Annotated in this window: 172 protein-coding genes, 27 tRNA genes, 22 rRNA genes, 1 other RNA gene, 3 pseudogenes and 1 other annotated feature (2 of these 226 cut by a window edge); of the genes and pseudogenes, 132 read left to right on the top strand and 93 right to left on the bottom strand. The window is 33.9% G+C overall.

Features of this window, described 5'->3' with window-relative positions:
* A protein-coding gene (locus tag KTC92_RS13200; protein ID WP_216302114.1) for a S8 family serine peptidase crosses the window boundary here: on the top strand, window positions 1-550 show its final stretch. Its footprint begins 644 nt before the window's first position; the window shows 550 of its 1194 coding nt (coding positions 645-1194); its start codon lies beyond the left edge, outside the window; the stop codon is at window positions 548-550.
* 371 nt (window positions 551-921) lie between these two features.
* Complete coding sequence (locus KTC92_RS13195) at window positions 922-1431, top strand: ferritin (RefSeq protein ID WP_165411766.1); 510 nt, start codon at window positions 922-924, stop codon at window positions 1429-1431.
* Window positions 1432-1574: 143 nt separating this feature from the next.
* Here KTC92_RS13195 and KTC92_RS13190 read toward each other — a convergent pair whose 3' ends face one another.
* From KTC92_RS13190 to proC, 7 genes are all read right to left on the bottom strand, one after another.
* Window positions 1575-2804, bottom strand: coding sequence for a competence/damage-inducible protein A (locus tag KTC92_RS13190; RefSeq protein WP_220286238.1), 1230 nt, complete (start codon window positions 2802-2804; stop codon window positions 1575-1577).
* A 73-nt stretch (window positions 2805-2877) separates the two neighbouring features.
* Entirely contained in the window at window positions 2878-4620 is a 1743-nt protein-coding gene (locus KTC92_RS13185; RefSeq protein ID WP_220286237.1) for a MutS family DNA mismatch repair protein, read from the bottom strand.
* A 46-nt stretch (window positions 4621-4666) separates the two neighbouring features.
* A complete protein-coding gene (locus tag KTC92_RS13180) occupies window positions 4667-5614 on the bottom strand; it encodes a phosphoglycerate dehydrogenase (protein ID WP_220286236.1) in 948 nt (315 codons plus the stop codon).
* Window positions 5615-5652: 38 nt separating this feature from the next.
* Window positions 5653-8583, bottom strand: coding sequence for an insulinase family protein (locus KTC92_RS13175; RefSeq protein ID WP_220286235.1), 2931 nt, complete (start codon window positions 8581-8583; stop codon window positions 5653-5655).
* A 397-nt stretch (window positions 8584-8980) separates the two neighbouring features.
* A complete protein-coding gene (locus KTC92_RS13170) occupies window positions 8981-9844 on the bottom strand; it encodes a methionyl aminopeptidase (protein ID WP_220286234.1) in 864 nt (287 codons plus the stop codon).
* A 196-nt stretch (window positions 9845-10040) separates the two neighbouring features.
* Window positions 10041-10316 carry a hypothetical protein gene (locus KTC92_RS13165; protein WP_216302119.1) on the bottom strand — a complete coding sequence of 92 codons (276 nt, stop codon included), beginning with the start codon at window positions 10314-10316 and terminating at the stop codon, window positions 10041-10043.
* A 277-nt stretch (window positions 10317-10593) separates the two neighbouring features.
* Window positions 10594-11403 (bottom strand): pyrroline-5-carboxylate reductase, encoded by an 810-nt coding sequence (gene proC / locus KTC92_RS13160; RefSeq protein ID WP_220286233.1) that lies wholly within the window; start codon window positions 11401-11403, stop codon window positions 10594-10596.
* Window positions 11404-11558: 155 nt separating this feature from the next.
* Here proC and KTC92_RS13155 point away from each other — a divergent pair, with 155 nt between their 5' ends.
* A complete protein-coding gene (locus tag KTC92_RS13155; protein WP_165411774.1) occupies window positions 11559-11705 on the top strand; it encodes a small, acid-soluble spore protein, alpha/beta type in 147 nt (48 codons plus the stop codon).
* 122 nt (window positions 11706-11827) lie between these two features.
* Here the strand turns inward: KTC92_RS13155 and KTC92_RS13150 are convergent, their stop codons facing one another.
* From KTC92_RS13150 to KTC92_RS13085, 14 genes are all read right to left on the bottom strand, one after another.
* Window positions 11828-12709, bottom strand: a complete 882-nt coding sequence (locus KTC92_RS13150) for a DegV family protein (protein ID WP_220286232.1) — start codon at window positions 12707-12709, stop codon at window positions 11828-11830.
* A gap of 129 nt (window positions 12710-12838) precedes the next feature.
* A complete protein-coding gene (locus KTC92_RS13145; protein ID WP_216302122.1) occupies window positions 12839-13789 on the bottom strand; it encodes an acetyl-CoA carboxylase carboxyltransferase subunit alpha in 951 nt (316 codons plus the stop codon).
* A gap of 42 nt (window positions 13790-13831) precedes the next feature.
* On the bottom strand, window positions 13832-14692 hold the full coding sequence (gene accD, locus KTC92_RS13140; RefSeq protein ID WP_165411777.1) for an acetyl-CoA carboxylase, carboxyltransferase subunit beta: 861 nt from the start codon (window positions 14690-14692) through the stop codon (window positions 13832-13834).
* A gap of 110 nt (window positions 14693-14802) precedes the next feature.
* Window positions 14803-16146, bottom strand: a complete 1344-nt coding sequence (locus tag KTC92_RS13135) for an acetyl-CoA carboxylase biotin carboxylase subunit (RefSeq protein WP_216302123.1) — start codon at window positions 16144-16146, stop codon at window positions 14803-14805.
* A gap of 50 nt (window positions 16147-16196) precedes the next feature.
* Window positions 16197-16643, bottom strand: a complete 447-nt coding sequence (gene fabZ / locus KTC92_RS13130; RefSeq protein WP_165411779.1) for a 3-hydroxyacyl-ACP dehydratase FabZ — start codon at window positions 16641-16643, stop codon at window positions 16197-16199.
* A gap of 69 nt (window positions 16644-16712) precedes the next feature.
* The gene (accB, locus tag KTC92_RS13125) at window positions 16713-17231 is read right to left on the bottom strand and encodes an acetyl-CoA carboxylase biotin carboxyl carrier protein (protein WP_216302124.1); all 519 of its coding nucleotides are present in this window, start codon (window positions 17229-17231) and stop codon (window positions 16713-16715) included.
* 2 nt (window positions 17232-17233) lie between these two features.
* Window positions 17234-18475: a beta-ketoacyl-ACP synthase II gene (fabF, locus tag KTC92_RS13120; protein ID WP_220286231.1), complete on the bottom strand. Its 1242-nt coding sequence runs from the start codon at window positions 18473-18475 to the stop codon at window positions 17234-17236.
* A 31-nt stretch (window positions 18476-18506) separates the two neighbouring features.
* Window positions 18507-19247, bottom strand: a complete 741-nt coding sequence (fabG, locus tag KTC92_RS13115) for a 3-oxoacyl-[acyl-carrier-protein] reductase (RefSeq protein WP_165411858.1) — start codon at window positions 19245-19247, stop codon at window positions 18507-18509.
* A gap of 67 nt (window positions 19248-19314) precedes the next feature.
* Entirely contained in the window at window positions 19315-20253 is a 939-nt protein-coding gene (gene fabD, locus KTC92_RS13110) for an ACP S-malonyltransferase (RefSeq protein WP_216302126.1), read from the bottom strand.
* A 30-nt stretch (window positions 20254-20283) separates the two neighbouring features.
* Entirely contained in the window at window positions 20284-21216 is a 933-nt protein-coding gene (gene fabK, locus KTC92_RS13105) for an enoyl-[acyl-carrier-protein] reductase FabK (protein ID WP_216302127.1), read from the bottom strand.
* A gap of 309 nt (window positions 21217-21525) precedes the next feature.
* Window positions 21526-21756 (bottom strand): acyl carrier protein, encoded by a 231-nt coding sequence (gene acpP, locus KTC92_RS13100; protein WP_216302128.1) that lies wholly within the window; start codon window positions 21754-21756, stop codon window positions 21526-21528.
* Window positions 21757-21776: 20 nt separating this feature from the next.
* Window positions 21777-22760: a beta-ketoacyl-ACP synthase III gene (locus tag KTC92_RS13095; RefSeq protein ID WP_216302129.1), complete on the bottom strand. Its 984-nt coding sequence runs from the start codon at window positions 22758-22760 to the stop codon at window positions 21777-21779.
* A gap of 19 nt (window positions 22761-22779) precedes the next feature.
* Window positions 22780-23232 (bottom strand): MarR family winged helix-turn-helix transcriptional regulator, encoded by a 453-nt coding sequence (locus tag KTC92_RS13090; protein WP_165411859.1) that lies wholly within the window; start codon window positions 23230-23232, stop codon window positions 22780-22782.
* Between the two features lie 148 nt (window positions 23233-23380).
* Window positions 23381-24454 (bottom strand): nitronate monooxygenase family protein, encoded by a 1074-nt coding sequence (locus KTC92_RS13085; protein ID WP_216302130.1) that lies wholly within the window; start codon window positions 24452-24454, stop codon window positions 23381-23383.
* Window positions 24455-24740: 286 nt separating this feature from the next.
* Between KTC92_RS13085 and KTC92_RS13080 the strand changes: the two genes are divergently transcribed.
* Together KTC92_RS13080 and KTC92_RS13075 are read left to right on the top strand one after the other, a co-directional pair.
* Window positions 24741-26294 (top strand): ABC transporter ATP-binding protein, encoded by a 1554-nt coding sequence (locus KTC92_RS13080; protein WP_258280602.1) that lies wholly within the window; start codon window positions 24741-24743, stop codon window positions 26292-26294.
* A 260-nt stretch (window positions 26295-26554) separates the two neighbouring features.
* Window positions 26555-27202: a tRNA-uridine aminocarboxypropyltransferase gene (locus KTC92_RS13075; RefSeq protein ID WP_216302132.1), complete on the top strand. Its 648-nt coding sequence runs from the start codon at window positions 26555-26557 to the stop codon at window positions 27200-27202.
* 28 nt (window positions 27203-27230) lie between these two features.
* Here the strand turns inward: KTC92_RS13075 and KTC92_RS13070 are convergent, their stop codons facing one another.
* From KTC92_RS13070 to KTC92_RS13055, 4 genes are all read right to left on the bottom strand, one after another.
* Window positions 27231-27542 carry a demethoxyubiquinone hydroxylase family protein gene (locus KTC92_RS13070; RefSeq protein ID WP_220286229.1) on the bottom strand — a complete coding sequence of 104 codons (312 nt, stop codon included), beginning with the start codon at window positions 27540-27542 and terminating at the stop codon, window positions 27231-27233.
* Window positions 27543-27957: 415 nt separating this feature from the next.
* Window positions 27958-29487, bottom strand: a complete 1530-nt coding sequence (gene hutH, locus KTC92_RS13065; RefSeq protein WP_220286228.1) for a histidine ammonia-lyase — start codon at window positions 29485-29487, stop codon at window positions 27958-27960.
* Window positions 29488-29525: 38 nt separating this feature from the next.
* Window positions 29526-30833, bottom strand: coding sequence for a Na+/H+ antiporter family protein (locus KTC92_RS13060; protein WP_220286227.1), 1308 nt, complete (start codon window positions 30831-30833; stop codon window positions 29526-29528).
* Between the two features lie 469 nt (window positions 30834-31302).
* Window positions 31303-31545 (bottom strand): hypothetical protein, encoded by a 243-nt coding sequence (locus KTC92_RS13055; RefSeq protein ID WP_258280601.1) that lies wholly within the window; start codon window positions 31543-31545, stop codon window positions 31303-31305.
* Between the two features lie 306 nt (window positions 31546-31851).
* On the opposite strand from KTC92_RS13055, the gene KTC92_RS13050 reads away from it, so the two are divergent.
* The 8 genes from KTC92_RS13050 (at window position 31852) to KTC92_RS13015 (ending at window position 43553) form a co-directional block, all read left to right on the top strand.
* Entirely contained in the window at window positions 31852-34920 is a 3069-nt protein-coding gene (locus KTC92_RS13050) for a tetratricopeptide repeat protein (RefSeq protein ID WP_220286226.1), read from the top strand.
* Window positions 34921-34977: 57 nt separating this feature from the next.
* The gene (locus KTC92_RS13045) at window positions 34978-37005 is read left to right on the top strand and encodes a urocanate hydratase (RefSeq protein ID WP_220286225.1); all 2028 of its coding nucleotides are present in this window, start codon (window positions 34978-34980) and stop codon (window positions 37003-37005) included.
* Window positions 37006-37026: 21 nt separating this feature from the next.
* Window positions 37027-38280, top strand: coding sequence for an imidazolonepropionase (gene hutI / locus KTC92_RS13040; protein ID WP_220286224.1), 1254 nt, complete (start codon window positions 37027-37029; stop codon window positions 38278-38280).
* A 30-nt stretch (window positions 38281-38310) separates the two neighbouring features.
* A complete protein-coding gene (gene ftcD / locus KTC92_RS13035) occupies window positions 38311-39207 on the top strand; it encodes a glutamate formimidoyltransferase (RefSeq protein ID WP_216302139.1) in 897 nt (298 codons plus the stop codon).
* A 68-nt stretch (window positions 39208-39275) separates the two neighbouring features.
* The gene (locus KTC92_RS13030; protein WP_216302140.1) at window positions 39276-40955 is read left to right on the top strand and encodes a formate--tetrahydrofolate ligase; all 1680 of its coding nucleotides are present in this window, start codon (window positions 39276-39278) and stop codon (window positions 40953-40955) included.
* A 48-nt stretch (window positions 40956-41003) separates the two neighbouring features.
* Window positions 41004-41624: a cyclodeaminase/cyclohydrolase family protein gene (locus KTC92_RS13025; RefSeq protein ID WP_165411798.1), complete on the top strand. Its 621-nt coding sequence runs from the start codon at window positions 41004-41006 to the stop codon at window positions 41622-41624.
* A gap of 169 nt (window positions 41625-41793) precedes the next feature.
* A complete protein-coding gene (hutG, locus tag KTC92_RS13020) occupies window positions 41794-42807 on the top strand; it encodes a formimidoylglutamase (RefSeq protein ID WP_216302141.1) in 1014 nt (337 codons plus the stop codon).
* Between the two features lie 95 nt (window positions 42808-42902).
* Entirely contained in the window at window positions 42903-43553 is a 651-nt protein-coding gene (locus KTC92_RS13015) for an ECF transporter S component (protein ID WP_220286284.1), read from the top strand.
* Between the two features lie 103 nt (window positions 43554-43656).
* On the opposite strand, the gene KTC92_RS13010 is transcribed toward KTC92_RS13015, so the two are convergent.
* Both KTC92_RS13010 and KTC92_RS13005 read right to left on the bottom strand, forming a co-directional pair.
* Window positions 43657-46329: a YhgE/Pip domain-containing protein gene (locus KTC92_RS13010; protein ID WP_220286223.1), complete on the bottom strand. Its 2673-nt coding sequence runs from the start codon at window positions 46327-46329 to the stop codon at window positions 43657-43659.
* A gap of 229 nt (window positions 46330-46558) precedes the next feature.
* Window positions 46559-47122 (bottom strand): TetR/AcrR family transcriptional regulator, encoded by a 564-nt coding sequence (locus tag KTC92_RS13005; RefSeq protein ID WP_220286222.1) that lies wholly within the window; start codon window positions 47120-47122, stop codon window positions 46559-46561.
* Between the two features lie 511 nt (window positions 47123-47633).
* Here KTC92_RS13005 and KTC92_RS13000 point away from each other — a divergent pair.
* Complete coding sequence (locus KTC92_RS13000) at window positions 47634-48278, top strand: undecaprenyl diphosphate synthase family protein (protein ID WP_216302144.1); 645 nt, start codon at window positions 47634-47636, stop codon at window positions 48276-48278.
* A gap of 192 nt (window positions 48279-48470) precedes the next feature.
* Here KTC92_RS13000 and KTC92_RS12995 read toward each other — a convergent pair whose 3' ends face one another.
* The 5 genes from KTC92_RS12995 to KTC92_RS12975 form a co-directional block, all read right to left on the bottom strand.
* On the bottom strand, window positions 48471-48680 hold the full coding sequence (locus KTC92_RS12995) for a hypothetical protein (RefSeq protein WP_216302145.1): 210 nt from the start codon (window positions 48678-48680) through the stop codon (window positions 48471-48473).
* A 172-nt stretch (window positions 48681-48852) separates the two neighbouring features.
* Entirely contained in the window at window positions 48853-49530 is a 678-nt protein-coding gene (locus KTC92_RS12990) for an NAD(P)/FAD-dependent oxidoreductase (protein ID WP_220286221.1), read from the bottom strand.
* Window positions 49531-49591: 61 nt separating this feature from the next.
* Entirely contained in the window at window positions 49592-50254 is a 663-nt protein-coding gene (locus KTC92_RS12985) for a hypothetical protein (RefSeq protein WP_216302147.1), read from the bottom strand.
* Between the two features lie 281 nt (window positions 50255-50535).
* A complete protein-coding gene (locus tag KTC92_RS12980) occupies window positions 50536-50661 on the bottom strand; it encodes a hypothetical protein (protein WP_258280600.1) in 126 nt (41 codons plus the stop codon).
* Between the two features lie 61 nt (window positions 50662-50722).
* On the bottom strand, window positions 50723-51922 hold the full coding sequence (locus KTC92_RS12975; protein ID WP_216302148.1) for a M23 family metallopeptidase: 1200 nt from the start codon (window positions 51920-51922) through the stop codon (window positions 50723-50725).
* Window positions 51923-52133: 211 nt separating this feature from the next.
* Here KTC92_RS12975 and KTC92_RS12970 point away from each other — a divergent pair, with 211 nt between their 5' ends.
* Both KTC92_RS12970 and KTC92_RS12965 read left to right on the top strand, forming a co-directional pair.
* Window positions 52134-53120 (top strand): DnaD domain protein, encoded by a 987-nt coding sequence (locus KTC92_RS12970; protein WP_216302149.1) that lies wholly within the window; start codon window positions 52134-52136, stop codon window positions 53118-53120.
* Window positions 53113-54093 (top strand): ATP-binding protein, encoded by a 981-nt coding sequence (locus KTC92_RS12965; RefSeq protein ID WP_216302150.1) that lies wholly within the window; start codon window positions 53113-53115, stop codon window positions 54091-54093. The genes KTC92_RS12970 and KTC92_RS12965 overlap by 8 nt, the downstream gene beginning before the upstream one ends.
* Window positions 54094-54262: 169 nt before the next feature.
* Here the strand turns inward: KTC92_RS12965 and KTC92_RS12960 are convergent, their stop codons facing one another.
* From KTC92_RS12960 to KTC92_RS12900, 13 genes are all read right to left on the bottom strand, one after another.
* Window positions 54263-55594, bottom strand: coding sequence for an amidohydrolase (locus tag KTC92_RS12960; protein ID WP_220286220.1), 1332 nt, complete (start codon window positions 55592-55594; stop codon window positions 54263-54265).
* A gap of 26 nt (window positions 55595-55620) precedes the next feature.
* Window positions 55621-57399 carry an adenine deaminase C-terminal domain-containing protein gene (locus KTC92_RS12955; RefSeq protein ID WP_220286219.1) on the bottom strand — a complete coding sequence of 593 codons (1779 nt, stop codon included), beginning with the start codon at window positions 57397-57399 and terminating at the stop codon, window positions 55621-55623.
* Between the two features lie 131 nt (window positions 57400-57530).
* Complete coding sequence (locus tag KTC92_RS12950; protein WP_216302153.1) at window positions 57531-58583, bottom strand: ABC transporter substrate-binding protein; 1053 nt, start codon at window positions 58581-58583, stop codon at window positions 57531-57533.
* A 45-nt stretch (window positions 58584-58628) separates the two neighbouring features.
* Entirely contained in the window at window positions 58629-59663 is a 1035-nt protein-coding gene (locus tag KTC92_RS12945; protein WP_216302154.1) for an ABC transporter ATP-binding protein, read from the bottom strand.
* A 55-nt stretch (window positions 59664-59718) separates the two neighbouring features.
* The gene (locus tag KTC92_RS12940; RefSeq protein WP_165411814.1) at window positions 59719-60504 is read right to left on the bottom strand and encodes an ABC transporter permease; all 786 of its coding nucleotides are present in this window, start codon (window positions 60502-60504) and stop codon (window positions 59719-59721) included.
* A 1-nt stretch (window position 60505) separates the two neighbouring features.
* Window positions 60506-61333, bottom strand: a complete 828-nt coding sequence (locus KTC92_RS12935) for an ABC transporter permease (protein ID WP_216302155.1) — start codon at window positions 61331-61333, stop codon at window positions 60506-60508.
* Between the two features lie 299 nt (window positions 61334-61632).
* Window positions 61633-61707 (bottom strand) — tRNA-Thr (locus KTC92_RS12930).
* Window positions 61708-61712: 5 nt separating this feature from the next.
* A tRNA-Asp gene (locus KTC92_RS12925) sits at window positions 61713-61789 on the bottom strand.
* Between the two features lie 5 nt (window positions 61790-61794).
* Window positions 61795-61870, bottom strand: a tRNA-Val gene (locus KTC92_RS12920).
* Between the two features lie 13 nt (window positions 61871-61883).
* A tRNA-Glu gene (locus KTC92_RS12915) sits at window positions 61884-61958 on the bottom strand.
* Window positions 61959-62043: 85 nt separating this feature from the next.
* Window positions 62044-62120 (bottom strand) — tRNA-Asp (locus KTC92_RS12910).
* Between the two features lie 5 nt (window positions 62121-62125).
* A tRNA-Val gene (locus tag KTC92_RS12905) sits at window positions 62126-62201 on the bottom strand.
* A gap of 13 nt (window positions 62202-62214) precedes the next feature.
* Window positions 62215-62289 (bottom strand) — tRNA-Glu (locus KTC92_RS12900).
* A gap of 337 nt (window positions 62290-62626) precedes the next feature.
* Between KTC92_RS12900 and KTC92_RS12895 the strand changes: the two genes are divergently transcribed.
* The gene (locus KTC92_RS12895) at window positions 62627-63856 is read left to right on the top strand and encodes an NAD(P)/FAD-dependent oxidoreductase (protein WP_216302156.1); all 1230 of its coding nucleotides are present in this window, start codon (window positions 62627-62629) and stop codon (window positions 63854-63856) included.
* A 290-nt stretch (window positions 63857-64146) separates the two neighbouring features.
* Here KTC92_RS12895 and KTC92_RS12890 read toward each other — a convergent pair whose 3' ends face one another.
* Complete coding sequence (locus KTC92_RS12890) at window positions 64147-64896, bottom strand: acyl-[acyl-carrier-protein] thioesterase (protein WP_253198110.1); 750 nt, start codon at window positions 64894-64896, stop codon at window positions 64147-64149.
* Between the two features lie 282 nt (window positions 64897-65178).
* On the opposite strand from KTC92_RS12890, the gene KTC92_RS12885 reads away from it, so the two are divergent.
* Window positions 65179-65772, top strand: a complete 594-nt coding sequence (locus KTC92_RS12885; protein WP_165411817.1) for an ECF transporter S component — start codon at window positions 65179-65181, stop codon at window positions 65770-65772.
* Between the two features lie 49 nt (window positions 65773-65821).
* Here KTC92_RS12885 and KTC92_RS12880 read toward each other — a convergent pair whose 3' ends face one another.
* The 5 genes from KTC92_RS12880 to KTC92_RS12860 all read right to left on the bottom strand — a co-directional run bounded on the left by KTC92_RS12880 (window position 65822) and on the right by KTC92_RS12860 (window position 71690).
* Complete coding sequence (locus KTC92_RS12880) at window positions 65822-66007, bottom strand: DUF1858 domain-containing protein (protein WP_216302157.1); 186 nt, start codon at window positions 66005-66007, stop codon at window positions 65822-65824.
* 203 nt (window positions 66008-66210) lie between these two features.
* Complete coding sequence (locus tag KTC92_RS12875; RefSeq protein ID WP_216302158.1) at window positions 66211-67497, bottom strand: adenylosuccinate synthase; 1287 nt, start codon at window positions 67495-67497, stop codon at window positions 66211-66213.
* Window positions 67498-67636: 139 nt separating this feature from the next.
* Window positions 67637-69049 (bottom strand): NAD(P)/FAD-dependent oxidoreductase, encoded by a 1413-nt coding sequence (locus tag KTC92_RS12870; protein WP_220286218.1) that lies wholly within the window; start codon window positions 69047-69049, stop codon window positions 67637-67639.
* A 220-nt stretch (window positions 69050-69269) separates the two neighbouring features.
* Entirely contained in the window at window positions 69270-70232 is a 963-nt protein-coding gene (locus KTC92_RS12865; RefSeq protein WP_216302160.1) for a 3'-5' exoribonuclease YhaM family protein, read from the bottom strand.
* Window positions 70233-70511: 279 nt separating this feature from the next.
* A complete protein-coding gene (locus KTC92_RS12860; RefSeq protein WP_216302161.1) occupies window positions 70512-71690 on the bottom strand; it encodes a C40 family peptidase in 1179 nt (392 codons plus the stop codon).
* Window positions 71691-72200: 510 nt separating this feature from the next.
* Between KTC92_RS12860 and KTC92_RS12855 the strand changes: the two genes are divergently transcribed.
* Window positions 72201-72359 carry a CopG family transcriptional regulator gene (locus KTC92_RS12855; protein ID WP_165411823.1) on the top strand — a complete coding sequence of 53 codons (159 nt, stop codon included), beginning with the start codon at window positions 72201-72203 and terminating at the stop codon, window positions 72357-72359.
* Window positions 72360-72954: 595 nt separating this feature from the next.
* Here the strand turns inward: KTC92_RS12855 and KTC92_RS12850 are convergent.
* The 15 genes from KTC92_RS12850 to KTC92_RS12780 all read right to left on the bottom strand — a co-directional run bounded on the left by KTC92_RS12850 (window position 72955) and on the right by KTC92_RS12780 (window position 84405).
* Window positions 72955-73030: transfer RNA gene (locus tag KTC92_RS12850), tRNA-Thr, on the bottom strand.
* A 19-nt stretch (window positions 73031-73049) separates the two neighbouring features.
* Window positions 73050-73376, bottom strand: a complete 327-nt coding sequence (locus tag KTC92_RS12845) for a TM2 domain-containing protein (RefSeq protein ID WP_216302162.1) — start codon at window positions 73374-73376, stop codon at window positions 73050-73052.
* 144 nt (window positions 73377-73520) lie between these two features.
* Window positions 73521-73898: a hypothetical protein gene (locus KTC92_RS12840; RefSeq protein WP_216302163.1), complete on the bottom strand. Its 378-nt coding sequence runs from the start codon at window positions 73896-73898 to the stop codon at window positions 73521-73523.
* 2 nt (window positions 73899-73900) lie between these two features.
* Window positions 73901-74956 (bottom strand): ParM/StbA family protein, encoded by a 1056-nt coding sequence (locus KTC92_RS12835; protein WP_216302164.1) that lies wholly within the window; start codon window positions 74954-74956, stop codon window positions 73901-73903.
* A 345-nt stretch (window positions 74957-75301) separates the two neighbouring features.
* On the bottom strand, window positions 75302-76633 hold the full coding sequence (locus tag KTC92_RS12830) for a replicative DNA helicase (protein WP_216302165.1): 1332 nt from the start codon (window positions 76631-76633) through the stop codon (window positions 75302-75304).
* A gap of 91 nt (window positions 76634-76724) precedes the next feature.
* Entirely contained in the window at window positions 76725-78629 is a 1905-nt protein-coding gene (gene lonC, locus KTC92_RS12825; protein WP_216302166.1) for a Lon family ATP-dependent protease, read from the bottom strand.
* Between the two features lie 70 nt (window positions 78630-78699).
* A complete protein-coding gene (gene rplI, locus KTC92_RS12820; RefSeq protein WP_216302167.1) occupies window positions 78700-79143 on the bottom strand; it encodes a 50S ribosomal protein L9 in 444 nt (147 codons plus the stop codon).
* Window positions 79143-81134 carry a DHH family phosphoesterase gene (locus KTC92_RS12815; protein ID WP_220286217.1) on the bottom strand — a complete coding sequence of 664 codons (1992 nt, stop codon included), beginning with the start codon at window positions 81132-81134 and terminating at the stop codon, window positions 79143-79145. The genes rplI and KTC92_RS12815 overlap by 1 nt, the downstream gene beginning before the upstream one ends.
* 13 nt (window positions 81135-81147) lie before the next feature.
* Window positions 81148-82155: a DUF2232 domain-containing protein gene (locus KTC92_RS12810; protein ID WP_220286216.1), complete on the bottom strand. Its 1008-nt coding sequence runs from the start codon at window positions 82153-82155 to the stop codon at window positions 81148-81150.
* A 15-nt stretch (window positions 82156-82170) separates the two neighbouring features.
* Window positions 82171-82485: a MazG-like family protein gene (locus KTC92_RS12805; protein ID WP_216302170.1), complete on the bottom strand. Its 315-nt coding sequence runs from the start codon at window positions 82483-82485 to the stop codon at window positions 82171-82173.
* A 278-nt stretch (window positions 82486-82763) separates the two neighbouring features.
* Window positions 82764-83027, bottom strand: a complete 264-nt coding sequence (gene rpsR, locus KTC92_RS12800) for a 30S ribosomal protein S18 (RefSeq protein WP_165411833.1) — start codon at window positions 83025-83027, stop codon at window positions 82764-82766.
* A gap of 25 nt (window positions 83028-83052) precedes the next feature.
* On the bottom strand, window positions 83053-83493 hold the full coding sequence (locus KTC92_RS12795; protein WP_165411834.1) for a single-stranded DNA-binding protein: 441 nt from the start codon (window positions 83491-83493) through the stop codon (window positions 83053-83055).
* A gap of 11 nt (window positions 83494-83504) precedes the next feature.
* Window positions 83505-83792 (bottom strand): 30S ribosomal protein S6, encoded by a 288-nt coding sequence (gene rpsF / locus KTC92_RS12790; protein ID WP_165411835.1) that lies wholly within the window; start codon window positions 83790-83792, stop codon window positions 83505-83507.
* A 96-nt stretch (window positions 83793-83888) separates the two neighbouring features.
* Window positions 83889-84125 (bottom strand): DUF951 domain-containing protein, encoded by a 237-nt coding sequence (locus KTC92_RS12785; protein WP_216302171.1) that lies wholly within the window; start codon window positions 84123-84125, stop codon window positions 83889-83891.
* Window positions 84126-84153: 28 nt separating this feature from the next.
* Window positions 84154-84405 (bottom strand): DUF3343 domain-containing protein, encoded by a 252-nt coding sequence (locus tag KTC92_RS12780; protein ID WP_216302172.1) that lies wholly within the window; start codon window positions 84403-84405, stop codon window positions 84154-84156.
* 327 nt (window positions 84406-84732) lie between these two features.
* On the opposite strand from KTC92_RS12780, the gene KTC92_RS12775 reads away from it, so the two are divergent.
* Genes KTC92_RS12775 through yyaC form a run of 3 tightly spaced genes read left to right on the top strand, consistent with a single transcriptional unit; the run spans window position 84733 to window position 87600 of the window.
* On the top strand, window positions 84733-85887 hold the full coding sequence (locus KTC92_RS12775) for an aminotransferase class V-fold PLP-dependent enzyme (protein WP_220286215.1): 1155 nt from the start codon (window positions 84733-84735) through the stop codon (window positions 85885-85887).
* 10 nt (window positions 85888-85897) lie between these two features.
* Window positions 85898-86950 (top strand): sporulation integral membrane protein YtvI, encoded by a 1053-nt coding sequence (ytvI, locus tag KTC92_RS12770; RefSeq protein ID WP_216302174.1) that lies wholly within the window; start codon window positions 85898-85900, stop codon window positions 86948-86950.
* Window positions 86951-86997: 47 nt separating this feature from the next.
* Window positions 86998-87600, top strand: coding sequence for a spore protease YyaC (gene yyaC, locus KTC92_RS12765; RefSeq protein ID WP_216302175.1), 603 nt, complete (start codon window positions 86998-87000; stop codon window positions 87598-87600).
* Window positions 87601-87796: 196 nt separating this feature from the next.
* Here yyaC and KTC92_RS12760 read toward each other — a convergent pair whose 3' ends face one another.
* From KTC92_RS12760 to rpmH, 12 genes are all read right to left on the bottom strand, one after another.
* Window positions 87797-88300 (bottom strand): DUF4446 family protein, encoded by a 504-nt coding sequence (locus KTC92_RS12760; RefSeq protein WP_216302176.1) that lies wholly within the window; start codon window positions 88298-88300, stop codon window positions 87797-87799.
* Between the two features lie 38 nt (window positions 88301-88338).
* Entirely contained in the window at window positions 88339-89187 is an 849-nt protein-coding gene (locus KTC92_RS12755) for a ParB/RepB/Spo0J family partition protein (protein ID WP_216302177.1), read from the bottom strand.
* Between the two features lie 3 nt (window positions 89188-89190).
* Window positions 89191-89961 carry a ParA family protein gene (locus tag KTC92_RS12750; RefSeq protein WP_216302178.1) on the bottom strand — a complete coding sequence of 257 codons (771 nt, stop codon included), beginning with the start codon at window positions 89959-89961 and terminating at the stop codon, window positions 89191-89193.
* Window positions 89962-90211: 250 nt separating this feature from the next.
* Complete coding sequence (gene noc, locus KTC92_RS12745; protein ID WP_220286214.1) at window positions 90212-90991, bottom strand: nucleoid occlusion protein; 780 nt, start codon at window positions 90989-90991, stop codon at window positions 90212-90214.
* Window positions 90992-91294: 303 nt separating this feature from the next.
* Window positions 91295-92014 (bottom strand): 16S rRNA (guanine(527)-N(7))-methyltransferase RsmG, encoded by a 720-nt coding sequence (gene rsmG / locus KTC92_RS12740; RefSeq protein ID WP_165411844.1) that lies wholly within the window; start codon window positions 92012-92014, stop codon window positions 91295-91297.
* Between the two features lie 19 nt (window positions 92015-92033).
* Window positions 92034-93923, bottom strand: a complete 1890-nt coding sequence (gene mnmG, locus KTC92_RS12735) for a tRNA uridine-5-carboxymethylaminomethyl(34) synthesis enzyme MnmG (protein WP_220286213.1) — start codon at window positions 93921-93923, stop codon at window positions 92034-92036.
* Window positions 93924-93931: 8 nt separating this feature from the next.
* A complete protein-coding gene (mnmE, locus tag KTC92_RS12730) occupies window positions 93932-95308 on the bottom strand; it encodes a tRNA uridine-5-carboxymethylaminomethyl(34) synthesis GTPase MnmE (RefSeq protein WP_220286212.1) in 1377 nt (458 codons plus the stop codon).
* 66 nt (window positions 95309-95374) lie between these two features.
* Window positions 95375-96001, bottom strand: a complete 627-nt coding sequence (jag, locus tag KTC92_RS12725; RefSeq protein WP_165411847.1) for an RNA-binding cell elongation regulator Jag/EloR — start codon at window positions 95999-96001, stop codon at window positions 95375-95377.
* A 141-nt stretch (window positions 96002-96142) separates the two neighbouring features.
* Window positions 96143-96805 carry a membrane protein insertase YidC gene (yidC, locus tag KTC92_RS12720; RefSeq protein WP_216302183.1) on the bottom strand — a complete coding sequence of 221 codons (663 nt, stop codon included), beginning with the start codon at window positions 96803-96805 and terminating at the stop codon, window positions 96143-96145.
* A 20-nt stretch (window positions 96806-96825) separates the two neighbouring features.
* Complete coding sequence (gene yidD / locus KTC92_RS12715; protein ID WP_216302184.1) at window positions 96826-97035, bottom strand: membrane protein insertion efficiency factor YidD; 210 nt, start codon at window positions 97033-97035, stop codon at window positions 96826-96828.
* Window positions 97007-97372, bottom strand: a complete 366-nt coding sequence (gene rnpA, locus KTC92_RS12710; protein WP_165411863.1) for a ribonuclease P protein component — start codon at window positions 97370-97372, stop codon at window positions 97007-97009. The genes yidD and rnpA overlap by 29 nt, the downstream gene beginning before the upstream one ends.
* A 58-nt stretch (window positions 97373-97430) precedes the next feature.
* A complete protein-coding gene (rpmH, locus tag KTC92_RS12705) occupies window positions 97431-97565 on the bottom strand; it encodes a 50S ribosomal protein L34 (protein ID WP_165411850.1) in 135 nt (44 codons plus the stop codon).
* A gap of 550 nt (window positions 97566-98115) precedes the next feature.
* On the opposite strand from rpmH, the gene dnaA reads away from it, so the two are divergent.
* The 26 genes and pseudogenes from dnaA to KTC92_RS12575 all read left to right on the top strand — a co-directional run bounded on the left by dnaA (window position 98116) and on the right by KTC92_RS12575 (window position 125501).
* Window positions 98116-99468, top strand: a complete 1353-nt coding sequence (dnaA, locus tag KTC92_RS12700; protein ID WP_165411851.1) for a chromosomal replication initiator protein DnaA — start codon at window positions 98116-98118, stop codon at window positions 99466-99468.
* 271 nt (window positions 99469-99739) lie between these two features.
* A complete protein-coding gene (dnaN, locus tag KTC92_RS12695; RefSeq protein WP_216302185.1) occupies window positions 99740-100846 on the top strand; it encodes a DNA polymerase III subunit beta in 1107 nt (368 codons plus the stop codon).
* 44 nt (window positions 100847-100890) lie between these two features.
* Window positions 100891-101097, top strand: coding sequence for a S4 domain-containing protein YaaA (gene yaaA, locus KTC92_RS12690; RefSeq protein ID WP_165411853.1), 207 nt, complete (start codon window positions 100891-100893; stop codon window positions 101095-101097).
* Between the two features lie 141 nt (window positions 101098-101238).
* The gene (recF, locus tag KTC92_RS12685; RefSeq protein ID WP_216302186.1) at window positions 101239-102330 is read left to right on the top strand and encodes a DNA replication/repair protein RecF; all 1092 of its coding nucleotides are present in this window, start codon (window positions 101239-101241) and stop codon (window positions 102328-102330) included.
* A 40-nt stretch (window positions 102331-102370) separates the two neighbouring features.
* Window positions 102371-102634 (top strand): extracellular matrix regulator RemB, encoded by a 264-nt coding sequence (gene remB, locus KTC92_RS12680; RefSeq protein WP_165411855.1) that lies wholly within the window; start codon window positions 102371-102373, stop codon window positions 102632-102634.
* 20 nt (window positions 102635-102654) lie between these two features.
* On the top strand, window positions 102655-104559 hold the full coding sequence (gene gyrB / locus KTC92_RS12675; RefSeq protein ID WP_216302188.1) for a DNA topoisomerase (ATP-hydrolyzing) subunit B: 1905 nt from the start codon (window positions 102655-102657) through the stop codon (window positions 104557-104559).
* A gap of 137 nt (window positions 104560-104696) precedes the next feature.
* Window positions 104697-107267 (top strand): DNA gyrase subunit A, encoded by a 2571-nt coding sequence (gene gyrA / locus KTC92_RS12670; RefSeq protein ID WP_304518724.1) that lies wholly within the window; start codon window positions 104697-104699, stop codon window positions 107265-107267.
* A gap of 531 nt (window positions 107268-107798) precedes the next feature.
* Window positions 107799-109316: ribosomal RNA gene (locus KTC92_RS12665) — 16S ribosomal RNA — on the top strand.
* A gap of 292 nt (window positions 109317-109608) precedes the next feature.
* Window positions 109609-112534: ribosomal RNA gene (locus KTC92_RS12660) — 23S ribosomal RNA — on the top strand.
* A 190-nt stretch (window positions 112535-112724) separates the two neighbouring features.
* A 5S ribosomal RNA gene (gene rrf, locus KTC92_RS12655) occupies window positions 112725-112841 on the top strand.
* The 16S, 23S and 5S rRNA genes sit together here with 2 tRNA genes alongside, the layout of an rRNA operon.
* Before the next feature lie 8 nt (window positions 112842-112849).
* Window positions 112850-112926 (top strand) — tRNA-Ile (locus tag KTC92_RS12650).
* Between the two features lie 5 nt (window positions 112927-112931).
* Window positions 112932-113007: transfer RNA gene (locus KTC92_RS12645), tRNA-Ala, on the top strand.
* Between the two features lie 125 nt (window positions 113008-113132).
* On the top strand, window positions 113133-113651 hold the full coding sequence (locus KTC92_RS12640) for an HDIG domain-containing metalloprotein (protein WP_258280599.1): 519 nt from the start codon (window positions 113133-113135) through the stop codon (window positions 113649-113651).
* 174 nt (window positions 113652-113825) lie between these two features.
* Window positions 113826-114341, top strand: a complete 516-nt coding sequence (locus KTC92_RS12635) for a transcription repressor NadR (protein ID WP_216304407.1) — start codon at window positions 113826-113828, stop codon at window positions 114339-114341.
* 25 nt (window positions 114342-114366) lie between these two features.
* Window positions 114367-115530 (top strand): DUF362 domain-containing protein, encoded by a 1164-nt coding sequence (locus KTC92_RS12630; RefSeq protein ID WP_220287568.1) that lies wholly within the window; start codon window positions 114367-114369, stop codon window positions 115528-115530.
* Between the two features lie 9 nt (window positions 115531-115539).
* A pseudogene (locus tag KTC92_RS12625) lies at window positions 115540-118248 on the top strand (UPF0182 family protein); the annotation flags it as partial.
* 260 nt (window positions 118249-118508) lie between these two features.
* Window positions 118509-120725, top strand: coding sequence for a hybrid sensor histidine kinase/response regulator (locus KTC92_RS12620; RefSeq protein WP_216304408.1), 2217 nt, complete (start codon window positions 118509-118511; stop codon window positions 120723-120725).
* A 172-nt stretch (window positions 120726-120897) separates the two neighbouring features.
* Window positions 120898-122295 carry an NAD(P)/FAD-dependent oxidoreductase gene (locus KTC92_RS12615; protein WP_220287566.1) on the top strand — a complete coding sequence of 466 codons (1398 nt, stop codon included), beginning with the start codon at window positions 120898-120900 and terminating at the stop codon, window positions 122293-122295.
* Between the two features lie 40 nt (window positions 122296-122335).
* Window positions 122336-122572: pseudogene (locus KTC92_RS12610) on the top strand (DUF1667 domain-containing protein); the annotation flags it as partial.
* 50 nt (window positions 122573-122622) lie between these two features.
* Window positions 122623-123906 carry a serine--tRNA ligase gene (serS, locus tag KTC92_RS12605; RefSeq protein WP_216304411.1) on the top strand — a complete coding sequence of 428 codons (1284 nt, stop codon included), beginning with the start codon at window positions 122623-122625 and terminating at the stop codon, window positions 123904-123906.
* A gap of 167 nt (window positions 123907-124073) precedes the next feature.
* Window positions 124074-124164 (top strand) — tRNA-Ser (locus KTC92_RS12600).
* A 27-nt stretch (window positions 124165-124191) separates the two neighbouring features.
* A tRNA-Ser gene (locus tag KTC92_RS12595) sits at window positions 124192-124282 on the top strand.
* Between the two features lie 124 nt (window positions 124283-124406).
* Window positions 124407-124497: transfer RNA gene (locus KTC92_RS12590), tRNA-Ser, on the top strand.
* A 27-nt stretch (window positions 124498-124524) separates the two neighbouring features.
* A tRNA-Ser gene (locus KTC92_RS12585) sits at window positions 124525-124615 on the top strand.
* A gap of 230 nt (window positions 124616-124845) precedes the next feature.
* Window positions 124846-125373 carry a GNAT family N-acetyltransferase gene (locus KTC92_RS12580; RefSeq protein WP_216304412.1) on the top strand — a complete coding sequence of 176 codons (528 nt, stop codon included), beginning with the start codon at window positions 124846-124848 and terminating at the stop codon, window positions 125371-125373.
* A 51-nt stretch (window positions 125374-125424) separates the two neighbouring features.
* Window positions 125425-125501: transfer RNA gene (locus tag KTC92_RS12575), tRNA-Arg, on the top strand.
* A gap of 250 nt (window positions 125502-125751) precedes the next feature.
* Here KTC92_RS12575 and KTC92_RS12570 read toward each other — a convergent pair.
* From KTC92_RS12570 to KTC92_RS12560, 3 genes are all read right to left on the bottom strand, one after another.
* On the bottom strand, window positions 125752-126636 hold the full coding sequence (locus KTC92_RS12570; protein WP_216304413.1) for a phosphatidylserine decarboxylase: 885 nt from the start codon (window positions 126634-126636) through the stop codon (window positions 125752-125754).
* Between the two features lie 27 nt (window positions 126637-126663).
* Entirely contained in the window at window positions 126664-128265 is a 1602-nt protein-coding gene (locus KTC92_RS12565; RefSeq protein ID WP_165414905.1) for an AarF/ABC1/UbiB kinase family protein, read from the bottom strand.
* Between the two features lie 70 nt (window positions 128266-128335).
* The gene (locus tag KTC92_RS12560; protein ID WP_216304414.1) at window positions 128336-128650 is read right to left on the bottom strand and encodes a phasin family protein; all 315 of its coding nucleotides are present in this window, start codon (window positions 128648-128650) and stop codon (window positions 128336-128338) included.
* Between the two features lie 182 nt (window positions 128651-128832).
* Between KTC92_RS12560 and KTC92_RS12555 the strand changes: the two genes are divergently transcribed.
* The 30 genes from KTC92_RS12555 to KTC92_RS12410 all read left to right on the top strand — a co-directional run bounded on the left by KTC92_RS12555 (window position 128833) and on the right by KTC92_RS12410 (window position 151024).
* Window positions 128833-128909: transfer RNA gene (locus KTC92_RS12555), tRNA-Arg, on the top strand.
* 91 nt (window positions 128910-129000) lie between these two features.
* The gene (locus KTC92_RS12550) at window positions 129001-129441 is read left to right on the top strand and encodes a nucleoside deaminase (protein ID WP_220287564.1); all 441 of its coding nucleotides are present in this window, start codon (window positions 129001-129003) and stop codon (window positions 129439-129441) included.
* Between the two features lie 20 nt (window positions 129442-129461).
* On the top strand, window positions 129462-129692 hold the full coding sequence (locus tag KTC92_RS12545; RefSeq protein ID WP_220287561.1) for a (2Fe-2S)-binding protein: 231 nt from the start codon (window positions 129462-129464) through the stop codon (window positions 129690-129692).
* Window positions 129693-129930: 238 nt separating this feature from the next.
* Window positions 129931-130692 carry a DeoR/GlpR family DNA-binding transcription regulator gene (locus tag KTC92_RS12540; RefSeq protein WP_216304568.1) on the top strand — a complete coding sequence of 254 codons (762 nt, stop codon included), beginning with the start codon at window positions 129931-129933 and terminating at the stop codon, window positions 130690-130692.
* A gap of 14 nt (window positions 130693-130706) precedes the next feature.
* Window positions 130707-131636 carry a 1-phosphofructokinase gene (gene pfkB, locus KTC92_RS12535; RefSeq protein WP_216304569.1) on the top strand — a complete coding sequence of 310 codons (930 nt, stop codon included), beginning with the start codon at window positions 130707-130709 and terminating at the stop codon, window positions 131634-131636.
* A 15-nt stretch (window positions 131637-131651) separates the two neighbouring features.
* Window positions 131652-132098, top strand: a complete 447-nt coding sequence (locus tag KTC92_RS12530; RefSeq protein ID WP_165414897.1) for a PTS sugar transporter subunit IIA — start codon at window positions 131652-131654, stop codon at window positions 132096-132098.
* A 33-nt stretch (window positions 132099-132131) separates the two neighbouring features.
* Complete coding sequence (locus KTC92_RS12525; protein WP_216304570.1) at window positions 132132-133502, top strand: PTS fructose transporter subunit IIC; 1371 nt, start codon at window positions 132132-132134, stop codon at window positions 133500-133502.
* Between the two features lie 102 nt (window positions 133503-133604).
* Entirely contained in the window at window positions 133605-133871 is a 267-nt protein-coding gene (locus KTC92_RS12520) for an HPr family phosphocarrier protein (protein ID WP_165414899.1), read from the top strand.
* A gap of 93 nt (window positions 133872-133964) precedes the next feature.
* Window positions 133965-135674 carry a phosphoenolpyruvate--protein phosphotransferase gene (gene ptsP, locus KTC92_RS12515; protein WP_220287559.1) on the top strand — a complete coding sequence of 570 codons (1710 nt, stop codon included), beginning with the start codon at window positions 133965-133967 and terminating at the stop codon, window positions 135672-135674.
* 279 nt (window positions 135675-135953) lie between these two features.
* Window positions 135954-136721, top strand: a complete 768-nt coding sequence (gene lgt / locus KTC92_RS12510; protein ID WP_220287557.1) for a prolipoprotein diacylglyceryl transferase — start codon at window positions 135954-135956, stop codon at window positions 136719-136721.
* 208 nt (window positions 136722-136929) lie between these two features.
* Window positions 136930-137019: transfer RNA gene (locus tag KTC92_RS12505), tRNA-Ser, on the top strand.
* Window positions 137020-137029: 10 nt separating this feature from the next.
* Window positions 137030-137295: signal recognition particle sRNA large type (gene ffs, locus KTC92_RS12500), an RNA gene on the top strand.
* 462 nt (window positions 137296-137757) lie between these two features.
* Window positions 137758-139167: a group II intron reverse transcriptase/maturase gene (gene ltrA / locus KTC92_RS12495; RefSeq protein WP_258280593.1), complete on the top strand. Its 1410-nt coding sequence runs from the start codon at window positions 137758-137760 to the stop codon at window positions 139165-139167.
* A 300-nt stretch (window positions 139168-139467) separates the two neighbouring features.
* Complete coding sequence (dnaX, locus tag KTC92_RS12490) at window positions 139468-141081, top strand: DNA polymerase III subunit gamma/tau (protein ID WP_220287849.1); 1614 nt, start codon at window positions 139468-139470, stop codon at window positions 141079-141081.
* Window positions 141082-141308: 227 nt separating this feature from the next.
* Entirely contained in the window at window positions 141309-141647 is a 339-nt protein-coding gene (locus tag KTC92_RS12485) for a YbaB/EbfC family nucleoid-associated protein (RefSeq protein WP_165414974.1), read from the top strand.
* 42 nt (window positions 141648-141689) lie between these two features.
* Complete coding sequence (gene recR, locus KTC92_RS12480) at window positions 141690-142286, top strand: recombination mediator RecR (protein WP_165414975.1); 597 nt, start codon at window positions 141690-141692, stop codon at window positions 142284-142286.
* 60 nt (window positions 142287-142346) lie between these two features.
* Complete coding sequence (locus KTC92_RS12475; RefSeq protein WP_216304594.1) at window positions 142347-142628, top strand: DUF2508 family protein; 282 nt, start codon at window positions 142347-142349, stop codon at window positions 142626-142628.
* Between the two features lie 71 nt (window positions 142629-142699).
* A complete protein-coding gene (locus KTC92_RS12470; RefSeq protein ID WP_216304595.1) occupies window positions 142700-142954 on the top strand; it encodes a pro-sigmaK processing inhibitor BofA family protein in 255 nt (84 codons plus the stop codon).
* 736 nt (window positions 142955-143690) lie between these two features.
* Window positions 143691-145208 (top strand): 16S ribosomal RNA (locus tag KTC92_RS12465).
* Between the two features lie 292 nt (window positions 145209-145500).
* Window positions 145501-148426 (top strand): 23S ribosomal RNA (locus KTC92_RS12460).
* A gap of 236 nt (window positions 148427-148662) precedes the next feature.
* Window positions 148663-148779 (top strand): 5S ribosomal RNA (gene rrf, locus KTC92_RS12455).
* 35 nt (window positions 148780-148814) lie between these two features.
* A tRNA-Glu gene (locus tag KTC92_RS12450) sits at window positions 148815-148889 on the top strand.
* A gap of 7 nt (window positions 148890-148896) precedes the next feature.
* Window positions 148897-148980 (top strand) — tRNA-Leu (locus KTC92_RS12445).
* Window positions 148981-148991: 11 nt separating this feature from the next.
* A tRNA-Gly gene (locus KTC92_RS12440) sits at window positions 148992-149065 on the top strand.
* 17 nt (window positions 149066-149082) lie between these two features.
* Window positions 149083-149159 (top strand) — tRNA-Arg (locus tag KTC92_RS12435).
* 8 nt (window positions 149160-149167) lie between these two features.
* A tRNA-Gln gene (locus tag KTC92_RS12430) sits at window positions 149168-149242 on the top strand.
* A gap of 4 nt (window positions 149243-149246) precedes the next feature.
* Window positions 149247-149322 (top strand) — tRNA-Lys (locus tag KTC92_RS12425).
* 10 nt (window positions 149323-149332) lie between these two features.
* Window positions 149333-149407: transfer RNA gene (locus tag KTC92_RS12420), tRNA-Glu, on the top strand.
* A gap of 141 nt (window positions 149408-149548) precedes the next feature.
* Window positions 149549-150241 (top strand): DNA/RNA nuclease SfsA, encoded by a 693-nt coding sequence (gene sfsA / locus KTC92_RS12415; protein WP_216304480.1) that lies wholly within the window; start codon window positions 149549-149551, stop codon window positions 150239-150241.
* Between the two features lie 258 nt (window positions 150242-150499).
* Window positions 150500-151024 (top strand): NAD(+) diphosphatase, encoded by a 525-nt coding sequence (locus tag KTC92_RS12410; RefSeq protein WP_220287799.1) that lies wholly within the window; start codon window positions 150500-150502, stop codon window positions 151022-151024.
* A gap of 161 nt (window positions 151025-151185) precedes the next feature.
* Here KTC92_RS12410 and KTC92_RS12405 read toward each other — a convergent pair whose 3' ends face one another.
* Complete coding sequence (locus KTC92_RS12405; RefSeq protein WP_216304482.1) at window positions 151186-151530, bottom strand: hypothetical protein; 345 nt, start codon at window positions 151528-151530, stop codon at window positions 151186-151188.
* Between the two features lie 2 nt (window positions 151531-151532).
* The gene (locus tag KTC92_RS12400) at window positions 151533-152774 is read right to left on the bottom strand and encodes a DUF1576 domain-containing protein (RefSeq protein ID WP_220287798.1); all 1242 of its coding nucleotides are present in this window, start codon (window positions 152772-152774) and stop codon (window positions 151533-151535) included.
* Between the two features lie 232 nt (window positions 152775-153006).
* Between KTC92_RS12400 and KTC92_RS12395 the strand changes: the two genes are divergently transcribed.
* The 7 genes from KTC92_RS12395 (at window position 153007) to KTC92_RS12365 (ending at window position 159228) form a co-directional block, all read left to right on the top strand.
* Window positions 153007-153720 (top strand): hydrolase, encoded by a 714-nt coding sequence (locus KTC92_RS12395; protein WP_165414546.1) that lies wholly within the window; start codon window positions 153007-153009, stop codon window positions 153718-153720.
* A gap of 56 nt (window positions 153721-153776) precedes the next feature.
* Window positions 153777-153965: a hypothetical protein gene (locus KTC92_RS12390; protein WP_165414545.1), complete on the top strand. Its 189-nt coding sequence runs from the start codon at window positions 153777-153779 to the stop codon at window positions 153963-153965.
* Window positions 153966-154297: 332 nt separating this feature from the next.
* Entirely contained in the window at window positions 154298-154486 is a 189-nt protein-coding gene (locus KTC92_RS12385; RefSeq protein WP_216304485.1) for a hypothetical protein, read from the top strand.
* A 306-nt stretch (window positions 154487-154792) separates the two neighbouring features.
* Entirely contained in the window at window positions 154793-155866 is a 1074-nt protein-coding gene (locus KTC92_RS12380) for an alanine--glyoxylate aminotransferase family protein (protein ID WP_220287797.1), read from the top strand.
* Window positions 155867-156038: 172 nt separating this feature from the next.
* Window positions 156039-156950, top strand: a complete 912-nt coding sequence (locus tag KTC92_RS12375; RefSeq protein ID WP_216304487.1) for a D-2-hydroxyacid dehydrogenase — start codon at window positions 156039-156041, stop codon at window positions 156948-156950.
* A 26-nt stretch (window positions 156951-156976) separates the two neighbouring features.
* On the top strand, window positions 156977-158221 hold the full coding sequence (locus KTC92_RS12370) for a DUF1015 domain-containing protein (RefSeq protein WP_216304489.1): 1245 nt from the start codon (window positions 156977-156979) through the stop codon (window positions 158219-158221).
* Between the two features lie 179 nt (window positions 158222-158400).
* Entirely contained in the window at window positions 158401-159228 is an 828-nt protein-coding gene (locus tag KTC92_RS12365; protein WP_216304491.1) for a ThiF family adenylyltransferase, read from the top strand.
* A 137-nt stretch (window positions 159229-159365) separates the two neighbouring features.
* Here KTC92_RS12365 and KTC92_RS12360 read toward each other — a convergent pair whose 3' ends face one another.
* Window positions 159366-160559, bottom strand: a complete 1194-nt coding sequence (locus KTC92_RS12360; protein WP_220287796.1) for an SAM-dependent methyltransferase — start codon at window positions 160557-160559, stop codon at window positions 159366-159368.
* 177 nt (window positions 160560-160736) lie between these two features.
* On the opposite strand from KTC92_RS12360, the gene KTC92_RS12355 reads away from it, so the two are divergent.
* From KTC92_RS12355 to KTC92_RS12335, 5 genes are all read left to right on the top strand, one after another.
* Complete coding sequence (locus KTC92_RS12355; RefSeq protein ID WP_216304493.1) at window positions 160737-161678, top strand: GNAT family N-acetyltransferase; 942 nt, start codon at window positions 160737-160739, stop codon at window positions 161676-161678.
* Between the two features lie 568 nt (window positions 161679-162246).
* A 16S ribosomal RNA gene (locus tag KTC92_RS12350) occupies window positions 162247-163764 on the top strand.
* 292 nt (window positions 163765-164056) lie between these two features.
* A 23S ribosomal RNA gene (locus tag KTC92_RS12345) occupies window positions 164057-166982 on the top strand.
* Between the two features lie 116 nt (window positions 166983-167098).
* Window positions 167099-167215 (top strand): 5S ribosomal RNA (gene rrf, locus KTC92_RS12340).
* Between the two features lie 5 nt (window positions 167216-167220).
* Window positions 167221-167296, top strand: a tRNA-Phe gene (locus KTC92_RS12335).
* Window positions 167297-167346: 50 nt separating this feature from the next.
* Here the strand turns inward: KTC92_RS12335 and KTC92_RS12330 are convergent.
* Window positions 167347-168021, bottom strand: a complete 675-nt coding sequence (locus KTC92_RS12330; RefSeq protein ID WP_216304615.1) for a uracil-DNA glycosylase — start codon at window positions 168019-168021, stop codon at window positions 167347-167349.
* A gap of 210 nt (window positions 168022-168231) precedes the next feature.
* Between KTC92_RS12330 and KTC92_RS12325 the strand changes: the two genes are divergently transcribed.
* The 8 genes from KTC92_RS12325 (at window position 168232) to KTC92_RS12290 (ending at window position 176938) form a co-directional block, all read left to right on the top strand.
* Window positions 168232-169107, top strand: a complete 876-nt coding sequence (locus KTC92_RS12325; protein WP_165415008.1) for a YitT family protein — start codon at window positions 168232-168234, stop codon at window positions 169105-169107.
* A 197-nt stretch (window positions 169108-169304) separates the two neighbouring features.
* On the top strand, window positions 169305-170723 hold the full coding sequence (locus tag KTC92_RS12320; protein WP_258280577.1) for an IS1182 family transposase: 1419 nt from the start codon (window positions 169305-169307) through the stop codon (window positions 170721-170723).
* A gap of 268 nt (window positions 170724-170991) precedes the next feature.
* The gene (locus KTC92_RS12315) at window positions 170992-171210 is read left to right on the top strand and encodes a DUF3892 domain-containing protein (RefSeq protein ID WP_220287900.1); all 219 of its coding nucleotides are present in this window, start codon (window positions 170992-170994) and stop codon (window positions 171208-171210) included.
* Between the two features lie 414 nt (window positions 171211-171624).
* Window positions 171625-171747: a hypothetical protein gene (locus tag KTC92_RS12310; protein WP_258280598.1), complete on the top strand. Its 123-nt coding sequence runs from the start codon at window positions 171625-171627 to the stop codon at window positions 171745-171747.
* A 171-nt stretch (window positions 171748-171918) separates the two neighbouring features.
* Window positions 171919-173436 (top strand): 16S ribosomal RNA (locus KTC92_RS12305).
* Between the two features lie 292 nt (window positions 173437-173728).
* Window positions 173729-176654: ribosomal RNA gene (locus KTC92_RS12300) — 23S ribosomal RNA — on the top strand.
* Between the two features lie 85 nt (window positions 176655-176739).
* Window positions 176740-176856 (top strand): 5S ribosomal RNA (gene rrf, locus KTC92_RS12295).
* 6 nt (window positions 176857-176862) lie between these two features.
* Window positions 176863-176938 (top strand) — tRNA-Lys (locus KTC92_RS12290).
* A gap of 31 nt (window positions 176939-176969) precedes the next feature.
* Here KTC92_RS12290 and KTC92_RS12285 read toward each other — a convergent pair.
* Entirely contained in the window at window positions 176970-177545 is a 576-nt protein-coding gene (locus KTC92_RS12285) for a response regulator (protein ID WP_220287447.1), read from the bottom strand.
* Between the two features lie 671 nt (window positions 177546-178216).
* On the opposite strand from KTC92_RS12285, the gene KTC92_RS12280 reads away from it, so the two are divergent.
* From KTC92_RS12280 to KTC92_RS12225, 12 genes are all read left to right on the top strand, one after another.
* Window positions 178217-178870, top strand: coding sequence for a TrkA family potassium uptake protein (locus tag KTC92_RS12280; protein ID WP_220287445.1), 654 nt, complete (start codon window positions 178217-178219; stop codon window positions 178868-178870).
* Entirely contained in the window at window positions 178867-179526 is a 660-nt protein-coding gene (locus KTC92_RS12275; protein ID WP_165413760.1) for a TrkA family potassium uptake protein, read from the top strand. Before KTC92_RS12280 ends, KTC92_RS12275 begins: the two co-directional genes overlap by 4 nt.
* Window positions 179527-179639: 113 nt before the next feature.
* Window positions 179640-181175: a TrkH family potassium uptake protein gene (locus KTC92_RS12270; protein WP_220287443.1), complete on the top strand. Its 1536-nt coding sequence runs from the start codon at window positions 179640-179642 to the stop codon at window positions 181173-181175.
* On the top strand, window positions 181151-181651 hold the full coding sequence (locus tag KTC92_RS12265) for a hypothetical protein (protein ID WP_216304194.1): 501 nt from the start codon (window positions 181151-181153) through the stop codon (window positions 181649-181651). Before KTC92_RS12270 ends, KTC92_RS12265 begins: the two co-directional genes overlap by 25 nt.
* 175 nt (window positions 181652-181826) lie before the next feature.
* Window positions 181827-183458, top strand: coding sequence for a DUF4118 domain-containing protein (locus KTC92_RS12260; protein ID WP_258280597.1), 1632 nt, complete (start codon window positions 181827-181829; stop codon window positions 183456-183458).
* Window positions 183427-184128, top strand: coding sequence for a response regulator (locus KTC92_RS12255; RefSeq protein ID WP_216304196.1), 702 nt, complete (start codon window positions 183427-183429; stop codon window positions 184126-184128). Before KTC92_RS12260 ends, KTC92_RS12255 begins: the two co-directional genes overlap by 32 nt.
* A 195-nt stretch (window positions 184129-184323) precedes the next feature.
* Window positions 184324-184737 (top strand): tetratricopeptide repeat protein, encoded by a 414-nt coding sequence (locus tag KTC92_RS12250; protein ID WP_220287439.1) that lies wholly within the window; start codon window positions 184324-184326, stop codon window positions 184735-184737.
* A gap of 292 nt (window positions 184738-185029) precedes the next feature.
* Window positions 185030-186187, top strand: a complete 1158-nt coding sequence (locus tag KTC92_RS12245) for a mechanosensitive ion channel family protein (RefSeq protein WP_224579117.1) — start codon at window positions 185030-185032, stop codon at window positions 186185-186187.
* Window positions 186188-186575: 388 nt separating this feature from the next.
* Window positions 186576-187160 carry a TerD family protein gene (locus tag KTC92_RS12240; RefSeq protein WP_366510037.1) on the top strand — a complete coding sequence of 195 codons (585 nt, stop codon included), beginning with the start codon at window positions 186576-186578 and terminating at the stop codon, window positions 187158-187160.
* A gap of 82 nt (window positions 187161-187242) precedes the next feature.
* Entirely contained in the window at window positions 187243-187821 is a 579-nt protein-coding gene (locus KTC92_RS12235; RefSeq protein WP_216304199.1) for a TerD family protein, read from the top strand.
* Between the two features lie 67 nt (window positions 187822-187888).
* A complete protein-coding gene (locus KTC92_RS12230; protein ID WP_216304200.1) occupies window positions 187889-188494 on the top strand; it encodes a TerD family protein in 606 nt (201 codons plus the stop codon).
* 163 nt (window positions 188495-188657) lie between these two features.
* Window positions 188658-191438, top strand: a complete 2781-nt coding sequence (locus tag KTC92_RS12225; RefSeq protein ID WP_220287436.1) for a calcium-translocating P-type ATPase, PMCA-type — start codon at window positions 188658-188660, stop codon at window positions 191436-191438.
* Between the two features lie 140 nt (window positions 191439-191578).
* On the opposite strand, the gene KTC92_RS12220 is transcribed toward KTC92_RS12225, so the two are convergent.
* From KTC92_RS12220 to KTC92_RS12205, 4 genes are all read right to left on the bottom strand, one after another.
* On the bottom strand, window positions 191579-192448 hold the full coding sequence (locus KTC92_RS12220) for an HAD family hydrolase (RefSeq protein ID WP_220287434.1): 870 nt from the start codon (window positions 192446-192448) through the stop codon (window positions 191579-191581).
* Between the two features lie 12 nt (window positions 192449-192460).
* The gene (locus tag KTC92_RS12215; RefSeq protein WP_220287432.1) at window positions 192461-193600 is read right to left on the bottom strand and encodes a cysteine protease StiP family protein; all 1140 of its coding nucleotides are present in this window, start codon (window positions 193598-193600) and stop codon (window positions 192461-192463) included.
* Between the two features lie 77 nt (window positions 193601-193677).
* Window positions 193678-195009, bottom strand: coding sequence for a phosphoribosyltransferase family protein (locus KTC92_RS12210; RefSeq protein ID WP_220287429.1), 1332 nt, complete (start codon window positions 195007-195009; stop codon window positions 193678-193680).
* Window positions 194954-196045, bottom strand: coding sequence for an HpcH/HpaI aldolase/citrate lyase family protein (locus KTC92_RS12205; RefSeq protein ID WP_220287427.1), 1092 nt, complete (start codon window positions 196043-196045; stop codon window positions 194954-194956). The genes KTC92_RS12210 and KTC92_RS12205 overlap by 56 nt, the downstream gene beginning before the upstream one ends.
* A 282-nt stretch (window positions 196046-196327) precedes the next feature.
* Here KTC92_RS12205 and KTC92_RS12200 point away from each other — a divergent pair, with 282 nt between their 5' ends.
* Both KTC92_RS12200 and KTC92_RS12195 read left to right on the top strand, forming a co-directional pair.
* Window positions 196328-196987 carry an AIM24 family protein gene (locus KTC92_RS12200; RefSeq protein WP_220287425.1) on the top strand — a complete coding sequence of 220 codons (660 nt, stop codon included), beginning with the start codon at window positions 196328-196330 and terminating at the stop codon, window positions 196985-196987.
* A gap of 13 nt (window positions 196988-197000) precedes the next feature.
* Window positions 197001-197825, top strand: a complete 825-nt coding sequence (locus KTC92_RS12195) for a TerD family protein (RefSeq protein WP_258280596.1) — start codon at window positions 197001-197003, stop codon at window positions 197823-197825.
* 109 nt (window positions 197826-197934) lie between these two features.
* Here the strand turns inward: KTC92_RS12195 and KTC92_RS12190 are convergent, their stop codons facing one another.
* Window positions 197935-200463 (bottom strand): YceG family protein, encoded by a 2529-nt coding sequence (locus KTC92_RS12190; protein ID WP_253198282.1) that lies wholly within the window; start codon window positions 200461-200463, stop codon window positions 197935-197937.
* A 249-nt stretch (window positions 200464-200712) separates the two neighbouring features.
* Between KTC92_RS12190 and KTC92_RS12185 the strand changes: the two genes are divergently transcribed.
* The 3 genes and pseudogenes from KTC92_RS12185 to KTC92_RS12175 form a co-directional block, all read left to right on the top strand.
* Window positions 200713-201024 carry a hypothetical protein gene (locus KTC92_RS12185; RefSeq protein ID WP_216304206.1) on the top strand — a complete coding sequence of 104 codons (312 nt, stop codon included), beginning with the start codon at window positions 200713-200715 and terminating at the stop codon, window positions 201022-201024.
* Window positions 201025-201176: 152 nt separating this feature from the next.
* Window positions 201177-201881 carry a glutaminyl-peptide cyclotransferase gene (locus tag KTC92_RS12180; RefSeq protein ID WP_216304207.1) on the top strand — a complete coding sequence of 235 codons (705 nt, stop codon included), beginning with the start codon at window positions 201177-201179 and terminating at the stop codon, window positions 201879-201881.
* 32 nt (window positions 201882-201913) lie between these two features.
* Window positions 201914-202078: pseudogene (locus KTC92_RS12175) on the top strand (heavy metal-binding domain-containing protein); the annotation flags it as partial.
* A 109-nt stretch (window positions 202079-202187) separates the two neighbouring features.
* Here the strand turns inward: KTC92_RS12175 and asnA are convergent.
* The gene (gene asnA / locus KTC92_RS12170) at window positions 202188-203210 is read right to left on the bottom strand and encodes an aspartate--ammonia ligase (RefSeq protein ID WP_220287424.1); all 1023 of its coding nucleotides are present in this window, start codon (window positions 203208-203210) and stop codon (window positions 202188-202190) included.
* Between the two features lie 106 nt (window positions 203211-203316).
* Window positions 203317-203568, bottom strand: a binding site (T-box leader).
* A 220-nt stretch (window positions 203569-203788) separates the two neighbouring features.
* Here asnA and KTC92_RS12165 point away from each other — a divergent pair.
* The 10 genes from KTC92_RS12165 (at window position 203789) to rrf (KTC92_RS12115) (ending at window position 218914) form a co-directional block, all read left to right on the top strand.
* Entirely contained in the window at window positions 203789-204259 is a 471-nt protein-coding gene (locus KTC92_RS12165) for a VanZ family protein (RefSeq protein ID WP_220287423.1), read from the top strand.
* Between the two features lie 443 nt (window positions 204260-204702).
* Window positions 204703-205227: an NUDIX domain-containing protein gene (locus KTC92_RS12160; protein ID WP_220287422.1), complete on the top strand. Its 525-nt coding sequence runs from the start codon at window positions 204703-204705 to the stop codon at window positions 205225-205227.
* A 51-nt stretch (window positions 205228-205278) separates the two neighbouring features.
* Window positions 205279-205884: a histidine phosphatase family protein gene (locus tag KTC92_RS12155; RefSeq protein WP_216304211.1), complete on the top strand. Its 606-nt coding sequence runs from the start codon at window positions 205279-205281 to the stop codon at window positions 205882-205884.
* A gap of 82 nt (window positions 205885-205966) precedes the next feature.
* Window positions 205967-207100, top strand: a complete 1134-nt coding sequence (locus tag KTC92_RS12150; RefSeq protein WP_220287421.1) for an alanine--glyoxylate aminotransferase family protein — start codon at window positions 205967-205969, stop codon at window positions 207098-207100.
* Window positions 207101-207853: 753 nt separating this feature from the next.
* Window positions 207854-209371 (top strand): 16S ribosomal RNA (locus tag KTC92_RS12145).
* A 292-nt stretch (window positions 209372-209663) separates the two neighbouring features.
* Window positions 209664-212589: ribosomal RNA gene (locus KTC92_RS12140) — 23S ribosomal RNA — on the top strand.
* A gap of 116 nt (window positions 212590-212705) precedes the next feature.
* A 5S ribosomal RNA gene (gene rrf / locus KTC92_RS12135) occupies window positions 212706-212822 on the top strand.
* 1123 nt (window positions 212823-213945) lie between these two features.
* Window positions 213946-215463 (top strand): 16S ribosomal RNA (locus KTC92_RS12125).
* 292 nt (window positions 215464-215755) lie between these two features.
* A 23S ribosomal RNA gene (locus KTC92_RS12120) occupies window positions 215756-218681 on the top strand.
* Window positions 218682-218797: 116 nt separating this feature from the next.
* Window positions 218798-218914, top strand: a 5S ribosomal RNA gene (gene rrf / locus KTC92_RS12115).
* 144 nt (window positions 218915-219058) lie between these two features.
* Here the strand turns inward: rrf (KTC92_RS12115) and KTC92_RS12110 are convergent.
* Window positions 219059-220519 carry an IS1182 family transposase gene (locus tag KTC92_RS12110; protein ID WP_220287894.1) on the bottom strand — a complete coding sequence of 487 codons (1461 nt, stop codon included), beginning with the start codon at window positions 220517-220519 and terminating at the stop codon, window positions 219059-219061.
* Between the two features lie 583 nt (window positions 220520-221102).
* Between KTC92_RS12110 and ltrA (KTC92_RS12105) the strand changes: the two genes are divergently transcribed.
* From ltrA (KTC92_RS12105) to KTC92_RS12070, 7 genes are all read left to right on the top strand, one after another.
* Window positions 221103-222512, top strand: a complete 1410-nt coding sequence (gene ltrA, locus KTC92_RS12105; protein WP_258280593.1) for a group II intron reverse transcriptase/maturase — start codon at window positions 221103-221105, stop codon at window positions 222510-222512.
* Between the two features lie 1172 nt (window positions 222513-223684).
* Window positions 223685-225202: ribosomal RNA gene (locus tag KTC92_RS12095) — 16S ribosomal RNA — on the top strand.
* Between the two features lie 292 nt (window positions 225203-225494).
* Window positions 225495-228420 (top strand): 23S ribosomal RNA (locus KTC92_RS12090).
* A gap of 85 nt (window positions 228421-228505) precedes the next feature.
* Window positions 228506-228622 (top strand): 5S ribosomal RNA (gene rrf / locus KTC92_RS12085).
* A 6-nt stretch (window positions 228623-228628) separates the two neighbouring features.
* Window positions 228629-228704, top strand: a tRNA-Lys gene (locus KTC92_RS12080).
* A 130-nt stretch (window positions 228705-228834) separates the two neighbouring features.
* Window positions 228835-229578, top strand: coding sequence for a peptidylprolyl isomerase (locus tag KTC92_RS12075; protein WP_165415055.1), 744 nt, complete (start codon window positions 228835-228837; stop codon window positions 229576-229578).
* A gap of 523 nt (window positions 229579-230101) precedes the next feature.
* Window positions 230102-230686: ribosomal RNA gene (locus tag KTC92_RS12070) — 16S ribosomal RNA — on the top strand; it runs 933 nt beyond the window's last position.

Below are 230686 nucleotides of genomic sequence, written 5' to 3'. Positions count from 1 at the left end.
CATTTGCCTTCCTTTTGAAACTTTTGAAACTAATGAATTTGTCCTTTCTTTATTCTCAAAGCTTTTCGACCTTGCAATCTCAAAGGGCATAGTAGTAATCGTTCCTAGTGGTAGCAATAAAAATGTTAAAAGTTCTGTGCGGGGCATAGCTACTCTTAAAAATTGTATAACGGTAGGTGGGTATGATAGCATAGGAAGCCCAAAAATATATGAATATTCTTCCTGTGGTCCTTTCCAAAAGCTTGATAAGCCAAATTTGATAGCTGCCTGTGTTAATATTTGCTCTTTGATTTCTGATGCACAATTTATCTCTGAAAAAAATGGTGTGAAGCTTTATCCTACTCGCATCACTAATCTGTATACGACCTACACTGGAACTTCATGCTCTGCGGCTTTTATAAGTGGATTATGTGCACTGCTGTATGAGAACAATATAAATTTATGTTATAAGGATACATTGGCTTTATTAAAGACATCTTCAAGCCTAATAAATTCCCCAAAATATATGCAAGGTTCTGGAATTGTAAACTTAGAAAAATTATTACCTTAAAACATCACCTGCGGAGCTGAAACATTAACGACTTCAGAAGGAGATTTATACTCCCACTGAAGTTTTCTATTTGTTAGGGTATGTAACTCCCGCTTATAAAAGTGGGAGATCTTCCTTCTGAAATGTTTAATGTAATTATATTTTAAAGCCTAATTCCTAATATATATGGCATGTTAGCACAATAACTATGCATCGCTATATAATTATTGTTTAATAAAAACACATTTGGTGTATAATATAGATATTGTTTAATATTTATAATTAAGTAAAAACAATTATCAACGTCAAACAATAATATTATACTATTGTAAATTTACATTTCCAAGGTCATAATCATTGTTTTAGACCAGAGGAATATGAGGAGGATTATTATGATAAGCGAAAGATTGTTCAATGAACTAAATAAGCAAATGAACTTTGAATTTTATTCTGCACACCTTTATTTAGCTATGTCAGCTTATTGCGCAGCAGAAGATTTTGATGGTTTTTCTAATTTCTTTAAAGTACAAGCTGAAGAAGAAAAATTCCATGCTATGAAATTTTATAATTATATAAATGAAATGAACGGACGCTTAACTTTAGAAGGAATGAGTGAACCTCAAAATGATTATGAAACACTTCTTGATGTTTTTAACATAGCATATGCTCATGAAAAAGTTGTAACTAGTAATATTTATAATCTTACTGACATTGCTACTGAAGAAAAAGAACATGCTACTATAAGCTTACTTAAGTGGTTTATTGATGAGCAAGTTGAGGAAGAATCTAATTTTAATGGCCTTATAAAAAGGCTTGCGAGAATCAACGCTGATCCTACAAGTATTTATATGCTGGATAACGAACTCGCAACTAGGGTTTTTGTACCACCTGTTACTAAATAAAATAGATAAATTCATAAAAGTAACATATATATTTTAAATAGATTTTTAAAGGCACATATCAATATTGATATGTGCCTTTATTAGTTCCATTATACAATACTATAAATTTTTTTATTTAATGACTTTTTATAAGTGCAAGTTAACTACAATAGCTCTCTCCTAACTAAATCAAGTAACTCCATAGTTGCACTCTCACGTATTTTCTGCCTGTTACCAGATAATTTAAGCATCTTAGTTTTAACTTCACCATTAATATATAACCCAACATATACAAGTCCCACTGGTTTTTCTGCACTTCCACCATCTGGGCCCGCAATTCCCGTAGTTGAAAGGCCAATACTAGTGCCTGCAGTTTTTGCTATACCTTGCGCCATTTCTGCTGCTACTTCACTACTTACTGCACCATACTTATCTAATGTTTCTCTCGCAACTCCTAATCTATTAATTTTAGCCTCATTGCTATATGTAATTGCCCCCTCTATAAACGCAGAAGATATCCCTGGGTAATTTATAAGCTTTGCAGCTACCATTCCTCCTGTGCAAGATTCTGCTGTGGATATAGTTAACTTCTTATTTATAAGCATTTCTCCAAGTACATTTTCTAAGGTTGTATTCCCTTCGCCATAAATGTTATTTCCTAGTCTTCTACGTATTTCATCTTCCATAGGCGCAATCAGTCTTGTGCCTTCTTCCTGTGTATTAGCCTTCGCTGTAATTCTAAATGTCATTTCCCCTGCTTTAGCATAAGGTGCCACAGTTGGATTAGTTTGATTATTCAATATATCTTCTATCATTTCTTCCGCACTGCTCTCTCCCACTCCAATAACTCTGAGCACCTTTGAAACTAATACACCTTGGGCAAACTTTTTAAGATAAGGAATAACAGCCTCCTCAAACATAGGTTTCATTTCCCAAGGTGGACCAGGTAAAAGCGCAATTATCTTTCCATTTTTTTCTATTATACATCCTGGCGCTGTGCCATTATTATTAGGAATCACTACCGCATCTACTGGAAAATACGCTTGTTTCTTATTGCTTTTCGTCATTGGTCTGTTCATATCTTTAAAATAATCCTCAATAATTTTTAAAGAAGCTTCATGAACAACGCTACGCTTGCCAAAATATTCAAAAGCTACTTCCTTGGTTAAATCATCCTTTGTAGGTCCAAGTCCCCCACTAGTTATAACTAAATCAGCTCTACTAAATGCTAATCTATATGATTCTAAAAGTCTTTCTGGATTATCTCCAACTACGCACTGATGATAAACTGATATACCTAAATCTGCAAGTCTCTTAGCAATATATTGTGCATTTGTATTAACAATATCGCCGAGTAATATTTCCGTACCTACTGATAATATTTCTGCTTTCATAATAACTTCCTCCCTTAGATGCCACTTACGTAGCAAGTGGTATTTACATATTTACATTAAAGAGTAATTTCGCTTAAATTTTACTCTTTATAATTCTTTCATTGGTTCTATGAATAATTTCTTCTGGATATCCCATAAATTCAAGTACTTTTATTGCATTTCTGGTAGAAGATACCCCTTTTCTTATTTTATAATCAAACTCTAATCCATGCTCCCCTACACTCTCAGTAAAATAATAGCATTCATATAAGTCTCCTACCATTTTAGTTATTTCAAGATCATGTGTAGCTACTGCAACCAAAGAATTGTGAATAGACAAATAAGCTAAAATTTCAGCAGAAGCATTAACCCTCTCAATAGGGTTAGTTCCCCTAAAAATTTCATCAATAAGACATAGGTTTGTTACTTCCTCATTGCAAACATTAATTATTCTAAATATTGCCTCTGCCTCACTTAAATAATAACTTTTCCCACCAGTTATATTATCACTTACAGTCATCGAAGATACTATATTGAAATATCCACCTTCATAGCTTGTAGCAAGGCAGGTAAAAATAGTTTGTGCAAATATTGCATTTAAGCCCACAGCCCTTAAAAAAGTAGATTTACCTGACATGTTTGAACCCGTTATAATAACACCCTTTTCTATAGTTAAAGAATTACCTACAGCAGCTTCTATTAATGGATGTTTTATATTCTCACCTTTTATCTCTTTAAGTCCTTTTGTTAATTTAGGCTCCGTATATTCTAAAAGCCCATCCCTATAGGACGCTACAGATATTAATGCATCAATTTCTCCTAAAATTAAATAAATTTCTCTTATTTCTCCAATATGTGCTTTAACCTCATCTATTATTCTATAAAAGCCTCTAGCTTCTTTTAAAAAAAACATATTAAAGTATTCAAAAATAACATCTGCACCTTCTATTCTTCCTATTCCAATGGAGGTAGCTTTTTTCATTATCACCTTGCAACCCTTTGCTTTTTCTTTAAGCTTTAAGGTATATTCCTTTATCTCTTCATCCTCTACTCTTCCCATAACTTCAGCTAACGTAATTATCTTTCCTAAATATCCCATAGCTTCAATTTCTGCCCCAACCTGTTTTTTAATCTTAACATTAATAAACCCATTAGCTAAAAACATTATAAATAAAAAATAAAAGGCTTTAGATATTCCAATAAAAGCTATTGAAACTAAAGAACCATAAGCTAGTAATGTTAAAAGATATAGCAATGGCTTCATTGAAGTTTTATATAAGATCTCATTCCATAAAAACGATGTTACAGTATTATTACGCTGTCTTCCCAGCTTTAATAAACTAACTTGTATTTTTTCTCTTGTTTCCTTATTTTTTTGAAAAAAACTAATAGTCTTATTTCTATTAATTAGTTTTTCTTCTTTTAAAATTGGATTTCTTAAAATATGGTATAAGTACTGTTCCCCTGGAGATGACAATGTTCTGTCTACCTTTTCAAAAACCTGGTTCATATTTAAATCTAAGTAAGTTTGATCATCAACATATATTTCCTGCGGGTTTTTATACTTTAATACATCAAATAATAATTTAATATCTTCAAATTTCCTCTCTCGCTTATTTTCCACACCATAGTTTTCTCTAACCTGTTTTAATTTCTTATAAAATATTGCTTTGCTTCTTGCTACTAGACCTAGCATCACTAAAACTAAAGAGATAATAATTCCCCACAAATATATCTCTTTTGCATTTTTCCCTAAAATAATTGTTATGTAAGTTATGATTGCAGCCATAACCATGCTTGTTATAAATAAGTTGCTAAATTTTTTATCCTTGTCCACTTACCTTATCCCCCTTAAAAATCACTAACTCCTTTTTATAAATAATCTAATACCCTCTTTTTAAATCTACTACATTTACTAGTTCTTCCCCTTGTACATATTTTTTCATATTCTTATATATAAGGTTAAATCTTCGCTGGTTTCTCATCTCTGAAATCCAGGAATTATGAGAAGTTAATATAACATTATTTAGATTCCATAATGGATTATCCACTTTTAAAGGTTCTTCTTCATATACGTCTATTGCGGCTCCTGCTAGTTTACCATTTTTCAAATTTTTAATTAAAGAAGCTTCATCCACAATACTCCCTCTAGCTACATTTATGAAAAAAACTCCATTTTTCATTGCAATAAATCTATCTTCATTAATTAAATGATGGGTAGCTTTGGTATATGGCACTGTACACACAATCACATCACATAACTTAATCATTTGGTCTAATTCACTCATAGCATAGCATGTATTAAAATATTCAACATCTCTACCATCTGTATTTACACCTATTAAGTTTACGCCGAACCCTTGAAGTCGTTTAGCTGCCTCCGCAGCTATTGTGCCTGTCCCTATAAATCCTATAGTTTTACCATATATCTCCCGAATACTTGTATCCGTTTTCCATTTTTTATTAGCTTGATTTTCATATAGCCCCTTACTATTCTTAAAGAGCTCTAGAATTTTTAATACAATCCATTCCCCCATTGGTATACTATAGCCACCTTTATTATTCGTAATTATAATAGAAGTGTTTTTAACATACTCTGTTGGCAATTGGTCAATACCTATGCTAGATAATTGAATCCATTTTAGCTTTTTCATTTTCTCTATGGCGAGTGTTTTAAATGGATCATAACAAATTAAAACCTCTATGTCCTCAAGCTTTTCACTATAAATTAAATCTTGCTCTTTAGCTACCTTTATATCATACCCAAAATCTTCTATACCTTTCATTTTTTCTTCGCCATAATTATATGTAAAGAGTGCTTTAATAGCCATGCAAATCCTCCTTCGAAAAAAAGGTGCCATAAGGCACCTTATTTAAATACATTTACCAAATTAGTAAATATTTCTTTATTATCTTTAAGTTTAGTTTCATTTCCCAGTACACAAAAGTAGTTTTCCTTTATAACATCATTTAATAGTGCTTTAAAAGACTTAATGTCCGCAGGATTTGTACTTAATACTTCTTCTCTCTCCTTTTGTCTTTGCTCCTCAGTAATACCTCTTATATAATATGCTGTCGCCCGCTCACCTTTCATAGAAGGTGTTAATGGTGAGTCAAGCTCACTGATTGTTCCAATAATGTATTTTGTCATTTCTCTTTCTGAGGCTTCAAAGCTTCCTATATAATCGCATATTCCATCGTAAGCTTTTAAAGTCTCTTGGACATTAGGATCACGATAAGATACAAAGACTATATTCCCACTTCTAGCTATATTTGCAAAACCACCATAGGCGCCACCTTGCACACGCACTCTATTCCATAGGTAATCGAGACTTGCTATAGTTTTAAGTACTAGCATTTTACCTGAATATGAATATCCCTTCTTAATGAAGTTATATCCTTTAGCTACATACTGAACATCTGATGAGGTTAATAATCCTTCATTATTTTTATTTAGATCAAAATTATACAATGCATCTGGCAATTTTTCTTCTCCTAAGACGCTTATAATCTTAGGTAGCTCTGTAGTAAATGCAGTATATATGTCTTCTTCTCCTGTAACACTTATTATAAGATTATTTTTGTTAAATATAAGCTTTGATACCTTGTTTAAGTTTTCAATGATCTCTTCTGCTTTGTTATCAAAATCTCTTTCAATCTCATCAATAAATTTATAAAAAGCTATTCCTGTAGTTTTTTCTATATAAGCTGAAGCTGGCGAGAAGTAAGATGTAAGTCTTCCAGCTGATACCATATGTCCTCTATCAAGAATCTTCATTTCATGCCTTGATTTTAATTGTTGAATTAGCTCCTTCAAACGTTTCTTTTCATCAAATTTAGTATTGCTAATTATATCTGCCATAATATCAAATAATTTAGGAAGCTTTTCAGTTAAAGCTTTAGTCTTTACTACTAACTTGGGGCTATATTTTTCAAAATTTCCACTTTCGCCAAATACCTCTGTGGTAAAATGAATTCCGCCTGTATGAATATTAACCTCATTAGATAAATCAGAATAACTAGTATTCTGCGTACTTACCCTTCCTAAAATAGTTGATAATAATGTTACATAAGGTAGTAACTTTATATCTACTTTTTTAGAATCAAATAATACATTTATATAGGCAATTTTATTAGTGAATATATTATGAGATAATACTTTTACTCCTTGCTCATCCTTTTCCTTTAAAGGTAAATGTTCTACTTGTTTCTCAATATCCGTTAGTTCAAGTAAAGGAATAGTTTCTAGCACTTCCACAGCATCTGGCGTCATTTGTCTTTCTTTAAGAGCTTTCCCCTGCTTAACTATTTCCTCTATTTGTTTTTCTGAAAGACTTTCCTTATACTTAGCTAGTTTTTCTTCTACTGCCTTGGACTTTTGTTCTGCTAGGCCCTTTTTACCATTCAATATAACCATAGAACTATGGGTATTATTTATTAGGTACTTTTCTATAAGTTTTTCAAAATAATTAGTAGTTAATGCAGCTTTTATTTTGATCAAATAACTTTCATACTCTAAATGCATAGTTGGATCTTTATCATAAAGCCAGCTGTCCATACTAGTTATATAGTAATATAATCCCTTTGGAAAACCACCTAAGTCAGCTTCCCTTAATTTAAATTCAGTACTATTTATACAAGCTTCTATTAATTTTTTATCTATTCCTTCTTTAACTAAATCCTTTAAAGTTGTAAATACAACTTCCTTAAATCTTTCTTTTTCACTTTCATTAGAGTTTTTTACTACTATACTAAACACCGGTTGTAATATGCTATTATCAAAACCTCCAAATACATCTTTACCTATCTCGGCGTCTATAAGTGCTTTCTTCAAAGGTGCTGCAGCGCTCTCTAGTAATAAATACTCTAAAATTTCAAAGGCTAAATGCATTTCTGGATGGCTAATATTATCACCTGATACAAAGTTCATACTTAAGAATGTTTTGCCATTCTCATCGTCATCACATGAAATAGGATAATCCATCTTAACTTCTTCCATTTTGCTAAATGGTTTCTGTAAGCTAATAGATGACTCTACTGTAATTTTATCAAAATTATTTAAATACTCTTCACTAATAAATTGTAACTGTTTATCAATATCTCCATCTCCATATAGGAATATATAACTATTTGATGGATGATAATATTTTTTATGAAACTCTATGAATTCTTTCTGCGATAATTCTGGTATACATTCTGGATCTCCACCAGATTCTACGCCATATGATGTGTCCGGAAATAAGGACTCTTGAACCTTGCGCATGAGGCACCCTTCTGGAGATGAAAATGCACCTTTCATTTCATTATAAACTACACCTTTATAAGTTAGTTTATCTTCCTTGTTTTCTAATTCATAATGCCAGCCCTCTTGCATTAATATTTCAGGTTGTGAGTATATATTCGGATAGAAAACTGCATCTAAATACACATCCATAAGATTAAAAAAATCTTTATCATTTTTACTAGCTAGAGGATATATCGTTTTGTCAGAAAAAGTCATAGCATTTAAAAATGTATTTAAAGATCCCTTTATTAATTCAACAAAAGGCTCCTTTGTTGGAAACTTTCTAGAGCCACAAAGCACTGAATGTTCCAGTATATGTGGAAGCCCATTACTACTTTTCGGTGGTGTTCTAAATCCTATAGAAAACACCTTGTTATCATCATCATTTTCTAAATGCAACAGTCTAGCCCCACTTTTAATGTGTTCAAACAACCTTGTAACAGAATTTAGCTCTCCTATATTTTTCTCTTCAATTAACTTAAATCCGTGATATATACCGCCAATCGTAAACTTCATTTCTGTCCTCCTCGTACTTTTTTTAAAAGTTTAAATACTTATTAAGTGTTTCATATCCTAAAACCTTGCCCCATGTAAATTACACCTGTCAATATCAATATTTACCTATTATATTCATTATACAACATTTTATTCCGCGCTACCATCAACATAAATTATAGATTTATCTTTCCTCATTTTTATTTTGTCTATACTACACCTAAACAACAAAATCATATAATGCTATTTTATCTTCGCTTTCTCCATTTATGTTCATAAGCTTAATTAATCCTATTTATAAAATTTAACGACATTTACAATACCATTGGTACATAAATAAAAATAGAATAGTCACTTATAAAACATTATATATAAAAATACCTCCATTTCTGGGGGTATTTTTACATATAATGTAGTCTTATGTTAGTATCTCATATCCTGTTTTAGTAACAAGTATTGTATGTTCCCACTGAGATGACAATGAACCATCTACTGTAACCGCTGTCCAATCATCTTCAAGTACATCTGTTTCAGGACTACCCATATTAATCATAGGCTCAATAGTAAAAATCATATTAGGTAGTAATATTGACCCCTCTCCTTTTTTGCCTATATGAGGTACAAATGGTTCTTCATGAAACTCCAATCCAACGCCATGACCACCATAATCGTATACTACCGAATATCCAAAACCTTCTGCATGCTCTTGAATAGCACACCCTATATCTCCAAGGGTATTGAAGGGTTTTACCTGCTCTATACCCCTTTCTAAACACTCTTTCGATACACGCACCAAATCTAACGCTTCCTTAGACATTTCTCCAATTGTATACATTCTACTAGCATCACCATAATATCCATCTAATATGCAAGACACATCTACATTAATTATATCACCATCTTTTAGAACTGTATCATCGGGTATACCATGACATATTACATCATTTATAGATGTACATACACTCTTAGGAAAGTCCCCATAGCCGAGTGGTGCTGGATATGCATTATGCTGCACAGTATATTCATGTACCCAAGTATTAATTTCATTTGTGGTTACTCCAACTTTTATTCTCTCCCCAACAATATCGAGTATATCATGAGTTAACTTGCAACTTTTCCTTATACCCTCTATTTGTTCCTCTGTTTTCATTATATCTCTAGGTATTTTATAACCTACTTTTTCCTCTATATTCCCTATAAATATATCCTGATCCATGTGACATTTTTTATATTTCTTACCACTGCCACACCAACAAATATCATTTCGCGATAGTTTATTCATTATATTTCCTCCCAATTGAAATTATTCAAACCGTCAATTACAACCACAGTTTAGTTGTAAGTATATTCTATATTGATGATTTCATCTTTAATTATAGTTCATAATCCCAAGTATTCAACCGTTTCGCAAAAACTTTTTGTGATTGTGTCAATGTATTCATTGAAAATTCAAAATACATAGTGGTATTAATGCGCATTTATGTTAACCCTATTTCAGATGTTGATAGTTTAAAATACTCATATTTATTAACTCCTGCTTTGGCCACTAGATTATTATTAGCTATTTCTGAAGCTTCTTCTATATTTTTAGCCTTAAACATTATAGTTCCACCATTTCTATTATACCTTCCTCCACAAATTAAATACTTAGAAGAATGATTATCCTTATTTATATTAGTAGTATACGTTATTGCTAAACTCTCATTACCCTCTTGCGAATAATTAATCTTAACCAATAAACCCTCTGTTTCCATTTGCTTTCCCTCCAGTTAAATCATCTCCTGCCGAGCTGAAATGTCGTTAAACTATCTGCTAAAGTGGTGCTTTAGGGATGCAAATTGCTCAAACCCTTAATAAATGTATATGTTTTTCATGTAATTTTATTACAAATATTTTCCGGGGTAATTCTTTGTTGCACAATAAAAAAGGTACAGGATTAGAGCATATTTTATACCCTAATCCTGTACCTAGTCACCAAACAGTTTCATTCTATTGAGATTCATATGTAATTGCCTCTATTTTTTGAAAATCTTATTTTTCACCCATTTTAATTGCCTTTTCTGTACAACTCTCCATAGCTGAAATTACTGATCCTCTAAAATTATTCTTTTCTAAGGTGTATACGGCCGCTATAGTAGTTCCACCTGGTGAGCATACATCGTCTTTAAGTTTTCCTGGGTGTTCTCCTGTTTCAAGTACCATTTTAGCTGCCCCTAGCACTGCTTGCGCTGCCATTTTATAAGCCTTTTCTCTTGGCATTCCTTGAAGTACCGCCCCATCACCTAAAGCTTCAATAAACATATAAACATAAGCAGGAGATGAGCCACTTACCGCCGGAACTACATCAATAAGCTTTTCCTCTAATATCTCTATCTTACCAAAACTTTCAAAAATATTTACTACGTCTTGCAATTCTTCTTTAGTTATATTTTTATTAGAACAAAGTGCACTCATACCCGCGCCAACAAACGCTGGAGTATTTGGCATAGTTCTTATAACCTTTGCAGCGCCTCCGAGTGTATTACTCATATATTCTAAAGTTACCCCTGCAGCTATAGTTACTATAACTACCGTCGGCTTTAAATATGGTTTTATTTCATCGATAACCTCAGAGTATTTATAGGGTTTTACAGCTAAAATTAATATATCAGAAAATTCAGCAACTTCCTTGTTGTCATTAGTTACTAGAATATTATATTGTTCTTTTACCTTATTTAAACTCTTATCTGATGGATTACTTGCTATCACTTGTTGGCTAGAAACTAAATTTGATTTTACTATTCCACTTATCATAGCCTTTGCCATATTACCACAGCCTATAAATCCTATCTTTTTATTCATATAATTATTTCCTCCTATATAATTTTTTTTAATAATACTAATTATATCACATACATTTCATGAACTTGGTTATACTAATATTGAAATATTTATTATAAAGGAGCAAAGCAATTAATAGTTATTTGTGCTCTAAGTAATATAAGGAGGATCTTGAAATGTCACATAAAAACAATAAAAATAGTAAAGATAATAAAAAGGCTAATCCAAAAACGAAAAAAGAATTAGATAAAATGAGAATGGAAACTGCCAACGAAATAGGTGTTTCTAAAGAATCTAAGAAATTAGGAAATGAAACAGAATAGTTCTTCTCTATATTAGTAAAAGAAAGATATCTTACCCTGTCTTTCTTTTACTTCATAAATTAATTTTTAATTTATGATATTATATAAATTGCAATTCCATTTATCATAATACGCCTTAACCATTATCTTTCATCACCCATAAAATATAATCCTAATATTTCTGGTCCTGTATGGGACCCTATTGCTGTACCCACATAATTTAAAATAACATCTTTAACATTTCCATTTTCTCTAACCAAAGCCTCTAAAGCTAATGCATCTTCAATACAATCTCCATGACTTATAGCAATAACTTGCTCTTTATTTGGGTCTGTTCTTTCCTTAAATTTTTCAACTAAGGTATTTATTGCCTTTTTTCTACCTCTACACTTAGAAAAAGGAGTAAGTCTTCCTTCATTATCCACAAACAAAACTGGTTTTATATTTAACAAGGTGCCAACAGCTGCAGCGGAACTTGAAATTCTTCCACCTCTTTTTAAATGGTTTAAATCATTAACTGTAAACCAGTGGTTAATCTTAAGTTTATTTTCCTCAAGCCAGGTAACTATCTCTCCTTTTGAATTTCCTTTCTTTAACATTTCATAAGCATAATGCACTAACAGTCCTTGTCCAAGGCTTGCGCATTTACTATCAACTATACTTATATCCGCCTCTGGGAACTCTTCAAGTATAGTCTCTATTGCTATATTTGCACTGTTTATAGTTCCTGTTAATGCAGAAGACAAAGCAATATATATTATAGATTTTTCTTCCTTCACATACTTTCTAAAAACCTCTACATATCTTTGACTATTTATTTGTGATGTAGTAGGCATCTCTCCCTGCCTTAAAGCATCATAAAAGTCCTTACGAATAATATTTTTCCCAAAATCATCCTCTATTGCTTGACCTTTAAAATTACATATTATTCCTATCGGTACTATGTTTTCTTGTTTAATATAATCTAAAGATAGATCGCATCCTGAATCTATCACTAAAATCGTCCCACTGTGTGTTCTACTCATAACTTAATTCCCCTTTGCCATTATCTTAAATATTATTCTCACCTTCTATTATGTATGATTTATATAAACACTTCAATACAAAAAAAAAGAAAAGTATATATACTTTTCTTAACATCACTAAAATTAAAATTATTCCACTACCTTACCAATCTTTCTAAATTTATAATATCTCTTAGTAAGTAAAGATTCTATAGGTTCCCGCATTAATCTAACAATTGACTCCTCTAAATTACGTTTAATACTTGCCGCCATCTCATCTAAATTAGTGTGCGCCCCACCTAAAGGCTCTTTTATAATTCTATCTATTATTCCAAAATCAATTAAATCCTGAGCTGTTATTTTCATTGCAGTAGCCGCTTCTTTAGCAAGACTTGCATCTTTATATAATATGCTAGCAAAACCTTCCGGTGACAAAATAGAATAAATTGCATGTTCTAGCATCCAAACCTCATCTGCTACCGCCATAGCTAAAGCTCCACCACTTCCGCCTTCTCCTATAACTATTGAAATTACTGGTGTTTTTAATGTTGCCATTTCCATAAGATTTCTAGCAATTGCCTCACCTTGACCTCTTTCTTCTGCACCTAGTCCACAATATGCTCCCGGAGTATCTACAAGACAAATAATAGGCCTTTTAAATTTTTCTGCCTGTTTCATAAGTCTTAAAACTTTTCTATACCCCTCTGGATTTGGCATACCAAAGTTTCTCTTTATGTTTTCCTTGGTGTTATTTCCCTTTTGCTGGGCTATAACAGTTATAGGAATACCATTAAACTCTGCTATTCCACCTACAATAGCAGAATCATCTCCATAATACCTATCACCATGTAGCTCCATAAAGGAATCAAAAATCAGATTTATATAATCAAGAGCAGTAGGACGTTCCACAAGCCTCGCAATACTTACTTTATCCCAGGCAGTTAAGTTTTTATAGGCTTCCTTTTTCATATTGTAGAGCTTAATTTCCATCTGTCTTATTTCTTTTTCTAAATCCATATTTTGATCTATTGCTAAATTCTTTAGTTCATCTATTTTACTTTTAAGTTCATACATGTGCTTTTCAAAAGGTAAAGTTACCATAAAATTCCACTCCCTACCGTTACTTTTGTCTTTCTCTTAATGCTATGAATGAATTTTCAATATTTGCGTTAAAGTATCCTTCATAGCTTTTCTATCCACTACTTTATCTATAAAACCCTTTTGGAGCAGAAATTCAGCCCTTTGAAAACCATCAGGTAATTGTTGCTTTAATGTTTGTTCAATAACTCTTTTACCTGCAAACCCTATTAATGCATTAGGTTCAGAGATTATTATATCTCCCAGCATAGCAAAACTTGCTGTAACTCCACCTGTAGTTGGGTCTGTAAGAACAGTTATATAAAGACAACCTTTTTCATTATGCCTTGCAATAGCAGCACTAGTTTTGGCCATTTGCATTAGCGAAAATATGCCTTCCTGCATCCTAGCTCCCCCTGAGGCAGTGAATATAATAATTGGTTTTTTAGCTTCTGTTGCTCTTTCAATGACCCTTGTAATTTTCTCTCCGACAACGCAGCCCATGCTTCCCATCATAAAATTGCTATCCATTACTGCAATTAACGTATCCTGTCCATTTATCTTTCCTTCTCCAGTTATTACAGCTTCTTTTAATAAGGTTTTATCATGCAAACTTTGGAGTTTATCTTTATATCCCTCAAAATCTATAGGGTCATCTGAGATCATATCTTTATCGTATTCTATAAAAGTCCCTTCATCTATAGTATAATTTATTCTTTCTCTAGACCCAATTCTGAAATGGGTTCTACAATTATCACATGTCATTATGCTACTCTCTAAATCCTTATTATAAAGGATTTTGCCACATGTTTCGCATTTAACCCACATTCCTGTAGGGATATTAGGTTTTTTCTCACCATATTCATCTTCTAAACTTTTAACCTCAATATATTTACTTTTTTTAAATATACGTTTAAACTCAAACATATAGCTACCCCTTTCTAAAAACATACCTACACTATAATTTATAGCATACCAAATAGATACCACTCTCATAGTATAAAACTTTTATGCAATAAATTCCAGTATGTGTTTAGCTACTTGTTAAATTCTTTACTAATAAAACTAGTATCAAATTTTCCTTTTATAAAATTACTATTATTTATTATTTTAAATTGAAAATCTATATTAGTATCCACACCCTCTATTATAAACTCCCCTAATACTCTTCTCATTTTACGTATTGCTTCATCTCTATCTTTTCCGTGGACAATGAGTTTTCCTATCATGGAGTCATATGTGGGTGGAATCTTGTATCCTTGATATGCCGCACTATCAATCCTTACTCCATATCCTCCTGGAATATGTAGTGATTTTATAACGCCAGGACAAGGCATAAAATTTTTAGAAGGATTTTCTGCATTTATTCTACATTCAATAGCATGGCCCTCAATTTTTATATCCTCCTGTTTATAAGGAAGTATTTGGCCTGCAGCAATTCTTATCTGCGCTTTAACTAAATCTACTCTAGTGATCATTTCTGTTATTGGATGCTCTACCTGTATACGTGTATTCATCTCCATAAAGTAATATTTTTCATGTTTATCTAATAAAAACTCTATAGTTCCAGCATTTTTATAATTAATAGACTTAGCCGCTTTAACTGCAACCTCACCCATCTGTTTTCTAAGTTCTCCTGTCATTCGGACTCCTGGTGCCTCTTCTATTACCTTCTGATTACGCCTTTGAATAGAACAGTCTCTCTCGCCAAGATGAACAACATTTCCATGCTCATCTGCAAGTATTTGAAACTCTATATGTCTTGGCTCTTCTATGAATTTTTCCATATACATTGTATCGTCACCGAAAGCAGTTTTCGCCTCAGCTTTTGCAGTGTTGTACGCAGGTATAAGATCTTCTATTTTACTAACGACTCTAATTCCTCGTCCCCCGCCTCCTGCTGAGGCCTTTATCATTACAGGATATCCTATTTTTTCAGCTTCCGTTAAAGCATCTGCTTCAGAGTCAATCGCTCCGCCCGAACCAGGGACTACTGGTATCCCAGCATTTATCATAATTTCTCTTGCCTTTAATTTATTTCCCATATTATCAATGTTTTGTGAATTTGGGCCTATATATTTTATATTACACTCCTCACACATCTGTGCAAACTTACTATTTTCTGATAAGAACCCATACCCCGGATGAATTGCCTCTGCGCCCGTAAGCACCGTGGCACTCAAAATATTTTGCATATTTAAATAACTATCCTTAGATTTACTAGGTCCAATACATACAGCCTCATCTGCCATTTGAGTATGAAGAGCATCTTTATCTACCTCAGAATATACTGCAACAGTTTGAATACCCATTTCATTACACGCCCTGATTATTCTTACCGCAATCTCGCCTCTATTTGCAATCAATATCTTCTTAAACATATTATTACCTTCCCCACACTAAAAATTATTAACAAAAGTGTTTTTAATGTTTATTTCCCTACCGCAAATGTAATTTCAGCTTGTGCCACTTTAACTCCATTTACTGTAGCTATGCCTAGACCTATCCCAACAGGTCCCTTCATTTTGATTATTTCTACCTCTAGCTTTAACACATCTCCCGGAACAACTTTCTTTCTAAATTTTGCTTTATTAATACCACCAAAGTAAGCTATTTTACCTTTATAGCTCTCCATACTTAAAAGTGCCACTGCCCCAACCTGCGCTAAAGCCTCAATAATTATTACTCCCGGAAGTATAGGTTCTTCTGGAAAATGCCCCTGAAAGAAATACTCATTCATAGTAACATTCTTATACCCAACAGCTCTTTTGCCTGGTTCTAGTTCCTCTACTTTATCCACAAATAAAAATGGATATCTATGAGGAATAATTTCTTGTATTTGTTTTATATCTAAAGTAGTACCTTTTATATCTTCCATATTAATGATTCCACCTTTCATGCAATTACACCAGTCACCATATGACAGTTTTAAGCTGTCTTTTCGCCACTAGTTTTCAATTATTTTGAACAATGGCTGTCCGTACTCTACCATATCTTCATTTGAAACCAATACTTCTACAACTTCTCCATCTACTTCGCTTTCAATTTCATTCATAAGCTTCATAGCTTCTAAAATACAAAGTGTGTCTCCAACTTTAACCTTAGTCCCAACCTTTACAAAATTCTTTGATTCAGCACTTGGAGAAGAATACATAGTTCCAACAATAGGTGATTTAACTACAAATAGGTTTTCCTTGGGTATTGCCTTTTCTGCATTTTCTGTAGTTATAGCTATATCCTTTTCTAGTTTTTCTAAATACACTTCTTTAGAAGCTACATCTTCCCTAGTAAGGATTTCCTTAGCAACTCGCTCTAAAGGTGCAGCATTTAAAGGTGTTTTTTCTATTACCACCTGTTGTTCTTTTTTCTCCATCATTATTCTGATACCTTCTGTCTCAATTTCAAAAGAAGTAAGAATCGATTCACTAACGGTTTTTATTAACTCTTGAATATTTTTATAATCCATAATTATCTACCGTCCCATTTTTTTAATATAATAGTAGCATTATGACCACCAAAGCCTAATGAATTTGACAATGCATATTTAAGTTGCTGTTTTCTTCCTACGTTTGGAACGTAATCTAAATCACAATCTTCATCTGGCACTTTATATCCTATAGTCGCTGGCACAAAACCTTCTTCTAATGCTTTTGCACATACTATAGCTTCTATAGCCCCTGATGCTCCTAAGAGATGACCTGTCATGGACTTTGTTGAACTTACAGGTATTTTATATGCATATTCGCCAAAAGCAGATTTTATAGCTATAGTTTCAAACTTATCATTATATGGAGTACTTGTTCCATGTGCATTAATGTAAGATATTTCTTCTGCCTTAACATCTGCGTCTTTAAGCGCTATTATCATTGATCTTGCTGCTCCATCTCCATCTGGAGATGGTGAAGTTATATGGTAGGCATCACAAGTTGATCCATAACCCTTAACCTCTGAATATATTTTTGCATTTCTTTTTTCTGCATGCTCTAAAGATTCAAGTATAACTATACCTGCACCATCGCCCATAATAAAACCATCCCTCTCTTTATCAAAAGGAATCGATGCTCTTAAAGGATCTTCACTTTTGCTTAAAGCTGTTAGTTGTGCAAACCCTGCTAAAGCTAGCGGGCTTATTGAAGCCTCTGCACCTCCAGCTATTATTATGTCCGCTCTTCCATCTTGAATCATGTGAAAAGCATCTCCTATTGCATTAGTTCCTGTAGCACAAGCCGTAACAACGCTCGAGCACATACCTTTAGCACCATATTTTATTGCAATATTCCCGGCCGCCATATTACCTATTATCATAGGTATTAAGTAAGGGGTAATTCTGCTTGCTCCCTTTTCCATAAGCTTTGCATGCTCGTTCTCAATAGTACCAATTCCGCCTATTCCTGAACCAACTATTACTGCTAATCTTTCACTATCTATAGTTTTTAAATCTAATCCTGAAATTTTAATTGCTTCATCTGCTGCAACCATTGCATACTGACAATATTTATCCATTTTTCTAGCTTCTCTTTTGTCGAGTGCAACCGTTACGTCAAAATCCTTAACCTCTGCAGCAAGCTTACATTTAAATTTAGAAATATCGAAAGCCTTAATTACATCTATGCCACAAGTACCTTTTTTTATATTATCCCAAAAACTATTTACATCATTTCCTATAGGAGTAACTGCTCCCATGCCTGTTATAACAACTCTATTTTTCATAAAGTAAACCCTCCTTTAATCATCAACTAAGTTACATTACCATTCCACCATCTACATTTATAACTTGACCTGTTATGTATGAAGCTTCCTCTGAGGCTAGAAATGCTACTACATTTGCCACATCTTCTGGCGTTCCAAGTCTCCTTAGCGGAATAGTGCTCATTATAGTATCCTTTACCTTCTCGGTCAAACCACGTGTCATATCTGTTTGAACATATCCTGGGGCTACTGCATTACAAGTAACTCCGCGGCCCCCAAATTCTCTAGCCACAGCCTTAGTCATACCTATTATACCTGCCTTTGCGGAGGAATAATTCACTTGGCCTGCATTTCCTGTAAGCCCAGACACTGAAGATATATTTATTACTCTTCCACTTCTCTGTTTAAGCATTATGGCTGATACATGTTTTGTGCAATTAAAAGCACCCTTCAGGTTAATATCTATAACACTGTCAAAATCAGCTTCCTTCATTCTCATTAAAAGACCATCTTTTGTTATGCCAGCATTATTAACTAGAATATCTAAGCTTCCGAACTCTTCAACACTTTTTTTCATCATATTTTCCACATCACTATAACTGCTAATATCACATTGAATTGCTAACACCTTAACTCCTAAATCTTCTATTTCTTTAACTACTTCGCGCACTGCGTCTTCACTATTTCTATAGTTAACAACTACATTTGCTCCAAGCTTTGCTAGCTTTACGGCTATTGCTCTTCCAATACCCCGACTAGCTCCTGTAACTACTGCTGTTTTCCCTTTTAACATAAATTCATGCTCCTTTACATCTTTCATAGGATTCCACTTTTTAATCAATTCTATTGTTTAAGCAATTCTATCGCTTACTTAAAGATGCAACAGCTTTGTCCAAAGATGCCATATCTTCTACATTAACTACTGTAAGTTTTCTATCTATTTTCTTGATAAATCCACACAGGACCTTACCTGGACCTATTTCTACGAAAGTATCGACACCGTCTTTTATCATATTTCTTATAATTGTTTCCCATAAAACGGAACTCATAACTTGAAGTTTTAAATTACCTTTAATATCATCCTTGCCTTTTACATAATCACCATTTACATTTGTCATTACTGGAATAGTAATGTCTTTAAGGTTTATATTTTCAAGTTCAATTTCTAACTTCTCCGCTGCTGGTTTTAACATAGAAGTATGAAATGGTGCGCTTACAGGTAAATTAATAGCCCGTTTTGCGCCTTTTTTCACAGCTCTTTCGCAGGCAAGTTCTACCGCCGCTATTTCCCCGGCAATTACTATTTGTCCTGGGCAGTTTAAATTAGCGATTTCTACTATCCCAGAGGTTCTAGCCTCACTACAAGCTTCTTCAACTAAGTTAACTGCAAGGCCTAAAATAGCTGCCATAGTTCCTATCCCTACAGGCACTGCTTCCTGCATAAATCGTCCACGCTTTTTAACAATCTTTACCGCATCTTTGAAATCCATAGCTCCACTACAAACCAGTGCTGAGTACTCTCCAAGACTAAGTCCTGCAGTTACATCACATTTTATGCCATGTTCTTTTAATGCCATAAGGGCTGCTATACTAGTAGTTAAAATAGCTGGTTGAGTATTCTCTGTGATATCTAGCTCATCTTCTGTGCCCTCAAAACAAAGTTTGCTTAGCTCAAATTTAAGCTCCTTATCTGCTATATTAAATATATTTTTGCAAACCTCTATATTTTCAAATAATTCCTTACCCATACCAATATATTGGGCTCCCTGTCCAGGAAAAATAAAAGCAATTTTACTCATATTTCCCTCCTTAAATAATAATATTCTTTTTTATCTAAATTTTATAATACCTTCTTCTGCCTCTGCAAACATTTCTTCTATAATTTCTCTGCAGCTTTGTTCTTTCTTTACAAGACCTGCGATTTGACCTGCCACAACAGATCCCATCTCAATATCGCCTTCTTTTACTGCCCTTTGTAGACATCCTCGTCCGAGGGCCTCTAGCTCCTCTACTGGAGCATTTTCCTTTTCAAGCTTTTGAAATTGTCTTGATAACCTATTTTTTAAAGCCCTAACAGGGTGCCCTGTAGGTCTTCCTGTAACTACAGAGTCTATATCCTTTGCAGCCAATACCTTCTTTTTGTACTTTTCATGTATTGTGCATTCATCCGCCACTAAAAATCTTGTTCCTACTTGAACTCCCTGGGCTCCAAGCATAAATGCTGCCGCAATACCACGCCCATCACCTACACCCCCTGCTGCAATCACCGGAATACTAACTCCATCGACAACTTGTGGAACCAGAGCCATAGTTGTAAGTTCACCGATATGTCCTCCAGATTCACAACCTTCTGCGATAACTGCATCTGCGCCTGCCCTCTCCATGCGTTTAGCCAGTGCCACTGATGGTACCACTGGTATCACCTTAATTCCATGTGACTTCCAAAGTTCCATATACTTACCTGGATTGCCTGCACCCGTAGTAACAACTTTAATACCTTCTTCACATACAAGCTGTGCAATTTCTTCTGCATTATCACTTAAAAGCATTATATTAACGCCAAATGGTTTATCTGTTAACTTCTTTGCTTTTCTAATTTCATTTCTTATATAATCAACTGGTGCATTAGCCGCTGCTATAATACCTAAGCCCCCTGCATTAGATACTGCAGATGCTAAGCTACTGTCTGCAACCCAAGCCATACCACCTTGTATTATCGGATATTTCACACCTAAATCTTCAAAAAATACGGAATTAAACATTTTATCCCTCCTTTGTTCCTTAAAAGTATATAGTTAAATCATCTCCCGCGGAGTTGCAATATAACAACCCAAGAAGGAGATTTATACTCCCACTGAAGTTTCTTCTTCGTTATAGTATGGAACTCCCACTTATAAAAGTGGGAGATTTCCCTTTTGAAATGCCGTTAAAGTCAGATAATTATAGAAAAAAAGCATATATTACGTGGACTACATTTCATGTAATATATACTCTTTTATCATACTGAAATAAACTAAATTTTAATATGATTAGTATCTCAGTTCTCTAATCACCTAACCCATTAATTCCAATTATTTTAACTTTTCTTCTATATAGTTAACAATTCCCTTTACATCTTTAATGTTTTCTATATCTTCATTCGGTATTTCAATTTCAAAGGCCTCTTCGAGTGACATTACAATTTCAAATATTTCAAGAGAATCTATTCCTAAATCATCTGTGAAATTCGCCTCCATTTTAACCTCTGCTTCGTCTATCCCTAATTGTTCAACTATTACATTTTTAACTTTTTCAAATACCATTACTAATTCCTCCTAATATTTTATTTATTGATTGTCCATTCTATTAATGAAGCTCCGTAGGTTAATCCACCGCCAAAGCCTACAAGTATAATCTTATCTCCAGCTTTTAATAAATTCTTCTTATTCATCTCATCTATTGCTATAGCTATGCTTGCCGCTGAAGTGTTCCCATAACGATCTAAGTTCACAAAGAATTTATCTTTATCAGCCTTCAATTTTCTAACTACAAAATCTATTATTCTGTAGTTTGCTTGATGGCAAACTACATATTTAACATCCTCTAAGGTATAATTATTTTGATTTAAGATTTCGTTTATACTGCTTGCAATAGTTTTTACTGCAAATTTAAAAATCTCTTTGCCATCCATACTTATTTTCGCATTAAAATTTTCATTTCCTTCTATAAAAGTGTTTTTTACATCTACAGTAGGACAAGTTAAAACTCCACCTTTTTCACCCTCTGAAGCTGAATTTATAGAAATAATTCCTTTTTTACTGCCTGCCTCAAGAACTGCTGCTCCTGCTCCATCACCAAAGAGTATACAAGTTTTTCTATCTGTCCAATCAACAATCTTTGATAGAACCTCTGCACCTATTATTAAGGCTCGTTTACGCTCTCCTGTTTTAAGAAATTGCATTGCTATATCAAGGGCAAATATAAACCCCGTACATGCTGCTGATATGTCAAAGGCCATAGCATTAACTGCTCCAATATTCCCTTGAACTATGCATGCAGTGGCCGGTACAAATTGATCAGGCGATGTACTTGCAAGAATTATCAAATCTATATCTTCCGCTTTAACTTGTGCATCCTTTAATGCCTCAAAGGCTGCTTTTGTTGCTAAGTCTGAAGTGTTTTCACCTTGTGATATATGTCTCTCTTTGATACCCGTCATAGAAACTATCCATTCATCAGAAGTGTCTACAATCTCTGCCAATTGATGATTAGTCATTATGTTTAGAGGAGCATAACTTCCTGTACCAATTATTTGTACTTCATTCATTCCTTAATCGATCCTTTCATTAACTTTCTAATCTATATTTTTTTTTGAAGAAATCATTTAATTTTTCTAGAGATTTTATTAGTACATCTTCTTCTTCTGCATTTAGACCATCTATAGTTGCGTGCACCATATCAGAATGAAATTTTTCATGTATTCTATAGGCGAGTTTCCCTTTTCTAGTAAGCGCAATCATTACTGATCTTCTATCTTCTTCGCCTCTTTTCCTATTTACATATCCTTTTTTAAGAAGCTTATCGATAGCCGTTGTAAGCGTACCTACAGTAATTTTAATATCTTGAGCTGCTTCTGACATAGTTCTGTACTCATACATCCCTATTGCATCAATAGTATGTATTTCCGTTATAGATAGGTCTTTAAGTATACCCTCTTTAAGTGCCCTCTGTTCTATCTGTAATATATCGTTAAAGGTCTCTACTAAAAGTTCATTTATAACACCAACAGATTTGCTCATATTTATCACCATTTCCCATACTTTGATTTTCATGTACTTTACTTTTCATATACTTTGACAATCAAAGTATATCGATGTAATGATTATTTGTCAATATACTTACCATAAATATGCAAATTTTCTTTTTTAATTTATATTTGTAATAAAATTAAAAATCGTGTTCTGCCTCTACTACTAGTTCACTCATAAGTTCTTTAACCGATATAATTTTATCTACTTTGTAAGCATTACTTCCAACGAAAATAAGTCCCTTATCTAAATTACCTTTTACTGATTGTATTAACGCTTCCGTAATACAATAAGGAGTTTTTTGAGGATTACAGTCCTTTATGCATAAATAACATTTATCCACTTTGCAACCACTTTCCTGAGTGAGCTTCATAAACTTATTGTTAATAGCCCTCCCCGGCATACCTACAGGACTTTTTACTATCTTTATATCTTCTTCTTTTAAATTAACATAAGCCATTTTAAAAGCTAAACTAGCATCACACTCCTGCGTAGCCACAAATCTAGTAGCCATTTGTACCCCTGCTGCTCCAAGTTTCATGATTTCTGCAATGTCTGCGCCAGTATAAATTCCACCAGCAGCTACTACAGGAATTTTTTTATTATACTTTTCTTCAAAAGGCTTGATTGCCTCAATAACTTCTTTAACTATATCCTTTAAGTCTTGGGTTTTCTTTTCTAGTAATGATTCCATAGAGAAACCAAGATGTCCACCAGCTTCAGAACCTTCAACAATAATTAAATCTGCAGCACAATTGTTTTTTTTATCCCACATTTTTGATATAACTGTAGCTGCCTTTGCTGATGATACTATTGGTGCAAGCTTTGTATTAAACCCCTTAGCCATTTTAGGCAAATTAAGTGCAAGTCCTGCACCAGATATTATTAAATCTATTCCTTCTTCTAAAGCAGTTGCTGTAAGTTCTTCATAATTATTCATAGCTACCATAATATTTATCCCAATAATACCCTTAGGACTTAATTCTCTAGCTCTTCTGATTTCACTTCTTAATGCTCTTATGTTTGCTTCCTTTGCATTGGTTCCAAAGTCTTTTTCATTATATCCAATTTGAGCAGTAGATATTATCCCAATCCCGCCTTCATTTGCAACCGCTGATGCTAGACTCGAAAGAGACACTCCCACTCCCATACCGCCTTGAATTATAGGAATACCTGCTATTAATTCTCCAATTTTTAAAGGAGGTAACTTCATAATTATCCGCTCCCTTTACTTTGATTTTGAATTAGTTTGATAGTCAAAGTATATATATCTTTATATTCTATGTCAAGACAAAAGTATCTTATAACTTTTTTGAGTATTTTTTTGATAATACCGTTTTACATTACATACTTCTTAGTATTTACTATGTTTTGAAAATTATTTATTAATTTAATATTTTAATTGCCTTTAGCATATATTGTATTATAATGAATTAGCACTATCCGTTATTATTATGGGGGGCAAATATGAAAAAGTTTATTAGGCAAAATAAAAAATAGTGGTAATTGCAAGTATTTTGAATATATTGTCATCGTTGTTATTGGTATTAACAGCGTTAATGTTAGCAAATCTCTTGAATGTTATTATTGCAGGTGATGTACATGCCTTAATAAAACAAATTATTTTTATGATTTTGATGTGGACTATATCTATCATTATGGATTATGAAAGTAAAATAAATACAGCAAAAGCCGTTGCAAAAATGAATTTCACTTTAAGATATCAAATTACAGATAAATTAACACAAATGGACTATGAGCAATTTTATAAAAACGAGACCGGAAGCTATGTTTCTTGGTTAACTAACGATGTAACTCAGATTGAAAGTACAACATTCAACCAATTTTTCGTATTAATTTCACAATTATCTATGATTATATTTTCATTATGTGGATTAGTATATATTCACTTGTGGGTCGCAATGCTTGCAATTGTTTTATGTGTTTTAATGATAATTCCCCCAAAGCTTATGAACAAAACTGTTGAAAAAGATTCAAAAGCTATGTCTGATCAACAAGAAGAATTTGTAAAAGTTACAAAGGAAACTATGATGGGACATGAGGTATTATATAGTTATAATTTATTGTCACGATTCAAATCCAGCATTTTAGAAAATTCTAAGATTTTAGAATTAATGAAGTATACATTTAAGAAGACACAGATAGTAGTTAACACCTTAATTAGTTTATCAAATATAATTTCTCAAATTGCAATGACTTTTATTACTGGATATTTGTCAATTAAGGGATTAACATCTGTAGGTTCAATTTTACCAGCTGCAAATTTAGCTGGTTCATTTTTCGGTTCATTTGCTACTTTATTAAATTGTGTTACAACAATAAGGTCTTCTAAACCTGTTTTGCAGAAATTTGATACCGATTCTAATCAATTTACAACTTTAGAAATGTGCCCACCTTTTTCTAGCTCCATCGAACTTAAAAATGTAAGTTTCGGTTATAAAAATGAAGATGTTTTTAAAAATCTTTCACTTATCTTTGAAAACGGAAAAAAATATGCAATCATTGGGAAAAGCGGAAGTGGTAAAACCACATTGATTAAATTGATTTTAGGTCATTTAAATAATTATGAAGGAAACATATATATTGATAATGTTGATATAAAACAATATAGTCAAGAAAGTATTAGGGATAATTTTGCATATATTAGTCAAAATGTATATATATTTAGTGGGACTATAAAATATAATATAACATTGTGCGAAAACTTTACTGAAGAGGAATTAGATAATTCATTAAAAGAAAGCTGTCTAAGTGATTTTGTTTTATCTTTAGATCAAAATTTAAATACTTTTTTAGGCGAAGAAGGGAATAACATTTCAGGTGGCCAAAAACAACGCCTTTCTATAGCCAGAGCTTTGATCCGTCATAAACCAATCATCATTATTGATGAAGGAACTTCAGCATTAGATAAAAAAAATGCATTTGAAGTCGAGTCAATGTTATTAAAAAATCCTAATTTCACTATTATTCTCATCACACATCGTTTAAGCGAGGAATTGATAGATAATTTCGACAAAATAATTGAGTTATAATCACTTAAAAGATTAAACCGGCATTAGAGAGGGTATAGCCGACATACGTACAAAGACCGTCCACATGGTGGAATGAATATCCATTATGTGGCTTTTTAAGCGTTATACTTTATTAGATCATGAATTTAAGTGCTGTTATGCTCCCTATTATCCACTGGTAGTTGAATAGATTTTTAGGGTTAGCCACGTTGATAATAGTATTTTATGGTAGTATAATGAACTAAATATAAATGAAATATTAAAAGGATTTAGGAGGCATTATGAATTGGATTTATAAAGTAAAACAAATAACAAGTCTATATGATAGTTGTAATACATGTGGGTTACCAATTATAAATTGCCTTTGTGATAAAGCACCTAAAATAAAAACTAATGCAAATATTTGGATTCTATCTACAGAAAAAGAATTTTACAGACCCTCTAATACTGCAAGAATATTAAAGATAGTTAATCCACATTCAACAGAAATTTTTCTTTGGGAAAGAACGAAGATACCTGAAAAATTAGTAGCAAATATAAATAATGAAATATATGAGCCATTCTTACTTTTCCCTATAGAAAATTGTGAGGCTGCGCTCCGAAAAGTTGAATATAAAAGGACTGGTAAAATCCCTGTATTTATTATCATAGACGGTACATGGAAGGAAGCACGAAAAATAGTTAGGAGAAGTGCCTATCTAGAGAAACTTCCAATTATTTCATTGAATCCAAGTTTTAAGTCTAAATATGATTTAAGACGAGGTGCGGTCGATGGTAATTTATGCACAATAGAAGCCGCGATCGAAGTATTAAAACTAAATAGAGAGATCGAAAGTGCACAAGTAGTAAATACATTTTACAATCTATTTTTAAAAAGCTATAAGGCAGGTTCAAGTGGACATGAACTTTCACCTTCTAATAAAAATTGAAAATGCCACCCAAAAGGCGGCAAAAATTCTACATCGGTTGCTGGAAATTTTGAGACTGCTGATCTTTAATTTTCTGTTTACCATCCTCCATAAATTGAGAATCCTTTGGTGATAACATATACAAAACCTCTTGAAGCTCCCCAACGTGCCTTCTTTCTTCATCTGAAATGTGATTTAAAACCTTTTTAACTATTTCATGAGATGTTGACATTGCATGAGCTTCATAAGCTATGATAGCCTCAAGTTCACCAGCAATGTCCACACGAATTGCTTGCGCCAGCTCTTCATTTGACATTTGTCTTGGTACATTTGCAACGAATGGATTTCCTAATAACGCCATAGTTTCTTCCTCCCTTTCAATCTTAAATTTATTTTTAGCATCATACTGAATTATTATTCATTTATAAATGCTACTTCTAAAGTCTTCTCTTTGTTATAGTGTATACCCCCCTCTTATAGAATAGAGAACCTTTCCTTCTGAAATGTCGTTAAAACGAAAAGGTGTGTTATCATAGTTTAAAACTTTTCTATGCTGCAACATGTATACCTATCTATAAATATATATATATATATATATTTATAACTACAAATGTATGTAATCTTTTCTGCTGAATTTATGAGCAGACCTTTAGCAAAATATTACACCAAATAAAACCTCATACGGATTATATATATTAAAAAATAAAAAGAGAGGGTGAAACAAAATAGAAATTAATTTCTATTTTGTTTCACCCCCTTTTCTAATCCAGGTTATATTAATATTCTATTTCAACTACTTTTTCTACTGCTGCTAATAACTTTCCGCTCTTAACGAGTTCAGTAACTTTATCTAGATCTTTATACATAACTATATCATATTCAATAAAGTCTACAGATTTTCTAACTAAATCGTAAGCTTCTTGAGTTGCTATGCCAAGTTTGAATCCAGATTCTTTTCTGAAATCTATAGCTTGACATGCAGCTAATATTTCTGTTGAAACTACTCTAGATGCATTATCAACTATATCCCTAGCTTTTCTTGCTGCTATTGTTCCCATACTAACTAAGTCTTCTTGATTAGCTGAAGAAGGTATTGAGTCTACTGATGCAGGATGAGCTAATATTTTATTCTCAGATACTAAGGCTGCTGCTGCATATTGTGTAATCATAAATCCTGAGTTTAATCCACCATGTTTAGCTAAGAACGCTGGTAAATCGTTTAATTGAGGGTTGATCAATCTTTCTAATCTTCGCTCAGATACACTAGCAATTTCAGCTGATCCAATTCCTAAGAAGTCAAAGCTTAATGCCATAGGTTCTCCGTGGAAATTACCTCCTGAAATTACGTCTCCCTCTTCAGTTACTATAGGGTTATCTGTTACTGAATTTATTTCTCTTTCAACTTGAGCTTTTACATAGTTTATAGCATCTTTACTTGCACCATGAATTTGAGGCACACATCTTAATGAATAAGCATCTTGTACTCTTACTTCACCTTGTCTTGTTACATAAGTACTACCTTCAACTAGTTTTAATATGTTTCTGGCTGTTGCTAATTGTCCTGGCTGTGGTCTTAGCACATGAATTCTTGGATCAAAAGCATCTGTAATTCCTCTTAAAGCCTCCATTGTCAAAGCTGCTGCTATATCACTAGTTTTTAATAACTTTATAGCATCATAAGTAGCTAACGCTCCTGTTGCAGTTAAAACTTGCGTACCATTTATAAGCGCTAAACCTTCTTTAGCATCAAGTTCTATTATAGGAATTCCTGCTTTTTCCATAGCAACTTTACCTGGTAATATTTCACCTTTATACTCTGCTTCACCTTCACCAATCATAGGTAAAACCATATGTGCAAGTGGAGCTAAATCTCCTGACGCTCCTAAAGATCCTTTTTCAGGAATTGTTGGGTAAACACCTTTATTAATCATTTCAATTAATGTTTGCAAAGTTCCAGGTCTTATACCTGAAAATCCTTTTGATAGTGCATTAGCTCTTAAAAGCATTATAGCTCGTACGACATCAGTTGGAAATTTAGGACCATATCCACAAGCATGTGAGCAAATTAAGTTTCTTTGAAGTGTTTTGCAATCTTCTTTAGAAATACTAACATTACAAAATTCACCAAACCCTGTAGTTACACCATAAACAGCTCTTTCATTTTCAACTATATCATCAATTATTGCTCTTGATTTTATAACTCTTTCTATAGCACTCTCTTTTATAGAAACCCTGCAACCATCTCTAGCTATAGATACCATTTCCTCTAAAGTTAAATCATTTCCTGTCAAAAGTATTTCTTTCATTTTTATTCCTCCTAAAATTTATTAGTAATTTATTTAGACTAGAATATCATAGATCCTATAATACCAAATATCATAAGTGGTATAGTATAATGTAAGAATGTCGGTACACATGTATCCCAAATATGATCATGTTGACCATCTACACTAAGTCCTGATGTTGGTCCAAGTGTACTATCTGATGCTGGTGAACCTGCATCTCCAAGCGCTGATGCAACACCTATTAGAAGTATAGTAGCTAGTGGAGAATATCCAAGTTTCATTGCAAGTGGGCAGTAAATTGCAGCCACTATAGGAATAGTACCAAATGAACTCCCTATACCCATCGTTACTAATAAACCGACAAGTAACATTAAAACTGCACCTGCCAGTTTACTTCCATTAACCATTCCTGCAAGAGATGTAACTAAAGCTTCCACTGCTCCAGTTTTCCTTAAAACATCCCCATAACCTGATGCAACGAGCATTATAAATGCTATTAACCCCATTATTTTAATTCCACCATCAAGTAATCCATTAACATCCTCAAACTTAACTGCTCCTGAAACAAATATTATAATTAATGCTCCCAACGCTCCAAGAGGAAGCGATCCTGTAAGAACTTGAATTACAAATGCAGACACAGCTCCAATTAGAACACGCCAATGTTTTGAATTCATTTTAAGGTCTCCATCTTTAATTTCATCCAGCCCTTCTATTTGAATATCCTTGTATTCTCTTGGCTTTCTATAAGTATAAAATACAGCTATAAGAAGACCTATAACCATTCCAATCCCTGGAAGCCATAGCACTTTAGCTACATCAGCTGTCATAACAGGTATACCATTTTTAGTCATTTCAGAACTTATAATCCCATGAAATATTAGACCAAATCCTACTGGTAAAACAATATACGGAGCCTTTAATCCAAATGTAAGAGCACAAGCTACTGCTCTCCTGTCTATTTTAAGTTTATTCATTAATAAAAGTAGCGGTGGTATTAATATTGGAATATATGCTATATGAACTGGTATAAGATTTTGAGAAAAACAACCTAAAAAGGCTAATAACATTATAAATACATATTTCTTTTGTCCAACGATTTTAGATATTTTCTTAGCCAAAATCCCTGCTAGTCCAGTTTTATTTACTGCAACTGCTAATGCGCCAAGTAATATATAGCTTAATGCAGTTTCAGCATTTCCTCCCATTCCTCTAATGAGTGTCCTCATAGTATCTCCCAAAGACATACCAGAAACTAAGCCTGCTGTCATGGCTGCAATTAATATAGACAGTAGCACATTAAGTTTAAAAAGACATAAAATTATCATTACAATAACTGATACAACAACTGGATTAAATAATAACATATATTCCCTCCTCGTGGCTAATTGTTATAGATAAACTTCACCTTCATCAACAATTTTCACCTTACCTTTTAAGTAAAATAACTACGCTTCTCTCTTGTTTTTGAGTTAATTCTCCCGCTAAAGTGGATGTGCCTGAAGCACACCTTCTTTCCCAAAATAAACTATCTATTCCCTTTACTGCCTACTATTAAATGAATTATTCCTGGAAACTCTACCATTGCACTTGTAAACGGTTCCATTGTGATTAACATAAAAATCTTTAGTCTCTTTAACCAAAGGCATAACAATTTTAGATTTATATTCGTTGCTATTTTTTAAATGCTCTACCTCACAATTTATTACTCCGTTAAATCCTGATACTTCTAAAGAACAATAAGTTTTTCATTTTCCTTTTTCACACAAGGATACTCCTTGTCCACCAAAACTGCCACTAACGACTTTGTCGCATTTCCACAAAACTCGCCTCCCATCATCTGAAGCCTAGGACAGTACTACCTTTTCCTTCTTCTGTACAAGGTTTTTCTATGAATTCAACCTGTTCAGCATGGGGGCTTCCATACTCCATAATTTTATTAGCAACATTGATATGAAATTGTCTCGATGCAGACTCTAAAATAAAAACGGTCATATTTTCTACTGGATTTACTTTAATGAAATGTAACTTTATTGTTATAACTTCCTTTTTGTTTTTATTATAAATCAATTTTAACATCCAAACGTCAAATAAGTGTCTATTATGAATTATCAATTAAATTTGATAAAAATTTTAAGTATATACTGCACATTATTAGTTCACTGTTTTTTTTTACCATAAAAATACATTTTTCCCCTTGTCATAGTACTATTTTGCCTTTTTACAGTTGCATTTATATTACATTTTACTATTTACGTCTATATTACATCTATTAATCCAGAATTTCCACATAAAAGGTTCAGCTATAATCTTATTTTGGCATTTTATTTATATTGTAGTATAATTTACATAAGAAATTTTATGGCATTATACGGGAGTGATTCGATGGATTATATATATTGTAAAATGTTTGGTAATTTTTGCGTAACTGTCAATGAAAAAGAAATATTCTTACCATTCAGTAAAGCTCAAGGCCTATTTTGTTATTTACTACTAAATAAACAAGATAACAGAGAACATCTCTCAGAACTTTTTTGGGCTAACCAAGAAGAAGGCAATGCTAAAAAGAATCTAAGAAATGCTATCTATAAAATAAATAAATGCTCTAATGTTCCGGTATTGGTATCCCCTCAAAAATCAATAATTATGCTCAATCCAGATATAAAAATAGACGTAGATATATATACTTTTATGAGTGATGAAAGTGAAATAGATGTCTTTAAAGGAGAATTTCTACAAGGATTTTGCCCTAAAAATGCAGAAAATTTTGAAATTTGGCTATTAGAAATGCGTGAAAGTTTTGAATGTATGTATATTGATAAATTGAATAAAAAAATAGAAAAGGAATTACAAAATAATAATTATGATATTGTTGAAAAATATTCAAAGCTATTGATAAAAATAGATGAATTCAATGAAAATGCTTATATATATCTACTGGAAAGTTACAAAAATCAAGGTAAATATAACCAAGCAATTGAAACATATAATGATGTTAAGAAATTATTTAAAGATGAATTATCCATTTCTCTTAATGATAAAATATTAAATGTAGTTAATGAAGTAATAGATATTATGAATACAGTTAAAAGCAGTAAAAACGCTGATGATTTTTTCTATGGAAGATATAATGAATTGAGGATATTACAAAACAATTACAATAACTTCATGAAAAACGAATCTTCGAAATCCGTATTTTTGGTAGGCGAAGCTGGTATAGGAAAAACAAGATTGAAAGATAAATTTCTAGAAGTAGTAGATGAGGATACAACTTATATTTTAGAAACTTATTGTTTTCAATTTGAAAAGGATTGTATTTTAAAACCATGGACCATAATATTATCCAAGCTCTCCGAAATTATGAAAAATAAAAATATAAAAATCCCAACTTTATGGGAAGATATTTTAGAAAATTGTTTTTCTGAGATTGATGAATTAGATAATAAAGAACGAAGCCTTAAGGTTATAGAGAGTAACTATACATTAAAATATGAAGTCATTGGGAATGTAATTACTAATATACTTACTAAAATAGCATACGAAAAGAAAATAATGCTTATTTTTGAAGATATACAGTGGATTGATTATGGTAGTTTAACCTTTTTAAGCAGTATAATTTTACATGGTCATGCTAACATTTTGTGTTTCATGACATATAGAAATGAATACAACATCGAAATAGATAAATTCTTAGCTTCAGCAAATAAACACAATAAGATTTTAAGGATGGATTTATTAAGATTTAATAATGATGAAGTCGAAAATTTCATTAAAATTGGTCTTCCAAAAAATCATTTCAATAAAGATATAGTAAATAAAATATACAACGAAACTGAAGGAAATGCATTTTTTTTAACAGAATATATTAATACTATAAAATCTAATAGTAGTATAAATATTATGTCTTCTAAAATGCAAGATGTAATGAAAAGCAGGCTTTTAGATATTTCTGAAGGGTGCAAAAACATTTTAAGAATTTCATCTTTATTTTTTGATGAAATACCTTTGTATATTTTACATGAACTTACAGGAGAAGATGAACTTAAGATAATTGACTCAATAGAAGAACTTCAAAATAAATTTATATTAAAAGAAACAAATAACAATAATATAATAAGCTTTATGTTTACTCATCAAAAGTTAAGAGAATTTATTTACATCAATCAATCCTTGGCAAGAAGAAGAATTCTTCATAATAATATAGGCTACATTATTGAAAAGGGTTTAACAAATAATAGAAGTGATATAACCATTTACAATAAACTTGTTTATCATTTTTCAAACGCAAATAATAATTTAGCAACATTAAAGTATAGTATAAAAAGTTTAAACGTATATTTAAATTTTAGTCATGAACTTTATCCAGTACTATATTATAAGGATGTTAATTTTTATAACAATCTATATTTTAGTAACAATAAAACCATTAAAAGCATAAAGAAGATAGAAATTCTACTATTAAAAATAAAAAATGACTGTAGAAACTCTAAAGAAGTTTTAAGATTAGAGATCGAATTTTTACATATTAAAGGAAGATATCTTATAAGAGAAGGAAGCTATGAAAAAGGCGTTGAATTCATAAATGAAATGATAGAAAAAGCTAATGAGATTGAAGATTCAGATTACTCTATAGAAGGGTACAAGCAGATGATATATTATTGTATACAAACTAATAATATTGATGATATGATAAAATATGTAAACATCGGTTTAGATAAAGCAGCAGATTGTAATTATCATATGGAAATAGGCGTATTTCTACGATTTAAAGCCTTATATAAAAAAATGCAGGGAAAATACAGTGAAGCAGAAAGACTCTTTAATGAATCTATAAATATCTTTAATGTAACTAAAAGTGTAGCTGATAAATACGCCTTGAGTATAGCGGCCGCTTATAACTATATAGGCGATATAAGAAGACAAAGCATGAAATTTCAAGAAGCTTTAGACTTTTTTAATAGAGCAATAAAAATATGCGAAGAAAAAAATGTATTCCCCAGTCTTTCTATTTTCAACATAAATGCGGGTGAAACATGTTTCAATATGGGATCATATCCTGAGGCAAAAAAATATTTCGAAAGGGCCATGGATATCTATAAACAATTCGATTTAATGTGGGAAAAGTCTATTGTAGAAGCCTTTATGTCAAGAATACTAATTAGTGAAGGAAATTATGAAAGTGCCTTAAAATATTTAAAAAATTCAGATGTGCATTCAAGGTTGCTAAAAAACCCTCATGAAATTGGAATTGTATATATGGTAAAAGCTCAAATTAAAAGTGAAATGAAAAATAATGAAAAGTTAAATAAAATTTTTAATATGTACTTAAATGAAAATTTACAATTCTATTGTGAAAATAGTATTAATTTTTTAACTACCTCAAAGGATAATTATGAAATAGATTTGCTAAATACCTTAATAAAGGAAAATAGTTATGAGTGCCCCAAAAAATAGACATTTTAATGACGACATGGTATTAGAATGTGATTATAAAGAGGGGAGTGATCAGTAATGATTAATAATATTGATATAAAAAATGCAATGACAGTTTCTTTAGATGATTGTTTACCTACTATGCCTGAATTTATTGAGGGAATAAGGAGAGCTCCAGATAGAGGCTTCCACCTTTCAAAATCACAGACAGAAATATCACTTAAAAACGCACTTCGTTACATTCCAGAAAAGTATCATGAGGAGCTTATCCCAGAATTTATGGAGGAGCTTACTACAAGAGGCAGAATATATGGATACAGGTTTCGTCCCGAAGGCAGAATATATGGAAAATCAATAGATGAATATAAAGGAAACTGTATTGAAGGTAAAGCTTTTCAGCTTATGATTGATAATAATCTTGATTCTGAAGTGGCTTTATATCCTTATGAGCTTGTTACTTACGGTGAAACAGGAAGTGTATGTCCAAATTGGATGCAATATAGACTTATAAAGAAATATCTAGAAATAATGACTCAAGATCAAACATTGGTTTTAGAATCAGGACACCCTCTTGGGCTTTTCAAATCAAAACCCGATTCACCAAGAGTAATAATTACAAATGCACTAATGATAGGCATGTTCGATAATCAAAAAGATTGGGAAATAGCAGAGGAAATGGGTGTTGCAAACTATGGACAGATGACTGCCGGAGGATGGATGTATATAGGACCTCAGGGCATAGTTCACGGTACTTACAATACTTTATTAAATGCAGGTAGAATGAAGCTTGGAATCCCAAATGATGGTGATTTAAGAGGACATATATTTGTAACATCAGGTTTGGGCGGTATGAGCGGTGCTCAGCCAAAGGCAATCGAAATCGCAAATAGTGTAGGCATCGTAGCTGAGGTTGATGAATCAAGAATTAGTACAAGACTTGAGCAAGGGTGGGTTATGAAGCAATCATCAGATCTTGATGAGGTATTCAAAATTGCTGACGAATACTTGGGAAAGAAAGAGCCAATGTCAATTGCATATCACGGAAATATAGTTGATTTGCTTGAGTATGCAGTAAAAAACAACAAAAAAATTGATTTATTATCTGACCAAACATCTTGCCATGCGGCATACGAAGGTGGATATTGCCCTAAGGGAGTAACTTTTGAGGAAAGAACAAGTCTTCTTGCAAAAGACAGAACTAATTTTTGCCAATTGGTTGACAAAAGTTTAAAACGTCATTTTGAACTTATAAAAATATTAGTTGAAAGAGGGACATACTTCTTTGATTATGGCAATTCATTTATGAAAGCAATTTATGATGCCGGTGTTAAGGAAATATCTAAAAATGGAATAGACGAAAAAGATGGCTTTATATTTCCATCTTACGTAGAAGATATAATGGGACCACAGCTATTTGACTATGGATATGGACCATTCAGATGGGTATGTTTAAGTGGAAAGAATGAAGATTTAATAAAAACAGATCATGCTGCAATGGGATGCATAGACCCAAATAGAAGATACCAGGATAGAGATAACTATAACTGGATAAGGGATGCAGAAAAAAACAATCTTGTTGTTGGTACAAAAGCAAGAATACTTTATCAGGATGCTACAGGAAGAATAAACATAGCTCTTAAGTTCAATGAAATGGTAAGAAATGGAGAGATAGGACCTGTTATGATGGGTAGAGATCATCATGATGTAAGTGGTACTGATTCACCATTTAGAGAAACTTCCAACATAAAAGATGGAAGTAATGTTATGGCAGATATGGCTGTACAGTGCTATGCCGGGAATGCAGCAAGAGGTATGAGTCTTGTAGCGCTTCATAACGGTGGCGGTGTAGGAATCGGGAAATCAATAAATGGAGGATTCGGTCTTGTACTTGATGGAAGTTATAGAGTAGACGAGATAATCAAATCCGCTCTTTCATGGGATGTTATGAATGGAGTTGCAAGACGTTCATGGGCAAGAAATGAACATTCTATAGAAACAGTCATAGAATTTAACAATACACATAAAGGTACAGACCATGTTACTATTCCTTATTTAACAAACGAAAAACTTGTAAGGGATACTGTTAGCAAGTATTTTGATAAATAATATATTTAAGGGGATGTATTTATGAAAAAAGGAAATTTGCTTATAAAAAACTCCTCGGAACTTGTTACCTGCAGTGGTAGCAATGCAAAATACGGTGAGGAAATGAAAAACATTCATATCATAAAAAATGGAGCCGTTGTCATTGAAGATGGCATAATTAAAGCTGTTAATACTACAGAAGAAATATTGAAAATTTACAATGAAGCAGATTATGAAGTTATAGACGCATCTAATAAATGCGTCCTTCCAGGATTTGTAGACTCTCACACTCATTTTGTATTTGGTGGCTACAGGGCAGATGAATTTGCTTGGAGACTCCGCGGAGACAGCTATATGGATATAATGGAGAGAGGCGGCGGAATACAAAATACAGTAAACGCAACAAGGAATGCTTCAGATGAAGAACTTTATAATATTGGATTTGAAATGCTTAATGAGATGCTTAAACTTGGAGTAACAACTGTAGAAGGTAAAAGCGGTTATGGCCTTGATTTTGATACAGAAATAAAGCAACTTAGTGTTATGAAGAAACTTAATGAAGATCATGCTATGGACCTCGCAATTACCTTTTTAGGTGCACATTCTGTTCCACCCGAATACAAAGGTAAAAATGATGAATATATTGACTTCATTATAGATAAAGTTCTCCCTGTGGTTAAATCAGAGAATCTTGCAGAGTTTTGCGATGTTTTTTGCGAAGACAAAGTTTTTTCTGTAGATGAATCACGAAAACTTCTTTTGAAAGCAAAGGAAATGGGTTTTAAACTTAAACTTCATGCGGATGAAATAGTAACCCTTGGAGGATCAGAGCTCGCAGCAGAAGTTGGCGCAATATCAGCCGACCATCTATTACATGCTTCAGATGATGGAATAAAAGCCATGGCAGATAAAAAGGTAATTTCTACCCTCCTTCCCTGTACTGCATTTTGCCTAAAAGAACCATATGCGAGGGCAAGGGAAATGATTGATAAGGGCTGCGCTGTAGCACTGGCATCGGATTTTAATCCAGGAAGCTGCTTTACATATTCAATACCTCTGGTATTCGCAGTGGCAGCTATATATATGAATATGAGTACGGAAGAAGCTATAACAGCGCTTACAATAAATGGTGCTGCTGCTGTCGGTAGAGCAGATTCCATTGGAAGTATCGACCCTGGTAAAAAAGGTGATATTGTTATTTTGAAATATCCTTCTTATAATTTTATACCATATCATACGGGTATAAACATTGTAGAAAAAGTAATTAAAGCTGGGAATGTAGTTGTTAATATATAATTAATCTTAAATAGTAAAGGAGAGAATATTATGTTAAAATTAGTAGAATGCGTTCCAAATTTTAGTGAAGGCAGAAACAAACAAATAATTGAAAGCATAGTTGACGAGATAAGAAATACAGAAAACGTAAAATTACTTGACTATTCTTCCGATAAAGACCATAACAGGACAGTTGTTACATTTGTTGCTTCACCTGAAGATGCTAAAAAAGCAGCTTTTAAGCTAATTAAAAGAGCATCAGAGCTTATAGATATGAGGACTCAAGAAGGTGCTCATCCAAGAATGGGAGCTACAGATGTGGTTCCATTTATTCCAATTCAGGATATTACTACAGAAGAATGTGTTGAAATGGCTAAAGAACTTGGCAAGAAAGTTGGAGAAGAATTAAATATTCCTGTTTATCTTTATGAAGATGCAGCTACTTGTGAAGCACGAAGAAATCTTGCTAAAATTAGAAAAGGTCAGTACGAGGGATTCTTTGAAAAAATAAAACTTCCAGAATGGAAACCTGATTTTGGTCCATGTGAAATGAATGAAAAAAGTGGCTGTATAGTTATAGGTGCCAGATTTCCACTTGTAGCATACAATGTAAACTTAGGCACAGACAATATGGAAATAGCAACTGCTATTGCTAAAAAAGTAAGATTTATAGGTGGAGGGCTTAGATTTGTAAAGGCTATGGGCGTTAAACTTTGTGAGAGAAACATAGTTCAGATTTCTATGAATCTTGTAAATTATGAAAAAACCGCCGTATACAGAGCCCACGAAATGGTTAAAATGGAAGCTTTACGATATGGAGTACCCGTTGTTGGCAGTGAAGTTATTGGATTGGTTCCTTTGAAAGCATTAATAGACTGTGCTGAATATTATCTTCAAATAGAAAACTTTGATATAAGTCAAATACTTGAAAAGAAACTTTCAGAATAAAAACTTAAAAAGCTTTCAGGGTAAGGAACCAAGAAAATATAATTAATTATGATGAGGAGTCGAATTATATGAGTATTGTTCCGAGTGATATTGAAATAGCTCAAAAGGCTAAAATGCTACCCATTGCAAACATTGCTGAAAATTTAGGAATTGAAGATGATGAATTAGAAGTTTATGGTAAATACAAGGCAAAAGTTTCTTTAAGTATTTTTGATAGATTAAAGGATAAAAAGGATGGAAAGCTAATCCTTGTAACAGCAATTACTCCAACTCCTGCAGGTGAAGGAAAATCAACTACTGCTATTGGTCTTGGAGATGCCTTGAATAGAATAGGTAAGAAGACATGTATAGCATTAAGAGAGCCCTCTTTAGGACCCGTATTTGGTATGAAGGGAGGAGCAGCCGGCGGCGGATATGCCCAAGTAGTTCCTATGGAAGATATTAACCTTCACTTTACAGGAGACATGCATGCTATAACTGCATCAAATAATTTACTTACTGCAGCAATCGATAACCATGTTCATCAAGGGAATAGCCTTAAGATAGATATTAGGCAGATTGTATTTAAAAGAGTTATGGATATGAATGACAGATCTCTTAGAAATATAGTTGTTGGTCTCGGTGGAAAGGTGTGTGGTTTCCCACGAGAAGATGGTTTCATGATTACCGTCGCATCAGAGGTTATGGCTATTCTTTGTCTTTCTAAAGATTTAATGGATCTTAAAGAGAGGCTCGGTAAAATAATAGTAGCTTATAACATGGATGGTAATCCAGTAACTGCAAAAGATCTTAAAATTAATGGAGCGATGACCCTTTTGATGAAGGATGCTATAAAGCCGAATATAGTTCAGACATTAGAAAATTCGCCAGCAATAATTCATGGCGGACCATTTGCTAATATAGCTCATGGTTGCAATAGCCTCATAGCTACAAAGCTTGGTCTTAAACTTTGTGATTACTTAGTAACTGAAGCAGGTTTCGGTGCTGACCTTGGTGGAGAGAAGTTCTTTGATATAAAATGTAGATATGGAGAATTGAAACCATCCGCTACAGTTATAGTTGCTACTATAAGGGCACTGAAAATGCATGGTGGAGTATCTAAATCAGATTTAGGCATAGAAAATCTTGAAGCCCTTGGTAGTGGGTTTGAGAACTTAAAAAAACAAGTTGAAAATATAAGAAAATTTAATGTACCTGTAATGGTTGCTGTAAATAGATTCAGTAACGATACAGAAAAAGAAATAGAACTTCTTATATCAAAATGTAAAGAGTTCGGAGTTGACATAGCCCTTAATGAAGTATGGTCTAAAGGCTCCGAAGGCGGAGTTGATATGGCCCGAAAGCTTATAAAACTTGTTGAAACAGAGGAGTCAAACTTTAAACCTATTTATGATGTAAGCAGTTCTATAAACGAAAAAATCAACACAATTGTTAGGGAAATATACGGTGGAGATACAGTAGTGTTTGAAGCAGCTGCTAAAAATCAGATGAAAAAACTTGAAGAATTAGGCCTTGATAAGATGCCCCTATGCATTGCTAAAACTCAATACTCCCTATCTGATGACAATAAACTTCTTGGAGCTCCAAAAGGTTTTAAAATTACAATAAAAACTGTAAGAGTCTCTGCAGGTGCAGGATTTATTGTATGCGAAGCTGGCACCATAATGACCATGCCAGGACTTCCTAAGGTTAGCGCCGCAGAAAAGATGGATATAGATGGAAGTGGAGTTATAACAGGATTATTTTAGACATATGCTCATATTATGTTGAAAAGATAGAGAAAGGAGTACATTATTATGTTATTAGTTGATAAAAGCGTTAGAGAATTCATTGACCAAACCTCCCAAAATTGCCCCGTACCAGGAGGGGGAAGCATTGCCGCACTATCAGCTGCATCTGCTGCAGCACTTGTTTCAATGGTTGCAAGTTTGACTATTGGTAAAAAAGGTTATGAAGATAGTGAAGTCATGATGAAAGAAGTTTATGAACAAGCCAACAAATATAAAGAAAGATTTATAGAGTATATAGATGCAGACTCTGAATCTTTTCATGGAGTAATGGATGCCTTCAAATTGCCAAAAAACAGTGATGAAGAGAAATCTGCAAGAAAAGAAACTATTCAAAATGCATTAAAGCATGCATCAGAGACTCCATATAAGATAGCAGAAGATGCGTATGCACTTATGGATTACTCAGAAAAAGCAATAAAACACGGAAATAAAAATGCAGTAACTGATGGTGCTGTATCAGCTATGATGGCAAGAAGTGCAGTTCTATCAGCTCTTTACAATGTAAAAATAAATCTATCCTCAATCAATGATAGTGAGTTCGTAGCTCGATTTGAAAAAAAAGTATCTACTCTTGAAAAAAATGTAGTTGAAAGAGAAAAACAACTACTAAGCAAAGTAGTTTTATAATAGGGATAGATCCCCATAGCCATCAACCTAAGGTAAATCATAATTTGCCTTAGGTTGTTTTTTAATATGTTTAAACATACTTAATATGCTTATCATACTGAAAACTATATTTAAAATAATGATAGTGATGTAATTATAAATACATAAATAATTTGGGAGGCTAAATACAATGTTTGATAAAAATTATAAAATAACGGATAAAACAGTTTGGCAGGGACGCACTGATAGTGAAACCAACTATGATGCTTTTAGATGGCATCAATGTGTAAAGATAATAGATTTAAAAAGAGATGATTTAATTTCCTACACCGGTAAACTGGGATTTGCTTTTATTGGTTTTTGTTGTGATGAAGGTGTAAGGCTTAATAGTGGCAGAGTAGGGGCATCAAAGGGTCCTAAAAGTATAAGAAAAGAATTATCTAACCTTCCATGCAATTTTTCACAAGAAGTTAAACTTTTTGATGTAGGAGATATATTATGTGAAAACTGTACCCTTGATGAAAGCCAAGCTCTTCTATCAAAAGCAATCGAAAAGATTTTAAATTTAAATCTTTTTCCTATTATTTTGGGCGGTGGTCACGAAGTTGCTTTTGGAAGTTATATGGGTACATTAAATTACTTATCACAAAAAAGCCAAGAACCTAATATCGGGATAATAAATTTTGATGCTCATTTTGATTTAAGACCTTATACAAAAGTGACCAGTTCCGGAACAATGTTTAGACAAATAGCAGATATTTGTAGTGATAGGGATCTTCAATATTCTTATTTGTGCATCGGAGTTCAAAAGCACAGTAACACCATAGATCTTTTTAAAACAGCTGATAGACTTGGAGTTAAATACATGCTTGCGAAAGATATAATAGATAGTGACAGTTGGCCGCTTATGGAGGAAATAGATAATTTCATAAAATTTAAAGATTATCTATATGTAACTATATGCTCCGATGTATTTTCTACAGCTTTTGCACCAGGAGTAAGTTCGTCACAACCACTTGGTCTCGATCCTGAACGTGTATTAAAGTTTCTTAAATACATTTTAAGGTCAAATAAAGTAGTAAGTTTTGATATAGCTGAGGTTTCGCCAAGATTTGACCAAGACGACGTTACAGCAAACTTAGCAGCTGTATTGATTTTTTCTGTTATCAATACACTTTGTGAAACAAATAGTTTGTCTATCTAAAACTTGTTACATATTAATAATAAATTTGAGTTTACCAAGTCCGTGAATCAGTTTTTTATTGGTGGTGCAGGAGCTATGAGAATTAGCATTGATGTATTTTCTATATTCTTCCTGAAATTATTTTCGGACCAATTTATGGGGCACTTGCTGGTGGTCTTGTGGATACTATTTCATATATTATAAGACCTCTGGGACCTTATATTCCACTATTTACTTTAACAACAATGCTTGCAGGCTTTATTCCAGGACTAATATGGAAACACACAAAATTTACTAAAGTTGCAAAACAAGTTAAATACTATATTACTTGTTTTGCAACTTTAGGATTAATAGGAATTGTTAATACTATTGTAATATTGCTATTTCCAAAATCAAATTTAGGCAAACTTATATTTTCGCTTGGAAAGAAAACTCAATTTATTGGTATTGGACTCGAGATTATAGCACTGCTTGGTTTTGTAATTTTGGTTATTAATAATGTGATTAAAAGAAACAATAGTGAAAATAAACTATATGATAATTATATTAAAATGATTTTAGCAATAGGATTGCCTGCAATTGTAATTTCATCTATTAACACTTATTTTCTAATATTATTTATACCAGGGCTTTCTAGTGTAGGTTTTATGGTTTTATGGCTTCCTAGAATTGCAGAAACATGTCTAATGATAATAATTCAGTCGTATATAATATCTATCCTTTTAAATGTTTATGAATTGGTCTTTAGAATAGATCTTAAATGTTAATTTAGTAATAATCATTGATGATTATATTAAAAAACCACACTCCTAATAATATAGGAATGTGGTTTACAAATATCTAAATTTTTTAATACGTTGTTACTTTATACTATGCAGTTATATTTGTTGCTTCATCTCTTTTATCTTGTATCAATTTTTGCACTTTATCTGCATGCCCCTTCATTGATATAGATATGAATAAGAATACAACTAACATTGCAGCAAGGACTATTATATCTTTTGTAAATACGCCATAATCAATACCTGATATTACTTCTCTTAACCCAGATACTGCATAAGTAAATGGCATAAATGGATTTAAAACCTTAAACAAATTAGGTACAACTTCTATTGGGAATGTACCTGCACATGAAGTAAGTTGAAGAATTAATAATACAATTGATATTAATCTTCCTGCTTGCCCAAGTAAGAATACCATGCATTGAATAATCGCTATAAACACATTTGATAAGAAAATATTAAACAAGAAATACAGTAGTATATTACTTGGTCTAAGACCTAATAACATTACAGCTCCACTTGCAAGTACCGCTTGCATAGCTCCTATAGCTCCATATGATAAGAACTTACCTGCTACTACAGAAGCTGGGCTTGCTGCAATATCTGCATCTACCTTATCTGTAATTACAAAGAACATCATTAAAGCTCCTACCCATAATGATAGTGGAATGAAATATGGAGTAAATCCTTCACCATAAGTTTTAACAGGATTTATTGGCTTTTGATCCATAACTACTGGCTCCGAGAATGTCTCTCCCATAGTTTTACTATCATTTTTCAAGCTACTACTAAGGTCCTTATGGCCATCTGCAAGCTTTTTGTTAAGTTCTTTAGAACCATCTGCTAACTCTGTCATGCCACCATCTAATTTATTAGTACCATCATCTAACTTGCTTACCCCATCTTTTAGCTCAGGTAATTTGCCATTTAAAGTACTAATTCCTTTTGTAAGCTCTGCTGAACCTGCATTTAGTTTCGCCGTTCCATCTGCTAAAGCTGGCATCTTTTGACTAAATTGTGCTAGCCCTCCTGATAAAGCTCCTGAACCTACAGCTAACTTCTGCACGCCTCCAGTTAAAGTTGGAATTTTATCATTAAGCTCTGAAATTCCTCCTGATAAAGCTCCTGAACCTGCAACTAACTTTTGCACGCCTCCAGTTAAATCTGGCATTTTACCATTAAGTTCTGAAAGTCCATTCCCAAAATCACTATTCATACCATCATACAGCTGATTTAAACCTCCACTGATTTTAGCTGCACCGCCCGCTGCTGCACCTGTTTTTTCTGCGAACTCTCCAGCTCCTTTTGAAAACTCATCTGCACCTTGTGCAAATTTTTGTGTACCATTTACAAAATCTGAAGATTTCTCTTGTAATAGCTTAGATCCTTCTGCTACTCCATGAGCACCCTTTTGAAGTCCATTCATCATAGCTACGTTGTTTTCATCTGTAGCATTTTTATTTAATGCATTTAATGTAGCTGAAACGCCTTGCATATTTGCATTATCCTTTGCTTCTGGATGATCTTTAAAATATGCTTCCAGTTTCTCATTTGCTTGTTGCAATGCCACTTGAGATTTTTTACTATTATCTACTAAACCATCTACTCCGCCAGCAACTTTTGCACTGCCCACGCTAAGATCACTCATGCTATCTTTCATTTTATCATATCCACCACTAAGCTCTTTTGATCCACCATTTAACCTAGTTGATGCATCATTTAACTTAGTTGATCCATCTTTAGTTCCTGCAAGCCCTGAAGCAAGAGTTGATGCTCCTTCTTTAAGTTCTTTAGTTGGAGGTATTATTTTTTTTGTATATCCCTCATTAAGCTGTTGTACCCCTGTTACCATAATTGATACTTTCTTGTTAAGCTCCAATAATCCATTATTCAATTGGACTGCACCACCATGAAGTTTTTGTACCCCTGTTCCCATAGTTGGTACTTGGTTGTTAAGCTCTGATAATCCATTATTCAATTGGTCTGCACCACCATGAAGCTGATTTACCCCACTTACCATTGTAGGCACTTGAGCTTTAAGCTCCCCTAGCTTACTAGTTAATGTATTAGAACCCACTAGTAATTTCCCTACTCCATCCATCATTTGTGGAACATTGCTTTTAAGTTTCCCAGTTCCATCTTTTAACTGGTGCGTACCATCTTTTGCGGTAACTACACCGTCAGCGAGTTTTTTGCTTCCATCAGAAGCTTTTTTCATACCATCTTTAAGTTCATATAAACTATCAAACACTGCTGTTGCGTATTCTTTTGACATACTTTTGGTTAGTTCTGATTTAAGCTGATCTAAAACTTTACCATTGATTTGTGCTGCTAAAAAATTTCTCTTTTCATTTGCACTATATAATATAGTAGCCTGTTCTGGTTTACCTTTAGTCGAACTTAAAGCATTTTGCGAAAAATCTTCAGGAATTACGAACATGGCATAATAATCCTTTCCCTTGACTCCATCTTCAGCTTGCTCTTTTGTAACAAACCTCCAGCCTACTGCTTCCTTATCTTTAAGATTATTTACTAAATCTTGACCGTAGTTAACTTTTTTTCCGTCCTTTAAGCTTCCTCTATCTTGGTTTACCACAGCCACTGGCATATCCTTAATTCTAGCATATGGATCCCAAAAAGCATCAAGATAAAGTAAACTATACAAAAGTGGAACTATAATAATTGCTACTACCGATACTCGTATGAATCTATTTTTAAATATACTTGAGATATCTCTCCAAGCTACCTTTAAAAAGTTCATGTTATCACCTCATCCTTTATATATATAATTATTTTCTACAACAGTTTTAACAACATTAATTTATGAACTGACTAGTCAGTCATATATGTATATTTTACATTTTTTTTTCATAAAGTCAATGTATTTTTTGTTAACAAAAGAAGTAAACGTGCTCATTAATTTTATAATTTCATTTGAAATAAAAAACAGTAAGATATCCTATTATCTAGAATTATCTTACTGTGTATTTTTACTTTATTCCATTTAGTAGGTGCTCCATAAAATTATCTGTAATTTCATCTAATTTCATACTATCATTTTTAATAACATTATAAACGGCTACTGATACTAAGTTTCCAAAATACATATATGTTAAAAAAGAGGATTCACATTTTTTTATAGCTCCCTCAGCCATAGCACTTGCTAAGAATTTTTCAATATCTTCCATATACGCCTTTAGCATTCCTCTAAGTTCAGAATGTCTTATTTTCCCGCCCCATGCTTGACTCATTATAACCTTAAATAAATCCCTATTTTCATATGCCAATTTTAACTGATCCTTGGTTAGTTCTCTTAATTTACAGGTATAGTCTCCCTTCCCTGTAGTAATTTTTTCTATTTGTTGTCTAAGTAAGCTTACTCCCTCTGTAATTATGTATTTAAAAACCTCATCCTTACTTTTAAAATAATAGTACACCGTACCTTTAGCTACTCCAGCATTTGCTGAAATCTCATCCATAGTGGCTCCGTCATATCCATTAGTAGAAAAAGTTTTAATTGCAGACTGAAATATAGCTCTTTTTGTTTTATTCATTAACTCACCTCAACTTATCAATAAATTTATCTTATATAGTTATTTTAGTATTAAGGAACATTAAATCTTATTTCAAATATCTTAATCGATATTTCAATAATACTATACTATATCCCTATAAATTGAAAGTATTTTTATACATTATCTAAAATTAACTTTTCAACTTTTAGTTTTCCTAAAGTATTAAAATATACAGTATGTCATTAAATCATCTTCTGCAAAGCTGCAATTTCAACGACTTCAGAAGGAGATTTACAATTTCGCTGAAGCTTTTTTTACTGTACTAACTACCCACACTTATAGAAGTTGGGGGACTTTCCTTCTGAAATTTCGTTAACCATTCATTTCTATTTTTACCATTTATGTAATATATATTTCTGTTAAAATCAAATATTAATTTAAAAATTCAATAAATTAGATTATTTAATTGTAAATATAATGGATTAATATATTAATAATGGATATACTATGATTTATAAGTTATAAAAATTCATAATTAAAGGGTGATAATATGAGAATACCAAATCACATCGGAGTAATTCCCGATGGAAATAGAAGATGGTCGGTAGATAATGGTTTATCAAAAGACAAAGGGTATTCCTTTGGACTAGATCCTGGTCTGTCTTTGTATAAACTTTGCAAAGCTGTGGGCGTAAAAGAAATAACTTATTATGGGTTTACTACTGATAATACAAAAAGACCACCCTTGCAGAGAGAAGCTTTTGCTAAAGCTTGTGTAGATGCAGTAAAACTTTTAAGTACACAGGATGCTGATTTATTAGTAGTAGGAAATAGTGCCTCACCTATGTTTCCTAAAGAACTACTTCCTTTCACCTCACGTAGAACCTTTGGTAAAGGTGGTATGAAGCTAAACTTTCTCGTAAACTATGGCTGGGAATGGGATCTAAGTAACCTAGATCAAAACAAAAGTAGCAAGAGAAGTAATATATTTAATTGCATAAAAACTAATGATATCTCTAGAGTAGATTTAATTATTCGTTGGGGTGGAAGAAGGCGTCTTAGTGGATTTTTGCCTTTACAATCCATATATTCTGACTTTTACGTTATAGATGACTTTTGGCCTGACTTTAAACCGGAGCATTTATCAAATGCTTTACATTGGTATGATGATCAAGATGTAACACTTGGTGGTTGATATATATAAAAAAATAACTAAGTCACCTATTTTGAAATAGATATAAGTTTTTAATAGACTATATCTATTTTTTTATATGGTAAAAATGATTATTAGATTAAATCACCGATATATTTATTATCTAAAATAAAGCATACAACTAAACATTATAAGTGGCAGCTCTAGTTATATGCTCTGTGAGTCCCTGAAATACTAATCTGTAAATCTTTTATTTTGCTCAACTACCTCATATGCGTAGGCTTCATTTTTTTCTTGTCTTATGCTTCCATTATTATTAATTCCTGTAACTATTGTAGGTATGTTTACTAACTTGATGTCTGTGCCTTCAATCTCAACATACCTTTCTAATCCATCTTTAGATGATTTTTTATTACTTAGTTCTCTTGACTTCATACTCCCCACATTTCATCTCTCCTTTCAAATATTATGCTATCCATTAACAAATGCTTATATACTTAATAATTTCTAAAATATTTTATTTGCTATGCGATATTTTAATAAAAAGAGATGCTATTATTTTTGACAAAAATAAAAACGCTTATTATGCGTTTTTATTCAATGGACTTATTAATCATCACCTGCTGTGCTGCAATAACGACTTTAGAAGGATATCCGCTTTAAATTTTTCTAGTCCTATTCGTTGAATGAAATCTCCTAGTTTTTCTCCCATATTTCCATTAACCTTGTAATATTCCATTAAAATATCAACCACAATCAATACCTTTTCTTCTGTTAATTTATCTGCAATAATATCAGCTACCCTAGGGTTAAATCCACCACTACCACCTGCGACTATCATGTATCCTTCCTTGTCACCTATTATGCCTAAATCCCTAGCGTACACACTAGTGCAAGCATTCCTACAACCAGCTACTCCAATCTTTGTTCTACAAGGCATCTCCATTCCATGGTAACGCTTATCTAAAAGCATTCCAATTTTCAAGGAATTTTGTTTCGCTCTTTTGCAAAATGCTGCAGGGCACATATGAACATTTTTTACAGAGTTTAGGGATTTAACTCCTGGCTGCATACCTAATTCTTCCCACACTTTTGCAACATCTTCAGATTCTAGTCCTAATATTGCAATTCTCTGCCCTGAGGTCATTTTTAAGATTCCTTTATATTTTTCAGCTACTTCAGCTATTTTTGATAGCTGTTTTGAGGTTATAAATCCCCCCGGGATATGAGGCGTTACACCATAAGTTCTTTTTCCATCTCTTACTTTTTGAAGTACAGCATATTTAGGTTCCATTTAATTTCCTCCTATTCCATGGGGATCGTAACAACCATTAATTATTATATTGCTCTTTATGTTACTTTCTTGTGATTTGATTTGTTCCTATTATACCATTATATTCTAAACCTTTAATGAAATTATAAGTATATTCCTCATTAGAATTTTCAATAAACGCTTTAATCCATACATGTCTAAGCATGTAAAATATATTTACATCTCCATTTACCATTTCCCAATAATTTTTATGAATACAGCTTGTAGTTTCCCATTCAAATATGTCATTTTCAGATTTTATAACCCTCATTACTCTATCACAAGGCATACCTTCTAACAAATTATTATTGAGGGCGTTAAATACTTCTTCTGGCCTTCCTTGCATTTCTTTTACTTTTAAAGTTTCTCCAACAGTTTTACCTTGCTTTGCAAAACATGCTTTAGCGATAACTTCTGCTTCTTCTCCATAATTTTTAATCATTTCTGTTATTATAAATGCTGTTCTAGTTTCCACTTTTCCGATTTTATCCTGTAACCAGCCATGAATATTAGATACATCAATTATATCTTCTATATTTTTCGTGGTATCTATTGGACTTCCGTAAGCCGCTGATTTTTGGGCAACATCTTTTGCATTGTCACCGTATTCATCTATATAAACTTTTCTTAAATTTGTCTCTAAATCCTCTGCCAATAAAATTTTACTAAATAACCATGTGTGAATAGGTGCTAAAAAAGCGCTCATTATTATTCCTCCAATATCTATTTATTCTTTTATATCATCTCCTGCGGAGCTGCATTAACGACTTCAGAAGTAGATTTATACTCCCCCTTATAGCATTGGGAGACTTTCCTTGTGAAATGTCGTTAACTTATAGTCTAATAATACTATATTCAGCCAATACTTACGGTAACTTATGTTACCATAAACATATCCCTATAAATTAATTACTATTTCAGAAATGGTTAATTATATTTTAAAAAAATAAAAAGAGCATTAAAGCTCTCTTTACTAAATTAGTTTTATTATTCTTCAGCTCTTATTGCTGATTTGCGTTTTGCCTTCTTCATATCAGATGCTTCTATAGTCTGTGGTTTTTTAGGCTTATTATCTTTTTCTTTTGCTGGTGTCTTCATTTCTTTATATGGCATAAAATCACTCCTTCATAAAGTATTTTTTACTTTTAGTACAATTTTATTCATATATTTATTTTTATTTAATGTATTTTTGAGGATTTTTAGGCTCACCGTTCTCTCTTACCTCAAAATGCAGATGAGGTCCTGTGCTATTCCCGGTACTTCCTACTTCTCCTATTTTCATACCACCCTTAACTACTTCACCTTTTTTTACAGTAATGACACTACAATGTGCATATGTAGTTTCTATTCCTCCGCCATGGTTGATTTTTATCACATTACCATACCCATCCTGCCAAGCTGCATAAGTGACACTACCATCTAATGCCGCACTTATTGTTGCACCAAAACTCGCTGCTATATCAACTCCTTTATGCATTTTTCCCCAGCGCGCACCAAATCTTGAACTTATACTACCTCTTGATGGACTATTTATAGCTTCCAATCGAGGTGTTATTGGGTTATTAGTTCCTACCAATATTTCTTTGCTTTGCGCTGGCGTTATAGTATCTTCTTTTAAGACCTTTTCAGATATGATATTATTGTTAATGGCTATTACTTCGGTAGTAACCTTTTTCATTCCATCACTACCTTCACGACCTACCTTTTTAACACCATTCATTAGTTTACTTGAAGATTTTATAATTGTAGTAGGGTATATCGCTTGTTCTTTAATTATATTTCCTACTATCTTTACTGTAATTAATGGAACTTGTGCTTTATTGTTATATTTAATTAATTCCTTAATAATTTCATTATTTTCATATAAGTTTCCTGTTTTAACCTTAACCGGTTCATAACTAATTTTATTCTCTATATCTGTTTTTATTATGCTATTTAGCTTCGAACCCTCAGAATAATAATCTTTTACAGAGTTCAAAATTTCTTTCCCTTGATTTTCATTTGTTACATATGCCATTTTTCTATTATCTGATTTCATTAAAAATACGTCCACTACTACATTGGATTTTTTTAACATTACTTTTTTAAGGCTATCTCCACTTATAAACATAGCATCATCATTTACCTTTACTTTACCTAAAGTTAAACCTTTTATTGTAATTACATTCCCATATTTGGATTTAATTTCGGATTGCAATTCCTTATATGTTTTATTAAATTCATTCTTATTTTTTACAAATGTTATGGTACTGCTCCCTATACAAACTTTATAACCATAAAACCTATATACATTTAAATACACCATAGTAGCGGTAATCATAAGTGTTATAATTACCACACCTATATTCATTTTATTTCGTTTTAGAGCATTCAATATTCTACCTCCCGTAATACTTACTTAATATTACCTTTTATTGCAAATAATATACATTCTTGAAACATCTTTTTTATTTGTATCTTTCACTGTATGGTATACTATATGTTGAATAATAAAATCCCTATAGATTAATACATTATATAAATAACCAGCAATTTTGTATTTTAAAATTATATTTCTATAATTTTAAAAGAAAGGTAGTGACTTTATGAGTACTTTCATGTTTAAGAATGAAAACTATAAATATACTCCTGTGAGTAATATCTTTATAGATAAGTTTATGCCTAGAGCTAGAGGAGAATTTGTTAAAGTTTATCTTCTTGGGCTAAAATATTGTACAACTGGAGAAATAGGTGCTACCTCTTCAGTTATAGCAAATACGCTTGGACTTCTAGAAACAGATGTTGTAAATGCTTGGAACTATTGGAATGATGAGAACCTAATTAAAATGACCCCCATTGATAATATGGGTAACTTTAATGTTGAATTCTTGGATTTATTAGATGTTCCAAGTGACAATATCCAAAACATAAATTTGCTTGAGGAATTAACCAATTCTTCAATAAAAGGTATGCTCCAAGATATTGAAAAACTATTAGCCAAACCTCTTTCACCGAAAGAAATGACCATGTACCTAAGTTGGCAAAAAGATTATAATTTCCCCCCAGAACTAATCCTTTTATTAATTCAATATTGTGTATCAAAAGGTAAAGTTGACTATAGATACATTGAAACCATTGCAATTGCATGGCATGATGCTAATATTCAAAATATTGAAGGTGCTCAATCCTATATAAAAAAACATGAGGATAAATGGATAAACATCAGAAAAATCTTAAATTACCTAGGAATAAAAGCTCCAGAAATAATGAAACCTCAAGAACAAATATTAGATAAATGGATAAATGTTTATAAATTTTCTCTAGAAATTATATATAAAGCTTGCGATATTTGTTTTGATAGGCTTAGCCGCGCTGATTTTAAATATATCGATGGGATTCTAAATAGTTGGTTTAAAGACGGCATAAACTCTTTAGAGGATATAGAGAAAAAAGATAAAAAACGTTTAGTTACTAATAAAAAAACTACTGCCGGTGGAAAGCCTGCTAAGGGAAGTTTCAATGATTATGAACAAAGAGCTTATAACTTTGATGAACTAGAAAAAAAATTACTAGGATGGGATAATAATGATTAAAGGATATCAAACCAAAATATTAGCTATATATGATCGAATAAGGCAAGAAGAAGAGGCTGACTTTAGAAAAAGAAAAGTTCACATAGAAAAGACTCACCCTGAGATTATTGAACTAGATCACAAAATAGGTAAGCTATGTATAGAATTATCCATTAGTGCTTTGAAAAGTATCAACAATAGAGATGAATATTTACATTCTTTGAAAGAAAAAATAATAGATCTAAGAATGAAAAAATCTGAGCTATTAGTCTCTAATGGTTTTGATATGGAATACTTGAATTTGCATTATAGATGCACAAAATGTCGCGATACAGGTTTTATTGGAAATACTAAATGCCCTTGCTTTAAGCAAAAGGTTATAGATGTTTATTATACTAGTTCTGAACTTCAAGGTATGTTAAATACCAATAACTTTGATAATTTTAAATTAGACTACTATCCTTCTAGAAAAAGTGAACTTGAATCAGAATCTCCTAAAAAGAACATTGAAAAGATTTTATCTAGGTCTATGAGCTTTTTAAAGAATTTCAATACCACTGATGAAAATTTATTATTCTATGGAAGTTCTGGTACAGGAAAAACCTTTCTGTCTCATTGCATTACAAAGGAATTACTCGACAAAGGTTCTTTTGTAGTATATAGAACAGCCGAACAATTGATAAAGGCTTTAAAAGAAATTCGATTTAATGGCGACACCTCTTTAGAGGAACTACTAATAAATTGTGATTTACTTATTATAGACGATTTGGGCACTGAGCAAATTTCAGATTTTACTAAAACAGAAATGTTCAATCTACTTAATACCAAATTATTAAAACAAAAAAAAATGCTAGTATCTACTAATTTAACTCTTGAAAATTTATTAAATACCTATACTGAGAGAATAACCTCTAGATTAATTGGAAATTTTACACTTTGCAAATTCTTTGGAGACGACATAAGAATTAAGAAAAATTTGAGTAAATCAAAATAATATAAAAATATGCACATTAATAAAAAGCACATATTACTATAAATGCGTTTGTCCTCATGAATTACTTCTAAGACCCTCAAATGCATTTTAAGTACTATGTGCTTTTGCTATCATATTTCTTTATCTTCTATTTTGATATATAAATGAATCATATAAGAATATTATTCATTTATAATTTTCCAGCTACCTTCTCAATCTTGTCCTTCAATTTTAAAAGCTCCCTTCTTATCTCCTTAAAGTTCCCAGAAACCAATTCCTTATTTCTAACTACAATCTTCCCATTAACTATTACCGTATCCACATTCCCTGCATTAGCTGAATATACCACCGCTGAATAGTAATCATATATTGGTTGCATATTTACTGATTTAGTTTCTATTAATGTTATATCAGCTTTTTTACCGACTTCAATGGATCCCACTTTATTTTCTAAACCTAATACCTTTGATCCTCCCATTGTTGCCATTTCTACTAATTCCACTGCGGGGAATAAGCTTCTATCGTTATTATATAATTTTTGTATTTTTCCAACTAGACTCATTTGGGTGATTATGTCCATGGTGTTTCCGCTCATTGGACCATCACTTCCTAGTCCTACATCTATACCTTTTTCTCTCATTTTTAATATGGGAGCCACTCCCTTTGCTCCTTTAGCATTTGCCCCTATATTATGACTTACCTTAACATTATGCTTTTTAAGTATATCTATGTCTTGTTCCTCTAAAGTTACAGCATGTGCTGCTATAAAGTTAGAATCCAGTATTCCTAAGCTTTCTACATACTCCACTGGGGTTAGCCCTAATTCTTCCTTATATTTTTCAAATTCGAAGTCCATTTCTGCTAAATGCATAGTAAAAGGCACCTCATATTTTTTAGATATTTCATAGGCCATTTTTAAACTTTCATCACTATTGGTATAGGGTGCATGGGGTGCTATTCCTGGTGTTATTAATTCATGCCCCTTCCATTTTTCAATAAATTCTATAGAGTAATCTAATCCACCAAAGGGTTCCTCAGCATCTGGTGCTTGGAAATTTATAATACTATTACATAGTATTCCCCTCATATTTAACTCTGATGTTGCCTTTGCCACTTCATCTTCAAAGTAATACATATCACAATAGGTAGTTACTCCACCAAGCAACATTTCCGCCACTGCATATTTCGCTCCAATATAAACCAATTCCTTATTCACCAACATATTCTCTAATGGGAATAAATATCTTTTTAATCTATCCTTGCAGTCATCCGCTAAGCTTCTAAACGGAACCATAGAACCGTGGCAATGACAATTAATCATTCCTGGCATTAATATTCCATCTTCACCATCTATTATGTTATATCCTTGAAACTTATTTTCTAAATCAGCTCCACCAACTGCCTTTATTTCATCTCCCTCTATTACGAGCGTACCATTTTCTATAACTTCTTTATCCTTATTCATAGTAATTATATTTACATTCTTTATTAAAATTCTATTATCTTCTATTCCTTTTTTCATATGCTAATACCGCCAATTTTTTTATTTTATCTTTCACTACTTTCTTTAAACAATGAAACAATCTCCTGTTTTTTAACATCTATTAATCCTTTATCAGTTATCTTTAAAGCTGGACTAACTGGTAGTGATAATGTACTAAATGACATTATTTCATTCTTATGGTCATATCCCAATTCCTTCATAGCGTTTCTTATTTCTTTTAACTGCGATGCTAAAACCTCTATAGGAACATCACTTACTATTCCACCAATTGGTAATGGTGCTGAACCTAGAATGTGACCTTTATTTGCCACCGCATATCCACCTTTGCAGTTTATAACTTCATTAGCTGCCGCTATCATATCCTTAACATTTCTTCCCATGACCATAAGATTATGATGGTCATGGGCCCAAGTAGTAGCCACAGCTCCTTCTTTTATTATATTACCATCTACTATCCCAAATGCTTTACCCTTAGTTTTTCCGTATCTTTCAAAGACTACTATCAATGCACAACCCTTTATTTCCCATTGAAGTTCCCCATTTAATGATTTAATTATAACTTCTCCCTCTTCAGTGAATGTTGTATCTTGCTCCACCTTCATTGTTCTACAAATAAGTTCTCCATTTAATATAGGAGTTTCCACCTTAAAATCCTCTTCATTTAAAGAATTTAACTTTATGCTATTATAAAATTTCCTAGGAAATCCTTCTTTTTTATTTTCTTTCACCTTTACAGTTTCTTTTATGTTTATACCTTCTTTTGAATTTATTTGCGAATAACTATTCCCTTCACACTCTTCCTTATTATATATCACTTTTCCATTTTTATATACCGAGTGTATCTTAAACTCTTTAACATCTTCTAATAATATAAAGTCTGCCATCTTTCCTGGGGCAATAACTCCTCTATCTAAAAGTCCCATTCTTCTAGCAGGAGTATATGTAGATACATATATAGCGTTTTCTTCACTAATTCCCATATCCATAGCTTTCTTCACTAATTTATTTAAATGTCCACTTGTTAGCTCGTCAGCCATTACATCATCTGTAACCAAACAAAAGTGCTCATATAAATTATTATCCCTTAAATAATTCATATTTTCTTGACTCATAGATTTCTCTTGTATTTCTAAAAACATTCCACCACTTATTTTTTCTTCTATAGATTTTAAACTCTGCTGAGTATGATCTCCATCCACCCCCCTATATATGTACATAGCTAAATCTAACCCTTCAATCTTAGGACAATGACCTTCTATTGGAAAATTATTCTTTTCTCTCTTGATTAGATTTATAATCCTATTTATATTAGAATCATCCTCTTCTATTAAATCCTTAAAATTCATTACCTCTCCTAAACAAATAACCTTCGGGTATGCTAAAAGCTCACCAACTTCTTTATCACTTATAAATCCCCCTGTGGTTTCAAACTCCTTTGATGTTGATGGTACTGAGCTTGGTATTCCATAAAATATATCTATTTTTTCCTCTTTACTTATAAAAGCTATTATCCCCTCCACACCAAAAACATTAGCAATCTCATGTGGATCAGCCACCACCGTAGTTACTCCATGTGGTATAACAGCCTTAGAAAACTCACTGGGAATAGTCATCGAACTCTCTATATGCATATGAATGTCAATAAGGCCAGGGATCATATAATTCCCATGTCCATCTACAACTTCTTTACCACTTAATTTACCTTCATATTCTTTGCCTATATATATAAATTTTTCATCCATTATTGCTACATCTGCATTAATGAATTTCTTAAAATAACTATTATACACTCTGATATTTTTAACTATTAATTCAACTTCCATAATACACCTCTTTAATATATATTTATCTATTCAAATTATGCAGGCTTATTTTTTACTTTTATACCTGAATTTAAAAAATAACTAGTCTCAATCATAAAGATTTTGACTAGTTATTTATTTAATCTATATAATTAGTTCATAATTCTATTCCAAGTATCTATCCATTCACTCATTAATGGATTAACCACTTTATAATCTATAGTTTTAGCATTTTTTACTGTTGGTCCATAGGTTAAATTTTTACTTTCCTCTTCAGTCAAAGAAACCTTTTTATTTACTGGTGATTCACTTAAATTCTTAGCACCTTTATATTGAATCTCTTCACTTAAAACATAATTTATAAACTCATAAGCTAAATCTTTATTATCTGAATTCTTATTTATGTTTATTGAATTAAGGTTTAAATATCTTCCTGACTCTGGAGTTATAAGCTTTATTTCTGGTGATGCATTAGTAATCATTTCATAAGCAAAGTCAGCTGTTACCGCTACTGTTATTTCTCCACTAGCAAACATATTAGATAGGTCTGAAGATTTACTATAAGTTTTAACTACATTAGGCTTTAATCTTTGTAATTCTTTAAATGCAGCTACACCCTTGTCTTTAGATACATCTACTCCTGCTTTTTCTGCTGCTATATAAAGCATAGCTGGACCAAAGGTTGTTGTTATATCTGGTATAGCTATTTTACCCTTTAGTTCAGGCTTCCATAAATCTTCCCAAGAAGTTATTTCAAACTCTACTTCCTTTGGATTAACAGCTATTCCTATGCTGTTTAATGCATATGCTGGTCCAAATCCATCTTTTATTGTTCCTTTGCCCTTATCTACTACATTTTCACTATTAGGAATTTTACTGTAGTCAAGCTTTTCAAATACCCCTGCCTTTATTCCTTGCTCAGCATAGCTCTCAGCTAAGTATATTAAGTCTACTGTTGACTTTGGGTTGTTTTTAAGTTTTGTTAATCTATCAGAGTTATTACCTGTTTCTAATACTATTTTAACTCCATGCTTTTCTTCGAAAGGTTTAAGTACATTTTCTGTTAGCTTGTCTTCATTTAACCCAAAAGTTGAAATTACAAGTTTCTTTTTTTTACCCGAGGCTGAAGATCCACCACTACATCCAACAAATACAGTTGCTAGCAATCCTAACGCTACCGTTACTACCAAATATTTTTTTAACATATCCATTCCTCCTAATTTGCTCAAATTAATAATATCCATTTCAGCTTATACTAATACTATTTTATTTTCAGGTAAGTAAAGATTTATTTTATCTCCTTGAGAATAAACTACATCATTTTGGCTATTTACAACTAAATTTCCCACAGTGGTATTTACATTATACTGATATGATTTCCCTAAGAATGTTCTTATTTCTACAGTTCCCTCTATAGTATTTGACGCTTCTATTGATGCTATAACTATATCATCTGGTCTTATTGTACCTTTAACTTCTGCCTTGTCTATTTTAGGATTTTCCACACTAAACTTTAATCCTTTATTACTTTCATATAATCCATCTTCTACCTTTGTTAAATCTATAAAGTTTTCAAATCCGACAAATCTAGCAACAAACTCTGTGGAAGGATTTGAGTAAATATTTTCTGGAGTATCAAATTGCTCTATTACACCTTTGTTCATTACCGCCACTTTATCTGATATAGAGAAACACTCCTCTTGGTCATGGGTAACAAATAAAGTAGTAATGCCTAAGCTTTGTTGAAGCTTTCTTATTTCAACTCTCATCTTCAATCTAAGCTTCGCATCTAAGTTGCTTAAAGGTTCATCTAAAAGTAATAGACTTGGCTCTATTACTAACGCTCTAGCTGTTGCAACTCTCTGTCTTTGTCCTCCCGAAAGCTCCTTTGGATATCTTTTAGCATATTGATTCATATCTACTACTTCTAATATATCTTTTACCTTTTTCTTTATTTCATCCCTTGATATCTTCTTCATTTTTAAACCAAATGCTACATTTTCTTCTACTGTTAAGTGCGGAAATAATGCGTAGCTTTGAAATACTAATCCGAAATTTCTATTATGAACAGGTATTTTTGTATAATCCTTGCCTCCTAGCATAAACGTTCCATTGTTTGGCTCTATAAATCCAGCAATTACTCTTAATGTTGTAGTTTTACCACATCCACTAGGTCCTAAAAGAGATACAAGCTCCCCTTTTTTAATGCTTAAATTAAAATTTTGTAATATATTGTCTTTTCCATCATATGATACTGCTATATTTTTCAAGTTTATTAAATTCATGTGTTACCCCCACGTTTATTAGCATTATTTAAGGCCTATTACGAACATATTTCGCCTAAGAAAGACTATCTAATCCTAAAGTTTTTTCTACTATAAACATTATTCCAATTGTTATTAACATTAATATAACTGATAATGCTGATACGGTTGGATCATAGTTATACTCTACATAACTCATCATACTAATTGGCAAAGTACTTACTCCTGGCCCTGTTAAAAATATTGATACAGGCACATTGTTAAAGGAGTTTATAAATGCTAACATAACCGCTGCTATAATTCCTGAAGTTATATTTGGCATAACTACCTTAAAAAAAGTATTTATTTTTGTATAGCCAAGACTCATTGCAGCCTCTTCTATTGAATAATCAAATACCTCTAAACTTGAACCAACAACTCTAATTATGTAAGGTACTATTACCAATGTATGACCTATAAATAAACTCATGTATACTGAAAATTCTAATTTTATTACTAAAAACTGAAATAATGCAAAACCAACAACCACTCCTGGTATTATTAATGGTGAAAAGAAAAAACTCTTTAAAACACCCTTTCCTTTGAAATCAAATCTGCTTAATCCGTAAGCTGCCGGTATTCCAATTAACAGTGCTAATACTGTAGACCCACAGGATACTAAAAAACTTACAAACATTGTATTCATAAACATATCTGATTGAAATACATTTGCATACCACTTAATGCTAAACCCCTTTGGTGGGAATGCAATATAACTTTCTGTTCCTATACTTGTTAACGCTATAATTACTAATGGTGCTAGTAAAAATATATATACTAATGCTACGAATATAGTAAGTAATTTGCTTTTTTTGCCTTTCATGTTATAATCCCCTCTTATCTAATCTAGACGCTAATAAGTTTATTCCTTTTATAACCAATAATGTTGTAACTATCATTATTGTTGCAACAACAGACGCCGCTTGCCAGTCACTTAAGGTCATCGCTTCTTGATAAATTAATGTGGCTAACACTGTATTTTTATTACCACCTAATAACTGTGGTGTAGTATAAGCAGTAAGTGCTCCTGTAAATACAAGGACTGTTCCAACTATTAATCCCGGTAAACTCAGTGGGAATATAACCTTAAAGAAGGCCTTCACTTTATTAGCTCCTAAACTTTCCGCTGCTTCTAATAAGTCATTATCTATATTTTCTAAAACTCCTACTAAAGAAATAATCATTAGCGGTGAAAATAAATAAACTGTACCAACTATGATTGCGCCTTCAGTATACATCATAGTTAAAGATTCATTAATAACGCCTAAGCTAAGTAACACTTTATTTATAACTCCATTTTTACCTAAAATACTCATCCAAGCAAAAGAACGAACAATTGAATTTGTAAGAATAGGGAATATGGTTAATGCCATGAATAACCCTCTAATCTTCTTTGAGGTTCTAGACACAAAATATGCTGTTGGAACTCCAATAACCACGCATATTGCAGATGATATTAAAGCAATTCTTAATGTTCTATAAAATATCTGCAGCGTATACTTATCTCCAAAGAAATTTAAATAATGATCTAAACTAAAGCTTCCATTAATACTAAAAGTAGGAATTATAGTACTAACTAAAGGTACTATAAGAAAATAAGCTAGTAATATTAAACACGGTACAAATAATACGTAAGTCCATTTTTTCTTCATAGGTTTAACTCTCCTAAAATTTTATCTTAATGATATTTTTGTTCGGTATATATAATTTATATTTATTTCACAAAACCAATAATGTGGCAAAATATTGATATTCGTCCAAAAAATACGAACATTAATTTATTTTAATTGCTTATTATATGTGTTTATGCTACTATAACGATCGAATGTTGTCAATATTTTTATTTTTTCAAGACAAAAAATCAAATCACTCTAAATACATTTTGAATCTTAATTTTCCATCAAATATGCCGGACGTAAAAAAAGTCCTAAACAAATGTTTAGGACTTTTTTGGAGCTGGCAATAGGAATTGAACCTACAACCTGCTGATTACAAGTCAGCTGCTCTACCGTTGAGCCATGCCAGCAAAAATGGCGACTCAAAAGGGATTCGAACCCTCGACCTCCGCCGTGACAGGGCGGCACTCTAACCAACTGAGCTATTGAGCCATATATGGTGGGAACAACAGGGTTCGAACCTGTGACCCTCTGCTTGTAAGGCAGATGCTCTCCCAGCTGAGCTATGCTCCCATATATGTTTTAATGGTGACTCCTAGGGGAATTGAACCCCTGTTACCACCGTGAAAGGGTGGTGTCTTAACCGCTTGACCAAGGAGCCTTATTATTTTTCAATGATTCTTTTGATAAGAATCAAACTTATAAATTAGATGTTCTTTTATTAAACTATAACAGTTTAGTAAAAATGGCGACTCAAAAGGGACTCGGACCCTCGACCTCCGCCGTGACAGGGCGGCACTCTAACCAACTGAGCTATTGAGCCATATATGGTGGGAACAACAGGGTTCGAACCTGTGACCCTCTGCTTGTAAGGCAGATGCTCTCCCAGCTGAGCTATGCTCCCATATATGTTTTAATGGTGACTCCTAGGGGAATTGAACCCCTGTTACCACCGTGAAAGGGTGGTGTCTTAACCGCTTGACCAAGGAGCCATACTAATTTGTCACTTTATTTATTATGGGCTTACGTCTTGCAACCCGACATAAACTATAATACCTAATTTTTCTTAAAGTGTCAACATATTTTCTTATTTTTTTTATTATTTTTTTTCGCAAAACACTCAAATCCAGTTAAATCAACGGTTCCCCTTATAGAATTTTTTTTATGTTTTTTTGAAAATAACTACTTTTACTAAACAATCACAAACAAATTCTATGGTTACTTATAAAACAAAATAAAAATTCATTTTCATCCTACTGATTTTAGGGTAAGATTATATGTAACCACTTTATAATCTAAAAATATTTTTTCTCGAAAGGAGAGATTTTCTTGAAACATTCTCTTATAATAATTGGCGGAGGTGCCTCTGGTTTAACCTCTGCTTTAATAGCAAAAGATTTTGGTATAGATGTAGCAATAATTGAAGGAACCGACAGAGTAGGTAAAAAAATACTAACTACCGGTAACGGTAGGTGTAATATCAGTAATGTACATATAAATAATGATAGATATCACAGTGAAAATCCAAATTTCGCAGGTTATACGCTAGATTCTTTTACCATAAAGGATACTATAAATTTTTTCGAGTGTTTAGGAATACCTTTAGTTACAAAAGATGGTGGTAAAATGTTTCCTATGTCATTGCAAGCCTCATCAGTACTTGATATACTACGCTTTGCTATAGACGAAAAAAAAATTCCACTATATACAAATACCAAAGCTAAGGAGATTATTAAAACAAATAAGGGTTTTAAAGTTTATAGCACAGATAATTCTACATATGAATGTGAAAGGTTGATTATTGCGACCGGTGGTAAATCAGCTCCTAAAACGGGTTCTGACGGTTCCGGCTATTCATTGGCTAGGCAATTAGGTCATAGTATAATCTCTCCTGTACCAGCCCTTGTACAGCTTAAATTAAACTATAATAAACTAAAGGCTCTATCTGGAGTAAAGTTTGATGGCTTTGCGGAAATATTTATAAACGATAAATATGTTCAAAAGGAATTCGGAGAAATACTTTTCACAGATTACGGCATTTCTGGTCCTCCTATTCTTCAGCTTAGTAGAACTGCATCTTATGGTTTATCTAAAAATAGCAAGGTTTCTTTAAGTATTGATATGCTACCAAATATTAGCTACGAAGATCTAAAAGCATTTTTAAATAATCATTGGTCAGTATTCCCAAGTCGCTGCGTTCATGATTCATTCATCGGAATAATCAACAAGAAGATCATTCCAATAATTTTAAAAGAAGCAAATATAGATGACATTCATAAGCCTTGTTGCGATTTGGCCTCAAACGAAAAAAATGCTCTATATACTTTGCTAAAGCGATATCAATTTGATGTTTCAGGTACTAATTCTTTTGCAAATGCTCAGATAACTGCAGGAGGCATTAATACAAAAGAAATTAATCCCGAAACCCTAGAATCTAATATTACTAAGAATTTATTCTTTGCGGGAGAAATATTAGATGTAGATGGCGATTGCGGTGGTTTTAACCTTCAATGGGCATGGAGTTCTGGTGCTATTGCCGGCATCAACGCCTCCAAATAAAAAATAAGAGTTTGAAACGTGAAAGTTGATTAAGAAATTCTAATATTTTGTAAATGTAAAATGCTCTAATGCTCACATTCGGCATACTGCCGGTTTGCTGGCCTTCCTTCCAGGAAGTCTCACGAGAATTTTATATTTACAAAACAAGAATTTCTAAATCAACTTTCAATGTTTCTGCACTTCTTATTTCAATTCACGTCCAGAGAAATTTCATACTATATCGTACATACTAAGATGTATCTAAGAGGTATGTCGAATAATACAAAAACTACTTGTGATTAACGATTTTCTTATATCCAAGTACTTTCTAAGAGAGTCAGCTCAGTTCCCTCTTCATTTATAATTTTATGTCTACATATTATCTTATCTTCTTCTCTTATAACCTGCGTGCTTACCTTTATGGTCTCTCCGTATGTTGTTTCCTTGATGTAAGTTACCTTAATATTCCTTAGTTCGTAGTTTAATACTATATCCTTAGGAACTGTTTCTAAAGCCCAAGCAACATATTTAACATTATTTACGTGCATATTCGTGTCAATATCACTATACCTAACTTGAAAGTTTTTCTCGCTATGCACTGTAGTTATTGGTACTATATCCTCAATGTCTATGGGTGTATTATTGCTATCATCTATACCATAAGCCTCATACATATCTTTCGTAATCCTTATTGGTCTTCTTCTGTCTGTATTTATTAAAATCCACACAGAACTCGCATGTCCTATTTTATTCCCTTTCATATCAATAATTTCATATTTCCTGTATGCATAAAATTTATTGAAAGAATGTGCAAAAGTTCTAATCTTTATAGTTTCATTTAATAAAGGATACGACTCCATTGTTATGTCCCATTTATATAACACCCAAGCTGATTTATTCTCTTTAAGATGTTCTATGCCAACTCCAAGCACTTCACTTTGATACATTGCCATATCACCAAGATAATCTATAATGCTTGTCATCAAAGCTCTTTTATGAATATCTACTTCATAATAATGAATATTATAATCTCTATCTGTAACCTCTGGCATTTTGCCCATAATACCCCTCCTATATTTCTCATGAGTACATAATATAATAACTATTAATTTCTACGCTTCTTAGTTTTCTTCATACTTAAAATAATACCAAACTAAACCAACACAGTAAACATTAACTGTATAGTATTAACATAAAGTTTGTTAAATTTTTATTTATCTATGTAATTATTATCAAAATAGTGTTAAAATATTGTTGTCAGTATTCATTATGAAACTGAACTATAAATAAGGATTATGAATAGGACGACTTATATCCTTATGGAATAAGAGCGGGGGGAACACATGATTAATAATAATTCTATTAAACTTAGAAGAATAAAAACAAGTGAACTTACAACTATTGGTATGCTATCAGCTATTTGCATCGTACTTGGTTTAACTGGATATGGCTTTATTCCACTTCCTGGTGCCAAAGCTACTATCATGCACATTCCCGTTATTATAGGATCAATAATAGGTGGCCCTATGGTAGGAATGACTATTGGTTTAATATTTGGGATGTTTAGTATTATGCAAAACATAACAACTCCCAATTTACTCTCTTTTGCTTTTATAAATCCTTTAGTATCTGTATTACCAAGGGTTCTTATTGGTCTTACTTCTTACTATGTTTATAAACTAATCCACGTTAAAAATGATAGCCTAAGGATTGGACTCGCGACCGTTGTTGGTTCGCTAACTAACACTTTTGGGGTTCTTACTATGATATATGTTTTTTATGCGGCTAAATTCGCTGCTTCTAAGGGCATAGATCCATCTATTGCTGCAAAGACTATTTATGGTATAGGTATAATAAATGGTGTTCCAGAGGCCATCATAGCTACTGTAATTACAATACCTGTTATCCTCGCCATTAAGAAAATAAAGAAAAGATAAAAAAATAAAAAAACAAGACACTTAGCAAATGCTAAGTGTCTTAATTTTTTTATGCATTTAATGCAGTCATTAATTCTTCCAAATTAAGACCATGAACCATTGCTGCTTCTTCTAATGTTTCAGCTTGCGCTGAAGGACATCCTACGCAACCCATTCCAAAGCTCATTAATACTTCAACTGATTCTGGATTTTGTCTTACAACTTCACCTATTGTCATATCTTTAGTAATTTTCATATTATATACCTCACTTTATGTTAATTTAACCCTAATTCTCATTATATTTTATATGCTTAAATTTTACTAGTACGCACTTTTTTAATCTATAGTATGCACTTGTATACCTTAATATATATTTCCTACAATAATTATAATTCCCTATAATATAAAAACCATACATATTAAAAAAATATCTTTTGTATAATATGCATGTCTATATGCTATATTTCAGTTAACACCATTGTTTGATCTCTTTTAGGTCCTACTGAAACTATGGAAACTTTAACTCCTGTAAATTCTTCAATTTTCTTTAAGTATATTTTTGCATTTTCAGGAAGTTCTTCATAGCTTCTTGCATCAGCTATCTTTTCATCCCAACCATCAAACTCTTCATATACTGGCACGCATTTAGCTAAATCCTCTAAACTTGCTGGGAAATAATCTATAACACTACCTTCAAATTTATATCCTACACAAATTTTAATTTTTTCAAGTCCTGCTAAGGTATCTATTTTAGTTACAGCAAAGCTAGTAAGTCCCGAAACTCTTGCTGCAGTTTTTAATATAACAAGGTCAAGCCATCCACATCTTCTTGCTCTACCTGTTGTTACTCCAAATTCAAAACCTTTTTCGCGAATCCAGTCTCCTACTTCATCATCAAGCTCTGTTGGGAATGGTCCTTTTCCTACTCTTGTAGTATAAGCTTTCGCTACTCCTACAGCATTTGTTATCATAGTAGGTCCTATTCCTGCCCCAACACAAACTCCACCTGCAATAGTGTTTGATGAGGTTACAAAAGGATATGAACCATAATCTATATCAAGCAACGTTCCTTGTGCTCCTTCAAATAAAACATTTTTTCCAGACTTTATTGAATCGTAAACTTTAACTGATATATCTTTTACAAAAGGTCTCATTCTTTCTGCATACTCTAGGTACTCCGTATATATTTTATCAAAATCTAAAGCTTTTCCACCCAAAACTTTTGTTATTATATCATTTTTCATTGATAAACTAATTTTAAGCTTCTCTTTAAAAACATCTTTTTTCATTAAGTCACAAACTCTGATTCCACTTCTTTCAAACTTGTCAGTGTAACAAGGTCCTATACCTTTTTTTGTAGTTCCGATGTCATTTTTACCTCTAGCTATTTCATATAAATTATCTAACTCTTTATGATATGGCATTATAACCTGTGATCTATCACTAATTATTAATCTTTCTGGAGTTATTTTTTCGCCTAGTGCTTCTAAGTAGTCAATTTCTGTAAATAACGCTTCTGGGTCTACAACCACGCCATTACCTATTACATTCAATTTATCTTTATATAATATTCCTGATGGTATTAAGTGAAGTTTATATTCCTTTTCTCCTACAACTACTGTATGACCTGCATTGTTTCCACCTTGGAACCTGACTACTACGTTAGCTCCCTCAGCAAGATAATCTGTCATCTTACCTTTACCTTCATCTCCCCATTGGGCTCCTAAAACTATAAATGCTGACATATAAATTCCTCGCTTTCTTTCAGTTCACAATAAAATTTCTTAACTACTACCGTTAAGAACTTTTATTGTCTTCTATGTTTACTTCATGTTGAATTATACACTTTTAATATTCATATAACCAATTATTTAGATTAAATTCTTAGTCTTCTTTCTGAGCTATGTCTCTTGCTACTACAACTCCTGTTGTAGATGCTTGCATTAGACCTCTAGTTATTCCCGCTCCATCCCCTATTGTATATAAATTTCTAACAGATGTTTCAAACTTATCATCTGTACTAATCTTACTAGAATAAAACTTCACCTCAACTCCATATAGCAATGTGTTTTTGCTATATAAACCTGGTGCTATCTTGTCAAAAGCCTTTAATGCTTCCACAATAGACGTTAAGTGCCTTTGTGGTAATACAAAGCTTAAGTCACCTGGTACTGCTGATTTTAAAGTAGGCGTCGTAGTTGATTTACCTAATCTGTCATAATCTGTTCTTCTTCCTTTTAGTAAATCCCCGAGTCTTTGAACCATTATCCCTCCACCAGTTAACATATTACCTAGCTGAGCTATATATTTTCCATAACCTATAGGTTGATTAAATGGCTCAGTGAAAGTAGTAGATACAAGCATCGCAAAATTTGTATTAGTTGTTCTAAGCTTTTGGTCGGAGTAACTATGACCATTTACAACTGCAATCGTGTTGTCATCATAATATTCCGCTGACACTACTCCCCCCGGGTTCATGCAAAAGGTCCTAACCTTGTTATCAAATGTATCAGAATAATATACTAATTTTGCTTCATATAAGTCCTTTGTTAGATGATCCATAACAGAATTAGGTACCTCAACTCTTACTCCAATATCTACTGCATTATTAGTAACCTTAATATTATGTTTTTTAGCTTCATTTGAAGCCCATTCCGCTCCACCTCTACCCGGCGCCGCTACAACATACTTTGCATTAACCTTAAACACACCATCTTTATTCTTTAATAATACTCCAGTAGCCTTATTATCTTCTATTAATATTTCTTCCACTTCACTAAGTTCTATAAATTCTGTATTTGTATTATCAACTAAATGATGGTACATAGATTTTAAAACTTCATAGGCAAGTTCTGTTCCTAAATGCCTTACTGGACATTCAACAAGACGAATATTGTGCTTACTTGCTTCATATTTAACTTCGTCAACTTTGTCACTATTAATCCCATATACCTTCTCATTTGCTCCAAATTTTATATATATATCATCGCAATACTTTATTAATTTTTTTGAATCGTCTTCAGAAAAATATTCAAGAAGTCTTCCCCCCACCTCAGGGCTTAGAGAAAGCTTACCATCTGAAAAAGCTCCAGCACCTGCCCAACCAAACGTTATCCCACAAGGATTACATTTAACACACTTTCCTGTGTCTCTAGCTGGACATTTTCTTTTTTCTATATTTCTTCCCTTATCAACTATAAGTACACTAAGTTCGGGTTTTTTATTAGAAATTTCTAGTGCCGTAAATATGCCCGCTGGTCCAGCTCCTACAATAACTACATCATAAAAATTTTTCATTTCATATTCCTCCTTGTATTACTCTGTAGGAAATAAAAACTATTAATGGTTACCATACTACTTAATGATATCAGAGCAGTATAAACCAGTCAATATAAAGTGCGAATATTAATAAATTATTTTAAGTAATAGTTCGTATATACATTGTTTATCTAAAATAAAAAATACACTTACCCATATTGAATAACTGTATTTTTCTGTTAAATAATTTTCCTTAAGACTATTTATTAACAAAACTTTTATAAACATTTATATTATCTAGAGACCTTATTCTTTCTGAAAATTTGCCTTCCTTTGTATCCCCTAAAGCCTTATTCATATCATACATTCTTGCATCCATTATATCTAAATGATGTAGCATTTCCGCTTCTGGTATCATAGGTTTTTTAGGGCTCCCATATTCTGCTTCATAATGATGAGCTAGCACCATATGCTGTAACAACATAGATACTTCAGTATCTGCTTTAACCTCAAGACTCGCCGTTTCTATCATTTTAATTCCTTGAACTATATGACCTAAAAGTTGACCCTCTACTGAATACTCGCTTACAATTCCAAGTTCACTAGCATTCATTTCATATATTTTGCCAATATCATGAAGTATTATACCTGCATATAGCAAATCCGTATTTAGAAAGGTGTAAATTTCGCTTAATTTTTCTCCTGCCTTAAGCATGGTGGTTGTGTGATATAACAGACCTGATCTTATAGAGTGATGGTTAGACTTAGCAGCTGGATAATGCATTAGCTTTTCCTCATTATGCCCTAAAATATTGGTAACTATATTTTGAATATCTATATTTTTGATTTTAGATAAATAATTTAAAATATCATCATACATTTTTTCTGGTGAATACGGTGCCACTGCAACATAATCACAAATGCTTACTCCATCTTTTTCCTCAGTTAGTCTTATCGCTTCAACTTTTAATTGAAGCTTTCCTCTCCACTCATTTACCGTGCCCTTAATTTTCACTAAGATGCTTTGTTTAAATGTATTTTCTAATTTTTCATTCCATTCCCAAAGTTTTGCATTTATATCACCGGTGGCATCCCCTAAATTAAAATCCAAATATTTATTTGTGTTACTGTTGTTGGAAACCTTGCTATCTACAGATTTTATAACATAAAAACCTTCAATCCTATCACCTTTCTTCATTCCACTTATCTTCTTCATTTCCATATTTATCTCCTTATATTGTAATAAACTTATTATATCTAATACATTATGCCGATACAAGTGCTTAATATCTCTATGTCAATCAATTAAATTACATAACTTTAATATACCTTTTAATTATACATCAATATTGTTTGTAAAATTTAGAAATCCTTAAGTTAAGAAATATTTTTAATTCTTTTTTAATTATTATAAATTGGATATAAAAAATGAATGTATGATTTAATAAAAATCATACATTCATTTTTTATATTAATTATTCCTGGTTTATATTAAATATACTTATTTTACTACTCTTTTTCCTATTATAAAATTACTTTTATAATATCCAGTTAATTCAGATATTTTTACAACATCACCAGTTTTGGGAGATTGTATAAATTTATTATTACCAATATATATTCCCCCGTGAGATGCTTGGGAAGGCGATGCTGGATTTGTCCTAAAGAATACTAAATCACCTTTTTGGAGACTATTTATATTAACTGAGGTACCTATATTTATTTGGTCCATAGTCGTTCTAGGTAAATTTATACCTATGTTTTTATAAGCATATTGTATAAGACCTGAACAATCAAAACCCCCACTTACATATTTGCCATTAGAATTAAACTTCGCTGGTGTTGTACCACCCCATAAGTATGGCATTCCTAAAAACGTGTTTAACTGCGAGATTAAACTCTCTATGTTTTTTGTTGCAGTACCTTGTTGTCCATTTGAGTCATTTTCTATGACATCACCTCTACTTGGAGTGTCATTACCTAGGCTTACGTATGTTTTAGCTATATATCCCCATTGTCCATTATACTTGATTTTATAAAAATCATTTTGTGTTCCATACAAATCCACTTTTGCATTTATTTTTATTGTGCCCATGATATTATTACCCATAGACGCCGTTTTTCTTACATTTAAACTTGATGCTGTAATATTACCAATTCCAGTAATCACACTGCTTGTACTATCTGTGTTTGAATCCTGTGCTGTTGTAGCTTTCACATATTGCTCACTTACATAACCTGTTTTGCCACCATAATTTATCTTACAAAAACCATTTGATTTTTCATACATTGTCACTTTAGTTCCGCGTGTAATAACATTAGCAACAGAATAATTTATCCCGAATCCTGTTCTTACATTTAAATAATCTGTTGTTACTGTTCCTGACGTCCCCGCTCCATTTGTTGTACTCGTAGAACCAGACGTATTTGCCGATATTTTTATATATGAGCTATGTACATATCCAGTTTGTCCTTTATAATTTATTTTATAGAATTCCCCTTCTTTACCAAGTGTCTCTACCTTCGCATTTCTCGCAAGAGAAGATATAATTGATGATGAAATTGATGATTTTTGCCTGACATATAATGAACTTGCAGTCACCGTTCCATTATCAGCGAACACAACATGTGAACCCGCCATAGTTAATAACATTGCTATAAAAGCTACTCTTTTTTTCATATGCTTACCTCCTATATTTTAAATGAATATGAATTATCGAAATATGTAAATTATTTCTAATGTAAATGTTTTATTTTTTTCTCCTAGAGTTTTACTTGCATTTTTAGTCTCTGCAATATTTTCCAGGAAATATTTTGAGAATTTAGCTTGTCTACTTATTATAACTAGTACTATTCATATTTTTACATCAATCTTCCCCTTTAATTTAAGACTAATACCAATGTCACAAATTTTTCCTTTTTTTTGTACAATACCATTGTAACAGAAAGTAATAATTTTTTATATACATATAATTTATAAAAAACCACTGATTTTCATGACTTTTACCTGTATTCCACTTATTAAATCAAATAAAACGAGGATATAATTATACAAATAATCTTTATATTTCTCAATTCAATTACGTGGTAATATTTGTTAAAATGTATTATAATTATTATTGTGTTACAACATTCTATTTAGCATCTATGAGCTTATTTTATGTAACACGAATCTTGCGAGGTGATAATTATGCCCAGAGGAAGAAAGAAAATTGAAAATTCTAAAAGTGAATTGATTCATGTGAGAATAAGTGAAGAACTATCAAATGCCCTAAAAAGTTTTTGCAAGGCAAGTAATATAAATAAAAGTGAAGGAATAAGACTCCTCCTTGAAAGTATTCTGAAATAAATGCTACACTAAAAAAGTAGTTAAGATATAACTCTCAACTACTTTTTTACTATCCTTTTAAATTATAATCCTCGGTGCTTCAACAGCTCCGAAGGAGCTGCATTAACGACTTCAGAAGTAAATTTATACTCCCGCTGAAGTTTTCTCTTTGTCATGGTAATCAACTCCCATTTATGGGAATATGAGAATTTTCTTCTGAAATATCGTTAAAAGTTCTTGCCACAAGCAACAATTCGTTTGTTACCTTTTATTAATTTACTTTTATCTACTCCAACTTTCACTTTTATCTTTTTCATTTATATTCAACCTCACCTTATATATAATTACACTTCTAGTGCTAATAAAACACGATTGTTTCCTCTTATTTGTTCTGTCTATCAGTATTATTACCCAATATATGTAATATTAATCAATCCGTTAAATATAAAAGCCTGGAGATAGATTTCTCTACCCCCAAGCTACGTTTTACTATATTTCTATTCATACTATGCCACTTTATAACTCACCGTCTGTCTACTTTTGCTCTGCTGAACGTACAAAAAAGCACCAGCAGTTATGCCAGTGCTAAAAAATATTTGTTTCCATATTACAAACTTGGAGCTGAAAAAGGGGATCGAACCCTCGACCTACGCGTTACGAGTGCGTTACTCTACCAACTGAGCTATTTCAGCATATACAAAACAATTTAAACTAATACCTATACATGTTTTTATTTAGTTGCAACCCATTTATATCTTTAAATGAATTAGTAGCAATCAAAATAATATCAACTAACACCCATATTCCAAAACCACCAAAGGTTAAAATCATTAAAATTCCCGTACCTATTTTACCTACATAAAATCTATGAATACCAAATGCCCCAACAAAAATACACAGCAATAAAGCAACTAACCAGTTTTTTTCACTAATAATCCGTTCACCAGTCGTATTAGGTTGAATTAATAAATTAATCCCACATATTTTACAAAAATTAGAGCTATCTTCGTTTTGAGATCCACAACTAGGACAGAACATTAGATCACCCTTTTTAGCTTATTTTGAATGCCTTTCTTACATTTTATCATATATGGTATCATTTTACTATATGTATGGGCTAAGTGTTTTTAAAATAATTATGATTCTTAAAGTAAAAAGGAGTGACGAAAACGCCACTCCAAGCTATAACGACATATCTTTCACACAATTAAGTTTTTTCATATACTCACTTTCAACAGAATCTATATCCCTCTCATTTGATTTTTTGACAATAACTTCATCGTTAATTTGTGGAATTGAATTTGGCATAGCACCTTTAAAAAGCTCTCCAACTATATTACCTATATAATTTTTAACTTCAGGGTTATCTAAAATATTTGCAATATCTACTGTATCTAGCTTCTTAACTTTGTTGCCGTAGTCCCTGTAAAATCTCAGAGCCTGCTTTATAAGTTTAGAATTATTAATACCTTTCTTCTCCATATTGCTCACATAATTAATTAAGTCTTTATCTGTTTCCTCTCCTAGATTTGATGATACAGTTTTACGGAGTGCTCCCATAATTATTGACCTGCTACTGTAGTTGCAGCAACTTCTTTATTTCCATCTAAGTATTCAAGTACTAGCAATTCTTTATATCTTTCAGCGAACAGTATAGAATTTGCACATTGAGGGTTTTTATTATCTATGAGCTTTGGCTCAGTTTTTATGAACTCTGTTTGTAAATATTCTAGTAGTAACTTTGCAGGTCCACCTATTATTCTTATATCTTTACAAGTATTTGGTTTAAAAGAGCTATTAATTGAACTTATTGCTTTCTCCACATATGGTTTTAATACTAAATCTTTAATGTCTTTTAATACATTTGCTTCCCCAAAAGGTAGTTCGTCATCTTCTAAATATTCGATAGCATCTGATATATCATAATTACCATCAGATCCGTCAGCAGAGTTGAACTTAGTGAGTAATGCTTCTATTGTTGGCTCAAACCCATGTTGTGCAAAACTACTAGCCTTAGTCATCCCAAGCACCTTGTTACCAAATTCATCTTTCTCATATTTCCAATGAGATACATCTAAAGTACCACCACCAAAGTCAAGTAATAACATTGGATAAGTAAATGTTTCCATGGTTTCAGCACTTAATGTACCTCCTTGTTTAAATACTTGTACATCTATTATTTCTATATCATATGTTATATTATTTATTGTTATAGATTGTTTTTCCATCTTCTTTATTTCATTTTTAAGTGGAATACTATGGTCTATATAATATTCTGCGGGAAGTCCCACAGCGAGTCTTACCTTTATTTTAGTTTCCCCCTTAAAACTTAGTGCAATAGCGTTAAGCAGGTTTAACTTATAATGATCGGACATGTATTTGTTAGATTCCATGTTAAGCTTGCCTTCTTTATTACCTACGGTGTATAACTTTCCATTCCAAGTGATGTTACTTATTCCAGTAGCCCTAGAACCATGCTTGCTTACGGCAGACACCCTACTAGCAAAAGTTACATTGGTACTTGTTTTTGTAAATGTATTTCCTATGTCAACAGTTAGTACAGATTCTAACGCTTTCTTTAATATAGGATATTTTTTTGATATCTCTGTTAAGTTCATTTATTTTCCCTCCTAAATTTTTCTAATTGTTCCTTATCGGTATATATTCTATATTATGTATTAATATCCTTCTTTTGTAATGAAATATTTATAAATATATTTATTAACCTATTTATAGATGTTTATCTACATACTTGTAAATATATAGATATATATATTTATATATCTACAAATGTAAACATATATATATCTACATTAAAGAAATGTCCTTAATAGCTCACTATTCATATCAACGTCTCCCACACTATATATACATAAATAAAAATAGGATAACAAAATTTTATAAATTTTGTTATCCTATCATAATTTATCTAGATTAATAGATAAATCTACTTTAGTGTATTCTTACTCTCTATGAATTACATCAAGTCTTGCAAATTTACTGAATTGGCCTATCCATGCAAGTTTTACTGTGCCTATAGGACCATTTCTTTGTTTTGCTATTATAAGCTCTGCTACATTTTTATCTTCCGTTTCCTCATTATAATACTCATCTCTGTATAAGAACATAACAAGGTCAGCATCCTGCTCAATAGACCCTGACTCTCTAAGATCAGATAACATAGGCCTATGGTCAGTTCTTTGCTCTGGAGCACGTGATAGCTGTGATAATGCTATAACAGGGCACTGCATCTCCTTTGCAAGAGCTTTAATAGATCTTGATATTTCTGATACTTCTTGCTGTCTGCTTTCTGTATTGCTACCAGTCATAAGTTGAAGATAATCTATAACTATCAGATCTATGCCATGCTCCATTTTTAATTTTCTACATTTTGAACGCATATCCATAACAGAAGTTCCTGCTGTATCATCAATGAATATTTTAGCAGCAGCAAGCGGTCCGGATGCTTTCGCTATGTTTTCCCAGTCCCTATCTTCCAAATCACCATGTCTGAGCTTTGACATGTCAACATTTGCTTCTGAACAAAGCAGTTTATAAGAAAGTTGTTCCTTAGACATTTCCAGGGAGAATACAGCTACACTTTTCCCTTGCCTAAGAGCTGCATACTCTGCTAAATTTAGTGCAAAGGTAGTTTTGCCCATAGACGGCCTTGCAGCGATAAGAATCATATCACCCTTTTGAAATCCAGCGGTTTTATCATCAAGTTCTGGGAACCCACTAGATATTCCTGTTGTTTCCCCTTTATTATTAAATATTCTTTCTATTTCTAAGAACCCTCGCTCTAGAACCGTGTTCATTGGTTCAAAGTCACCCGCATTTTTTTTCTGTGATATGTTAAATACTTTTTGCTCTGCAAGATCCATTACAGCTTCTACATCATCTTGCTTATTATAACAATTTTCCATAATCTCAGTAGAAGCTCTAATAAGTTTTCTTAAAGTAGATTTATCTTCTACAATCTTTATGTACGAACTTAAATTAGCTGTGGAGGGTATTGAGTTACTTATCTCTGAAATATAAGTAATTCCCCCTGATGCTTCTAACTTTTCAGAAGAACGTAAATGCTCGAGTAAAGTAATCATGTCAATAGGCGTGTCTTTTTGATATAAATCAAAAATAGCGCTAAATATACCTTTATGGGAATCTCTGTAAAAATCATCACTTTTTAAAACTTCTACTACTCGTGATATCGCGGTTTTATCTATAAGCATTGATCCAATAACTGATTGTTCTGCTTCTAAATTATAGGGTAAACTTCTAAGAGGTGTATCCATTTTTTTATCTCCCCTAAAGTAATGTTTTATGCCCTGCTAAAAATACATCACCGCAGGTGATGATTTAACAGGGCCATTAATTATAGTTAATTTATTTTATTTCAAACACTAATTTCATTAGCTCTTCAATGTTTGATGATGTTTTTATTTCAATATCTTTAAGGTCAATAGGAACTTCCTTTTCATTATCACTCGGAACTATAACTAGCTTAATTCCCTTTCTTCTTGCCCCGTAAATTTTTTCAAATATGCCACCTACTGGTTTTATGATACCCCGAAGGGATATCTCTCCAGTTACTGCAACATCCTGTCTTACAGGTTTGTCTAAAAGAGAACTGATTATACATACAGTTATAGCGGCTCCAGCCGATGGTCCATCAATTTTACCTCCACCTACTATATTTACATGTATGTCATAATCCTTAATATCTTTATTTGTTGTTTTTCTTATTACGGATGCAGCATTAAACACTGAGTCCTTAGCCATGCTTCCAGCAGTATCATTAAATCTTACTTGACCTTTACCTTTTTCCTTGGCTTCAAATACTGATGTTTCTATTTCTATAGTTGATCCTATATATCCTGATACCCCAAGTCCATATATGTGGCCAACTTCAGATTTAACTTCTTTATCTAATTCCTCATAGGGAGATAGTCTACTTATAGATATAATATCTAACAAGTCCTTAACCTCAATTTCAACTTGAGACGCATCCACTGATTTTCTATTATGCAGTACAAATCCATAAGCATCTGCTAAAATGTTTATAGCTTTTCTTCCTTCAATAGTATATCTACCAATAGTTTTCGCAACGCCATCTCCTATTTTAACTCCTAATTTATTCGCAGCATTTACCACTATATTTTCTATATCCATAGCAGTTAATGGTTCAAAATAAACTTCAGTACATCTTGATCTTAATGCCGGATTTATTTCTGATGGTTCCTTGGTAGTAGCTCCTATTAAAACAAAATCTGCTGGAGCACCTTTATCAAATAAATATTTTATATATTTAGGTGTGTTTTCGTCTTCAGGATCATAATAAGATGATGAAAACTCAACTCTTTTATCCTCTAACACTTTAAGTAATTTATTTTGAAGTATACTATCGAGTTCACCTATTTCATCAATAAATAGTACTCCGCCATGAGCCTCTGTTACAAGACCTGTTTTTGGCTCTGGAATCCCACCCTCAGCTAGATCTCTTTTACTTCCCTGATATATCGGGTCATGTACAGATCCTAAAAGTGGATTTGTTATTTCTCTTGGATCCCACCGTAGTGTTGTACCATCCACTTCTACAAATTTAGCATCTTTATGGTAAATTGTATAACTTAGCTTTTTAGCTTCCTCAAGAGCAAGCCTCGCCGCAGTAGTCTTTCCAACTCCTGGTGGCCCATAAAGAATAATGTGTTGAGGATATGGCGATGCCATTTTAGATAACAGAGATTTTATAGCTCTTTCCTGACCAACTATTTCACTAAAACTCTCTGGCCTTAACATAGCTTGTATATTTTTAGTAAGTTTTCTACTATCAAGTTCTTCTAAATCCGCATATTTTTTAAGTGTTTTAGCATTTTCAGGCCCTTTTTGTTTCTTAATTATTCCAAGTCTTACTTCATCAATATACTTATCTTGCTTTTCCATTAGATTTTTTTCTACTTCAGCTTCAATCTTATTTTGCACATATCTTTTAGCTATTTCATCAGTCAACCATTCATTAGTATCATCTAGTGCTTCTTGTATATTTTTTTCATTAGGCACTATCTCTATACCCTTACCATTGCTGATAATTTTATTTAAAGCGAATAACCTTCTATAGATACTTTCACTTTTAATGTGCTTCTGAAGTTTAAATTTTATAGTTTTAGACTTTATAGTGCCTTCATCTAGTACATTCCTCATTATTTCATATAAAACGTCTATTTGTGTGTCCAGAGGTAATGCATCTCTTTCAACCTGTTCTCCAATTTGATTAACTAATAATGTCTTCAAACGTAATCCGCTTTAATAAATATGATTATCATTTATTTACTAAAGCGTTTCCTCCCTTCGGTTTATATAATTATTCCTCACAAACAAGAACTTTTATCTTAGTAGATATTTCTGGATATATTTTAATTTCTACTTCATAAGTTCCTAATAATTTTATTGTATCTGTTACTATTTTCTTTTTATCAATATCTAAATTGCATTGTTTATTTAACGCTATTGCTATATCTTTAGTTGTAATCGCACCAAAAAGTTTTCCATTCTCTCCAGCTTTACCAATTATTTTTATAACTTTATCTTTAAGTTCATTAGCTGATTTCTGTGCATCCTCAATTTCAGATGTTTTCTTTTTTCTTTCAATATCATTTTTTTTATTTAATATGTGCATATTTGAGTCTGTAGCCTCTTTAGCTAATTGCCTAGGAAATAAAAAATTCCTCGCATATCCATCTGCAGCGTTTATCACGTCGCCCTTTTTACCTGTGCCTTTAATATCCTTTAATAATATAACCTTCATTATTTTTCGCCCTCCTTTAAATATTCATCTATAGCTTCATTTAATTTCACCACTACTTCTTCAAGTTTCAGTGAAGTAAATTTCGTACCAGCCATAGTCATATGTCCGCCTCCCCCTAATGTCTCGAGTATTAACTGTACATTTATTTTCCCAAGAGACCTTCCACTAATAAATACTTCATCTCCTGTCTTTACAATAACAAACGACGCTTCGATACCAGTAATATTTAGAAGTTCATCCGCAACTTGGGCAGCTAATACAGTATCCTCTATTAGTTCTGGACAAACGGCTACAGCAATTTCATTTTTAACTTTCGCTGATCTTATAATATCAGCTCTTTTCAAATAAATACTCAAATCATCAGAAAACATTTTTTTAACATCCATAGTATCTGCACCATGACGCCTTAGAAAAGCTGCTGCTTCAAATGTCCTAACTCCCGTTTTAAAAGAGAAATTTTTTGTATCCACACATATTCCTGCCAAAAGACTTACCGCTTCTATATGTTTAAGTTTAGGCTTGTCAACCATATATTGAATCATCTCAGTAACTAATTCAGCAGTAGATGATGCGTAAGTTTCCATATAACTCAGGACTGCCCCTTGTATAAAATCTTGTGACTTTCTATGATGGTCAATTATAACTACTTTTTCTACCTCTTTAACTATTTCTAAATTTTGAACATGACTTTCATTGTGCACATCCACTAATATGATTAGGCTATTTGAATTTTTAACACTTTTAAATTTTTCACTTGTTATAAAAGTATTTTTGTATTCTTCATCTGCAAGTATTATATCCATCATGCTTTTTATACCGCTATTTATTCCTTCGAGAATAATATAGCATTCTTTGTTTGTTTTTTTAATAATACTATATAGACCTATAGCCGAGCCTAGACAATCAGGATCAGCATTTTTGTGTCCCATAAGGAAAATTGTGTTACTCTCATTTACTAAATCCATTAATGCATGAGCTATAACTCTTGCGCGAACCTTAGTCCTTTTCTCAACTTCCTTTGTTTTCCCCCCAAAGAAAGATAATTTTTCACCTTTTTTCACAACTGCTTGATCACCACCCCTGCCTAAGGCAAGTTCCTTAGCTGATGTAGCAAATTCATAGTTTTTAAGTGGTGTATCTTCTCCCCTACCAACGCCCACACTTAAAGTAACTGCGAGTTTATTACCATTACTTATTTCGCGAACACTATCTAGTATATCAAATTTCTTTTCTATTTCTTTTTCAATATACTTATCTTGGACTATAATAACATATTTATTCGATGTATACTTTTTTACCACCGCATTTACACTCTGTCCATAGCTGTTTATTGTTCTCTCAATCTCTGCTACAAGTAAAGGCGCCTTATCTTCTTCTGTAGTTTTAACAACATCATCAAGGTTATCAACTTCCACTAGCATAACGCTTTCCCTATTACCGTTAATGCCTTTTATTACACTGGTTTTTTCCGTTATATCATAAAAATATAAAAGCATAATCTTATCTTTAACATTTTTATTCTCGTTTGTATCAACAATATTTGTGTAGATTTCATACCATTTATCTTTTATTTTAATATTTGGAAATATATTCTTTTTACCCTCTAAAACTTGCTTTAGATTTAGTTCCTTAATTATATCTCTAATATTTTTATTTAAAAGATCTTCCCCTTCAAGCATTGTAGTTACACTTTGATTATACCATAATATATTTCCCACATACCCTATTATTATTAGTGGAAAAGGAAGTTTTACTAAGGTGCTTGTGGTTGCTATATCCAGTTTAGATGAAAAATTTTCAATGAATTTTTTCCACTCATTTTTTTTAACCTTAGAGTTGTAGATATTATACACTACTAGTATCGCGTATAGTCCCAGTGTTAAAATTCCCACTTCAAGGTGTCCGTAATAAAATATTATACATATGAGTAGGGCCATGGTCACCATATATATTTTATTATTAACACTAAAATAATTGTATTTATTCTCCATAATCAGCCCCCAATTATTTTCTTTTAATTCTATATGGATCGAGCTTTCTAAAATCAAAAGCCATCTCCATGAGTCCTATTGAAAAGTAAATACTACCTAGACGCGAAAATGATGTTAACACTAAAATTAGTGCTACTACTGGTTTAGATAATTTTTTTTTAACTCTTAGAAAATATGTAGCTGCCGCAAGTCCATTTATCATAAATACAATTTGCACAAGTAATTGGGAGGAATTTAGTATAAAATCCCCACCTGCTATTTTTTTTGATGAAAGTATTATGCCTATACATACTATACCTATTAATACAGCTCCTAGTATGTTAGTAACGTAAACTTTGCTGAAAGGTAATACTTTATCCATTTTGTAGTTTAGCTTCTCTAATATGGATCTAGACACTATGTAATTCAAATAAGCTGATATAAATGAAGTTATTAAAATAATTGCAGGTATTACTACCAAAACTATCGTAACATCCATTTTGTTTATCATTTCAAAGTTTTCATTTAAAAGTTTCAACTGCTTTGGAGTTATTCCTTGTTGTAAATAAACCATTTTTAATTGATCCAAGGATACCTTCATATTTTGCTTAAAAAATTCTAAGTTTTTGGAAATAAAATTCATAAAACTTACTTTTTCTATAAATGCCATAGAAAAAGCTATGGTTAGTATATTAGATATTACAGAACTAATACCTAAAAATAATAACGTTATAGATGACTTTTTATTTTTCTTAACACAATAACCAAGCGCAATTCCAACAATGCTATAAGTTATAGCTGAATATATCGCCATTATTGGATTATACACTAAGGATGTTAGAACTATACTCAAAAATATAGCAGTGATTGTTATTTTTCTATTATGCCTTATATAGAGTATTGCAACCGGAATTGGCAATATTAAAGCACCTATAAATGACATAATCGGCAAATATCCTGTTATAATCATTGTTACTGAAATTATAACCGCTATAAGTGAAGCCTCTACAATTGCCTTTGTACTATACTTTTTATTCTCCATTTTTTCCTCCATTACTTATCGTTCCTTTATATGCGAATATAGTTTGCTTAGATCTTTTCCATCTTTTTCTATATTATCTCCTTCAACTATTCCCACCTTTAGTTTCTTTTTCATACTCTCATCCACGGCTACATTTGAATATCCGAGCCTTTCGCCTAATATATATAAAAGTATTATTGCCCCCGAAATGCAATCTAGTATGGCGTCTTGAGCAACATTGCTTCCTTTACTTAGCAACTTGAAGAAATCACCTATTATACATAATAGCTCAGCCTTCAAACTTTCAACTATCTTAACATTAGACATTATATTAAAATCTTGTTTCTTCATAGTATATCATCTCCCCTTGTAGGCTTATGCTTATAACTCCATTTTAGTTAGTTTTCTAAATTTATGCAACTAAAGTTTATTTCTATATAGACAATTTGCAGTTTAATATCTAATATTTTCTATGTTTACATTTTATGGGTTACAACTACAAGTATACTACAAATCGTACTGCATAATATATACTTTTATATTTATATTTTGATTATTGAGTATAATATTTATTTTTATTTGTAAAAAAATAAAAGCAGCTACCTTAAGGCGCTGCTTTCAGTCATTTACTATTCAGTAGTAAATGGTAATAATGCTATGTTTCTTGCTCTTTTTATAGATACAGTAAGCATCCTTTGATGTTTTGCACAGTTTCCAGAAATTCTTCTTGGAAGAATCTTTCCTCTTTCTGTAACATATTTTCTCAATTTATTTATATCTTTATAGTCGATTGCAGTTGCTTTATCCATACAGAAAGCACAAACTTTTCTTTTCATTCTCTTTCTGTTTCCGCCAGCACCGCCGCCGCTTCTTTTATGTTCGTTCATAGCCATTGTTGTTTTTCCTCCTTACCTAATATTAGAATGGAATATCTCCATCATCAATTGGTGTTATATCACTATCACTGCTAAAACCATGAGATCCAGCATTTGATTCGCTATTATTTCCACCTTGATTAGTATTCGTACCTGATGTTTTATTTCCTCCCCATTCAAGGAAGTCAACTTCATCAGCAATTACTTCAGTAACATATCTCCTAGTACCATCTTTAGCCTCATAATTTCTAGTTTGAATGTTTCCAGATACGCTTAAAAGCTTGCCTTTACTCATGTAATTAGCAGTAGCTTCCGCTTGCTTTCCAAATACCACTACTGGTATAAAGTCTGCTTCTGGTTGACCTTCTCTTTTAAATCTTCTATTGACGGCTACAGTGAAAGTGGCTACAGCTGTTCCTGTCCCTTGAGCAAACTTTAACTCAGGGTCTTTTGTTAATCTACCAACTAAAACAACTTTATTCATAAATGCACCACCTATTTTTCTGGATTTATTATGATATGTCTTATAACACTGTCAGTAATTCTGAATACTCTATCTAATTCTTTCGGTAATTCAGGTTTTGCATTGAAATTGATTAATGTATAGTGACCTTCACCAACTTTTTGTATTTCATAAGCTAGTTTTCTTTTGCCCCACGCATCAACATTTTCAATTTCTCCACCATTATTTTCTATTACACCTTTAAATTTTTCAACGTTAGCTTTAACAGCTTCTTCGTCTAATGAAGGATGTAATATGAATATAGTTTCATATTTTCTCATTAATTTCACCTCCTCCCCTCGGACTAACGGCCATGCATTGCACGGCAGGGATTACAATAATAGATTATATCATTTAATTATGCATTAATCAAGTAATTATTTTTTTATAGGTGCTTTTTCTTTAGTAATCCCTTTTTCTTTATTTAGTACATTTTCTTTTATAATTTTCTTTACACCCAAATCAAATTTTATTCTTGGAAGCATTACTATCCGAGCGCAACCTAAACATTTTATTTTTATATCCGCACCTAACCTAATGATTTCCCAATTCTTGCTGCCACAAGGGTGAGTTTTTTTCATTTCAACAATATCTCCTAAATTGAACACCTTCATTAAACATCCCACCTTTAATTTATTTTTACTATATTGTCATAACTTTTACACTTTCCTTATCTCGTACAAAAATTTCTTTTACCTTTATCTTTTCTAACTTAATTAGCTCAATTATACTTCGAATATTCTCATCCTCTATTTTTAAACTAATCCCACAACTTTTAGTTATATATGTAGGCGTAGGAACAACTACTACCTTAACCTGTTGTCGCAGTGCTTCTCTTTCCGCTTTCATGGCTTCATGTGTATTTTGAAATGTTACTATATAATATTTATTCAATGTTTTTCACCCTACTTCCATGCCATAATATTAATCACTTCATATACATTTACATAACTTTAGATTATAATATTGTATAATATATTAATTTAAAATTTTGTATTTATAATGCAACATTGTATATTATTTCATAATGAGAACTTAAAATTCTAATTCCTAAAATATTCTTATAAAAAGTGTATTTTATTATTTATCTAATTTTATTATAAACTATTTATAGTCTTAATTGTATGAAAACAAAATTTAACTTGTTATACATAATATTAATAGCCTCTATATTTTTTATAGAATATACTAATAAATCATTGTGTAATATTGGAGGAAATCATGAAAATATATTTAGATAATGCAGCCACTACCTTTCCTAAACCACCCGCAGTGTATAATTCAATGATGAATTATATGATGAATATAGGTTCAAACCCGGGAAGGGGTGTATCTACAACTTCACTTGCCGGAAATAGAGTTATTTTAAATTGTAGGTATGCTTTAATGGATTTTTTTCACTTTGATAAAGTTGAGAATGTGATTTTTACATCAAATATTACCACTTCTTTAAATATACTTATAAAATCTACATGCCAAAAAGGCTGGCATGTAATAACTTCTTCAATGGATCATAACGCTACTTTAAGACCATTAAACTCCCTTTGCGAAAAAGGCGTTATAGAATTAGGCATTGTCCCTTGCTCAAAAGAAGGCTTAATTAATGTAGACGATTTTGTAAATACACTTAAACCTAATACAAAATTGGTGGTTCTCTCACATGCTTCTAACATTATTGGAAGTATTCAGCCTTTAGAATCTATTGGTAGAATATGTAAAGAAAAGGGCATTTATTTTGTTATAGATACTGCGCCAACTGCAGGAATATTACCAATAGATTTCTATAAATTAAATTGTAATGCCCTAGCTTTTACAGGTCATAAAAGTTTACTAGGACCTCAAGGTACCGGTGGATTTTTAATTGATGATAATTTAAATGAAAGATGCTCTGCATTTATAGAGGGTGGGACTGGTAGTCTTTCATCTAGTATTGTTCAACCAGATTTTTTGCCTGATAAATTTGAAAGCGGGACCCTAAATGCTCCAGGTATAGCTGGCCTTTTAGAAGGTATTAATTTTATTAATGACCAGGGTTTAGACTCTATTCGCGAACGCGAAGAATATTTGTGCAAAAATTTTATAGAGGGGCTTCTAAATATATCCTCTGTTAATGTCTATGGTCTCACCGATAGTTCTAAAAGAACCGCTACTATCTCTGTTAATTCAACAAAAATTGACAATTCCGAGTTAGGGTTTATTCTAGATAGTGAATATGGAATTACAACAAGAACTGGACTTCACTGTGCGCCACTAGCTCATAAAAACATTGGAACATATCCATCTGGTACTTTAAGATTTGGCATTGGCCCTTTTAATGATATTAAAGACATCGATTATACCCTTAACGCCCTCAATACTATTATTAGAAAGGTGTGATTTTATTTACATGGAAAATATTCTAAAAAAAATTGATAAACTAGCTATATTTTTTGTTTTGTATACCTTTGTTTTTGTAATCTTTTTTGGAACTATTGGGTTCACCCTTCCCTTTGTATTTGCTTTTATTTTAGCTTCACTACTTAAGATACCAACAAAATTTTTGATGAAAAAATTCAAACTTCAAAACACTATAGCTTCATTATTTACTACCACCATATTTTTCACTGTGATTGTTGTATTATTATCTTTAATCATCACTACTTTAACTTCAGAATCGATACTACTCGGAAAAAACATCCAATCATATATAACTTTAAACAAAGACATTGTAATTAATATTTTTAGTAACTTACAAAATTATTATAAAACTTTAGATCCAAACGTGGTTAGTAATATTGAGTCAAATATTACTAATTATATAAGCAAGACTATAAATATTAGCATGAATGCATCCACAAAAATTTTTTCTCAAACTCTAGATTTTGTATCTACTATACCTTATATTTTAATGGTTTTATTATTTACTTTACTTACTACTTACTTCTTCACAAAAGATTTGTCATCTTCAAGCAAAAAAAAGTTTGATTTAATTCCCCGCAAAAATGAAGATAGATTACATTCCATATTTGATGAATCAAAAAAGATGCTTAAGAATTATTTACTTTCTTACTTACTGATAATCACTATAACATTTTTAGAAACATTAATTGTTTTTATAGTTTTCAAAGTTAAGTATGCTGTAACTCTGAGTGTATTATGTGGATTATTTGATTTACTCCCTATTTTCGGTATAGGAGCTATATACCTTCCCGTAATAATAATATTTTTTATATCTAATAATTATGTAGCTGCTTTAGGCCTCTTGATATCTTATATAATTATCACTATAGTAAGACAAATTATAGAACCCAAGATTGTGTCTTCATCACTAGGCATTCACCCCGTAGCAGTTCTCGCTTCTATATTTATAGGATTAAGAGCAAATGGTATTGTTGGGATGCTATTCTGTATGTTTTTTTTAGTTTTTTATAATATATTGAAAAAAGTTGAAGTTTTATAGAATAGAAAACCTCCTAAATGGCTAATATCCCAATAGGAGGTTTTTTTATGGTAGATAAAGTTATTTTAGATTCTATGTCCAGAGATTGCACTTTTAAATTAAGAGATATTATAAGTCAATATATTTTTCCCATAGCAAAATGCTCACGCCCTATTGTTATTTTATGTATTGGCACCGACAGATCTACTGGTGATAGCTTAGGACCCCTGGTTGGAAACAAGCTTAAATTTTTAGTTAGAAATAGACTTCATGTTTACGGTAGTCTTGAATGTCCAGTCCATGCAAAAAATTTATGTGAAACAATTGATGAAATTAACTATTCCTATACTAATCCTTACATTATTGCAATAGATGCTTGCCTCGGAAGTTTGCAAAATGTAGGAAAAATCATTATTGAGGAAAAACCATTAAGTCCTGGTGCTGCTATGAATAAAGATTTACCTAAGGTGGGTGATTTAAGCATAACGGGCATTGTAAATATATCTGGAGCCTTTGAATTTATGGTTCTTCAAAATACAAGATTATATACAGTAATGATGCTTGCCGATACTATATCCACTGGTTTATACCATTCAATACTCAAAATCGCAGGCGAAAAAAAATTAAATTCCATTTATGATGATTTCAACATTAAAGACGTTGAAGGTTGATTTTTATGCAAAAAAAGTATATATTGCGCATAATACATTGAAGCGAGCTTTAGAACTTCTTAGTTATTTTTAATTAAGATGGGTTAGGAAAAACATACGTTTGAGCTACAGCGAGTTTATGATTTTCACCAGATTAATGAAAAATAAAATTAGTAGTTCTTAACGAAGTAAATGCATAATCGCAATATATACATTTTTATTTTTTTAAATTTATAGCTTGCTCTAAAACTTTACTTTCTTCCTGAGATAGCTCATACCTAGATATTCCTTTATCTATTGGTTTAGCATAAGTAGTACTCTCATTTCTACCATAGATACTTGTTAATATAGCACCATTACCATTCCCATCAATCAATGTTATAGAGAAACTTAAATCACTTCCCATATCATCAAATGCTTTATATCTTATCATTGAAGTTTTTTGCACACAAGTTTTCAGTTCCCCATTTATCTGTTCATACCTTTGTTTTATAACTTCATTTTCATCTTTAACTTCGTCGATTTTGTCTAAATAAGATATAACCACTTCTTCTAAATTTTTATTATTTACACCTCTCATTAATTTTCTGTATCTTCTCTCTAGTTTATTTAAAAATGCATAGGTTATTATAATTATTACTATTAGCATAAATACAATAATCATAAGAGCTATTATTATATAAATCTGTTCATTCTTTATAAAATTAATGATACTTTTCATTCTGAATTACATCCTCTCTATTAGTTTCACGTGAAACATTATATATTAAAAACCTCTAAAATTCTTTCAAAATCTTCTTCTGAATAATACTCAATTTCTATTTTACCCTTGTTCTTATTCTTAGAATTTATAAGAACTTTAGTACCAAAACGATTTTCTAATCTATTCATTATATCTTTATAATATATATCATTTTCATTTTTTACTACTTTTTGTGGCTTTTCATTTCCAAAGTTTTTTACTAATCTTTCTGTTTCTCTCACGTTGAGATTATCATCTATAACCATTTGAGCAATTTGATACTGAAGCTGTCTATCACTTATACCGAGTATTGCCCTTCCATGTCCCTCGGAAATTACTCCATCTATTATGTAATCTTGAACTCTTTCATCTAAGTTTAATAATCTCATGCAATTTGTTATAGCTGTTCTTGATTTCGAAACCTTTTTACTTATTTCTTCCTGCGTAAGATTAAACTCCGTTAATAGTTTTTTGTAAGCTATAGCTTCCTCAATTGGGTTTAAATCTTCTCTTTGAATGTTTTCTATTAATGATATTTCTAGTACTTCTTTGTTGTTTATATTCATAATGATTGCAGGTATTTCTGCTAGGCCAATACTTTTCGCTGCTCTGAATCTTCTTTCACCTGCTACTACTATATATACATCATCTTCTTTATTCAAAATAATAGGTTGAATAACTCCATGTTCTTTTATTGATTGTGCTAATTCAGATATTTTTTCAGGATCAAAGTTTTTCCTTGGCTGATCTTTATTAGCTTTAATCAAATTCATAGATATTTTAAAAACATTGGAACTATCTTCTGTACTTTCTTCTTCAGGTATTAAAGCTCCTAACCCTTTACCTAATCCAAATTTTTTATTCAATATTTAACATCCCCTTTGTCTATTTAAAAATTCATTTGCTAATTTTTCGTACGCTTCTGCTCCCTTGCACTTATCATCATACAACATAATTGGTAATCCAAAACTTGGAGATTCAGCCAGACGGACATTTCTAGGTATTGTTGTTTTATACACTTTATCATTGAAATATTTTTTCACTTCTGATACAACCTCATTACAAAGTTTTGTTCTATTATCATACATACTAAGAATTATACCCTCAATTTCTAATTCTTTATTTAAAGATTTTTTAACTAATTGGATTGTATTTACTAATTGCCCCACACCCTCTAAAGCATAAAATTCACATTGAATAGGTGTAAGCACGCTACTTGCGGCTGTAAGCGCATTTATGGTTAAAATACCCAAAGAAGGTGGACAATCTATAAAAACATAGTCAAATTCACCCTCAATTTCTTTAAGCTTTTCTTTTAGCTTATTTTCACGATTATCTATACTAATCAATTCTACTTCTGCCCCTGCAAGTTCCATTGTAGAAGGTACTAAATACAAATTATTAACTAACTCGCATTCTTTTATAGTATCCCTAATTGAAATATCCGATGTTAATAAATCATATATTGATAAATTTATTTGCTTTTTATCAAATCCTAATCCACTTGTAGTGTTTCCTTGAGGATCAATATCTATTGTTAATATTTTTTTCCCTTGCATAGCTAAATAAGAACATAGGTTTATATTTGTAGTAGTTTTGCCTACTCCTCCCTTTTGATTAAAGATACATATGGTTTTCATGGCTACACTTACCCTTCATAATATTATTTGTGTTTCTATAGTTTATAAATTGTATAAACCCCAATAACTTACAATTTATATAGGTTACAGGTAATATAAACTATACTTTATAATTCATAACTTATACTTTAATTTTTCTATATAGTTCATTATATATTTATGTTAAATATTTTAATAGTACTTTTTTGAATTTTCCAAAAAAACATTAAAAAAACAGAATGTTTCACGTGAAACATTCTGTTTTTAATGTCTATTTTTTAGGTATTCTTATTGTCACTTCTATACTATCTTCTAATTCTTTAGACTTGTATTCTGCATTTATTCCATACTTATCAAAAACTTGTTTTATAGTATTTATATATACTCTAGGCGCGAAAATTCCTTTGATTCTTTTCTTACCACTAACAATCACTCCATCTCTGCATAACTTCAATAGTTCTTTTTCAATAAGTTCTTCTGTATTTTTAACATTAAGCGATTTATCAACAATTATTTTAAGTACTTTCTTTTGAATATTTATATCAGTTAATCTTAACAAAGCTCTAGCATGTCTTTCAGTAAGCTTATTTTCTACTAAGATACTTGTTATTTGATTATCCAATTTTAGTAATCTTAATTTGTTTGCAATAGTTGATTGTTTTTTCCCTATCATTTGTGCTAACTGTTCTTGTGTGTAAGAATGATCTTGAATAAGATTATGATAAGCTATAGCTTCTTCTAAAAAATTTAGATCTTCTCTTTGCAAATTTTCTAATAACGCAATTGCTGCGGAATCTTTATCTGTAATATCTATAATAATTACTGGGACTTGTTCAAGCCCTATTTTTTTTGCTGCTCTTAGTCTTCTTTCTCCCGCTACTAGTTCATATCCGTTTTCCCCAATTTTTCTAACTGTTAGCGGTTGGATTATTCCATAAGCCTTTATTGACTGTGATAGTTCTTCAATAGTTTCTTCATTAAAATGCTTTCTAGGCTGATAAACATTTGGAGAAATTAATTCTATAGATACGTGATTTACATTATTTTTCATAATATACCATCCCTCAATTTTTCCTTTTTTTTACCTTTTATTAACAATTCTCCATTTTTATCTTATTTCCTTCTTCTTTTTTATTCTTTCGTACGACAAATTATAACATTACTTATCCCCTGTTTGGTGCAATCATCACTTGTGGTGCTGTCGTTAAATCATCTCCTGCGGAGCTGCATATTAACGACTTCAGAAGTAGATTTATACTCCCACTGAAGTTTTCTATTTGTTAGGGCAAGTAACTCCTACTTATAGTAGGTACTCCCACTTATAGAAATAGGAGACCTTCCTTCTGAAATGTCGTTAAAATAAAGGCTCTTTAGTAACCATCCCTGCTTTTCTAGGATATTTCCTATGTGTTTGCGATATTTTACTTATTATTACCAGGTTATGATTTAAATCACTATCTTCAATTTGTACCTTTTCTATATGTTCGATTCGTCCACCCAGCATCCTAATTGCATTTTTAGATTGCTTAATTTCCTCTTCAACTGCAGGCCCCTTCATTGCAACAAAATATCCTCCAACCTTTACATAAGGTATACAATATTCACTCAAGACTGTTAAATTAGCAACTGCCCTTGATACTGCAACATCAAACTTTTCTCTATATTGTATTTCTTGTGCAAAATCTTCTGCTCTACCGTGAATAGCTTTAATATTTTCTAGTTGAAGAGAATTAATTACTTCATTTAAAAATTTAACTCTCTTATTCAGTGAATCTAATAAAACTATATTTACTTCAGGCTTTATTATTTTCATAGGAATACCTGGAAACCCTCCTCCAGTACCTATATCTATAACATTCTTTGCATTCTTTAACTGATCAAACTTAAAAACCTTCATAGAATCAATAAAGTGCTTCTTTACTATTTCTTCATCTTCTTTTATAGCAGTCAAATTTACTTTTTCATTCCATTCCTTTATAAGGTCTTTATATTTCATAAATTGCTCGTATTTTTTTTCGCTAAATTCAAGTCCTTCGTTACTGCTAGCCTTATTTAATATATCAAAGTATTTCATATTTCAACTCCATGTTTTTTTATTGTTGGTTAATGTTAAGTCTTTTCTGTTGCTCAAGATATATCATTAGAACAGACATATCCGCAGGCGAGACACCTGATATTCTAGAAGCTTGACCTATACTTTCTGGTTTTATTTTACCTAGTTTTTGCATAGCTTCTATCCTTAGTCCCTTTATATTGTCATAATTTATATCTTTTGATATGATTTTGTTTTCAAACTTTTTAAATTGCTTAATTTGATCTAATTGTTTCTGGATATACCCTTCATATTTTGAAACAATATTAACTTGCTGCTGTATATATTTATTTAATTTAGGTCTATCTGCATCCAGTCTTTCAACTATATAGTAATCAAGTTCAGGTCTTTTTATAAGTTCGTATAAACTAATAGGCTTTTTCAGTGGAGTAGAATTACAAGAAATTAAAAATTCCTCAATTTCTTTTTTATTTGTGATCTGCAAATGTTTTATTCTCTCAATTTCCTCTTCAATTTGCATCTTCTTTTTCTTAAATATTTCATATCTATCTTCTTTAACAAGGCCTACTCCATACCCTATTTCAGTTAACCTTAAATCAGCGTTGTCTTGCCTTAGCAACAATCTATACTCTGCTCTTGAGGTCATCATCCTATATGGTTCATTAGTGCCTTTAGTAACTAAATCGTCAATTAAAACCCCTATATATCCATCAGATCTTTTTAATATTAATGGATCCTTATTTTGAATAGTAAGTGCAGCATTAATCCCTGCAATAATCCCCTGCGAAGCAGCTTCTTCATATCCTGAGCTACCATTTATTTGACCCGCTGAGAATAAACCTTGAATATTTTTAAATTCTAGTGAAAGTTTTAACTCGGTTGAATCTATACAGTCATATTCTATGGCATAAGCCGTTCTCATAATTTCTACATTTTCAAGTCCAGGTACTGTTTTTAGCATTTCCACCTGAATTTCCTCAGGAAGTGAGCTAGACATACCTTGAACATACATTTCCTGCGTATTCTCACCTTCAGGTTCTATGAATATTTGGTGCCTTTCTTTATCTGTAAATCTCATTACTTTATCTTCGATAGACGGACAATATCTAGGCCCAGTACTCTTAATTGATCCATTATATAGCGGTGATCTATGAATGTTTTTTCTAATTACATTATGAGTATTTTCATTTGTATAAGTTAAATAGCAACATAGCTGATTTCTACTAATATCTTCGCTAATAAATGAAAATGGAACTACCTCTTCATCCCCAACTTGCTCATCCATTTTAGAAAAGTCTACTGACCGTTTGTTTATTCTAGCTGGAGTTCCTGTTTTAAATCTTCTTAAAGTTATACACATATCATCTAAAGATTTAGAAAGTTCATTAGCTGGAAGTAATCCACTAGGTCCTTCATTATAAGAACAATCTCCGATAATAACCTTTGATTTTAAATAAGTTCCAGAAGCTATAATAACAGCCTTAGTAGTAAAATATGCGCCATTTTTCGTGCATACACCCTTTATTTTCCCTTTTGGTGCATCTATAGATACTACTTCTAATTGTTTTAATTGCAAATTTTCTTGATTTTCTATTACATGTTTCATCCTTTGTCCATATGCTTTTTTATCCGCTTGAGCTCTTAACGAGAATACAGCTGGTCCTTTTGATTTGTTTAGCATTCTTGATTGTATATATGTATTATCAATATTTATTCCCATTTCACCACCAAGAGCATCTATTTCCCTTACTAAATGCCCTTTAGCCGTTCCACCGATATTGGGGTTACATGGCATCAAAGCCACACTATCTAAATTTATAGCACAAATTAAAGTCTTGCACCCTATTCTTGCAGCTGCAAGTGCTGCTTCGCAACCTGCATGACCAGCTCCAATAACTATAACATCATAATTTCCTGCATCATATTTCATATTTATCCCTACTTTCCTAAACAAAATTCTGAGAATATCTTATGTATAATATCTTCTTCTAAAATCTCTCCTGTAATCTCACCTAAACTTATCCATGCATTTCGTATATCAATTGATGCTAAATCTATAGCTAATGTATATTCTAGTGCATTTAATGAAGATTCTAAGTTTTCCTTTGCTCTTATTAAAGATTCCTTATGTCTATTATTTGTAACAAATATTCCTTCAGTTTTAATCTCACCCTTAAAGAATAAATCTTTTATATATTCTTTAACATGATTTAATCCTTCACCTGTTTTTACTGAAACATTAGTTATGTACTTTGATTTTAGACTTTGTAATTCTTCTATCTCTATTTTACCACCTAAATCGCTTTTGTTTAATAGTACAATGTATTTTTTGTTTTTAATATATTTAATAATTTCTCTATCTTCATGACTTAATTTCTTACTTGAATCTAATATTAAGATAACTAAATCCGCCTCATCAATTTTTTCCTTTGATTTTTCTACTCCAATTTTCTCAACTATATCTTCAGTTTCGCGAATTCCTGCAGTATCTACTATTTTAACTGGTATACCTTCAATGTTTATATACTCTTCTATTGCATCCCTTGTAGTACCGGGTACATCTGTAACAATAGCTCTTTTTTCTTTAACAAGGGCATTAAGAAGTGATGATTTCCCTACATTTGGCTTCCCAACTATAACAGTGCTTAGGCCTTCTCTTAGAATTTTCCCTTCATCAGCCGTACTTAAAAGTGTATCTATCTCACTAATTATATCAATAACATCTTCATTAACTTTTTCTGCAGTTACTTCTTCAATATCCTCTTCAGGGTAATCAACTGTAACCTCTATACTTGCAATTACACTAAGTAATTTATTTCTTATATTTTTTATTTCCCTGGAAATTGAACCTTCTGATTGCATAAGAGCTGACTTCATACTTAGATCTGTCTTTGCTCTTATTATATCTATAACTGCCTCTGCCTGGCTTAAGTCAATTCTACCATTCAGAAATGCTCTTTTAGTAAATTCACCAGGTTCTGCCATTCTTGCTCCAGCAAGAATAACCTCTTGTAAAATTCTATTAGTTCCAACTACTCCACCATGACAATTTATCTCAATAGTGTCTTCTGCAGTAAAGCTTTTAGGGCCTTTCATATAGGAAATAATAACTTCATCAAGTCTACTACCATTTTTATCAATAATATGTCCATATCTCATAGTATAAGATTTTAAATCATGAAGTTTTCTATTATTTTTGCCTATAAATATACTATTGACTATATCTATCGACATATCACCAGATACTCTAATTATAGATATACCACCTTCTCCTATACTAGTTGCTATTGCAGCTATAGTATCAAATTCTTTCATTAAATATGACCTCCTAATTTTATAATTAATATTAAACTTAGTTTCATAAATTTAAAAAAAAAGCCCTTAGGCTTTCTTCAAATCAACTACAACTCTTCTATAGGGCTCTTCACCTTCACTATAAGTATAAATATATGAATCATTTTGAAGTGTAGAGTGTATTATTCTTCTCTCATAAGGATTCATAGGCTCAAGTTTTAATATTCTACCACTAATCCTTACCTTATAGGCAATTTTTGATGCAAGTCTTTTTAAAGTTTCTTCTCTTTTTGCTCTATAATTTTCAGTATCTAATGTTACTCTTTTATACTCTTCATCATGATTTTTGTTTACAACTAAACTTATAAGATATTGAAGTGAATCTAAAGTCTCGCCTCTATATCCTATTAATAGTCCCATATTAGGTCCGATTAATTCAATCTTTATTTCATTGTTTTCATATTTAAGGTTTACTTCAGCTTTCATACTCATAGACTGCAATACTTCCATTAAAAAAGTTTTAGCTTCATTTAAACTATCTCTTTTAACTGTAACTCTTATTTTAGCAGGTTTTACCCCTATGATATTTAAAAACCCTTTGCTACCTTCATCAAGTGTTTCCACTTTTACTTTATCTCTTGTAACTTTTAACTGCATCAATGCATTATTAATTGCATCTTCTACATTTTTACCCATAATTTCTATATTATTCATACCACACTTCACCCGCCTTTCTAAATATCAAAATTAGGCACTTGTGTTAAATCATCATCTTCGATGCTGTAACATTAACGACTTCAGAAGGAAATTTAGACTCCCACCTATAAAATTGGGAGGCTATCATTTTAAAAGTCGTTAACTTTCTTTTTTTGGAAGTTCCATTTTATTTATAACTAAAGTTTGAACAACTTGTAATAAGTTATTTATTACCCAATATAATACTAATGCACCTTTAAATTTAAGACTCATAAATCCCATAAAAATAGCCATTGCTGTATTCATTGTTGAAGTCTGTTTAGATTTAGCAGCGTCTCCTGGTGGTTGCATAAGTTTTGATGAAAAGTATGTTGTAACGGTAGACAATATTGGTAATATATATAGAGGGTCAGGTTTTGTTAAATCATTCATCCATAAGAACCCAGCACCCTGCATATCTAAGTTGTTAAACACATAAAACAAAGCAAATAAAATAGGCATTTGAACAAGCATTGGTAAACATCCACCCATTGGATTTACTCCATTTTCTTTATATAGCTTCATTACTTCTTGCTGAGATTTTTGTGGATCTTTTTTATATTTTTCTTGAACTTTCTTCATTTCTGGCTGAATTGCACCCATTTTAGCAGTTGATTTAGTTTGTTTAATACTTAATGGCAATAATATTACTCTTATTATAACTGTAAATATAATTATTGTTAATCCAAATGATATATCATTATTTGGTATAAGCGTATTCACTCCATTATGTATCAAGAAAAAGAACTTTGAAAGTGGATCACTTAAAAACTGTAATTTCAAATACAAAACCTCCCAAGTGGTTATTTAACTGGATCAAAGCCGCCCTTATTATAAGGATGACATCTAAGTATTCTCTTTATTCCCATAATAGATCCTTTTATTGCTCCGTGTTTTTCAATAGCTTCTAAAGTATACTGAGAACATGTAGGGTAAAATATACAACAAGGCCTCTTAAACGGTGATATATATTTTCTATAACATTTAATTCCCAGTATAAGTATTTTTTTCATTATTAATTAAACCAGCTTTCTTAAGTAGTTTAGTCAAAGCACTCTCTATTTCTTTATAATTTTTAGAGTTAGAAGGGTTCCTTGCAATAAACACTAAATCATATCCTGTTTTTAATCCTACATTATTAAGCCTATAGTTTTCGCTTATTAATCTTTTAACTCTACCGCGAATTACACTGTTTCCTACCTTTTTACTAACGGATATTCCACATCTATTAATATCTTTACCATTTCTATAAATATATAATACTAATAATTGGTTAGAAAAAGATTTTCCTCTTCTATATACTGTTCTAAATTCAGTATTCTTTCTAATTCTATATTTCTTAACATTAATATTAATATTAGCCGCCCTCTTTTCCGCAAATTGCAGAAAAAGGCCACATTAGCGGCCTTTATGCTGTCAATTTTTTTCTACCTTTTTGTCTTCTTTTTTGAAGAATGTTTCTGCCAGAAGCGGTTTTCATTCTCTTTCTAAATCCGTGTTCTTTTTTTCTTTGTCTTTTCTTAGGTTGGTAAGTCATGAACATATCTACTACACCTCCTTCTTTAAACCATACATTATAGCAATCATCTTACAATCGCATTTTTACAGTTTTACTATTAGATTATATAGTCACATCATCTTAATGTCAAGATAAGCATTTTTATTACTATTGTTAATATTTTTTATATTTATATGTTTTTTTGTGGATAACTTCTTGAACACCTTGTTATTTTTTGATATTATATAAGAAAGAACTGTGAATAACCTGTTTATTGATAAAGTTATTCACAACTTGTGGACAAAACTGTTAATAACTACTACAATATTGTATTAAACTTCTTTTGCTTATCTATTTTTAGCTATATAAGCAGATTTATTTCTTAATTTAATATGTTAATAGTTTTTTTTTGTATTGTTAACAATTTAAGTCCTGTTAAAAATATAAGCATAGTTATTAACATGTGTATATTTTTAATGCTATTTATCAACAACCTACAATGTATTAATTTATTGCTTATAACTTTGTTTATAATGTTGTTTATATATTGTTTGTTTTTACATAAAATTTTTTTATTTGAACTGGAGGGTAGGAAATGAGCACCCAAATTAAAGATATCTGGGAAAAAACTTTAAGTATAATAAAAGGTGAACTTACAGAGGTGAGTTTTAATACTTGGATTAAAAGTATAGAACCTATGGCCTTAGATAATAATACTTTTAAATTAGGTGTTCCTAATAATTTTACCAAAGACATTCTTGAAAATAGATATAAGGATTTAATAATGAATGCTGTTAAATTGATTACTTCTAAAACATATAAAATAGAATTCTTTATATTATCTGAGGACGTAGCCGAAATTGAAACACCTAAAGCGAAACGAGAAGCTAATAGGAATAATATAATATTTAATGATGAAATGTCTGCAACACTAAACCCAAAATATACCTTTGATTCTTATGTAATTGGCAATAGTAATCGATTTGCTCACGCTGCATCACTTGCTGTAGCTGAATCCCCTGCGAAAGCTTATAATCCACTATTTATTTATGGAGGGGTTGGTCTTGGAAAAACGCATTTAATGCATGCTATTGGTCATTATATATTAGCAAACAACCCAAAGTCTAAGGTTGTTTACGTTTCTTCTGAAAAGTTTACAAACGAACTTATCAATTCTATTAAAGACGACAAAAACGTAGAATTTAGAAACAAGTACAGAAATGTGGACGTACTTCTAATTGATGATATTCAATTTATTGCAGGTAAAGAACGTACGCAAGAAGAGTTCTTCCATACATTTAATGATCTTCATGAAGCAAATAAGCAAATTATTTTATCTAGTGATAGACCACCTAAAGAAATACCTACTCTAGAGGATAGATTGAGGTCTAGATTTGAATGGGGTCTTATAGCTGATATACAACCACCGGATTTTGAAACTAGAATAGCTATTTTGAAGAAAAAAGCAGATATAGAGAATTTAAATATTCCAAACGAAGTATTGGTGTATATTGCTACTAAAATAAAATCTAACATAAGAGAGCTAGAAGGCGCTCTTATTCGAATTGTAGCTTTTTCTTCACTAACTAATAAAGAAATTGGTATAGATTTGGCATCAGAAGCACTTAAAGATATTATTTCTAGTAGAAATTCAAAACAAGTAACTATTGAGCTAATACAAGATATAGTTTCTAGCTATTTCAATTTAAAAATTGAGGATTTTAAATCTTCGAGGCGAACTAGGAACATAACATTTCCTAGACAAATCGCAATGTATTTGTGCAGAAAGCTTACTGATATGTCTCTCCCTAAAATAGGTGAAGAATTTGGAGGTAGGGATCATACAACTGTAATCCACGCATGTGAGAAAATATCTAATGGTCTTAAAGAAGATGAAAATTTACAAGATAACATAGCAGAACTAACTAAAAAAATAAGTCAAAAATAGTATAATCCCGATATTAACAGGTGTTGATACTATATATATATAATCCTGTGTATAAAATAATACATAAAACGTAGCTGTTGATATTGTGGATAACTGTGATTTTTTTTTGCATACTTATCCACAATCATTTCTACCTAGCATTGTTGCAGCTTATAGTCTAAGATAGGTTCTTAACATATCAACAGCCCCTACTACTATTACTACTAATAATTTATTATTATCTTACCTATCTTTAATAAATTTCCCATGTGGATAAGGAGGTCTTTATTATATGAAATTTATATGTGAAAAAAGTATATTACAAGAAGCAATTTCAAACGTTCAAAAAGCTATTACAGGAAAATCAACTTTACCCGTATTACAAGGTATATTAATAACTGCTAAGAACGGAGAAGTAACTCTTATAGGATCTGATGTTGATTTAAGCATTGAGGCCAAAATTAATGCAGAGGTTATGGAAGATGGAAGTGTAGTTTTAGATTCTAAGCTTTTCGGTGAAATCATAAGAAAATTACCCAATAGTGCAATAGAGATAGCAACAGATGAAAATAACTCTATTAAAATCGTTTGCCAAAAATCATATGCAACTATAATACATATGAATAGTGATGATTATCCCAATTTACCAAATATAATAGAGAACATGATCTTTTCAATTTCTCAGAAAGTATTAAAAAACATGATGAAAGGTACTATTTTTGCAGTTGCGCAAGATGAGACTAGACCAATTCTTACAGGAGTCTTATTTGAAATAAAAGATAAAAACCTTAATCTTGTAGCTTTAGATGGTTATAGGGTTGCATTTAGAAGTGAACCAGTAGATAACGATTTTAATATAAATGCTGTAATTCCAGGTAAGACATTAAGTGAAGTATCAAAAATACTAGAAGAAACAGATGAGAACGTTAATATAACATTCACACCAAATCATATTTTATTTAATATTGGAAAAACGAAGGTTATATCAAGGTTACTCGAAGGTGAATTCATAAAATATAGCTCAATAATACCTGAGGAATATAATCTAAAAATTACAGCTAAAAGACATGAATTATTAAGCTGTATAGAACGGGCTTCTCTTATGGCAAAAGAGGGAAATACCAATTTAGTTAAATTCAACATAGAAGAAGATAACATGATAATCACTTCTAATTCTCAATTGGGAAAGGCCAGAGAAGAAATAAATATAATTTTGCAAGGTGAGTCTCTTCAAATTGCATTTAACTCAAAATACCTAATAGAACTTCTAAAAATAATGGAAGAAGAAGAGATAATTATGGAGTTTTCTAGTGGAGTTAATCCTTGTGTTGTAAAAAACAAAGAAAAAAATAATTGTACGTATATGGTATTGCCGGTAAGAATAAGAGCTAATAATTAATTTAAAATATATTTTTAATAATATTTGGAAAAGAAGGTTTTGAAATGAATGAAATAAAAATAGAAACAGATATAATAAAATTAGATTCTTTTCTAAAATGGGCTGGGATAGCTTGTTTAGGTTCAGAAGCAAAATTTTATATCAAAAATGAGGATATTAAAGTCAATGGAGAAATAGAAACTCAAAGAGGTAAGAAATTATCTAAAGGCGATATAATTGAGTTTAACAGCGAAACTTATAAAATAATTTAAATTATATGAATGCACCGGAAAATTTTAAAATAATCTCCGGTGCACAATTTATGTCTATAATAATAAAATTTATAAGAAGTTATTTATATATATAAAATAATAAACTTATATATATATGTTATAATCATAATAGGTGATTGTATGCATATAAAATATTTACAACTTGAAAATTTCAGGAATTATAATAAATTATTTATAGAATTAAATAAAGGTACTAACGTATTTGTAGGGGATAATGCACAAGGAAAAACAAATATTTTGGAAGCTATTTATTATTGTAGTTTAGCTAAGTCTCACAGAACCAATAGGGATAAGGAATTGATAAATTGGAACGGCACAGAAGCATATATAAAGCTTTATGTGTGTAAAACTAGATTAGATAAAAAAATAGAAATAAAGATTTTTAAAGAAGGTAGAAAAGGAGTTAATATAAATTCTATAAAAGTTCAAAAACTCTCCGAGTTAGTAGGAAGTTTCAATGTGATTATGTTTTCACCCGAAGATTTAAATATTGTTAAAGAATCTGCATCATACAGGAGAAAATTCTTAGATATAGAGCTTTGTAAGTTAAGCCGTCGTTACTACTATAGTTTATCGCAATATAAAAAAGTTTTGAATGAGAGAAACTTGACTATAAAAAAATGGAATACAAATAGTGATATTATAGATGTATATGATAAGCAACTTAGTGAATTCGGTGCAATTATAATAAAAGATAGAATAACTTATATAGAGAAATTAAACAAAATATCAAAAACAATACATAGCAATATAACATCCAAAAGTGAAGTAATAGATATTAAATATCTAACGCCTATTAAGGAGTTAGATAATATACGAGAAAATTTTTACTTGCTTTTATGTAAAAATAGGAAAAGAGATATAGAAACTAAAACTACATCAATAGGCCCACATAGGGATGATTTTTCCATAGACCTTAATGGTATCAATGCTAGAATATTTGGATCCCAAGGTCAACAGAGAACTTCAGTTTTAACAATTAAGTTTGGAGCTCTAGCGATAATAAAAGAACTAACTGGAGAATACCCAGTATTATTACTTGATGATGTTTTGTCTGAATTAGATACAAAAAGGCAAGAATATATATTAAAATCTATAAAAGAAGTTCAAACATTAATTACATGCAACGGGATTAATGATATAAGAAAATATTTAAACTCAGGAAGTAAGATATTTGAAGTTATGTCAGGCGAAGTAAAAGTAATGACATAGATTCAAATAAAGTAGAATGTATTATCAAGGAGGATATTATATGTTTTTACATTTAGGGGAAAATGTAGTAGTGCCTATAAAAGACATTATAGGTATATTTGACATGGAAACTACTATGTATAGCTCGGACACTATCCAATTTTTAAGAATGGCCGAAGAAGATGGTTTTGTAGAGCGGATAACAAAAAATATTGCTAAATCTTTTGTAATTGCAGAGGTAGATAAAAAAAGTAAAATATATATATCACCAATATCATCTTCAACTTTATGCAAAAGAACAGAAACTGTATATTATGCGCTTTAGAGTAAGTTAGGAGGATATACATGGAAAATAATAATATTTATGACGAAAGTCAAATACAAGTACTTGAAGGATTAGAAGCAGTAAGAAAAAGACCTGGTATGTATATAGGTAGCACTAGCATTAGGGGTCTTCATCACTTAGTTTATGAAATTGTAGATAATAGTATTGACGAGGCCTTAGCAGGCTTTTGTAAGAATATTAATGTAATTATACACAAAGACAACTCTATAACTGTTATAGATGACGGTCGTGGTATGCCCGTAGGAATGCATCATAAAATGAAAATACCTACTGTAGAAGTTATAATGACTGTACTACATGCAGGTGGTAAATTTGGTGGTGGAGCATATAAAGTATCCGGTGGTCTTCATGGTGTTGGTTCATCTGTAGTTAATGCATTGTCTGTGATTTGTGAAGTAGAGGTTAAAGTTGATGGTGATATATGGAAACAAACTTTTTCAAAGGGTAAAACTACTAGTACACTTGTAAATATAGGAACAACGCAGGAACATGGAACAAAAGTGTTCTTTACCCCTGATCCAGAAATTTTTGAAGAAATTGATTTTGATTTTGAAACTTTGTCTCAAAGACTTAGAGAGTTGGCCTTTTTAAATAAAGGTTTAAGAATAACCCTTGAAGATGAACGAGAAGAGAAAAAGCAAGATTTCTTGTATGAGGGAGGAATAAAATCTTTTGTAGATTATTTGAATAGAAATAAAGGAACAATTCATGAAACCATATACATGGAAGGAAATAAGGATGATTATGTTGTTGAAATAGCATTACAATACAACGATACATATACAGAAAATATATTTTCATTTGCTAACAATATAGATACTGTGGAAGGTGGAACACACCTAGTTGGTTTTAAGTCGGCATTAACAAGAGTAGTAAATGATTATGCTAAAAAATTTGGGTTTTTAAAGGAAAATGATAAAAACCTATCAGGTGAAGATGTAAGGGAAGGTCTTACAGCAGTAATATCTATAAAGCTTACTGATCCTCAATTTGAAGGGCAAACAAAAACTAAACTTGGTAATAGTGAAGTAAGGGGCATAGTTGATAGTATAGTTGGTGAGTCTATCAGTAATGTTCTAGAGGAAGATCCACAACTAGGTAAAAACATAATTGATAAAGCATTAAATGCAGCAAGAGCTCGCGAAGCAGCAAAAAAAGCAAGAGAATTTACAAGACGAAAGTCTGTACTAGAAAGTACTACACTTCCAGGTAAATTATCAGATTGTGCTTCAAAAGATCCTATGGAATGTGAGATATATCTGGTGGAGGGTGATTCAGCGGGTGGTTCAGCAAAACAGGGTAGAGACAGAAGATTCCAAGCTATACTTCCTCTTAAAGGAAAAATAATGAATGTTGAAAAGCAAAGAATTGATAAAATGCTCGCATCTCTAGAGATTAGGGCTATGATAACCGCTTTTGGTGCTGGTATAGGAAAGGATTTTGATGTAAAAAAAATAAGGTACGATCGTATTATTATTATGACAGATGCGGACGTAGATGGAGCACATATTAGAACTTTATTACTAACATTTTTCTATAGATACATGAAAGAATTAGTAGAGCAAGGACACGTATATGTAGCTCAACCTCCACTATATAAAGTTTCTAAAGCCAAAAAAGAGCATTATGTATATACTGACAAGGAATTAAAAGCTTTGCTTTTAGAAATAGGCGGAAAAGATAATAACACCGATATACAAAGATACAAAGGTCTTGGGGAAATGGATGCACACCAACTTTGGGATACGACAATGAACCCTGAAGAGCGTATACTCCTTCAGGTACAGGTTGAGGATGCAATGGCAGCGGATGAAATATTCACTATTCTTATGGGCGATAAAGTAGAACCTCGTAGAGAGTTTATACAAGAAAATGCTAAAGGTGTGCTTAACTTAGATATATAGCTTGATAATGCATTCAAGCAGATCAATCTACTACTACGAAGGTTAATCCATTAAGGTAATTACCGTCACCCATGGAGTATGATGAAATTGCTTTCTAGAGTGGCATTAAAATATTTTGTTTAAAGAGGTGTAACATGATTAATAATCAGGGAAAAATTTTACCTATTGATATAAGACGTGAAATGAAAAAATCTTATATAGATTACGCTATGAGTGTTATTGTAAGCCGTGCGCTTCCAGATGTACGAGATGGGCTTAAACCTGTCCATAGAAGAATATTATTCTCTATGCATGAATTAGGATTAACACCAGAGAAAGGATACAGAAAATGTGCCAGAATTGTAGGGGATGTTTTAGGTAAATATCACCCACATGGGGATACTGCAGTGTATGGTGCATTAGTTAGAATGGCTCAAGATTTTTCACAAAGATGTACGTTGGTAGATGGGCATGGAAATTTTGGGTCTGTAGACGGTGATTCAGCGGCGGCAATGAGATATACAGAAGCTAAAATGAGCAAAATTACAACGCAAATGCTTAGAGATATTAATAAAGAGACAGTAGATTTCATTCCTAATTTTGATGGAGAAGAAAAGGAACCATCAGTGCTACCATCAAGATTTCCTAATCTTTTAGTTAATGGATCAACAGGAATTGCTGTAGGGATGGCAACCAATATACCTCCACATAACCTAATAGAAGTTATAGACGGAGTACTTATGGTTATTGATGAACCAGAAGTTGCTATAAGTGAATTAATGACAAAAATAAAAGGTCCAGATTTTCCTACGGGAGGAATTATCCTAGGAAGAGCAGGAATAAAAAGTGCCTATGAAACAGGAAGAGGAAGAATCCTCGTAAGGGCTAAAACTGATATTGAAGAGAACAAAGGCAGAAATACGATAATAGTAACAGAATTACCTTATCAAGTTAATAAAGCAAAACTTATAGAAGGTATTGCAGATTTAGTAAAAGATAAGAAGATAGATGGAATATCAGATTTAAGAGATGAATCAGATAGAGAAGGTATGAGAATTGTTATAGAACTAAAAAGAGATGCAAACCCTAATATAGTATTAAATAGGCTATTTAAACATACGAGGATGCAAGATACTTTTGGGGTTATAATGATAGCACTTGTAAATGGTGAGCCTCAAACTTTAAATTTAAAACAAGTTTTAGTTCATTATTTAGACCATCAAAAAGATGTAATAAGAAGAAGGACTCAATTTGATCTTGATAAAGCATTAGCTAGAGCTCATATTTTAGAAGGTATGAAAATTGCGCTAGACCATATTGATGAAGTAATTCGTTTAATAAGATCATCTAAAAATATTAGTGAAGCTAAAGAAAGTTTAATTAATGCTTTTGATTTATCAGAAAAACAAGCAACTGCTATTGTTGAAATGAGACTTGGGAGACTTACAGGTCTTGAAAGAGATAAAATAGAAGCTGAGTATAACGAAATAATGAAGACAGTTAATTATTTAAAAGGAATCTTAGCAGATGAGATAGTATTATTGAACATAATTAAAGACGAACTTATAGAAGTTAGAAATAAATATGGTGATACTAGAAGATCGTCAATAGAAAAAAACCCATACAGTATAGATGAGGAAGATTTAATTCAAGAGCAAGATATTGTAATAACGCTAACTCATGCAGGGTATATAAAGAGGCTTCCAGCTGATACTTATAGTGCTCAAAAAAGAGGGGGTAGGGGGATACAAGGTGTTACTACAAAAGAAGATGATTTTGTGGAACATATTTTTACAACTACCACTCATAATAATATTTTATTCTTCACAAACAAAGGAAAATCATTTAAATTAAAAGCATATGAGATTCCAGAAGGTGGAAGAACAGCTAAGGGAACAAACTTGATAAATATTATACCTTTAGATAGCGATGAAAAGATTCAAGCAGTTATATGTCTTAAGGAATTCTTAGAGGATAATTATCTTGTAATGGGAACAAAACATGGCTTAATTAAGAAAACATCACTTGATAAATATGCTGCTATAAGAAAGAATGGTTTAAATGCAATAAATTTAAGAGAAGATGATGAACTAATTGGAGCTGCAATAACTACTGGAGATAGCGAAATGCTGTTTGTTACAAGAAATGGTTATTCTATAAGATTTAGTGAAAAAGATGTAAGAGGTATGGGAAGAACTGCAACTGGAGTTAAGTCTTTAACTTTAAGACAAGGCGATATTGTAGTGTCTATGAATATAGTTAAGCCTGAAGAAGAACTTTTAGTTATAAGTGAAAATGGATTTGGAAAGAGAACCTTGGTTTCAGAATACTCACTCCAACGTAGAGGTGGTAAGGGCGTAATAACTTATAAGGTGTCAGATAAAACAGGAAAACTTGTAGGGGCTAGAATAGTAAAAGATGGAGACGAAATGATACTTATAAACAGTAATGGTGTTGTTATAAGATTAAATGTAGATGGAATATCAACTACAAGTAGGAATACCATGGGAGTTACTTTAATGAGGAATGGAGAAGGAGATAATATAGTTGCTATAGCTAAAATAAATTGTAGTGATGAAATTAATACAGATGAGAATTCTTTGCAAGAAGAAACAAATTCTGTACAAGAAAAAGCTGACTCTGTTCAAGAGAACATTAAAGAAACTTCTGATAATGAGGAACATGAATTAGAAACAACTAGTGAAGTAAATGATAAAATAGAATATTAAAATATTAAAGTACTTATTTGGAGTTATTTCAAATAAGTACTTTTTTTAATCTGTGGTTATGTATTATAACTAACCTAGTGTATCTCAAGCAGTAAATCAGAGAAAAACAAAGATATATATATAAGGATTAGTATAATCTATGTAGGAATAGAACTATTGTAAATACAGTAATAAATAGATTTGATACAATATTCCTTGTCGTTACGAATTAGTAACAATAGCAGTTTAATTTTAAAGATCAAATAATTTTCTAAACTCAAAATAATATTTGAAAAAATAGAAAAATATATTGACAATTTTAAAATTAAATAGTAAAATAGTAGAAGTCGTCACATGATGACAAAATAAATTGGTCTTTGAAAATTAAACAGAGAAATAGGTAAAGATAGCGAAATAATATTTCGTTAAACCAGTTAATTACTTTAGTATAAAGTAAAATTTAGTCGTAAGACTAAAAGTATGTAATGAGCTTGCGTAACAACTTAACAGTTGTCGCAGATTAATCATTTCAACTAAAAAAGTGTAAACTTTTAAATTGAGAGTTTGATCCTGGCTCAGGACGAACGCTGGCGGCGTGCCTAACACATGCAAGTCGAGCGATGAAACCTTTCGGGGTGGATTAGCGGCGGACGGGTGAGTAACACGTGGGTAACCTGCCTCAAAGAGGGGAATAGCCTCCCGAAAGGGAGATTAATACCGCATAATATGTTTTGGTCGCATGATCGAAACATCAAAGGATTTTTCTTCGGAAAATTCCACTTTGAGATGGACCCGCGGCGCATTAGCTAGTTGGTGAGGTAACGGCTCACCAAGGCGACGATGCGTAGCCGACCTGAGAGGGTGATCGGCCACATTGGAACTGAGACACGGTCCAGACTCCTACGGGAGGCAGCAGTGGGGAATATTGCGCAATGGGGGAAACCCTGACGCAGCAACGCCGCGTGAATGATGAAGGCCTTCGGGTTGTAAAGTTCTGTCTTCTGGGACGATAATGACGGTACCAGAGGAGGAAGCCACGGCTAACTACGTGCCAGCAGCCGCGGTAATACGTAGGTGGCAAGCGTTGTCCGGATTTACTGGGCGTAAAGGATGCGTAGGCGGACATTTAAGTCAGATGTGAAATACCCGAGCTTAACTTGGGTGCTGCATTTGAAACTGGGTGTCTAGAGTGCAGGAGAGGTAAGTGGAATTCCTAGTGTAGCGGTGAAATGCGTAGAGATTAGGAAGAACACCAGTGGCGAAGGCGACTTACTGGACTGTAACTGACGCTGAGGCATGAAAGCGTGGGGAGCAAACAGGATTAGATACCCTGGTAGTCCACGCCGTAAACGATGAATACTAGGTGTCGGGGGTCGAACCTCGGTGCCGCCGTTAACACATTAAGTATTCCGCCTGGGGAGTACGATCGCAAGATTAAAACTCAAAGGAATTGACGGGGGCCCGCACAAGCAGCGGAGCATGTGGTTTAATTCGAAGCAACGCGAAGAACCTTACCTAGACTTGACATCCCCTGCATAACCCAGAGATGGGCGAAGTCCTTCGGGACAGGGTGACAGGTGGTGCATGGTTGTCGTCAGCTCGTGTCGTGAGATGTTGGGTTAAGTCCCGCAACGAGCGCAACCCTTATCATTAGTTGCTACCATTAAGTTGAGCACTCTAGTGAGACTGCCCGGGTTAACCGGGAGGAAGGTGGGGATGACGTCAAATCATCATGCCCCTTATGTCTAGGGCTACACACGTGCTACAATGGTGAGTACAAAGAGATGCAAGACCGCAAGGTGGAGCCAAACTCAAAAACTCATCCCAGTTCGGATTGTAGGCTGCAACTCGCCTACATGAAGCCGGAGTTGCTAGTAATCGCGAATCAGCATGTCGCGGTGAATACGTTCCCGGGCCTTGTACACACCGCCCGTCACACCATGAGAGTTGGTAACACCCGAAGTCCGTGAGGTAACCGTAAGGAGCCAGCGGCCGAAGGTGGGATTGATGATTGGGGTGAAGTCGTAACAAGGTAGCCGTAGGAGAACCTGCGGCTGGATCACCTCCTTTCTAGGGAGTAGATGTATTGACTTCGGTCGATGCAATAGAAGAATATTAATTTGTTCTTCAAAAATATCTATTGTAATTAATCGTACCTAGTTCTCTGTTTAATTTTGAGAGACTAATTTTATCTAACTCTTAGGAGTTAGATAATGAATAGTTTTTCTTAAAATGTTCTTTGAAAATTGCACAGTGAAAAAAGTTGTTTTAAAAAAATTAAAACTACGCAAGTAGTTTATAAATTAATTTAATACAATTTCGCAAAATTAATATAACCGTCTATGTAAATAGACAGAATCAAGGTCAAGCTACAAAGGGCGCATGGCGAATGCCTTGGCACTAGGAGCCGAAGAAGGACGCGTTAAGCTGCGATAAGCTTTGGGTAGGCGCAAATAGCCTGTGATCCAAAGATTTCCGAATGGGGGAACCCACATAGTAACAACTATGTACTGCATACTGAATAAATAGGTATGCAGAGGTAGACCCGGGGAACTGAAACATCTAAGTACCCGGAGGAAGAGAAAGAAACATCGATTTCCTAAGTAGCGGCGAGCGAAAGGGAAAGAGCCCAAACCCAGGTCTTTGATCTGGGGGTTGAGGATAGATCATAAATACTGCAATTCCTTAATTGAAGATAGCTGGAAAGCTGCTCCGCAGAAGGTAATAGGCCTGTAAATGAAAAGGAAAAACAGTCAGATCTAATCCAGAGTACCACGAGACACGTGAAACCTTGTGGGAAGCTGGGAGGACCACCTCCCAAGGCTAAATACTACCTAGTGACCGATAGTGAAGAAGTACCGTGAGGGAAAGGTGAAAAGAACCCCGGAAGGGGAGTGAAATAGAACCTGAAACCGTGTGCCTACAACCGGTCGAAGCACTTTATATGTGTGACGGCGTGCTTTTTGTAGAACGAGCCAACGAGTTACGATATGTAGCAAGGTTAAGTACTTAAGGTACGGAGCCGAAGGGAAACCAAGTCTGAATAGGGCGCATAGTTGCATGTCGTAGACCCGAAACCGGGTGACCTATCCATGGCCAGGATGAAGCGGAAGTAAAATTCCGTGGAGGTCCGAACCACGTTGGTGTTGAAAAACCATGGGATGAGCTGTGGATAGCGGAGAAATTCCAATCGAACTCGGAGATAGCTGGTTCTCCTCGAAATAGCTTTAGGGCTAGCGTCGATTAATTGAGTAATGGAGGTAGAGCACTGAATGGGCTAGGGGCTGACAACAGTTACTGAACCCTATCAAACTCCGAATGCCATATACTTTTATTTCGGCAGTCAGACTGCGAATGATAAGATCCGTAGTCAAAAGGGAAACAGCCCAGACCATCAGCTAAGGTCCCAAAGTGTAAGTTAAGTGGAAAAGGATGTGGGATTTCTAAGACAACTAGGATGTTGGCTCAGAAGCAGCCACTCATTTAAAGAGTGCGTAATAGCTCACTAGTCAAGAGATCCTGCGCCGAAGATGTCCGGGGCTAAAACTTACCACCGAAGCTATGGGTGTACACAATTGTGTACGCGGTAGAGGAGCTTTCTGTACTGGCTGAAGTCATACCGTAAGGAGTGGTGGACGGTACAGAAGTGAGAATGTTGGCATGAGTAGCGAGAGTTAAGTGAGAATCTTAACGGTCGAAAACCTAAGGTTTCCTGAGGAAGGCTCGTCCTCTCAGGGTTAGTCGGGACCTAAGCCGAGGCCGAAAGGCGTAGGTGATGGACAATCGGTTGATATTCCGATACCACCAATGGACGTTATTAGAAATGGGATGACGCAGGAGGATAAGATGTGCACACTATTGGATGTGTGTCTAAGCATTTAGGCGGAGCAAGCAGGCAAATCCGTTTGCTCTTAACGCTGAGATGTGATGGGGAAGGGAATTTATTCCCGAAGTATCTGATTCCACGCTGCCAAGAAAAGTCTCTATCGAGGATATTGGTGCCCGTACCGCAAACCGACACAGGTAGGTGAGGAGAGAATCCTAAGACCATCGGAAGAATTGTTGTTAAGGAACTCGGCAAATTGACCCCGTAACTTCGGGAGAAGGGGTGCCTACGTAAGTAGGTCGCAGAGAATAGGCCCAAGCAACTGTTTAGCAAAAACACAGGTCTCTGCTAAAGCGAAAGCTGATGTATAGGGGCTGACGCCTGCCCGGTGCTGGAAGGTTAAGGGGATTACTTAGCGCAAGCGAAGGTATGAACTTAAGCCCCAGTAAACGGCGGCCGTAACTATAACGGTCCTAAGGTAGCGAAATTCCTTGTCGGGTAAGTTCCGACCCGCACGAATGGCGTAATGATTTGGGCACTGTCTCAACAACACATCCGGCGAAATTGTAGTGCAAGTGAAGATGCTTGCTACCCGCGATTGGACGGAAAGACCCCGTAGAGCTTTACTGTAGCTTAGCATTGAATTTCGGTATTGTCTGTACAGGATAGGTGGGAGACTGAGAAACATGGGCGTCAGCCTGTGTGGAGTCATCCTTGGGATACCACCCTGACAGTACTGAGGTTCTAACTGGAGGCCATGAATCTGGTCACAGGACATTGTTAGGTGGGCAGTTTGACTGGGGCGGTCGCCTCCAAAAAAGTAACGGAGGCGCCCAAAGGTTCCCTCAGCGCGGTTGGAAATCGCGCGAAGAGTGCAAAGGCAGAAGGGAGCCTGACTGCGACACTTACAAGTGGAGCAGGGACGAAAGTCGGGCTTAGTGATCCGGTGGTACCTCGTGGGAGGGCCATCGCTCAACGGATAAAAGCTACCTCGGGGATAACAGGCTGATCTCCCCCAAGAGTCCACATCGACGGGGAGGTTTGGCACCTCGATGTCGGCTCGTCGCATCCTGGGGCTGAAGTAGGTCCCAAGGGTTGGGCTGTTCGCCCATTAAAGCGGCACGCGAGCTGGGTTCAGAACGTCGTGAGACAGTTCGGTCCCTATCCGTCGCGGGCGTAGGAAATTTGAAGGGAGCTGTCCTTAGTACGAGAGGACCGGGATGGACAAACCTCTGGTGCACCAGTTGTCACGCCAGTGGCATCGCTGGGTAGCTATGTTTGGAAGGGATAAACGCTGAAAGCATCTAAGCGTGAAGCCCACCCTGAGATGAGATTTCCCATAACTCGCACGTAAGTGCGGTGTTAGTAAGACTCCTGGAAGACCACCAGGTTGATAGGTTAGAGGTGTAAGCATGGTAACATGTTCAGCTGACTAATACTAATAAGTCGAGGGCTTGACCTAAATATATAATTAAAAGTAATGCGATATACTTCTTTCGCAGAAATTATTTCTTTCGTAAGAAAGAAACTAAGCTTCTGACAAAGGAAGAAGATTAATTCACTGTGCAATTTTGAGAGAATATCTCATAAAGTATATTGACAAGTTAACAATAGCTTGGTATACTTTAATTGTAAGGTTAATGCCTTATAAATCTGGTGATTATGGCATGAAGGTAACACCCGTTCCCATACCGAACACGAAGGTTAAGCTTCAATGCGCCGATGGTACTGCAGGGGTGACCTTGTGGAAGAGTAGGTTGTCGCCAGGTCAATACATGGATCTTTAGCTCAGCTGGTTAGAGCTACCGGCTCATAACCGGTCGGTCCGGGGTTCGAGTCCCTGAAGGTCCACCATATGTGGGGATATAGCTCAGCTGGGAGAGCACCTGCCTTGCACGCAGGGGGTCAAGGGTTCGATTCCCTTTATCTCCACCAAAAAACAGTCCAAATATGGGCTGTTTTTTATTTCGTTAAAAATTAGTCCTTAACGACATTTCAAAAGGAAATGATTTAATTATAGATTTATTAGGTAAGATGTATTACAATATAAAAGCAATAATATGAAATATGAAAGGAACTTTATGATGTCACTATATAGAGTAAAGCAGTTTTACAGGTCAATGGTTTCGAAGATTAATGATGAAGATTTAGAGTTTCTTAAAATGCATTTAGAAACTTATGAATTACAATTATTAAACCAATTACCTACTTATGAGCAAAAACACTGTATAAATGTAGCTAAGGATGTAAAATTAACTTGTAATCAAAGAAAGTTAGAATCAAATGATTTGATAAAGGTTGCATTGCTTCATGATATAGGTAAAATATATAATAGTATGAATCCAATAGATAAAGCTATAATGGTTATAATTCACAAGGTGACAAATGGAAAAATTAGAACATATAAGAAAAATAAAAATGTTAATATTTATTATAATCATGGAGATATAGGATATAGTTTATTAAGGAAGTATGGTTACAACGATAGAATTTTATTTTTAGTGAAAAATCATCATAATAATAATATAACAGGTGATATAGAATTAGATTTATTAAAAGAATGTGATGATAGAAATTAAGAAACTAATATATAGTTTCTTTTTTTGATTTATCACAGTAAAAGTATATATTAGATAAATATACTTATAAAAAAGGATGCTTTTAATTTAAAATCATTTATATGTTATAAAGTATTTCTAATAATACATAAAGAGTGATAGAATATAATTAAATACAAATATTGGGAGGAAAGAATGGATTCAAAGGAAAGAAGAGGATATATTAAAAACAAATTATTTAAAGACAATATTACATGTAAAGGTAACTTTTTAGCAGAGAAACTAGGGGTTACAAGACAAGTTATAGTAAAAGATATTGCAATTATAAGGGCAGAAGGTGTAAATATAATTGCGACTTCAGAAGGTTATTTAATACCTAAAGAAGAAAGTAATTATGTAAGGCGGGTAATTGCAGTTTCACACACAAGAGACGATATATATAATGAGCTTGAATGCATTGTAAAATTTGGGGGTATAGTAGAGGATGTAACAGTAGAACACTCTTTATACGGTGAAATAAGAGCAATGCTCATGATAAAGACAATTATGGATATTGAGAAATTCACAAGAAAGTTTAAAGAATTTAGTGCCAAGCCATTATCCTCGTTAACTAAAGGAATACACTTACATACTATAAAAGCGGATAATGAAGAGATTATAGAGTGTATTATAAAAGAATTAAAAAATAAGAATTACTTAATTTGTGAGTAATTTAATTATTAAAGGAGAAAGTATTATGGAAAATGTTGCACTTTTAAAATGTACGGAATATGATGTCGATTTAGTAGAAAAAAAGTTGCGAGAGGGATTTGAATTATTGGGTGGACACCAATTTTTGAAACAATTAATACCAAAAAACAGTAAAGTACTTTTAAAGCCTAATATGTTAAGTGTTGAGAGTAAAGGATCGCCAGTAGTAACTCATTATGCTGTTTTTGAAGCAGTAATTAGAGTTATTAGGGAATATTCTAGTTACATTAGCTTTGGTGATTCGCCTGGCTTCGGAGATTCAAGAAAAGCAGCAGAAAAATCTGGTCTTATGGAGGTTGCTGATAAATACGGAGTTACTTTTGAGGATTTTAAAGAGTCAGTACATATTAAATTAGATAATTCTATTTTATGTAAATCTTGGAATATCTCTAAAGCTGCTTATGAGGCAGACGTTGTTATATCACTGCCAAAACTTAAAACACATGCTATGGCCTATTATACAGGAGCTGTAAAAAATCAATTTGGTTGTATACCAGGAGCGCAAAAAGCAACTTGGCATACAAGAATGCCTGATGCAAATAATTTTTGCAAGATGCTTTTGGATTTGAATACGGCCGTTGGGACTAATTTTGCTATTTTAGACGGTATAATTGCTATGGAAGGTAATGGACCTAAAAGTGGACAGCCATATAAAATGAATACTTTAATTATGGGACAGAGCTTAACAGCTGTGGATTCCACTGCCGTTAGACTTATAGGTTACGATGATCCTTTGGATACACCTGTTTTAAAAGAAGCATATGATAGCAAATGGGGAGTAGTACTTTCAAAGGATATAAACATACTTGGTGAAGACTTAGAATCTATGAAAGCAAAAGATTTTAAACTATGTAGGAAGGGAGGTAACTTTTATTTTATAAACCCAGGGGTAACTAATTTTCTAAGAGAAATGATAGCACCAAACCCAACCCTAATTAAAGAAAAATGCATAGGGTGTGGAAGGTGTGCTGAGGTATGTCCAGAGAAGCCTGCGGCGATTGAGATGGTACTAAAAGGAGACATATTAAATCCTAAATGGAATATGCATGAATGTATTAGATGTTTTTGTTGTCAGGAATTATGCCCAGTTGGTGCAATTGAAACAAAATATTCAAAGTTAGCTAAATTACTAAAATTAGATAAGAGGTGATTTTTTACGAAAAGAAAAAAGACCGTAGCTATCATTATAGCAATAATAGTAATACTTTTAGCTTTCTTAGGTAACATAATTAATTTTGCTATAAACATACAGTGGTTTAAGGAAGTAGGATATTTATCAGTATATTTTACTAAATTAACATCAATTTTAAAGTTAATGATACCAGTATTTATGGTGAGTTATATTGCAATATGGATGTATTATAAAACATTTAAAAGTAGTATTTTAAGATGGAAAAAGGTTGTTGAAGTGAATAAAAATAAAGAAAGATTAAAACGCAAAATTATTATATTTATAAATGTTATAATCTCTTTTATAGTTTCGATTACCTTTGCTTCTAACTATTGGTATACAATACTGCAGTTCGCGAATGCTACAAGTTTTAATACTGTAGACCCATTATTTAAAAAAGATATTTCATTTTTTATATTCAAACTTCCATTAATTGAATCACTATATCGAATGTTCATAACTTTGCTAGTAGTATTAGTAATTATTACTATAGTAATATACATTACATTAACTGCTAAGGATCATATATTACATTCCAATAAAGAAAATATATTTTCTAAACTTAAAAACTTTAAGAGTGGAATAACTAAATTTGCAGGAAGGCAGCTTTCCATAGTGTCTTCACTAATATTTATGCTGGTAGCTCTTGGATACTTAGTAAAAGCTTGGAATCTAGTATACTCGCCAAGAGGAATAGTATTTGGAGCAGGATATACAGATATACATGTAACCTTAAGGTTTTACCAAACAATAGCGGTGGTATCTTTAATTGCAGCCATAATTACATTTATAAGTATACTAAAATATAAAACAAAGCCTGTGATTATATCTGTTATTGTGGTTGTTGCATTAATTTTTGGGGAACATATAACAGCAAATCTAGTTCAAAAGTTTCAAGTTCAATCGAATGAAAAAACTTTAGAAAAACCATATATTCAATATAATATAGACAATACGAGAAAAGCTTTTAATTTAGCCACCATAGGAGAAGTTCCATTTGAAATAAAAAATGATTTAACGAAAGAGGATATTAATTTTAATAAAGATACTATTGATAATATAAAAATAAACTCTTTTAAACCAGCATTAGAATTTTATAATCAATTTCAATATATGAGGTTTTATTATGGATTTAATGATTTAGATATTGATAGATATAATATAAATGGGAAATACAATCAAGTATTTATTGCACCAAGAGAAATTGAGTTAGAGTCATTAAAAGACAATTCAAATACTTGGCAAAATAGACATCTAGTTTATACTCATGGATACGGTGTGGCTATGAGTAAGGTAAACTCTGTAACAAGTGAAGGTCAGCCGGATTTTGTGATTAATAATATACCTTTAGAAAATAAAACAAGTATAAAAACAGATAATCCTAGAATATATTTTGGTGAAAGTACCAATGATTATAGTATAGTCAATACAAAAATTGGAGAGTTAGATTATCCTAAGGGTGGAGAAAACCAAATTAATAACTATGATGGAAAGGCTGGAATAAAGATGAGCGTCGCAAATAGAATTTTATTTGCAATAAATAAAAAAAGTACTCAGTTTTTATTATCCAACGATATAACTTCTAATAGTAAAATATTAATTGATAGAAATATAGTTCAAAGAGTAAAAAAAATTGCTCCATTTTTAACATATGATAGTGATCCATACATTGTAATTAACGAAGGAAGATTATACTGGATTATAGATGCATATACAACCTCCGATAGATATCCGTTTTCACAGCCACAAAATGGTGTGAATTATATGAGGAATTCAATTAAAGTTGTCATTGACGCAGTAGATGGAATACCTGAATTTTATATAGTTGATAAAAAGGATCCTATAGCAAATAATTATTCAAAGATATTTACAAAACTATTTAAGGATTCAGAGACAGTTCCTAGTGGTATAAAAGAACATCTTAGATATCCAGAAGTCTTATTTAATTTACAATGTAATGTACTTGGTAAATACCACATAACTGATCCTGGAGTATTTTATAACGGAGATGATGTGTGGTCTATAGCAACTAACAAAGAGAAGGTTGAGGGTAAAAATGAAAAAAACAAAGCTTCTTATGTAATAATGAAACTACCGAATGAAAGCACAGAAGAAATGATCTTACTTGAATACTTCAACACTAAAGGGCGAGATAACATGGTATCGTTATTGGCAGCAAGGATGGATGGGGACAATTATGGGAAAATGGTTTTATATAAATTCCCACCGAAGCAAACAGTATATAGCCCTGTACTATTTAAACAAAAGATGAATCAGGACACTATAATATCAAAAGAATTATCACTTTGGAATACACAAGGTTCACAAGTCCAATTTGGAGAAACATTAATTATACCAATTAAAAATTCTTTGATTTATGTAGAGCCTATGTATTTGAGAGCTAAAGGCGAGAAAAGCATACCAGAGATGAAAAAGGTTATAGTGTCTTATGGTGATAAAATAGTTTTAGCTGATAATATAGAGTTAGCGCTTGAACAAATATTTGATTATACAGACAAAAATAATATATCCCAAACTAAAGAAAAATCAAATTTAGATGAAAAATCATTGGAAAATATAAAAATTGCTAAAGAAATTTATAACAAGGCGTTGGAAGCTCAAAAAAATGGTAAGTGGGCTGAATATGGGATATTTATAAAACAATTAGGTGATACATTAAATAAAATAAGTGAGTAAAATATATTTAAATATAGTTAACATAATCAATCATATTAAAACCTCCTCAGTTTTAAATAGGATTATGTTACATTGTATTATCATGGAATGTTATCTTAGGACATATATTGTTGTATGTCCTTACTTTTATAGTATAATTTGTTTTGCGTTATGTAAAAATATATAGAGTGAGATAAATATTGTATAAAACAAAGGAATTTGAAATAAAATGTCGAATAAGTTTATATATATAAGAGTGTAAGGGGTATGGGGGTTATGTTATGAAATATACAAATAATAATTTGTATAAGGCTGGTAAAAATTCATTGTGTATAGGTACAGATTCTTTAAATATTAATAATTTACCTAAAGTAATAATAAAAAATATTTCAGATGCTCTTATAAACGGAGAAAAAATAATATTTTTTACAGATGATATATTCTATAAAAATATTGAAAAAAACTTTGATGGTGATGAAGACTTCATAAGGCATAATATAAATGAAGGTATCTTTAAAATAAAAACGTATAATATTGATACTTTTGATTATGACTATAGAGAGTTTTTAGATATTATTTTTGTTGTTAGACAAAAATTGAGAATAGTATGGGATTTTAAAAATGTAATTAGAAGAGTTGGAAAAGTAGATGTTTTAATTAAATGTGTTCAAAAAATAATAGAGTGTTCAAAAGATAATATTTCTAATATGATATACATTAACAATAATGTATATAACTTCAATGAATTGCATAGATTTAGCAATTTATTTCAAACATTAATTATTATAGATAGAAATAAAGAAATGGAATTTAAAAATAAGGGTGAAATAGAAAAAGCAATTTGGATGCTTCAGTCTAATTCACAACTAAAATATCAGAATAAAAATTTAGTTTTATTTAATGATATTTTTTCAGATATACCCCAAAATACAGATGAAAATGAATTCAGAGAAATCGTAATGAATAAAATTAAGGCTGTATGTGATGTAGATTTTTGTATTTTACATAGTTCAGTTAAAGAGCAAAAAAATGCGATAGAATTGGGTAATTATTATGGGATCACTAAAAAACATAAATACTATTTGATTAAGGATATAAAAACGATCCATTATATTAATAGCTTCAATGAAATGGTATTAAATAGTAATGGAGATTCATTATTAAATTTAAGTGAAATAGAGGACTCAGAATTAGTAGAAAAATTCAAGTTATTAGGCATAGTAAGCTATATGGCTATTAATGTAGAATATTATGATAGTTCTAAGGGTGTAATATGTATAGGAAGATATAAAAATAATAGAGAGCTATCTAAAAATAACATAGAACATTTAAAATCAATATGTAAAACTGCATTTTATTTAATACAGGATCAAAAAAGATTTTCTGATATGCGAAATAGACTAATACAAAACGAAAAACTGAGAGCTATGGGAGAAATGGCTGCGGGAATAACTCATGATATAAATAATATACTTACACCAATTGTAGGCTCTGTTCAACTTTTAAAGGATAAAACTAAGGAAAAAGAAAATTTGAAGTTGATTAGCATTATAGAAATATGTGCGTATGATGGAATCAATATTACTAATAAGGTTAAAAAATTAACCCAAAAATGTAATGGAAAAGATAATGATTTTGAAATTTTTAGTGTAGATAATGTAATTTCAGATGCAATAGATTTAACTAAAAGTAAATGGCTAACAGGAAGTAGTTTTAAAGGAATAAAAATAAGCATAATTAAATCATTAAAATCTAATGAGGAGATGCAAGGAAATATAACAGAAATAAGAGAGGTATTTATAAATATAATAGTAAATGCTATAGATGCTATGCCAAAAGGTGGTAAAATAGAATTCATTACTAAAAATAAAGCTAATATGGCTATTATAGAAATAAGAGATAGTGGAATGGGAATGAAAAAAGAGATTCAAAAAAGAATATTTGAACCGTTTTTTACAACAAAAGGTAATGATGGCTCAGGGCTTGGATTAAGTATCTCTTATAATATAATACTTTCACATAAAGGGAGCATGGAAATTGAAAGCAAACAAAATGTAGGAACTTCTTTTATTATTAAATTACCCCTATGTGAAAAAATAACTAAAAGTGATGACGTAGGATTAAGGGATGTAATTGATTTTGAAGGCAACATTCTTGTTATCGATGATCAGGAGCAAATAAGAAATGTTGTTGCTAGTATGATAAAATCAATTGTTAAATGTAAAACAAAGGCTTGTGGATGTGAAAATTTAGACTCAGAGTTACAAAGGAGAAAATATGATATAATTGTATGTGATTTTACCATGCCGAGTATTAATGGGTTTCAAGTTGCTGAAAAAGTTAAAAAAATAAACAATCAGACATATTTTTGCTTAATGACAGGTTGGGTGGGATCTTTTGAAGGTCAAGATATGAATAATGTTGATTTCATTTTAAATAAACCTATAAATAAAGAAAGTTTAAAAAAAATGCTTTCTTGTTATAGTATAAGAGATTGAATATCCATCAAATGACAATTACGTCTAAAATACGGGCGAAAAGAAGAATGGATGACTGTTCTTCTTTTTTAGTGAAATTAGGAAAAAATTTAACATATTGAGTCACATGTTTAAAAAAGGATATAATAATAATGTAAATTAAAACAGTTTTGTTTTATGCTGGAGGGTTACGATGGACTATGATGTACTTATTTTGGGCGGAGGAATAATTGGATGTGCAGTTGCTTATGAGATCTCAAAATATAATCTTAATATAGCTGTTATTGAAAAAGACTATGATATAGCGGATGATGTAGCATTAATAAACACTGCTATGATATATAATGGTATTGAAAGTGAAGATGTTTTAACTGCAAAGCTTGAACGTATGGGTAATAAAATGATGGATACTATAAGTGCTAAATTTAATGTTCCCTTTAAAAGGTGCGGTTCCTTAATAATTGCTCAAACTGATGAAGAGGTTGAAATAATCAAAAAAATATATAATAGAGCAATAGAGCGAGGCACGAAGGACGTATTTATTTTAGAACCAGAATACATATATGAAATGGAACAAAACTTAAATATAGATGTTAAAAAAGCGTTATATTCTAAAAATACGGGGGTAATTTGTCCATTTGATTTAGCATTATCTTATGGCGAAGTGGCATTTGATAATGGTGTAAAATTTAAATTAGAAGAAGAAGTAATAGATATTCAAGAAATATCAAAAGGATTTAGAGTTGTTACTAATAAAAATAAATTCACTTGCAAAATGGTAATAAATACAACACCTTCAGAAAATTACAGTATAGTAAATGAAAAAAAACTTCATGTAAATAATAATGAAGGAATATCAAAGTATATACTTTTAGACAATGATAAAAAAGCAAGATTTTCGCATGCATTATTTATGATTAATGTTAAAGGGGAAAGTATGTATACAATTCCAACTATGGAGGGCGATACTGTAGCTGCTTTTGATACAAAAAAGAATGTCAGTTATGATGAAATAGTAAATAGGGTATCCAAGATAACAAATGGTCTAGACGATATGGATGTTAAAATGTTTTTAGAATGGCCCTTTTTCGAAGAGCCTATGATAATTGATGATAGCGGTATAGATGATGGACTTATTCAGATTAAAGGAAAGCACTACGGTCAAGTTACTATGACACCTGCTATAGCAAGCATTGTATGTGAGAGTGTAGTGAGCAAGATGGAATGCAAGCTCAAAAAAGATTTCAATGATAAAAGGCGTGAGTACTATAAGTTTAGAGAATTGTGTGACGAGGAAAGAAAAAGTATTATTAAGATAGATAAAAAATATGGTAATATAATATGCGGATGTGAAAAAGTAACTGAAGGTGAAATAGTGGATGCTATAAGGAGACCTTTAGGTGCACGGACGGTAGAAGGAGTTAAAAGAAGAACCGGTGCTGCATTTGGAAATTGTCAAGGATCACATTGTTTAAACAAGATTGTTTCTATTTTAGCAAGAGAAACCAATAAGAAAATGACAGAGATAGTTAAGGACTCAAAAAATTCTAATATTGTGTTATATAGAATAAAAGAATTTGATAGTATGTAGGAGATGATTTTATTTGAGCGAAAAAACTGATTGCAAATTTAATGAAACTAAAGCAATATTAACAACTTTAGTTAGAATAAAAGGATCTAAATTACGAAATGTAGTTCCAGTAAAAAGTAGTAAACCTATTAGTAAGAAGTTATGGATCGAATGCTCAAAAGCATTAAGCAGGATACATGTAGGTCCTCCTATAAAAATAGGGGATATAGTATGTAAAAACGTACTTAATACTGGAGTTGATATTATTTGCACAAAAAATATTGAAAGAAATACTTAATTAAAATTTTACAAGAATAAATAATTAATAATATTTAAGGAGGAATAGTCATGTTAGATTTGAAAAGAATAAGAAATAATCCAGAAGAAATAAAAAAATTAATGAAAAATAGAGGGGAAAATTTTGATTTATCAGTAATTGATGAAGTGGTATCTCTTGATAAAGCAAGAAGGGATATATTAGTTGAGGTTGAAGAATTAAAAAATAATAGGAACACTCAATCTGCGCTTATACCAAAGCTTAAGAAAAGTGGAGAAAATGTAGAAGAAATTATGTCCCAAATGAAAAAACTTTCAGATGAAATTAAAAATTTTGATATTGAGCTATATGAAGTAAATGAAAAAATTAAAAATATTATGTTAAGTATCCCAAACATACCGAGTGTAAATGTGCCAGAAGGGGATACCGAGGAAGATAATGTTGAAGTGAAAAAATGGGGAGAGCCTAAACATTTCAGCTATGCAGCTAAAGCGCATTGGGATTTGGGAACAGACAATGATATTTTAGATTTTGAAAGAGGCGCAAAGATTACGGGTTCAAGATTTACAGTATATAAAGGCCTCGGAGCAAGGCTTGAAAGAGCACTAATAAGTTATTTTTTAGATCTTCATGTGGATAACAATGGGTATACAGAAATACTGCCTCCATATATGGTTAATAGACAAAGTATGATCGGTACGGGTCAATTACCTAAGTTTGAAGAAGATGCTTTTAAAGTGGCTAATACAGACTATTTCTTAATACCGACAGCAGAGGTACCTGTTACAAATATTTATAGAGATGAGATATTAAGTGGTCAAGATCTTCCTATAAAGCATGTTGCGTATAGTGCTTGTTTTAGACAAGAAGCAGGTTCAGCAGGAAGGGATAGTAGAGGACTTATAAGGCAACATCAATTTAATAAAGTAGAACTTCTTAAATTCACAAAGCCTGAGGATTCATATGCAGAGCTTGAAAAGTTACTTATGGATGCAGAGTCAGTATTACAAGGACTTGAATTACCTTATAGAATAGTTAAGATATGTAAAGGCGATTTAGGATTTACAGCATCATTTAAATATGATATCGAGGTTTGGATGCCAAGCTACAACAAGTATGTTGAAATATCAAGCTGTAGTAATTTCGAGGATTTCCAAGCAAGGCGTGCCAACATTAAGTATAAAGATGATAAAAAGGATAAAGCTAATTATATTCATACACTAAATGGATCAGGGGTAGCTATTGGAAGAGCATTAGCTGCAGTACTTGAAAACTACCAGAATGAAGATGGATCAGTAACTATTCCAAATGTTTTAGTGAAGTATATGGGACAAAAAACATTAATTTCAAAATAAGTATTTAAATTATTAATTTATATCATAATAATAAATGAGCAACTTAAGTATTTAATATTAAGTTGTTTATTTATTATAGTATATGAAATTGAAGTTTATGGCATGAAATATAAATGTGTTGACAGGTGATGTTTATGCTGATATAATAAATCTTGTCGTTAAGATATGGAGGGATGGTCGAGTTGGTTTAAGGCACCGGTCTTGAAAACCGACGTACGTGAAAGCGTACCGTGGGTTCGAATCCCACTTCCTCCACCATTTTTTAACGACATAAAATTAAGCTATGGAGAAATACTCAAGTGGCTAAAGAGGTGCCCCTGCTAAGGGTATAGACTGGGAAACTGGTGCGAGGGTTCAAATCCCTCTTTCTCCACCAGCAACATCTAACATTTGTTAGATGTTTTTTATTTTCACATAATATATTATGTTGGTAAATGTTTTCAAAAAAATATTGACAGGATATCAACATGCTGATATAATTAACCTTGTCGTTAAGATATGGAGGGATGGTCGAGTTGGTTTAAGGCACCGGTCTTGAAAACCGACGTACGTGAAAGCGTACCGTGGGTTCGAATCCCACTTCCTCCACCATTTTTTAACGACATAAAATTAAGCTATGGAGAAATACTCAAGTGGCTAAAGAGGTGCCCCTGCTAAGGGTATAGACTGGGAAACTGGTGCGAGGGTTCAAATCCCTCTTTCTCCACCAAAAGTATCTAACAATTGTTAGATACTTTTTTTACTTTATTGAATAACTACAAGGTGAATTATACGCCCACTGAAGTTTTTTATTTGTTAGGGCATGTAACTCATAGCTATAGAGGAGGGAGACTTTCCTTCTGAAAAATCGTTATATTACAAAATAAGTAATTTGATTATTGAATTAAAAGTAAATAAAAGGTATAATTATAGTATTAAAATAATAAAGAAGGCTAAAATATGTTAAAAGGTAATAAAATATTATTGAGATGTGTAGAGAGACGAGATTTGAATATATTTTATGATATTTGGGCTGATGAAGAGGTTAGGAGACTTGATGGTAATTTTAGATTGCCTCCATCTAAAGAGGATATATTAAATAATTTTAATAAGTTTATTAATCTTGATAAGAAATATCTTAGCATTATAAATGGAAAAGGCGTAGTTGTAGGATATATAACGTTTAGAGAAATTAGTGAAAGTAAAAATGTATATGTATTAGGTATAACTGTAGGTCAAAACTTTTGGAATAGAGGATATGGGCAAGATTCTGTAAAGGTTTTGTTAAAATATTTATTCATGGATATTGCTGCGCATAGAGTAGAGCTCGAAGTACTAGATTTTAATTTAAGAGCAATTCAATGTTATAAAAAATGTGGGTTTATAGAAGAAGGAAAGAAGAGAAAGACTTGCTTTTCCTATGGGAATTATAGGGATGTAATTATTATGGGAATTCTTAGAGAAGATTTTGTAAATAAAAGTTTGTAAATAAATCTTTACTCTTAGCATATAATATGGTAATATAGTAATGATATATATGCGTTGGTAGCTCAGTTGGATAGAGTAGCTGGCTACGAACCAGTTGGTCGCAGGTTCGACTCCTGTCCGACGCACCATAAGAACCCAGTAACTGTAATAGTTACTGGGTTCTGTCGTTTTTTTTGAAGGTTGTATAAAATATAAAAATGAAGAATAATTCCATATGTGAACAGAGATGCTGCAAATGGTGTACCGTACACCCTTTGTTAATGGCTATATGGCACCAAAGAAAAAACTGCACCAGTTCCAATGACTAAGGATCTAAATGTGAAAAATCTAAATTTAAAGTTAAGAACTAATTATGCATAAAAAAATAGGACTGAAAAGTTATTTCAGTCCTATTTCTTCTCCCATTAATACAGAAGTTTCAAAACCTAATTGTGTTTGGTTTAGTAAATCCTCATGAATTTTTACGACATCTTTTTTAAAAAACAGGATTACAGTGGAACCACCGAATTTGAAGTACCCTTTTTCCTCTCCTTTTGTAATTTTGGCATCTGTACTATAACTTTGAAGAATTGAACCTACGCAAGTAGCACCAACCTCCATGCAAATAACATCACCAAAGTTATCTGAGTGAAAAATGCTCCATTCTCTTTTATTTTGACAAAATAATTTTTTTATATTTTTTAATGCTATAGGGTTTACAGAATAATAATGACCTTTGATTCTAGTTGTATCGCTACAGACACCATCATCAATAAAATGAAAGCGATGATAATCAGTTGGGCATAATCTAAAGATTAAGCAGGTACCTCCATCGTACAAATTGTATACTTCATTATCTTGGAGTAGTTCTTTAAGCGAATAAGTAAAGCCTTTTACTTGGACTAAATCATTCAAGTTAATATTATCGTAAGCCAAAATTTTGCCGTCACAAGGCGAGATTAAAGCATTATTATTTTTATCAATTATTCGGGCACTTGTATTTAAAGGTCTTATAAAAAAATCATTAAAAGACGAATACTCATTATAAGTCTTAGTGTATAAAGACATATCAATATCAAAATCTTTAATAAAATCTTTGATTTTTCTAGAACTTATTTTTGTGTCGCAGTAATAACCATATAATTTTGAAAATAGCTTTTTCTTAAGTAATAACTCAACTAGTCCTTTTCCAGAAGGAGAGGAATAAGACCAATTTAAATACTTTTCACCAGCGACCTTTTCAATTTCATATTTATTTTGTTTTCTATTGTAATACTTAATCATAAAAATACCTCGTTTTTATAGTTTATGTTATAATTTGCCGGATTTTATTATAGAGATTAATAACCAAAAGCCCATAAATGCCGCAGCCAAAAAACCAGTTATACCAATAAGTGATATGTTATATATTTTAGGCCCTATATTAGAATTTAAAATTGTACAAGATCCTATAATCATTGAAGAAATAATAAGGCCAAAAACTAATCGGTTTATACCTTTATTTAATTCATTTATAGGAGCGTTTAAATTTTTATGTTCTAATTGAAGTTTAGCTCTTCCCGTTATTAGACTTTCAGATAATTCTATAATTTTTGATGGAAGTTTAAATGAATCTTTTATAAATGAATATGTATAAATAAGTAAAGTATTAGAATCTAGATTTTTTAATAAAGAAAATTTATTATTATCCTTTACATAAGGGATAGCTATATCTATTATTTTTATATCAGGAGCGATACTTGCTATTACACCTTCTAAAATTACAAGAGCTCTTATTAGAAGTGTAAAATCACGAGGTAGACGAATATTGTTTTGTTTAGCTATATTAAAGATTTCAGAGAGCATAACGGAAATCTGAATGTTGTTTAAAGAAACTGAAAGATAATTTACAATTAGATAATCTAAGTCTTCATATAGTTTATTTCTATCTACATAGCCCTTTTTTATTCCTATAGATAAAAGAGATGAAATCATTTTATTTATGTCATTAAGAACAACAGCTGATATCATATCATTTAGTGTTGATTTCAATGAATTCGAGAGACTCCCCATAATTCCAAAGTCAATAAAACAAATTTTACCTTCGCATATAAATATATTTCCGGGGTGTGGATCTCCGTGAAAAAAGCCATCTTGTAGAACTTGTTTTAAGTAAGATAAAGCTAATTTCTTACCTAAATCATCAAGATCATAATGAAAAGTTAGGAGCTTTTTCATATCATCTACTTTAAAGCCATAAATTCTTTCCATAGTTAAAACCCTAGTACTAGATAAATCTTGAACCACGTAAGGTACATATAAAAATGCAACATCTTTGTTGAGATTTTTAAAGTTATTTATATTTTTAACTTCATTGTTAAAATCAAGCTCAAGTTCAGTTGCTAAAAGTATTTCATGTAAGGCTTCTTCAGGGTCGATTGGTGAATCAGAGAATTTTGTTTTTGTGAATTTTATTATACGAACGAGTATAGAAATATCTAATTTCATCTTTTTTGCAATATCTGGTCTTTGTATTTTAACTACTACATCCCTACCATCCTTTAAGGTAGCCTTATGCACTTGAGAAATAGATGCAGAGGCTAAAGGTTCTTCGTAAAACTTTTGAAAACACTCAGTTGTTGATTTTCCAAATTGATCAAAGAATACTTTTTTTATGGTTTCAATGTTTTCTGGAAGTACGCTATCTTGGAGCTTTGACAGTTCTACTATATAAGCTGAGGGTAATAAATCTGGTCTAGTACTCAATATTTGGCCAATCTTTATAAAAGTAGGGCCAAGCTCTTCAAAGGCTTTCCTTAAATTTTCAGGGAGTTTATTTTGTTTGTTAAATTTAGAGTCTATAATATATCCAAAGCCATAAGAGCCAAGAACTTTAATAATTGTTCTAAATCGATTAACAGAATTACGTCGCATTTTATACCTCACTTAAAAATAAAAGACCTGAAAGAATAGCAGGACTTTCATTTGACTTTCATTTGTGAATTTATGGCTGAAGGGTTTCTAAATTTGATAATCTTTTATTCAAAGTTTCAATATCTTCTTTAGTTGCAAAGCTCATTTCTGAAAGGAGTAATAACATATCTTCTTTTGTCAAAGGCTTTTCTTCTTCTGTAAAAACTTTAGATTCTTCTTTTTTTCCTTTTACGGTTCTTTTTAGTTCTTCAGATAAATTCTTACCCTCTTCTAAGGTTAATTTACCCTTTTGTACAAAATCATCTATTAGATTTGTAGCTTTTTCATAAGTATATGCCGCAGATCCTAGTCCAGCGAGGAAAAAATTTTTTATATCATTATTCAATTAGAACACCTCCAGTTAATAGTATATAGTATACAGTATATACTATTAACTGTATTAAAATTCTAATAATAAATAAACACTATAAGATTTTTAATAATTAATATAAAATTTGTGTTTTAATTTATCTATAGGTTGACATACTTATAAAAGTGTAATATTATGGTTAGGTAGAAATAAAATATGCACCCGTAGCTCAGCTGGATAGAGCGTCCCCCTCCTAAGGGGAAGGTCGGAGGTTCGACTCCTCTCGTGTGCACCAAAAACTAGTAAAGTAATACTTTGCTAGTTTTTTTATTTACCGGGAAATAAAAATTATTAAAAATAATTATTTATATAACAAAGGGGTTTAAATGAAAAAACATTTTATTAATGAATCATTAAAAGAAGCCAAAAGATCATTATTATTAGGGGAAGTACCTGTAGGTGCAGTTATAGTTAAAGACAATGTAATAATTGCTAGGGCGCACAACCTCAGAGAAACGCTTCAAGATGCTACGGCCCATGCAGAAGTTTTAGCTATAAAAAAAGCCTGTGAAGTAATAGGAAGTTGGAGATTAACTGGATGTGATATGTATGTAACGTTAGAACCATGCCCTATGTGTGCAGGTGCTATATTACAGTCTAGGATAAGCAAATTATATATAGGCATCTTTGATCCTAGCGTAGGGGCTTGTGGGTCAGTTATAAATGTTCTTCAAAATGATGATTTAAATCACTGGACAGAAATAAATTGGTTATACACCGAGGAATGTGGTAATTTATTGACTGATTTTTTTAAAGATAAAAGATAGTGTAAAAGGAGGAAAACATCATGGAACAGAATATAAACAATGAAATAATGGATAAAATTACAAAAACATGTTTATGTAAGGCAATACCGAGGTCTACAATAAAAAAAGCTATACAAAATGGTGCAAGAACTGTAGAGGAAGTTCAAAAAGCTACAGGGGCGGGAACAGGCGGATGCAATGGGCATAGATGTACTCCTAAAATTGAGGAGATACTAAAACAAGAATTAGAGAAAGAACAAAATAACGCATAATAGGCGAAAAACTATATAGCTCGATATAATGAAAGCGAAGCCAAAGGGTTTCGTTTTTGTTTTTGAAGGATATTTTTATTCATAGTCTAGAATTATAAAATTTAAATTTAAAATAGTTTATATAGCTTGACAACGTTATCATAATATATTAAAATGAACACAAGCGAAAGCAAATGAAACAAATACGAATACAAACGTACATTGTTATCCCAAATATGATAAAAGGAAGATTGAAATTATGTTTGCTGAAGAAAGAAAATCAAAAATATTAGATAGTTTAAATAAGTATGGAAAAGTAAAAGTATGCGATTTATCGCAGCTATATGAAGTGTCAGAAGTTACAATTAGACGTGATCTTCAAGAATTGGAAGAAGATGAACTTATAAAAAGAGTACATGGGGGGGCTATACTAAACCGCAATACTAAATTTGAACCCACTTTTTCAGAAAAAGTAGATAAGTTTTATGATGAAAAAGAATCTGTTGGAAAGATTGCTGCATCAATGATAGTAGATGGAGATACAATAGCAATAGATGCAGGGACGACTACTCTTAGTATTGCTAAGTATATAACAGCTAAAGATATAACGGTTTTAACAAATTCTGTAGATGTAGCCTATGAACTTTCTAAAAAGCGAGATGTAGAGGTGATTGTTACTGGAGGTACATTGCGATGGGAAACGAGAGCTATGGTAGGACCAGTATCAGATAATACACTTAAAAATTTCAGAGTAGATAAAGCATTTATGGGGTCTAATGGTGTATGCATTATTAATGGGCTAACTACTCCCAATATTATTGAAGCGAGCACAAAACAAGAAATGATAAAAATTGCAAAGCAAACTATATTATTATGTGACCATACTAAATTTGGTACAGTTTATTTTGCCAAAATCGTTGATTTAGATAGTGTTGATATAATAATAACGGATAATCAATTAGATAATGAATTATTAGAAAAGTTTGAAGAAAAAGGTGTACAAATTATGACAGCAAAATAAATGGCGGTGAAAAAATGATAATAACAGTGACTCTAAACCCAGCAATAGACAAAACTATTGAAATAGATGAATTTAAAATTGGTAGTGTTAATAGAATTGTGTCTACAAGAATTGATGCTGGAGGTAAAGGTATCAATGTATCTAAAGTTATTAAGGAATTACAACATAAAAGCTTAGCTTTAGGTTTTTTAGGTGGAAACAGTGGAAATCAAATAAAAGATTATTTAGATGATTTAAATATTAAAAATGAATTTTTATCTGTTAAAGGTGAAACTAGGACTAATTTAAAGATTTTTGATAAGATTAATAATACACATACAGATATAAACGAAAGTGGTCCTAGTTTAGTAGAAGAAGATATTACTAATGTAAAACAGAAAATCGTGGGATATTGCCAGGGAAATTTTCTAGTAGTTCTTTCAGGTAGCGTTCCAAGTGGAGTGCGCGGTGATATATACGGTGAAATAATTAAAGATATAAAAAGCAAGGGTGGCAAGGTTATATTGGACGCAGATGGCGATGTGTTAATGCAGGGAATTAAAGCTGGTCCATATATGGTAAAGCCAAATATTGATGAACTTGAAAAAGCTTTTGGTGTCAGCATTAATAGCGAAGATGAAATTATTGAAACTGCTAAAAAAATATTAGAGTATGGAGTAAAATATGTAGTGATCTCGAAAGGCTCAGAAGGATCTATATTCATAAGTCGTGATAAAGTTGCAAAAGTAAATGGTTTAAAGGTAGAAGTTAAAAGTACAGTAGGGGCTGGAGATTCTATGGTCGCAGCAATGGCTGTAGCAATTGAGAATAATTATAGCTTTGAAGAAACTATAAAGCTAGCATGTGCAACAAGTACAGCTAATGTAATGACTGAGGGAACACAAACAGGAAGATTTGCTGACATAGAGAAACTAAAAAAGCAAGTAACTATAAATTACCTATAGAAAGGATGATTATTAATGAATATAACTGAATTATTAAGTGTTAATCTAATTAAACTTGAACTTACTAGTAAAACAAAAGAGGCTGTAATAAATGAGATGGTAAAAATTTTAGATGAAAATGGTAAGTTACTAGATAAAGATAAATATCTACAAGCTGTAATAGATAGAGAAAAAGAATTTTCAACAGGTATAGGTATGGGAATAGCAATTCCCCATGGTAAAAGTAGTGGAGTTAAAGAGCCGGCATTGGTATTTGGACGAAGCACAGGCGGCATTGACTATAAGTCTATGGATGATGAGCTAGCTCATGTATTCTTTTTAATAGCTGTACCAGAAGAATCAAGTAATGAGCATTTAAAGATATTAAGCCAAATTTCTAGAAAATTGATGCATAAAGAATTAAGAGATAGTTTGATGAACGCTAGTAGCCCTGAAGAAATAATTACTTTACTAGAAAAATAAACATTAGCCAACAATTTAAAAGGAGGAGAGTTCATGAAATATGTAGCTATAACTTCGTGCCCAACAGGAATAGCGCACACCTATATGGCGGCTGAAGCTCTAAAAATGGCAGGAGAGGAAATGGGCATAGAGATTAAGGTGGAAACTCAAGGCTCGGTAGGTGCAGAAGACCAGTTGACGCAGGAAGATATAAAGGAAGCTAGAGTAGTAATAATTGCAGCAGATACTAACGTTTCAAAGGAACGTTTTTCAGGGAAAACTATAATTGAAGTTGGGGTAAAAGATGCAATTAAAGACCCAAAGGGGCTTATACAAAGAGCGATAGATATAAAAGTAGAAAATAAAAAAGATTCAGAAAAAGTCAGTGATATTAAAGAAGAAAAAACTACTGAGAAAAAAGGTCCTTATAAGCACCTTATGACAGGGGTTTCTTATATGATTCCTTTCGTAGTAGCGGGGGGAATTCTAATTGCAATTTCATTTGCTTTTGGAATACTAGCGTTTAAAGAAGAAGGTAGTATTGCAGCAGCTTTAATGCAAATTGGTGGAGATTCAGCCATGGCACTTATGATTCCAATATTGGCAGGGTTTATAGCGTTCTCAATAGCGGATAGACCAGGTCTTGTACCAGGTATGGTTGGCGGTATGATTGCACTATCTTCAGGTGCAGGCTTTTTAGGGGGGATTATAGCAGGTTTCCTAGCGGGTTATACTATTGTTTTCTTAAAGAAAACAATAAAACTACCAAAATCATTAGCGGGCTTAATGCCGGTTTTAGTATTACCGGTTTTATCTTCATTGGTAGTAGGACTTGTAATGATATATGTTATAGGAAAACCTGTAGGTATAATAAATACCGGAATGGCTAGTTGGTTAAGTAATTTAAGTGGAGCAAACTCAGCTTTACTCGGAATTATTATTGGCTTAATGATGGCTATTGATATGGGTGGACCAATTAATAAGGCCGCTTATGCTTTTGGAGCAGGAACTATAGTTGCGGGCCAAACTTCTATGGTAATGGCAGCAGTAATGGCGGCAGGGATGACTCCTCCGCTAGGAATAGCTCTTGCAACAGTTATAGCAAAAAGAAAATTCACATTACAAGAAAGAGAAGCGGGGAAAGCTGCTTGGGCACTAGGGGCTGCATTTATAACAGAGGGTGCGATACCATTTGCTGCAGCAGACCCATTTAAAATGATACCGTCATTAATGGTGGGTTCAGCAACTACTGGATTACTATCTATGCTATTTAAAGCAGGGTTAGCAGTTCCTCATGGTGGAATATTCGTATTATTTATTCCTAATGCAGTTTCTAATCTAGGTGGATATATAGTATCCATAGTAGTTGGTACAATGGTAACAGCTCTTATGATTTTTTTATTAAAGAAGGATGCTGTTAAATAATTCAAAGTATTAATGGATTAAATCATTGTATTTATATGGGATATAGGGTAGCGTGTAAATTATAAAAATAAGTAAAATAAAAATTAAAAAGGGGATGTTTTTATGTACGAAGTTGAAATTGTGTTGATGAACGAGCAAGGGTTGCATGCTAGACCAGCGAGCATTGTTGCTAAAAAAGCATCAAAGTTTACTTCACATATAACTTTAATTAAGGATGAAGAAAAGTATAATGCAAAAAGTATAATAAATATATTAAGCATGGCAGCTACAAAAGGCGATAAACTCAAAATTGTTGCTAATGGAGACGATGAAGTTAAGGCTGTAGAGGAATTAAGAATAGTAATTGAAAAAGAAATTATAAACCTTTAAAAAAATCATATATAAAGTTAAATTCACTCCTAAGATAGTAAAGTATTTAAGATTGCTATAAGGAGTGAATTTAACTTATTAGGAGGTTATTTAATGAAAGGCATTGGAGTTTCGCCTGGAATAGTAATAGGAAAAGTAATATTAAAAGAAGAAAAGAAAATGATTATAGAGAAGAAAGAGATTTGGAGTTATGAAGAAGAAATTAAAAGATTTAAGACTGCTATGGAAAATAGTAAGAGTGAAATTCAGAATATATATAATAACGTATTGAAAAAATTAGGTGAAAAGGAAGCTAACATATTTGAAGCTCATTTAATGATATTAGAAGATCCAGAAATGCTTGACCAGATTGAGAAAAAAATTGAAGATGATAAAGTTAATGCTGAGTGGGCACTAAAAGAGGTTTCAGAAATGTTCATTTCTATGTTTGAAAATATGGATAATACATATATGAAAGAAAGAGCAGCAGACATCAAGGATGTAACAAGTAGACTTATGAAAAAATTGATGAACATTGAAGAGGTTAACTTTGAAGAATTAGCTAATGAGGTTATAATTGTAGCTCATGATTTAACTCCTTCAGACACATCACAGATAGATAAAAACAAGGTTTTAGGGTTTATAACGGAAATTGGTGGAGGAACTTCACATTCTGCTATAATGGCTAAGACTTTAGAAATACCAGCTATAGTAGCGGTAAAAGATATAACTAAGAAAGTAAAAAATGGAGATTTAATTGTTTTTGATGGCGAAGAGGGATTGATATATGTTAATCCAGAAGAAAAAATAGTTAATATTTATAAAGAGAAAAAAGCTGAATATAATAAAAATAAAGAAGAGTTAAACCTACTAATAGGGAAAAAAAGCATAACTACAGATGGAGTAAGAGTAGAATTGGCTGCTAATATAGGAACTCCAAAAGATTTAGAAAGTGTTATCAATAATGATTGTGAAGGGGTAGGCTTATTTAGATCTGAGTTTTTATATATGGATAGGGATTCAGCACCTACTGAAGAAGAACAATATGCAGTATACAAAGAAGTTGCAGAAAAAATGCAAAATAAACCTGTGGTTATTAGAACTTTAGATGTTGGTGGAGATAAGGAATTAGATTATTTGAAGTTACCGAAGGAAATGAATCCGTTCTTAGGATATAGAGCTATAAGAGTTTGCTTAGATAAGGTAGATATATTTAAAACGCAATTAAGAGCTATATTAAGAGCTAGTACCTTTGGAAATATTAAAATAATGTTTCCTATGATTTCTAGTATTGAAGAATTAAGAGCAGCAAAGGGTATTTTACAAGGAGTAAAAAATGATCTACAAAAGGAAAATATAGCATTTAATGAAAATTTAGAAGTTGGAATTATGATAGAGATACCTGCAGCAGCGATTATCTCTGATTTATTAGCTAAAGAGGTAGACTTTTTTAGTATAGGAACTAATGATCTTATTCAATATACAACTGCGGTAGATAGAATGAATGAAAAAATATCACATTTATATACTCCATTTCATCCAGCTTTACTAAGGCTCGTAAAAATGGTTATAGATAATGCTCATAAAGAAAATAAATGGGTTGGTATGTGTGGCGAAGTAGCAGGGAATCCTAAATTAGTACCTATTCTAATTGGAATGGGATTAGATGAATTTAGCATGAGTCCTATATCTATTTTAAGAGCAAGAGGAATTATTAGAAATATATCTCAAGGCGAAATGAGAAGTTTAGCGGAGCAAGTTGTTAACTTGCCAACAGCTGAAGAAGTTGAAGAATTCATAGAAAAAAGCATAAATGTAAAATAGTAAAACACGGCATATGAAAAAAATGGGTTAGTATAATGAGTTGTTATTTATTCTCATGTACTAGGATTTTTTTAAAATAAATAGAGAATTCTATAATATAGAGTTCTCTATTTATTTAAATTTTAAATATTTATCTTTACTTTTTTATCATAGTCATACACAATTGTTATGAGACTTATATAGAGAGTCAAGTTCAATTTAAAACTTGATTTTTTATTATCTGTATTAATGGTTTTATGAACAAATGACGAAATATTAATATAAAAGGAGAGGTTACTTATGGAACCAATAGCTTTTAATATATTTGGACTCACAATTAGATGGTACGGTATTCTTATTTCGATAGGAATGATGGTTGGAATTATATTGGCAAATTACACTTGTAAGTTAAAAGATGTTGATTATGATGAATTTCTAAATATTGTACTAATATCTTTCCCAATAGCGATTATTGGAGCTAGAGCTTATTATGTGATTTTTGAATTTAATCAATATAAAGATAATTTAATAGAAGTGTTCAATACACGTCAAGGTGGGCTTGCTATCCATGGTGGGATTATATTTGGTATGATAGCAGCGTTAATATATACAAGATATAAAAAAGAGAATCTTTTAGAATTTGTAGATGTAGCAGCACCATCTATAATTATTGCACAGGCTATAGGCAGATGGGGGAATTTCTTTAATAGTGAAGCTCATGGTGGGCCGGTTACTCAAGGCTTTATAAGCAAATTCCCGGATTTTATACAAAATGGAATGTTAATAGAAGGAGTTTATTATCACCCAACGTTTCTTTATGAATCAGTATGGAATGTTATGGTAGGTTTATTGCTGATTTATTTATTAACAAAAACACTTAAGAGAGGAACGGTGTTTTTTAGCTATATAGGATTATATTCCTTAGGAAGATTCTTTATAGAAGGATTAAGAACTGATAGTTTAATGTTTGGAGATCTAAGGGTAGCACAGCTAATAAGCTTAGTAGGAATTGCTTTATGGGTTATATTTCTTGCTATAAACTGTAAGAGAAGGGATTCATGCCACTAATTTATAATAATCATTATAAATTATACAAATAATTATTTAAATATGTATATATATAAGTAGATTGAGAAATATAAGATAATACAATATTAATGATTAGAAAAAAATTCGAAAAATATTTTAGCAATTAACTATTGAAATTACTATTTATTAATAGTATAATTATTTATGTTGCACTACTTATGTGTATACAAAGATTAAAACAATTTATGGAGAGATGTCCGAGTGGCTTAAGGAGCATGCCTGGAAAGCGTGTGTAGGGGCGACTCTACCGAGGGTTCGAATCCCTCTTTTTCCACCAGTTTATATTTCCGTACTAGCCGGGGAGTTAGCGGTGCCCTGTAACCTGCAATCCGCTACAGCAGGGGTGAATTCCTCGCATAGGTTATAAAATGTGTGGTCTGCCCTATATAAGTGGTGTTGAGAACTTGGTCCCACGCAATGGAAATTCATGAACCCCGTGAGATCCGGAAGGAAGCAGCGGTAAGTGAAACCTTCCATGTGCCGTGGAGCAACCTGGTTTGAGCTAACTGTATAGGTAACGCGCATAGTTTATATATCGAAGCGAGGTGTACGGTTTACATAAAAAATATAAGATGCCTATAAAGGCATCTTTTTTATTGTGCGCCCGGCATGGGCGCAATCTAATGGGTGAAAGTCCCTAGCACGGGTTAATAGTGCCAAGTGCATAGCTTAAGACAAGGGTGTCCATCGTGAGATGGAATCTGAAGGAAGTTGGCGGCCAAACTCCGGTCTGACGAACAGAAACTACATATAAGGCATATGCTTGTGGGTAAGTTTGCAATACAAAACGAAGCCCAAAACTATTCGAAACAAGTGGTGTAAATGTAGCAGATAGATGGAGTGAAAGATTGCGTTCTTACCCGGGGAGATCTGATAGGTAAGTTGTGGATATGAATTTAGAAATAACAACCCATACAGTGATGTATGGCTGAACTATCAGAAGTCAGCAGACGTCATAGTACCATGCAAAACGCGTTAGCGTGGGAAGGACTGAACAATAGGAGGTTTTGGAATTTTGAAGGATACGAGAAAATATGATAAAAGCAGACAACTTCATAAAGAAGGCTCTCTACGAGAGAATAGAGTGGAACTCGAAGGTAATGTAGAAGTGCATAGTATTTCCTCTATGTCAGAAGAAGGAAGAAACGATGTGAATGAATATGATAATGGTTTACTCGAGCAGATATTATCGAGAGATAATATGAATAAAGCATATAAAAGAGTAAAAGCCAATAAAGGAAGTCATGGGATTGATGGTTTGACAGTAGATGAACTTCTACATTATCTAAAAGAGCATGGACAAGAATTAAGGCAATCATTATTAGAAAGTAGATATAGACCTCTAGCCGTAAGAAGGGTAGAAATACCAAAACCTGACGGTGGAATTAGGCTACTTGGAATACCTACTGTATTAGATAGAGTTATTCAACAAGCGATATCACAAACTCTAATACCAGTATATGAAAAGAAATTTTCTGATAATAGTTACGGTTTTAGACCTTTAAGAAGTGGAAAACAAGCTGTTGAAAAATGTAGGGGATATATTAATGCTGGACATACATGGACGGTGAATATAGACCTTTCTAAATACTTTGATACGATAAATCATGATAAATTAATAAGGATACTATCGGAAGATATTAAAGATAGTAGAGTAATTTCTCTGATACGAAAGTATCTACAAAGTGGAGTGATGATAAATGGGGTATTTATGAATACAGAAGAAGGAGCACCTCAAGGCGGGCCTTTGTCCCCATTATTAAGTAACGTAATGTTACATGAACTCGATGTAGAACTAACAAAACGAGGACTAAACTTTTGTAGATATGCTGATGATGCGAATATATACGTCAAAAGTGAGAAATCAGCAAATAGAGTAATGAAGAGTATTACGAGATTTATTGAGGAAAAGTTAAAGCTTAGAGTGAATAAAGAAAAGAGTACAGTAGATAGACCTTGGAAACTTAAATTTTTAGGATTTTCATTTTACCGGGCAAAAGGTGAATACAGAATGAGAGTTCCTCAAAAACCTATAATCAAATTCAAAGCAAAGCTAAAAGAATTAACTTCAAGAAGTAATGCGATGAGCATGAAATATAGGTTTATGAAACTTAAGCAAGTGATAGTTGGATGGATAAATTATTTTGCTATTGCAGACATTAAAAGTATTCTTAAAACACTTGATGAATGGTTAAGGCGAAGAATTAGAATGTGTTTTTGGAAACAATGGAAAAAGATTAAAACAAAATATGGGAACCTTGTTAAATTAGGAATACCAAACAATAAAGCTTTGCAATATGCAAATACAAGGAAAGGCTATTGGAGAACATCCAATAGCCCTATATTAAACAAAACATTGACCAATAAATACCTTAAAAATATAGGATTAGTTTCTATATCTGAGACATATTTATTAAAACATTAATTTCTATTGAACCGCCGTGTACCGAACGGTATTCACGGTGGTGTGAGAGGTCGCTAAATAAATTAATTATTTAGCTCCTACTCGATTGTTTGAGAATTATAAATAAAATTTAAATTAATTGTTAAATATAAATTAGTCATGTGGAATATGATTTTATTTTTTATATAAATATAAACTAATATTTTGATTTAAATGATATAATTATTTAAATAAGAGAATACGGGATTTTAATAGTTAAGTTTACAAATCAATAAGGAATTGCGATAAAAACAAATACCATACTTAAAAGAGGTGAAATTTGTGGCGTATAAAGCTTTATATAGAGAATGGAGACCAAAAACTTTTCAAGATGTAGTAGGTCAGGAGCATGTGACTATAACTTTAAAAAATCAAATAAATAGCGAGCGAATAGCTCACGCATATCTTTTATGTGGCACAAGAGGAACGGGAAAAACTTCAACAGCTAAGATACTAGCGAAAGCGGTTAATTGCTTAAATTCGGATCATGGAGAGCCTTGCAATGAATGTGAAATGTGTAAGAAGATAAATGCAGGAACAGCGATAGATGTTACTGAGCTAGACGCGGCATCACACAATGGAGTAGATAATATTCGCGATATAATTGAGGATGTTCAGTATCCACCACAGGAAGCTAGGTATAAAGTTTATATTATAGATGAGGTTCATATGTTATCCATAGGGGCAGTTAATGCATTCTTAAAAACACTAGAGGAACCGCCGAGCCACATAATATTTATATTAGCCACAACTGATCCTCAAAAATTACCAATAACAATACTATCAAGATGCCAGAGATTTGACTTTAAAAGAATAAAAAGTGCAGATATATTTGAAAGACTTCGAAAAATTGTTGAGCAGCAAGGCATTTTTGTCGACGATAATAGTTTAAAATTAATATCAAGAATTTCTGATGGAGCAATGAGAGACGCCCTAAGCGTTCTAGACCAAGCCATATCAATGAATGACGGCAGGGTAGAATATGATAATGTTATAGATATGTTAGGACTTGTAACGTCTGAGAGTCTTATAAAACTTTCGGAAAGTGTAATAGATAGGAATATTGAAGGGGCAATAAAGGTCATAAATGAAATAGTTATTAGTGGTAAGGATATATATGTATTTATAAAAGATATGACCACTCATATGAGAAATCTTTTGATGGCTAAAGTAAGTGAAAATGTAGAGGATATTTTAGATATGTCCAGTGAAAATATATATATTTTAAAAAGGCAAGCAGCTAAAATTAGAGTAGAAGAGATTATGAGAAATATAAAGATACTTCAAGATGCGCAGGAACAAGCTAAATGGAGTAAGCAAAATAGAATTTATTTAGAGCTTGCAGTTATTAAAATGTGCAAAATAGAGTATGACACATCAAAAGAAGTACTATTATCTAGAATAAACAAATTAGAGGAAATAATTAAACAAGGAAAGATAACTGTAGCATGTGAAAGTGTAACTCCTAGAGTTTCCGAAAAGAGTAGTCCCTTAAAAGGTAAAACAAATAAAAAAACAGAAATAAGACCAGTACAAAAGCATAATGCTAACTCTAATTTAACCGTCGACATTGTAAAAAAATCTTTTAAGGATATTTTAGATATGTTTAAAGCACGAAGACATATGGTTATATATGCGTCTTTAATGACAGGAGAAATTGTGTCATGCGATGGAGGTGTAATAGAACTAGGTTACGAAAAGCAATATGCCTTTAATAAAATTAGATTAGAGAAAGAGGATAATAGGAATATAATAGAAGAAATATTTTCTGAATCACTAAAAGAACCAGTAAAAATAAAATATACTATAGAATCTGATGAAATACAGGCTAGATCACCTGAGGATATACTAAAAGAAACATTTGGAGAAGATCTTGTGGAAGTACTAGATGAATAAAGTCTAGGATCCTAGAATAAATGCATATTATTAATAAAAAATATTTATTTATTTAATGGAAATTATTATAGGTATTAGTATATAATAATATAGAAAGTTATAATGGATTAGCAATATGTTTCCTTTTAGATTATAAACTTTTAAATTAAATTTTAGTAGTTGCAAATCTAGAGGAGATAAATATTATAATATTAACTTGAATAACTAATATATAGGAGGTAACTATTATGGCAAAAGGTGGATTTCCAGGTATGGGTGGAAATATGAATAGTTTAATGAAGCAAGCTCAAAAATTTCAAAAACAAATGGAAGATATGCAAAAAGACTTAGGAGACAAGAAATTTGAATCATCTGTTGGCGGTGGAGCGGTAACCGCGATAGCTAACGGAAAGAGACAACTTGTTGAAGTGAAGATAAAACCAGAAGTAGTAGATCCAGATGATATTGAAATGCTAGAAGATTTAATTATGAGTGCTTGTAATGAAGCTCTAAAGAAAGCAGAAGATGAATCAAGTAATGAAATGGGTAAATTAACAGGTGGAATGAACATGCCAGGAATGTTCTAATAAACAGTAGCTTAAAAACTACATTGTTATGAGGTGACTAGATTGGATTTATATCCAGTAGCAATAGAAAAACTTATAGAAGAATTTGCCAAATTGCCTGGTATAGGGCGAAAAACAGCTCAGAGGCTGGCTTTATTTGTTCTAAATCTTCCAAAGGAAGAAGTAGAAGAGTTTGCTCATGCACTGGTAGAAGCTAGAGGGACCGTAAAATACTGTTCTATATGCGGAAGTTTTACAGATACAAACCCTTGCGCAATTTGTTCTAACCCTAATAGGGATAAGAGCACCATATGTGTAGTTGAAGATCCAAAAGATATTATGACTATGGAAAAAGTAAGGGAATTTAATGGGGTTTATCATGTTCTTCATGGGACAATATCGCCTATGTCAGGAAGGGGCCCTGAAGATATAAAATTAAGAGAACTGATAAGAAGGATTAATGGAGAAGTTAGCGAAGTAATAGTAGCAACGAATCCCAACATAGAGGGGGAAGCTACAGCTATGTATATATCTAAAATATTAAAACCTTTAGGCGCAAAAGTCACAAGGATTGCACATGGTATCCCCGTTGGTGGAGATTTAGAATATATAGATGAAGTAACCCTTTCTAAAGCTTTAGAAGGAAGAAAAGAAATATAGAATATTACTCCTGTTTTATGTCAAGAATTTAGAGAAGATATAAAATGGGAGGTTTTTATTATGAATAGAAAAAAAATAATTGAAATATTATTTTCAACTTTAAAATATACACAGGAACAAAAGGATATTATTATCCAATTAGAAGAAGCCAAACTTGAGTGGGAAACTGCAAAAAAATACTTTCAAGTGGCAGATGACCCTAGACTTGTAGACTATGCAATTTATAGAGAAGATCAATCTAAAGCTAGATACATATATTTTTTATTGGAAGCTAGAAGAAAGGGTGTAACTATTGATGCTAGCTACATGATCGAGGAGATTGGTGCTAGCATGAAGAGATAAAAAAAATTTAAAGTAAGTTAGAAACATAATAAAAAAAGGGAAATTAAAGATTTACATAGGGGGATTGAGATATGGATATAGCATTATATTTTTTAATTGGTATAGTGGGGATGTTAATTGTAGTCAAGCTCTTTTCTTGGCCACTAAAAATACTGGTTAAATTAATATTGAATTGTGTTTTTGGTGTCTTACTATTGCTGCTTGCTAATTTTCTAGGCAAGTATGTAGGTATAGTAATTCCAATAAATGCTGTAACGGCACTAATTGCAGGATTTTTAGGAGTACCAGGAGTAATATTTTTAATAATTTTTAGAATGTTAATGTGATGTTACCGTAGTAGTGGTGGTTTATATAAATAAGAAATAACAAATAGAGTAATATCTCTTATAAGGGGTATTACTCTATTTGTTATTTGTTAATAAATTATAAAATTAGGGTAAGGTTAATTTTATAATAGTGCAGCTCCGCAGGCGATAATTTAATCTTTTATAAATAAAAGACTTTATAATGGTATATTTATAGCCCGTTAAGGAGAACATTTAATATATGTGATAATTGTTGAAATTATTGTATGAGATATTTAATTATTAAATACTAGTAAGTATTATTAAAATAACTATCCTGGTGTATCAATATAAGATATATAGAGAAAAAGTTTAAAAATTCAAGAATGCGAAACTTGGTTTATTTTAATTGCTTTAAATTTAATTTTATAGAGCATATTCTATGATAAGATATTCCTTGTCGCTATGAGTGAGTAACGATAAAGGTGAAAATTGATAAGTTAACATTTGAATATTACTTTAAAAACACATTTTTATAATAATAAAAAAATGTTGACAAAACAAGAAATACCTAGTACAATAGTAGAGGTCGTCACATAATGACGAAACAAATTGGTCTTTGAAAATTAAACAGAGAAATAGGTAAAGATAGCGAAATAATATTTCGCTAAACCAGTTAATTACTTTAGTATAAAGTACTAAAAGTATGTAATGAGCTTGCGTAACAACTTAACAGTTGTCGCAGATTAATCATTTCAACTAAAAAAGTGTAAACTTTTAAATTGAGAGTTTGATCCTGGCTCAGGACGAACGCTGGCGGCGTGCCTAACACATGCAAGTCGAGCGATGAAACCTTTCGGGGTGGATTAGCGGCGGACGGGTGAGTAACACGTGGGTAACCTGCCTCAAAGAGGGGAATAGCCTCCCGAAAGGGAGATTAATACCGCATAATATGTTTTGGTCGCATGATCGAAACATCAAAGGATTTTTCTTCGGAAAATTCCACTTTGAGATGGACCCGCGGCGCATTAGCTAGTTGGTGAGGTAACGGCTCACCAAGGCGACGATGCGTAGCCGACCTGAGAGGGTGATCGGCCACATTGGAACTGAGACACGGTCCAGACTCCTACGGGAGGCAGCAGTGGGGAATATTGCGCAATGGGGGAAACCCTGACGCAGCAACGCCGCGTGAATGATGAAGGCCTTCGGGTTGTAAAGTTCTGTCTTCTGGGACGATAATGACGGTACCAGAGGAGGAAGCCACGGCTAACTACGTGCCAGCAGCCGCGGTAATACGTAGGTGGCAAGCGTTGTCCGGATTTACTGGGCGTAAAGGATGCGTAGGCGGACATTTAAGTCAGATGTGAAATACCCGAGCTTAACTTGGGTGCTGCATTTGAAACTGGGTGTCTAGAGTGCAGGAGAGGTAAGTGGAATTCCTAGTGTAGCGGTGAAATGCGTAGAGATTAGGAAGAACACCAGTGGCGAAGGCGACTTACTGGACTGTAACTGACGCTGAGGCATGAAAGCGTGGGGAGCAAACAGGATTAGATACCCTGGTAGTCCACGCCGTAAACGATGAATACTAGGTGTCGGGGGTCGAACCTCGGTGCCGCCGTTAACACATTAAGTATTCCGCCTGGGGAGTACGATCGCAAGATTAAAACTCAAAGGAATTGACGGGGGCCCGCACAAGCAGCGGAGCATGTGGTTTAATTCGAAGCAACGCGAAGAACCTTACCTAGACTTGACATCCCCTGCATAACCCAGAGATGGGCGAAGTCCTTCGGGACAGGGTGACAGGTGGTGCATGGTTGTCGTCAGCTCGTGTCGTGAGATGTTGGGTTAAGTCCCGCAACGAGCGCAACCCTTATCATTAGTTGCTACCATTAAGTTGAGCACTCTAGTGAGACTGCCCGGGTTAACCGGGAGGAAGGTGGGGATGACGTCAAATCATCATGCCCCTTATGTCTAGGGCTACACACGTGCTACAATGGTGAGTACAAAGAGATGCAAGACCGCAAGGTGGAGCCAAACTCAAAAACTCATCCCAGTTCGGATTGTAGGCTGCAACTCGCCTACATGAAGCCGGAGTTGCTAGTAATCGCGAATCAGCATGTCGCGGTGAATACGTTCCCGGGCCTTGTACACACCGCCCGTCACACCATGAGAGTTGGTAACACCCGAAGTCCGTGAGGTAACCGTAAGGAGCCAGCGGCCGAAGGTGGGATTGATGATTGGGGTGAAGTCGTAACAAGGTAGCCGTAGGAGAACCTGCGGCTGGATCACCTCCTTTCTAGGGAGTAGATGTATTGACTTCGGTCGATGCAATAGAAGAATATTAATTTGTTCTTCAAAAATATCTATTGTAATTAATCGTACCTAGTTCTCTGTTTAATTTTGAGAGACTAATTTTATCTAACTCTTAGGAGTTAGATAATGAATAGTTTTTCTTAAAATGTTCTTTGAAAATTGCACAGTGAAAAAAGTTGTTTTAAAAAAATTAAAACTACGCAAGTAGTTTATAAATTAATTTAATACAATTTCGCAAAATTAATATAACCGTCTATGTAAATAGACAGAATCAAGGTCAAGCTACAAAGGGCGCATGGCGAATGCCTTGGCACTAGGAGCCGAAGAAGGACGCGTTAAGCTGCGATAAGCTTTGGGTAGGCGCAAATAGCCTGTGATCCAAAGATTTCCGAATGGGGGAACCCACATAGTAACAACTATGTACTGCATACTGAATAAATAGGTATGCAGAGGTAGACCCGGGGAACTGAAACATCTAAGTACCCGGAGGAAGAGAAAGAAACATCGATTTCCTAAGTAGCGGCGAGCGAAAGGGAAAGAGCCCAAACCCAGGTCTTTGATCTGGGGGTTGAGGATAGATCATAAATACTGCAATTCCTTAATTGAAGATAGCTGGAAAGCTGCTCCGCAGAAGGTAATAGGCCTGTAAATGAAAAGGAAAAACAGTCAGATCTAATCCAGAGTACCACGAGACACGTGAAACCTTGTGGGAAGCTGGGAGGACCACCTCCCAAGGCTAAATACTACCTAGTGACCGATAGTGAAGAAGTACCGTGAGGGAAAGGTGAAAAGAACCCCGGAAGGGGAGTGAAATAGAACCTGAAACCGTGTGCCTACAACCGGTCGAAGCACTTTATATGTGTGACGGCGTGCTTTTTGTAGAACGAGCCAACGAGTTACGATATGTAGCAAGGTTAAGTACTTAAGGTACGGAGCCGAAGGGAAACCAAGTCTGAATAGGGCGCATAGTTGCATGTCGTAGACCCGAAACCGGGTGACCTATCCATGGCCAGGATGAAGCGGAAGTAAAATTCCGTGGAGGTCCGAACCACGTTGGTGTTGAAAAACCATGGGATGAGCTGTGGATAGCGGAGAAATTCCAATCGAACTCGGAGATAGCTGGTTCTCCTCGAAATAGCTTTAGGGCTAGCGTCGATTAATTGAGTAATGGAGGTAGAGCACTGAATGGGCTAGGGGCTGACAACAGTTACTGAACCCTATCAAACTCCGAATGCCATATACTTTTATTTCGGCAGTCAGACTGCGAATGATAAGATCCGTAGTCAAAAGGGAAACAGCCCAGACCATCAGCTAAGGTCCCAAAGTGTAAGTTAAGTGGAAAAGGATGTGGGATTTCTAAGACAACTAGGATGTTGGCTCAGAAGCAGCCACTCATTTAAAGAGTGCGTAATAGCTCACTAGTCAAGAGATCCTGCGCCGAAGATGTCCGGGGCTAAAACTTACCACCGAAGCTATGGGTGTACACAATTGTGTACGCGGTAGAGGAGCTTTCTGTACTGGCTGAAGTCATACCGTAAGGAGTGGTGGACGGTACAGAAGTGAGAATGTTGGCATGAGTAGCGAGAGTTAAGTGAGAATCTTAACGGTCGAAAACCTAAGGTTTCCTGAGGAAGGCTCGTCCTCTCAGGGTTAGTCGGGACCTAAGCCGAGGCCGAAAGGCGTAGGTGATGGACAATCGGTTGATATTCCGATACCACCAATGGACGTTATTAGAAATGGGATGACGCAGGAGGATAAGATGTGCACACTATTGGATGTGTGTCTAAGCATTTAGGCGGAGCAGACAGGCAAATCCGTTTGCTCTTAACGCTGAGATGTTATGGGGAAGGGAATTTATTCCCGAAGTATCTGATTCCACGCTGCCAAGAAAAGTCTCTATCGAGGATATTGGTGCCCGTACCGCAAACCGACACAGGTAGGTGAGGAGAGAATCCTAAGACCATCGGAAGAATTGTTGTTAAGGAACTCGGCAAATTGACCCCGTAACTTCGGGAGAAGGGGTGCCTACGTAAGTAGGTCGCAGAGAATAGGCCCAAGCAACTGTTTAGCAAAAACACAGGTCTCTGCTAAAGCGAAAGCTGATGTATAGGGGCTGACGCCTGCCCGGTGCTGGAAGGTTAAGGGGATTACTTAGCGCAAGCGAAGGTATGAACTTAAGCCCCAGTAAACGGCGGCCGTAACTATAACGGTCCTAAGGTAGCGAAATTCCTTGTCGGGTAAGTTCCGACCCGCACGAATGGCGTAATGATTTGGGCACTGTCTCAACAACACATCCGGCGAAATTGTAGTGCAAGTGAAGATGCTTGCTACCCGCGATTGGACGGAAAGACCCCGTAGAGCTTTACTGTAGCTTAGCATTGAATTTCGGTATTGTCTGTACAGGATAGGTGGGAGACTGAGAAACATGGGCGTCAGCCTGTGTGGAGTCATCCTTGGGATACCACCCTGACAGTACTGAGGTTCTAACTGGAGGCCATGAATCTGGTCACAGGACATTGTTAGGTGGGCAGTTTGACTGGGGCGGTCGCCTCCAAAAAAGTAACGGAGGCGCCCAAAGGTTCCCTCAGCGCGGTTGGAAATCGCGCGAAGAGTGCAAAGGCAGAAGGGAGCCTGACTGCGACACTTACAAGTGGAGCAGGGACGAAAGTCGGGCTTAGTGATCCGGTGGTACCTCGTGGGAGGGCCATCGCTCAACGGATAAAAGCTACCTCGGGGATAACAGGCTGATCTCCCCCAAGAGTCCACATCGACGGGGAGGTTTGGCACCTCGATGTCGGCTCGTCGCATCCTGGGGCTGAAGTAGGTCCCAAGGGTTGGGCTGTTCGCCCATTAAAGCGGCACGCGAGCTGGGTTCAGAACGTCGTGAGACAGTTCGGTCCCTATCCGTCGCGGGCGTAGGAAATTTGAAGGGAGCTGTCCTTAGTACGAGAGGACCGGGATGGACAAACCTCTGGTGCACCAGTTGTCACGCCAGTGGCATCGCTGGGTAGCTATGTTTGGAAGGGATAAACGCTGAAAGCATCTAAGCGTGAAGCCCACCCTGAGATGAGATTTCCCATAACTCGCACGTAAGTGCGGTGTTAGTAAGACTCCTGGAAGACCACCAGGTTGATAGGTTAGAGGTGTAAGCATGGTAACATGTTCAGCTGACTAATACTAATAAGTCGAGGGCTTGACCTAAATATATAATTAAAAGTAATGCGATATACTTCTTCTGCAGGAACCATTTCTTTCGTAAGAAAGAAACTAAGCTTCTGACAAAGGAAGAAGATTAATTCACTGTGCAATTTTGAGAGAATACTTTTCTGTAAAGAAAGTGAAATTTCTCTATATAGAGATAATAATGAGAATATATTTTATATCTAATATCCGTAGTCAACGACGGTAGATTCTCAATTATTGTTTCTGAAAATAAATCTGGTGATTATGGCATGAAGGTAACACCCGTTCCCATACCGAACACGAAGGTTAAGCTTCAATGCGCCGATGGTACTGCAGGGGTGACCTTGTGGAAGAGTAGGTTGTCGCCAGGTCAATACTAAAATAAGAATATTTAAGTATTTTATAAGGCTCCTTGGTCAAGCGGTTAAGACACCACCCTTTCACGGTGGTAACAGGGGTTCAATTCCCCTAGGAGTCACCATATGTATGCAGGTGTGGCGGAATGGCAGACGCACTAGACTTAGGATCTAGCGCTTTACGGCATGGGGGTTCAAGTCCCTTCACCTGCACCATATTTATATAAGCGGGTATAACTCAATGGTAGAGTGTTAGCCTTCCAAGCTAATTACGAGGGTTCGATTCCCTCTACCCGCTCCATTTTATTTATTTAATATGCGTCTTTAGCTCAGTTGGATAGAGCAACGCCCTTCTAAGGCGTGGGCCAGGGGTTCGAATCCCTTAAGACGCACCATACAATATTGGGGTATCGCCAAGCGGTAAGGCACCACACTTTGACTGTGGCATCCGTAGGTTCAAATCCTGCTATCCCAGCCAATATGGTTTACTAGCTCAGTTGGTAGAGCACATGACTTTTAATCATGGTGTCCGGGGTTCGATTCCCCGGTAAGCCACCAAATTTTATAAGGCTCCTTGGTCAAGCGGTTAAGACACCACCCTTTCACGGTGGTAACAGGGGTTCAATTCCCCTAGGAGTCACCATAAAAAAGTCCTTGCAAAAGCAAGGGCTTTTTTATGGCGTTATATAATAATCAATATTTTCGCATAAAATAATATTATGATTGTGGATAATGTTGATTATTTTTATTTTTTAGTGTATATTTAAAAAATGGAGATGAAATTATGTTTATAAATAAAAGGATTTTTGTTGCCGAATTTATAAGAAGACCAAATAGATTTCAAGCGTATGTAAATCTTAATGGCGAAGAAATAATAGTACATGTTCCTAATACGGGGAGATGTAAGGAAATACTAATTCCAGGCTCCACAGTTCTATTAAGAGAAGAGCTTAATCCTACTAGAAAAACATTATATGATCTAATTTCAGGGTATAAAGATAATAAGATCATTAATATAGATTCACAAATGCCTAATAAAGTTGTTGAGGAGGCATTAAAAGATAAAAAAATACAAAATCTGGTTAAATATAATATAATACAAAGAGAAAAGACTTTTGGAAATAGTAGATTTGATTTTAAACTATCTAATGACATGGATGAAGAATATTACCTCGAGGTAAAAGGGGTTACATTTGAAGTAGATGGTAAAACTAAGTTTCCAGATGCACCTACAGAGAGAGGCAGAAAACACTTATTAGAGCTTATAGAGGCTAAAAAGAGAGGATTTGGAGCTGGAGTACTATTTCTTATTCAAATGAGCAATATAAAAAATTTCTCTCCATATGATGATATGGATGTAGCGTTTGGAGAAGCATTAAGATTGGCATGCAAAAATGGTGTTGATATTTTTGCTTACGAATGTGAAGTTGGTGAAAAGTTTATAACTTTAAGTAATCCAGTTGAAGTTGTTTTATAAATTTAACGAAATTTTAGAAGGAAAGACCCCATCTTATATAAGAGAGGGTTACGGACTAAACAAAGAAAAAACTTCAGTGGGAATACAAGTCTTATTCTGAAGCCGCTGATATTACAGCACCGCAGGCGATAATTTAATGTAGCTTCGAAGATAATGATTTAAGAAACGTGATGACATTTGTTTTAAAGTAAGAAATAATTGAAATAGAATGTTAAATAACATGTGGGTTAAGAACATGGGAATTGAGGAGGTAAAAGTTTGAAATTTATATATTGCCCAATTTGTGGAAAAGAATTAATAAAGAAAAATAGCTGGGATGAAGGGGCAGTTCCATATTGCCCTGTGGATGATATTATGTATTTCGACACACCAAAACCATGTGTGGTAGTTGCAGTTGTCAAGGGTAAAGAAATTTTACTTCTTAAACAAAATTACACTTTTAAGAATTCAAAGGTATTAGTATCAGGGTATGTAAATACTGGAGAATCTGTTGAAGAAACTGTTCATAGAGAAGTTAAAGAGGAGACTGGAATAATAGTTGGAGAGATAAGATATTTGGGGAGTGATTATTTAGCTTCTAAAGAAATTATAATGTTAACTTTTATGGCTAAGTATGTTAAAGGTGAAATAAATAAGTCCCCTGAAGTTGATTGGGCTGAGTGGGAAAAATTAGATGATGCCATATGTGAAATGAGTGAAGACGAAATAGGGAAAAGGGTTGTAAGAAAATTGCTGAAGGAAATTGAATATAAGGGAGAAGAGGCGTATAGATGTGATATATAGGCTAACTACTGCGATATCAAATAGAAAGAGTAAATTTCATAAAATAATTTAAAATCTACTGTGAAAGTTTAACGATATTTCAGAAGATTCAAAATTAATAATTGTTTAATCTTCTGAAATTGTTAAATGCAAAGTAATTTAACCTAGCCATTTAAAGTTCTTTATGGAATCCTAGTTAAAAGTATCTCTAGATACTCGCCATCTACATAATTTATGTGAGATTCATCAATCATCATACCTACAAGGGTAAGTTCTGTACATGTATCACTATCCCCTGTAAGATTCCAATAGTATTCTTCCATTTCATGACATCTTGGTGCGGTTAGTGATTCTTCTAAAAGCTCAAGATTTTCTTTGGATATAAAGGAAAGTTGTGCTCTTATAAATATGATTATTTTTTTATTTTCTTTACTTATATCAATATGAACATTATCTGAACCATGTTTATAACAATAACCCATTAATTCAGTTACTATTTTTATATTTCGTTGATCTGTATGTTTCAATATTAATCAACCTCCTTTCTAAATGCAGTAATAATTGGAATAAGGATTATACATACTATTCCTCCTGAAAAACCGTTATTGTATAGATTTAAGCCACCATGAAGATAGCTAATATTCATGGACAAGCAAATGTGCAAAAATCCGGCAATAGCACCATAAATCCATCCAAATTGACCTGAAATAGGAGCTAATGTCGAACTAAATAAGATACCTAATAGCATTCCAGGTGAACTAAATTGCCAAATATTTAATAGAGATGAAAGTGTTGCGCCTATCATAACAGGAAATACATTTCGTAGGTGCTTTCCAAATGATCCAAAACCAACAATGGTTAATATTCCACCTATAGTAGGACCATTTAAATCCCCTCCAATTATGAGTACGTAAATAGTTGAATATACGCCTAGAATACCCATGTTTATCATAGTAAGTCCACGTCCAAATAAAAGGTAATAATCACTTACTAGTCTACCAGGTTGTTTATAAAGTTTAAATAAGTTTTTAAAACTTTTATCATTATGTATGAATCCAACTATTATCATTAGTATGAATAAGGAAATTAATATTATAGAAAAAAATAAATTATTTCCTGTAGACCAAAGTAATCGACTTTCAAAGTTTATACCAAAAGCTCTTAGTAAAGACATGATCAAGGTTGCAAGAAGGCCAGCTGCGAAACCTATATTATAAAGATTATAACCTTGGTGAAGCTTTAGACAATAAGCTGCCATTGGAGGGAAAATAAAGCCGATAAAAGTGCTTATTAATATTGCTATAATTATATTTCCTAGAAAGGGTAAATGACCTAAAAATGCTAATTGATTAACGGTAGGAGATAAAGTTGTTCCAAATAGTGCTATTAAAACATAATTTATAAACTTTTCCTTTTGATATCTAGAATATAACCAAACCCCAAATATTATTGGCCAGATATTTACAATGCTTTTTCCGAAAAGAGAGAAGCCTGCCATTGTAAATAGTGCCGCTACAGTGGAACCATTTGGTTTTATTCCTACATGTACAAGTAGGAATATAGAGGCTAAAACTACTAAAGACATATTAAAAAAGGTAGCGCCAATGCCCGCAAGTTCTACATAATCTGTAATTAGTATATTAGATTCAAAAATTATTTTTTTAAAACCTATGAAGATTTCCGTTGGGGTGTTCATAACAAATGCTAAAATCATGAAAAATAAAGATAAGCAAATAAACATATAATAGGTAGAATGAATTTTTATTCTCATAAAAGACCTCCTTAATTTATAAACTTAAACCCTATGTAATTATTTTATAGTAAAGGCAAAAGAATTACTAGTACAAATAAAATAATATAAGTATTAAGGGTAGAATTAAATCCCCATTATAAGTATAATTATAATGGGGATGTTAATAAAATATTAGTAGCTTCGTAATAATTAGATTAAATATTATATTAGTGTTAATATTAAATAATTATAAAAAGAGAGAAGGATAAAAATGGAAAATAACATTGAAGGTAAAAATTTAAGTAAAAAAGTGCCTCAAATAACAGGGAGTTTGAGGAGCCATATGATAGAGCTACCAAGTGCAATTAGGGATGCTAGTGGAATTGTAATATTTGGGAAAAGGTTGAAATCTTTTGTTTTTACTACAGATGTGGCAGTTATAAGAAATACAAATGCGGATGCAATTATTGCAGTATATCCATTTACACCTCAGCCCATTATAACAGAAGCCTTAGTATTAGCAGCAGATGTACCAGTGTTTTGTGGCGTTGGAGGAGGGATTACTACAGGGAGAAGGGTGACAAATTTAGCACTAGATGCTGAATTTAAAGGTGCTATGGGTGTAGTAGTCAATAGTCCTATATCAAATGATGTTATAAGACAAGTAAGGAGAACTATAGATATTCCAATAATAGTTACAGTTGTGTCAGAATTTGAAGATACAGAGGCTAGGATAAATGCCGGAGCAACTATAATCAATGTTTCAGGTGCTAAAAAGACAGCGTATATAGTTGGAAAAATAAGAGAAAAACATCCCGATTTTCCTATAATTGCGACAGGTGGTCCAAATAATGAAACTATAAGGGAAACTATAAAAGCAGGGGCTAATGCAATTACATATACCCCCCCAATAGTAGCAGATATTTTAAATGAAATAATGATTAAGTATAGAACGATTTACGAGACAGAGAATGAAGAAAAATAGCATAAAATATAGTAACTATTGATAAAACAATTTTAATTAAAGTGGTAGGTGATAAAATGGCTGTAGGTGGAGATAACTGTGATAAATGTCCTGAAGCCTCTACAAAACAGTGTAATGGCGGAGACGTGGACTGTTTATGCAAAAGATGCCCAAGAAATTTAAGGCAGTGTTTAACTACAAAATACTGTAGAGAAACTGAATCTATAATTAACATAAAAGATTACTGGTGGGATAACCTTGAATAAGGTAGTAGGATGAAAGTTGTAAAAACTTGAAGAGCATATAAAAGCAATAGGTTATTAATATAATAAAAGATGCTATTTTAAATAGCATATACAAGCTACTAGAACAGTTTATGTTTTGGTAGCTTTATTTAATTTACAGGAAATTATAAAAAAATTAAAATTATTTAGATTAGAGAAGTTTTGGTAATATAATTTTTTAAATATGGTGCTGAAAGTTATAATAGTTGTGGTAATTCTGTAATATAAAAATGTATAGAGGAATTATTTGATGAAAGTAGGGAAATAATAAGAAGAAATTAATTAAGTTTTAAATTATAAGGAGGAACAATATTATGCCAAATATAGAACAGATGACACATGTAGCAAATAGCTGTAAAGGATATGACTCGGTAGGAACAGGATTTCAATCTTCAATAGGAACATCATTTAGTAAGAGCTGTGATAATTGCCAGCATTTAAAAGACAATAAATGTGAAGTCAATTTATATGACAAAGTTTTAGCAGGATTAGATCAAGGTTAATGCAAATATTAAATCACTAATATTTTAGAGGCATTCCACAAGAAAGTCTCCCACTTCTAAGTGGGAGTTACACATCATAACAAAGCCAAAACCTTAGTGTAAAAAATGTTAAAACAGTAATTTAAAAACAAATTATAAAGCATATGATATACTAATATAGAATTGCGTATTAAATATAGAATATTCAATATATTTATTTTAAATATATTGAGAAATTTATATTTAAGTGTTAAAATAGTTATTAGACTTCAAGACAAATCATAAGATTAACAAAAAATGGGAAAAGTAAAACTTGGAGGGTGAATCATGCATAAAAGATTATTTATACCGGGGCCAGTAGATGTAGCAGAGGACGTACTTCAAAAAATGGCTACGCCTCAAATATCACATAGAGGCAAGGAAGCATCAGAGCTACAAAGAAACATAAGCGACAAAATGAGAAAAGTGTTTAATACTAAAGAAGAAATACTACTTTCAACGAGTTCAGGAAGTGGTCTAATGGAAGGTGCTGTACGTTCATGTACAGCCAAGAGAGCAGCAATATTTTCAGTAGGAGCATTTGGAAACAGATGGTTTGAAATGTGTACGGATAATGGAGTACCAGCAGATAAATTTGAATCTGAATGGGGACAACCAACAACTCCAGAAATGATCGAAGAAGCATTAGTAACTGGTAAATATGATTTAATAACGATTACTATGAATGAGACTTCAACAGGACTCGTGAATAACATGGAAGTTCTTTCGTCAGTTTACAAAAAATACCCTGAAATTGTAGTATGCGTTGACACAGTAAGTAACGCTGCTGGAACAGAAGTAAAAGTAGATGAATGGGCTATAGATATTTGTATAACTTCAACTCAGAAATGTTTAGGATTACCTGCAGGAATGGCTATTTGCACATTCTCAAAAAAAGCAGTAGAAAGAGCTAAGCAAGTTACAAATAGAGGAGTATATTTTGATTTATTAGGACTATATAATTGCATTCAAAAGAAGGATTATCAATATCCGTCTACGCCTTCACTTGCACATATGTTTGCTTTAGATTATCAGTTAGATAAGATATTAGACGAAGGCTTACAGAGCAGATATGCTAGAAACATCGCTGGTGCTGAACTTGTTAGAGAGTGGGCTAGAAAATATTTTGAAATATTCGCTAATGAAAACTTTTTGTCAAATACATTAACTAATGTTAAAAACACAAGAGGAATCAGTATTTCTGACTTAAACAAGAAATTAGGTGAAAGAGGCTTTATTATTTCTAATGGTTATGGAAAATTAAAAGATAAGACATTTAGAATTGCTCATATGGCTGAAACTACACCAGAAGAAGTGAAAAATTTATTGAAAATAATAACCGAAATTTTAGAACTTAAATAATTAACAATTAGATTAAGAATGAAAAATTGTAATGTGATTTTTCATTCTTAATTTGAGTTTATATAATTATTGAAAATGATATAATTGGTTTAAGAATCCACTAAAGTGTCTGAATCCACTAAAGTATCTAAATTAAAGGATAATATTTCTTTATATAAAGAGGAGGATAATCATGATTAGGGTATTAGTTACTGATAGTATGGAAAAAAATGCTGTTAAAGAGTTGAAAGCTAAAGGGTTTGAAGTTGTTGAGAAGTTTTATGAACCAGAAGTTTTGGGCGAAGCATTAAAATCATTTGACGTAATTGTAGTTAGATCTGCAACAAAGGTTAGAAAACCAATAATCGACAAAGCGGCAGAAGCGGGAAGACTAAAGCTTATAATACGTGGAGGGGTTGGCGTTGACAATATTGACGTAGCATATGCTAGAGAAAAAGGGATAAATGTGTCTAATACTCCAAATGCAAGCAGTGCATCTGTAGCGGAACTTACGCTTGCTCATATGTTTGCAGTATCAAGATTTGTTAATATTTCTAATGTATCTATGAGACAGGGCAAATGGGATAAGAAAAAATATGTAGGTGTAGAAATTGCGGGAAAAACTTTAGGTTTAGTTGGGTTTGGAAGAATATCAAGAGAACTAGCTAAAAAAGCATTTGCACTTGGCATGACGGTCATATATACAGATATAATAGGTAAAGCTAAGGATTGTGATGAGTACGAATTCTGTGAGTTAAATGATGTATTAAAAAGAGCAGATTATTTATCATTACATATACCATTCATTAAAGATCAAGGGGCTACTATAGGAAAAGACCAATTAGATATGATGAAGGATGGATCATTCTTAATTAACTGTGCTAGAGGTGGAGTAGTTGATGAAGATGCTTTAGTAGAAGCTTTAGATAATGGCAAATTAGCAGGAGCTGGAGTAGATGTTTTTGTTGAAGAACCAACTAAAAATGAAACTTTAGTTAACCATCCAAAGGTTTCTGTAACACCACATATTGGAGCTGCAACGCAGGAAGCTCAAACAAGAATAGGTACCGAGATAATAAGTATTATTTTAGAATTTTTCAAATAAATTAATTAATCACAGGAGGGATAATCATGGCAGTAGTAAAGTCATTTAAAGCATACAGACCGCAATTAGGTTTAGTAGAGAAAGTAGCAGCTCTCCCTTATGATGTTATGGATAGTGAAGAGGCTAGAGAAATGGTAAAAGGAAAACCTTATTCATTTCTACATGTCGATAAACCAGAAATAGATTTACCACAAGGTATAGATACGCACAGTGAGCAAGTTTATTTGAAAGCCAGAGAAAATCTTCAAAAAATGATTAGCGATAAAGTGTATATGCAAGATGAAAAACCTTGTATGTATATATATAGACAAATAATGAATGGAAGACCTCAAACTGGTATAGTTGCTTGTGCTTCAATTGATGATTATATAAATAATACAATTAAAAAACATGAGCTAACAAGATCGGATAAAGAGCTTGATAGATTTAATCATGTTGATTATACAAATTGTAATACTGGACCAATATTTTTAACATATAGACATAAAGATGAAATAGATAGTATAGTTAAAAATTGGACAGAAACAAAAACACCAGTATATGATTATAAATCAGAAGATGGAGTATCACAAATTATTTGGGTTATAGATGAGGAAGCAATTATAAATAAGCTATCAGCTGTATTTACGCAAACAGATTATTTATATATAGCTGACGGACATCATAGATCAGCTTCAGCTGTTAAAGTTGGACTAAAGAGAAGAAAAGATAACCCAGCATACACTGGTGATGAGGAATTTAATTTCTTCCTATCGGTTATATTCCCAGATAATGATTTATACGTAATGGATTATAATAGAGTTGTTTCAGATTTAAATGGAAATTCTTCAGAAGATTTTTTAAATAAAGTTACTGACAAATTTGATATAACTCCATATGAAGGTAAAGGCCAATTTAAACCAGAAGTGCAAAGAACATACGGAATGTTCTTAGAGGGAAAATGGTACAAACTGTCAGCAAAAGAAGGGACTTTTAATATGAGTGATCCAGTTGAAAGATTAGATGTATCAATACTTCAAAAGAATTTACTAGATCCGATTTTAGATATTGATGATCCAAGAACAAATTCAAGAATCGATTTCATAGGTGGAATAAGAGGGCTTGGGGAATTAGAAAGAAGGGTTAGAGAAGGAATGAAAGTTGCATTTTCTATGTGTCCTACAACTATGGATGATCTAATGGATATAGCAAATGCGGGGAAAGTAATGCCTCCTAAATCAACTTGGTTTGAACCTAAATTACAAAGTGGAATATTTGTCCACGAACTATAATCTAACATCATGATAAGAATAAAACTGTTGAAATGGAAAAAGACCACGCATATGCGTGGTCTTTTTAAATATATAGGGTATAATTAAATTATGAAATTGATTTGTTTTATTAATAAATTTTATAATATGAAAACATATAATACTTAAAATAAGATATATTTCAAAGGAGAGAGAAACATATGCCACAGCATTCATTGTCAAGAACAGAATTACTCATAGGTATGGACAGTTTAAATAAATTACGAGAAAGTAAAGTAGTAGTTTTTGGAATAGGTGGAGTTGGTAGTTATACAGTTGAAGCACTAGTAAGAGCAGGTGTTGGGAAATTGGTATTAATAGATGATGATACAATTTGTTTAACAAACTTAAATAGACAAATACATGCTACATTTAAAACTATAGGTAAAAGTAAGGTTTTAGTAATGAAGGATAGAATACTCGAAATAAATCCTAAATGTGAAGTTATCACTCATGAAACATTCGTAACTGCAGATAATATGGGAGATATAATTACTGAGGACACAGATTATGTAGTAGATGCTATCGATACAGTAGCTTCAAAAATATCATTAGTTGAACACTGCAGAAAACGTAATATCAATATTATATGCTGTTTAGGGACTGGAAATAAATTAGATCCAACGCTATTTAGAGTCGCAGATATTTATGATACAAAAGTATGTCCACTTGCAAGGGTTATAAGACAGGAGCTAAGAAAGAGAAATATTGATAGCTTAAAGGTTGTTTACTCAGAGGAAACCCCTATGAGGCCGAAGTTAGAGGAGGTTATAACATGCAAAGAAGGTTGTGTATGTACAGGAGGTTCAAAAAAGTGTGCTATAAAAAGACAAATTCCAGGTAGTATATCTTTCGTTCCTCCAGTAGCAGGAATGATACTTGGTGGAGAAGTTATTAAGGATTTAATTAAATCATCTCCTGCGGAGCTGAACAGCTTCGAAGAAGATGAACTAACGACTCCAGAAGGGGATTTATACTCCAACTTATAGAAGTGGGAGACTTTCCTTCTGAAATGTCGTTAAAAAGAAAAATTAATATTTAATGTTATTGGGATGAACAAAAATAAGAGTGAAAATTAATGCACTCTTATTTTTGTTGAAAATTATTTGTGTAAATATATTTACCATTAATTCAAAAACGAATATAACGCTGGATAAACATTTAAATTACTCATTAAAGATATATATTCATCCATAGCTGTATCATTTTCTTCACTTGTCTTTATGGCTCTTATCATTAGATTTTTAGGTGTTTCAAGAGGAGATATATATTCTACTACAGAAACATCATATCCTTTAGCTTCTAGCAGTAATGAACGCATTCCATCTGTTAAAATATCGGCCATTCTCGATTTAAATACACCCTGCTTTAGTATGTTTTTAAAGGGTTCATAAGAATATTGCTTTAAAAATTCTCGATGGCAGCATGGAACTGCGATGATTATATTAGAGTTTACTCTGATACCTAGAGCTAATGCCATATCTGTAGCAGTGTCACAAGCGTGTAATGATAATACTACATGTATAGTTTTATCAGGTTCATAATCTTTAATATCAATAGCATGGAACTCCATATTCCTGTAATTTAAGTTTTTGGCCATGTTTATAGATGAGTCTATTATAGATTTAGAGTAATCTAGCCCAATAAAATGGCATTTTTTCTTTTTAACTTCAGTTAAATAATAGTTTAGTACAAATGATAAATAGGATTTTCCACAACCACAATCTAATATATTTATAACTTGATGTTGTGGGAGCTTATCTAAAATTCCTTCTAAGAGTTCTACATAGTGATCAATTTGATTATATTTTCTTATTTTATCATTTTTAATTTTACCATCTTTACTCATTATGCCTATTTCTTTTAACAAAGCATCTGCACTACCAATCTTTATATAGTAATCTCTATTCAAAAGAGTGGAGGTAGTTCTACTAATATGAGTAGAGGGTAATTTAGAAGAAATAGTATTTAAGTCTTCATCCTCTACGAAATCCACATTTAAGCTCTTCATAGTTACATTTTTATTATCTGCAGAGATTAAAATTGAAGAACCTCTTTCACTATAAACTAGAGATGAGCATTCATAGCTTTCGGCTTCTTTAGTTATGTTAGAAAATAATTGATTTATACTCAAAGTTTCTGTTTTTCCATTAAAATTATATTTAATATTTCCATTATCATAAATACCTGTTCCTTTAAACTCTTTTAGACCTGTTATATAGGTAGTATCAATTTGTTTAAATATTGAACAGTTTTCAGAAAATCTATTTTCTAGGCCCATTAGAAAAAGTTTTAATTTATTAATATTTTGCTTATTCATTGTGCTCAAACCTTTCTTCTATAATTATTTTTCAACTATGCTACAAGTATAACAAAAAATTAAAAGCTATTGAAGAAAAATATAATATTATAATTGGTTATGTTATAATAAATGGTATGAAGAAAAGCAACTATTAAACTTTAATTAATGATTTTAGTGTAGATAAAGGGGCTTAAGATGAACAAAGGTAAGTACGTAAATTTAGAAGCTTTAAAAGGTAATGATAGAGAGTATATAATAAAGGATAGTAATTATATTATACTAGGAAGAATATTTATAGTTGAATTAGATAAAAAAAATAAGTTTTGTCAGTTTAGATTGAAATTTCATAACCACAATAATGGGGGTTATGAGTATTTAAAAGATACGTTAAATCTTATGCTGGGTATTTTGTTTAAAAATATGGGATTAAACAAAGTAAATGTTATGGTTCATGAAAGTATAAATATTAGTGCTTTTATTGATTTAGGATTTCAGTTAGAAGGTATTATCACAGATAGTGTAGTAAATAAATCTGAATATCAATCAGAAATGATGTTTGGTATAAATGAGTTTGGACTTAAAAAAAATTCAATAAAAAGAGAACTTACAATTAAGGGAATGAATATTAAGATTCATGCATTAATTCCAAGCGATGCGGAAGAAGTGTTAGAGTTTCATTTAAGAAACAGAAAATTTCTAAGGCCTTTTGAACCGTCTAGAGATGAGACGTTTTATACTTTAGAGAGCCAAAAACGTACTTTAGTAGAGAGCTATAAACAATTTTTGAATGGTAATGTTGTGAATTTTGGGATATACAAGAATAACAAACTTATTGGCAAAATAAAGATATCGAATATAGTGATGGGCAGTTTTAAAAATGCGTTTATAGGTTATTCTATGGATGAAAAGGAACAAAGTAAGGGATATATGAAAGAATCAGTTAAACTTGTAATGAAATATGCTTTTGAAGAATTAGAGCTTCATAGAATAGAAGCAACTACTTTAATAGATAATGAAAAGTCACAAAGAGTTTTAAGTAGTTGTGGGTTTAAAGAACTTGGTATAAGTGAAAAACATTTATACATAAATGGTGAATGGAGAGATCAAATGGTTTTTTATAAGGTTAAAAACAGTTAACTAATCTAATATGATTGAAATTTTATTTATAACTAGAATGGCTATTGGAATAGATATTTTTATGAATTTAAGCGTTTAGGATGAGTTTACAAGTATATGATATGTATACTAATCCTAGTGTATCAATATGAGAAAAACGTAGAATAAGTAAGAAAATAAGATTATTGTGCACTTATATTAAGATAAGTAATACGCATCATAAAACAGATAAAAATAATTATGATAAGATATTACATGTTGCTACAGTTTAGCTGCGAGAAAGTAATCATTACAACAGAGAATTTAAATTAAAAGATTAAAAAACTGTTGACAGATGATTAAATAACTGGTAGAGTAGTAGAGGTCGTCACATGATGACAAAGTAAATTGGTCTTTGAAAATTAAACAGAGAAATAGGTAAAGATAGCGAAATAATATTTCGTTAAACCAGTTAATTACTTTAGTATAAAGTAAAATTTAGTCGTAAGACTAAAAGTATGTAATGAGCTTGCGAATCAACTTAATTGTTGATTAAACGACTTAACAGTTGTCGCAGATTAATCATTTCAACTAAAAAAGTGTAAACTTTTAAATTGAGAGTTTGATCCTGGCTCAGGACGAACGCTGGCGGCGTGCCTAACACATGCAAGTCGAGCGATGAAACCTTTCGGGGTGGATTAGCGGCGGACGGGTGAGTAACACGTGGGTAACCTGCCTCAAAGAGGGGAATAGCCTCCCGAAAGGGAGATTAATACCGCATAATATGTTTTGGTCGCATGATCGAAACATCAAAGGATTTTTCTTCGGAAAATTCCACTTTGAGATGGACCCGCGGCGCATTAGCTAGTTGGTGAGGTAACGGCTCACCAAGGCGACGATGCGTAGCCGACCTGAGAGGGTGATCGGCCACATTGGAACTGAGACACGGTCCAGACTCCTACGGGAGGCAGCAGTGGGGAATATTGCGCAATGGGGGAAACCCTGACGCAGCAACGCCGCGTGAATGATGAAGGCCTTCGGGTTGTAAAGTTCTGTCTTCTGGGACGATAATGACGGTACCAGAGGAGGAAGCCACGGCTAACTACGTGCCAGCAGCCGCGGTAATACGTAGGTGGCAAGCGTTGTCCGGATTTACTGGGCGTAAAGGATGCGTAGGCGGACATTTAAGTCAGATGTGAAATACCCGAGCTTAACTTGGGTGCTGCATTTGAAACTGGGTGTCTAGAGTGCAGGAGAGGTAAGTGGAATTCCTAGTGTAGCGGTGAAATGCGTAGAGATTAGGAAGAACACCAGTGGCGAAGGCGACTTACTGGACTGTAACTGACGCTGAGGCATGAAAGCGTGGGGAGCAAACAGGATTAGATACCCTGGTAGTCCACGCCGTAAACGATGAATACTAGGTGTCGGGGGTCGAACCTCGGTGCCGCCGTTAACACATTAAGTATTCCGCCTGGGGAGTACGATCGCAAGATTAAAACTCAAAGGAATTGACGGGGGCCCGCACAAGCAGCGGAGCATGTGGTTTAATTCGAAGCAACGCGAAGAACCTTACCTAGACTTGACATCCCCTGCATAACCCAGAGATGGGCGAAGTCCTTCGGGACAGGGTGACAGGTGGTGCATGGTTGTCGTCAGCTCGTGTCGTGAGATGTTGGGTTAAGTCCCGCAACGAGCGCAACCCTTATCATTAGTTGCTACCATTAAGTTGAGCACTCTAGTGAGACTGCCCGGGTTAACCGGGAGGAAGGTGGGGATGACGTCAAATCATCATGCCCCTTATGTCTAGGGCTACACACGTGCTACAATGGTGAGTACAAAGAGATGCAAGACCGCAAGGTGGAGCCAAACTCAAAAACTCATCCCAGTTCGGATTGTAGGCTGCAACTCGCCTACATGAAGCCGGAGTTGCTAGTAATCGCGAATCAGCATGTCGCGGTGAATACGTTCCCGGGCCTTGTACACACCGCCCGTCACACCATGAGAGTTGGTAACACCCGAAGTCCGTGAGGTAACCGTAAGGAGCCAGCGGCCGAAGGTGGGATTGATGATTGGGGTGAAGTCGTAACAAGGTAGCCGTAGGAGAACCTGCGGCTGGATCACCTCCTTTCTAGGGAGTAGATGTATTGACTTCGGTCGATGCAATAGAAGAATATTAATTTATTCTTCAAAAATATCTATTGTAATTAATCGTACCTAGTTCTCTGTTTAATTTTGAGAGACTAATTTTATCTAACTCTTAGGAGTTAGATAATGAATAGTTTTTCTTAAAATGTTCTTTGAAAATTGCACAGTGAAAAAAGTTGTTTTAAAAAAATTAAAACTACGCAAGTAGTTTATAAATTAATTTAATACAATTTCGCAAAATTAATATAACCGTCTATGTAAATAGACAGAATCAAGGTCAAGCTACAAAGGGCGCATGGCGAATGCCTTGGCACTAGGAGCCGAAGAAGGACGCGTTAAGCTGCGATAAGCTTTGGGTAGGCGCAAATAGCCTGTGATCCAAAGATTTCCGAATGGGGGAACCCACATAGTAACAACTATGTACTGCATACTGAATAAATAGGTATGCAGAGGTAGACCCGGGGAACTGAAACATCTAAGTACCCGGAGGAAGAGAAAGAAACATCGATTTCCTAAGTAGCGGCGAGCGAAAGGGAAAGAGCCCAAACCCAGGTCTTTGATCTGGGGGTTGAGGATAGATCATAAATACTGCAATTCCTTAATTGAAGATAGCTGGAAAGCTGCTCCGCAGAAGGTAATAGGCCTGTAAATGAAAAGGAAAAACAGTCAGATCTAATCCAGAGTACCACGAGACACGTGAAACCTTGTGGGAAGCTGGGAGGACCACCTCCCAAGGCTAAATACTACCTAGTGACCGATAGTGAAGAAGTACCGTGAGGGAAAGGTGAAAAGAACCCCGGAAGGGGAGTGAAATAGAACCTGAAACCGTGTGCCTACAACCGGTCGAAGCACTTTATATGTGTGACGGCGTGCTTTTTGTAGAACGAGCCAACGAGTTACGATATGTAGCAAGGTTAAGTACTTAAGGTACGGAGCCGAAGGGAAACCAAGTCTGAATAGGGCGCATAGTTGCATGTCGTAGACCCGAAACCGGGTGACCTATCCATGGCCAGGATGAAGCGGAAGTAAAATTCCGTGGAGGTCCGAACCACGTTGGTGTTGAAAAACCATGGGATGAGCTGTGGATAGCGGAGAAATTCCAATCGAACTCGGAGATAGCTGGTTCTCCTCGAAATAGCTTTAGGGCTAGCGTCGATTAATTGAGTAATGGAGGTAGAGCACTGAATGGGCTAGGGGCTGACAACAGTTACTGAACCCTATCAAACTCCGAATGCCATATACTTTTATTTCGGCAGTCAGACTGCGAATGATAAGATCCGTAGTCAAAAGGGAAACAGCCCAGACCATCAGCTAAGGTCCCAAAGTGTAAGTTAAGTGGAAAAGGATGTGGGATTTCTAAGACAACTAGGATGTTGGCTCAGAAGCAGCCACTCATTTAAAGAGTGCGTAATAGCTCACTAGTCAAGAGATCCTGCGCCGAAGATGTCCGGGGCTAAAACTTACCACCGAAGCTATGGGTGTACACAATTGTGTACGCGGTAGAGGAGCTTTCTGTACTGGCTGAAGTCATACCGTAAGGAGTGGTGGACGGTACAGAAGTGAGAATGTTGGCATGAGTAGCGAGAGTTAAGTGAGAATCTTAACGGTCGAAAACCTAAGGTTTCCTGAGGAAGGCTCGTCCTCTCAGGGTTAGTCGGGACCTAAGCCGAGGCCGAAAGGCGTAGGTGATGGACAATCGGTTGATATTCCGATACCACCAATGGACGTTATTAGAAATGGGATGACGCAGGAGGATAAGATGTGCACACTATTGGATGTGTGTCTAAGCATTTAGGCGGAGCAAGCAGGCAAATCCGTTTGCTCTTAACGCTGAGATGTTATGGGGAAGGGAATTTATTCCTGAAGTATCTGATTCCACGCTGCCAAGAAAAGTCTCTATCGAGGATATTGGTGCCCGTACCGCAAACCGACACAGGTAGGTGAGGAGAGAATCCTAAGACCATCGGAAGAATTGTTGTTAAGGAACTCGGCAAATTGACCCCGTAACTTCGGGAGAAGGGGTGCCTACGTAAGTAGGTCGCAGAGAATAGGCCCAAGCAACTGTTTAGCAAAAACACAGGTCTCTGCTAAAGCGAAAGCTGATGTATAGGGGCTGACGCCTGCCCGGTGCTGGAAGGTTAAGGGGATTACTTAGCGCAAGCGAAGGTATGAACTTAAGCCCCAGTAAACGGCGGCCGTAACTATAACGGTCCTAAGGTAGCGAAATTCCTTGTCGGGTAAGTTCCGACCCGCACGAATGGCGTAATGATTTGGGCACTGTCTCAACAACACATCCGGCGAAATTGTAGTGCAAGTGAAGATGCTTGCTACCCGCGATTGGACGGAAAGACCCCGTAGAGCTTTACTGTAGCTTAGCATTGAATTTCGGTATTGTCTGTACAGGATAGGTGGGAGACTGAGAAACATGGGCGTCAGCCTGTGTGGAGTCATCCTTGGGATACCACCCTGACAGTACTGAGGTTCTAACTGGAGGCCATGAATCTGGTCACAGGACATTGTTAGGTGGGCAGTTTGACTGGGGCGGTCGCCTCCAAAAAAGTAACGGAGGCGCCCAAAGGTTCCCTCAGCGCGGTTGGAAATCGCGCGAAGAGTGCAAAGGCAGAAGGGAGCCTGACTGCGACACTTACAAGTGGAGCAGGGACGAAAGTCGGGCTTAGTGATCCGGTGGTACCTCGTGGGAGGGCCATCGCTCAACGGATAAAAGCTACCTCGGGGATAACAGGCTGATCTCCCCCAAGAGTCCACATCGACGGGGAGGTTTGGCACCTCGATGTCGGCTCGTCGCATCCTGGGGCTGAAGTAGGTCCCAAGGGTTGGGCTGTTCGCCCATTAAAGCGGCACGCGAGCTGGGTTCAGAACGTCGTGAGACAGTTCGGTCCCTATCCGTCGCGGGCGTAGGAAATTTGAAGGGAGCTGTCCTTAGTACGAGAGGACCGGGATGGACAAACCTCTGGTGCACCAGTTGTCACGCCAGTGGCATCGCTGGGTAGCTATGTTTGGAAGGGATAAACGCTGAAAGCATCTAAGCGTGAAGCCCACCCTGAGATGAGATTTCCCATAACTCGCACGTAAGTGCGGTGTTAGTAAGACTCCTGGAAGACCACCAGGTTGATAGGTTAGAGGTGTAAGCATGGTAACATGTTCAGCTGACTAATACTAATAAGTCGAGGGCTTGACCTAAATATATAATTAAAAGTAATGCGATATACTTCTTTCGTAAGAAAGAAGCGAGGCTTTGAGCGTGAGCGAAAAGACTAATTCACTGTGCAATTTTCAGAGAATATTTATATTCTCAATCTGGTGATTATGGCATGAAGGTAACACCCGTTCCCATACCGAACACGAAGGTTAAGCTTCAATGCGCCGATGGTACTGCAGGGGTGACCTTGTGGAAGAGTAGGTTGTCGCCAGGTAATGTGGCTGGATAGCTCAGTCGGTAGAGCAGAGGACTGAAAATCCTCGTGTCCCTGGTTCGATTCCTGGTCTAGCCACCAAAAACGTCTTAGATAATTCTAAGACGTTTTTTTTAGTTGGAGTGATATATTTATAAATTTTCAATTTGCCAATCGATGTTTTTTTCGCCTACCGAAGTTAAAAAATTATTAGCATCAGAAAAAGGTTTACTATTAAAAAAACCTCTATATGCGGATAATGGGCTTGGGTGAACAGACTTTATTATGTAGTGTATTGGATTTGTTACAAGAGATTGTTTTGTCTGAGCATTGTTCCCCCATAAAATAAAAACTATAGGCTCTGTTTTCTCGTTTAATAAAGCAATGATTTTGTCCGTAAAATGTTCCCAACCTTTATTTTTATGTGAATTAGCCTCTCCGGATCTAACAGTAAGAACGGTATTTAAGAGCAGAACACCCTGATCAGCCCATTTCTTTAAATAACCGTGATTAGGAATATAACAGCCTACATCATTATTTAATTCCTTATATATATTTAATAAAGAAGGGGGAATGGGTACATTTGTTTTTACAGAAAAACTTAAACCGTGAGCTTGGCTAGGTCCATGGTAAGGATCTTGACCAAGTATAACAATTTTTACATCATTATATGCCGTATATTTAAGTGAATTAAATATATCCTGCATTTCAGGATATATTTGCGCCTTTTCATATTCTTCTTTTAAAAAATATCTTAATTTTAAATAATAATCTTTATTAGATTCTTCTAATAAGAGCTCGTTCCAATCATTTACTAAATTATTCATAAAATCACCTCAATTAAGTGTAACATAAATGCATTTATTTTCATAAAATAAGTTGTTATTTTCATTGTATAAATTATAAAAATATAGGATGGTACTTCTGCTTGTTTTAAGTGTTAAATGGTATATAATAATAGAAGAAGATACAAAAATATATGGTACAAACCAATTAATAGCTGTTTTGTATTTCAGAGAAAGACAAGGAGATAGTTTATGAAAAAGGTATCTAGCACTGATTTTAAAGATTTATTTAAGAAAATAGTTCTTATTATTTTAGGCACTTTTATTTTAGCGGTTGCAATAAATTTATTTATAATTCCAAATAAGCTTCTTAGTGGAGGGCTTTCAGGAATAGGGCTAATGTTACAGTATATTTTCAATCTTCCAATGGGTATTACATTATTGATATTTAATATTCCACTTCTTATATTAAGTATATTAAAAATAAATAAGAAATTCACTGCATTTACGATATTGGGGACCATTTCGCTATCGGTTTGTTTAATGCTTACCTCATCTTTAAATAATGTTCTTGCTCCTGTTGAAGAGTCTTATAGACTTCTTTACTGTATATATGGCGGGATACTTTCAGGTATAGGGACTGGAATTGTTTTTTCTAATGAAGGATCTACAGGTGGTATGGATATTTTAGCTATATATGCTAAAAAGAAATATGATATAGAAATAGGTATAATGAGCTTTACAATAAATTTCTTAATTGTAGCTGTTGGATCTGTATTATTTAATTTTAAAGTTGGATTATATACTCTGATTTCTATGTATATTACGGTGGCTGTTATGGAAAAAGTTATGAATGGATTAAACCGACGAAAAATGCTTTTAATAGTATCAGAAAAAGAAAAAGAAGTAAGTGATGCGATAATGAGTAATTTTAATAGAGGAGTAACTATTTTATATGGAGAAGGCGCATATACTAAACATAGAAAAAATATAGTGTATTGTGTTGTTTCATTGGGTCAACTACCACAAATTAAGAGAGTAATAAAAGTTATAGACCAAGAAGCTTTTATTTCTATAATTGATATAGCTGAGGTTGAAGGTAATGGATTTAAAAGCCCTATAGGTTAATATTGCAGCTCCGTAGGAGATGATTTAATATAATGAAAGCATGTAATTAGTTACATGCTTCAGACCGTTGACAAACATAAAATGTAAAACACTCTAATTTAAAATTGGAGTGTTTTTTTTCATATTCAAAAAGGATTTTAGGACATCAATGTCGAATATATATAGTATACAAACTTTATAATTCGGAGGGCATTATTATGATTAATGAAAAGAACTTCACACAACAAAAACTAGAAATGGTGTATTTAGAAGATTTAGTTCCTAAAGACCATATTCTGAGAAATATAGATAAATACATGGATTTCTCTTTTATAAGAGAACTGACTAAAAAATATTACTGCTTAGATAATGGAAGACCTGGCGTAGATCCTATTATACTTTTTAAAATGCTGTTTATTGGGTACTTATTTGGAATAAAATCTGAACGACAACTTGTAAAGGACATTGAAGTAAATGTGGCTTATAGATGGTTTCTAGGACTAAGTCTTACTGATCCTATTCCAGATCATTCAACAATTAGCCAAAATAGACGTAGACGGTTTAAAGGTACAGATGTGTTTCAAAAAATATTTGACGAAGTAGTATTTAAGGCTATAAATCTTAAGATGGTAACCGGTAAAATACTTTACACAGATTCTACACACCTAAAAGCAAATGCTAATAAGCGAAAGCTTGTGAAAATTGAAGTTGAAAAAACGCCGAAAGAATATGTAGCTGAACTTAATAAAGCAGTGGAAGAAGATAGAATAAACCATGGTAAAAAACCTTTAAAGGAAAAAGAACCTGTTACCAAAATAAAAGAAACTAAAGTTAGCACAACCGACCCCGACAGTGGATATATGATGAGAGATGGCAAGCCGGAAGGCTTCTCATATTTAGATCACAGAACTGTCGATAGCAGACATAATATAATTACTGATGTGTATGTTACTCCTGGAAACATAAATGATGTTGATCCTTATATCGATAGATTAGATGTGCAAATAAAAAAGTTTAATTTTAATACAAAATATGTTGGTGCAGATGCTGGTTATGCTACAAATCTTATATGTAAAGAACTATATGAGAGGGAATTAAAATCTGTAATGGGATACCGTAGGTCTCCACATACAAAAGGAATGTACACAAAAAATAAATTCCAATATGTTAAAGAACAGGACATTTACGTATGCCCTGACTTAAGGGCTTTACATTATAAAACGACAACAAGAGAAGGATATAAAGAATATGTTGGTAATGCAAAATATTGCGAGATATGTCCAAATAGAGCTCAATGCTTTTCTGCAAAAAGCAAGTTTAAAACTATTAGAAGACATGTTTGGGAAACGTATAAAGAAGATGTTGTAAAGTTCACCAGAACAGATAAAGGCAGAAATATATATAGAAGAAGAAAAGAAACTATAGAGCGAAGCTTCGCAGATTCAAAACAACTGCATGGGCTTCGCTATTGCCATATGCGTGGATTAGAAAATGTGCAAGAGCAGTGTCTGCTTACAGCAGCAGTGCAGAATATGAAAAAGATAGCTAGCCTGCTATCTTTACTGTTTTTTGATTTTCTAACTAAGAAGATAGTTGTTATTTTAAATTTATCCATAACTCAAAGCGCTATCGCATAATTGCATGTAAAAAGCCCAGTATAATAAAAAAATTATACTGGGTTTGTAAACAACCTGAAGCATGTAATTAGTTACATGCTTTCATTATATTAAAAGGATAGTTAGTAAATGTTAATTTATATGATTTGTAATAGTTTAGTAATAAAACAATGGTAAAAAGGGAAATACTAAATATGTGATGTAAAAGCTAACATAAAAAACAATATAGTATTAAAAAAATTTAGATGTTGAATTCTACTTATATTAATTAACGAGGAGATGTATTTTTATGAAGATAGTTAAGGTAAGAAAAAATGCAGACGGAGATATCACAAATGTATTAACTAGTACAGGTGAAGAATTGGATGTGAGTAAGGTTGTAGCGTTAGCAAAGAAGGGAACAGTAGAATCGGTGATTGTTGGTAAAAATAGAAATGGGAATGATGTTATAAGGTCATCACCCAATAGTATCACAGAAGACAACTTAGATAATCTTCCGAATTTTTAATGACATTTTAGAAGGAACGTCCCCCTCTTGTATAAGAGGGGGTTACGGACTATAATAAAGAAAAAACTTCAGTGGCAGTATAAATTTTCTTCTGAAGTCGTCGATGCATCTTCTGCGAAGCAGTTGCAGCACCGCAGGTGATTATTTAATATAATAGTTGCAAGTCCTCTTTATTGAGTTTTTTCTTAATGTAGAGGGCTTACACTTTATTTATAACTAAGTATAATGTGATGAAGCTGGTATATTATTTGGTGTATAAAGGTATACTATTCCTAGTGTGTCAGTACAAAAGAAACTTAACATACAATAGCATTATAAAGAATACTGTATATAATTGTCGTATGAAAGAAAAAAATGAAATATTATGTTTTTGAAAGATGATATTATATTAATTGTCGCTGCGGTTCAATAGTGATGAAGCAAGAAAGATTAAGAAGAATAACAGTTAAAAGAATTAAAAAAACTGTTGACAACTTAAGATATAACAGATATAATAGTAGCAGTCATCACATGATGACAAAGCAAATTGGTCTTTGAAAATTAAACAGAGAAATAGGTAAAGATAGCGAAATAATATTTCGTTAAACCAGTTAATTACTTTAGTATAAAGTAAAATTTAGTCGTAAGACTAAAAGTATGTAATGAGCTTGCGTAACAACTTAACAGTTGTCGCAGATTAATCATTTCAACTAAAAAAGTGTAAACTTTTAAATTGAGAGTTTGATCCTGGCTCAGGACGAACGCTGGCGGCGTGCCTAACACATGCAAGTCGAGCGATGAAACCTTTCGGGGTGGATTAGCGGCGGACGGGTGAGTAACACGTGGGTAACCTGCCTCAAAGAGGGGAATAGCCTCCCGAAAGGGAGATTAATACCGCATAATATGTTTTGGTCGCATGATCGAAACATCAAAGGATTTTTCTTCGGAAAATTCCACTTTGAGATGGACCCGCGGCGCATTAGCTAGTTGGTGAGGTAACGGCTCACCAAGGCGACGATGCGTAGCCGACCTGAGAGGGTGATCGGCCACATTGGAACTGAGACACGGTCCAGACTCCTACGGGAGGCAGCAGTGGGGAATATTGCGCAATGGGGGAAACCCTGACGCAGCAACGCCGCGTGAATGATGAAGGCCTTCGGGTTGTAAAGTTCTGTCTTCTGGGACGATAATGACGGTACCAGAGGAGGAAGCCACGGCTAACTACGTGCCAGCAGCCGCGGTAATACGTAGGTGGCAAGCGTTGTCCGGATTTACTGGGCGTAAAGGATGCGTAGGCGGACATTTAAGTCAGATGTGAAATACCCGAGCTTAACTTGGGTGCTGCATTTGAAACTGGGTGTCTAGAGTGCAGGAGAGGTAAGTGGAATTCCTAGTGTAGCGGTGAAATGCGTAGAGATTAGGAAGAACACCAGTGGCGAAGGCGACTTACTGGACTGTAACTGACGCTGAGGCATGAAAGCGTGGGGAGCAAACAGGATTAGATACCCTGGTAGTCCACGCCGTAAACGATGAATACTAGGTGTCGGGGGTCGAACCTCGGTGCCGCCGTTAACACATTAAGTATTCCGCCTGGGGAGTACGATCGCAAGATTAAAACTCAAAGGAATTGACGGGGGCCCGCACAAGCAGCGGAGCATGTGGTTTAATTCGAAGCAACGCGAAGAACCTTACCTAGACTTGACATCCCCTGCATAACCCAGAGATGGGCGAAGTCCTTCGGGACAGGGTGACAGGTGGTGCATGGTTGTCGTCAGCTCGTGTCGTGAGATGTTGGGTTAAGTCCCGCAACGAGCGCAACCCTTATCATTAGTTGCTACCATTAAGTTGAGCACTCTAGTGAGACTGCCCGGGTTAACCGGGAGGAAGGTGGGGATGACGTCAAATCATCATGCCCCTTATGTCTAGGGCTACACACGTGCTACAATGGTGAGTACAAAGAGATGCAAGACCGCAAGGTGGAGCCAAACTCAAAAACTCATCCCAGTTCGGATTGTAGGCTGCAACTCGCCTACATGAAGCCGGAGTTGCTAGTAATCGCGAATCAGCATGTCGCGGTGAATACGTTCCCGGGCCTTGTACACACCGCCCGTCACACCATGAGAGTTGGTAACACCCGAAGTCCGTGAGGTAACCGTAAGGAGCCAGCGGCCGAAGGTGGGATTGATGATTGGGGTGAAGTCGTAACAAGGTAGCCGTAGGAGAACCTGCGGCTGGATCACCTCCTTTCTAGGGAGTAGATGTATTGACTTCGGTCGATGCAATAGAAGAATATTAATTTGTTCTTCAAAAATATCTATTGTAATTAATCGTACCTAGTTCTCTGTTTAATTTTGAGAGACTAATTTTATCTAACTCTTAGGAGTTAGATAATGAATAGTTTTTCTTAAAATGTTCTTTGAAAATTGCACAGTGAAAAAAGTTGTTTTAAAAAAATTAAAACTACGCAAGTAGTTTATAAATTAATTTAATACAATTTCGCAAAATTAATATAACCGTCTATGTAAATAGACAGAATCAAGGTCAAGCTACAAAGGGCGCATGGCGAATGCCTTGGCACTAGGAGCCGAAGAAGGACGCGTTAAGCTGCGATAAGCTTTGGGTAGGCGCAAATAGCCTGTGATCCAAAGATTTCCGAATGGGGGAACCCACATAGTAACAACTATGTACTGCATACTGAATAAATAGGTATGCAGAGGTAGACCCGGGGAACTGAAACATCTAAGTACCCGGAGGAAGAGAAAGAAACATCGATTTCCTAAGTAGCGGCGAGCGAAAGGGAAAGAGCCCAAACCCAGGTCTTTGATCTGGGGGTTGAGGATAGATCATAAATACTGCAATTCCTTAATTGAAGATAGCTGGAAAGCTGCTCCGCAGAAGGTAATAGGCCTGTAAATGAAAAGGAAAAACAGTCAGATCTAATCCAGAGTACCACGAGACACGTGAAACCTTGTGGGAAGCTGGGAGGACCACCTCCCAAGGCTAAATACTACCTAGTGACCGATAGTGAAGAAGTACCGTGAGGGAAAGGTGAAAAGAACCCCGGAAGGGGAGTGAAATAGAACCTGAAACCGTGTGCCTACAACCGGTCGAAGCACTTTATATGTGTGACGGCGTGCTTTTTGTAGAACGAGCCAACGAGTTACGATATGTAGCAAGGTTAAGTACTTAAGGTACGGAGCCGAAGGGAAACCAAGTCTGAATAGGGCGCATAGTTGCATGTCGTAGACCCGAAACCGGGTGACCTATCCATGGCCAGGATGAAGCGGAAGTAAAATTCCGTGGAGGTCCGAACCACGTTGGTGTTGAAAAACCATGGGATGAGCTGTGGATAGCGGAGAAATTCCAATCGAACTCGGAGATAGCTGGTTCTCCTCGAAATAGCTTTAGGGCTAGCGTCGATTAATTGAGTAATGGAGGTAGAGCACTGAATGGGCTAGGGGCTGACAACAGTTACTGAACCCTATCAAACTCCGAATGCCATATACTTTTATTTCGGCAGTCAGACTGCGAATGATAAGATCCGTAGTCAAAAGGGAAACAGCCCAGACCATCAGCTAAGGTCCCAAAGTGTAAGTTAAGTGGAAAAGGATGTGGGATTTCTAAGACAACTAGGATGTTGGCTCAGAAGCAGCCACTCATTTAAAGAGTGCGTAATAGCTCACTAGTCAAGAGATCCTGCGCCGAAGATGTCCGGGGCTAAAACTTACCACCGAAGCTATGGGTGTACACAATTGTGTACGCGGTAGAGGAGCTTTCTGTACTGGCTGAAGTCATACCGTAAGGAGTGGTGGACGGTACAGAAGTGAGAATGTTGGCATGAGTAGCGAGAGTTAAGTGAGAATCTTAACGGTCGAAAACCTAAGGTTTCCTGAGGAAGGCTCGTCCTCTCAGGGTTAGTCGGGACCTAAGCCGAGGCCGAAAGGCGTAGGTGATGGACAATCGGTTGATATTCCGATACCACCAATGGACGTTATTAGAAATGGGATGACGCAGGAGGATAAGATGTGCACACTATTGGATGTGTGTCTAAGCATTTAGGCGGAGCAAGCAGGCAAATCCGTTTGCTCTTAACGCTGAGATGTGATGGGGAAGGGAATTTATTCCCGAAGTATCTGATTCCACGCTGCCAAGAAAAGTCTCTATCGAGGATATTGGTGCCCGTACCGCAAACCGACACAGGTAGGTGAGGAGAGAATCCTAAGACCATCGGAAGAATTGTTGTTAAGGAACTCGGCAAATTGACCCCGTAACTTCGGGAGAAGGGGTGCCTACGTAAGTAGGTCGCAGAGAATAGGCCCAAGCAACTGTTTAGCAAAAACACAGGTCTCTGCTAAAGCGAAAGCTGATGTATAGGGGCTGACGCCTGCCCGGTGCTGGAAGGTTAAGGGGATTACTTAGCGCAAGCGAAGGTATGAACTTAAGCCCCAGTAAACGGCGGCCGTAACTATAACGGTCCTAAGGTAGCGAAATTCCTTGTCGGGTAAGTTCCGACCCGCACGAATGGCGTAATGATTTGGGCACTGTCTCAACAACACATCCGGCGAAATTGTAGTGCAAGTGAAGATGCTTGCTACCCGCGATTGGACGGAAAGACCCCGTAGAGCTTTACTGTAGCTTAGCATTGAATTTCGGTATTGTCTGTACAGGATAGGTGGGAGACTGAGAAACATGGGCGTCAGCCTGTGTGGAGTCATCCTTGGGATACCACCCTGACAGTACTGAGGTTCTAACTGGAGGCCATGAATCTGGTCACAGGACATTGTTAGGTGGGCAGTTTGACTGGGGCGGTCGCCTCCAAAAAAGTAACGGAGGCGCCCAAAGGTTCCCTCAGCGCGGTTGGAAATCGCGCGAAGAGTGCAAAGGCAGAAGGGAGCCTGACTGCGACACTTACAAGTGGAGCAGGGACGAAAGTCGGGCTTAGTGATCCGGTGGTACCTCGTGGGAGGGCCATCGCTCAACGGATAAAAGCTACCTCGGGGATAACAGGCTGATCTCCCCCAAGAGTCCACATCGACGGGGAGGTTTGGCACCTCGATGTCGGCTCGTCGCATCCTGGGGCTGAAGTAGGTCCCAAGGGTTGGGCTGTTCGCCCATTAAAGCGGCACGCGAGCTGGGTTCAGAACGTCGTGAGACAGTTCGGTCCCTATCCGTCGCGGGCGTAGGAAATTTGAAGGGAGCTGTCCTTAGTACGAGAGGACCGGGATGGACAAACCTCTGGTGCACCAGTTGTCACGCCAGTGGCATCGCTGGGTAGCTATGTTTGGAAGGGATAAACGCTGAAAGCATCTAAGCGTGAAGCCCACCCTGAGATGAGATTTCCCATAACTCGCACGTAAGTGCGGTGTTAGTAAGACTCCTGGAAGACCACCAGGTTGATAGGTTAGAGGTGTAAGCATGGTAACATGTTCAGCTGACTAATACTAATAAGTCGAGGGCTTGACCTAAATAATTAGAAATAACGCGAAGCTTCGGACGTAAGGAAGAAGACTAATTCACTGTGCAATTTTCAGAGAATATTTATATTCTCAATCTGGTGATTATGGCATGAAGGTAACACCCGTTCCCATACCGAACACGAAGGTTAAGCTTCAATGCGCCGATGGTACTGCAGGGGTGACCTTGTGGAAGAGTAGGTTGTCGCCAGGTAAACATGGTTTACTAGCTCAGTTGGTAGAGCACATGACTTTTAATCATGGTGTCCGGGGTTCGATTCCCCGGTAAGCCACCAAAAAAGTACTTCTTTATGAAGTGCTTTTTTTTTATTTCCATTGTTCCGACATATTATGAAATATTTTCGATTTTTTTAATTCTCCTTGTCTACTATATACTATAGACATTAATTCATAAATCTCCGGAATACTTGGATCGGTGGATAAAACCACTTTTAAAGTATCTAATGCTTTTTCTAAGTTATTTTCATTTATTAAATATTTTATAGTAATTATTTGGTGTTCAATATTTTTATCATAGGTATCATCTTTTGTAGTCAATTCAGCAAGAATAGTTTTAATCTTATCTGTAGTAAAAGGCTTCTGTAAATAAGTAATTGCCCCAAGTTTAGTACAATCCACTGCATTTTTAACTGTGGCAAAAGCTGTCATAATTACTACTGGAGCGGTTATTCCTTTAGTTCTAATTCGTTTTAGAACTTCTGTGCCACTTATTTCGGGCATTTTAATATCTAAAAATATTAAATCTACGGGCACAGTATCAATTAATGATAAAGCTTCATGGCCATTAGTAGCCATCAAAACTTCAAAATTGTTTAGTTTAAGGTAAATGCCTAGCAACGTACGAATATTTTTTGTATCATCTACAACTAAAGCTCTTTTCATAGCAGTCCTTCTTTCCCAAGTGAAAAATTGTATTATTAAATCATCTCCTGCGGAGCTGAAACATTAACGACTTCAGAAGGAGATTTATACTCCCGCTGAAGTTTTCTATTTGTTAGAGTATGTAACTCCCACTTATAGAAGTGGGAGACTTTCCTTCTGAAATGTCGTTAAACATATAGAGCTATAATTTTAACACTTAATGGTGTAGAATTATAGCTTAATTTTAGTTGAGTAAGGATTTTAAATAAAATAATAATCCTGATAATATTCTCATCTGTATTTTTAAGTTTATATATTACTTTTATTAATTATAATCAACTACAAGTGAATACTTTAACATGTAAAATATGTGTTATATGCAAATTATAGATAAAAACACACTGTACTTCTTTTAAGTAAGTTATATACTCAATTATGGAGTTAGTACTATGAGGAAAATGAACAAAAACGAATGTAAACAAAGAATAGAATTGCTAGATTTCTTAAACCACATATAACAGGTAGGAGAATGATTTTAAGGACAGTTATGCAAAGTTGCATTACTTCCTATAATTGCTTAAAATATGCATATGGTATTTAAATTTAATAGTAAATTCATATTAACTTACTAAAAGTAGTTTTAAATTCAGCTATGGTTTTTTTTAAAGAAATTTAAGTAAGGAGAACATACTATGTATATTGTAATAATAGGTTGTGGTAGATTAGGTAGCGGACTTGCTATGGAATTGTCTAATGACGGTCATGATGTGGTAATAGTGGATAAACATGCGGAAAATCTAGAGAGACTTAGAAGTGGATTTAATGGAATTAGAATTAAAGGAGTGGAGATAGATAATGATATATTAATAGACGCGGGAATAGATAAAGCAGATATATTTTTAGCTATGACTCCAGCAGATAATATAAATATTATGGCTAGTCAAATTGCAAAAGATATATTTAAGGTGCCTAAAGTAATAGCTAGAATTTTTGATCCATCAAGGGAATTTATTTATAGAAAACTAGGACTACAAACTATAAGTCCAACTGAAGTAAGTATAAATATAATTAAAAACAAAATAATAGATAAAAAATCAGATGCATTATTGATATTAAATAATGATATATCAATAGAGGAGATTACAATAAACAGACTTAGAATTAATAACATTTTAGAAATAGAAGATAAGTTTAATTGTAGGATATGTGCAGTTTCCAAAAAGGGGGAACTTATTATACCAAATGGAAATGAACTATTGGAAAAGGGTGACAAAATAATTTGTAGCATAAATAAGGAGAATAAAGAAAAGTTAGTAAAGGCAATAATGAAGGAGAAACTTAGATGAGAGCAATAGTAGTTGGCGGTGGGAAGGTAGGATACTATCTTGTTAAAGCATTAAAAGAAAAAAAACATCAGGTAGTGTTAATAGAAAAAAACACAAAAATTTGTGAAAAGGTTGCCGAAGAACTTGAAGTAGATGTAATATGTGGGGATGGCTCAGATGTTGAAGTATTAGAAGATGCGGATATAGAGCAAGCTGAAGTTGTAGCTGCAGTAACGGGAAAAGATGAGGAAAACCTGGTAATATGTCAGATGGCTAAAGTAAACTTTAATATTAATGAAACAATAGCTAGAATCAACAATCCTAAAAATACAGCAATTTTCGAAGCGTTAGGAGTGGATAAGACTGTATGTAGCACACAAGTAATTTGCAATTTGATAGAGGGTGAATTTAATAGCGAACCACTGAAAATTATAGAAAGCATTAATAAAGGAGAAATGACATTAGTAGAAGCAAAAATAGATAAAAGAAGCGCATGGAAAGATAAATCAGTAGAGCAGTTAAATATACCTAAGGAATGTGTAATACTATCAATAATAAGAAGTGGGGAAGTAATTTTTCCAAGAGGCTGCGTAGATATAAAAGAAGGTGATAAAGTACTTATTATCACAAATACAGATAAAAAAAATGATGTAGAAAAATCTATAATTGGAGGGTAAATATATTATGACTAATAAAAAAATTGTATGCGGAGTAATTACAGAGATAGGATATACATTAACATTTTTATTTATTTTATATGGCATTAATATGATTTTGGCAAGGTGATTATATGAAAAAAATAACAAAAAACTTTGATGATTTTAAAATAATAAATTTTTATGTAGGCTATGTAATAATGGGAACTGCAAGTTTAATGTTGATACCCATATTGATCTCATTGATATTTAAGGAATGGAGCGCGCTTTTAGATTTTATTATTAGTATAAATATAGCGATTAGTTTAGGTATAGTTCTTATGTTTACAGGTAAAGACAAGGTTGATAAAGTAAGGTTGCAATGGAAGCATGGGTTAATTATTGCATCTAGTTCATGGATTATATTAACTTTGTTATGTGCGGTGCCTTATGAACTCAGTGGAAATACAACATCTTTCTTAGATGCATGTTTTGATGTTATGAGTGGATTTACAACCACAGGAGTCCTACTTATTCAAAATCTTGACCATCTTTCTCTAGGATTAAATATGTGGAGACACATTCTTACCTTTGTTGGAGGCCAAGGCATGGTGGTACTAGCTTTAAGTTTTATGGTAAACCATACTTTAGGTGCTTACAAAATGTATGTTGGTGAAGGTAAGGATGCTGAACTCGTACCTAATGTAAAAAACACAGCAAGAATTATATGGAAAATAAGTATTGTGTATTTAATTGTAGGTACTATTATGCTTTGGATTAATGGAATGTTTATAGGCATGCAGCCTGTAAGTGCTTTCTTTCATGGATTATTTATTTTTATGTCTGCGTGGAGTACTGGTGGATTTGCACCAATGTCTCAAAACATTCTGTATTATCATAGTCTTTCCTATGAGTTATTAACAATGATTTTCTTTGTCATTGGTTCTTTAAATTTTGCATTACATTATGCAGTATGGCAAGGCAACAAAAAAGAGATATTCAAGAATATTGAAACACAGAGTTTTTTTATTACAGCTTTAATTATTTCTTTTTTTACAGCGTTAAAACTAACAAATTCAGGTGTATATAGTAATGGTATATCGGTTTTCAGAAAAGGTATTTATAATGTATTATCAGCGCATACAACTACAGGGTTTGGTAATCTTTATGCCAGACAGTTTGCAACTGAATGGGGCGATTTTCCTGTGGTTATGCTTATAATAGCCATGCTTATAGGTGGATCAGCATGTTCTACGGCAGGTGGGTTTAAAGGATTAAGGGTAGGATTGGTTTTTAAAAGTATAATTGCAGAGGTAAACAAATTATTAAATTCTGATAGAAAAATAAAGGTGTTTAAATTTCATCATATAAAGGAAATTATCTTAGAGGATGCAATGGTGAAATCTGCTTACCTAATAATAATATTATATATAATATTATTTTTTATAGGTACTGCGTTGGGAACCTATTATGGATACCCAGTGCTCAGTTCAGCTTTTGAAGCAGCTTCAGTTACAGGAAATGTAGGATTATCCATTGGGATTACGGCGCCTACAATGCCTACTGCAATGAAGGTATATTATATAATTGCAATGTATTTAGGAAGATTAGAATTCATATCTGTGTTTGCGCTAATAGGAGTCACATTTGGAGGCATAAAGAAATTATGGTTAAGACTTTTAAAACAATAATAGTAGTGTGTATTTTGGCTTTTTCTTTTTCAATAACATGTATGGCAAAGGAATATAGTAATTTTAATGAATTAATCGAAAATAGCAAAAATATTGATAATAGTAAAATTACATTAAAGGGTGAAGCTATTGGTGAATGTATGAATAGAGGTAAATACTCATGGGTAAATATCAATGATGGAAGCACAGCTATGGGAATATGGATTAAATCTGAACAAGTTCAAAGTATAAAAAAATTTGGTAAGTATGGTTATAGGGGAGATATAGTTAAGATAAATGGAACTTTTAATAGGGCTTGTAAGGATCATGGGGGGGATATGGATATCCATGCAAGCTCGGTTAAAATTATAGAGCCTGGGCACAAAGTAGCAATCCCTATAAGTAACAATAAAAAAGGTATAGCAATAATATTAACAGTCATCACACTTGCTTTAATTTTTTCATATATAAAATTTACTAAAAGCACTTCAAAGTGAAATGCTTTTTTTAGAACTTTAAAACTAAAACTATTTTGTCCATACTAAGCATAGTACTAGATATCCTTTTTAAGTAATGGATTATTCAAGATTAGCATTGCTAATTAAGAGGCATTTAGGATAGTCATAGTTTAAATAAACGATATTTAGATATATTAGGAAGGTGATGTGGAGTTTGAAGAAAGGTAAATTTGATGAGAAGTTTTTCAAAATTTCTAGTGAATATGAATATAGTGATTATGAAGAAATCAAACCTAAAACAATAATGATTACCAATGTGGTTAAAACTATAGTAATTATGAGTTTAGCCACTGTAATATCTCTGATATTTAGAAAAATTGGGTTACATGAATCAAATGTAATAATAGTATTTATTTTAGGTGTATTATTCGTATCAAGAAGTACTGATGGATATGGTTATGGTATACTGGCCGCGATAATTGGAGTGCTATCATTTAACTTTTTATTTACGGTGCCATATTATACCTTTCTAGCTTATAGAGCTGATTATCCAGTGACTTTTATTATAATGCTTATAGCAGCAATTATTACAAGCACTTTAACTTCAAGAGTTAAGTCGCAAGCTAAGATATCTTATATACGTGAAAATAGAATGCAAATTTTATATAAAATTAATAAATCATTGCTTACGGCAAGAAATAAAAAACAAGTAGTTGAGTTTTGTGGCGATAATTTAGTTGATATGTTTAACAGAAATATTATGATAGCTATAGTAGATGATAAAAATAATTTGCAACAGCCAAGTGAATATATGCTTAATGGAGAATATAGTAGGGGGATTTTTAAGTCAGATATAGAGGTTGGAGCAATTGAAAAATGCTTTAAAACAGGCAAATCAGTTGGCATTGAAGCTGAAATTTCCTTAAATAGTATTGGATATTACCATCCCATTAAAGGACAAAATAGGATTCTTGGAATTATTGGCATCGCATGTTTAGAAGAAAATGTGTTATCAAAAAATGAAAAGATCCTTCTAGAGTCCGTTTCTACACAAATCGCTTTAGCTATTGAAAGAGAAGAGTTATACGAAAAGAAAAGACAGATAAATTTAGAGACTGAGTCGGAAAGGCTTAGGGGCAATATTTTAAGGTCAATTTCGCATGATTTAAGAACTCCGCTAACAGGAATATTAGGGTCAGTTTCTACTATTAGTGATAATTATGATGTACTTGATAATGATACCAAGAAAGAACTTCTTGAAATAATTTATGAAGATACAAGCTGGCTTATACATTCAGTTGAAAATATATTAAGCATGACACGGATAGATGAAGGTAAGCTTGAAATTAAGAAAGAGGTAGAGATTGTTGAAGAACTTGTTGCTGAATCTATATCGAGAGTTACAAGGTTTTCGGGAAGTCATAATATTAAGATTGAACTACCAGAAAAAATGGTTATATTATTTGTAGATGGATTATTAATAGAACAAGTGTTTATTAATTTGATTGATAATGCCATCAAGTATTCACAGAGTGATTCTATTATAGAAGTTAAAGTTACAGAAAAGGAAGATAGTGTGGTTTTTGAGGTGTCAGATAATGGAAAAGGCATACCAGAAGAAGATATACCAACTATATTTGATAGGTTTTATACCAAGGCTAAGGGTAATTCCCTAGAAAAGCGAGGGATAGGATTGGGACTTGCTATTTGTAAGTCTATAATAGAAGCACATGGTGGATATATGGAAGCTTTAAATAACTCTTCTGGTGGGGCGACTTTTAGATTTAGTTTACCTGTAATAAGGAGTGATGGCAGTGGATATGAAGCCTTTGATTTTAATAGTTGAAGATGATAAGCCTATTAAAAAATTTATGAAAATTTCGCTTGAAGCACAGGGATATAAGTGCATTGAAACTGAATTTGGGAATGCGGCTATAACACTTATTTTTTCACATAATCCAGATATAATAATTTTGGACTTAGGGTTACCAGATATTGATGGACTTAATGTTATTGAGAAAGTAAGGGAGTCTACAAAAGCTAGGATTATAGTTGTTTCAGCTCGTGGACTTGAAAGGGAAAAAGTTGAAGCCTTAGATAAAGGTGCAGATGATTATTTGACCAAGCCTTTTAGTGTAGCAGAGCTTTTAGCTAGAACTAGAGTGGCACTTAGACATTTTAATGGAGAGAATAAGTCACAAAACGATGTGCAGTCAGTATTTAAGGTGAAGGATTTAAAGATAGATTTTGAAAAACGTAAAGTTATAATTTTAGATAAAGAGATACATTTAACACCAATGGAATATAAACTAATTGAGCTAATGTCAAGATATGCAGGACGCGTGTTAACTCATAAATATATAGTTGATGAGATTTGGGGAAGTTATTTTGAGAATGATACACAGTCTCTTAGGGTATTTATGGCTAATATAAGAAGAAAAATAGAGAAGGATCCTGCTAGGCCGCAGTATATCATAACGGAGGTTGGAGTAGGTTATCGTTTAGTAGATGAATAATGTTCCAAAAATGAAGCTTTTAGCTTCATTTTTTTTTGCAAAAAAATAAGACGTAACTTAAAATATTAACATAATCTTTATACATCAGGATTTATCTTTATACTTTCTTAATATCAAGTTCATGGTGATTTTGATAAGATATAATTATAATTATAATTATAAATATAAAGTGAAAGGATAACCTGGGGTGATTATATGTTAACAAATAGTAATGAAGAAAGTTCTTTTCAAAATAATATAGAAGAAGCTATTAATGAAATAAAGTCAAATAAATATGATCTAGCACATATGTATCTATATGCAGCTATGATTCAAAATGATCATTCGGCAGAAGTGTACAATTTACTAGGAGTTATTTCAGAATATAAAGGCGATGCAGCTATGGCGTGTAAATATTATAGAGCATCATATGTGTTTGATCCAACTTATAAACCAGCAGATAGAAATTTAGAGAAATTAACTTCATTTTTTTATATATTTAATGAAAAAAATATAGATTACGGAGATAATATGGAGAAAGAAAATCAAACAGCATATTTTAATAGTTATAAGGGGGTACGTGTTGGACATTTTAAAAATAATGAGACCGGTGCAAAGTCAAGGTGCTAAATAGTGTTTACAATTCAAGGAGTATCTAAGGTGATCGATTAACCACTTCAGAGGGAGAATTTAAATCCCCTGAAGTTTTTTTATGTCTTATAGAAATATAAATAGATGTTGAATAAGGGTGTTTAATTAATAATACCTTACAGGAAAATTAACTAAACTCATCTAGAGTATAATTTTAAAGGGTTGTATATTAATAAAAGTTGTTTCTTCCTATATAATCCATTGAGAAAATAACATTATTAGCTTAAAATGATTATATATATTAACATAAGAAAAAAAGGAGTGTGTTGTTTTGTTCCAATCCATAGTTGACTTTTTTGCTAAAGACAAAATACAAGAGGTTTTTAATGATTTAACATCCTATAAATTAAAATATGTAGGAATAGCTATCGCAGTTTTCGCATTATTTGTATTGTTAAAAAAGATATTCGCAAAATATGTATTCAAAATAATATTAAAACTTGTTAATAAAACGAAATTTGAAACAGATACAAAAATAGTAGCTGCTTTCCAAAAACCTGTAACTAACTTTTTTGAGGTATTAGGATTTTATTTTGCTTTTAAAATTTTAATTATCGCAGGAGTTCCAATTGACAGTTCATTTATAGAAAAGATTTTCAGTTCTGCTGTAATAATTTTAATTTGTTGGGGACTATATGATCTTACTGGAGAATCTTCTCTGCTGTTTGAGAGAATGCATAAAGCATATGATGTAAAAGTGGATAAAATATTATTCCCATTTATATCAAAAACGTTAAGAATGATGCTAGTAGCGTTAGTTATTACCATAATTGCTGAGAAGTGGGGATATAACATTCAAGGTTTTGTTACTGGGCTTGGGTTAGGAGGATTGGCTTTTGCATTAGCAGCTAAAGATGCGGCATCCAATGTTATTGCAGGTATGTTTATAATATTAGATAAGCCTTTTACTATTGGAGATTGGATTAATAGTGACACATTAGAAGGTAGCATAGAGGATATTTCGTTTAGGACTACTAAAATAAGAACTGTTGATCAAGCATTAATAATAGTGCCTAATTCAAAATTAACTAATGAGGCTGTAACCAATTTTAGCAGAAGGGGTAAACGAAGGGTTAATTTGAATTTAGAATTAACTTATAGCTCTAGGGAGAAATTAGAGATTTGTGTGGATAAGATTAGAAATATGTTAGAGAATTATTCACAGGTTAGTAAGGAAGGCATCCTTGTTACATTTGATAAATTTAATGCAACTAGTTTAGATATTTTAATATGTTTCTTTACTGATACACCAGATTTTGATGAATATTTTAAAATAAAAGAAAATGTTAATTTTAATATACTGGACATTTTACAGCAAGAGGGAATTTCAATGGCTTTCCCAAGCACAAGCGTTTACGTTGAAAAATTACCTAGTATAGATAAAGAAAAAAAAATTGAATTAGTTAATAAACTTCAAAAAAAACTTTAGGACTTTACCCTACAGCTTTTGCAGAGAATGCTATTTTAAACAATTAATTCTATAACATAACCATCAGCTATTATCGAATTTTTTACCTTGCTTTTATCAGAATAGCTATTTGTTCACCAAAAATATACAAAACAGTAAGTGATATTTAACTGGTAATCTAGTATTTAGTGGGGAATAATGTTATAATAGTAATGATGATAGTTGCTTTATTTTAGTTTAATTATATTATATAATTTAGACTAAAATAAAGTTTTTTTTATAAATGAACAGATAAGATGTTTATTGTCTGAATTTTTGGAAATGATTAATAATAAGCTTTTTATTTTTAATAAGTAAAATTAATTATTGAAGGACTATATATTATATAGTGGTTTCTGAGGAGGAATTTATTATGGCAATTAGTTTAAAAAAGGGTCAAAAGGTAGATTTAACGAAAGCTAATCCAGGCCTTAGTAATGTTATTGTTGGACTTGGATGGGATACTAATAAGTATGATGGTGGAGCTTCCTTCGATCTAGATGCAGCGGCTTTCTTAGTTGGAGCAAATGGGAAAGTAACATCTGATAATGATTTTATTTTTTATAATAACCCAAAGGACTCAGCAGGGTCTGTAACACATTTAGGAGATAACAAAACTGGTGATGGTGATGGTGATGATGAACAAATTAGAATTGAACTGAGTAAAGTGCCATCTTCTATTGAGAAGATTAACTTTACTGTAACTATTCACGAAGCTGTTCAAAGATGCCAAAATTTTGGACAAGTATCTAATGCATTTATAAGAATTCTCAATGAAAATAATGATAATGAATTAATAAGATATGATTTAAGTGAAGATTATAGTATTGAAACCGCAGTGGTAGTAGCAGAACTATATCGTAACAACGGAGAGTGGAAGTTCAGTGCAATAGGAAGTGGTTTTGAGGGTGGATTAACTGCGCTTTGTAGTAACTTTGGAATTAGTGTAGATTAAATGGCATTGAAAATGATGATAAACAGCATTAAAAATGATGATAAACAGCATTAAAAATGATGATTAATAAGGAGGAATAATTATGACAATTAACTTAAGTAAAGGTCAAAAAATAGATTTAACTAAAACTAACCCAAGTTTAGCTAAAGCAGTTATAGGACTAGGCTGGGATACAAATAAATATTCAGGTGGAGGAGATTTTGATTTAGATGCTTCAGCCTTTTTAGTAGGTTCAAATGGAAAAACCAATAATGACCTAGACTTTATATTCTATAACAATTTAGAGCATTCAACAGGAGCTGTTATACATACCGGTGATAATAGAACTGGAGAAGGCGAGGGAGACGATGAACAATTAATCATTGAATTTTCTAAAGTACCAACAGACATTGATAAAATTGCAATTACAGTAACTATACATGATGCAATAGCTCGTGCACAAAATTTCGGCCAAATTTCTAATGCGTTTGTTAGAGTGGTAAATGAAGAAACTAATGAAGAAATCCTAAGGTACGACTTATCAGAAGATTTTTCAGTAGAAACTGCATTAGTATTTTGTGAAATATATCGTAACAATGGAGAATGGAAATTTAGTGCGACAGGAAGTGGATTTCAAGGTGGATTAGCAGCCCTTTGTAAAAATTATGGTCTTGATGCATAGAAAGCAATATGATATTTAAATTAATCAGTGGATAAATATTCACTGAATATTTAAAGGGGATGACAAAATGGGTATAAATTTACAAAAAGGTCAAAAGATAAATCTTACAAAAGATAATCCTGGGTTAAAAAAGACAATGGTCGGACTTGGATGGGATCCAGTGGAGCGAGCATCTAAGGGATTGTTTGGAGGCTTATTTGGTGGAAAGCAAGCACAAATAGATTGTGATGCTTCTGTGCTAATGCTTGATGAAAATGATAAGCTAAGAGGAAAAGAAAATATGGTTTATTTCGGGAACTTAAAAAGTAAATGTGGTAGTATTCAGCATATGGGAGACAATCTTACTGGAGATGGTGATGGAGATGATGAGCAAATTATGGTTGATCTGTCAAGCATACCTCAAAATATAACTAAGTTAGTTTTTGTGGTTAATATCTATGCGGCAGTTCAGCGTAAACAACATTTTGGTATGATACAAAATGCTTTTATACGTTTAGTAAATCTAACGGACAATAAAGAGATGCTTCGTTTTAACTTAACAGAAGAATATTCTGGTAAAACTGGGTTATTCGTTGCAGAAATTTATCGCAATAATGGAGAATGGAAATTTACAGCCGTAGGAGAAACAGATGCTTCATCTGGCTTAGGTGAAATGATAAAAAGATACCAATAGACAAACTGGGTTTAAATAGATTATAGATAAATGTAGATATATTTATATACATTTATAGATATATAGATATATAGATATACTAGTGATGTAGAAAATGAGAGGGTTATCATTTTCTACATTTTAATTTAAAAGAAATTATGTAAATTACAGAAGGGTGGATAACATGAAATATTTTAATAAGCAGATCTCAGAAGTTTTAAAAAGTCTTAAAGTTGATAGTAGTAAGGGATTATCGGGTTCTGAGATTAAAGAAAGACTAGCAAAGTATGGTGCTAACGAATTTACTAAACAAGAAAAGGGATCGATGTGGGATAGTATTAAGGAGGCAATAACTGAGCCTATGATGATAATACTTTTAGTGGCAGCGGTAATTAGTGCATTAGTAGGAGAGTTTAGTGACGCCATTGGTATAGTATGTGCTGTAGCAATAGGAATTGGCATAGGAATTTTCACAGAAGGAAAATCACAAAAAGCTGCAGATGCGCTTTCAAAAATGACAGAAAATATAGAAGTAAAAGCATTGCGTAATGGGAAAATTGTTCAAGTGAATAAAAGTGATTTGGTACCTGGTGATATAGTTTCAATTGAGACGGGTGATATGGTACCAGCGGACGGAAGACTCATAAGTAGTATAGATTTAATGGTTAGAGAGGATATGCTTACAGGAGAATCAGAAGACGTGAGCAAGGATTTCGATGTTATTATAGAAATGGAAAATATACAAGCTAAAGATAAAAATATTGTGCAAGACCCTATTCCAGCAAAACAAACGAATATGGTTTTCGGGGGAACACTTATTGCGTATGGTAGAGCTAGCTTTGTAGTTACTTCCACTGGTGATAGCTCACAAATGGGCGAAATAGCTAAAAATCTTGAAGAAAGTGATTTAGAAACACCGCTTCAAGCAAAACTTGGAGATTTGGGTGCTAAGATTTCAAAAGTATCAAGCGCAATAGCTGCGATACTATTTATAATTATGATTATAAAAATGGTTCTAGCGAATACTATATCACCAGATACTACCGGTGTATTTGCCTTTTTAGAGTCTGTTGGACCAATAAAAACTGCGTTTGTTGTATGTGTTGCTTTAATTGTTGCAGCTGTTCCAGAAGGTCTTCCAACAATGATAAATATGACACTTGCAATAACTATGCAAAAGATGGCTAAGATAAATGCGCTTGTTACTAAAAAAGAAGCCTGTGAAACAATAGGTTCTGTAAGTGTAATATGCTCAGATAAAACAGGTACACTTACTCAAAATAGAATGACTGTAGAACAAGTTTACTTAAATGGCAAGTTCAAAGCAAGAGATGAATTAAGCGATAGAAATAACTATTTTATAGATAACTGTATCGTAAATTCAACAGCAGATATTGAGAAAGCTGATAAAGAAGTAAAATATTTAGGTAGTGCAACAGAATGTGCTCTTCTTTTATACAATGATGCTTGTGATTATGTACAAGAAAGACAAAGCGCAAAAATAGCTCATCAAATTCCATTTAGTTCAAAGCGTAAGAGAATGAGTACTGTTATAGAAGAGGATAAAGGTGCCACAGTATTAACAAAGGGAGCGCCAGAAATTATTTTAGAATTATGCAAGTATGAACATATTAATTGCATGGAAGTGGAGCTCGATCAAGCAAGACGAGAAGAAATATTAGATGAAATAGAGAAACTTCAGAGAAAATCTATGCGTGTACTTGGATTTGCATATAGAAATATAAGTGAAGAGGTAGCTATGGCATCCGAGCAAGGCACTTTAGAAAATGACTTAGTGTTTACAGGATTCGTAGGAATAAGAGATCCTCTAAGACTTGACGTTAAGGAAGCCGTAGAAACTGCTAAAAAAGCAGGAGTTTCTACAAAAATGCTTACAGGGGATAACATTAATACCGCCATTGCTATAGGAAAAGAATTAGGATTACTTAGTGGTAAAAATAGGGCAGTAGAGGCTACTTATATAGATACATTATCTGATGAGGAACTTAAAGATGAAATAACAACAATCTCAATAGTAGCACGTTCAAAGCCTGATACAAAAATGAGAATAGTTGAGGCTCTTCAAAGTAATGGAGAAGTAGTTGCAGTAACTGGAGATGGAATAAATGATGCTCCAGCCCTTACAAGAGCAGATGTGGGTATAGCTATGGGTATAGCTGGTACCGAAGTTAGTAAAAATGCAGCGGATATAATTTTAACAGATGATAGTTTTGGGACTATAGTAAAAGGAATTAAATGGGGAAGAGGTATTTATGAAAACTTCCAAAGATTTATTCAATTCCAGATAACTGTAAATATAATTGCATTCTTAACAGCAATTTTATCTGTAGTGTTTGACTTTCAAATGCCATTCACTACAATACAACTTCTATGGGTAAATATTATAATGGATGGCCCACCGGCACTATCCCTGGGACTAGAACCAGTAAGAGATGCTGTTTTAAACAGAAAACCTACAAATAGAAATGCTAGTATTATAACTAAACAAATGTTAAGAAGTATGATTGCTAATGCCTTATATATAACTTGTGTTATCATGATTCAGATGAAATTTGACATATTAGGAACTGGATTCCCTAAAGATGGGATTGCAGGACCAAACGAAATGCAAACAGCATTATTTGCATTATTTGCTTTCAGTGCATTATTTAATGCTTTTAATTGTAGAGAATTTGGGTCAGATAGCATATTTCCTAGCCTTACAAAGAACACTATATTTTTAAAGATAATTATGATTACAGCAGTAACACAAATATTTGTAACTGAAGTGTTTTCAAAATTCTTTAATGCAGTGTCTTTAAGCGCTACTATGTGGTTAAAGATAATCATTTTATCTTCACTTATAATAGTAGTAAATGAAATTGTGAAATTGATTGTGAAGCCTTTTGTAAAAAAAGAACAACAACAAATAGAAGAAGAATCAGAAGAAAAGAGAGTAGCTTAGAAGAGTAGGAATATGAAAATAAATAGACTGGAATACGTACTTATTATTTATTTTCATGTGGACAAAATGATAAATCCCCTATTATTGATTTTAATCAATAATGGGGGATTTAATTTGTTCTAAATAAGGTAAACGTAATATTATTCAATATAGGAACATACTTCATTACGAGAAATATCGTTAATTTCGTGGAATTTTTGATGTACTATATTTAAAATTTCCTCACCTGCAAATATACCAGATTTTTTTGTAATATAGACATTATTATGGAGTGTTTTCTCGAAAAGGTTACTTAGTAATTCTCCGTGAGACGGAACTAATCCATAATTTGAATGTTTAATTAGGGGGTAGTCTAGCAGAGAATCACCAGCAGCAAGGAATATATTTGTATTTTCTAGTTGCATTATATAATTTATAGGATCATATTTATTTATACAATTAGGTACTATATATACCTTTTTACCTTGCTTTGATACGCTGTAATTATAGCCTTTGCAAAATGAACGTAATACTTCAAAATAATCTAATTCCACTTTCCCATTTGTTATGTTATTAGCTAGTTTGTCCTCATCCACAATAGAGTATATGAATAAATCTTCACAAGTTTTATATGATTTTATAAAATCACTTTCTAAAAAGAAACTGCATAATACTATCATATTCCTAACAGATACAACTTTTTTAAGCTTATTAGAGCTTATATCTGTCCAAGATTTAAGTTCAATACCATTCTTAAGAATGATACCTCCATTGGCTACAACGGCATATTTAGGTTTTATTATATCATAAAAATATTTCATTCGCGTGTATTGCTCTGGGGAACGAGTGGTAACAGGTATAAAAAGCATAATTTCATTTATATGTTCAAGTTTATTGTGCATGGATTTAGTAATAAAACTGCACATATTGTTATTATAAAAGTCAACAGGAAAAAGGTTTTCTTCATTAATTAAGTTACAATGTCTTGAAGAATATATAAGCGTACTATCAAGGTCCGAGGCAAATATCATAAAAACACATCCTTATAGATCTTCTTTTTCCTTAGATTTAATAATGCCACAGCAGGAATAGCACATATCGGTATATATTTCTACAGGAATATCCTTTTCCGCGGCTAACGTAAATATATGCTTTAAATTTGGATTATCAAAGGAGTCAACTAGTATTTTAAAGGGAATTCTTCTTAGAAGTACTCGTGTGGTTTCCCCAATTCCTGGCTTTATAAGATTAATATTATTGATGCCAAATTTATGTCTGATGCTTTCGATGTCGCGAAGTCCTTTGCAGTTTAAAGAATTACCATCAAACTCAATATCTGCGGCAACTTCTGTAACGTTTGGGTCATTCAACAGTTCATATAGATAATTATTATCTAGCTCATCGAAACAGTTACATATTTCATCTATATAGAAATTGGAAACATCAGCGGGCGTTAATTCTTTATAAAATTTTGTGCCGTGAAAATCATCACTGCAAATAAACTTATCATTAAGAACAGTCCTACTTACAAGACCCGAAACTGTAGAATTAAGACAAGCGCTTGGAATTAAAAAATCTTCTCTTGTACCATAAATGAGGGTACAATGAGCGGGGTCCGATAGTACGGCTAGGTCCGAATTCAAGGTTATATTAAACTCCTGCGAATATTCTTTGCAAGCTTTTGTTAATGTATGTTGAATAACCCCTTTACCTGTCCACCCATCAATGAATTGTATTTCTGAGAAGGGGTGATTCTTTAATATATACATAAGTGCATTTTTATCTATGCCTTTATCACGTATTATAGAAATACTGTAATGAGGAGCGGTTATATTATACTTAAACTGTATATATCTTTTAATTAATATGCCAATAGGTGTACCGGCTCTTGCAAGAGAGACTAAAACAATATTTTTACCTCTTTTAGCTATAATTTTCTCGCTTAATATAGAAACTAGAGAAGCTAGTTTGTTTTTTGAATGCTCAAGGGTACTATAGAAAATATCCATGTATCCTTTTGAGGGAGTATATTCTATTGGTAACATTTCTGAATAGTGGATTCCACTTTGTATAGCATTTTCTCTAAATTCATTATCTTGCTCCACTATAAGGTGTGATATGTCTTTAAGAAGAAATACAACATCTTCCGTGCAGTAGCTTCCTGAAAAAATACATTTATTCATTTAAATACACCTCTTTTTTATATTATTTAAGAAACTTAAAAATTATCTGCTGTAATCAATTTAAAAGGGATTATACATTAGCATTTCCAGCATACAAATATAATGGATTTAGCATGAAAATAAGAGAAAATGCTATTTAATTCATCTTTCTTTTCTTTGGTTAAAGGCTTTTCAGAGAAGAAAAATACCTGGGTATAGAAATTATCAGGAATATTATAAAGGTAGTTAGTTATAGTGTCATCCTCAGGGCTTTGAAAAGCAATCTTATTTTTATTTCCATAAGAAGCTATATTTCTAGCATGAACGGGACTTCTTGTAGTGGAATGAAAATAGACATTATCTCCGAGCATCGAGCTTATACTACAAGGTAAATATATAAACTCCCCAGTTCCTATGCAAAGACAATTTCCAGTAGTTCTTTCTTTTATCAAAAATTTAGATATTGAATTGATTTCTTCAGAAATTTTCAAATTATCGCGAGAGGTAATTCCAAATCTACCAGTAGATTTATTATAGCCCTCAATACTTTGCGCTATTTGAAAAACACACTCTTTACTTGGAATTAGTTTAGTAGAACTTGGAGGAATAGTTATCTCGTCGCTAATAATATCTTTTGATTTACTGCACTTAATATCACCTTTTAATAAGGAACATACCCTGACATCTATGTTTTTTTCATCAATGAACATTTTATAACTATTAGCATCTCGCCAGTCTAAAATGGATATTATCCCAAAATATTTCCCGGGAAGGCATTTTATTAAATTTAATGCAGATTTACCTGTAGTAAGTTCATCGTCTATTAAAACTATATCAGAAAATTTATTAAAAAAATCACTTTCATAAGGGAAAAGCGAATGCTCTACTGCATGAGAATGTTCTTCATTAAAAAACAATGCAGGTTCTATAGAAGTTATTTTCTCACGCGAAGTATGTATATAAGCCGCATTTGAGAAGTTTTGAAATACTGATTGAGCAAGACCTGTAGCTGTCTCTGCAAAACCTATAAAAAGGGTTTTGTTTGCAAGCCTTATGGGTGTGTTTAAAATATCGTGTAAACTGTGGAGATTAACAGAGGTATCCATGTTATGAGAGACATCTAATGAAATAAGCGTATCAACTAATTCAGTAGTAGGATAAAGCACTGTGTCCTCTCTTTCATTAATCCATAAACGAGCCAAAATTCCTCCAATAATTTTTAGAGTATCTGGAATCATTGGCATATGTTTTCCTATAACCTTACTTACAAATAAAAAATCCCTCTTTTTATTTTCTCTAGCGGACATTGTAAAAAGCTTTGAAGCTGGAATGTTACATTTATTTTCTTTTATATTAAGTGATATTTGTAGGCTATTATCTATATTGTAATGAAGTGATTGATTGTAATAATTCTCTGTGTGATTTTCCATCCTCTAATACCCCCATTATTTTAGCTTTTAGTAATGTTTCTTTAGCCCACATTTCATGGGGTTTTACCTCATTCATTTTATTGGAATAATTGCTCTTTATTACACCATCAAGTGATGAACTGATAATATTAAGTGCATCTGTATAGTCTTCTTTAGAAACTACCATAAGAGAATTTACTACATTTACTTGAGTTGGATGTATAACAGTTTTACCAGTTAAGCCATTGGTTCTATCTAAAAGGGTTTCTTTAATAAGAACATTATTATGAAAATCTAAAACGTTGCTATAATATTCATAAACTACCCCGGAAATAACATAATCATCTCGTTTAAAGACATTTATTATATCACTAATACAGTCCTTTATTACGGCTAAATCGTATATGGTGAAATCTTTACCTCGACGAAGACTATATAATCCAGAAAAATCTGTTCCGCCAATTCGAATGTTTAAAACATATTCTTTATAAGAATCTAAGATATGTTTTACGCGAGTAAGTTCTTCTATTCGAGTTTCTTTATGAATTATGCAGGGGGTTTCGAGTATTGGCATCCCGTACAGGGTTCTTTTATTAGATATATTGTATTCTTTTAGTATAGAAAAGTATTTTTCTCCAAGTGTAAAATCAAATTTAGGGAAAATAAAACCACAAAGACCAATTAAAGAAGATTCATTAATCAACTTTTGAAGTTGACTAACATTTCGGACTCTGATAAAAATAAGGGGTAGACTATCGATAAAAGAAGAGTTATCTTTTAAAAGAAGGCCGATACTCTTAAATAGATTAATAATGTTAGTTTCAGCTTGTACAACTTGGTCTGAAGATACGGAATCTTCAAGACAAAGACTGATGGTGTGAGTACCCATTTTGTTACTTAAAAGAATGTCCTTAAGTAAATGTTCTCGCGTTGCTGGCATGTATAAACATGCGCCTAATGAATAGGATAACTCTTCCTTTGAGGAAAATAATCCGTAAATTGAAGGGGCTTTAAAGAAAATATCTTGTGAATTATTAATATTATTAAAATATCGCATAATTGTTCTCCATTTATTATAATAAATTAATCAGTAATTTAAAGATTATAAATAGTACTGATTGTGATACAAATTATAGCATATTTCTATACACAATTACATATTACACACAGAAATTACTGAATATAGAATAAATATAATTGATCTATTCGTTAATAAATCATTAACAACATTATGATATACTTTACACATAGAATTTTAAAAAATGGAAGTTTGCAAAAATACATAGAGTACATAGTTAGAAATTCCGCTATATTTAAATTGAGAAAGGAGTCAACATACATGTTTAATTTTAGAAATCACCAAGAGCTTACTTGCATCGCCGAGGGAGATGGACATTTTTTTGCAAAAGTTGGTGCTATGGTGGCTTACACGGGTAATTTTACTCAAGAAAAAGTATTAGTAGATACAAATAACAATCAAAGCATATTCAAATCTGTTATGAATCTAGCTGCTAGAAAGCTGACAGGTGAGAATATTCCTATTATGAAAGTAAATGGACGGGGAAGTTATTATATGGCAGACAAAGCACAACATATTAGTATAATTACACTTCAGTCAGGTCAGAGTATAGGAGTTGAAGGAGAAAATTTACTTGCTTTTACGCAGGAGTGTAAATATGGAGTTAGATTTATGGGGTCAGGTGTAATATCTCAAAAGGGTATGTTTACATCAAATTTAACAGCTACTTCTAATAATGCGCAGGTAGTTATAACTACAAATGGAAACCCGATTATTCTAGAGTCTCCTTGCGTAGTAGATCCTGATGCAGTAGTATGCTGGACAGGCGCTGACCCTCATTTTAAAACGGATGTAAATTGGAAAACTTTTCTTGGGCAAACCTCTGGAGAATCCTATATGTTAGAATTTAATTCTCAGGGCGAAACTGTAATTATCCAGCCTTGTGAAAGAACTTCAGGATTAAATGTTGCAATAGATTAGGAGGTACGTGTTTGTGGCTATAATTATTGAAAGCAGTAATAAAAAAATAATATCTCAAAAGAGACAATATGGAAAATTAATTGTTGAGACCTCAATTATTCCCGAAAAAAAGGCAACTGTAGTAATGGCGCCAAATCAGAACACGAATAAGAATAATGCTGAAGGGTTAAACAATGTACATTCTAAAATTATTTCTGAGCCTAAAGTTAATGTCCCATTAAAGGTAAATAATATGAAAAAAAGAAAACTTGTGGATGTTACTAAAAGCATTAAATTAGCGAAAGGGCAGAAGTTAAGCTTAAATCAGAACGCTAAAAATCTTTCGAAATTAATAGTAACATTAGATTATAATATAATAAAAAATAGTTATAATGAGTTTGATTTAGATGTATCGGTATTTATGGTAGATATAAATGATAAAACAGCAGAGAAAGACTTTATTTTTTATGAAAACACTAAGAGCACTTGTGGCGGAATAGTAATTAAAAAGGATCATAATACTTCTCTTAAGGAAGCTTACAATGAGTGCATACAGCTAGATTTAAATCTAATACCACTTCGCATTCAAAAATTAGCGTTTACTGTAACCGTATATGAAGCAAATGAAAGGAAGCAAAACTTTGGGCAAGTATCAGATGGATATTTTAGAATTATAGCGGGTGACAATAAACAAGAAATTCTAAACTATAAATTTAATGAAAATTTATCTGTAGAAACAGCCATCGTAGTAGCTGAGATATATAGATATAAAAATGAATGGAAAATTAATTGCATAGGTAGTGGATTTAGAGGTGGGTTAGAAGCTTTGTGTAATAATTATGGGATCGATACGGTTTAGGAATTGATTGTTAGCTTTGAAATTCCTAAATATCAACATTATATAACTTATATTTAAAATAAATAAGGGACTTTACTCAATAAGTCCCTTATTTGTTTTTTGAAGAAAATCATTTGAAATTAAAGATGTTAGAAAAGAATTTTTTTGCTTTTTCTTTGGTATATTTTTTTTCGTTTTTAAAATCAGGTAAGGATAAATTGAAATTAACTTCTTCTAATCTATGAGTATCATAAAATTTTTCCTGGATTTTTCCTTCTATGTTATTATAGCCAGTAGGAGTTAATATAGTAATGTCAAATCCAAATATGTTTAAAAAACATAATACAATGGAATCTTCATCGCTAAAAATACTTTCATTATTATCATAAATAACAAGTTTAGGTATTTTTGAAGGGTAATCATACTGCTGAATTAGCTGTAGTATATTTTTATCAAGATTTAAGATGGTCATTAAAATCTTTAATTTGAATTCTTTATCTATAGTTTTTATTAGCATATCGGTTTTCATCAAATAATTTATTTTTTGCAAAATAGTATGTTGCAGGGAAGTTTTTAAATAAGAAAATTTGTAACAGCTATGATTTAGTAGTTTTTGTTTATCAATTAACCCGATATTATCAAGTACAAAGGCTAAGGAGTATAAATCGGTTTTGGAGTAGGTTACCTTAGTAAAAGGAAGTTCAGCTATAAATAATGTATTATCTGATGATTTTAACTTGAAGAAATCATTCCAATATAAATTTAAATCGCTGTGTACACCGCTTATTTTCGCGAATAAGTTTGGCATATATATGGTGCTATTCTCTACTTTAAATCCTGTGCGCAAACTAGAAGGTTCATCCCATAAAATTTTCAGCTCATAAAAGGTAGTTTTTAACGTAGTAGGGTGAGTTTCATATTTTTCAAATTGCCAAGGCTTATAAAAGCCATCATCATCGGTATATAGTGTAGCCTCTAATTCCCTTGAGGCTTTTAGAGCAATAGTTTCGTGTCTTATGAGTAATTCTTCTTTTGGAAATTCTTTTAAATGTGATTTATATGGGAGTTCAAAGCTTTTTGAAAATAGATCACTATATTCTGTAATCTCTAAAATCATATCACAGAAGGAATTTATATATATAATATCACAGCCTAATCTAGATAAAAAAATCAAGAATAAAAGCTCATGTTTTTTAATATCACCATAATATATTACTTTAGGATTAAAAATTTCATCGGACGAAGTATTTTGAAAGTCGAAATTTTTCATAAGGTTTGGAACAAATTCATAAACCCAAGAAAGTAATTTCAAAGAAAAATTTCTAACTTTGGACAGGTTTAAATTTTTTTCTTCCTTACAGTATAAATCTAATATATAGCTAAAACTATTTGCCATAGAGCAATTTAAAGTATGATTACTCGTGGGGAAAACCTTGTGTTCTAGAAATAGAGCCGCAAGCTTCCTTGTGAGTGATACATCAAAAGGATCTATATATTGCCATATGTTTAAAGTACTGGTGATTAATTTAGGATTAGAGCGTATGGGTATAGAGTCTGTGAATTTTAAATATAAACCATCGAAGATACTAAAGTTTTTGTCTAATCTAAATAGATCATTATAATAGTCATCTTCATTTTGCTTTATTCCTATATATCTATAAAAATATACTGGGATAAAAGCAGAAGATCCACCTAAAAATCCAATTCTTTTATTGGCAGGAAGGGTTAAATCATCAAATATATTTATACTGCATTTAAGGATAATATTAATAGAATCTTTAAAGGTTATGTCTAAAGATGAATTTCTGTTTTCTACAACATATTGTTTGTTTTGATTAATAGTTTTTTGAGATTCAATAGTACCCTCTCTTTTGGCTTTAGTATTAGTAAGGTTTGTTTTAAAATTAAGATCTATTAATGGTTCAGTCTTAGGTAAAATTATGAGTTTTGAATACATATTTTCTTTATCAATTTTGACGAAATCCATATCGGATAGTGAATTAACATAAAGCACATCACAACCTAGCTTCGATAAGAATATTAAAAAATATATTTCATGTTTTTTTATCTCACCATAAAAAAGGACTTTAGGATTAATAATATCTTTTTCAATTTTAGGGTTATAATCAGAGTTTTGGAATAATTTTGGAATAAATTCTCCAATCCATCCTAAAAATTTAACAGCAAAATTCTTGATTACAGTTTCAGTAACATTAGGTTTATTTGCTAAATAAAGATCTAAGGTTTCGTCAAAACTACTTTCAATATAATCATTGAGGAAGTTGTTTTTTATGTTCGGCAGTAGTCCTTTAGTTTTAAGAATACTAATTAAAGTATTTCTTTGGAGTGGATTGGAACTAAGAAGTCCATCCCAGGGTATTTGTAATATAGAGGTAGATAAAATTGTCATTGGTATTCCTGAGGTGAATTTTAAATATGAGCTTTGAAGTGAAGTCAGCTCATCGTTTAGTTTATGTAAATTCTCATAATAGAGTTCTTTATTTTCACAAGAGCCAATATATCTATAAAAATAAATAGGTATATTAGGTGATTTCGATCTAATAAACCCAGGACGTTTATTTACAGGAACAAATATATCTTTAAATAAATTTTGTGATTCTAAAATAGATGTACTTATCTGTTTTCTAGTATTAATCAAAGTTTAACCCCCAATCTTATTTCTAGATCTATAGTACCGACTGATATAGATTTAGAAAATAAAATTAAATTTATATAAAGAAATTTAATAATAAAATGAGATTTTATTTATTAAAAATAATATACAGTTATTATAACTAGTTTATCATTTAATGTATAAAAACACTATAAAACTCTAAGGCTAATAATAGAAATACGAAAGGAAATAAAGAATACTATAAACATACTAAGACAGAGAGGATGTTATAAATTGAAAATAAATGAATCACTAGTATGCCCAAAATGTAATAGTAAAAACTTCGAAATAAAACATGAGGCAACTTATCTCTATACATATAAAATAGATACAGTAAATATAAATATAGATGATGAAGGAGCAGAAAATCTTCCGTTTTTATTTGATAATAGAGAACAGACTTGTTTCAAGGAATTTATAGAATGTAATCAGTGTGGCACCAAATATCCTTGCTGCTTTGATAAAGACAATCAAACTGTAGATTTGACTATAATGAAAAAGGCAATAAGAGCAGACAATGTAAAAAAACCTGAGTTCCTTGGGTGAAGATCCAGGGTCAACTTTTATAATTTGTATATATAGGAACATATCATGTGAAATGCGCTTCAAATAATGTATATTTTTGGGGCACACTAATATAGCTATTGAAATATACATATAATAAATATAAAATATAAACTATTTAGGAAGTGAGGGTTATGATATATTTCAATAATGTTCCAAGATATTCTTATAATATTATAAACACTTATCCACATGATGTTAATGCTTTCACCGAGGGGCTAGTATATGAAGATGGGCTTCTTTATGAAAGCACCGGAAGAATTAATGAATCCACACTACGTAAAGTAGATTTGCAAACAGGAGAGATTTTAAAGTTACACAAATTAGATAGAAATTATTTTGGCGAAGGAATTACACTTTATAATGATAAAATTTTTCAGCTAACATGGAAATCTAATGTGGGATTTATTTATGATAAAGATACTTTTAATTTAATTAATAAATTTTACTATAATACAGAGGGGTGGGGAATCACTCACAACGATGAGCATTTAATTATGAGTGATGGTACAGATGAAATATATTTTTTAAATCCCCAAAATTTTAAAAAGGTGTATAGTATTAAAGTACATGATGAATTTAAGCCTATTAAAAAACTAAATGAATTGGAGTTTATTAAAGGGGAAATTTATGCGAATGTATGGAAATGTGATAAAATTGCTAGAATTTGTCCACATAGCGGGAAAATAACTGGATGGATAGAGCTTAAAGGACTGCTAAGTCCTAAAGAATGTAAAAGAGCAGGTACACTGAATGGAATAACGTATGATAAAAAAAATAATCGCACCTTTGTAACTGGAAAGATGTGGCCTAAAATATTTGAAATAAAATTAATTTAGAAATGTGTTAATTTGTTAATATAGCTGGAGATGGGGAAATTAAAAGTTACTCAGAGATGATGAATGAAGATCAGGCTATAGCAACAAAACGTATGGCAGAATAAACTGAAGGTTTGGGTGCTGATGGTGTTATTAACATAAGATATGCAACTAGCGCAGAGGTTATTGCTTATGGAACTGCGGTAAAATGTAAATAGTAATAAATTATAAATATTACAAAAATAACTTTAGAAAAACACTGTAATAGTTAGTTACAGTGTTTTTCTAAAGTTAATCTTTTTTGAACAATATTTAGTTTTCTCTTTGTTATAGTAAAACTATATTCTCTTCTATACAATCGGTTATCATTTCATCTGGCCATATTGAGGAGTGAACTTCACCAATATGAGCCTTGTTTAGGAAATACATACACATTCTAGATTGGCCTATGCCACCACCCATAGTATATGGGAGCTTACCTTCCAGTAACATCCTATGGAATTCTAATGTACAACGTTTCTCACAACCTGATAATGCAAGTTGCTCTTTTAGCGCTATTTCATCAACTCTTATTCCCATAGAGGAAAGTTCAAAGGCTTTTTCTAGTATTGGATACCAGAATACGATATCTCCATTAAGTGACCAATCGTCATAGTCGGGAGCTCTACCATCGTGCTTTTCGCCAGATTTTAGGTCGCCACCAATTTGCATTATAAATACTGCAAGTTTTTCTTTGCATATGGCATCTTCCCTTTCTTTTGGAGTAAGAGAAGGGTACATATCCTCTAGTTCTTGTGTAGTTATAAAGAATATTTTTTCAGGTAAAAATTGGTCTATTTCAGGATATAGTTTGTGGATATGATCCTCAGTATCTTTAAAAACTGCATAAATACTAGTTACAATTTCTTTTAACTTATCTAAAGTTCTTTCTTTTTTAAGAATGACCTTTTCCCAATCCCATTGGTCCACATATATGGAGTGAAGGTTATCTAAATCTTCATCGCGTCTTATAGCATTCATATCAGTATATAGACCTTCTCCGGACTCAAAATTATATCTATATAAAGCCATTCGTTTCCATTTAGCTAAAGAATGTACGATTTCAATAGGTGTATCATGCATGGCTTTCATATCAAAGGAAACAGCACGTTCAGTACCGCTTAGGTTATCATTTAAACCGGTGCTAGACTTTACGAAAAGAGGAGCTGAGACCCTGGTAAGAGCTAACTCTTTTGATAGCCTGTTTTCAAAATAATCTTTTAATTGTTTAATAGCAATTTCCGTATGCTTTAATCCGAGAAGTGGATTGTATCCATCGGGAATTGCAAGTCCTTTTTTGTAAGTTATCATAAATAAAACCTCCTAGTAATGTTGTGATTTTTTTTGTAATGATTATAATGGTCGTGCTAAATAATTTTGAAAATTTAAACAAAAAATAAAAAACCTTCATCCTAGTTTCTAGGACGAAAGGTTAGACTTCCGTGGTACCACCTAAATTAGCTGAAAAAGCTCACTCATAATCAGTACGGAAACAAATCTTCGATACTGCCCTATAAATAACGGTTAGGCTCCGTCCATACCTAATTTCACAAGGATTTCAGTTGGAAACTCAGAGATGTTATTCAACATAGGCTTTGTATGGAACTTACACTATAATCCACTCGCTTTAACTACTTCCTACATTTACTCTTCTCGTCACAGTTTTTAGATAAATAACTTTAAATCATTTTAACTTGCAAGATGAAATTTGTCAACCTGCAAAAATAAATGTTTGGTTTTACAGGGTACTTCTCTATGTTAAAGGACTGTAACCATTACGTGCTGTTACTAAAGTCTCTAAAGATATTGTTATTGACAAGTATATTTAATTAAATCATAATTGAAGTGTTAATAAAGGGAAGTTAGTGAAATAATTGAGGGGTGTGTATATGAAGAAAAAACATATAGATTGGATTTTGGTTATAGGGTGGATGATATTAATATTTTTGTTTTCTAGCCAAGTTGGAGAAGTATCAAGTGGAAATAATAAATTAGTTGCATCTGTATTCAACTTACTTGGATTAGATTTAAATAGCATATTTGGGACTTTGAGTGATTTTATAGTTAGAAAAGCAGCTCATTTCACTGAATATTTTATTTTATATTTTCTGTTATATAGAGCTATAAATACAAAGAAGAATCTAGACATTAAAGTTTTTATTAAGGTTATATTGATTGTGTTTTTATATGCATGCTCAGATGAGTTTCATCAAGCTTTTGTTCCGGGAAGAGGACCTGCCTTTCGAGATGTGCTAATAGATACTTGTGGAGGCCTTGCCGCATTCTTGACGATGTATATTTGTGTCACATTTAAAGAAAAATTAGCTTCTTCGAAAAAAGACCTGACTAAATTTAAATAAAATTTTGCTCCGATAGCTAATCAACTGCCCGCTTGATTAGCTATCGGAGCTTTTACATTTAAGATATTCACTTAATACCAGACAAACCAACATTAATTGATGTGTTACAAAAATTATTTCTAAGGGGTAGGGTTAAGGTTAAGGTGAGAGTAAGAAGGTCTTTATTTATAAATTAAAAGGAGATATATATTTCATGGAATATAGTAAATATAGTTTAGTAAAAGAATTATCGTCCATTATAATTACTAAATATAAATTAACCAATGAAATAAGGTTATAATAGGGGGAGATGATAAACTTTGAGTTATCCATTTGATTGCATAACCGGGTTAACAAATGAATCTAAGTAAATAATATAATCTTATAGTTATGAGAAATCACAGAGAAAACATATATTAATAGTGCATTTATAAATCCAAATTGAAATAGGGCAGGTAAATAAAATGGAATTAATAAAAGAGATATATGAAAAGGATATTGGTTACAACTATGAGGATATAGGTATTAGTTATAAGCTCAGGAAAGCATCAAGATCGATAGTATTAAATGATTCACGGAAAATAGCTTTATTATATGTATCAAAGAATAACTACCACAAATTGCCGGGCGGAGGAATTGAAGCAGGCGAAGATCGAAATATTGCTTTAAATCGCGAGGTTAAGGAAGAAGCTGGGGTTAATATTGATATTTTAGGTGAAGTAGGTACAATAATAGAATATAAAAATATGCAAAAATTACTGCAAATATCATACTGCTTCTATTCTAAAGTTAAAGGATGTATTAAACAACCATCATTTACAGATGAGGAAATAGATAATGGATTTCAATTAAAATGGGTTGCATTAGATGAAGCTATACTTATTCTTGAGAATGATACACCGGATAATTACATTGGTAAATTCATTCAAATAAGAGATTTATTGTTTCTGAAAAGGGCAGAAGGTATTTTAAAGAGCAAAAATATATAATAATTGTTAGATATTTGGTATTATCTTATTATAGTAAGGGGGTGGGTTAAAATGAAAATATATATAACAAGACATGGGGAAACAGAATGGAATAGAGAAGGCAGAATGCAGGGATGGAAGGATTCTAATTTAACTGAAATGGGAATTGATAATGCTAAAAAGCTCGGCGTAAGTTTAAAAGATATAGATTTTGATTATATTTATTGTAGCCCGCTGGGAAGGGCTGTTGATACAGCGAAGTACATTAGAGGAAATAAGGATACAGAAATAATTAAAATTGAATCTTTAAAAGAAATGGGATTTGGTATATGGGAAGGCATGGATCAAGAAAAAGTAAAAGAACTATATCCCTTGCAGCAGTTTAATTTCTGGAATAAGCCTTATTTGTATCAACCTGTAGAGGGCGAAGGCTTTGATCAATTGATTAATAGAGTAAAAAAAGTATTGTATGACATTGCGAGTAATACTATTGGTGAAAACATTTTAATAATATCACATACACTTGTAATAAAGGCGATCTATTCAATAATCAAGAATTATTCTCTTGATGGATTTTGGAATAAACCATTTATGTATGATACATGTTTAACTGTATTAGAAGTTGAAGATGAGAAAATCGAAATTATTTTAGAGGCTGATATTTCACATTTAAATTAAGGATATGAATAAGAAAACAGCATATGTAGTGATATAATTTTTAATATAAGAATATAAATTATAGTTTAAGGGAGTGAAAATTATGAAAGTGTCTCAAATAATGACTCCAGGACCCACGGAGGTAAGAGAGAACGTCAGGATGGCCAGAACTCTAGCTACTACTAATCCAGATTTAGATTTACAGTTTTATGAATTTTACAAAGAAACTTGTGAGGAAATAGGTCGGTTCTTAAAAACTAATAACGAAGTTAGAATATTAAGTGGTGAGGGGATTTTAAGTCTTGAGGCTGCATGTGCATCTCTTACTGAAAATTATGATAGGGTATTGGTAATTGATAATGGAATATTTGGAGAAGGATTTGCTGATTTTGTTAAGATGTACGGTGGAGAAGCGGTTTTTTTTAAAGGGAATAGGAAATGTAAGATAGATATAACAGAACTTGAAAAATTTCTTGAAAAAGATCATGACTTTAAATATGCTACGGTAGTACATTGTGATACGCCTTCAGGAGTTTTAAATGACATAGATAAAATATGTAATTTATTAAAGAAAAAGGGTATATTAACGGTGGTAGATAGTGTAGCGGCTATGGGTGGAGAAGATATAAGAGTAGATGAATGGAAAATAGATATAGCATTAGGTGCTTCACAGAAATGCGTTTCTGCTCCAGCAGGGCTCACTTTTTTAAGTATCAGTGAAGATGCATTTAAATTAATGCAGCAGAGAAAAAAACCAATAGCTTCTTACTATTGTAATTTACTTCTATGGAAGGATTACTACGAAAACAAATGGTTTCCATATACACCACCAATAAGTGATATCGTTGGACTAAGACAGGCTATCGATAATATACTGGATGATGAAGAGATAATTTTTAGGCATAATTCTATTGGTAAAGCTACAAGAAAAGCTGTAATGGAAGCAGGCCTTAATTTATATATTGAAGAGGGATATTCTAATACGGTAACAGTTATAGAAATACCTGAGGCTATAAATGATAAACAACTATTAAAACATATGGTTGACGAATTTAATGTATTTATAGCTGGCTCATTCGGATATCTACAGGGGAAAGTAATAAGAATAGGACATATGGGAGAAAATGCGAAAAAGGATAAAGTAGCATATACTTTACTTGCATTACAATACTCATTAAAAGCACTAGGTTTTGAGTGTGAAAAAAATATGGCTGAAGTTTTTTTAAATGAAGTATAATTAAATAATCCATTTTTAAAACAAACATAATAATAGGTATAAGATGTAGAATAAATTATAAGCCGGTGAGGAATGACGGCTGAACTAAAGTCAAACCATAAAATTCTTATATCTATATTCTAGATTTAATCTAGATCTAATGATATTCCAAAACAGGGAGTAGATATTGAAAAGGGGGGATTAGCCTATATTAATTTGAATATGAAAATGATGCTGTTGTATATGGCTTAATGGCATTAAAAGATTAAATACAATGTAATTTGAGGACGTTATAGATAAGAACAAAGTATACTAATCCTAGTGTATCAGTGTGAAAAAGATTTGATAATTAGTAGTATAATGAAGGATATTGAGTATAATTGCCATATTTAGCGAATTGGCGTGAATGTGTAATAGGTGTACATGATAGAATACTCCTTGTCGTCGCGAATGAGTAACGATAAAGGTGAAGATTGATAAATTAACATTTAACACTTTAAAAATACAATTTAAAAATGTTTAAAAAGTTGTTGACAAAACAAACAATACCTAGTATAATAGTAAAAGTCGTCAGTTGATGGCAAGCAACAAATTGGTCTTTGAAAATTAAACAGAGAAATAGGTAAAGATAGCGAAATAATATTTCGTTAAACCAGTTAATTACTTTAGTATAAAGTAAAATTTAGTCGTAAGACTAAAAGTATGTAATGAGCTTGCGTAACAACTTAACAGTTGTCGCAGATTAATCATTTCAACTAAAAAAGTGTAAACTTTTAAATTGAGAGTTTGATCCTGGCTCAGGACGAACGCTGGCGGCGTGCCTAACACATGCAAGTCGAGCGATGAAACCTTTCGGGGTGGATTAGCGGCGGACGGGTGAGTAACACGTGGGTAACCTGCCTCAAAGAGGGGAATAGCCTCCCGAAAGGGAGATTAATACCGCATAATATGTTTTGGTCGCATGATCGAAACATCAAAGGATTTTTCTTCGGAAAATTCCACTTTGAGATGGACCCGCGGCGCATTAGCTAGTTGGTGAGGTAACGGCTCACCAAGGCGACGATGCGTAGCCGACCTGAGAGGGTGATCGGCCACATTGGAACTGAGACACGGTCCAGACTCCTACGGGAGGCAGCAGTGGGGAATATTGCGCAATGGGGGAAACCCTGACGCAGCAACGCCGCGTGAATGATGAAGGCCTTCGGGTTGTAAAGTTCTGTCTTCTGGGACGATAATGACGGTACCAGAGGAGGAAGCCACGGCTAACTACGTGCCAGCAGCCGCGGTAATACGTAGGTGGCAAGCGTTGTCCGGATTTACTGGGCGTAAAGGATGCGTAGGCGGACATTTAAGTCAGATGTGAAATACCCGAGCTTAACTTGGGTGCTGCATTTGAAACTGGGTGTCTAGAGTGCAGGAGAGGTAAGTGGAATTCCTAGTGTAGCGGTGAAATGCGTAGAGATTAGGAAGAACACCAGTGGCGAAGGCGACTTACTGGACTGTAACTGACGCTGAGGCATGAAAGCGTGGGGAGCAAACAGGATTAGATACCCTGGTAGTCCACGCCGTAAACGATGAATACTAGGTGTCGGGGGTCGAACCTCGGTGCCGCCGTTAACACATTAAGTATTCCGCCTGGGGAGTACGATCGCAAGATTAAAACTCAAAGGAATTGACGGGGGCCCGCACAAGCAGCGGAGCATGTGGTTTAATTCGAAGCAACGCGAAGAACCTTACCTAGACTTGACATCCCCTGCATAACCCAGAGATGGGCGAAGTCCTTCGGGACAGGGTGACAGGTGGTGCATGGTTGTCGTCAGCTCGTGTCGTGAGATGTTGGGTTAAGTCCCGCAACGAGCGCAACCCTTATCATTAGTTGCTACCATTAAGTTGAGCACTCTAGTGAGACTGCCCGGGTTAACCGGGAGGAAGGTGGGGATGACGTCAAATCATCATGCCCCTTATGTCTAGGGCTACACACGTGCTACAATGGTGAGTACAAAGAGATGCAAGACCGCAAGGTGGAGCCAAACTCAAAAACTCATCCCAGTTCGGATTGTAGGCTGCAACTCGCCTACATGAAGCCGGAGTTGCTAGTAATCGCGAATCAGCATGTCGCGGTGAATACGTTCCCGGGCCTTGTACACACCGCCCGTCACACCATGAGAGTTGGTAACACCCGAAGTCCGTGAGGTAACCGTAAGGAGCCAGCGGCCGAAGGTGGGATTGATGATTGGGGTGAAGTCGTAACAAGGTAGCCGTAGGAGAACCTGCGGCTGGATCACCTCCTTTCTAGGGAGTAGATGTATTGACTTCGGTCGATGCAATAGAAGAATATTAATTTGTTCTTCAAAAATATCTATTGTAATTAATCGTACCTAGTTCTCTGTTTAATTTTGAGAGACTAATTTTATCTAACTCTTAGGAGTTAGATAATGAATAGTTTTTCTTAAAATGTTCTTTGAAAATTGCACAGTGAAAAAAGTTGTTTTAAAAAAATTAAAACTACGCAAGTAGTTTATAAATTGATTTAATACAATTTCGCAAAATTAATATAACCGTCTATGTAAATAGACAGAATCAAGGTCAAGCTACAAAGGGCGCATGGCGAATGCCTTGGCACTAGGAGCCGAAGAAGGACGCGTTAAGCTGCGATAAGCTTTGGGTAGGCGCAAATAGCCTGTGATCCAAAGATTTCCGAATGGGGGAACCCACATAGTAACAACTATGTACTGCATACTGAATAAATAGGTATGCAGAGGTAGACCCGGGGAACTGAAACATCTAAGTACCCGGAGGAAGAGAAAGAAACATCGATTTCCTAAGTAGCGGCGAGCGAAAGGGAAAGAGCCCAAACCCAGGTCTTTGATCTGGGGGTTGAGGATAGATCATAAATACTGCAATTCCTTAATTGAAGATAGCTGGAAAGCTGCTCCGCAGAAGGTAATAGGCCTGTAAATGAAAAGGAAAAACAGTCAGATCTAATCCAGAGTACCACGAGACACGTGAAACCTTGTGGGAAGCTGGGAGGACCACCTCCCAAGGCTAAATACTACCTAGTGACCGATAGTGAAGAAGTACCGTGAGGGAAAGGTGAAAAGAACCCCGGAAGGGGAGTGAAATAGAACCTGAAACCGTGTGCCTACAACCGGTCGAAGCACTTTATATGTGTGACGGCGTGCTTTTTGTAGAACGAGCCAACGAGTTACGATATGTAGCAAGGTTAAGTACTTAAGGTACGGAGCCGAAGGGAAACCAAGTCTGAATAGGGCGCATAGTTGCATGTCGTAGACCCGAAACCGGGTGACCTATCCATGGCCAGGATGAAGCGGAAGTAAAATTCCGTGGAGGTCCGAACCACGTTGGTGTTGAAAAACCATGGGATGAGCTGTGGATAGCGGAGAAATTCCAATCGAACTCGGAGATAGCTGGTTCTCCTCGAAATAGCTTTAGGGCTAGCGTCGATTAATTGAGTAATGGAGGTAGAGCACTGAATGGGCTAGGGGCTGACAACAGTTACTGAACCCTATCAAACTCCGAATGCCATATACTTTTATTTCGGCAGTCAGACTGCGAATGATAAGATCCGTAGTCAAAAGGGAAACAGCCCAGACCATCAGCTAAGGTCCCAAAGTGTAAGTTAAGTGGAAAAGGATGTGGGATTTCTAAGACAACTAGGATGTTGGCTCAGAAGCAGCCACTCATTTAAAGAGTGCGTAATAGCTCACTAGTCAAGAGATCCTGCGCCGAAGATGTCCGGGGCTAAAACTTACCACCGAAGCTATGGGTGTACACAATTGTGTACGCGGTAGAGGAGCTTTCTGTACTGGCTGAAGTCATACCGTAAGGAGTGGTGGACGGTACAGAAGTGAGAATGTTGGCATGAGTAGCGAGAGTTAAGTGAGAATCTTAACGGTCGAAAACCTAAGGTTTCCTGAGGAAGGCTCGTCCTCTCAGGGTTAGTCGGGACCTAAGCCGAGGCCGAAAGGCGTAGGTGATGGACAATCGGTTGATATTCCGATACCACCAATGGACGTTATTAGAAATGGGATGACGCAGGAGGATAAGATGTGCACACTATTGGATGTGTGTCTAAGCATTTAGGCGGAGCAAGCAGGCAAATCCGTTTGCTCTTAACGCTGAGATGTGATGGGGAAGGGAATTTATTCCCGAAGTATCTGATTCCACGCTGCCAAGAAAAGTCTCTATCGAGGATATTGGTGCCCGTACCGCAAACCGACACAGGTAGGTGAGGAGAGAATCCTAAGACCATCGGAAGAATTGTTGTTAAGGAACTCGGCAAATTGACCCCGTAACTTCGGGAGAAGGGGTGCCTACGTAAGTAGGTCGCAGAGAATAGGCCCAAGCAACTGTTTAGCAAAAACACAGGTCTCTGCTAAAGCGAAAGCTGATGTATAGGGGCTGACGCCTGCCCGGTGCTGGAAGGTTAAGGGGATTACTTAGCGCAAGCGAAGGTATGAACTTAAGCCCCAGTAAACGGCGGCCGTAACTATAACGGTCCTAAGGTAGCGAAATTCCTTGTCGGGTAAGTTCCGACCCGCACGAATGGCGTAATGATTTGGGCACTGTCTCAACAACACATCCGGCGAAATTGTAGTGCAAGTGAAGATGCTTGCTACCCGCGATTGGACGGAAAGACCCCGTAGAGCTTTACTGTAGCTTAGCATTGAATTTCGGTATTGTCTGTACAGGATAGGTGGGAGACTGAGAAACATGGGCGTCAGCCTGTGTGGAGTCATCCTTGGGATACCACCCTGACAGTACTGAGGTTCTAACTGGAGGCCATGAATCTGGTCACAGGACATTGTTAGGTGGGCAGTTTGACTGGGGCGGTCGCCTCCAAAAAAGTAACGGAGGCGCCCAAAGGTTCCCTCAGCGCGGTTGGAAATCGCGCGAAGAGTGCAAAGGCAGAAGGGAGCCTGACTGCGACACTTACAAGTGGAGCAGGGACGAAAGTCGGGCTTAGTGATCCGGTGGTACCTCGTGGGAGGGCCATCGCTCAACGGATAAAAGCTACCTCGGGGATAACAGGCTGATCTCCCCCAAGAGTCCACATCGACGGGGAGGTTTGGCACCTCGATGTCGGCTCGTCGCATCCTGGGGCTGAAGTAGGTCCCAAGGGTTGGGCTGTTCGCCCATTAAAGCGGCACGCGAGCTGGGTTCAGAACGTCGTGAGACAGTTCGGTCCCTATCCGTCGCGGGCGTAGGAAATTTGAAGGGAGCTGTCCTTAGTACGAGAGGACCGGGATGGACAAACCTCTGGTGCACCAGTTGTCACGCCAGTGGCATCGCTGGGTAGCTATGTTTGGAAGGGATAAACGCTGAAAGCATCTAAGCGTGAAGCCCACCCTGAGATGAGATTTCCCATAACTCGCACGTAAGTGCGGTGTTAGTAAGACTCCTGGAAGACCACCAGGTTGATAGGTTAGAGGTGTAAGCATGGTAACATGTTCAGCTGACTAATACTAATAAGTCGAGGGCTTGACCTAAATATATAATTAAAAGTAATGCGATATACTTCTTTCGTAAGAAAGAAGCGAGGCTTTGAGCGTGAGCGAAAAGACTAATTCACTGTGCAATTTTCAGAGAATATTTATATTCTCAATCTGGTGATTATGGCATGAAGGTAACACCCGTTCCCATACCGAACACGAAGGTTAAGCTTCAATGCGCCGATGGTACTGCAGGGGTGACCTTGTGGAAGAGTAGGTTGTCGCCAGGTAAGAAAAAACCGCTAAGTTATACTTAGCGGTTTTTATTGTGCGCCTGAAATTGGCGCTTACGTGTCGGTGAAAGTCCGATGCGGGGGAATGGTACCAACCGTTAGATTAAGACAAGGGTGTCCACCGTGAGGTGGAATCTGGAGGAAGTCGGCAGCAAAACTCTAGATAGAGAATTGTAGGGGACATATTAATGCTGGATATACATGGGCAGTAGATGTCGACATCTCTAAACACTTTGATACGATAAATCATGATAAGTTAATAAGGATGCTATCGAAAGATATTAAAGATAGTAGAGTAATGTCTCTGATACGAAAGTATCTAGAAAGTGGAGAAATGATAAATGGGATTTTTATGAATACAGAAGAGGGATCTAAATAAATAAATTAATTACTTAGATCCCTCTCGATTGGTTAGAAATAATTAACTATTAAAATTAACACTAAAATTTTAATAGTCTAATGAAGCCGAAATGGCCTTACTTGTTTTGGTAAAGTTGGAATACTTGGAGTATTGATTGAGGAGCTATTTACTTTTATAAGTGGAATAGTTATTATGAAGAATCATGTAAATATATTAACATGACTATTAGTAGCGACGAATTTTGGTAAGCCGTACAAAGGTCTTATAATATTGAACAGAGTATCTAGAACATTAGTATAAATGATACTTACCCATGTGTATCAGGATGCGGAATATTGAATTATTTAGACTTATATGTAGAAATATGAATATAATCTAGCTAGAGTACCTATGTTGTGAAATTATACTCTTATTTATATGATAGAATACTCCTTGTCGTCACAAACGAGTGCACGATAAACTAAGTGTTGATAACTATTTAATATGTTTTCAAATGAAAATAAGTTTTAAAAAGTTGTTGACAAAACAAGAAATACCTAGTAATATAGTAGAAGTCGTCACATGATGACAAAGCAAATTGGTCTTTGAAAATTAAACAGAGAAATAGGTAAAGATAGCGAAATAATATTTCGTTAAACCAGTTAATTACTTTAGTATAAAGTAAAATTTAGTCGTAAGACTAAAAGTATGTAATGAGCTTGCGTAACAACTTAACAGTTGTCGCAGATTAATCATTTCAACTAAAAAAGTGTAAACTTTTAAATTGAGAGTTTGATCCTGGCTCAGGACGAACGCTGGCGGCGTGCCTAACACATGCAAGTCGAGCGATGAAACCTTTCGGGGTGGATTAGCGGCGGACGGGTGAGTAACACGTGGGTAACCTGCCTCAAAGAGGGGAATAGCCTCCCGAAAGGGAGATTAATACCGCATAATATGTTTTGGTCGCATGATCGAAACATCAAAGGATTTTTCTTCGGAAAATTCCACTTTGAGATGGACCCGCGGCGCATTAGCTAGTTGGTGAGGTAACGGCTCACCAAGGCGACGATGCGTAGCCGACCTGAGAGGGTGATCGGCCACATTGGAACTGAGACACGGTCCAGACTCCTACGGGAGGCAGCAGTGGGGAATATTGCGCAATGGGGGAAACCCTGACGCAGCAACGCCGCGTGAATGATGAAGGCCTTCGGGTTGTAAAGTTCTGTCTTCTGGGACGATAATGACGGTACCAGAGGAGGAAGCCACGGCTAACTACGTGCCAGCAGCCGCGGTAATACGTAGGTGGCAAGCGTTGTCCGGATTTACTGGGCGTAAAGGATGCGTAGGCGGACATTTAAGTCAGATGTGAAATACCCGAGCTTAACTTGGGTGCTGCATTTGAAACTGGGTGTCTAGAGTGCAGGAGAGGTAAGTGGAATTCCTAGTGTAGCGGTGAAATGCGTAGAGATTAGGAAGAACACCAGTGGCGAAGGCGACTTACTGGACTGTAACTGACGCTGAGGCATGAAAGCGTGGGGAGCAAACAGGATTAGATACCCTGGTAGTCCACGCCGTAAACGATGAATACTAGGTGTCGGGGGTCGAACCTCGGTGCCGCCGTTAACACATTAAGTATTCCGCCTGGGGAGTACGATCGCAAGATTAAAACTCAAAGGAATTGACGGGGGCCCGCACAAGCAGCGGAGCATGTGGTTTAATTCGAAGCAACGCGAAGAACCTTACCTAGACTTGACATCCCCTGCATAACCCAGAGATGGGCGAAGTCCTTCGGGACAGGGTGACAGGTGGTGCATGGTTGTCGTCAGCTCGTGTCGTGAGATGTTGGGTTAAGTCCCGCAACGAGCGCAACCCTTATCATTAGTTGCTACCATTAAGTTGAGCACTCTAGTGAGACTGCCCGGGTTAACCGGGAGGAAGGTGGGGATGACGTCAAATCATCATGCCCCTTATGTCTAGGGCTACACACGTGCTACAATGGTGAGTACAAAGAGATGCAAGACCGCAAGGTGGAGCCAAACTCAAAAACTCATCCCAGTTCGGATTGTAGGCTGCAACTCGCCTACATGAAGCCGGAGTTGCTAGTAATCGCGAATCAGCATGTCGCGGTGAATACGTTCCCGGGCCTTGTACACACCGCCCGTCACACCATGAGAGTTGGTAACACCCGAAGTCCGTGAGGTAACCGTAAGGAGCCAGCGGCCGAAGGTGGGATTGATGATTGGGGTGAAGTCGTAACAAGGTAGCCGTAGGAGAACCTGCGGCTGGATCACCTCCTTTCTAGGGAGTAGATGTATTGACTTCGGTCGATGCAATAGAAGAATATTAATTTGTTCTTCAAAAATATCTATTGTAATTAATCGTACCTAGTTCTCTGTTTAATTTTGAGAGACTAATTTTATCTAACTCTTAGGAGTTAGATAATGAATAGTTTTTCTTAAAATGTTCTTTGAAAATTGCACAGTGAAAAAAGTTGTTTTAAAAAAATTAAAACTACGCAAGTAGTTTATAAATTGATTTAATACAATTTCGCAAAATTAATATAACCGTCTATGTAAATAGACAGAATCAAGGTCAAGCTACAAAGGGCGCATGGCGAATGCCTTGGCACTAGGAGCCGAAGAAGGACGCGTTAAGCTGCGATAAGCTTTGGGTAGGCGCAAATAGCCTGTGATCCAAAGATTTCCGAATGGGGGAACCCACATAGTAACAACTATGTACTGCATACTGAATAAATAGGTATGCAGAGGTAGACCCGGGGAACTGAAACATCTAAGTACCCGGAGGAAGAGAAAGAAACATCGATTTCCTAAGTAGCGGCGAGCGAAAGGGAAAGAGCCCAAACCCAGGTCTTTGATCTGGGGGTTGAGGATAGATCATAAATACTGCAATTCCTTAATTGAAGATAGCTGGAAAGCTGCTCCGCAGAAGGTAATAGGCCTGTAAATGAAAAGGAAAAACAGTCAGATCTAATCCAGAGTACCACGAGACACGTGAAACCTTGTGGGAAGCTGGGAGGACCACCTCCCAAGGCTAAATACTACCTAGTGACCGATAGTGAAGAAGTACCGTGAGGGAAAGGTGAAAAGAACCCCGGAAGGGGAGTGAAATAGAACCTGAAACCGTGTGCCTACAACCGGTCGAAGCACTTTATATGTGTGACGGCGTGCTTTTTGTAGAACGAGCCAACGAGTTACGATATGTAGCAAGGTTAAGTACTTAAGGTACGGAGCCGAAGGGAAACCAAGTCTGAATAGGGCGCATAGTTGCATGTCGTAGACCCGAAACCGGGTGACCTATCCATGGCCAGGATGAAGCGGAAGTAAAATTCCGTGGAGGTCCGAACCACGTTGGTGTTGAAAAACCATGGGATGAGCTGTGGATAGCGGAGAAATTCCAATCGAACTCGGAGATAGCTGGTTCTCCTCGAAATAGCTTTAGGGCTAGCGTCGATTAATTGAGTAATGGAGGTAGAGCACTGAATGGGCTAGGGGCTGACAACAGTTACTGAACCCTATCAAACTCCGAATGCCATATACTTTTATTTCGGCAGTCAGACTGCGAATGATAAGATCCGTAGTCAAAAGGGAAACAGCCCAGACCATCAGCTAAGGTCCCAAAGTGTAAGTTAAGTGGAAAAGGATGTGGGATTTCTAAGACAACTAGGATGTTGGCTCAGAAGCAGCCACTCATTTAAAGAGTGCGTAATAGCTCACTAGTCAAGAGATCCTGCGCCGAAGATGTCCGGGGCTAAAACTTACCACCGAAGCTATGGGTGTACACAATTGTGTACGCGGTAGAGGAGCTTTCTGTACTGGCTGAAGTCATACCGTAAGGAGTGGTGGACGGTACAGAAGTGAGAATGTTGGCATGAGTAGCGAGAGTTAAGTGAGAATCTTAACGGTCGAAAACCTAAGGTTTCCTGAGGAAGGCTCGTCCTCTCAGGGTTAGTCGGGACCTAAGCCGAGGCCGAAAGGCGTAGGTGATGGACAATCGGTTGATATTCCGATACCACCAATGGACGTTATTAGAAATGGGATGACGCAGGAGGATAAGATGTGCACACTATTGGATGTGTGTCTAAGCATTTAGGCGGAGCAAGCAGGCAAATCCGTTTGCTCTTAACGCTGAGATGTGATGGGGAAGGGAATTTATTCCCGAAGTATCTGATTCCACGCTGCCAAGAAAAGTCTCTATCGAGGATATTGGTGCCCGTACCGCAAACCGACACAGGTAGGTGAGGAGAGAATCCTAAGACCATCGGAAGAATTGTTGTTAAGGAACTCGGCAAATTGACCCCGTAACTTCGGGAGAAGGGGTGCCTACGTAAGTAGGTCGCAGAGAATAGGCCCAAGCAACTGTTTAGCAAAAACACAGGTCTCTGCTAAAGCGAAAGCTGATGTATAGGGGCTGACGCCTGCCCGGTGCTGGAAGGTTAAGGGGATTACTTAGCGCAAGCGAAGGTATGAACTTAAGCCCCAGTAAACGGCGGCCGTAACTATAACGGTCCTAAGGTAGCGAAATTCCTTGTCGGGTAAGTTCCGACCCGCACGAATGGCGTAATGATTTGGGCACTGTCTCAACAACACATCCGGCGAAATTGTAGTGCAAGTGAAGATGCTTGCTACCCGCGATTGGACGGAAAGACCCCGTAGAGCTTTACTGTAGCTTAGCATTGAATTTCGGTATTGTCTGTACAGGATAGGTGGGAGACTGAGAAACATGGGCGTCAGCCTGTGTGGAGTCATCCTTGGGATACCACCCTGACAGTACTGAGGTTCTAACTGGAGGCCATGAATCTGGTCACAGGACATTGTTAGGTGGGCAGTTTGACTGGGGCGGTCGCCTCCAAAAAAGTAACGGAGGCGCCCAAAGGTTCCCTCAGCGCGGTTGGAAATCGCGCGAAGAGTGCAAAGGCAGAAGGGAGCCTGACTGCGACACTTACAAGTGGAGCAGGGACGAAAGTCGGGCTTAGTGATCCGGTGGTACCTCGTGGGAGGGCCATCGCTCAACGGATAAAAGCTACCTCGGGGATAACAGGCTGATCTCCCCCAAGAGTCCACATCGACGGGGAGGTTTGGCACCTCGATGTCGGCTCGTCGCATCCTGGGGCTGAAGTAGGTCCCAAGGGTTGGGCTGTTCGCCCATTAAAGCGGCACGCGAGCTGGGTTCAGAACGTCGTGAGACAGTTCGGTCCCTATCCGTCGCGGGCGTAGGAAATTTGAAGGGAGCTGTCCTTAGTACGAGAGGACCGGGATGGACAAACCTCTGGTGCACCAGTTGTCACGCCAGTGGCATCGCTGGGTAGCTATGTTTGGAAGGGATAAACGCTGAAAGCATCTAAGCGTGAAGCCCACCCTGAGATGAGATTTCCCATAACTCGCACGTAAGTGCGGTGTTAGTAAGACTCCTGGAAGACCACCAGGTTGATAGGTTAGAGGTGTAAGCATGGTAACATGTTCAGCTGACTAATACTAATAAGTCGAGGGCTTGACCTAAATATATAATTAAAAGTAATGCGATATACTTCTTTCGTAAGAAAGAAGCGAGGCTTTGAGCGTGAGCGAAAAGACTAATTCACTGTGCAATTTTCAGAGAATATTTATATTCTCAATCTGGTGATTATGGCATGAAGGTAACACCCGTTCCCATACCGAACACGAAGGTTAAGCTTCAATGCGCCGATGGTACTGCAGGGGTGACCTTGTGGAAGAGTAGGTTGTCGCCAGGTAAGAAAAAACCGCTAAGTTATACGAGGCCGCTGAAAAAAGCACTCTTTATTTAGTAGAGTTTTCAAGCTTGAATAGAAAAAGCATGAGATATCCATATTTGGGATATCTCATGCTTTTTATTTTATAATTAAGTTTTAAAAGCCCTATTTCATGCTTTTCAACTTAATTATTCTCTTTAGATTCACAGTGAAGATTGATAATGCACCTTGCATTTGCATGCTAATTAAGCCTGACGATATTGCTACATCATAGCTATGTTGGTGCTTAAGTTCACTGTTTTTAGCCTCTATCATATAACGTTCCCTAGCTCGTTTTTTAAAATATTCACTTTTTTCGAACTCTATTTGATCTTTGTGAGTATTTGACTTTATTGAAACTGAATAAGTTTTAGATTTAGCGCCTTCTTTATAACACCCATCTTTATGAACACAATTTTTACACTTTTCTACATTAAAATAGTAGGTTAGCACTTGATTTTTACCAACATTCTTCTTTCCCTGTTTTGCTTTTTTAATAGCCATATGACCTGCCGGACATACAAATAAACCAGCATCTTTATTAAACTCAAATTCATCTTCTTTTTTTCGCATTCCTTGTGAAATTACAGGATTTAGTCTTGAAATTAATGCAATTTTATTTTCTTTTGTATATTCTAGGTTTTTCTTTTCAGAATAAGCTGTATCTCCAATTACTTCATTTACATCTATACCAGCCTCACGGCTTTTTTCTATTAAGGTTATGAGCTCCTTTCCATCACTTTTTTCGCCAGTTGTAATAACAGCTGCTGTAATTAAACGTTCTTCACTCATAGCAAGGTGTGATTTATATCCAAAAAAAGAACTATCCTCAGTTTTATGCCCCACTTTTGCATCCTCATCTTTTGATATTTTTAGATTTTCTAAGTCATCATTAATAGCTTCCATTAAGTAGTTTAATTTAGTTTTCACAGCTGGATTTGCTGCAGTTTCTGGCTTCTCGTTTATGGTATCAATTAATAATTTGCAGTACTCAAGAATATCTTCAAGTACTCCAGTTGTAACTTTATTAGGTAACTCTTCTTTAATACCAGGATGTACTCCGTACAATGTTTTTCTTAAGTTTTTTGCACGTTTCAATAATTCCTCGCTTGCTGACTTTTGGTTATAACGTGACTTGGTATGCGTAGCATCAACTATTATTGCTTTACTTTTTAAAACTCCCTCTTTTATAGCAAGTTCTACAGTCTTGTTTATTAATAAATCCAATAAATTCATGTCTTTAAGGCGAAGCTTTCTAAATTTAGTTAGTGTACTTGAGTTTATTAAATTTGTTTCTTCTGGGGCTAAATTTAGAAAATATTTAAAGGACATGTCATAAAGAGTTCTTTCAACAACATCTTCATCAGACAATTCATATATTACTTTCAAAAGTAAATATTTAAATAGCATTATGGGGTTAATAGCACCTCTACCCATAGATGAACTATAGTTAATCATCAATTCGTCATAAACAAATGAAAAGTCAACAAGGTCATTAATTTGCTTTAAAATGTTATCTTTCGGAATAATTAACGAATATAAGCTATGGTATGTATTTATTTTTATTTCCAATTGTCCTTTTAGCATAATAGTTTAGCCCCTTTTATTTTATTCTACTATACTAATTCGACATATCTTTTAAAATTCCTTTTTGTTTTTTAGTCTTTTATATAAAAAAATCGCCATCTTTAATTAGATGACGATTTTTCATATAGTTTTTCAGTGGCCTCAGTTATACTTAGCGGTTTTTATTGTGCGCCCGGCATGGGCGCAATCTAATGGGTGAAAGTCCCTAGCACGGGTTAATAGTGCCAAGTGCATAGCTTAAGACAAGGGTGTCCATCGTGAGATGGAATCTGAAGGAAGTTGGCGGCCAAACTCCGGTCTGACGAACAGAAACTACATATAAGGCATATGCTTGTGGGTAAGTTTGCAATACAAAACGAAGCCCAAAACTATTCGAAACAAGTGGTGTAAATGTAGCAGATAGATGGAGTGAAAGATTGCGTTCTTACCCGGGGAGATCTGATAGGTAAGTTGTGGATATGAATTTAGAAATAACAACCCATACAGTGATGTATGGCTGAACTATCAGAAGTCAGCAGACGTCATAGTACCATGCAAAACGCGTTAGCGTGGGAAGGACTGAACAATAGGAGGTTTTGGAATTTTGAAGGATACGAGAAAATATGATAAAAGCAGACAACTTCATAAAGAAGGCTCTCTACGAGAGAATAGAGTGGAACTCGAAGGTAATGTAGAAGTGCATAGTATTTCCTCTATGTCAGAAGAAGGAAGAAACGATGTGAATGAATATGATAATGGTTTACTCGAGCAGATATTATCGAGAGATAATATGAATAAAGCATATAAAAGAGTAAAAGCCAATAAAGGAAGTCATGGGATTGATGGTTTGACAGTAGATGAACTTCTACATTATCTAAAAGAGCATGGACAAGAATTAAGGCAATCATTATTAGAAAGTAGATATAGACCTCTAGCCGTAAGAAGGGTAGAAATACCAAAACCTGACGGTGGAATTAGGCTACTTGGAATACCTACTGTATTAGATAGAGTTATTCAACAAGCGATATCACAAACTCTAATACCAGTATATGAAAAGAAATTTTCTGATAATAGTTACGGTTTTAGACCTTTAAGAAGTGGAAAACAAGCTGTTGAAAAATGTAGGGGATATATTAATGCTGGACATACATGGACGGTGAATATAGACCTTTCTAAATACTTTGATACGATAAATCATGATAAATTAATAAGGATACTATCGGAAGATATTAAAGATAGTAGAGTAATTTCTCTGATACGAAAGTATCTACAAAGTGGAGTGATGATAAATGGGGTATTTATGAATACAGAAGAAGGAGCACCTCAAGGCGGGCCTTTGTCCCCATTATTAAGTAACGTAATGTTACATGAACTCGATGTAGAACTAACAAAACGAGGACTAAACTTTTGTAGATATGCTGATGATGCGAATATATACGTCAAAAGTGAGAAATCAGCAAATAGAGTAATGAAGAGTATTACGAGATTTATTGAGGAAAAGTTAAAGCTTAGAGTGAATAAAGAAAAGAGTACAGTAGATAGACCTTGGAAACTTAAATTTTTAGGATTTTCATTTTACCGGGCAAAAGGTGAATACAGAATGAGAGTTCCTCAAAAACCTATAATCAAATTCAAAGCAAAGCTAAAAGAATTAACTTCAAGAAGTAATGCGATGAGCATGAAATATAGGTTTATGAAACTTAAGCAAGTGATAGTTGGATGGATAAATTATTTTGCTATTGCAGACATTAAAAGTATTCTTAAAACACTTGATGAATGGTTAAGGCGAAGAATTAGAATGTGTTTTTGGAAACAATGGAAAAAGATTAAAACAAAATATGGGAACCTTGTTAAATTAGGAATACCAAACAATAAAGCTTTGCAATATGCAAATACAAGGAAAGGCTATTGGAGAACATCCAATAGCCCTATATTAAACAAAACATTGACCAATAAATACCTTAAAAATATAGGATTAGTTTCTATATCTGAGACATATTTATTAAAACATTAATTTCTATTGAACCGCCGTGTACCGAACGGTATGCACGGTGGTGTGAGAGGTCGCTAAATAAATTAATTATTTAGCTCCTACTCGATTGTGTGCCTGAAATTGGCGCTTACTTGTCGGTGAAAGTCCGATGCGGGGGAATGGTACCAACCGTTAGATTAAGACAAGGGTGTCCACCGTGAGGTGGAATCTGGAGGAAGTCGGCAGCAAAACTCTAGATAGAGAATTGTAGGGGACATATTAATGCTGGATATACATGGGCAGTAGATGTCGACATCTCTAAACACTTTGATACGATAAATCATGATAAGTTAATAAGGATGCTATCGAAAGATATTAAAGATAGTAGAGTAATGTCTCTGATACGAAAGTATCTAGAAAGTGGAGAAATGATAAATGGGATTTTTATGAATACAGAAGAGGGATCTAAATAAATAAATTAATTACTTAGATCCCTCTCGATTGGTTAGAAATAATTAACTATTAAAATTAACACTAAAATTTTAATAGTCTAATGAAGCCGAAATGGCCTTACTTGTTTTGGTAAAGTTGGAATACTTGGAGTATTGATTGAGGAGCTATTTACTTTTATAAGTGGAATAGTTATTATGAAGAATCATGTAAATATATTAACATGACTATTAGTAGCGACGAATTTTGGTAAGCCGTACAAAGGTCTTATAATATTGAACAGAGTATCTAGAACATTAGTATAAATGATACTTACCCATGTGTATCAGGATGCGGAATATTGAATTATTTAGACTTATATGTAGAAATATGAATATAATCTAGCTAGAGTACCTATGTTGTGAAATTATACTCTTATTTATATGATAGAATACTCCTTGTCGTCACAAACGAGTGCACGATAAACTAAGTGTTGATAACTATTTAATATGTTTTCAAATGAAAATAAGTTTTAAAAAGTTGTTGACAAAACAAGAAATACCTAGTAATATAGTAGAAGTCGTCACATGATGACAAAGTAAATTGGTCTTTGAAAATTAAACAGAGAAATAGGTAAAGATAGCGAAATAATATTTCGCTAAACCAGTTAATTACTTTAGTATAAAGTAAAATTTAGTCGTAAGACTAAAAGTATGTAATGAGCTTGCGTAACAACTTAACAGTTGTCGCAGATTAATCATTTCAACTAAAAAAGTGTAAACTTTTAAATTGAGAGTTTGATCCTGGCTCAGGACGAACGCTGGCGGCGTGCCTAACACATGCAAGTCGAGCGATGAAACCTTTCGGGGTGGATTAGCGGCGGACGGGTGAGTAACACGTGGGTAACCTGCCTCAAAGAGGGGAATAGCCTCCCGAAAGGGAGATTAATACCGCATAATATGTTTTGGTCGCATGATCGAAACATCAAAGGATTTTTCTTCGGAAAATTCCACTTTGAGATGGACCCGCGGCGCATTAGCTAGTTGGTGAGGTAACGGCTCACCAAGGCGACGATGCGTAGCCGACCTGAGAGGGTGATCGGCCACATTGGAACTGAGACACGGTCCAGACTCCTACGGGAGGCAGCAGTGGGGAATATTGCGCAATGGGGGAAACCCTGACGCAGCAACGCCGCGTGAATGATGAAGGCCTTCGGGTTGTAAAGTTCTGTCTTCTGGGACGATAATGACGGTACCAGAGGAGGAAGCCACGGCTAACTACGTGCCAGCAGCCGCGGTAATACGTAGGTGGCAAGCGTTGTCCGGATTTACTGGGCGTAAAGGATGCGTAGGCGGACATTTAAGTCAGATGTGAAATACCCGAGCTTAACTTGGGTGCTGCATTTGAAACTGGGTGTCTAGAGTGCAGGAGAGGTAAGTGGAATTCCTAGTGTAGCGGTGAAATGCGTAGAGATTAGGAAGAACACCAGTGGCGAAGGCGACTTACTGGACTGTAACTGACGCTGAGGCATGAAAGCGTGGGGAGCAAACAGGATTAGATACCCTGGTAGTCCACGCCGTAAACGATGAATACTAGGTGTCGGGGGTCGAACCTCGGTGCCGCCGTTAACACATTAAGTATTCCGCCTGGGGAGTACGATCGCAAGATTAAAACTCAAAGGAATTGACGGGGGCCCGCACAAGCAGCGGAGCATGTGGTTTAATTCGAAGCAACGCGAAGAACCTTACCTAGACTTGACATCCCCTGCATAACCCAGAGATGGGCGAAGTCCTTCGGGACAGGGTGACAGGTGGTGCATGGTTGTCGTCAGCTCGTGTCGTGAGATGTTGGGTTAAGTCCCGCAACGAGCGCAACCCTTATCATTAGTTGCTACCATTAAGTTGAGCACTCTAGTGAGACTGCCCGGGTTAACCGGGAGGAAGGTGGGGATGACGTCAAATCATCATGCCCCTTATGTCTAGGGCTACACACGTGCTACAATGGTGAGTACAAAGAGATGCAAGACCGCAAGGTGGAGCCAAACTCAAAAACTCATCCCAGTTCGGATTGTAGGCTGCAACTCGCCTACATGAAGCCGGAGTTGCTAGTAATCGCGAATCAGCATGTCGCGGTGAATACGTTCCCGGGCCTTGTACACACCGCCCGTCACACCATGAGAGTTGGTAACACCCGAAGTCCGTGAGGTAACCGTAAGGAGCCAGCGGCCGAAGGTGGGATTGATGATTGGGGTGAAGTCGTAACAAGGTAGCCGTAGGAGAACCTGCGGCTGGATCACCTCCTTTCTAGGGAGTAGATGTATTGACTTCGGTCGATGCAATAGAAGAATATTAATTTGTTCTTCAAAAATATCTATTGTAATTAATCGTACCTAGTTCTCTGTTTAATTTTGAGAGACTAATTTTATCTAACTCTTAGGAGTTAGATAATGAATAGTTTTTCTTAAAATGTTCTTTGAAAATTGCACAGTGAAAAAAGTTGTTTTAAAAAAATTAAAACTACGCAAGTAGTTTATAAATTGATTTAATACAATTTCGCAAAATTAATATAACCGTCTATGTAAATAGACAGAATCAAGGTCAAGCTACAAAGGGCGCATGGCGAATGCCTTGGCACTAGGAGCCGAAGAAGGACGCGTTAAGCTGCGATAAGCTTTGGGTAGGCGCAAATAGCCTGTGATCCAAAGATTTCCGAATGGGGGAACCCACATAGTAACAACTATGTACTGCATACTGAATAAATAGGTATGCAGAGGTAGACCCGGGGAACTGAAACATCTAAGTACCCGGAGGAAGAGAAAGAAACATCGATTTCCTAAGTAGCGGCGAGCGAAAGGGAAAGAGCCCAAACCCAGGTCTTTGATCTGGGGGTTGAGGATAGATCATAAATACTGCAATTCCTTAATTGAAGATAGCTGGAAAGCTGCTCCGCAGAAGGTAATAGGCCTGTAAATGAAAAGGAAAAACAGTCAGATCTAATCCAGAGTACCACGAGACACGTGAAACCTTGTGGGAAGCTGGGAGGACCACCTCCCAAGGCTAAATACTACCTAGTGACCGATAGTGAAGAAGTACCGTGAGGGAAAGGTGAAAAGAACCCCGGAAGGGGAGTGAAATAGAACCTGAAACCGTGTGCCTACAACCGGTCGAAGCACTTTATATGTGTGACGGCGTGCTTTTTGTAGAACGAGCCAACGAGTTACGATATGTAGCAAGGTTAAGTACTTAAGGTACGGAGCCGAAGGGAAACCAAGTCTGAATAGGGCGCATAGTTGCATGTCGTAGACCCGAAACCGGGTGACCTATCCATGGCCAGGATGAAGCGGAAGTAAAATTCCGTGGAGGTCCGAACCACGTTGGTGTTGAAAAACCATGGGATGAGCTGTGGATAGCGGAGAAATTCCAATCGAACTCGGAGATAGCTGGTTCTCCTCGAAATAGCTTTAGGGCTAGCGTCGATTAATTGAGTAATGGAGGTAGAGCACTGAATGGGCTAGGGGCTGACAACAGTTACTGAACCCTATCAAACTCCGAATGCCATATACTTTTATTTCGGCAGTCAGACTGCGAATGATAAGATCCGTAGTCAAAAGGGAAACAGCCCAGACCATCAGCTAAGGTCCCAAAGTGTAAGTTAAGTGGAAAAGGATGTGGGATTTCTAAGACAACTAGGATGTTGGCTCAGAAGCAGCCACTCATTTAAAGAGTGCGTAATAGCTCACTAGTCAAGAGATCCTGCGCCGAAGATGTCCGGGGCTAAAACTTACCACCGAAGCTATGGGTGTACACAATTGTGTACGCGGTAGAGGAGCTTTCTGTACTGGCTGAAGTCATACCGTAAGGAGTGGTGGACGGTACAGAAGTGAGAATGTTGGCATGAGTAGCGAGAGTTAAGTGAGAATCTTAACGGTCGAAAACCTAAGGTTTCCTGAGGAAGGCTCGTCCTCTCAGGGTTAGTCGGGACCTAAGCCGAGGCCGAAAGGCGTAGGTGATGGACAATCGGTTGATATTCCGATACCACCAATGGACGTTATTAGAAATGGGATGACGCAGGAGGATAAGATGTGCACACTATTGGATGTGTGTCTAAGCATTTAGGCGGAGCAGACAGGCAAATCCGTTTGCTCTTAACGCTGAGATGTGATGGGGAAGGGAATTTATTCCTGAAGTATCTGATTCCACGCTGCCAAGAAAAGTCTCTATCGAGGATATTGGTGCCCGTACCGCAAACCGACACAGGTAGGTGAGGAGAGAATCCTAAGACCATCGGAAGAATTGTTGTTAAGGAACTCGGCAAATTGACCCCGTAACTTCGGGAGAAGGGGTGCCTACGTAAGTAGGTCGCAGAGAATAGGCCCAAGCAACTGTTTAGCAAAAACACAGGTCTCTGCTAAAGCGAAAGCTGATGTATAGGGGCTGACGCCTGCCCGGTGCTGGAAGGTTAAGGGGATTACTTAGCGCAAGCGAAGGTATGAACTTAAGCCCCAGTAAACGGCGGCCGTAACTATAACGGTCCTAAGGTAGCGAAATTCCTTGTCGGGTAAGTTCCGACCCGCACGAATGGCGTAATGATTTGGGCACTGTCTCAACAACACATCCGGCGAAATTGTAGTGCAAGTGAAGATGCTTGCTACCCGCGATTGGACGGAAAGACCCCGTAGAGCTTTACTGTAGCTTAGCATTGAATTTCGGTATTGTCTGTACAGGATAGGTGGGAGACTGAGAAACATGGGCGTCAGCCTGTGTGGAGTCATCCTTGGGATACCACCCTGACAGTACTGAGGTTCTAACTGGAGGCCATGAATCTGGTCACAGGACATTGTTAGGTGGGCAGTTTGACTGGGGCGGTCGCCTCCAAAAAAGTAACGGAGGCGCCCAAAGGTTCCCTCAGCGCGGTTGGAAATCGCGCGAAGAGTGCAAAGGCAGAAGGGAGCCTGACTGCGACACTTACAAGTGGAGCAGGGACGAAAGTCGGGCTTAGTGATCCGGTGGTACCTCGTGGGAGGGCCATCGCTCAACGGATAAAAGCTACCTCGGGGATAACAGGCTGATCTCCCCCAAGAGTCCACATCGACGGGGAGGTTTGGCACCTCGATGTCGGCTCGTCGCATCCTGGGGCTGAAGTAGGTCCCAAGGGTTGGGCTGTTCGCCCATTAAAGCGGCACGCGAGCTGGGTTCAGAACGTCGTGAGACAGTTCGGTCCCTATCCGTCGCGGGCGTAGGAAATTTGAAGGGAGCTGTCCTTAGTACGAGAGGACCGGGATGGACAAACCTCTGGTGCACCAGTTGTCACGCCAGTGGCATCGCTGGGTAGCTATGTTTGGAAGGGATAAACGCTGAAAGCATCTAAGCGTGAAGCCCACCCTGAGATGAGATTTCCCATAACTCGCACGTAAGTGCGGTGTTAGTAAGACTCCTGGAAGACCACCAGGTTGATAGGTTAGAGGTGTAAGCATGGTAACATGTTCAGCTGACTAATACTAATAAGTCGAGGGCTTGACCTAAATAATTAGAAATAACGCGAAGCTTCGGACGTAAGGAAGAAGACTAATTCACTGTGCAATTTTCAGAGAATATTTATATTCTCAATCTGGTGATTATGGCATGAAGGTAACACCCGTTCCCATACCGAACACGAAGGTTAAGCTTCAATGCGCCGATGGTACTGCAGGGGTGACCTTGTGGAAGAGTAGGTTGTCGCCAGGTAAACATGGTTTACTAGCTCAGTTGGTAGAGCACATGACTTTTAATCATGGTGTCCGGGGTTCGATTCCCCGGTAAGCCACCAAAAAAGTACTTCTTTATGAAGTGCTTTTTTTATTTTTAAATAACATTTTATTGATTGTGTTTTTTCATTATTTTTATGGTATCATGATAATGAAGATATATAATTATAATAATTTTAAAGGAGAGTAATTATGGAGAATAAAGTTTTAGCTATAGTAAATGGAAGTAAAATAACTGAAAAAGATATAAAAAGATCATTATTAAGATTTCCACAGGAAACGCAAGAGCACTACAAAACAGAAGAAGGTAAAAAACAATTTTTAGATCAAATGATAAATTTTGAATTAATATATAATTATGCTCTTGATAATGATATGGAGAAAGATGCAGACTATATAGAACAAATGAAGTTGATAGAAAAAGATGTTTTAATACAAGCAGGCGTCAAAAATATAATGGCTGATTTAGATATAACAGAGGAAGAGATCCAAAAGTACTATAAAGATAACAGTCAAATGTTTAAAAGTGGCGAGACTGCATCAGCTAAACATATATTAGTAGATACCCTAGAGCAAATGCAAGAAATTAAAGTGGAAATAACTAATGGAATGTCTTTTGAGGAAGCCGCTAAAAAATATTCTAAATGTCCATCATCAGCGCAAGGTGGTAGTTTAGGTAGTTTTACTAGAGGTAGAATGGTTCCTGAATTTGAAAAAGTAGCTTTTGAACTACAGGTTGGTGAAATAAGTGAACCTGTTAAGACTCAATTTGGATATCATTTAATACAATTAGATGAGAAAAGTCTAGAAGATGTGAAATCCTTGGAAGAATCTAGGCCTATGATTTTGGAGAATATTTCACACCAAAAACAAAATGAAAAATATACAAGCGCCATAACGGAATTAAAAAACAAATATGATGTAGAAATAAAATAAAAGGTTATATCCATAGTTTTAACGGCATTTCAGAAGGAGACTTATACTCTCACTGATATAAGCGGGAGTATAAATCTCCTTCTGAAGTCGTTAATATTACAGGAGTTGTATTATGAGATTAATATAGGAATAACCATAGAGAGAGTAATAATCATAAAGAATAAATACAAACCATATATTATTAGATGTTTTTACTTACTAGTTACTATTGTTACTTCAAATGGAAAGAAAGAGATTTTTAAAATTAAAAATATAAAAATTTTAAATATCATATAAAAGTGTTGACAAAACAAGAAATACCTAGTAATATAGTAGAAGTCGTCACATGATGACAAAACAAATTGGTCTTTGAAAATTAAACAGAGAAATAGGTAAAGATAGCGAAATAATATTTCGCTAAACCAGTTAATTACTTTAGTATAAAGTAAAATTTAGTCGTAAGACTAAAAGTATGTAATGAGCTTGCGTAACAACTTAACAGTTGTCGCAGATTAATCATTTCAACTAAAAAAGTGTAAACTTTTAAATTGAGAGTTTGATCCTGGCTCAGGACGAACGCTGGCGGCGTGCCTAACACATGCAAGTCGAGCGATGAAACCTTTCGGGGTGGATTAGCGGCGGACGGGTGAGTAACACGTGGGTAACCTGCCTCAAAGAGGGGAATAGCCTCCCGAAAGGGAGATTAATACCGCATAATATGTTTTGGTCGCATGATCGAAACATCAAAGGATTTTTCTTCGGAAAATTCCACTTTGAGATGGACCCGCGGCGCATTAGCTAGTTGGTGAGGTAACGGCTCACCAAGGCGACGATGCGTAGCCGACCTGAGAGGGTGATCGGCCACATTGGAACTGAGACACGGTCCAGACTCCTACGGGAGGCAGCAGTGGGGAATATTGCGCAATGGGGGAAACCCTGACGCAGCAACGCCGCGTGAATGATGAAGGCCTTCGGGTTGTAAAGTTCTGTCTTCTGGGACGATAATGACGGTACCAGAGGAGGAAGCCACGGCTAACTACGTGCCAGCAGCCGCGGTAATACGTAGGTGGCAAGCGTTGTCCGGATTTACTGGGCGTAAAGGATGCGTAGGCGGACATTTAAGTCAGAT

The sequence above is a fragment of the Clostridium sp. CM027 genome, assembly GCF_024730565.1.
Taxonomy (GTDB): Bacteria; Bacillota; Clostridia; order Clostridiales; family Clostridiaceae; genus Clostridium_AD; species Clostridium_AD estertheticum_B.
Note: the sequence above shows the minus strand (reverse complement) of the source record. Positions and strands in the feature narration are given on the sequence as shown.

Bases quoted from the DNA above. Each gene is read 5' to 3' on its own strand.
- KTC92_RS13195 (WP_165411766.1), top strand. From the start codon at position 922: ATGATAAGCGAAAGATTGTTCAATGAACTAAATAAGCAAATGAACTTT.
- KTC92_RS13190 (WP_220286238.1), bottom strand. From the start codon at position 2,804: ATGAAAGCAGAAATATTATCAGTAGGTACGGAAATATTACTCGGCGAT.
- KTC92_RS13180 (WP_220286236.1), bottom strand. From the start codon at position 5,614: ATGGCTATTAAAGCACTCTTTACATATAATTATGGCGAAGAAAAAATG.
- KTC92_RS13175 (WP_220286235.1), bottom strand. From the start codon at position 8,583: ATGAAGTTTACGATTGGCGGTATATATCACGGATTTAAGTTAATTGAA.
- KTC92_RS13170 (WP_220286234.1), bottom strand. From the start codon at position 9,844: ATGAATAAACTATCGCGAAATGATATTTGTTGGTGTGGCAGTGGTAAG.
- KTC92_RS13165 (WP_216302119.1), bottom strand. From the start codon at position 10,316: ATGGAAACAGAGGGTTTATTGGTTAAGATTAATTATTCGCAAGAGGGT.
- proC (WP_220286233.1), bottom strand. From the start codon at position 11,403: ATGAATAAAAAGATAGGATTTATAGGCTGTGGTAATATGGCAAAGGCT.
- KTC92_RS13155 (WP_165411774.1), top strand. From the start codon at position 11,559: ATGTCACATAAAAACAATAAAAATAGTAAAGATAATAAAAAGGCTAAT.
- KTC92_RS13150 (WP_220286232.1), bottom strand. From the start codon at position 12,709: ATGAGTAGAACACACAGTGGGACGATTTTAGTGATAGATTCAGGATGC.
- KTC92_RS13145 (WP_216302122.1), bottom strand. From the start codon at position 13,789: ATGGTAACTTTACCTTTTGAAAAGCACATGTATGAACTTAAAAGTAAA.
- accD (WP_165411777.1), bottom strand. From the start codon at position 14,692: ATGTTTGAGTTTAAACGTATATTTAAAAAAAGTAAATATATTGAGGTT.
- KTC92_RS13135 (WP_216302123.1), bottom strand. From the start codon at position 16,146: ATGTTTAAGAAGATATTGATTGCAAATAGAGGCGAGATTGCGGTAAGA.
- fabZ (WP_165411779.1), bottom strand. From the start codon at position 16,643: ATGGAAGATATAAAAGGTACTACTTTAGATATAAAACAAATACAAGAA.
- accB (WP_216302124.1), bottom strand. From the start codon at position 17,231: ATGGATTATAAAAATATTCAAGAGTTAATAAAAACCGTTAGTGAATCG.
- fabF (WP_220286231.1), bottom strand. From the start codon at position 18,475: ATGAAAAATAGAGTTGTTATAACAGGCATGGGAGCAGTTACTCCTATA.
- fabG (WP_165411858.1), bottom strand. From the start codon at position 19,247: ATGTTAAAAGGGAAAACAGCAGTAGTTACAGGAGCTAGTCGGGGTATT.
- fabD (WP_216302126.1), bottom strand. From the start codon at position 20,253: ATGAGTAAAATTGCTTTTATTTTTCCTGGACAGGGAGCCCAATATATT.
- fabK (WP_216302127.1), bottom strand. From the start codon at position 21,216: ATGTTTAATTCCGTATTTTTTGAAGATTTAGGTGTGAAATATCCGATA.
- acpP (WP_216302128.1), bottom strand. From the start codon at position 21,756: ATGGTATTTGAAAAAGTTAAAAATGTAATAGTTGAACAATTAGGGATA.
- KTC92_RS13095 (WP_216302129.1), bottom strand. From the start codon at position 22,760: ATGAATGAAGTACAAATAATTGGTACAGGAAGTTATGCTCCTCTAAAC.
- KTC92_RS13090 (WP_165411859.1), bottom strand. From the start codon at position 23,232: ATGAGCAAATCTGTTGGTGTTATAAATGAACTTTTAGTAGAGACCTTT.
- KTC92_RS13085 (WP_216302130.1), bottom strand. From the start codon at position 24,454: ATGAAGTTACCTCCTTTAAAAATTGGAGAATTAATAGCAGGTATTCCT.
- KTC92_RS13075 (WP_216302132.1), top strand. From the start codon at position 26,555: ATGAATTGGATTTATAAAGTAAAACAAATAACAAGTCTATATGATAGT.
- KTC92_RS13070 (WP_220286229.1), bottom strand. From the start codon at position 27,542: ATGGCGTTATTAGGAAATCCATTCGTTGCAAATGTACCAAGACAAATG.
- hutH (WP_220286228.1), bottom strand. From the start codon at position 29,487: ATGAAAGAAATACTTTTGACAGGAAATGATTTAACTTTAGAGGAAATG.
- KTC92_RS13060 (WP_220286227.1), bottom strand. From the start codon at position 30,833: ATGTTATTATTTAATCCAGTTGTTGTATCAGTTATTGTAATGATAATT.
- KTC92_RS13055 (WP_258280601.1), bottom strand. From the start codon at position 31,545: ATGTTAAAATTGATTTATAATAAAAACAAAAAGGAAGTTATAACAATA.
- KTC92_RS13050 (WP_220286226.1), top strand. From the start codon at position 31,852: ATGGATTATATATATTGTAAAATGTTTGGTAATTTTTGCGTAACTGTC.
- KTC92_RS13045 (WP_220286225.1), top strand. From the start codon at position 34,978: ATGATTAATAATATTGATATAAAAAATGCAATGACAGTTTCTTTAGAT.
- hutI (WP_220286224.1), top strand. From the start codon at position 37,027: ATGAAAAAAGGAAATTTGCTTATAAAAAACTCCTCGGAACTTGTTACC.
- ftcD (WP_216302139.1), top strand. From the start codon at position 38,311: ATGTTAAAATTAGTAGAATGCGTTCCAAATTTTAGTGAAGGCAGAAAC.
- KTC92_RS13030 (WP_216302140.1), top strand. From the start codon at position 39,276: ATGAGTATTGTTCCGAGTGATATTGAAATAGCTCAAAAGGCTAAAATG.
- KTC92_RS13025 (WP_165411798.1), top strand. From the start codon at position 41,004: ATGTTATTAGTTGATAAAAGCGTTAGAGAATTCATTGACCAAACCTCC.
- hutG (WP_216302141.1), top strand. From the start codon at position 41,794: ATGTTTGATAAAAATTATAAAATAACGGATAAAACAGTTTGGCAGGGA.
- KTC92_RS13010 (WP_220286223.1), bottom strand. From the start codon at position 46,329: ATGAACTTTTTAAAGGTAGCTTGGAGAGATATCTCAAGTATATTTAAA.
- KTC92_RS13005 (WP_220286222.1), bottom strand. From the start codon at position 47,122: ATGAATAAAACAAAAAGAGCTATATTTCAGTCTGCAATTAAAACTTTT.
- KTC92_RS13000 (WP_216302144.1), top strand. From the start codon at position 47,634: ATGAGAATACCAAATCACATCGGAGTAATTCCCGATGGAAATAGAAGA.
- KTC92_RS12990 (WP_220286221.1), bottom strand. From the start codon at position 49,530: ATGGAACCTAAATATGCTGTACTTCAAAAAGTAAGAGATGGAAAAAGA.
- KTC92_RS12985 (WP_216302147.1), bottom strand. From the start codon at position 50,254: ATGAGCGCTTTTTTAGCACCTATTCACACATGGTTATTTAGTAAAATT.
- KTC92_RS12980 (WP_258280600.1), bottom strand. From the start codon at position 50,661: ATGCCATATAAAGAAATGAAGACACCAGCAAAAGAAAAAGATAATAAG.
- KTC92_RS12970 (WP_216302149.1), top strand. From the start codon at position 52,134: ATGAGTACTTTCATGTTTAAGAATGAAAACTATAAATATACTCCTGTG.
- KTC92_RS12965 (WP_216302150.1), top strand. From the start codon at position 53,113: ATGATTAAAGGATATCAAACCAAAATATTAGCTATATATGATCGAATA.
- KTC92_RS12960 (WP_220286220.1), bottom strand. From the start codon at position 55,594: ATGAAAAAAGGAATAGAAGATAATAGAATTTTAATAAAGAATGTAAAT.
- KTC92_RS12955 (WP_220286219.1), bottom strand. From the start codon at position 57,399: ATGGAAGTTGAATTAATAGTTAAAAATATCAGAGTGTATAATAGTTAT.
- KTC92_RS12950 (WP_216302153.1), bottom strand. From the start codon at position 58,583: ATGTTAAAAAAATATTTGGTAGTAACGGTAGCGTTAGGATTGCTAGCA.
- KTC92_RS12945 (WP_216302154.1), bottom strand. From the start codon at position 59,663: ATGAATTTAATAAACTTGAAAAATATAGCAGTATCATATGATGGAAAA.
- KTC92_RS12940 (WP_165411814.1), bottom strand. From the start codon at position 60,504: ATGAAAGGCAAAAAAAGCAAATTACTTACTATATTCGTAGCATTAGTA.
- KTC92_RS12935 (WP_216302155.1), bottom strand. From the start codon at position 61,333: ATGAAGAAAAAATGGACTTACGTATTATTTGTACCGTGTTTAATATTA.
- KTC92_RS12890 (WP_253198110.1), bottom strand. From the start codon at position 64,896: ATGGGCAAAATGCCAGAGGTTACAGATAGAGATTATAATATTCATTAT.
- KTC92_RS12885 (WP_165411817.1), top strand. From the start codon at position 65,179: ATGATTAATAATAATTCTATTAAACTTAGAAGAATAAAAACAAGTGAA.
- KTC92_RS12880 (WP_216302157.1), bottom strand. From the start codon at position 66,007: ATGAAAATTACTAAAGATATGACAATAGGTGAAGTTGTAAGACAAAAT.
- KTC92_RS12875 (WP_216302158.1), bottom strand. From the start codon at position 67,497: ATGTCAGCATTTATAGTTTTAGGAGCCCAATGGGGAGATGAAGGTAAA.
- KTC92_RS12870 (WP_220286218.1), bottom strand. From the start codon at position 69,049: ATGAAAAATTTTTATGATGTAGTTATTGTAGGAGCTGGACCAGCGGGC.
- KTC92_RS12865 (WP_216302160.1), bottom strand. From the start codon at position 70,232: ATGGAAATGAAGAAGATAAGTGGAATGAAGAAAGGTGATAGGATTGAA.
- KTC92_RS12860 (WP_216302161.1), bottom strand. From the start codon at position 71,690: ATGAAAAAAAGAGTAGCTTTTATAGCAATGTTATTAACTATGGCGGGT.
- KTC92_RS12855 (WP_165411823.1), top strand. From the start codon at position 72,201: ATGCCCAGAGGAAGAAAGAAAATTGAAAATTCTAAAAGTGAATTGATT.
- KTC92_RS12845 (WP_216302162.1), bottom strand. From the start codon at position 73,376: ATGTTCTGTCCTAGTTGTGGATCTCAAAACGAAGATAGCTCTAATTTT.
- KTC92_RS12840 (WP_216302163.1), bottom strand. From the start codon at position 73,898: ATGGGAGCACTCCGTAAAACTGTATCATCAAATCTAGGAGAGGAAACA.
- KTC92_RS12835 (WP_216302164.1), bottom strand. From the start codon at position 74,956: ATGAACTTAACAGAGATATCAAAAAAATATCCTATATTAAAGAAAGCG.
- KTC92_RS12830 (WP_216302165.1), bottom strand. From the start codon at position 76,633: ATGGATACACCTCTTAGAAGTTTACCCTATAATTTAGAAGCAGAACAA.
- rplI (WP_216302167.1), bottom strand. From the start codon at position 79,143: ATGAAGGTTATATTATTAAAGGATATTAAAGGCACAGGTAAAAAGGGC.
- KTC92_RS12815 (WP_220286217.1), bottom strand. From the start codon at position 81,134: ATGGAGAATAAATACAATTATTTTAGTGTTAATAATAAAATATATATG.
- KTC92_RS12810 (WP_220286216.1), bottom strand. From the start codon at position 82,155: ATGGAGAATAAAAAGTATAGTACAAAGGCAATTGTAGAGGCTTCACTT.
- KTC92_RS12805 (WP_216302170.1), bottom strand. From the start codon at position 82,485: ATGAAGAAACAAGATTTTAATATAATGTCTAATGTTAAGATAGTTGAA.
- rpsR (WP_165411833.1), bottom strand. From the start codon at position 83,027: ATGGCTATGAACGAACATAAAAGAAGCGGCGGCGGTGCTGGCGGAAAC.
- KTC92_RS12795 (WP_165411834.1), bottom strand. From the start codon at position 83,493: ATGAATAAAGTTGTTTTAGTTGGTAGATTAACAAAAGACCCTGAGTTA.
- rpsF (WP_165411835.1), bottom strand. From the start codon at position 83,792: ATGAGAAAATATGAAACTATATTCATATTACATCCTTCATTAGACGAA.
- KTC92_RS12785 (WP_216302171.1), bottom strand. From the start codon at position 84,125: ATGAAGGTGTTCAATTTAGGAGATATTGTTGAAATGAAAAAAACTCAC.
- KTC92_RS12775 (WP_220286215.1), top strand. From the start codon at position 84,733: ATGAAAATATATTTAGATAATGCAGCCACTACCTTTCCTAAACCACCC.
- ytvI (WP_216302174.1), top strand. From the start codon at position 85,898: ATGGAAAATATTCTAAAAAAAATTGATAAACTAGCTATATTTTTTGTT.
- yyaC (WP_216302175.1), top strand. From the start codon at position 86,998: ATGGTAGATAAAGTTATTTTAGATTCTATGTCCAGAGATTGCACTTTT.
- KTC92_RS12760 (WP_216302176.1), bottom strand. From the start codon at position 88,300: ATGAAAAGTATCATTAATTTTATAAAGAATGAACAGATTTATATAATA.
- KTC92_RS12750 (WP_216302178.1), bottom strand. From the start codon at position 89,961: ATGAAAACCATATGTATCTTTAATCAAAAGGGAGGAGTAGGCAAAACT.
- noc (WP_220286214.1), bottom strand. From the start codon at position 90,991: ATGAAAAATAATGTAAATCACGTATCTATAGAATTAATTTCTCCAAAT.
- rsmG (WP_165411844.1), bottom strand. From the start codon at position 92,014: ATGAAATACTTTGATATATTAAATAAGGCTAGCAGTAACGAAGGACTT.
- mnmG (WP_220286213.1), bottom strand. From the start codon at position 93,923: ATGAAATATGATGCAGGAAATTATGATGTTATAGTTATTGGAGCTGGT.
- mnmE (WP_220286212.1), bottom strand. From the start codon at position 95,308: ATGAAAGAATTTGATACTATAGCTGCAATAGCAACTAGTATAGGAGAA.
- jag (WP_165411847.1), bottom strand. From the start codon at position 96,001: ATGAATAATATAGAAATTATGGGTAAAAATGTAGAAGATGCAATTAAT.
- yidD (WP_216302184.1), bottom strand. From the start codon at position 97,035: ATGAAAAAAATACTTATACTGGGAATTAAATGTTATAGAAAATATATA.
- rpmH (WP_165411850.1), bottom strand. From the start codon at position 97,565: ATGTTCATGACTTACCAACCTAAGAAAAGACAAAGAAAAAAAGAACAC.
- dnaA (WP_165411851.1), top strand. From the start codon at position 98,116: ATGAGCACCCAAATTAAAGATATCTGGGAAAAAACTTTAAGTATAATA.
- dnaN (WP_216302185.1), top strand. From the start codon at position 99,740: ATGAAATTTATATGTGAAAAAAGTATATTACAAGAAGCAATTTCAAAC.
- yaaA (WP_165411853.1), top strand. From the start codon at position 100,891: ATGAATGAAATAAAAATAGAAACAGATATAATAAAATTAGATTCTTTT.
- recF (WP_216302186.1), top strand. From the start codon at position 101,239: ATGCATATAAAATATTTACAACTTGAAAATTTCAGGAATTATAATAAA.
- remB (WP_165411855.1), top strand. From the start codon at position 102,371: ATGTTTTTACATTTAGGGGAAAATGTAGTAGTGCCTATAAAAGACATT.
- gyrB (WP_216302188.1), top strand. From the start codon at position 102,655: ATGGAAAATAATAATATTTATGACGAAAGTCAAATACAAGTACTTGAA.
- KTC92_RS12640 (WP_258280599.1), top strand. From the start codon at position 113,133: ATGAAATATGAAAGGAACTTTATGATGTCACTATATAGAGTAAAGCAG.
- KTC92_RS12635 (WP_216304407.1), top strand. From the start codon at position 113,826: ATGGATTCAAAGGAAAGAAGAGGATATATTAAAAACAAATTATTTAAA.
- KTC92_RS12630 (WP_220287568.1), top strand. From the start codon at position 114,367: ATGGAAAATGTTGCACTTTTAAAATGTACGGAATATGATGTCGATTTA.
- KTC92_RS12620 (WP_216304408.1), top strand. From the start codon at position 118,509: ATGAAATATACAAATAATAATTTGTATAAGGCTGGTAAAAATTCATTG.
- KTC92_RS12615 (WP_220287566.1), top strand. From the start codon at position 120,898: ATGGACTATGATGTACTTATTTTGGGCGGAGGAATAATTGGATGTGCA.
- serS (WP_216304411.1), top strand. From the start codon at position 122,623: ATGTTAGATTTGAAAAGAATAAGAAATAATCCAGAAGAAATAAAAAAA.
- KTC92_RS12580 (WP_216304412.1), top strand. From the start codon at position 124,846: ATGTTAAAAGGTAATAAAATATTATTGAGATGTGTAGAGAGACGAGAT.
- KTC92_RS12570 (WP_216304413.1), bottom strand. From the start codon at position 126,636: ATGATTAAGTATTACAATAGAAAACAAAATAAATATGAAATTGAAAAG.
- KTC92_RS12565 (WP_165414905.1), bottom strand. From the start codon at position 128,265: ATGCGACGTAATTCTGTTAATCGATTTAGAACAATTATTAAAGTTCTT.
- KTC92_RS12550 (WP_220287564.1), top strand. From the start codon at position 129,001: ATGAAAAAACATTTTATTAATGAATCATTAAAAGAAGCCAAAAGATCA.
- KTC92_RS12545 (WP_220287561.1), top strand. From the start codon at position 129,462: ATGGAACAGAATATAAACAATGAAATAATGGATAAAATTACAAAAACA.
- KTC92_RS12540 (WP_216304568.1), top strand. From the start codon at position 129,931: ATGTTTGCTGAAGAAAGAAAATCAAAAATATTAGATAGTTTAAATAAG.
- pfkB (WP_216304569.1), top strand. From the start codon at position 130,707: ATGATAATAACAGTGACTCTAAACCCAGCAATAGACAAAACTATTGAA.
- KTC92_RS12530 (WP_165414897.1), top strand. From the start codon at position 131,652: ATGAATATAACTGAATTATTAAGTGTTAATCTAATTAAACTTGAACTT.
- KTC92_RS12525 (WP_216304570.1), top strand. From the start codon at position 132,132: ATGAAATATGTAGCTATAACTTCGTGCCCAACAGGAATAGCGCACACC.
- KTC92_RS12520 (WP_165414899.1), top strand. From the start codon at position 133,605: ATGTACGAAGTTGAAATTGTGTTGATGAACGAGCAAGGGTTGCATGCT.
- ptsP (WP_220287559.1), top strand. From the start codon at position 133,965: ATGAAAGGCATTGGAGTTTCGCCTGGAATAGTAATAGGAAAAGTAATA.
- lgt (WP_220287557.1), top strand. From the start codon at position 135,954: ATGGAACCAATAGCTTTTAATATATTTGGACTCACAATTAGATGGTAC.
- KTC92_RS12485 (WP_165414974.1), top strand. From the start codon at position 141,309: ATGGCAAAAGGTGGATTTCCAGGTATGGGTGGAAATATGAATAGTTTA.
- KTC92_RS12475 (WP_216304594.1), top strand. From the start codon at position 142,347: ATGAATAGAAAAAAAATAATTGAAATATTATTTTCAACTTTAAAATAT.
- KTC92_RS12470 (WP_216304595.1), top strand. From the start codon at position 142,700: ATGGATATAGCATTATATTTTTTAATTGGTATAGTGGGGATGTTAATT.
- sfsA (WP_216304480.1), top strand. From the start codon at position 149,549: ATGTTTATAAATAAAAGGATTTTTGTTGCCGAATTTATAAGAAGACCA.
- KTC92_RS12400 (WP_220287798.1), bottom strand. From the start codon at position 152,774: ATGAGAATAAAAATTCATTCTACCTATTATATGTTTATTTGCTTATCT.
- KTC92_RS12395 (WP_165414546.1), top strand. From the start codon at position 153,007: ATGGAAAATAACATTGAAGGTAAAAATTTAAGTAAAAAAGTGCCTCAA.
- KTC92_RS12390 (WP_165414545.1), top strand. From the start codon at position 153,777: ATGGCTGTAGGTGGAGATAACTGTGATAAATGTCCTGAAGCCTCTACA.
- KTC92_RS12385 (WP_216304485.1), top strand. From the start codon at position 154,298: ATGCCAAATATAGAACAGATGACACATGTAGCAAATAGCTGTAAAGGA.
- KTC92_RS12380 (WP_220287797.1), top strand. From the start codon at position 154,793: ATGCATAAAAGATTATTTATACCGGGGCCAGTAGATGTAGCAGAGGAC.
- KTC92_RS12375 (WP_216304487.1), top strand. From the start codon at position 156,039: ATGATTAGGGTATTAGTTACTGATAGTATGGAAAAAAATGCTGTTAAA.
- KTC92_RS12370 (WP_216304489.1), top strand. From the start codon at position 156,977: ATGGCAGTAGTAAAGTCATTTAAAGCATACAGACCGCAATTAGGTTTA.
- KTC92_RS12365 (WP_216304491.1), top strand. From the start codon at position 158,401: ATGCCACAGCATTCATTGTCAAGAACAGAATTACTCATAGGTATGGAC.
- KTC92_RS12360 (WP_220287796.1), bottom strand. From the start codon at position 160,559: ATGAATAAGCAAAATATTAATAAATTAAAACTTTTTCTAATGGGCCTA.
- KTC92_RS12355 (WP_216304493.1), top strand. From the start codon at position 160,737: ATGAACAAAGGTAAGTACGTAAATTTAGAAGCTTTAAAAGGTAATGAT.
- KTC92_RS12330 (WP_216304615.1), bottom strand. From the start codon at position 168,021: ATGAATAATTTAGTAAATGATTGGAACGAGCTCTTATTAGAAGAATCT.
- KTC92_RS12325 (WP_165415008.1), top strand. From the start codon at position 168,232: ATGAAAAAGGTATCTAGCACTGATTTTAAAGATTTATTTAAGAAAATA.
- KTC92_RS12320 (WP_258280577.1), top strand. From the start codon at position 169,305: ATGATTAATGAAAAGAACTTCACACAACAAAAACTAGAAATGGTGTAT.
- KTC92_RS12315 (WP_220287900.1), top strand. From the start codon at position 170,992: ATGAAGATAGTTAAGGTAAGAAAAAATGCAGACGGAGATATCACAAAT.
- KTC92_RS12310 (WP_258280598.1), top strand. From the start codon at position 171,625: ATGAAGCAAGAAAGATTAAGAAGAATAACAGTTAAAAGAATTAAAAAA.
- KTC92_RS12285 (WP_220287447.1), bottom strand. From the start codon at position 177,545: ATGAAAAGAGCTTTAGTTGTAGATGATACAAAAAATATTCGTACGTTG.
- KTC92_RS12280 (WP_220287445.1), top strand. From the start codon at position 178,217: ATGTATATTGTAATAATAGGTTGTGGTAGATTAGGTAGCGGACTTGCT.
- KTC92_RS12275 (WP_165413760.1), top strand. From the start codon at position 178,867: ATGAGAGCAATAGTAGTTGGCGGTGGGAAGGTAGGATACTATCTTGTT.
- KTC92_RS12270 (WP_220287443.1), top strand. From the start codon at position 179,640: ATGAAAAAAATAACAAAAAACTTTGATGATTTTAAAATAATAAATTTT.
- KTC92_RS12265 (WP_216304194.1), top strand. From the start codon at position 181,151: ATGGTTAAGACTTTTAAAACAATAATAGTAGTGTGTATTTTGGCTTTT.
- KTC92_RS12250 (WP_220287439.1), top strand. From the start codon at position 184,324: ATGTTAACAAATAGTAATGAAGAAAGTTCTTTTCAAAATAATATAGAA.
- KTC92_RS12235 (WP_216304199.1), top strand. From the start codon at position 187,243: ATGACAATTAACTTAAGTAAAGGTCAAAAAATAGATTTAACTAAAACT.
- KTC92_RS12230 (WP_216304200.1), top strand. From the start codon at position 187,889: ATGGGTATAAATTTACAAAAAGGTCAAAAGATAAATCTTACAAAAGAT.
- KTC92_RS12225 (WP_220287436.1), top strand. From the start codon at position 188,658: ATGAAATATTTTAATAAGCAGATCTCAGAAGTTTTAAAAAGTCTTAAA.
- KTC92_RS12220 (WP_220287434.1), bottom strand. From the start codon at position 192,448: ATGATATTTGCCTCGGACCTTGATAGTACGCTTATATATTCTTCAAGA.
- KTC92_RS12215 (WP_220287432.1), bottom strand. From the start codon at position 193,600: ATGAATAAATGTATTTTTTCAGGAAGCTACTGCACGGAAGATGTTGTA.
- KTC92_RS12210 (WP_220287429.1), bottom strand. From the start codon at position 195,009: ATGGAAAATCACACAGAGAATTATTACAATCAATCACTTCATTACAAT.
- KTC92_RS12205 (WP_220287427.1), bottom strand. From the start codon at position 196,045: ATGCGATATTTTAATAATATTAATAATTCACAAGATATTTTCTTTAAA.
- KTC92_RS12200 (WP_220287425.1), top strand. From the start codon at position 196,328: ATGTTTAATTTTAGAAATCACCAAGAGCTTACTTGCATCGCCGAGGGA.
- KTC92_RS12180 (WP_216304207.1), top strand. From the start codon at position 201,177: ATGATATATTTCAATAATGTTCCAAGATATTCTTATAATATTATAAAC.
- asnA (WP_220287424.1), bottom strand. From the start codon at position 203,210: ATGATAACTTACAAAAAAGGACTTGCAATTCCCGATGGATACAATCCA.
- KTC92_RS12165 (WP_220287423.1), top strand. From the start codon at position 203,789: ATGAAGAAAAAACATATAGATTGGATTTTGGTTATAGGGTGGATGATA.
- KTC92_RS12160 (WP_220287422.1), top strand. From the start codon at position 204,703: ATGGAATTAATAAAAGAGATATATGAAAAGGATATTGGTTACAACTAT.
- KTC92_RS12155 (WP_216304211.1), top strand. From the start codon at position 205,279: ATGAAAATATATATAACAAGACATGGGGAAACAGAATGGAATAGAGAA.
- KTC92_RS12150 (WP_220287421.1), top strand. From the start codon at position 205,967: ATGAAAGTGTCTCAAATAATGACTCCAGGACCCACGGAGGTAAGAGAG.
- KTC92_RS12110 (WP_220287894.1), bottom strand. From the start codon at position 220,519: ATGCTAAAAGGACAATTGGAAATAAAAATAAATACATACCATAGCTTA.
- KTC92_RS12075 (WP_165415055.1), top strand. From the start codon at position 228,835: ATGGAGAATAAAGTTTTAGCTATAGTAAATGGAAGTAAAATAACTGAA.